Raw genomic sequence first — 229,933 nt, forward strand, 5'->3', positions numbered from 1 at the left:
CTTGGGGCGCGGCAAGAGCCTGGTGGGGGCCGCGGGGGGGGGGCTGGTCGTGGTGGCCGGGGGCGAGAAGATGGTCGCGGGTTAGTGCGCCCGCAGCCTGGCCGAGGCCGAGGCCGAGGGCCGGGCGAGGCCCGGCACGCCCGGCAGTTCCGGGGTCCCGGCCACGCCGGACATCCCGGCCACGCCCGCCGCCCCGGACATCCCGGCAACCCCCACGACGAAGGCCCCGGTCACCCCGACCGCGGCGGCCCCGGCCACGCCGGCGGCCCGGGACCGGGGCGGCGTCACGGGGGACGCCGCGGACGCGGGCGACAGCCGCCAGGACGCGGGCGCGGACAACGCCCGGAACGAGTAGGGAACTCACGGCCGCGGGCGAGGACGAGGACGACGCCCGGAACCGGTGGACACGTCACGGAGGACCGGCGCGGACATCCGCCGAAGCGGGCCCGTGTGCGCGCTCGCGTGTGTGTCCCGAGGGTGTCCGAAGAACCCGTCGGACCCGGCTGCCAAGGCAACGGCCGGGGCCGCCACCCCCCACAGGAGAGGCCCCGGCCGTCGCGCGGCACGGGCCGCGCGGCGGCCCGTACTCTCTACAGCGCCGCGAGTGCGTTATGTGTCACACCCCCCTTCATCACGAGTTGGTTGTCTCTTGTACCAACATGGACGGGGAGTGGTTTCACGCCGTAACGTGCCGTTCGCGCCGGTGCGGAGGCGGACCGACCACCGCAACCACCTGCGTCCTTGACCGCAACCATGGATCAAGGAACCACGACGGCGAGGACCCGGTCCGCGAAAGCGGCGCCGGCTTAGGCGCAAGAGGGGCTCGGTGCTGGGGGACGACGCGGAGCTGACCGCCGCGGTGCACGCGGCACAGGACGGGGACGAGACCGCGTTCCGGACTGTGTACCGCGCCGTGCACCCGCGGTTGCTCGGGTACGTGAGGACACTGGTCGGTGATCCGGACGCCGAGGACGTCGCGTCCGAGGCCTGGCTGCAGATAGCCCGCGACCTGGACAGGTTCAGCGGCGACGCCGACCGGTTCCGCGGCTGGGCCGCGCGCATCGCCCGCAACCGCGCCCTGGACCACATCCGGATGCGCGGACGCCGCCCCGCCGTCGGCGGCGACGAGACCGAACTGGCCGCGCGGCCCGCCGAGTCCGACACCGCGGTCGAGGCGATGGAGGCGCTGGCCACCGACGGCGCGTTCTCCCTCATAGCCCAGCTGCCGCAGGACCAGGCCGAGGCGGTCGTGCTGCGGGTCGTCGTGGGCCTCGACGCCAAGTCCGCGGCCGAGACGCTCGGCAAGCGGCCCGGCGCCGTCCGTACGGCGGCGCACCGCGGCCTGAAACGGCTCGCGGAACTGCTCGCCGGCGATCCGGAATCGCCCGGCGGGCTCGATGCCCTGCCTCCCCAGCGACAACCGCGCGGCCGCGCGGTGACGTCCGCAGGTGTGACGGATACGCGCGCGCGGACGCAGAAGGACATGTGATGGCCGACGAGCAGTACAGGTGGCTGGACCGCGAAACGGCGGAGCGTTTGCTGAGCGGAGAGCCCCTCGAAGCTGTCGACGCCGCCGCCCGTGAGCAGGTCGAGCAGCTAGCCGAAACCCTGGGCGCGCTTTCCGCGCCACCCCCGCTGACCAGCGACGAACTCCCCGGTGAGGCCGCCGCGCTGGCCGCTTTCCGCAAGGTGCACGCCGAGCGGGGCGCGGTCTCCGCTCCCGTGGGCGTCCGCGGCGCGGGCGCTGCGTCGGACGCCGGTGTGGTCCGCCTGGACCGCCCCGGCGGACGGGAACGCCGCCGCTGGGGCAAGCCCGCGCGCCTCGGTCTGGCCGCCGCGCTGGCCGTCGGCATGGTCGGCGGCGTGGCCGTCGCGGCGGGCACCGGAGCCCTGCCCTCGCCCTTCCACGTGGACGAACCGGAACCCGCGGCCTCGGTGTCGGTCGCCGTGAGCGACGAGCCGCTGCTCTCCCCGTCGCCGGACGGCTCCCCGCACGGCAAGGGCAGCCCCGGCGGTTCCCCGGGCGGCGCGACGCCCGGCGCGAGCGAGGGAAGCCGGGACGAGGCGGGCGACGGCGGCCCGGCCGACGGCGGCGGCACCCCGCCCGCCGAGGAGGACGAGGACCCCGCCGCCACGGCGGAGCGGGCCGAGCGGATCACCTCCGCCTGCCGCGACATGCGGGACGGCAAGGAGCTCAGCGCGGACCGCAAGCGTGTCCTGGAGGGCGCCGCGGGCAGCGCGTCGCGGGTGTGGACGTACTGCGAGGGCGTCCTGGCCGACGCGGGCAACGGCTCCCCCGGGGGCGGGGGCCAGGGCGGCAGCGGCGACAACGGGTCGGGGCAGGGCGGCGGCAACGGCCGGGACGACTCGAACGGCTCCGGCGAGCAGGGCAAGGGCGGAGCCGAAGGCGGCTCCGGCGCGGTCCCGGGCGACGGCCGTCGTGCCGACGGCGCGGCCGCCCTGCCGGCCGAGTCCGTCGCGCCGACGTTGATGACCGCCCCCGAGAAGACCCCGGCGACCTCGACGCTCGAGACCGGCTTCTGAGTCATCACCCTCTTTGACCTGCTGTTTCTTGGTTCATGGATTTTTCTGCGCCAAGGGTGTGACACTTTCGGCCGCTCGCGCGCAGTACTGAGTGAGCCGACTGGTCATCGGCCGTCGCACAGAGCCGGGGTTCCCCCCGTACCCACGGCTCGTGCACCTTGCGCGGGCGGGACACGTTCCCCCGGTCCCGCCCGCGCCTCACTCTCACCAGTGCACGACGACCTTGTCGCCGTTCCTCACCTGCGCGTACAGCGCCGCGACCGCCGCCTCGTCCCGGACGTTGACGCAGCCGTGCGACGCACCGGCGTAGCCCCGGGCGGCGAAGTCGGCGGAGTAGTGCACGGCCTGGCCGCCGCTGAAGAACATCGCGTACGGCATCGGCGAGTCGTAGAGCGTCGACCAGTGCTCGCGGGACTTCCAGTACACGCGGAACTCGCCCTCGCGGGTCGGGGTGCCCCGCGAGCCGAACCGGACCTCCGTCGTGGACAGGGTCCGCCCGTCGACCATCCAGCGCAGGGTCCGGCTCGTCTTGCTGACGCACAGCACACGGCCGGTCAGACAGCGCGGGTCCGGCGCGTCGGGCGGCTGCCCGCCCATCAGGTACAGCTCCCACTTGCCCGGCTCGCGCGTCATCCCGAGCAGCCGCTGCCAGGTGACCCGGTCCGTCGCGCCGGTCCGCGGCAGCCCGCGTTTGCCCTGGAAGCCCCGCACCGCCTGCTCGGTGAGGTCGTCGTACGTCCCGGTCGGCCCGTCGTGCAGCCACGCCACCTGGCGCAGCCGCGCCTGCAGTTCGCGCACGTCCGGGCCGCTGTCGCCGCGGGACCACAGCACCGGGGACGCCGGCGGGGCCGCGGGCCGGTCGTCGTCCCGCGGGGCGGGGGCTGCGCCGCGGGCCGACGGGGTGCCGCTCGGGAGCTCGACGCGGATCGGGGCGCGCTGTCCGTCCGCCCCCGGGGCGGGCTCGACCCTGCACCCGCTCAGCGCGCCCGCGCCGCCCACCGCGGCCAGCGCCACGAGTGCCGCGGCACTCCTGCCCATGCCCCTGAAACGCACTGCGGCCCCCCACGACTCACCGGCGTGCCGGGCGTGACCCGGCGTCCTAGAGGTGTTCCCCGCACGCGACGGTCGTGAACAAGGCCGTGAACAACGCGACAGCGGTGTGACCGGTACCGCAAGATGGCTGTGAGCAAGCTCCCAGCCGGCGCACCTCCACGGGGTGCACGCCCGCGGCTACAGTCCGTCGAAGGGTCGCGGTACTGGCAGGTAACCGACGGGTAACCCGAAACATCGCTCAGCGGGAGGCATCAACACCATGGCGCGCGAGTCGGAGTCCGGACTGCCCATCGAGCCGGTCTACGGGCCGGAGTCCCTTGAGGGCTGGGACCCCGCCGAGAAGCTGGGCGAGCCGGGCCAGTACCCCTTCACGCGCGGCGTGTACCCGTCCATGTACACGGGCCGCCCGTGGACCATGCGGCAGTACGCCGGGTTCGGCACCGCCACCGAGTCCAACGCCCGCTACAAGCAGCTGATCGCCAACGGCACGATGGGCCTGTCCGTGGCCTTCGACCTGCCGACCCAGATGGGCCACGACTCCGACGCCCCGATCGCGCACGGCGAGGTCGGCAAGGTCGGCGTCGCCATCGACTCGATCGACGACATGCGGGTGCTGTTCGGCGGCATCCCGCTGGACAAGGTCTCGACGTCGATGACGATCAACGCCCCGGCGGCGCTGCTGCTGCTCCTGTACCAACTCGTCGCCGAGGAACAGGGCGTCGGCGCCGACCAGCTCACCGGCACCATCCAGAACGACGTGCTGAAGGAGTACATCGCCCGGGGCACGTACATCTTCCCGCCGAAGCCCTCGCTGCGCCTGATCGCGGACATCTTCAAGTACTGCCGGGCCGAGATCCCGAAGTGGAACACGATCTCGATCTCCGGCTACCACATGGCCGAGGCGGGCGCCTCTCCCGCGCAGGAGATCGCGTTCACCCTGGCCGACGGCATCGAGTACGTCCGCACGGCCGTCGCGGCCGGCATGGACGTCGACGACTTCGCGCCCCGGCTGTCCTTCTTCTTCGTCGCCCGTACGACGATCCTGGAGGAGGTCGCCAAGTTCCGCGCCGCCCGCCGCATCTGGGCCCGGGTGATGCGCGAGGAGTTCGGCGCGAAGAACCCGAAGTCGCTGATGCTGCGCTTCCACACGCAGACGGCGGGCGTCCAGCTGACGGCCCAGCAGCCCGAGGTGAACCTGGTGCGCGTGGCCGTACAGGGCCTGGCGGCGGTGCTCGGCGGCACGCAGTCGCTGCACACCAACTCCTTCGACGAGGCCATCGCGCTCCCCACCGACAAGTCCGCGCGCCTGGCGCTGCGCACGCAGCAGGTCCTCGCCTACGAGACGGACGTGACCGCGACCGTCGACCCGTTCGCCGGTTCCTACGTCATCGAGAAGATGACCGACGACGTCGAGGCGGCGGCGCTGGAGCTGATGGAGAAGGTCGAGGAACTGGGCGGCGCGGTCAACGCGATCGAACACGGCTTCCAGAAGGGCGAGATCGAGCGCAGCGCCTACCGCATCGCGCAGGAGACCGACGCCGGAGACCGCGTGGTGGTCGGCGTCAACCGCTTCCAGCTCGACGAGGAGGAGCCGTACGAGCCGCTGCGTGTCGACCCGGCGATCGAGGCGCAGCAGGCCGAGCGGCTGGCCAAGCTGCGGGCCGAGCGCGACCAGCAGGCGGTGGACACCGCGCTGGCCGCCCTGAAGAAGGCCGCCGAGGGCGAGGACAACGTCCTGTACCCGATGAAGGACGCCCTGCGGGCCCGCGCGACGGTGGGCGAGGTGTGCAACGCGCTGCGGGAGGTCTGGGGCACCTACGTGCCCTCGGACGCGTTCTGACCGGGCGTCCGGAGGAGCCCCGCACCGACGGACCGGAGTGTCGTACCCGCGTGCGACACTCCTGTCCATGTTCGGTGTCATCGATCTCCCCACCTACCTGGCAGGCCTGATCCTCATCGTCCTGCTGCCCGGCCCCAACTCGCTGTACGTGCTGTCCGTCGCCGCCCGGCGCGGCGTGCGGGCCGGGTACCGCGCCGCGGCCGGGGTGTGGTGCGGCGACACGGTGCTGATGACGCTGTCGGCGGCCGGTGTCGCCTCGCTGCTCCAGGCCAACGCCGTGCTGTTCGGGATCGTGAAGTTCGCCGGGGCCGGGTATCTGACGTGGCTCGCCGTCGGCCTGCTGCGGGCCGCCTGGAGCATGTGGCGGACGCGGCGGGAGCCGTCCGGGGCCGCCGCGGCGCAGCCCGCCGCCCCCGACGAGCGGCCGTTCCGCCGCGCCCTGCTCATCAGCGTCTTCAACCCGAAGGCGATCCTGTTCTTCGTCGCCTTCTTCGTGCAGTTCGTCGACCCGGGGTACGCCTATCCCGCCCTGTCCTTCGTCGTCCTCGGCGCCTTCGCCCAGCTCGCCAGCTTCCTCTACCTGACCGCGCTGATATTCGGCGGCACGAAGCTCGCCGCCGCCTTCCGCCGCGACCGGCGTCTGACGGCCGGGGCGACCTCGGCGGCGGGAGCGCTGTTCCTGGGCTTCGCCGTGAAGCTGTCGCTGGCGAGCGCGTAACGGCCGGACCGGTCAGGCGCGGCGGGCGCGCGCCCGCCGCAGGTTGCGGACCAGCAGCGGGGGCAGCAGGTCCACGGCGAGCCTGCGGGCCCGGGAGCGCGGCCGGCGGGGCGCCGGGGACGGGCTCGGGGCGCGCGACGCGGAGGCCGCGGGAGCAGCCGGGGCGGCGGGAGGCGCCGGTTCGGGCGCCACGTAGTGCTTCGAGCGCGGGAACGGCGGCGGCTGCACGCCCCGGGACCGCGCCCGCACCAGCCGGTGCCCCGCCGCGTGCTGGACGCTCAGCCCGCAGTCGTCCCGCTCCCGCAGCATCGCCAGCAGCTCCTCCTGGACCGGCTCGGGATCGCCCCAGGTGCCGTACAGCTTCTGGGTGCTCAGGCAGACGGGTTTCAGGCCCCGGTTGAGCACGGCCTCCCAGACGGCGACCGCGACGCCCGGCGTGTGCTCGGAGCGGAAGTCGTCGAGGACCACGATGCCGTCGGGCCGCAGGATGTCGCGGGCGGCGCCGATGTCGCCGTGGACGTGCTCGTACAGGTGCGAGGCGTCGATGTGGACGAAGCGGCAGGTGCCGGGCCCGACCTCCCCGGAGATCACGGAGCTGGGCGCCTGGAGGACTCTCGGCAGCTCGTCGTGGAAGGAGAGGTAGTTCCGCTCGAAGGCCTGCCGGGTGAGCGAGGCGTACGACTTCGCGGTCTCCGCCTGGTTGGCCCCGTCCGGGGCGTCGCTCTCGAACAGGTCGCAGACGGTGAAGCGCTCGTCGCCGCGCAGGTGCGCGCCCAGCAGGATCGCGCTCTTGCCCAGGTAGGCGCCGAGCTCCAGCAGGTCGCCGCGGACGCCGCCGGCCTCCTGGCGGTCGAGGAACCAGGTGAACAGCATCTGGTCGAGGGGAGGGAACCAGCCAGGTACGTCGTTCAGCTCGCCCGGCAGCGTGAGGGTTGCTTGTGCGTTGGCCATGGAGTGAGCCTGCTCACTCGGCCGCGCGCGAACTGACCCGGGGCTGAACGTCACGTGAACAGCTCAACGACCCTTGGCCAGAGCGCTACGCAGACGTGGGGTGAGGGGCTTCTCGACGAACCGGTTGAGCAGCCAGGCCAGCAGCAGCATCGCCGCCACCGTCAGCGTGAACGTCACCGCCGACGGCAGATCCAGGCCGCGGTGCAGCGCGTGGATCACCACCCAGCCGAGGTGCTCGTGCACCAGGTAGAACGGGTACGTCAGCGCCCCGGCCACCGTCAGCCAGCGCCAGTCGGCCCAGTGCAGCCGGCCGAGCGCGATCGCCGCGACCGCCACGAAGCCGAACGTCACGACGGCCGTGATGCCCAGCGAGGAGCGGTACGAGAAGCCGCCCGCGTCCGGGGCGTGCCACAGGCTCCGCACCGCGTAGTGCTGGCCGATCAGCCAGCTCACGCCCACGATGCCCCAGGCGTAGGCGTCCCGCCGGTCGCGGTGGACGAGGTACAGGCCGATGCCGCCGATGAAGAACGGCGCGTACTCGGGCATCAGCACCAGATCGAGCAGCGGCTCGTTCGCGGCCTCGGCGATCACCGCGGCCAGCGTCCAGCCCGCGCAGAACATGATCACGCGCCGCCTGTTCGCGCCCGGCAGCACCACGCACAGGGCGAACAGCGCGTAGAACCGGACCTCCGCCCACAGCGTCCAGCACACCCCGAGCACCCGGTCCACGCCCAGCGGCTGCTGAAGCATCGTCAGGTTCACCAGGGCGTCGCTCGGGGAGACCGCCTCGTAGGCGACCACGGGCAGCGCGAACACCGCCGTCACCAGGACCACCGCCACCCAGTAGGCGGGCAGCAGCCGGGACGCGCGGGAGGCGAAGAACGACTTCAGGGGGCGCCCCCAGCCGCTCATGCAGATCACGAAACCGCTGATCACGAAGAACACCTGCACGCCGAGACAGCCGTAGGCGAAGAACTCGTGCAGCGTCGGGAACTGCTGCTTCGGCGAGCTGCCCCAGGCCTCGGTGACCTCGCCGCCCCGGCCGCCGTAGTGGTACGCCGCCACCATCAGCGCGGCGACCAGCCGCAGCCCGTCGAGGGCGCGCAGCCGGTTGTGGCGGGGCGGCCGGGTCCGCTCCGGCCCCACGGGAACCTCGATGGCGGGGCGGACGGCAGTGCTGGTCAAGGGAAATCCCTTCCTGTGGGTCCGCCAGCACATTAGTCCTATTCGCGGAAACGACTTGGTTGACAGCCCAACGATTCGCCGCGTGGTCCCGACGAGTTCACCCGGAGGACGTTTTCGCTTCCTAAATTTTCCCGACATCCCCCCACGTCGTAGAAAAAGCAACCAATGCGGTCGCGAATTCGACCGTGCTTTGCACCTCACCAGGAGTGCCATGACGAGGGTCCAGAACAGACGGACAAGGGGACGTGGGGGAGAGTTGGACGACTGTGTGCGCGCCTGCGCGGTGCACAGCGGCAAACTCGTCGGCAGTCTCGACAAGCGGCGCACCGAACTCGCCGAACAGCTGCGGAAACTGCTCGTCGTGTGCGCCACGACGGCCCCGCCCGCCCAGCCGGCCCCCGCACCCGCCCCGGCCGGCGGTGCCGCCGCCCTGCTCAAGCGCGCCGTCAAGGGCCCGGCGACGCCCCCGTCCGGCATCTCCAACGAGCTCCTCGACGCCCTGCTCGCCGCCGCCAACAAGGCCCTGGAGTGCGGCTACGACGACGAGCTTGACCTCGCCCTCGTCATCAGCGACACCGTCCTCGCCCTGCGCCGGAACTCCCGCGCCGGCTGGCGGCTGCGCGCCCGCCTCCTGGAGGCCCTCGGCGACGAGGACGCCGCCGTCGAGGCGTACGAGCGCTACCTCGGCCTCACCGACGACGACGGCTTCGGCGTCCGGGCCCGGGTCGCCGGGCTGCGCGCCGCCGGCACGACCGAACGGGAACTGCTCGCCCTGCTGGCGGCGCAGTGCCCGCGCGCCACCGGGTTCACCGGCCGCCCCGCCACCGACGTGTGGGCCGAGGGCCTGGCCGCGCACGCCGTCGGCGACTGGACCGAGGCCGAACCGCGCCTGGTGGGAGCGATCCTGACCCTCGCCGAGCAGGGCGCCCCGGTCGCCGACCGGCAGGAGCTGCTCAGCCAGTACCTCGACCTGCGCACCGCCGCCGACGACGACCTGCCCGGCCTCACCGAGGCCCTCACGCTCTACGCCGAGCAGCGCCGCACCCGCATGCGCGGCCCCGTCGGCGACCCCACCGTCGGCGGCGTGCGGTGGATCGGGCTCGGCGAGTTCCGCAACCTGATCGCCGGCAAGTCCGTCTGCCTGGTCGCCAACTCCGGTCGCGTCGGCGCCAGTTCTCTGGGCGGCGACATCGACGGCTACGACCTGGTGGTGCGCTTCAACTCCTACCGGATCGACCCGCGGCACACCGGCAGCCGCACCGACATCCACGCCACCATCCACAAGCACGGCTTCAACTGGGACCAGCGGGTCGACACCCGGCTCGTCTTCGGCGGCGTCTCCGGCGACTGGAAGCACTCGCTGCGCAACCGCCTCGTCCCCGGCGCCCAGACCCACCTCGGCGACGAATCCCTGCGCTGGCCCGTCCGCAACATCGGCCGGCTCGGCACCGACGTCTGGCCGGCCATCCCGACCACCGGCTTCAACATGCTGTTCCTGCTGGACTTCCTGGACGTCAGCCCGACCCTCGACCTGATCGGCTTCGACTTCTACGAGAGCGGCGCCTACCGAGTGCCGGAGGCGATGAGGATGCCCATCACGTCCGTGCACGAATACACCAGCGAGAAGGAATGGGTCATGCAGCGGGCCCAGCGCGTGACCGACCTGAGGATATCCCTGCGATGACCGTCACCTTCCAGCCCGGGACCAGCACCCCGGCCCCGGCCGCCTCCACGCGCGACCTCACCGGCAAGCGCCGCATCGCCTTCGCGTCCTACGTCGACGAGAACTACCTGCCGGGCTTCCTCGCCCTGCTCCGCAGCCTCGCCCTGTCCAACCCGGGGGTGTGCGAGGACTTCGTCGTCCTCCACGACGACCTGCGCCCCGCGTCCGTCGCCCGCATCCGCGCCCTGCACCCGCGCATCGTGCTGCGCCGCGTGAACACCGCGCACTACGACGCGTACCGCAAGGGCGACCAGGACAACTACCTGGTCCGCAAGGCGTACTTCATCCTCGACGTGTTCCGGCTGCGCGAGTACGACACCGTCATCACGCTCGACACCGACATGGTCGTCCTCGGCGACCTCGGCGAACTCCTCGCCCTGCGCGAAGGCATCGCGGCCGTCCCGCAGTTCTTCTACGGGCAGCACAAGCTGAACTCCGGCCTGCTGGTCGTCCAGCGCGAGTACCTGAGCGACGCGTTCTGCGCGCGGCTGGACGCGACCGGACGCAGCGGCGACTACGAACTCGACAAGCACGACCAGGGCATCCTCAACGCCGTCCTGGACGGCGACTTCGTCCCCCTCGACGCCCGCTACAACTACGTCAAGCGGCGGCTGTCCGGCGACCTGCCCGTCCCCGAGGACACCGCGATCCTGCACTTCACCGGCCGCCACAAGCCCTGGCAGGGCGGCGAGACCGGCTACTCCCTGGCCGAGGAGTGCTGGCGGTCCTTCGAGATGTCCGACGCCGAGTTCCACGCCGCCTACCTGGCGCGGCCCGGCACCCTCCACCACGACCTGCTCGTGCACTACGGCACCCCGCACGTCGCCCGCACCGGCGACGTCGAAAGCGCCCGCAGGGTCGCCGCCGCGCACCTCGCGGCCGGCGAGTACCAGGAGGCCCTCGACATCCTCTCCGGCGTGCACATCCCGCTGGACGAGGCCTGGCCGCACGAGGTCCTCGGACACGCCCTGATGAGCGTCTCCCGCGACGACGAGGCCAGGGCGCGGCTGCTGCTGGCCACCGCCGCGCCCAACCGGGCCGCCACCGCCTTCGCCCGCCTCGCCCAGCTGGCCTGGGTGCACGGCGACAACGCCGAGGCCCTGAAGTACGCCACCGCCGGCCTGTCCGTCGACCCCACCCACCGTTCGAGCCGGCTGTGGGCGCAGCGCGCCGCCGCCGTGCCCGCCCAGGAACTCGGCGCGCCCGAGGACCAGCTCGCGCACGTCGCCTTCTACATGGACCGGCAGGGCAACGCCGGCGACAAGCTGCTCCCGGAGACCGTGCGGCTCGGCTTCGGGCCCGACACCACCTCCCGGCGCTGGCACTCCGTCCACGCCCACCGCCTGTTCGACAGGGCGGCCCTGGAACGCGTCAACTCCCGGCGCGGCCTGGTCATCGGCGGCGGCGGCCTGTTCATCCCGGACACCATGCCCAACGGCAACAGCGCCTGGCAGTGGAACGTCCCCGACGAGCACCTGCGCGGCATCGACGTACCGGTGATCGTGTACGCGGTCGGCTTCAACGCCTTCGACGGGCAGTCGTACCGGGCCGGGCGGTTCCACGCGAGCCTGCGGCTGCTGGTGGAGAAGGCCGCGTTCTTCGGGCTGCGCAACCACGGCTCCATCGAGAAGGTGCGGGCACTGCTGCCCGCCGCACTGCGGGACAAGGTCCGCTTCCAGCCCTGCCCCACCACGGTCAGCCGTCAGCTGGTCCCCGGCTGGACCGACCCGGCGCACCGCGAGGACACCGTCCTGCTGAACGCCGCCTACGACCGGGCGGGCCTGCGCTTCGGGCACGACTACGGCCACTTCCTCGCCGAGACCGCGAAGGCGGTGCGCGCGATCGGCGGCCACACCGAGGTGCGGTGCGTGGCGCACTCCCTGGACGACGAGCGGATCGCCTTCGACCTGCGGCGCGAGCACGGCATCTCGCTGCCGGTCGTCCCGATGTACGACTACGACAACGACGCCATCCGGGAGACGTACGCCAGGACCCGGCTCGTCATCGGCATGCGGGGACACGCCGGCATGATCCCGTTCGGCGTCGGCACGCCCGTCATCAGCCTGATCTCGCACCCGAAGATGGCGTACTTCCTGAGGGACATCGAGCGGCCCGAGTGGGGCGTCTCCGTGCACGACCGGAACCTCGGCGCGATCCTCACCGAGAAGGCGGTCGCGATGCTGGACGACCACGCGGCCGCCGTCGCCGACGTGCACGACCGGCAGCGGCTGCTGTGGAAGGTGACCGAGGACAACGCCGCCGAACTGCGCCGCATCCTCGGCTGACCGACCCGGCGCCCGCCCCCGCGGCCGTGCCGGCCGCGGGGGCACGCACGGCGGCCCGGGCGGGAACCCCGGCTCCCAGGTGCTCACCTGCGAGCCGGGGATCCCGTCCGGCGGAGGCGTCGTCGGGCGTCGGACGGAGCCTGCCGAGGCCGCTTCGCCGGGCTCAGCGCCGCACGGCCCGCTTCAGGCTGCGCGCCTTGCGCACCGCCCGGCGCACGGCCGCGTTGCGCGGCAGGAACGCCAGCTGACTCGGCACACCGCCCGGCAGCCCCAGCGAGGTCAGGCGCTTCTTCTTGAAGTACCGCCAGGTGTGCGCGTTCAGGTTGCCCGTCAGGTACCGCTCGGCCTCGGAGCGCAGCTCCGGCAGGATCTTCGGCTGCATCGCGAAGCCGACGGTCCGCACCAGCGCGGCCAGCGCGTCGGTGTCCAGGCCGCTGCGCTGCGCGGCGACCGCCTCCCGGTCGGTCAGTTCCGGCAGCAGCGCGTCGACCACCGTGACGGGCACGCGGTTGCTGTTCTCGTACGGCGTCAGCCGCTCCAGCAGCGTGTCCGTGCCGACCCGGGCGACCGGCAGGCCGTACAGCGCGGACGCGGTGAGCAGGCCCGTGGAGAAGCAGCCGACGACCAGCGCCGGGCGCATCCGCTGGTACAGCACCTCCGCGAGCACCGGCGTGTCCAGCACCGTGAGGTCGGCGCCGAGCTTCTCGGCCTCCTCCTCCAGACGGCGCGTGAAGCGGGCCGGCGCCGACGGGTGCGGCTTGAACACCACGCGGGAGTGGCCCAGTTCGACGGCGCCCTTCAGCATCCGTACGTGCAGGTCCTCCTCCTCGTCGGCGGAGAGGATGTTCAGCGCGGACAGGTACTGCCCGAGCAGCAGCGCGGGCTCCTCGACGTCCGGCAGGCCGGCGCCGGTGTCGACCAGTTCCGCGAGCACCTTCGTGAACGCGGCCGTCGGCACGACCTCCGGCGGCACCCCGAACTCCGTCAGCAGCAGCGGCTCGAGGCCCGGCACCAGGTCCAGGTGCAGCAGCCGCTCCACGCGCGTGCCGACCAGCGGGTCGAGCTTGTTGCGGGTCGGGCCGTAGCTCATCAGGCCGTCCGCGTAGACGGTCAGCGGCGCGTCCGGGAACATCTGCGCCACCCCGAGCGCGGGCTGGACCTGGATCGACTCGACGGCCAGCGCCACGTCGTCGTCCCCGAGCCCCCAGGCCAGCCGCAGGTGACGCTCCCAGATGGGGGCGTCCTCGACACGCGGCGACCAACCCCCCGGGTGGAACGGGAAGATGGTCTCGTTCCACGACACGACGTCGTCGAACCGCGTCCGCAGCCGCTCGAAGCCGGGCATCACGTCCACGGCGGGCGCGGTCTCCGGGTTCGCCGCGTTGTTGGACACCAGCAGGATCCGCCGGTCGGCGGCGTCGAAGCAGCCGGCGTCCAGGGCGGCGGCCACCGTGGCGGCGCCGTACAGCGTCGACGCCATGAAGATCTGCGTGGTCACGCCGCCACCTCCGCGGCCGGCATCGGACGGCGGCGCAGCCGGCGCAGCCGCGTGGCGCGCTCGGCGTCCATCGAGTCGAGCACCTCGTCGAGCGCGTCCTGCGGCATGCGGCGCAGCGCGGCGGTACTCATCGCCTTCAGTTTCCGGGCCACGGGAGGCTCGAACCTTTCGATGGATCCAAGATGGTGGGAAATGATGGCGCAGTAGGTGCGGACGGCCTTCGGCAGCAGTGTCGCGGCCTCCGCGTCCTCGGCGGTCTCGGCGACCACCTGGTCGAACGCGCGAATGAAATCGAGCTGCCGGGCATCCCCGATCTGGGTAAGCGACGAGGCCACGCCGCGCCGGTAGAAGACACCGAGCAGGCCGGACACCGCGAAGGACTCCGCCTCCCGATGCAGCTTCCAGATCCACGGCCGGTCCTCGGCCGTGCGCAGCCCGTCGGTGAAGTGCAGCAGGCCGCGGTCGAGCAGCCGGCGGTGGTAGACGCCCGCCCACGCGTACGCGTAGTCGACGGACGTGGAGCGGTGGGCGGGCAGGATCGCGTCGCGCGGGTTCAGCACCACGCCCCGCCTGCCGTGCGGGACACGGTGCACGGTCCGGGCGCGCGCGGTGCACTGCACGTGGTCGGTGCGCACGAAGTCGCAGCCCAGTTCCTCGATGACGTCGACCAGCCTGGCGTAGTAGCCGGGGGCCAGCCAGTCGTCGCCGTCCAGGAAGGTCAGGTACTCGCCGCGCGCCCGGTCGATGCCGGTGTTGCGGGCGGTCGCCAGACCACCGTTCTGCTCGTGTCGGACCAGCACCGCGCCCGGCAGTTCACGCTCCGCGCGGGCGAGAATGCCGGGGGTCCCGTCGGTCGAGCAGTCGTCGACGAGGATGAATTCGAAGTCGTCACGCGTGTTCGCGCGCAGGCTTCTCAGGGTCTCGGGGGCGTATTGCTGCACGTTGTAGAACGGCACGATGACGGAGAGCTTGGGCACGCAGGTGACGTTAGGCGGCGGCCCGTCATTCGTCTTTACCCGCACCTTGATGCGAGGTGAACGACGCGTGGCGAAGCCGTGAAGCGAACGCGTTTACGAGTCTGCCACGAGCGGATTCGCCATTCGGCGATGTGCTGTTAACCGTTTGTTGTGTTCGGGTTGGGCGGTTCCTCGGAAAGGCTTTCTAGCGTCTTCGACGTGCCAGCAAGTACATCGAAGGCCTCGAAGGCCCCGAGGGTCGCCGTCCTCGCCGATTCCGACACCCGGTGGAAATGGGGTGCGCTCACCGCGCACCGTATCGCCCCGGTGCGCTCCGGCGGCGCGGACGTCGTGCTGGACGGGTACCTGCTGCGCGGACGCGCCACCCCGACGGCCCGTCAGCTCCAGGAGGTCGGCGTCCGCGCCGACTCCCTGCGCGAGGTGACCGCCGTCGAGTTCCTGCGGACCATGGCCGACGAGTCCTACGACGTTCTCGTCCTCGCCCTGGTCGGCGGCGGCGTCCAGGCCATGCTGCACGGCCTCAAGCGCGTCTGGGAGGACCGCACCGCGCGGCCCGCCGTCGTCACCGGCTACGTCGGAGTGGTCTACGAGAAGCTCGCCGACGGGCTGCTGCTGCGGCACGGCGCGGACCTTGTCCTCGCCAACTCCCGCCAGGACGCGGACCGCTTCCGCGCCGTGTACGAAGGAGTCGGCGCCGACGCGTCGTGCGTGACCGAGGTGGCCCTGCCCTTCCTCGGCGGCGCGCCCTACACCGGCGAGCACGACCCCTACACGGTCACCTTCGCCGCGCAGCCCTCCGTCCCGGAGAGCCGCAAGGACCGCACCTACCTGCTGGAGCGGCTGGTACGGCACGCCCGCAGGCACCCCGAGCGCGAGGTCCTGCTCAAGCTGCGCTCCCGGCCCGGCGAACACACCACGCACATCGAGGAGCTGCCGTACCAGAAGCTGGCCCAGCGGCTCGACCTGCCGGCCAACTTCCGCCTGGTGTACGGCCACATGGGCGAGGTGCTCGACCGGACCGACCTGCTGGTCACCGTCAGCTCCACGGCCGCCCTGGAATCACTGCACCGCCGCATCCCGACCGTCGTCCTCACCGACCTCGGCGTCCGCGAGAGCCTCGGCAACCACCACTTCGTCGGCTCCGGCTGCCTCGCCTCCTGGGACCAGCTCGACGAGGGCCACCGCCCGGTGCCCGACGAGGAGTGGGTGGCCCGGCAGGGCGTCGCCGCCGACGGCTCGTACGCGACCGCGTTCGACACCGCCCGCGAGCGCATCGCCAAGCTGCTCGACCGGCCCGGCGGCCTGCCCCCGCTGACCCCGTACTACACCCCCGGCACCGCGCCCGGCTATCTGCCCGGCATCCTCGCCCGTCACCACCTCGGCCCCGACGGCACCCCGCTGCCGGGTGCGCCGGCCGCCGACAAGGACCCGGGACCGGTCCGGCAGATCGTGCGCCGCGCCGCCCGCGGGGCCTACCGGCACGGGGTGCAGCGCGTCGCTCCGGTGATCCGGCGGATGGGGGAGCTGTGAGCCGCCCCCGCCCTCGCCCCCGCGATTCCTCCCAAGGAGCCCAAGGAGTACAGCCCATGTCCAACCCGGAAGCGGGACCCGGCGCTTCGGTGCGCCGCGTGCTCGCGGTGATTCCCGCGCGCGGCGGCTCCAAGGGCGTGCCCGCGAAGAACCTCGCCCCCGTCGGCGGCGTACCCCTGGTGGCCCGCGCCGTGCGCGAGTGCCGGGCCGCCCGGCTCGTGACGGACGTCGTGGTCTCCACCGACGACCAGGCCATCGCCGCCGCCGCGCGGGAAGCCGGCGCCGAGGTGGTGCTGCGGCCCGCCGCCATCGCCGGCGACACGGCCACCTCCGAGGCGGCCGTCCTGCACGCCATGGACGCCCACGAGGCGCTGCACGGCTCGGTCGTCGACGCGGTGCTCCTCGTGCAGTGCACCAGCCCGTTCATCGTCCGGGAGGACGTCGACGGCGTCGCCGCGGCCGTCGTCGAGAACGGCGCGGACACGGCGGTGGCCGTGGCCCCCTTCCACGGTTTCGTCTGGCGGGACGCGCAGGACGCGGCGGTCACGGCGGGCAGCGCCCCCGAGGCCGACGCGGCGGTCGGCGGCGGGTACGGCGTCAACCACGACAAGTCGTTCCGGCCGCGCCGCCAGGACCGCCCCCAGGACCTGCTGGAGACCGGCGCCGCCTACGCGATGGACGCGGCCGGCTTCCGCAAGCACCAGCACCGCTTCTTCGGCCGCACCGAACTCGTGCGCACCGACCCGGCGCGGGTGCTGGAGATCGACGACCCGCACGACCTCGCCCGGGCCCGCGCGCTCGCGCCGCTGTTCGACGCCACGCGGCCCGGCGCCCTCCCGACCGCCGGCGACATCGACGCGGTCGTACTGGACTTCGACGGCACCCAGACGGACGACCGGGTGCTGATCGACGCCGATGGACGGGAGTTCGTCTCCGTGCACCGCGGGGACGGACTCGGCATCGCGGCCCTGCGCAGGAGCGGGCTGAAGATGCTGATCCTGTCCACGGAACAGAACCCGGTCGTCGCCGCGCGGGCCCGGAAGCTGCAGATCCCGGTCCTGCACGGCATCGACCGGAAGGACCTCGCACTGAAGCAGTGGTGCGAGGAGCAGGGCATCGCGCCGGAGCGCGTGCTCTACGTCGGCAACGACGTCAACGACCTCCCGTGCTTCGCCCTCGTCGGCTGGCCCGTGGCGGTCGGAAGTGCCCACGACGTCGTGCGCGGCGCCGCACGCGCGGTCACCACCGTCCCCGGTGGCGACGGCGCGATCCGAGAGATCGCCGGCTGGATTCTCGGACCCTCGCTCGACTCTCTCGATTCCCTCACCAAGTAAGGAACTCCCTGACATGAGCACCAACTCCCGCCTGCGCACCTTCGGTTCGCGTGAGGTCGGCCCCGGCAGGCCCGTCTACATCTGCGGCGAGATCGGCATCAACCACAACGGCGACCTCGACAACGCCTTCAAGCTCATCGACGTGGCCGCCGAGGCCGGCTGCGACGCGGTCAAGTTCCAGAAGCGCACGCCGGAGATCTGCACCCCGCGCGACCAGTGGGACATCGAGCGCGACACCCCCTGGGGCCGGATGACGTACATCGACTACCGCCACCGCGTGGAGTTCGGCGAGGACGAGTACCGCCGGATCGACGAGTACTGCAAGTCGAAGAACATCGACTGGTTCGCCTCCCCGTGGGACACCGAGGCCGTCGCCTTCCTGGAGAAGTTCGACGTCCCGGCCCACAAGGTCGCCTCCGCCTCGCTGACCGACGACGAGCTGCTGCGCGCCCTGCGCGCCACCGGCCGCACGGTCATCCTCTCCACCGGCATGTCGACCCCGAAGCAGATCCGCCACGCGGTCGAGGTCCTGGGCTCGGAGAACATCCTCATGTGCCACGCCACCTCGACCTACCCGTCGGTGGCCGAGGAGCTCAACCTCCGCGTGATCAACACGCTGGAGAAGGAGTACCCGAACGTCCCGATCGGCTACTCCGGCCACGAGACCGGCCTGCAGACCACGCTCGCCGCCGTCGCCCTCGGCGCCGTCTTCGTGGAGCGCCACATCACCCTGGACCGCGCCATGTGGGGCTCCGACCAGGCCGCCTCCGTCGAGCCGCAGGGCCTGACCCGCCTGGTGCGCGACATCCGCACCATCGAGGCCTCCCTCGGCGACGGCGTGAAGAAGGTCTACGAGTCCGAGCTCGGCCCGATGAAGAAGCTGCGCCGCGTCGCCGGCGTCGTCGCCGAGGCGGAGATCGCCGACGCCGCGGGCGAGCCGGTCACGGTCTGATCCCTGCCCCACCCTCCCCCACGCCCTGACGCCCAGACGGGACGGTCGTACGCCGATGAGCCCCCGCGCCGGGAATGCCGGCCCCCACACTCTCGCCTTCGTCGAGAGCCCGGTACAGCTGCTGAACGTGCTGGAGTGGGCGCACGCGCACACCCCGGGCGCGGGGGACGGCGGGGGAGGGGACGCGGCGTCGCGGGCGGGGGTCACCCTCGTGGTGCTCTCGCCGAACGACCCGATGACGCGCGGCCAGCTGCGGCGCATGTCGGAGCTGGCCCGTCAGGAGGGCTACGAGGTCCGCTGGGAGGAAGCCCGGGGCGGTGCGGCGGCACCGTTCCAGACGATCGGCGGCCTGGCGGGCCTCCTCCGCCGGGCCGGCCGCGTCGTGCTGGGGGACCCGTTCTCCCGGTACGTGCAGCTCCTGCTGACCATCACCCGGGCGAACGAACTGGTCGTCGTCGACGACGGCACCGCGACCATGGAGTTCGTCGGCCAGCTCGCCCGCGGCGAACGCCTCGTGCGCTGGCACCGCAAGGGCGGCCGCCCGGGGCCGAGGGACCTGGTGTTCGCGCCGGTGTCGTCCTCGGCCCGGCGCCGGCTCACCCCCAGCGAGCGGCGCAGGGTGCAGATCTTCACCTCGATGCCGATCGAGGAGACGCCGCGCGGTGTGACCGTCACCGCCCACGACTTCGGCTGGACCCGCGCCCGGTTCGGCCCGCCCCGCATCACCAAGGGCGCCGACATGGTGGGCACCTCCCTGGTGGAGACCGGGGTCGTGGACGGCGAGCGTTACCTGGACGCCGTGCGGGCGCTCGCCAAGACGCACGGCGCGACGCGCTACTTCGCCCACCGCCGGGAGAGCGCCGACAAACTGCACCGGCTGGCCGTGGACACGGGCCTTGAGGTCGTCCGGCCCGACCTGCCCCTGGAGCTCATCGCCCGGCGCGGCCCCATCGGCCGGACCATCCTCAGTTTCCCGTCGACCGTGGTGCACACCCTGCCGCTGGCGCTCGCCGGCACCGAGGTCCGGGTGGCCGTGTGCGACATCGACCCCGCGTGGCTGACCCAGGGGGCGTCCCCGCGGGCCCGCGGCTTCCTGTCCGGCGTCACCGGCACGGCCCGGGGAGTGGACCGGCTGGCTGCGGTCAGCGCCGGCTGAACCCCACCCCCCCGGAGCACCGGTGGAGCGATGTCCAATGGGTGAACATCGCCGGGATGGGCTGCGCGCGCCGTGGTACCTGTGGAGAAGCGGGTTACTCTCCGTGGCTCTCATGATCCAAGCCGTGAGAAAATCGGGCAGTTTACCCGCCTCCATCGACAGCTATGCGTCGGCCGGTCAATTTTTTCTTCCCGAACGGGTTGAAGTTTTGTTGATCGCGGGTCGGTCGACCACTCCGGCGTCCTACCCTTCAGAGGGTGAAGCAACTGATGTCTCCAGAGTCCGAGGCCGACCTCCCCGGGGAAGCCGTGCTTCCCGGTGCGCTCCCCGAGGCGCTCCGTGCCGAGCTTGTCGTGTTCCGGCGCGATTTGCACATGCACCCCGAGCTCGGCAACCAGGAGTTCCGTACCACCGCCGCGATCAAGGAACGGCTGGAGCAGGCCGGCCTCCGGCCCCGCGTGCTGGCCGGCGGTACCGGACTCGTGTGCGACATCGGTGAGGGGCTCGACCCGGGCCCCGGCATGCTCGCGCTGCGGGCCGACATCGACGGGCTGCCCATCCCGGACACGAAGAGTGAGTGCCCGTACCGCTCGACCGTGCCGGACCGCGCGCACGCCTGCGGACACGACGTGCACACCACGGTCGTGCTGGGCACCGGTCTCGTACTGGCCGATCTGCACCGGGCCGGGCTGCTGCCGCGGCCGGTGCGGCTGATCTTCCAGCCCGCCGAGGAGGTGCTGCCGGGCGGTGCCGCCGACGCCATCGCGTGCGGCGTCCTGGACGGCGTCGCCCGGATCGTCGCCGTGCACTGCGACCCCCGCGTGGACGCCGGGAAGATCGGCCTGCGGCACGGCGCGATCACCTCGGCCTGCGACCGCCTCGAAGTCGCGCTGGACGGACCCGGCGGCCACACCGCCCGGCCGCACCTGACGACCGACCTGGTCACGGCCGCCGCCCGGGTCGCCGTCGACGTGCCCGCCCTCGTCGCGCGGCGCGTCGACAGCCGCAGCGGAGTCGCCGTGACCTGGGGCCGCATCGAGTCCGGCCACGCGCCGAACGTCATCCCGCAGCACGCCGAGCTGTCCGGGACCGTGCGCTGCCTGGACATCGAGGCCTGGCGGCAGGCCCCCGACCTGCTGGTCGCCGCGATCGACGAGGTCGCCAACCTGCACGGGGCCAAGCCGCAGATCGACTACGTCCGCGGCGTGCCGCCCGTGGTCAACGACCCCGACGTGGTCGGTCTGCTGCGGGACGCCATGATCGCCCGGCGCGGCGTGCTCTCCGTCGAGGGGACCGAACAGAGCCTGGGCGGCGAGGACTTCTCCTGGTATCTGGAGCACGTGCCGGGCGCCATGGCGCGGCTCGGTGTGCGCACCCCCGGGGAGCGCCTGGTGCGGGACCTCCACCAGGGCGACTTCGACGCCGACGAGTCGGCGATCGACGTGGGCGTCGAGCTGTTCACGGCCGCCGCGCTGCTCGACGCGACCCAGTAGACACCGGCCGCAGAACCGTCCCGGCCGTCACCGGATGCGCGTACTCCGGTTGCGGCCGGGGCCGGGGCGGGAGAGCCTGACGCCGTGCGGGGTGGAGCGGGCGCACCTCTGTCCCGGGCGCACCCATTCATTCCGGTGGTTCACAAGGCCGTAACCGGCCATCGGCACGAATGGATAACGGCCCGGCGGAACCCCGTTCCCAGAAGTGTCTACGCGCGTTAATGTGCGCCGAACTCAGCACCCACGGCGGGGCTTGGAGAATGGGGAACCTCACAATGCGTCGGATGACCAAACTGACCCGCGTCGCGGTGGGGGTCGCGTCGCTCGCGCTGGCCGCCACGGCCTGCGGCGGAACCAGCGGTGACAGCGGCAGCGGTGGCGACGAGACCAAGGACGACAAGGGCCTCGCGATCGCGTACGACATCGGCGGCAAGGGCGACCAGTCCTTCAACGACGCCGCGTACGCCGGTCTGCAGAAGGCCCAGAAGGAGTTCGGCTACAAGACCGCCGACATCGAGCCCACCGAGGGCGAGACCGACGCCGACAAGGAGCAGCGCCTCGCGTCGCTCGCCAAGCAGGGCTACAACCCGGTCATCGGCGTGGGCTTCGCCTACGGCCCCGCGATGGAGGCCGTGGCCAAGAAGTACCCGAAGACCACCTTCGGCATCGTGGACTCCGTCGTCGAGGGCGCGAACGTCGCGTCCCTCGTCTTCGCCGAGGAGCAGGCCTCCTACCTCGCCGGCGTCGCCGCGGCCAAGGCCACCAAGACCAACACCGTCGGCTTCGTCGGCGGCGTGGACATCCCCCTGATCCACAAGTTCGAGGCCGGCTACAAGCAGGGTGTGCAGGACACGAGCGGCGGCAAGGTCAAGGTCGTCTCGCAGTACCTGACCCAGACGGCCGAGGAGGGCGGCTTCTCCAGCCCCGACAAGGGCAAGGCCGCCGCCGAGGGCCAGATCGAGAAGAAGGCCGACGTCGTCTACCAGGCGGCCGGGCTGTCCGGCCAGGGCGTCATCGAGGCCGCCGCCAAGGCGAAGGTCTGGGCGATCGGCGTCGACTCCGACCAGTACCAGCAGGCGGCGCTGTCGGCGTACAAGCAGTACATCCTCACCTCCGCCCTCAAGGACGTCGGCGGCGCGGTCTACACGCTGGCCAAGTCCGTCGAGGACGGCAAGCCGCTGACCGGCACCCAGACCTTCGACCTGAAGGAGAACGGCGTCGGCCTGTCCGAGAGCAACCCGGAGTTCGCCAAGGTCGCGGGCCTCGCGGACGCGGTCGCCAAGGCGAAGGAAGGCATCATCGACGGCTCCATCAAGGTGAAGACCGAGTAGGGCCGGGACCGAACCCGGTGAAGCGGGCGGGCGCCGGACGGCGCCCGCCCGCTTCGCGCGTCCCGGAAAGGTCACCGAACGCCACCCGGTGTTTGCGTTCGGCAAGGTCCCGGACGGCCCCGTCCGCCGTGTCGCGCGCCTCAGGCCACGGGCGCATAACAAGGTGGACAGAAGGGGTTTTCAGGCAGGTCTACGCGCGTTAATCTGCGGCGGAAGCCAGCGCCGCAGCCGAACCGTCCCGGCGCTTGTACGACAGGAGCACCAACACATGCGCCGGATTTCCCGGATCACGGTCGCAGGCGCAGCGACCGCCTCCCTGGCCCTCGCGCTGTCCGCCTGCGGCGGTACCTCGACCTCCGCCGGCTCGTCCGAGTCGAAGGGCGACAAGGGCCTCGCCATCGCGTACGACGTCGGCGGCAGGGGCGACCAGTCCTTCAACGACGCGGCGTACGCGGGCCTGGAGAAGGCGGAGAAGGAGTTCGGTTACGACACGGCCGACATCGAGCCCACCGAGGGCGAGACCGACGCCGACAAGCAGCAGCGCCTGGAATCGCTGGCCAAGCAGGGCTACAACCCGGTGATCGGGGTGGGCTACGCGTACGCCACCGCCCTCAAGGGCGCCGCGGAGAAGTTCCCGGACACCACCTTCGGCATCGTGGACGACTCCACCGTCGAGGCGAAGAACGTCGCCGACCTCGTGTTCTCCGAGGAAGAGGCCTCCTACCTCGCCGGTGTGGCGGCCGCCAAGTCCACCAGGAGCAACGTCGTGGGCTTCGTCGGCGGGGTGGACATCCCGCTGATCCACAAGTTCCAGGCGGGCTTCGCGCAGGGCGTCAAGGACACCAACCCCAAGGCCAAGGTGCTGACGCAGTACCTGACCCAGACGGCCGAGGAGGGCGGCTTCTCCAGCCCGGACAAGGGCAAGACGGCCGCCGAGGGCCAGATCGAGAAGAAGGCCGACGTCGTCTACGCCGCGGCCGGTCTGTCCGGTCAGGGCGTCATCGAGGCCGCCGCCGCCAACAAGGTGTGGGCGATCGGCGTCGACTCCGACCAGTACAAGCAGGCGGCCCTCGCCAAGTTCAAGGACGCGATCCTCACCTCGGCGACGAAGGACGTCGCCAAGGCGGTCTACAACCTGGCGAAGTCGGTCGAGGACGGCAAGCCGCAGACCGGTATCGTCAGGGGCGATCTGAAGACCGGCGAGGTCGGCCTCTCCGACTCGAACCCCGAGTTCAAGGAGAACGCCGAGCTCCAGAAGGCGGTCGAAGAGGCCAAGGAGAAGATCATCAGCGGCGAGATCAAGGTCAAGAGCAGCTGACAGCACGACTTCGAGCAGCGTGTAACCCCGGGGTTACGTCCGCTCAACGGGGTACGGGGAGGCCTGCCTCCCTGTGCCCCGTTGTCCCGGTCGTCACTCCCATCGATGCCGTAGGGGCGCTACGCGCGTAGACGACCCCCGTCCACAGGAGAGTGCGCCATCAACGCGTCCAGCAGCCCTCCGGCCGGAGCGGCGGCAGGCGGTACGACCGCCGTCGAGCTCGCCGGGATCACGAAGCGATTCCCGGGCGTCGTGGCCAACCACGACATCCACCTCACGGTCCGCAAGGGCACCGTCCACGCCCTCGTCGGCGAGAACGGCGCCGGCAAGTCGACCCTGATGAAGATCCTCTACGGCATGCAGAAGCCGGACGAGGGCACCATCGGCGTCGACGGCGAGCAGGTCACCTTCTCGTCGCCGGCCGACGCCATCTCCCGCGGCATCGGCATGGTGCACCAGCACTTCATGCTCGCCGACAACCTCACCGTGCTCGAAAACGTGGTCCTCGGCAGCGAGAAGCTGCACGGCATCGGCGCCAGGGCCCGCCGCAGGATCAACGAGATCTCCGAGCGCTACGGCCTCGACGTGCGCCCCGACGCCCTCGTGGAGGAACTCGGCGTCGCCGCCCGCCAGCGCGTGGAGATCCTCAAGGTCCTCTACCGCGGCGCCCGCACGCTCATCCTCGACGAGCCGACCGCCGTGCTCGTCCCGCAGGAGGTCGACGCCCTCTTCGCCAACCTGCGCGAACTGCGCTCCGAGGGCCTGTCGGTCATCTTCATCTCCCACAAGCTCGGCGAGGTCCTCTCCGTCGCCGACGAGATCACCGTCATCCGGCGCGGCACCACCGTCGGCACGGCCGTCCCCGCCGAGACGACGCCCCGTCAGCTCGCCGAGATGATGGTCGGCAGCGAGCTCCCGACGCCGGAGACCGCCGAGTCGACGGTCACCGACCGGCCCGTCATCACCGTCGACAAGCTGCGCCTGCAGGCGCCGGGCGGCAAGGCCCTGCTGGACGACATCACCTTCACCATCCACGCCGGCGAGGTGCTGGGCATCGCGGGCGTCGAGGGCAACGGCCAGACCGAACTGGTCGACGCGCTCATCGGCCTGAGGGCACCCGACTCCGGGACCATCCGGCTGGCCGAGGACGAGATCACCGCCTGGCCCACCCGCAGGCGCCGCGAGGAGGGCATCGGCTACATCCCCGAGGACCGCCACCGCCACGGCCTGCTGCTGGAAGCGCCCCTGTGGGAGAACCGCATCCTCGGCCACGTCACCGAGAAGCCCAACGCCAAGGGCGTCTGGCTCGACCCGAAGGCCGCCCAGGAGGACACCCGGCGGATCGTCACCAAGTACGACGTCCGCACCCCCGGCATCGACGTCACCGCCGCCTCCCTGTCCGGCGGCAACCAGCAGAAGCTGATCGTCGGCCGCGAGATGAGCCACCAGCCGCGCTTCCTCATCGCCGCGCACCCCACCCGCGGTGTGGACGTCGGCGCGCAGGCCGCGATCTGGGACCACATCCGCGAGGCCCGCCGCGAGGGCCTGGCCGTGCTGCTGATCTCCGCCGACCTCGACGAGCTGATCGGCCTGTCCGACACCCTCCGCGTGATCTACAACGGCAAGCTGGTCGCCGACGCCGACCCGGCCACCATCACCCCGGAGGAACTCGGCTCCGCCATGACCGGCGCCGCCACCGGGCACCTCGAACACGACGAGACCCCCGGGACGGCGGCGGACACCACCCCCGAGACTCCCGACCTCCGCAAGTCTCCCGAGGCTCCGGAAGACGAGGCCCGCTGATGAAGAAGTTCGACAAGGAGCGCGTGCTCCTCGCGGTGGCCGGCCCGGTCATCGCGCTCGCCGTGGCCTTCGTCCTGAGCGCGATCGTCCTGATCGCCTCGGGCAAGAACCCCGTCGAGCCGTTCGCCCTGATGTTCGAGCAGGCGTCGTTCTCCGACATCCAGGTCCTGATCGTCAACCAGGCCTCGATGTACTACATCGCGGCGCTCGCGGTCGCCATCGGCTTCCGCATGAACCTGTTCAACATCGGCGTCGACGGCCAGTACCAGCTCGCCGCCATGATGGCCGCCGTCGTCGGCGCCCACGCGAACCTGCCCGCGGTCCTCCAGATCCCGCTGCTGATCCTCACCGCCGTGTGCACCGGCGCCTTCTGGTCCGGCATCGCCGGCCTGCTGAAGGTCACCCGCGGCGTCAGCGAGGTCGTCGCCACGATCATGCTCAACGCGATCGCGACCTCGGTCATCGCCTACCTGTGGCTGCCGGACGTCTTCGGCGTGAAGGTCGGCAACAACAACACCACCGGCGAGATGCACGAATCCGGCTGGGTGCCCGGCATCGGCATGGGCGCGGCCGGCGAGATCTACGGCCTGGTCCTCCTCGCGGTCGTCCTCGGCATCGGCTACTGGGTCGTCCTCAACCGCACCCGCTTCGGCTTCGACCTGCGCGCCTCGGGCGCCTCGGAGACCGCGGCGGCGGCCAGCGGCGTGGACCCCCGGCGCATGGTGCTCACCGCCATGCTGATCTCCGGCGCCGTCGCCGGACTCGCGGGCCTGCCCATCCTGATGGGCGACACCCACACCTACAGCCTCAACTTCCCCACCGGCATCGGCTTCCTCGGCATCGGCATCGCCCTGCTCGGACGCAACAGCCCGGTCGGCATCGCGTTCGCCGCCCTGCTGTGGGCCTGGCTCGACAAGGCCTCGCCCGAGCTCGACTTCCACGGCTACGACAAGGAGATCGCGGTCATCATGCAGGGCCTGATCGTGCTCTCGGTCGTCGTCTCCTACGAGGCCGTCCGCGAGTGGGGCCTGCGCCGCCAGCAGCGCCGCGTCGGCGCCGAACTCGCCGCCGGTCACGTCCTCGGCGCCACCGACAACACCCAGAAGGAGGTGGCTGGCCGATGACCACGTCCCCGACCTCGGCGGTCGACGTCAACCAGCCCACGCTGCAGCCCGCGGCGCCGACCGGCCGCCGCCTGTCGCTGCCCGTCCTGCTGCTGATCATCGCCGCGGCCCTGGCGCTGACGTCGATCGTCCGCATCATCACCGACGCGAACGGCATCACCAACGTCAGCCAGATGTCCACCGCGCTCCAGCTCGCCGTCCCGATCGGCCTCGCCGGTCTCGGCGGCCTGTGGGCCGAGCGCGCGGGCGTCGTCAACATCGGCCTCGAAGGCATGATGATCCTCGGCACCTGGTTCGGTGCCTGGGCCGGCTTCCAGTGGGGCCCGTGGACCGGCGTGCTCGTCGGCATCCTCGGCGGCGCGATCGGCGGCCTGCTGCACGCCCTCGTCACCGTCACCTTCAACGTGAACCACATCGTCTCCGGTGTGGCCATCAACATCCTCGCCCTCGGCGCCACCCGCTACCTCGCCCCCCTGGCCTTCGAGGGCCACCAGGGCGGCTCCGCCAAGCAGTCCCCGGCGGTGGAGTCCCTCGGCCACTTCACGGTGCCGGGGCTGTCCGACGCGCTGCGCGACCTCAACGCCAAGGGCTGGTTCTTCGTCTCGGACGTCGCCGGCCTGCTCGGCGGCCTGGTCACCAACGTGTCCTGGCTGACCCTGGTCGCCGTCGCGCTGATCCCGGCCACCTGGTGGATCCTGTGGCGCACCCCGTTCGGGCTGCGGCTGCGCTCCTGCGGCGAGAACCCGGTCGCCGCCGAGTCCCTCGGCGTCAACGTCTACAAGTACAAGTACCTCGCCGTGATCATCTCCGGCGGACTGGCCGGCCTCGGCGGTGTCTTCCTCGCCATCGTCGCCAACCCGTTCTACCTGGAGGGCCAGGTCAGCGGCCGCGGCTACATCGGCCTCGCCGCGATGATCTTCGGCAACTGGATGCCGGGCGGCCTCGCCATCGGCGCCGGCCTGTTCGGCTACACCGACAGCCTCAACCTGCGCGGCGGCTCCGCCAACGTGCACGCCCTGCTGCTGCTCGGCGCGATCCTGCTGGTCATCGGCGCGATCTGGCTTCTGATCCGCAAGAAGTACGTCCAGGCCGTGATCACCGTGGTCGTCGGCGCCCTGGTGTTCGCCTGGTACGCCGGCACCAACGAGGTCCCGAACCAGGTCGTCTCCGCCACGCCGTACGTCATCACGCTGATCGTGCTCGCGCTGTCCGCGCAGCGGCTGCGGATGCCGAGGGCCAACGGCATGCCGTACCGGAAGGGGCAGGGCAAGTGACGGACGTCGACTGGGAGAGCCTGCGGGCCGCGGCCCGGGAGGCCATGTGCCGGGCGTACGCCCCGTACTCGGGCTACCCGGTCGGCGCCGCCGCCCAGGTCGACGACGGCCGCACGGTGACCGGCTGCAACGTCGAGAACGCCTCCTACGGCATCGGCCTGTGCGCCGAGTGCGGACTGGTCTCGGAGCTGGTCCGCACCGGCGGCGGCCGGCTGACGCACTTCACCTGTGTCGACGGCCGCGGCGAGATCCTCGTCCCGTGCGGCCGCTGCCGTCAGCTGCTGTACGAGTTCGGCGGCCCGGACCTGCTGCTGGAGACCCCGGAGGGCATCCTGCCGCTGTCCCGGATGCTGCCGCAGGCCTTCGGGCCCGAGTACCTCGGCAAGTAAACCCACGTGCGGCCCCTCCGAGCTGGTCAGGTGCTCGGAGGGGCCGCGCTCTTTTCGCACCCTCGGAAGGAAGTCACGGCCATGGACGCCATCTCCGTCATCCGCGCCAAGCGGGACCGCGGCGAACTCAGCGACGAGCAGATCGACTGGGTCATCGACGCGTACACCCGCGGGGAGGTCGCCGACGAGCAGATGTCGGCCCTCGCCATGGCCATCCTGCTCAACGGCATGAACCGCCGTGAGATCTCCCGCTGGACGGCGGCGATGATCGCCTCCGGCGAGCGCATGGACTTCTCGTCGCTGTCCCGGCCGACCGCCGACAAGCACTCCACGGGCGGCGTCGGCGACAAGATCACCCTGCCGCTGGCCCCGCTCGTCGCGGCCTGCGGCGCGGCCGTCCCGCAGCTGTCGGGCCGCGGCCTCGGCCACACCGGCGGCACGCTGGACAAGCTGGAGTCCATCCCCGGCTGGCGCGCGCTGCTCTCCAACGAGGAGATGCTGAGCGTCCTGGACGGCGTCGGCGCGGTGATCTGCGCGGCCGGTGACGGCCTGGCCCCCGCCGACAAGAAGCTGTACGCGCTGCGGGACGTCACCGGCACGGTCGAGGCGATCCCGCTGATCGCCTCCTCCATCATGTCCAAGAAGATCGCGGAGGGCACCGGCTCGCTCGTCCTGGACGTGAAGACCGGCACCGGCGCGTTCATGAAGACGATCGAGGACGCCCGCGAACTGGCCTCCACCATGGTCGGCCTCGGCACGGACCACGGCGTGAGGACGGTGGCGCTGCTCACGGACATGTCGACGCCGCTCGGCCTGACCGCGGGCAACGCCCTGGAGGTCCGCGAGTCCGTGGAGGTCCTGGCCGGCGGCGGCCCCGCGGACGTCGTCGAACTGACCCTCGCCCTGGCCCGCGAGATGCTGGACGCGGCGGGCGTGCAGGACGCCGACCCGGCGAAGGCCCTGGCCGACGGCTCGGCGATGGACGTCTGGCGCCGCATGATCGCGGCCCAGGGCGGCGACCCGGACGCGCCCCTGCCGACGTCGAAGGAACAGCACGTGGTGAAGGCGGGCGCCTCCGGCGTCCTGACCCGCCTCGACGCCTACGACATCGGCATCGCCGCCTGGCGCCTCGGCGCGGGCCGCGCCCGCAAGGAGGACCCGGTGCAGGCGGCGGCGGGCGTCGAACTCCACGCCAAGCCGGGCGACACGGTGACCCAGGGCCAGCCCCTGCTGACCCTCCACACGGACACCCCCGAGCGCTTCGACTACGCCCTTGAGGCGGTCGACGGCTCGTACGACATCGCGGCCCCGGGCACGCCGTTCACCGCGTCGCCGGTGGTGCTGGAGCGCATCGCCTGAGCGGCGCGCATCCCTCACGGAAGGGCCGGTGCCGGACCGGGCACCGGCCCTTCCGCGCAAGCGCGTCGGGGCGGACGAGAGCCCGGCGCAGGCGTCCCTCACCCGAGCAGCGTCGCCACGAGCACCAGGACCGGTACCGACGCCGCCGTCGAGAGCAGGATCGCGTCCCGGGCCAGGGTCTCGCCGACGCGGTAGCGGCTCGCGTAGGTGTAGAGGTTCTGGGCGGCGGGCAGCGCCGAGGTGACGACCACGTCGAGCAGGGCCGCGCCGTGCAGCCCGAACGCGTACGCCGCCAGCGCCCAGGCGGCCAGGGGCTGGCCGACCGCCTTCAGGGCGACCGACAGGAACACGGGGGTGCGGTCGGCGCCCCGGCCCGGTGCCGTGCTGCCGTGCAGGGAGATCCCGAAGGCCAGCAGCACCGCCGGGACCGACATGTTGCCGATCAGGGTCAGCGGGTCCATCACCGGCCCCGGTATCTCCATGCCGACCGCCGAGACCGCCACACCGGCCAGCGACGCCACGGCTATCGGATTGCCGACCGGGGTGAGCAGCCGGCGCCACAGCGGGCCCTTGCCGCCCCGGCCCGACAGGTCCAGCACCGTGAGCGCGACCGGCGTCACGACGATCAGCTGGAACAGCAGCACGGGGGCGACGAGGGACGCGTCGCCGAGGACGTACACGGCGATCGGGATGCCGAGGTTGCCGGAGTTGACGTAACTGGAGCACAGCGCGCCGATCGTGGTGCGGCCCACGCCCCAGCCGCGCACGGCACCGACCGCGATGAACACGCCCGCCGCCGCAGCCGTGCTCATCGCCGTCACCAGCAGCCGGCTGGAGAAGATCACCGACAGGTCGGCCCCGGCGAGCATCGTGAACAGCAGCGCCGGGGACGCCACATGGAACGCGAGCTTCGTCAGCACCTCGCGGCCGTGGACGCCGAGGTGCCCCCGCCTACCGATCGCGTAGCCGACCCCGATCACGACCGCGATGACCGCGAACCCGCTCAACACGCCCCGCACGGCGCCCCCTCGACCGGGAGAAGGGCATGCGCCGACGCGGACGGACATGATCTGTGGGCCATACACCCAACCCTCCGGGCAACCCCGGACGCGGGTCAATGTGATCCTTACGGCGGTCCGGAGCGGTCCGGAGCGGGTCGGGCCGGGTCGGGCCGGAGCGGTGCGCGGCGGTGGAGGGCCGCCTGGGCACGGGGCGGCCTGGGCACGGCGTGGCAGCCGGCCGGGGTGGGCCGGCTGTCGGGGCGCGATGAGTTACGGGCGCGGCGCCGGTCTACCGTACGTGGACGCCATGACACCCGCCGTACTCGTGCTGCCCGGCCCCGTCTCCCGGACGGAGCTGCCGCGGCTGTGCGCCGAGGTGCGCGCCCGGCTGGAGGACACCGGGGCCGGTGTCGTGGTCTGCGACGTCGGCGGGCTGGGTCCGCCGGGGCTCGCCCACGTCGACCTGCTGGCGCGGCTCCAGCTCGCCGCCCGGCGGGCCGGCGGCCGGATCAGGCTGCGCTCTCCCGACCCCGCGCTACCGGCCCTCCTCGATCTGGTCGGCCTCGTCGTCGAGGTGGAGGGGCAGCCCGAACAGCGGGAACCAGCGCTGTGTGTCGAGGAAGAAGTGGAATCCGGAGACCCGCCCCCCTGAGATCTCCAGCACCTGGACCGCCCACGGCGTGAACCCGCCCTGCTCGGGGTCCGGCTTGTAGTGCGCGAAGCCCGGCAGGCCGTTGACCTCGACCGGCCGCAGCCGCGACCCGGCACAGGACGCCCCCAGCGTCGTCATGAAGCCGGTGATGTCCGCCGGGCCCGACAGCCACAGGTCGAACGGCGGCATCGTCATGATCGCGTCCTCGTGCAGCAGCGCCGTCAGCGCCGTCATGTCGTAGCCCTCGAAGGCCGCGACGTAGCGCTCCAGGAGCTTGCGCTGCTCGTCGTCCAGCGGGTCGGACACGGCAGCGTCGGCGCCCCGGTCGCGCCCCCGCTCGGCGAGGGTCGCGCGGGCCCGCTGGAGGGCGCTGTTGACCGACGCGACCGACGTGTCGAGCAGCTCGGCCACCTCGCTCGCCCGCCAGGCCAGCACCTCGCGCAGGATCAGCACCGCCCGCTGCTTGGGCGGCAGTTGCTGGAGGGCGGCCATGAAGGCGAGCCGGACGGACTCCTTGGCGACCGCGGCCTCCGCCGGGTCCTCGACCGTCGGCAGTACGCGCGCGTCGGGCATGGGCTCCAGCCAGGTGTGGTCGGGGCGGGGCGTGAGGGCCGCCCGGGCGAGCGGCGTGGACTCCGTGAGGTCGACGGGCCGGGCGCGCTTGTTGCCCGCGCTCAGCATGTCCAGGCACACGTTCGTCGCGATGCGGTAGAGCCAGGAGCGCAGGCTGGAGCGGCCCTCGAACTTGTCGTAGCTCCGCCAGGCGCGCACCAGCGTGTCCTGCACCGCGTCCTCGGCCTCGAAGGACGAGCCGAGCATGCGGTAGCAGTACCCGGTCAGCTCGGTCCGGTGCTTTTCCAGCGCTACGTCGAGCTCTGGTGTCGCCGTGCTGTTCGTCATGGTCCACCCACCCCTGTGGCCGTCCTGTCGCGCCTTTGCGCCCAGCACTTCGGAAGCTACCGCAGCGCACTGACAACGGCCTGTCGTCTCGGCGAAACGGCTGGTCAGGAGAGGGGCGGCTGGTACGGTACGCGCGCCCCGGCCATCCGCGCGGGGCGCACTCCTCAGGCGGCCGTCGCGAGCCGGCGCCGCGACCGCGCCGCCCGCGTCCCGAACACCGTGATCGTCACGACGCCGAGCACCGCCAGCAGTCCGACGCCGACCGTCCCGGCCCAGCCGCCGCCGTGGTAGGCCAGCGCGCCCACCGTGCTGCCCGCGCTGGAGCCGATGTAGTACGCCGACTGGTACAGCGCGGACGCCTGGGCGCGGCCGTGCGTGGCCGTCTTGCTGACCGCGGACGAGGCCACCGCGTGGCCCGCGAAGAAGCCCGCCGTGATCAGCACCAGGCCCGCCAGGACCAGCGGCAGCGAGCCGGCCAGGGACAGCAGCAGGCCCGTCGCCGTGGTGCCGCCCGCCGCGTACAGCGCGCCCCGGCGGCCCAGCCGTCCCACCAGGCGTCCCGCGGTCGAGGCCGACACCGTACCGACCAGGTAGACCAGGAAGATCGAGCCGACGATGCCCTGCGGCAGCCCGAACGGGGCCTGGGTCAGGCGGTAGCCGATCACCGTGTAGACACCGCCGAACACGGTCATGAACAGGGCGCCGATCGCGTACAGGCGTCGCAGCAGCGGGTTCGACAGGTGGCCGCGGACCGTGCGGGCCAGCACCCGCGGGCGCAGCGAGCCCGGCCGGAAGTGCCTGGGGGCGGGCAGCAGCACCCGGAAGGCCACCGCGCACGCCACCGCGATCGCGCCGATCACACCGACGGCGACCCGCCAGCCCCACTCCTGCGCCACCCAGCCGGTGATGACCCGGCCGCTCATCCCGCCGACGCTGTTGCCGGCGACGAACAGGCCGATCGCCGTGATCAGGGCCTTCGGCGTGACCTCCTCCGCGAGGTACGCGGTCGCCGACGCCGGCAGCCCGGCCAGCGCCGCGCCCTGCACCGCCCGCAGCGCCACCAGCGCGGTGAGCGAGGGCGCGAAGGGCACCAGCAGACCGACGGTCACCGCGACCGCGAGGGACGCCGTCATGACCGTACGGCGTCCGTACCGCTCGGACAGGGCGCTCATCGGCAGGACGAACACCGCCAGGCCGCCCGTCGCCGCCGCCACGGTCCAGCTCGCGTCGCTCGCGCTCACGCCGAACTCGCCGGAGATCAGCGGCAGCAGCGCCTGGGTGGAGTACAGCAGGGCGAACGTCGCCACGCCCGCCAGGAAGAGGGCGAAACTCATCCGGCGGTAACCGGGCCCGCCGGGGGACACCCGGGAGTCGGCGGCCAAGACGCCGGGAGAGGCAGGCGAAGAGGCGCCGGCAGAGGCGGTGGAGGAAACAGACGGCACGGCGCCCACGGTGGTGGACGCCCCGGTACTGGCGGGAGTCATACCCAGAACGTACGAAGCGCCTTACTGATCCGTCCAATGCATGGAATCGTCATAATCGTTCCCATGGTGCATCAGCAGAGGTCACAGCCCCGCCTGTCACAGTCCAGTGACACAGAAGACACGACAGACATGTCCAGACTGCTGGCGCCGCGCCTGGCCTACTTCGCCGGCGTGGCCCGCACCGAGCACGTCACGCGCGCCGCCCAGGAGATGCAGGTCCCGCAGTCCACGCTGTCGCGCGCCATGGTCCGCCTGGAACAGGACCTGGGCGTCGACCTGTTCGCCCGCCGCGGCCGCACCGTCTCCCTCACGCCCGCCGGACGCACCTTCCTCACCTCCGTCGAGCGGGCCCTCGCCGAGATCGAGCGCGCCGCCGAGGAGGTCCGCGCCGACGCCGACCCCACCACCGGCAAGGTCGCGTTCGGCTTCCTGCACACCATGGGCGCCGAAACGGTCCCCGGCCTCATCCACGCCTTCCGCGCCGACCACCCCCGCGTCCGCTTCAGCCTCGTCCAGAACTACGGCGAGGCGATGCTCGAACGCCTCCGCGCCGGCGAACTCGACCTCTGCCTGACCTCCCCGGTCCCCGACGCCCCCGACCTCGTCGCCCGCCGCCTGGACGAGCAGAAGCTGCGCCTGGTCGTCCCCGCGGACCACCGCCTGGCCGCCCGCAAACGCGTCCGCCTCGCGGAGGCCGCCGAGGAGGCCTTCGTGACCCTGGAACCCGGCTACGGCCTGCGCCGCATCACCGACGACCTCTGCAAGGAGGCCGGCTTCAGACCCCGGGTGGCCTTCGAGGGCGAGGAGGCGGAGACCCTGCGCGGCCTGGTGGCGGCGGGCCTGGGCGTCGCCCTGCTGCCGCCACCGGCCGTGCCGCGCCCGGGAGTGGCGGAGCTGACGGTCACGGCCCCGAGGGCGGCGCGGGAGATCGGCGTGGCCTGGCTGGACGGCCACCCGGACACACCCCCGGTCGCGGCCTTCAAGAAGTTCCTGCTGTCCCGCAGGGGCAACCTGCTGCCCGACTGAGGAGACCCCACCCGTGAGACCGGCCGGCGCACCGGTGACGGCGCTACCGCCGCAACGTGGACCCGAACCCCGCGGCCAGCGGCATCCGCAGCCCTATCGGAGGCGGCGCGGCGAACGCGTCCTCCACCGGCCGGGAGAACGGCCGCCCGAACAGCGCGCCCATCACGAAGTCCTCGGCCAGCGCCAGCACTTCGTCCCGGTACTGGTGCAACCCGTGCCGGTCGCCGTGCACCTCGAACCGGCACACGTCCCGGTTCGCCTTCTTCACCCGCGCCGCCAGCCGGAACGACAGCTCCGGGTCCGTCCGCTCGTCGTTCGTGCCGTGCACGATCAGCACCCGTCGCCCGGCGAGCTGCCGCACCGGCTCCGGCTCCGCCGCCACGTCGTCCTCCGGCAGCCAAGGCGCCACCGCCAGCACGGAGTTGACCGCCTCGTGGCCCGCCGCGTGCAGCGCCGCCCGGCCGCCCATGTCCAGGCCGGCGAGACACACGGGGACATCGCCGTAGCGTCGTACGGCCGCGTCGGCGGCCCATTCCGCGTCGCGCGCCAGATGCGCCTCGCTGCCGTTCCAGCCCCGGTAGCGGTAGTGCACGACGTGCGCGGCGAGCCCTTCCGCGCGGCCCGCGCGGGCCAGCCGGCGCCCCAACGCCCGTACGGAGGCGGTCGCGAGGAGCGGCGACGGTCTGCGGTCCGAGACCTCGTCACCACCGGGGAGCAGCAGCACCACCCCGCTGACCGCGGTCGGCTCCGGACCGAACGCCCTTCCCAGCCGGGCCGTGCGAACCGGCGTCGCTTGCTGTGCCATGACAGAACAGTGTCAGAAGACCGGGTGTACGCGACCGGTCCTCCGGGTCACTGTTACGTATCGACGGATTCGTACACCGTCCACAACAGGTGATCTACGCGCGTAGGAGGTAGAGTGCGCCAATGACGAGCCAGACCACCGCGAAGACCCCGACGCCGGACCAGATCCGCCGGGCGCCCAAGGTTCTGCTGCACGACCACCTCGACGGCGGGCTGCGCCCCGGCACCGTCGTCGACCTCGCCCGCGACGCCGGCTACACCCAGCTCCCCGAGACCGACCCGGACCGGCTCGGCCTCTGGTTCCGCGAGGCCGCCGACTCCGGTTCCCTCGAACGGTACCTGGAGACCTTCTCGCACACCGTCGGCGTCATGCAGACCCGCGACGCCCTCGTCCGGGTCGCGGCCGAGTGCGCCGAGGACCTCGCCGGGGACGGCGTCGTCTACGCCGAGGTGCGCTACGCCCCCGAGCAGCACCTGGAGGGCGGGCTCAGCCTCGAAGAGGTCGTCGAGGCCGTCAACGAGGGCTTCCGGGAGGGCGAGCGGCGCGCACGGGAGAACGGCCACCGCATCCGCGTCGGCGCCCTGCTCACCGCGATGCGGCACGCCGCCCGCGCGCTGGAGATCGCCGAACTCGCCAACCGCTACCGCGACCTGGGCGTCGTCGGCTTCGACATCGCGGGCGCCGAGGCCGGCTACCCGCCCACCCGGCACCTCGACGCGTTCGAGTACCTCAAGCGGGAGAACAACCACTTCACGATCCACGCCGGCGAGGCCTTCGGGCTGCCGTCCATCTGGCAGGCCCTGCAGTGGTGCGGCGCCGACCGGCTCGGGCACGGCGTGCGGATCATCGACGACATCCAGGTCCACGAGGACGGCTCGGTGAAGCTCGGCCGGCTCGCCTCCTACGTCCGGGACAAGCGGATCCCCCTGGAGCTGTGCCCCAGCTCCAACCTCCAGACCGGGGCCGCCGCCTCCTACGCCGAGCACCCGATCGGACTGCTGCGCCGGCTCCATTTCCGGGCCACCGTCAATACGGACAATCGCCTGATGTCCCACACCAGCATGTCCCGGGAATTCGAGCACCTTGTCGAGGCGTTCGGTTACACGCTCGACGACATGCAGTGGTTCTCCGTCAATGCGATGAAATCAGCGTTCATTCCTTTCGATGAACGACTCGCCATGATCAACGACGTGATCAAGCCCGGATATGCCGAGCTCAAATCCGAATGGCTGTTCCAGCAGACCGCCTCCACCAGCGGTTCTGCCGACTCCGAGGACTGATCCCCGAAATTTCCGGGCTCGAATACGCGGACGGTTTTCACAAGCCGTCCGCATTTCGATGTTTGCGGCGGGCGGCATTCCGTGTTTACGGTCATGGACTACCGCTCAGTTCCCCGCAACCCCATTTCGAGGACGCACTTTCATGAAGCAGTCTGCTGCCAAGACCCTCGGTGTCGCCGCCCTCGGTGCCGCCTTCGCCGCCGCCGGCGCGGGTGCGGCCAACGCCGCCCCGGCCGCCCCGGACGCGGGCCAGGCGCTGGGCACCGTCACCCAGACGCTGCCGACGCAGAACGTCTCCCAGGTCCTGCCGGGCGCGGCCGAGGCGCTGGCGCAGGGACAGAACGTGGTCGGCACCGGCCTCGCCGCCGTCCAGCCCGCCGCCCAGCAGCTCCTCAGCGGCGGCCCCACCGCGCCGGTCCAGGGACTCATCGGCGGCCTCCCGGTCGGCCAGGCGCTGCCCGGCCAGGGCACGGGCCTCAACGGCCTGCCGCTCAGCTGACACCCGCACCGTCACGCGCCGATGGGCGCACCCCGCATCCGGGGGTGCGCCCATCGGCGTACGCACGCCGGGAGGTCACCAGGCCGCGCGGGTCTTCTGCTCCGACGGCAGCAGGATCCACAGCGCGACGTAGAGCAGGAACTGCGGGCCGGGCAGCAGACAGGACACCAGGAAGACGACGCGCACGGTCGTCGCCGAGGTGCCGAAACGGCGGGCCAGCGCGGCGCACACTCCGCCGATCACGCGGCCTTCGGTCGGGCGGGCGGGGCGGTTCATCGCGGCTCCTTCGTGATAGCGCACCCGCGGGTGCGTCGGCCGGAGGCTCCTGAACGGCTGCCTCTCATGCCTTCCACGCTACGGAGACGGAAGGGACGAAGCGTCGCTCTACGGTGCGACGCCGACCCTGGGAATCGTCGGGGTCCGACCCTGAGGCGTCTCGTCCCGCCGGACGGCGGTAGCGCCGTACCGCTCCGCCCTGCGGCGGACCCACAGCCGGCCGGCCGGCACCACCGCCAGATGCGCCAGCGCCACGCCCGTCACGTTCAGCAGCAGCGAGTCGACGTCCACGACCTGCCCCGGCACCCCGGTCTGCAGCAGCTCGATGCCCAGCGACAGCAGGGCGCCCGCGGCGACCGTACGCGCCAGCGACGCCAGCGGCGACACGGCCCACCTGCCGTTCGCCATCGGCAGCAGGACACCCAGCGGCGCCAGCAGCGCCAGCCCTTCCCCGATCCGCCGGGCCGCCTCCGGCCAGCCGAGTGCCAGATCCGCCCGGATCCCGGCGAACGGCCGCAGATTCGCCGGCATCACCCACGGCACGTCCAGCGGCCGCAGCGCGAACCAGGCGACGAACACGAGGTGGGCGACGAGGAGGACGCCTCCCGTCACACGGATGCGGATCGCGGCGCTGCTGCCGTCGGAGCCTTGACGCTGCACGCCCCCCTAGACGCGGCAACCGGCCGGAGCGGTTCCTGCCCGGCGCCCGCCAGGAGCACGTGACGTGCGCCGCACCCGGCGTCAGCCCTCGACGACCTCGCCCGACGGCGGTTCCGCGCTGCCCGGCCGGACCCGCACCTCGTCCGTGCACTCGTACCGACGGGGTCGGTCCGCACCGGGGCCGCCCAGGATCACCGAACCGTCGCCCTCGGCCGCGGCCGAGTCGGAGAACGTACAGACGATCTGGGCGAGGGCGTACGACGTGAGGTCGCCGGGCGCGGTACTGATCCGCAGCGTGTCCTCCGGATCCCCGGCACGCGGCCCGGTCACCCGCACACCGTCCCGCACGTCGGTGGTGTACCCGGCCTCCCGCTCGGCCCGCGACGGCGTCGCCGCGAGCTGGTCGAGCAGCCCCTGCGCCACCAGCACGCGCCGCTCGGAGTCCGCCGCGCCGTCCCGGACCCGCACCGCCCGGTCCACGGTCACCAGTGACGAGCCGCACAGCAGGAACACCTGCACCGCCATCCCGTGCGACGTCTGCGTCATGACATCCGGCTCGGCCGGCGCACAGCGCGCCTGCGACGGCGCCGGACCGAAGTCCGTCGGCACCTCCGTGGCCCGGATGCCGCACCCGGCGAGCACCCCGGCGAGCAGGGGCAGCGCGAGCAGCCGGCGTACGTTCATCAGGCGTCCCCCTCAGAGCCCTCGCCCGTGCTCCCGTCGGTCTCGGCGGACTTCCGCGTCCCGCCGTTCTCGTCGCCGACCGCCGGGTCCGCCGTGTCCCGGGGCAGCAGCAGCGTGAACACCGCGCCGCCCTCGGGGGAGTTCGCGGCGGTGATCTCGCCGCCGTGGATGTGCGCGTTCTCCCGGGCGATGGACAGACCGAGGCCACTGCCCTCGGACCGCGGCCGGGACGCGCTCGCCTTGTAGAACCGGTCGAAGACGTGCGGCAGGACGTCCTCCGGGATGCCGGGCCCGTGGTCCCGCACGGCGATGACCACCGAGTCGTCCGCCTCCCGCACCGACACCCGCACCGGGGAACCCCCGTGCTTGAGGGCGTTGCCGATCAGGTTCGCGAGGATCACGTCGAGCCGGCGCGGGTCCAGACGGGCCACGATGCCGCGCTCGGCGTCCAGCTCCACCGCGTCGAGCCACGCGCGCGCGTCGATGCACGCCGTGATCTGGTCGGCGACGTCCACGTCGTCCAGCACCAGCCGGGCCGTACCGGCGTCGAAGCGGGTGACCTCCATCAGGTTCTCCACGAGGTCGTTCAGCCGCCGCGTCTCACTGACCACCAGCCGCACCGCCGGCTCGATCATCGGGTCGACGCTGCCGCTCTCGGAGTCCAGCTCCTCCTCCAGCACCTCGGTCACCGCGGTGATCGCGGTCAGCGGCGTCCGCAGCTCGTGCGACATGTCCGCCACGAACCGCCGGGACGCCGACTCCCGCGCCGCCATGTCCTCGACCCGCTTCTCCAGGGCCTCCGCGGCCTTGTTGAACGTGCGTGACAGATCGGCCAGTTCATCGGTGCCCGACACCCTGAGCCGGGTGTCCAGCTTGCCCTCGCCGAGCCGCCGCGCGGCCACCCCGAGCCGGTGCACCGGCTTCAGCACCGTCGTCGCGAGGGCCTGCGCCAGCAGCGCCGAACCGATCAGCGCCAGCGCCGTGGCGATCCCCAGCGACCAGGCCAGCGAGTTCAGATCCTTCGCCTCCGGTTCCAGGGACTTGAGCATGTAACCGGTCGCGTCCCCGCCGATCACCCTGGTCCCGGCCACCAGATACGGGGTGTCGTCCTCGACGACCCGCTGCCAGAACAGGTGGTAGGCGTCCTTGTTCGCGGACGTGACCTGCTGCTTCTTGTTCACCGCCGCGCGCAGCGACTTCGGTACGTCGTGCAGCGAGAAACCACTGAGGCCGCCCGAACTGCCGTACACCGTCCGGCCGTCGGCGTCCCGCGCCACCAGCAGCACACTGAACCGCTCACTGCTGTTCGCCATCTGCCCCGCGGTGTGCTGCAGCTCGTCCTGCGTCGGGCGCTCGGGCAGCGCCCCCGCCCGGTTCTGCATCTCCTGCTGGAAGTCACGCAGCACCGCGTCCTGGGTACGGGTGAGGACCGCCTCCCGGTTCAGCCAGTACGCGATCGCCGACGCCGACACCGCCGCCGTCAGCGCCACCAGGGCGAACACCACCACCAGACGCAGTCGCAGGCTGGTGAAACGCAGCCGCGACCAGACCCCCTTGCGAGCCGCGGCCCAGCCGCGGAATCCCCCTTGCCGCTTCGTCACTGAGGCGGATCCAGGCGGTAGCCGACACCCCGCACGGTACGGATCAGCGTCGGCGACGACGGCACGTCCTCGACCTTCGCGCGCAGCCGCTGGACACAGGCGTCCACCAGCCGCGAGTCACCGAGGTAGTCGTGCTCCCACACCAGGCGCAGCAACTGCTGACGCGACAGCGCCTGACCCGGCCGCCGGCTCAGCTCCAGCAGCAGCCGCAGCTCGGTGGGCGTCAGCTGCAGGTCGTCGCCGTTCTTCGTCACGGTCATCGCCGAGCGGTCGATGACGAGGCTGCCGAACGTCGCCGAGTCACTCGACTCCCGCTCGCCGCGCCGCAGCACCGCCCGGATCCGGGCGTCCAGCACCCGGCCCTGCACCGGCTTGACGACGTAGTCGTCCGCACCGGACTCCAGACCGACGACCACGTCGATGTCGTCACTGCGCGCGGTCAGCAGGATGATCGGCAGCTGGTCCGTGCGCCGGATGCGGCGGCACACCTCGAAACCGTCGATGCCCGGCAGCATCACGTCCAGCACGATCAGATCCGGCCGCTGCTCGCGCAGCAGCTTCAGACCGTCCTCACCGCTCGCAGCAGTCGCCACCCGGTGTCCCTGGCGCGTCAGTGAGAGCTCCAGGGCCGTACGGATGGCGTCGTCGTCCTCGATCAGCAACAGGGAAGGCACGGGCCTCATTCTGGCCCATGGCGGGGCGGGGTTTCGACTCCTGGAGCGCTCCCACACATTTACCGCAACCGATCAGGGTCCGTCGTACGTCTGCGTAGCCGGAGAGAGTCTCTGAGTGATCGATTCCGCCTCCGCACCGCCCTCTCTCCGTCCCCCCTTATAAGAGGCACCCCCTGTGACACGTCTGTGACAGTCGGCGGACACCGTCATGAAGTGACGGCGGCAAGCTTCTCGGCACAGGCAACACAGCAAGCCGAAGTCCGGAAGTCCACGACGGGGGGCGCGAGATGAACACGCTGCACGGCACCAGCACCAGCGCAGTGATCACGCGTCTGCACGACGTGCACCGGAGCAACGAGAAGTCCGGTGCCGATGGCGGCCCCTCCCGCGTGAGCGCGTTCGAGCGTGGGGGAGGGCGGGGGTGCGCTCGTGGCACCGGGCGTCAGCACGCCGCGATCATGACGGTGGTTGACGCGAACACGGGGGAGACGCACGGGGGAGCCGCGTACAGGGAGGAGCCGGGGGAGCGCCGTTCGCTGTCGGAGGCGGAGTTCACCGCCTACGTCCAGGAGCGCCGCGCCTCCCTGTACGCCACCGCGTACCACCTGACCGGGGACCGCTTCGAGGCCGAGGACCTGCTGCAGAGCGCGCTGTTCTCGACCTACAGGGCCTGGGACCGGATCACCGACAAGGCGGCCGTCGGCGGATACCTCCGCCGGACCATGACCAACCTGCACATCAGCGCGTGGCGCCGCCGCAAGCTGAACGAGTACCCGACCGAGGAACTGCCGGAGACGGCCGGCGACACGGACGCGATGCGCGGCACCGAACTGCGCGCGGTCCTGTGGCAGGCACTGGCCCGGCTGCCCGAGCTCCAGCGCACCATGCTGGTCCTGCGCTACTACGAGGGCCGCACGGACCCGGAGATCGCGGACATCCTCGGCATCAGCGTCGGCACGGTGAAGTCCAGCATCTGGCGGTCGCTCCGCCGGCTGCGCGAGGACGAGGTCCTCAGCTTCGGCCGTGACGAGGAGGACGCCTTCGGCGAGTTGGTGGCCTGAGGGCTGGGGGGCGAGGGGGACCAGCCCCGGGGGCGGGGGGAAACGGGGGAGGACCCGGAGAACGGGGGACGTTCGTCAATCCGGGTGTATCACGGGGGAACTTCGGGACTCTCCCTAAGGGGAGCCCGGAAGCGGGGACCCGCGGCACGGGGGCCAACGGGGGCGGCGGGTCCACGGGGGACGACGGGGAATCCCGAGGGGGAACAGGGAAACGGGGGAAACGGGGAACACGGGGGACCAACGGGGATCGGGGGATCCCTGGGGGAAGCACCAAGGGGAGCGGGACTGGAGGGCCGGGGGGTCCGTCCAGTCCCGCTTTTCGTTGCGTCGTGCCGTGCCGTGCCGTCTGGGCCCGGCATTCGGACCGCCGCCGGGCATGCCGGACCGGGGTCGCCCCCCCGGCCGTGAACCGGGTGCAATGTGAGGACGCGACGTCCCGGACACGCGAAGGCGGCTCACACGCGATGTCGACAGAGCGCGGGCCGCGCGCTGGAGGGGCACTGCACGCGATGCGGCGAGTACAGTCCGGCGCGGTGGGCAGGGTGCCACGGGCAACGGGGTAACCAGGACACGGGGGAGGCTCCGCGCATGGCGTGGGACGAATGGGAGCAGGCGAAAGCCACCGCGACGGACGGGCGGTCGGCGCAGCTGCGGCTCAACCAGTTGCCGGCCGACCAGGGGGCCGGCGGCACCGTGGCCGGCGATCTGGTGGTGCATCAGGACGACTTGGGCGCTGTGGGCCACGACGCCTACGTCCTGTGGGACGAGTTGCGCACGACGGCGGACATCGCGGGCGCGGGTGCGGACAAGCACGGCACCGGCTCGACCGACCGGGCCGCCGCCGCCCTCACGGCCCACGGCTTCGCCATGGGCGCCGGGCTGGCCAGGACCGTCGAGATCTGGACCTCCCAGACGCAGTCCGTGCTCCAGGCCTGCGCGCACATCTCCAACCACCTCGACTTCACCAGGAAGCTCCACGCGCGGGACGACGCGAAGATCGCCGCGCAGGCCCGGGCCATCGGTGGCGAAACGCTCAGCGCGTCCGCGCTCGGCAAGTACTTCCAGTAGGGCAGGTCGTCAGCTGGGGCAGGTCATCAGTGACGCCCACGCCGAGCCGGTTCCTCCGCGGGAGCAGGTCCGAACTGCCCAGGCGGACGCCCGCGAAGCCGGTGTCCGTGCCGGGAACGCCGGCGCAGGCAGGTGCTGCTGCCGCATGCGGGCGGAAGCCCGCGCCCGGTCGATCCTTACGCCGGTGTCCTGTTCGTGGCGCGGCGCCCCGTTGCCGCCGTCGCCAGGCGGGTCAGCGCCTCGTTGCGGTCGCAGGCGTGTGCGCCGAGGGCCGTCTGGCGGGCGACGATCGTGCGCTCCAGGCGCATCAGGCGCCAGCCTCGGCGGAGCAGGAAGGGGACCGACTTGCGGCCCTCGCGCAGATCCCGCAGGAACCGGCGCCGGAACGTCCGCACCGGGCCCCGGCTCAGACACAGCGCGTCCGCCAGCACGCCCAGTTCCCGGCAGCGTGTCACGATCTCCGCCGCGAAGACGCCCTCCGCGATGAACAGCGGCGTGCGGCCGATGTCGACCGTCTCCTCGCCGGTGCGCGCGCTGAGCGCGAGGTCGTACGCCGGGACACTCGTACGTCCCGTGCGGCACAGCTCCTCGATCGCGGCGACGGCCGTGTCCGCGTCCCACGAGTCCGGGTGGTCCCAGTCGATGTCGGAACTCCCGGCGACCAGCGGCAGCGTGGGGTCGTCGCCCTCCTTGTAGAAGTCGTCGAGCCGCAGCACCGGGAGACCGGAGCGGGCGGCGACCAGGGACTTGCCGGAACCGGAAGGGCCGCAGAGCAGCACGACTCGCGCAGGTATGTGCGGATGAGGGCTCACGGGACACCAGTGTGAGGCATTCCCGCGCTCTCCAACGACCCCGCGGGTCGGCTTTGAAGCGTGCGTCACACCTCAATTACCCTTCGTGTCTGTCCCATTACCGGGAGCAGCTGAGAACGCAAGCAGAGGTGGCAGCAGAGATGGCCCGACACACGTCCCCCCGGAACACCACGGCACAGCGCGCCCTGGTCGCCCTCGCGACCGCGGGAGTCGCCCTGGGCGCAGGTGCGGCGACGGCCTCCGCGGCGGACGCCGGGTCCGCCTCGACGTGGTGCGCACCCGGCCGACCTCGCTCGGCGACATCGACCCGCAGGCCGGCCTCCAGGCGGCCAGCGGCACCCTGGCGTACGTCACCGGGCCGATCGCCGGGCTGAAGCCCAACCCGCTCGCCGGCACCGGCGTCGACCCGCTCGACAACGGCGTCGGCACCCAGCTCGCCGACTTCCAGCCGCTGACCTCGACGGCCCTGACCGGGCCGGTCGCGCAGGCCCCGTCCATCGACAGCGTCCCGGCGGTCGGGCAGGTGACGGGACTGCTGGGCGGCTGAGCCGCGCGTACGGCGAAGAGCCGCGCCTTCCCCGGACGGAGGGAAGGCGCGGCTCTTCAGCTGTGCGGAGGGCCGCTCGCGGCGGGCGGCTGCGGGAGCCCGCCGTCAACGGCGCGGTCCATCGGTACGACCGAGTACGTCAGTACGACGAGCCGGAGGCGCCCAGGGAACCGGTCGGGTGCCAGACCGTCTTCGTCTCCAGGAACGCCGTCATCCGCTCGATGCCCGGCGTCGCCGCCCAGTCCACGTTGTCCACAGGCTGTGGACGAAGGACGCGCTTGAGGTTGTCCGCCGCCGCGATCTCCAGCTCCTTCGCCAGGACCTCGTCGGCGCCGGCGAGGTCGATCGCGTTGACGTCCTGGTGCGCGGCGAGCGGCGCGGCGATCTCCGCCGTACGGCCGGACAGGACGTTGACCACGCCGCCCGGGACGTCCGAGGTGGCCAGCACCTCGGCCAGCGACAGGGCCGGGAGCGGGGACTTCTCGCTCGCCACCACGACCGCCGTGTTGCCGGTCGCGATCACCGGGGCGAGAACCGAAACGAGGCCCAGAAACGATGACTCCTGTGGGGCCAGTACGGCCACCACGCCAGTCGGTTCGGGGGAGGAAAGGTTGAAGAACGGTCCCGCCACCGGGTTCCCGCCGCCCACCACCTGGGCGATCTTGTCGGTCCAGCCCGCGTACCAGACCCACCGGTCGATCGTCGCGTCCACCTGCGCGGCGGCCTTCGCCTTCGACAGACCCTCGGCGTCGGCGACCTCGCGCACGAACTGGTCCCGGCGGCCCTCCAGCATCTCCGCGACGCGGTACAGGACCTGTCCGCGGTTGTACGCCGTCGCGCCGGACCAGGCGCCGAACGCCTTGCGGGCGGCGACCACGGCGTCACGGGCGTCCTTGCGGGAGGACAGGGGTGCGTTCGCCAGCCAGTTGCCCTTGGAGTCGGTCACCTCGTACACCCGGCCGCTCTCGGAACGCGGGAACTTCCCGCCCACGTACAGCTTGTATGTCTTGAAGACCGACAGTCGCTGTTCGGTCTTTTCCTTCTCAGACATCGAGGTACGCCTCCAGGCCGTGGCGGCCGCCCTCGCGGCCGAAGCCCGACTCCTTGTAACCGCCGAACGGCGAGGTCGGGTCGAACTTGTTGAACGTGTTGGACCAGACGACGCCCGCACGGAGCTTGTTCGCCACGGCCAGGATCCGGGAGCCCTTCTCCGTCCAGATGCCGGCGGACAGGCCGTACGGGGTGTTGTTGGCCTTGGCGACGGCCTCGTCCGGGGTACGGAAGGTGAGGACCGACAGGACCGGGCCGAAGATCTCGTCGCGGGCGATGGTGTGCGCCTGCGTGACGTTGGTGAAGAGCGTCGGGGCGAACCAGTAGCCGGACGACGGCAGCTCACAGGCCGGGGACCAGCGCTCGGCGCCCTCCGACTCGCCCTGGTCGGCGAGGGAGGTGATCCGGGCCAGCTGCTCGGCGGAGTTGATCGCGCCGATGTCCGTGTTCTTGTCGAGCGGGTCGCCCAGGCGAAGCGTCGACAGGCGGCGCTTGAGCGCGTCCAGCAGCTCGCCTTGGACGGACTCCTGGACCAGCAGGCGGGAGCCCGCACAGCAGACCTGGCCCTGGTTGAAGAAGATGCCGTTCACGATGCCCTCGACGGCCTGGTCGATCGGGGCGTCGTCGAAGACGATGTTGGCGCCCTTGCCGCCCAGTTCGAGCGTGAGCTTCTTGCTCGTGCCCGCGACCGTGCGCGCGATCTCCTTGCCGACGGCCGTCGAACCGGTGAACGCGACCTTGTTCACGTCCGGGTGGGCGACCAGCGCCGCGCCCGCGTCGCCGTAGCCCGGAAGGATGTTGACGACACCCTTCGGCAGGCCCGCCTGGCGGCAGATGTCCGCGAAGAACAGCGCGGACAGGGGGGTGGTCTCCGCGGGCTTCAGGACGACCGTGTTGCCCGTCGCCAGCGCCGGGGCGATCTTCCACGCCAGCATCAGCAGGGGGAAGTTCCAGGGGATGACCTGGCCGGCCACGCCCAGCGGGCGCGGGTCCGGACCGAAGCCCGCGTGGCCGAGCTTGTCCGCCCAGCCCGCGTAGTAGAAGAAGTGCGCCGCGACCAGGGGCAGGTCGGCGTCCCTCGTCTCCCTGATCGGCTTGCCGTTGTCCAGGGTCTCCAGGACGGCCAGTTCGCGGCTGCGTTCCTGGATGATGCGGGCGATGCGGAAGAGATACTTCGCGCGCTCCGAGCCGGGAAGCGCGGACCACTTCTCGAAGGCCTTGCGGGCGGCCTTCACGGCTCGCTCGACATCGGCCTCACCGGCCTGCGCGACCTCGGCGAGGACTTCCTCGGTAGACGGCGAGACGGTCTTGAAGACCCTGCCGTCGGCCGCCTCGGTGAACTCGCCGTCGATGAACAGGCCGTACGAGGGCGCGAGCTCGACGATCGCGCGGGACTCCGGCGCCGGTGCGTACTCGAAGGGGGATGCGGATGCCATGGTGATCAGTCCACCGTCACGTAGTCGGGGCCGGAGTAGCGGCCGGTGGCCAGCTTCTGACGCTGCATCAGCAGATCGTTCAGCAGCGAGGAGGCGCCGAAGCGGAACCAGTGGTTGTCCAGCCAGTCCGGCCCGGCGGTCTCGTTCACCAGGACCAGGAACTTGATCGCGTCCTTGCTGGTGCGGATGCCGCCGGCCGGCTTCACACCGACCTGGACACCGGTCTGCGCGCGGAAGTCCCGGACGGCCTCCAGCATGAGGAGGGTGTTCGCCGGGGTCGCGTTCACGGCGACCTTGCCCGTCGACGTCTTGATGAAGTCCGCCCCGGCGAGCATGCCGAGCCAGCTGGCGCGGCGGATGTTGTCGTACGTCGACAGCTCGCCCGTCTCGAAGATGACCTTCAGACGCGCGCTCGCGCCGCAGGTCTCCTTCACGGCGGCGATCTCGTCGTACACCTTCATGTACTGCCCCGCGAGGAACGCCCCGCGGTCGATGACCATGTCGATCTCGTCGGCGCCCGCGGCGACGGCCTCCCGCACGTCCGCCAGCTTCACGGCGAGCGGTGCGCGGCCCGCCGGGAAGGCGGTGGCGACCGAGGCGACCTTCACGGAGGAACCGGCGACGGCCTCCTTGGCGGTGGCCACCATGTCGGGATAGACGCAGACCGCGGCCGTGGCGGGGGTCGTGCGGTCGGTCGGGTCGGGGCGGACCGCCTTCGCGCCGAGCGCCCGGACCTTGCCCGGGGTGTCCGCGCCTTCCAGCGTCGTCAGGTCGACCATCGAGATGGCGAGGTCGATGGCGTACGCCTTGGCGGTCGTCTTGATGGAACGGGTGCCGAGCGAGGCGGCACGCGCCTCCAGGCCGACCGCGTCGACGCCGGGCAGCCCGTGGAGGAAGCGGCGCAGCGTGCTGTCGGACGCGGTGACGTCCGGGAGGGCACGTGCGGCGGTGGGTGCATTGGTGGGCATGGTCACCAGACGAGCATATCTACGCGCGTAGCGGCTGTACAGGGCCCGGCTGCAATCCCCGGGACGAAACAGGGCGGCGATCGGAGGAGCGGGTGGGGCAGGTGGAGCTGGTGGAGCAGGTGGAGTGGGTGATGGGGCGCGGAGGGCGGGCTGAGAGGGTGTCGCTACCCGGACCCAAGGGGCGAGGCGTGGTGCGGGTCCCGGGGTGGATCGTGCGTCGGGCAGAATCTGCTGCATGACGACCCCCGAGCCCTCAGAGCCTCAGCCTTCGGAAGCCTCGGAACCCGCGCCCCAGGACCGGGTGCACCGGTCCTCCGCGGCCATCGTGGGCGGTGTGCTGCTGCTGGCCATCGCCGGGTGGCTCGGTATCGACGCGATGATCTACGGGGAGGGGCGCACGCCCTGGCTGGCCCTCGCCACGCTGCTTCTCGTCGTGCCGCTGGTCGTCGCCTTCACCCTGCGCCCCGCCGTCCAGGTGAACGACGACCGGCTGCGCGTACGGAACCCCTTCCGCGTCGTCGTGCTGCCCTGGGGCCAGGTCGGGTCGCTGCGGTCCGGGTACTCCAACGAGGTCGTCGACCGTACCGGCGCCAAGTACCAGCTGTGGGCCATTCCGGTCTCCCTGCGGGCCCGGAAGCGGGCGGCACGGCGTGAGATGCGGGCCGCGGCGGAGGCCGCCCGGGGCGCGGGTGCTTCGCAGGCGCCCGTGCGGGCCGAGACCGACCGGATCATGGACGAGCTGCGTGAGCGCCAGGAGGCTCGGGCCGAGGCCCCGAGCGCGCAGGGGGAGGTCACGGTGCGGTGGGCGTACGAGGTCCTGGCGCCCGCGGTCGCGGGAGGCGTGCTGTTGGCGGTTCTGGTCGGGCTCGGCTGAGGAGCGCGGCCGGACGGCCCGCCCGGTCGTGGGACGACCGGGCGGCAGTCCGCTGAGCCCGTAGCCAGGGGGAACTAGGGGGACTGGATGCCTGCCGCCGTGGACAGGTCCCGCTTGAGTGCCGACAGCAGGTGCGAGGCCTTCGTGCGGGCCTCCGGCAGCGTCTCGTGCGACGTCACCGGGACCACCACCTCCAGGTAGCACTTCAGCTTCGGTTCCGTGCCGCTCGGGCGGACGATGACCCGGGCGCCGTCGAGCGTGTAGCGCAGGCCGTCCGTGGGCGGGAGGCGGTCCGTGCCCCGCGTGAGGTCCTCGGAGCGCGTGATGCGCAGGCCCGCCAGCTCGGTCGGGGGCTGCTCGCGCAGGCGGCGCATCGCGGCGGCGATCACCGAGAGGTCCTCCACGCGGACCGACAGCTGGTCGGTGGCGTGCAGGCCGTGCTCCACGGCGAGGTCGTCGAGCAGGTCGAGCAGCGTGCGGTTCTGCGACTTCAGCACGGAGGCCAGTTCAGTGATCAGGAGCGCCGCGGTGATGCCGTCCTTGTCGCGTACGCCGTCCGGGTCCACGCAGTAGCCGAGGGCCTCCTCGTAGCCGTAGCGCAGGCCTTCGACGCGGGCGATCCACTTGAAGCCGGTGAGGGTCTCCTCGTGGGGCAGACCGGCCTTTTCGGCGATGCGGCCGAGGAGGGACGAGGAGACGATCGACTCCGCGAAGGTCCCCTGCGCTCCTCGGGAGACCAGATGGGCGGCGAGGAGGGCGCCCACCTCGTCGCCCCGGAGCATGCGCCAGTCGCCGTCGGCCGTGGGCACCGCCACCGCGCAGCGGTCCGCGTCCGGGTCGTTGGCGATGATCAGATCCGGGTGCACCTCGCGGGCCTTCGCGAAGGCGAGGTCCATCGCGCCGGGCTCCTCCGGATTGGGGAAGGCGACGGTCGGGAATTCCGGGTCGGGTTCGGCCTGCTCGGCGACCAGGACCGGCTCCGGGAAACCCGCGCGGGCGAAGGCGGCGAGGAGGACGTCCTTGCCGACGCCGTGCATCGCCGTGTAGACGGTGCGGGCGGTGCGGGGGGTGTCCGTGCCGAGGACCGCGTCGGTGCGGGCCAGGTAGGCGTCCAGGACGGAGTCGTCCAGGGTGTCCCAGCCGGATTCGGGGCGGGGGACGTCGTCGAGGGAGCGGACGGCGTCGATCTCGGCGGCGATGCCGGTGTCGGCCGGGGGCACGATCTGGGAGCCGTCGCCGAGGTAGACCTTGTAGCCGTTGTCGCGGGGCGGGTTGTGGCTGGCGGTGACCTCCACGCCGGCGACCGCGCCGAGATGCCTTGTCGCGTAGGCGAGAACGGGCGTGGGCAGGGGGCGCGGGAGGACGGCGGCGCGGAGGCCGGCGCCGGTCATGACGGCGGCGGTGTCGCGGGCGAAGTCGGCCGACTTGTGGCGGGCGTCGTAGCCGATGACGACGAGTTTGCCGGTGTGGCCGTTCTTCTTGAGGTACGCGGCGAGACCCGCGGCGGCGCGGATGACGACGGAGCGGTTCATGCGCATGGGGCCGGCGCCGAGTTCGCCGCGGAGGCCGGCGGTGCCGAACTGGAGGGTGCCGCCGAACCGGGCGGCGAGCTCGGTGACGTCCGCGCCGTCGATGAGGCGGGCGAGCTCCGCACGGGTTTCCGCGTCGGGGTCCTCGGCCAGCCACGCCTGGGCCCGTGCGAGGAGGTCGTCGTGCACGATGGGTCACCTCTCGTGTGTGCGTGCGGGGTGGGGGGTTGATGCGGTACGGGATGCCTGCGGGCGCCTGCGCGGCTCCGGCGGGAGTTAGCGCCGTACAACTCAGGTGCGGGGCCCGGCGCTTGGCGCTTGCAGGCAGGCAACCACACCGCCGGGAGGGCCGCCGCACTACCGGAGTGGGGCGTGGGTCGGGGCGAGCCCGCCGCTTGGCCGGCTACCACCCGAGGGCCACTGATGAGCCGGCCCGAGGGCGCGACCCGCGGCGGGCTCGCCCCGCACCCACGCCCCCGGCCCACCCACGGACAGAGGGCAACGGCAACGTCCTACAGGCGCCCCAGCACCTGGGCCAGCAGGCTGCCCATGCGGGTCGCGCTGTCGCGGCCCGCCTGGAGGACCTCCTCGTGGTTGAGGGGCTCCCCCGTCATGCCGGCCGCGAGGTTGGTCACCAGCGAGATCCCCAGAACCTCGGCCCCCGCCTCGCGCGCGGCGATCGCCTCAAGCACCGTGGACATGCCCACGAGGTCCGCCCCGATCGCCCGGGCCATGCGGATCTCGGCCGGCGTCTCGTAGTGCGGGCCGGGGAACTGGGCGTAGACGCCCTCCTCCAGCGTGGGGTCGACCTCCTTGCACAGGGCGCGCAGCCGCGGCGAGTACAGGTCGGTGAGGTCGACGAAGTTCGCGCCGACGATCGGGGACGTCGCCGTGAGGTTGATGTGGTCGCTGATCAGGACCGGCTGGCCGGGCCGCATGCCGTCGCGGAGGCCGCCGCAGCCGTTGGTGAGGACCATCGTCTTGGCACCGGCCGCCACGGCGGTACGGACGCCGTGCGCCACCGCGGCCACGCCCCGGCCCTCGTAGTAGTGCGTGCGGCCCAGGAAGACCAGGGCGCGCTTGGCGCCGATCCGGTAGGAGCGGATCTTGCCTCCGTGGCCCTCCACCACCGGCGGCGGGAAGCCGGGCAGCTCGGTGACCTGGAACTCGGCGTCGGGAGCGCCGAGGGCGTCGACGGCCGGGGCCCAGCCGGACCCCATCACGAGGGCGACGTCGTGGGTCTCGGCGCCGGTGAGTTCGCGCAGGCGCGCGGCGGCGGCGTCGGCGGCGGCGTGGGGGTCGCCCTGGATGTCGTCCGGAAGAAGAGATGCGTTCACGCCGACGAGAGTAGCCGGTCAGGGCCTACGCGCGTAGATGACGGAGCTCACGGGATGGCGATCGTTGTCTTGTCGTTTCCGACGAGAGGGCGGCCGCCGACGGGGTCAGCAGGGCCGTTTCCGCAGCTCCATCACATAGTCGTGCGGCGCCCCGGCGGACTCGGCCGCGTCGGCCACCTCGCCCAGGTAGCGGGCCGAGGGAAGGCCGCCCTCGTAGGCGTTCAGGACGTACGACCAGGCCCGTTCCTCGCCCTCCAGGGTGTGCACGCGGACCCGGGTGCGGCGGTAGATGTCCAGGCCGACGCCCTCCCAGCGGTCCAGGGAGTCCTCGTCCATGGGGGCGACGTCGTAGAGCGCGACGAAGACCTGCGACATCGGGTCCTCGACGATCGTCGCGAGCGCGCCCTCCCAGCCCAGGTGCTCGCCGCCGAACGTCAGCCGCCACCCGTTCATCCAGCCGGTGGCGCGCAGCGGCGAGTGCGGGGCGCGGCGGGACATCAGCCGCGCGTCGAGGTTGCCGGCGTACGCGGCGTAGAGCGACATGGTTCAGAGCGTACGGCAGGCGCGGTGGCGTCACTCCGGTAACAGAGGTACGTCGGTCGGGGCCCCGGGGCGGTGAAGCGTTGAAGCGTGCGGGACAATGGAGTACGTGACTCGGATCGTGATCATCGGTGGCGGACCCGGCGGATACGAAGCGGCGCTGGTGGGCGCCCAGCTCGGCGCGGAGGTGACCGTCGTCGACTGCGACGGCCTGGGCGGGGCGTCGGTGCTGACCGACTGCGTCCCGTCCAAGACCCTCATCGCGACGGCAGAGGTGATGACGACCTTCGACTCCTCGTACGAGGAGCTGGGCATCATCGTCGCCGACGACACCCCGCACATCGACACGCCCGCCCGGGTCGTCGGCGTGGACCTGGGGAAGGTCAACCGGCGTGTGAAGCGCCTCGCGCTGGCGCAGTCCCACGACATCACCGCTTCCGTCACCCGGGCCGGCGCCCGGGTGATGCGCGGCCGGGGCCGGCTGGACGGCATGCAGGCGCTCGACGGCTCGCGCAAGGTCGTGGTGACGGCCGCCGACGGCAGCGAGGAGACGCTCGTCGCCGACGCCGTGCTGATCGCGACCGGAGGTCACCCCCGTGAACTGCCCGACGCCAAGCCCGACGGCGAACGCATCCTGAACTGGACCCAGGTCTACGACCTGAACGAGCTTCCGGAGGAGCTCATCGTGGTCGGTTCCGGTGTGACCGGTGCCGAGTTCGCCGGTGCGTACCAGGCGCTGGGCTCCAAGGTGACCCTGGTGTCCTCGCGCGACCGCGTGCTGCCCGGGGAGGACCCGGACGCGGCCGCCGTGCTGGAGGACGTCTTCCGGCGACGCGGGATGAACGTGATGGCGCGGTCGCGGGCGCAGTCCGCGAAGCGGGTCGGCGACCGGGTGGAGGTGACGCTGTCCGACGGGCGGGTCATCACGGGCTCGCACTGCCTGATGGCGGTCGGCGCCATCCCGAACAGCGCGGGCATGGGCCTGGAGGAGGCGGGCGTCCGGCTGCGCGACTCCGGGCACATCTGGACCGACAAGGTCTCCCGGACGACCGCTCCGGGCGTGTACGCGGCCGGTGACGTGACCGGTGTCTTCGCGCTCGCCTCGGTGGCCGCGATGCAGGGCCGTATCGCCATGTACCACTTCCTGGGCGACGCGGTGGCCCCGCTGAACCTGAAGACCGTGTCGTCGAACGTGTTCACCGACCCGGAGATCGCCACGGTCGGCTACACGCAGGCCGACGTGGACGGCGGCAAGATCGACGCCCGCGTCGTGAAGCTGCCGCTGCTGCGCAACCCGCGCGCGAAGATGCAGGGCATCCGCGACGGCTTCGTCAAGATCTTCTGCCGGCCGGGTACGGGCATCGTGGTCGGCGGTTGCGTCGTCGCGCCGCGCGCCTCCGAGCTGATCCACCCCATCTCGCTCGCGGTCGACAACAACCTGACGGTCGAGCAGATCGCCAACGCCTTCACGGTCTACCCTTCGCTCTCGGGTTCGATCGCCGAGGTGGCCCGCCAGCTGCACACGCGGAAGATGAACGGCGAGGGCTGAGCCCGGTTCGGCGTCAACTCCCCGCCGATTACGGGGAGTCGCGGCCCATGCGGTTGGCATAGTCGGGGCGGGTAGGCCTTATACCACTTCCGGTAACCCGTTGCGAACAACTTCTGTTATTCGGCGCAAACTGCTGAAACCAGACGGTCGTTGGGGTTACTGTCAGTTTCGTGTTCGCTGCAGAACGTCGTCAATTGATCCTCGAAATGGTGCGAGCGAACGGGGCCGTGTCGCTCCGTGAACTCGCCCGCGTCGTCCAGACCTCCGAAGTGACCGTACGGCGGGACGTGCGCGCACTGGAGGCAGAAGGACTCCTCGACCGCCGGCACGGCGGTGCGGTACTGCCGGGCGGGTTCACGCGGGAGTCCGGCTTTCCGCAGAAGTCACATCTCGCGACCGCCGAGAAGACGGCCATCGCCGACCTCGCCGCGGGCATGGTCGAAGAGGGCGAGGCCATCGTCGTGGGGGCGGGCACCACCACGCAGGAGCTGGCGCGCAGGCTGGCCCGGGTTCCCGGGCTGACCGTCGTCACCAACTCCCTCCTCGTCGCCCAGGCCCTCGCCCACGCCAACCGGGTCGAGGTGGTGATGACCGGCGGGACGCTCCGCGGTTCGAACTACGCCCTCGTCGGGTCGGGCGCGGAGCAGTCCCTCCAGGGGCTGCGGGTCTCGCGGGCCTTCCTGTCGGGCAGCGGGCTCACCGCCGAGCGCGGGCTGTCCACGTCCAACATGCTGTCGGCGTCCGTCGACCGCGCGCTGGTGCAGGCCGCCGCCGAGGTCGTCGTCCTCGCCGACCACACCAAACTCGGTACGGACACCATGTTCCAGACCGTGCCGACGGACCTCATCACCCGGCTCGTCACCGACGAGCCGCCGGCCCACGACGACCGCGCGGCCACCGAACTCCAGGCGCTCGCCGACCAGGGCGTGCAGATCGCCGTGGCCGGCGCGTCCGGCTCGGGCGGTTCGACGGGGTCCGGGAGCTCGGGGGGTGATGCGAACCCGGCGCGCCAGCAGCGCCGGGACGTGCCGGTCCCCGGACCACGCCGCCAGGTGCCGGGCGCGGGGCTGCGGAGCGCGGCCACGGTCCTCGGTGAGCAGCCCGCGGCGCAGGAGCGCGCCAGGGTCGCCGACCTGCGACGGCGCTAGCCTCCCGCGCCGGCTGCCGCCTCGCGCCGGCGCGGCAGCCCGGCGCACGGCCTTGGCCGCGCTCGTGGCCGCCCCCTGGCCGCCCCCTGGCCGCCCCCGTGGCCGTGCGGCTGCCCACGGCCGCCCGGCCGCGCCCGACAACGCCCCGGGGCACCCCTCGGTGCTTCCACGGCGGCCGTCCGCCCGCACTGTGCCAGGGCGCCCGCCCTTTGGTGCCTCCCGGTGCCCGCACTGTGCCAGGGCATCCGCCCTTCGGTGCCTCCCGGTGCCCGCGCTGTGCCACGGCACCCCCTAACACCCGGACACGCAGCGCCCGGCCGTGTCGGACCGCCGGACATGCGACAGCGCCCGGCCGTCCGTGTCGGACCGCCGGGCGCTGTCACCGTCGTACGGGTGTCAGTCCTTGATCTCGCAGATCGCCGCGCCCGAGGTGAGGGAGGCGCCGACCTCGGCGGACAGGCCCTTGATGGTGCCGGACTTGTGCGCGTTGAGGGGCTGTTCCATCTTCATGGCCTCCAGGACGACGACCAGGTCGCCCTCCTTGACCTCCTGGCCCTCCTCGACGGCGACCTTGACGATGGTGCCCTGCATCGGGGAGGCGAGGGTGTCGCCGGAGGCGGCGGGGCCGGACTTCTTGGCCGCGCGGCGCTTGGGCTTGGCCCCGGCGGCCAGACCCGTGCGGGCCAGGCTCATGCCGAGCGAGGCGGGCAGGGAGACCTCCAGGCGCTTGCCGCCGACCTCGACGACGACCGTCTCGCGACCGGCCTCGTCCTCGGCCTCCGCGTCCGCGGGGGCGGCGAAGGGCTTGATGTCGTTGACGAACTCGGTCTCGATCCAGCGGGTGTGGACCGTGAACGGGTCGGTGGAGCCGGTGAGTTCGGGTGCGAACGCCGGGTCCTTGACGACCGCGCGGTGGAACGGGATCGCGGTGGCCATGCCCTCGACCTGGAACTCCTCCAGGGCGCGGGCGGCACGCTGGAGGGCCTCGGCGCGGGTGCGGCCGGTGACGATCAGCTTGGCCAGCAGGGAGTCCCAGGCCGGACCGATCACGCTGCCGGACTCGACGCCGGCGTCCAGGCGGACGCCCGGGCCGGACGGCGGGTCGAACTTCGTGACCGTGCCGGGGGCCGGGAGGAAGTTGCGGCCGGGGTCCTCGCCGTTGATGCGGAACTCGAAGGAGTGGCCGCGCAGGGGCGGGTCGTCGTAGCCGAGTTCCTCGCCGTCGGCGATGCGGAACATCTCGCGGACGAGGTCGATGCCGGAGACCTCTTCGGTGACCGGGTGTTCGACCTGGAGGCGGGTGTTGACCTCCAGGAAGGAGATCGTGCCGTCCACGCCGACCAGGAACTCCACGGTGCCGGCGCCGACGTAGCCGGCCTCCTTGAGGATGGCCTTGGACGACGAGTACAGCTCGGCGACCTGCTCGTCCGACAGGAACGGCGCAGGGGCCTCCTCCACCAGCTTCTGGTGGCGGCGCTGCAGGGAGCAGTCACGGGTGGAGACGACGACCACGTTGCCGTGCTGGTCGGCCAGGCACTGGGTCTCGACGTGGCGGGGCTTGTCGAGGTAGCGCTCGACGAAGCACTCGCCGCGCCCGAAGGCGGCCACGGCCTCGCGGACGGCGGAGTCGTACAGCTCGGGCACCTCTTCGAGGGTCCGCGCGACCTTCAGGCCTCGGCCGCCGCCGCCGAAGGCGGCCTTGATGGCGATGGGCAGGCCGTGCTGTTCGGCGAACGCCACGACCTCCTCGGCGCCGGAGACCGGGTCGGGGGTGCCCGCCACCAGCGGCGCGCCGGCGCGCTGGGCGATGTGGCGGGCGGCGACCTTGTCACCGAGGTCGCGGATGGCCTGCGGGGGCGGGCCGATCCAGATCAGACCCGCGTCGAGGACGGCCTGGGCGAAGTCGGCGTTCTCGGAGAGGAAGCCGTAGCCCGGGTGGATGGCGTCCGCGCCGGATTCACGGGCGGCCTTCAGGACCTTCTCGATGTCCAGATAGCTGGTGGCCGGGGTGTCACCGCCCAGGGCGAACGCCTCATCCGCGGCGCGGACATGCAGAGCGTCCCGGTCCGGGTCGGCGTAGACGGCCACGCTCGCGATCCCGGCGTCCCGGCAGGCCCGGGCAACGCGGACAGCGATTTCGCCACGATTGGCGATGAGCACCTTGCGCACGATTGAGGCTCCCTCCTTGAAACAAGCCGAGTTTAGGGACTGCCGACACGTCACTTCGACCCGTCCCCAGTGGTGAGCTTCCCCACACGGAGCGTGATACGGGACTCGCCCGACCTGCGAAATCCCTTGCAGCACCTCGGTACGCAGGACTCCTTCGGCAAACCCTAGCCTTCCGATGTGGCCAAGGTCTCTGTGAGAGCGTGCTGCGGCCCACTCCGTTTCTTTGTGGAGTCCCTACGAATGGCCCAATGATTCTTTGCCCTCCACAGAACCCTTGTCCCGGCGTTTACCCGTTAGTAGCGTTCGGGACGACTCGAACGTACTCCTGGTAACGCCAGTGTTGTCCGGCGCGCTGGAGTGACGGTTGAAAGAGGGTGGGGTTCGTGGTGCGCAGGCCGGTGGCGTGGATCGTGGCTGTCGTGCTGTTCGCCGAGGCGGTCGGCGTCGCGGCGCTGAACTGGTTCCTCGGTGTCGTCGTGGACCGGCAGGACATGTCGCTGGCCGGTCTCGACCCGGACATGATGTCGACGTCGTCGAAGATCGGCGGCCTGGTCTTCGGCCTGTACTTCGCGCTGTGCGGCCTGGTCGCCCTGCTCGTGGCGCTGCGGAACCGCCCGCCGGCCGGTCTCGGCCGGGTCCTGCTGATCAGCGCGGCCGTGGTGCACGCCGTGCTCGGTGCCGTCACCTGGGGCCTGGTGGGCTGGCACGCGTTCCTGTTCATGGTGCTGGTGCTCGGACTCGTCGTGCTGCTGCTGATGACGTACGACCGTCCCGCCCGGCCCGAGGAGCCCGCCGACGCCGTGCCCGGTGACGGCGGCGGGCCGGACGGTTCCCCGGTCACTCCTCCGCCGGCGCCCACAACTCCGTGATGCCCACGCCCAGTTCGGCCAGCAGGCGTCGCAGGAGGGGCAGGCTGAGGCCGATCACGTTGCCGTGGTCGCCGTCGATGCCGTCGATGAACGGCGCCGACCGGCCGTCCAGGGTGAACGCGCCGGCGACGTGGAGCGGCTCGCCGGAGGCGACGTAGGAGGCGATCTCCTCGTCGGTGGGATCGCCGAAGCGGACCACGGTGGACGCGGTGGCCGAGACGTACCGCCCGCTGAGGGTGTCGTAGACGCAGTGGCCGGTCTGGAGGGTGCCGGCCCGGCCGCGCATCGCCTTCCAGCGCGCGGTGGCCTCCTCGGTGTCGGCGGGCTTGCCGAGGGCCTGGCCGTCCAGTTCGAGTACCGAGTCGCAGCCGATCACCAGCGCGCCCTTGACCTCGGGCTTGGCGGCCACCACGGAGGCCTTGGCCTCGGCGAGGGCGAGTGCCAGTTCGGCGGGGGTGGGGGCGGTGACGGCGTCCTCGTCGACGCCGCTCACGATCACCTCGGGGTCGAGTCCGGCCTGGCGGAGCAGTCCGAGCCGGGCGGGGGACTGGGAGGCGAGTACGAGTCGACGGCGCGGCTGATCTGTCATGCGGTCAGGGTATCGGCGGTGCCGGACGGGCTCATCTCACCCCGATCACGAGCATCGCGAGCACCATGGCCAGCGCCACGAGAACGCCCAGTCGCCGCAACATCTCCTGCGTTTCGCGCAGTTCTCGGGGCGGCTCGTTCTCGGGGTCGGACCACAGCATGCCTTCCATGGTCGATCGCGGGGCCGGCGCGGCGCCTGAGTACGCGTACTCACTTTCCGTAAAGGGGTCTGGGGTTTCGTTAAGGGCGGAGATGCGTCTAGAGTTAAAGGGACTTCAGTTCCATTTGGAGAGGGTGTGCCATGTTCACCACCGTCTGGACCGCGTCACCACAGCAGCCCAGCGAGGGCTTCACCCCCAACTGGTCCCGGGAGGGCTTCTGGCGCCAGTCGGTGCGCCAGACCGTCCGCCCCGGCGCGGGCGGCGACCGGCTCCGCATCCGCCTGTCGAACGCCTACGGCACCTCGCCCGTCCGCCTCGCGGGCGCCACCGTGGGCCGCTCCCGAGGAGGCGCCCGCGTACAGCCGCGATCGCTGCGCAGGCTCACCTTCCAGGGCGCCCGGGGCACCGAGATCCCCCCGCGCGGACAACTGCTGAGCGACCCGGCCGAACTCGCCGTGGACGCACACGAGCCGCTCGCCGTCACCCTGTACTTCGAGGCCGTCAGCGGCCCCGCCACCTTCCACGCGCAGGCCTTCACGACCAGCCACCGGGGCCCCGGCGACCTGCTCACGGACGTGTCCGGGGACGGCTTCGACGCGACGACCGAGTCCTGGTACTTCCTGACGGCCGTGGAGGTGGACGCCGGTCGCACCGACGCCGTCGCCCTCATCGGCGACTCGATCACCGACGGCTTCGGCTCCACGCCGGGCGCCGACCGCCGCTGGTCCGACGCGCTCGCCGCACGCACCGGGCGGCCCGTCCTCAACGCCGGGATCGGCGGCAACCTGCTGCTCAACGACTCGGCCTGGTACGGCGAGAAGGCCGTGCACCGGCTGCGCCGCGACGTCCTCCAGCACCCCGGGGTCGACACCCTCGTCGTCCTGCTGGGCCTCAACGACATCGGCTTCAGCGAGACGACCGAGCAGCCGACGTACCACCCGGCGCCGGTCGTGGAGGCCGCCGAACTGATCGAAGGGCACCGCGAGTTGCTGCGGCAGGCCCAAGGGCTGCGGGTGATCGGCGCGACCCTGCTGCCGTTCGGCGGCTCGGACCACTGGGGCGCGCACGCGGCGAAGGTGGGTCACGAGCTGAACGAATGGATCCGCGGCTCGGGGGAGTACGCGGAGGTCGTCGATCTCCACCGGGTGATGGCCGGCCCGGAGGACCCGGACCGGCTGCACCCGGCGTACGACTTCGGCGACCACCTGCACCCCAACGACGCCGGGTACGAGGTGATGGCCGAGGCCCTGGCGAGGATTCTCTAGGCCGGGACCGCGAAGTGGCGTCGCGCGGCAGGCCTCACTTCGCGGACCCGGCTAGGCCGGCCAGTACGTGCGCGACCACGACACCGGGCCGGGCTGGGGCAGGTGCCGGGCCGCGATGCGGGCCGGGTCGGACCAGGAGTCGCGGGGGGTGGGCGCGCCGGGCGGTGTCGCTGCCTCCGCCGCGGCGCGCGCCCGGACCACCGCCAGTGCGGCGGCCAGCTCCTCCGGCGTCGGGTTGCCCCGGACGACCTTGATGTTCATGTCCGCTCCCAGGGTGATCGGGCCTACAGGGGGATGTTGCCGTGCTTCTTCGGCGGCAGCGACTCCCGCTTGGTACGCAGCTGCCTGAGGCCCCGGACGATGTGGCGGCGGGTGTCGGACGGCATGATCACGGCGTCGACGTAACCGCGTTCGGCGGCGACGTAGGGGTTGAGGAGGGCCTCCTCGTACTCCCGCATCAGCCGGGCGCGGGCCGCCTCGGGATCGTCCGATTCGGCGATGGTGCGGCGGTGCAGGATGTTGACGGCGCCCTGGGCTCCCATGACGGCGATCTGAGCGGTGGGCCAGGCCAGGTTGAGGTCGGCACCGAGGTGCTTGGAGCCCATCACGTCGTAGGCGCCGCCGAACGCCTTGCGGGTGATCACCGTGATCAGCGGGACGGTGGCCTCGGCGTAGGCGTAGATCAGCTTGGCGCCGCGGCGGATGATGCCGTCGTGCTCCTGGTCGACGCCCGGGAGGAAGCCGGGGACGTCCACGAAGGTCAGCACGGGCACGTTGAAGGCGTCGCAGGTGCGCACGAAGCGGGCGGCCTTCTCGGAGGCCTGGATGTCCAGGCAGCCGGCGAACTGCATCGGCTGGTTGGCGACGACGCCGACCGGGGCGCCCTCCACGCGGCCGAAGCCGGTGATGATGTTCGGCGCGAACAGCGGCTGCGTCTCGAAGAACTCCGCGTCGTCCAGGACGTGCTCGATCACCGTGTGCATGTCGTAGGGCTGGTTCGCCGAGTCCGGCACGATCACGTCGAGTTCGCGGTCCTCGTCCGACACCTCCAGGTCGGCCTCCTCGGGGAACGCGGGAGGCTCGGAGAGGTTGTTGGACGGCAGGTACGACAGCAGCTGCTTGACGTACTCGATGGCGTCCTTCTCGTCGCCGGCCATGTGGTGCGCCACGCCCGAGGTGGAGTTGTGGGTGCGGGCGCCGCCCAGCTCCTCGAAGCCCACGTCCTCACCGGTGACGGTCTTGATGACGTCGGGACCGGTGATGAACATGTGCGAGGTCTGGTCGACCATCACCGTGAAGTCGGTGATCGCCGGGGAGTAGACCGCGCCGCCCGCGCAGGGGCCGACGACCAGGCTGATCTGCGGGATGACCCCGGAGGCGTGGGTGTTGCGGCGGAAGATCTCGCCGTACGCGCCGAGGGAGGCGACGCCTTCCTGGATGCGGGCGCCTCCGGAGTCGTTGATGCCGACGACCGGACAGCCGGTCTTCAGCGCGAAGTCCATGACCTTGACGATCTTCTGGCCGTAGACCTCGCCCAGCGCGCCGCCGAACACGGTGAAGTCCTGGGAGAACACCGCGACGGGGCGGCCGTCGACCGTGCCGTAACCGGTGACCACGCCGTCGCCGTAGGGGCGGTTGCTGTCCAGGCCGAAGTTGGTGGACCGGTGCCGGGCGAACTCGTCCAGTTCGACGAAGGAGCCCTCGTCCATGAGGAGTTCGATCCGTTCACGCGCCGTCAGCTTGCCCTTGGCGTGCTGCTTCTCGACGGCACGTTCCGAACCGGCGTGCGTGGCCTCCTGGATGCGGCGCTGGAGATCCGCGAGCTTGCCCGCGGTCGTATGAATGTCAGGCTGCTGCAGCTCTTCCGGCTCGGACATCGGGATTCGGCTCCCTGCCTGCTCAAAAGGGGGGACGGTTACTCATCCGTAGCGTAGTGGGGGGCCTACCGATCGGCAGTGCGGCGTTTACCACACCTAGGGTGGCTTGCATGACGCCGCGAGATGCTTCAGACGCGAACGACAACCGGTGGTCGGACCTCGACCGCCCGCCCCTCAACGCCGCGGCCCTGCGGCGGGCGCTGGTGCGCGAGGGCGGCCTGTGGTCGCAGGTGGACGTGGTGCAGCGGACCGGCTCCACCAACTCGGACCTGGTGGACCGGGCGGCCAAGGGCGAGGCCCGCGAGGGCGCCGTCCTGATCGCCGAGGAACAGACCGCCGGCCGGGGACGGCTCGACCGGCAGTGGACCGCGCCGCCCCGCTCCGGTCTCTTCTTCTCCATCCTGCTCAACCCCACCGAGGTGCCGGTGGCCCGCTGGGGCTGGCTGCCGCTGCTCACCGGCGTCGCCGTGGCGACCGGCCTGTCCCGGTCGGCGGGCGTCGACACGGCACTCAAGTGGCCCAACGACCTCCTGGTCACCGTCGGCGGCGAGGAACGCAAGACGGGCGGCATCCTCGCCGAGCGGGCCGGCGACGACGGCGTGGTGATCGGGGTCGGCGTCAACGTCTCCCTGCGCGCCGACGAGCTGCCGGTGCCGCAGGCCGGGTCGCTGGCCCTCGCCGGCGCCACCGGCACCGACCGCGACCCGATCCTCCGGGGCGTGCTTCGATCGCTCGAACAGTGGTACGTGAAGTGGCGGCGCACCGGCGGCGACCCCGCCGCCAGCGGCCTCCAGGAGACGTACGCGGCCGGCTGCGCGACCCTCGGACGAGTGGTCCGCGCGGAACTGCCCGGGGACCGCTCGATCAGCGGCGAGGCCGTCGCCGTGGACGGCGACGGGAGGCTGGTGCTCGCCACCGAGAACGGCGTGCAGGAACCCGTGGGAGCGGGGGACATCGTGCACCTGCGACCGGCGTGACACGGGGGCCGCCCACGCCCCCACCGGCCACGTCGGCGAGGGAGTGAGGTGGCCCACACCTGCCGTACAGTTGAGGCCGGTCGATACCTGACCGCGGCAGATCGGAAGGGCAACAGGCGTGACCGTCGACGACTCGGGCTCCGACACCGGCGCGCACGGCCGGGTCGACCCCGACCCCGCCGACTCCGGTGAGGACAACCCCCTCGCGCTGCGCCTCGAACAGCTCATCCTGGGCGCCGAGCGCCGCTACACCCCCTTCCAGGCGGCGCGCAGCGCGGGCGTCACCATGGAGCTGGCCACCCGATTCTGGCGCGCCATGGGCTTCGCCGACGTGGGGCAGGCCAAGGCGCTCACCGAGGCGGACGTGCTGGCGCTGCGGCGCCTGGCCGGTCTCGTGGAGGCCGGGCTGCTGAGCGAGGCCATGGCCGTGCAGGTGGCCCGGTCCACCGGGCAGACCACCGGCCGGCTCGCCGAGTGGCAGATCGACTCCTTCCTGGAGGGCCTGACCGAGCCGCCCGAGCCGGGCATGACCCGCACCGAGGTGACGTACCCGATCGTCGAGCTGCTCCTGCCCGAGCTGGAGGAGTTCCTCGTCTACGTGTGGCGGCGCCAGCTCGCCGCGTCGGCCGGCCGCGTCGTGCAGGCCGCCGACGACGAGGAGATGGTCGACCGGCGCCTCGCCGTCGCCTTCGCGGACCTCGTCGGCTTCACCCGGCTGACCCGCCGCATGGAGGAGGAGGAGCTCGGCGAGCTGGTCGAGGCCTTCGAGACGACCGCCGCCGACCTCGTGGCCGCCCGCGGCGGGCGGCTCATCAAGACGCTCGGCGACGAGGTGCTGTACGTGGCCGACGACGCGGGCACCGCCGCGGAGATCGCCCTGCGCCTCATCGAGACCATGGCGCACGACGAGACCATGCCGGAGCTGCGCGTGGGCATGGCGTTCGGCACGGTCACCACCCGGATGGGCGATGTCTTCGGCACCACCGTGAACCTCGCCTCCCGGCTGACGTCGATAGCGCCCCGGGACGCGGTCCTCGTCGACAGCGCCTTCGCCGAGGAACTCGTCCGCACCGGCGACGCCCCCGCCTCGGAGGCGGCGGCAGCGGAGGCCGCGGCCGCCGCCGAGAAGGAGGGCGAGGAACCCCCGTCCTACCGCTGCGCGCTCCAGCCGATGTGGCAGCGCCCGGTGCGTGGCCTGGGCGTGGTCGAACCGTGGCTGCTGACGAGGCGGAACGGGGCGTCGTCGGCGGGATAGCGGTCGGGAGGCCCGGGCGCCGGGGCGCCTGCGGCGTGGGTGAGTCGGATGGCCCTCCCGGTCACCAGTCGCCGAGGTTCAGGTCCACGCAGACGCCGATGACCGGTACGCAGAGGCCGGGTCGGTCCGCGTCGGGCGGTGCCGGGGGCGGCGGGCTCGACTGCGGGGGCCTGCTGGTCGCCGGCGGGCGGGGTGCGCTGCTGGTCGGCGCCGGGGCGGTGGTCTCTTCGGGTGCCGGGCGAGCGGCCGGGCCGTCGGAGGCCTGCGGGGCGGTCGGAGCCGCCGGGGGTGTGCTGTCGCCGGGGGCGGTCGCGGTGGCGCCCGGTGCGGGAATGGCGCCGTCGGGCAGCGGGCTCGGGCTCGCGCCGCCGAGTACCGCAGGTGGGAAGGACGGGCTCATCCGGGGCACATCAGAAGCGCCGCCCTCGACGGGGAGCGTCGCCCGGCCCGTGACGGGTCCGGAGCCCCGCCCGGGTGCCGCCTCGGCCACGTCCACGCTCCCGACCCCCGACTCGGGCGTCAGCCGTACGAGACCCAGGGCGCCGGTCGCCAGGACGATGCCGCCGGCGGCGAGGAGCAGCTTGCGGGGGTGGCGACGGGGACGGCGGTGCCGGCCGCGGGGACCCCGGCCGGTGTCAGCGGCAGGGGCCGGTGCTGGCGCTGGAGCTGGGCCAGAAGCTGGGGCTCGGGCGGGGGCGGGACCGGTGCCGAGGGCGGTGCGGGCCTGGCCGGGGGCCGGCTCCGGGTTCGGCACCGGCGCTTGCTCGGGGACCTGTTCGGGGACGTGTTCGTGGACCTGTTCGGGGTCCTCGTGGGGGTCCCCGTCGCGTTCCTCGCCCGGGCCCCCGTCAGGGCTCCCGCCGGGGCCCTCTCCGGTGCTCTGTCCGCCGTGTCCGCCGTCCTGCCCGCCTTCGGGTCCCGGGACGGTCTGCGGCTCACTCCCGGCGGCCTGCGGCTCGCTCCCGGCGGTCTGCGGTCCGTCCCCGGCGCTCTGCGGTTCATCCCCGGCGGTCTGCGCCGACGGGACCGAAGCCGGTGCGGGTGCGGGCCGGTCCCCGTCCGCCGGCCGCTCGGGCGCGCGTTCTGCCGCCTCCGCGGGCCGGCCACTGTCCGCCGCCCGTTCCGCCGCAGCCGCAGGCTCGCCGGCCGTCCGGGACCCTGCATCCGCGGGCCGGCCACCGTCCGCCGCGCGCTCCGCCGCAGCCGCAGGCCCGGCCACCTCCCCGGCCCCCGGCGTCCCCGGGCGGTCCATCGCCCCGTCCACCGCCCCCGGCGTGTCCGGCCCTGCCGTACCCGGCGTATGCGTAGTCATCGTGCTCCCTCCCCACCCACGCACGCCCCCCAATGCGCCGTGGTGAACGCACGCTATGGGGCGGGTGGGTGATGCGGCGCAGGGTTGACCCGATGTCACTCGAACGGGTGGACGGGGCGTGACAAAGGCGTCGACGGGGGCCCGGGGTTTCGCCGTGCGCGTCCGGCTGCGATGATCGGGCCAGTCTTGTTAACCCGCGTTAACCGGGAGGGTGTCATGAGTGAGGAGCGGTTCGGGGAGTTCGTGCTGGTGCGGCGGCACGAGCACGTCGCGGAGCTGGCCCTCGACCGGCCCAAGGCCATGAACGCCGTCTCGACCGGCATGGCCCGGTCCCTCGCCGCCGCCTGCACGGCCCTCGGCGAGGACAGGAGCGTACGCGTCGTCGTCCTGACCTCCACGCACGAGCGGGCGTTCTGCGTCGGGGCCGACCTGAAGGAGCGCAACTCCTTCACCGACGCCGACCTGATGCGCCAGCGCCCGGTCGCGCGCGCCGCGTACACCGGCGTGCTGGAGCTGCCGATGCCGACGATCGCGGCGGTGCACGGATTCGCGCTGGGCGGCGGTTTCGAGCTGGCGCTGTCCTGCGACCTGATCGTGGCCGACCGTACGGCCGTGGTGGGGCTCCCCGAGGTGTCCGTGGGGGTCATCCCGGGCGGCGGCGGTACACAGCTGCTGCCGCGGCGGGTCGGCGCTGCCCGGGCGGCGGAGCTGATCTTCTCGGCGCGGCGTCTTGAGGCCCCGGAGGCGCGTGAGCTGGGGTTGGTGGACGAGCTGGTGGACGAGGGCGAGGACCGTTCGGCGGCGCTGGCGCTGGCGGCCCGTATCGCGGCGAACTCGCCGGTGGGGCTGCGCGCCGCCAAGCGGGCGCTGCGGCTCGGGCACGGCCTGGACCTGCGGGCGGGCCTGGAGGTCGAGGACGCGGCCTGGCGCTCGGTGGCGTTCTCGGCGGACCGGGCGGAGGGCGTGGCGGCCTTCAACGAGAAGCGCGCGCCGCAGTGGCCGGGGGAGTAGTCCGCACCCGGCCGTAGTGGCGTCCCGGGGCCGGGCTCCCAAGGGCTGCCGACCCGCACAATCGGCCCAACCCCAGAACGCCGACATCCCGATTGCCTCCGATTGTCCCTAGCCTGGAGTGATGGGTGAGGACAGGCGGCTCACGGCCGTGGTGGCGCTGGCGCAGGGCATGGCCGCCGCACACGACGTGCGTGAGACGTGGCGGGCGGCGGCCGTCGGCGCGTGCGACGCGCTGGGCGGGAACTTCGCGGCGCTGTCGGTGTGGGAACGCGAGCTGGGCCGGCTGCGCGTCCTCGTCAACGTCGGGCACCGCGCGGCCGGGGAGGAGGAGTTCCCGGAGAACGAGGCGTACCCCGTGCACCAGTTCCCGGAGATCACCGAGTTCCTGCACGAGCGGTGGGCGCAGGGCGGTGAGCCCGACGCCTGGGTGGAGACGGTGGAGGGGCCCGCGGCCGACCGCCGCCCCGGCTACGTCCATCAGCGCGTCGCCGCGCTGCGCCGCCGGGGACGGGGCTGCTGCGTCGTCGCGCCGATCGTGCTGCACGGCCGGGCCTGGGGCGAGCTGTACGTGGCGCGGCCGGTGGGCGAGCCGGTCTTCGAGCGGTCCGACGCCGACTTCGCCACCGTCCTGGCGTCCGTCGTGGCCGCCGGGCTCGCGCAGACCGAGCGGATCGAGGAGGCCAGGCGGCTGGCGTTCACCGACGCGCTCACCGGGCTCGCCAACCGCCGTGCCGTCGACGTAGGGCTGGAGGAGGCGGTCGAGCGGTACCGCGCGGACGGTGTGGTCGTCAGCCTCGTCGTCTGCGACCTGAACGGGCTCAAGCGCGTCAACGACACCCAGGGGCACGCCGTCGGCGACCGCCTGCTGGAACGTTTCGGGTCCGTGCTGTCGCTGTGCGGGGCGATACTGCCGGGCGCGCTGGCGGCCCGGCTCGGCGGCGACGAGTTCTGTCTGCTCGCGGTCGGGCCGTCCGCCGACGAGGTCGTCAAGGTGGCCGACGAACTGTGCCGTCGCGCCGCCGAGTTGGAGCTCGGCGAGGGCGTGGCCTGCGGGGTCGCCTCCACCGAGGACCCGATCGGGGAGGTGCGCTCGGCCCGGCGGCTGTTCCGGCTCGCGGACGCCGCCCAGTACCAGGCCAAGGCCGTACGGGCCACCAGGCCGGTGGTGGCCGGGCGGGAGGGCCCCGACGATCCGGTGGTCCGGCTCGCGGACTCGCCCTCCGGGGAGCGGAACGGCGAGCGCCGCCGCTTCCGGGGCCGTCACGCGCCCCCCGAGTGAGCCGGCGCGTGTGACCTGCCGGCCCTGTGTGACCTATCGGTAAGGGGTGAGCTCCGCCCCCAGTGGTGACAGTCTTGAATTCAGTGCGTACGCTCCTGAATATGGATATGCACACTGTGGTGAACGGGGACGGCGCGCAGCGCGGCCGGGAGACCGTCGTGATGGGCACCGGACCGGCGTCCGGCGTGACCACGGCCGACGTGCTCGCCGTGGCGCGCGGCGGTGCCCGCGTCGAGCTGTCGTCCGAGGCCGTGGCCGCACTCGCCGCGGCCCGCGAGATCGTGGACGCCCTGGCGGCCAAGCCCGACCCCGTCTACGGCGTGAGCACCGGCTTCGGCGCCCTGGCGACCCGGCACATCAGCCCGGAGCTGCGCGCCCAGCTGCAGCGCAACATCGTCCGCTCGCACGCCGCCGGCATGGGCCCGCGTGTCGAGCGGGAAGTCGTCCGGGCCCTGATGTTCCTGCGGCTCAAGACCGTCTGCTCCGGGCACACCGGCGTCCGCCCCGAGGTCGCGCAGACCATGGCCGACGTCCTCAACGCCGGGATCACCCCGGTCGTGCACGAGTACGGCTCGCTGGGCTGCTCCGGCGACCTCGCGCCGCTGTCCCACTGCGCGCTCACGCTGATGGGCGAGGGCGACGCCGAGGGCCCCGACGGTGTCGTACGGCCCGCCGGTGAACTCCTCGCCGAGCACGGCATCCGGCCCGTCGAACTCCGCGAGAAGGAGGGCCTCGCGCTCCTCAACGGCACCGACGGCATGCTCGGCATGCTGATCATGGCCCTCGCCGACCTCGACACCCTCTACAAGTCCGCCGACGTCACGGCCGCCCTGTCGCTGGAGGCCCTGCTCGGCACGGACAAGGTCCTCGCCCCCGAACTGCACGCCATCCGGCCGCACCCCGGCCAGGCCGCCAGCGCCGCCAACATGGCCGCCGTACTGAAGGGTTCGGGCCTGACCGGCCACCACCAGGACGACGCCCCGCGCGTCCAGGACGCCTACTCGGTGCGCTGCGCCCCGCAGGTCGCCGGCGCCGGCCGCGACACCATGGCGCACGCCCGCCTGGTCGCCGAGCGCGAACTGGCGGCCGCCGTCGACAATCCGGTCGTGCTGCCCGACGGCCGCGTCGAGTCCAACGGCAACTTCCACGGCGCCCCGGTCGCCTACGTCCTGGACTTCCTCGCCGTCGCCGTCGCCGACCTCGGCTCCATCGCCGAGCGCCGCACCGACCGGCTGCTGGACAAGAACCGCAGCCACGGCCTGCCGCCGTTCCTCGCCGACGACGCGGGCGTGGACTCGGGCCTGATGATCGCTCAGTACACGCAGGCCGCCCTGGTCAGTGAGCTGAAGCGGCTCGCCGTACCGGCGTCCGCCGACTCGATCCCGTCCTCCGCGATGCAGGAGGACCACGTGTCCATGGGCTGGTCGGCGGCCCGCAAGCTGCGCACCGCCGTGGACAACCTCACCCGCGTCATCGCCGTCGAGCTGTACGCCGCGACCCGCGCCGTCCAGCTCCGCGAGGGCCTCACCCCGTCCCCGGCCACGCGGGCCGTCATCGAGGCCGCGCGCGAGGCCGGCGTGCAGGGGCCGGGCCCGGACCGCTTCCTGGCGCCGGACCTGGCGGCGGCGGAGACGTTCGTACGGGAGGGGCGGGTCGTCGCGGCGGTGGAGAAGGTCGTCGGCCCGCTGAAGTAACCGATGTGGTGACCGACCGGGCCGGGGCCCCGCCGCACGGCGGGGCCCCGCTCATGTCTTCGCCCGGCGAGCCGGCCGACTGCCCTTCGAGAACCTGGCCGACGGCAACCTGGCCGACGGCCCTTCAAGAACCTGGCCCCCGGCCCTTCGAGCCCCGCCTACGGCCCTTCGGAAGGACCGTCGAGTGCGTCAGAAACCAAGGCGTTCGCGGCGTACGGAATACACCACGAAGCCCGCGCCGAGGGTGAGGGACAGCGTGCCGCCGACGACGTACGGCGTGCTGTCGAAACTGCCGGTGTCGGCCAGCCGGACATCCTCCTGCCCGATGTCGGAGGCATCCGCCGCGGCGACCCTCGCCTGTGTCGTGACCTGGGGCGCGGGGTTCGACGACGACAGCGCTCTGGCCGGACTCTCCGCCGTCGCGTTCGCGGACGGAACGAACCACAGGGCGCCCAGCAGGGTGCCCGCGGCGGTGGCGGTCAGCAACGATCGGCGAGCGGATGACACGGAATATCGATCCCCTTGTGGCGCTGGCGAATTGGCCGTGGAGAGGATGTTAGTGAAAGGCGCGGGTCACGGGAAAGTGACAGGGACCGGGGGCCGTACGCTCCGGGCATGACCACTGAAGAGACATCACGTTTTGTGCGTGTTCGCGTGGAACTCGTTCTCGAAGTAGAGGACGAGGCCGCTCTGACCGGAGCCGCGCTCGCCCGGATCGCCGGCGACGCCGGGATGCCCGAGGCGGAGCGGGCGCACGCCGAGGGCGCTGTGACGGAAGACACCGCGGAGGCCCTCGCCCATCTCGTCGACCCGTTCGACCTGGTCAGCGAGGTGCCGGGGGTGGCACTCCAGCAGGCCTCGTGGAGCGGTGAGCGGATCGACTACGACCCTGACTCGCCCGACTGGGACCTGGACGAGGATGATGGCGCGCAGGACGACGAAGAAGAGGCGGTCGGCTGACGGCTCGGGGAAATTGGTGACCCCGGGCGGCAACCGCCACCCGGGGTTTCGTCGTCTCAAGGGGCGCACAGACCGACCCCCGCACCCGCTCGCCGTCCGGCGACGTGGTGTGCCCCACACATCAGGGGAATGTGGAACGGGACGCACCGGTCGTAGCGTTGAAGGTTCTTGACGGGGACTCTCGGGGTTTTTCGGGATTCGGCAACGATGGAGAAGCGTGTGATGACGGACAGTAAGCGGCGCAGGGGCCTCACGGTCGCGTCCGCACTGCTCGGCGGAGTACTGGTGCTCTCGGCCTGTTCCGGCGGCGAGGGCGCCTCGGCCAGCGACGGGGGCAAGGGTGGTGACGCCTCCTCCCAGGCCAAGGTGGACGAGGCGGCGGCCGAGAAGAGCTCCGAGGCCCAGATCAAGATCACACCGAAGGACGGCTCGAACAACGCCTCCATCAACAACTCCGCCACCGTCACCGTGAGCAAGGGCACGCTCACCGAGGTGACGATGACGACGTCGGACGGCACGACCGTCCAGGGCGAGATATCCGCCGACAAGACGAGCTGGAAGCCCAGCGTCCAGCTGGAGCGCGCCACCACCTACAAGCTCTCGGCGAGCGCCACGGACTCCGAGGGCCGCGCCGCCCACGAGAACGCCTCGTTCACGACGGTCTCGCCGGACAACAGCTTCATCGGCAACTTCACGCCGGACGACGGCACAACCGTCGGCGTCGGCATGCCCGTGTCGATCAACTTCGACAAGGCGATCACCAACAAGGCGGCCGTCCAGAAGGGCATCACCGTCAGCGCCAGTAGCGGCCAGGAGGTCGCCTGCCACTGGTTCAACGCCAACCGCATGGACTGCCGCCCCGAGGACTACTGGCAGGAGAACCAGACCGTCACCCTGAAGCTCGCCCTGGACGGCGTCGAGGGCGCCGAGGGCGTCTACGGCGTCCAGCAGAAGACGGTCACCTTCACCATCGGCCGCAACCAGGTCTCCTACGTCGACGCGAAGACCAAGCAGATGAAGGTCACGCAGGACGGCAAGACCATCCGGACGATCCCGATCTCCGCCGGCTCGCCCGAGAACAAGACGTACGAGGGCCAGATGGTGATCTCCGAGAAGTTCAAGGAGACCCGGATGAACGGTGCCACGGTCGGCTTCACCGACGACGACGGCAAGGGCGAGTACGACATCAAGGACGTGCCGCACGCCATGCGCCTGACCAGCTCCGGCACCTTCATCCACGGCAACTACTGGGGCGCGCCGTCCGTCTTCGGCAACGCCAACACCAGCCACGGCTGTGTCGGCCTGCAGGACAAGAAGGGCGCGAACGACCCGAAGACGCCGGGCGGCTGGTTCTACAACAACACGATGCTCGGTGACGTGGTCGTCGTGCAGAACACCGGCGACAAGACCGTCGCCCCGGACAACGGCCTCAACGGCTGGAACATGAGCTGGGACCAGTGGAAGGCGGGCTCGGCGGTCTGACGCCGGCCTTCCCCTCCGAATCCTGTCGACCGGTGCCGCCCCTCGGGGCGGCACCGGTGTTTTCTTTCCGGGCCGTCCGGCGACGTCCTGCTCGACGGCGCCGACCTGGCCCCGCCGCCCGAGACGAACGCGTCAACCACGCGAACGTGTAACGGAGTTCGCGCGGTCGCGTTACGGACGGCAGGCGGTTTGCCGACCTTTCCCGTGGCCATTGAGACGCCCGAACGGCCCCCGGCATACTGCGGAATCCGGGGGATGCGCGCATACGTGCGGGACCACCCCCGGCCGGACGAACGGGGATTCGTCCGGAACTTCGGCTAGGGGGAAACTTGCGCAGACAAGTGAAGAAGGCATGCGCGGCCACCGTCGCCACGGCGGCCGCCGTGGCGCTCGCCGCGGCGGCCGCCGTGGCGCTCGCCGCGGGTCTGACCAGCCCGGCGGCGGCGCAGCCCGAGCAGCCCGCCACGACCGGTGCGGCCCAGCACTCCGGCAAGCACCGCATCACCCTGATCACCGGCGACCGGGTCGCCGTCGACGCCAAGGGCCGGGTCACCGGCATCGAGCGGGCCAAGGGCCGGGAGAACATACCCGTCCAGATCCGCCGCGTCGACGGACACACCCTCGTCGTCCCGGCCGACGCCGCCCGCCTGGTCGCCACCGGCACACTCGACCGGCGCCTGTTCGACGTCACCGAACTCGGCAGGGCCGCCACCCGCAAGGCGCACCGCGGCGGCCTGAAGGTCATCGTCGGATACCGGGGCGCGGCAGCCGCGACCAAGGCCGACGTCCGCGACGCGGGCACGCTCCGCCGGACCCTGAAGTCCCTCAACGCGGACGCCGTGCAGGCCCCGCGGGAGGCCACGCCCGAGCTGTGGGCCGCCGTCACCAACGGCGACCGCACCGCGTCCGGCATCGCGCACGTCTGGCTCGACGGCGTCCGCAAGGCCAACCTCGACAAGTCCGTGCCCCAGATCGGCGCCCCCAAGGCGTGGGCCGCCGGATACGACGGCAAGGGCGTCAAGATCGCCGTCCTGGACACCGGCGTCGACGCCACCCACCCGGACCTCAAGGACCAGGTGATCGCCGCCAAGAACTTCTCCACCTCCGCCGACGCCACCGACAAGGTCGGCCACGGCACGCACGTCGCGTCCATCGCGGCCGGCACCGGCGCCAAGGGCGGCGGCGCCTACAAGGGCGTCGCACCGGGCGCGAAGCTGCTCAACGGCAAGGTGCTCAGCGACGACGGCTACGGCGACGACTCCGGCATCCTCGCCGGCATGGAGTGGGCGGCCGAGCAGGGCGCCGACGTCGTCAACCTCAGCCTCGGCGGCGCCGACACCCCCGACACCGACCCGCTGGAGGCGGCGGTCGACAAGCTGTCCGCCGACAAGGGCATCCTGTTCGCCGTCGCCGCCGGCAACGACGGCGACTTCGGCGACCAGACCGTCGGCTCGCCGGGCAGCGCGAAGTCCGCGCTGACCGTCGGCGCGGTGGACGACCAGGACAAGCTGGCGTCCTTCTCCAGCCGCGGCCCCGGCCTCGACGGCGCCGTCAAGCCCGACGTGACCGCGCCGGGCGTGGACATCACGGCTGCCGCCGCCCCGGGCAGCGCCATCGCGGAGGAGGTCGGCGAGAAGCCGGCCGGCTACCTGTCCATCTCCGGTACGTCCATGGCCACCCCGCACGTCGCGGGCGCGGCGGCGATCCTCAAGCAGCAGCACCCCGAGTGGACGTACGCCGAGCTGAAGGGCGCCCTCACCGGCTCCACGAAGGGCGGCAAGTACACGGCGTTCCAGCAGGGTTCGGGCCGTATCCAGGTCGACCGGGCCATCGGGCAGACGGTGATCGCGGAACCGGTGTCGGTGTCATTCGGCGTCCAGCAGTGGCCGCACACCGACGACAAGCCCGTCACCGAGCAGCTGACCTACCGCAACCTCGGCACCGAGGACGTCACGCTGACCCTGGCGTCGACCGCCACCAACCCCAAGGGCCAGGCGGCCCCGGCGGGCTTCTTCACGGTCGGCAAGGCCGAGGTCACCGACCCGGCGGGCGGCACGGCCTCCGTCCCGGTGACCGTCGACACCCGGCTCGGCGGCACCGTCGACGGCGCCTACTCCGCGTACGTCACGGCGACGGGCGGCGGCCAGAGCGTCCGCACGGCCGCCGCCGTACAGCGTGAGGTGGAGTCGTACGACGTCACGCTGAAGGTCCTCGGCCGGGACGGCAAGCCGACCGGCAACTACAACACCGACCTGACCGGCGTCTCCGGTCTCGCCGACCAGAAGTGGTTCACGCCGTACGACGCCGACGGCACCGTCACGCTGCGCGTGCCCAGGGGCGGCTACGTCCTCAACTCCGCGCTCTACGCCGGCGACGACCCGGAGGTCTACAAGGGCGCCGACTGGATCGCCCAGCCGAAGCTCGACGTCACGAAGAAGACCACCGTCACACTGGACGCCCGCACCGCCAAGCCGGTGAACATCACCGTGCCGGACCGGGCCGCCAAGTCGGTGTTCGCCTCCGCGGACTTCTCGATCCAGACGCGCGACGCCGGGTACGCCTTCGGCTGGTGGCTGGACACCTACGACAACTTCCGCACCAAGCACCTCGGCCCGAAGGTCACCGACGGCTCGCTGAGCCAGCAGTGGGACGGCCACTGGACCAAGGGCGGCAAGGAGCAGTACGACACCGTGGCCGGCGGCCCGGTCGAGCAGCTCGCCACCGGATTCACCCGCCGCTACAAGACCGGCGACTTCGCCGAGGTCAAGGCCGGCCTGGGCGCATCGGCCAAGGGCAAGAAGGGCGCGGTCTCCGCGACGGGATGGCTGCCCGGCGCCTTCGGCGCGTCCGGCATCGGCATGGCGCAGGCCCTGCCCAGCACCCGCACCCTGCACCTGTCCACCGGCGACGGCGTGGCCTGGGAGATCGACTTCCAGCAGCACGGCGGAGTCGACGCCGACGGCTTCCCGGTCACGGAGGCGTTCTACACGCTGGGCGCGCAGCAGAAGTTCACGGCGGGCAAGAGCTACACGAAGACCTTCAACACGGCCGTCTTCGGCCCGCGTCTGAACGCGCAGTTCGGCCTCTTCCGCGAGGGCAACGACCTGTACGGCAGCCTGCCGCTGTTCGCCGACGGCCGGGGCAACGCCGGCTCGTCGCTGTTCGGCTCGGTCAAGACCACCCTCTACCGCAACGGCACCAAGGTCGGCTCCCACGACGACCCGCTGTTCGGCGAGAAGCAGTTCAAGGTCCCGTCCGGCGACGCGCAGTACCGCCTGACCACGTCGGTCAAGCGCGCCGCGAAGATCGCGTCGGCCGCGAGCCGCATCGACGCGAGCTGGACGTTCCGCTCGAAGAAGACCGCCGACCTCACCCAGCTGCCCGCCTCCACGGTCCGCTTCAACGCCAAGACCGGCCTGGACAGCACGGCCCCCGCGGGCAAGAAGGTGAGCGTCCCGGTCACCGTCCAGGGCGCCGCCAAGGGCGCCAACCTCAAGTCGCTGACGACGTACGTGTCGTACGACCAGGGCAAGACCTGGAAGAAGGCGGCCGTGAAGAAGGGCGCGATCAGCGTCAAGAACCCGGCGAAGGGGAAGTCGATCTCCTTCCGCGCCACCGTCACCGACAAGAAGGGCAACGTCTCCAAGGTGACGATCTACGACGCGTACTACGGCAAGTAGCCCGCTGACACCGGCGTGACATGAGCGGGGCCCGTCGGAAGCCGTGCTTCCGGCGGGCCCTTCGCGCTGCCCGGAGGCCTACGGCGGTTTTACGGGGCCGACGATCCGGTGCCCGCCCGGGTCGCGTCCGCGCCCCAGCTCGCCAGCAGCCGCAGCGCCTCGGCCGACGGGGAGCCCGGCTCGGCGTGATACGTGATCAACGACTGCTCGGAGTCGTCGACCAGCCGGAACGTCTCGAAGTTCAGCGTCAGATCACCGACGAGCGGATGGCGCATGCGCTTCACGCCGTGACTCTTCTCCTTGACGTCGTGGGTGGCCCACAGCCGCCGGAACTCCTCGCTCTTGACGGACAGTTCGCCCACCAGCGAGGACAGCCGCGGGTCGTCCGAATGGCAGCCCGCGTCCATCCGCAGGAAGCTGACCATGTCGGACGCCTTCTGGTCCCAGTCCACGAACAGCTCGCGGTACTCCGGCTTCAGGAACACCAGCCGCGCCCAGTTCCGCTCCTGCGCGGGCAGCTCCGCCCAGTCGCCGAACAGGGCCGCCGCCATGCCGTTCCAGGCGAGGATGTCCGAGCGCCGGCCCGTGACGTACGCGGGCACCCCGTCGATCGAGTCCAGCAGCTGCCGCAGCGCCACCCGTACCTGCTGGGTGCGCGCCACCGGCTTCTTCCTGTGCTGCTTCGGCTTCGCCAGATGCGTCAGGTGCGCGTGCTCGGCGTCGGTCAGCCGCAGCGCGCGGGCGATCGAGTCGAGGACCTCCGCCGACACGTTCCGCCCGTTGCCCTGCTCCAGGCGCGTGTAGTACGCCACGGACACCCCGGCGAGCTGCGCCAGCTCCTCGCGGCGCAGCCCGGGTACGCGGCGGTGCCGCCCGTAGTCCGGCAGCCCCACGTCCTCCGGCTTCAGCCGGGCGCGCCGGGTGCGCAGGAACTCGCTGAGCTCGGCGCGCCGGTCCAGGCCTCCGCCGGTCTCCCGCGGGGGTTCGGGCTGTATGTCCATGTGTCCAGTATTCCCGGTCGTACGACCGGGAGCCTGACCTCGCCAGTGGTACGCACGCCGAACGTACGCAAAGCCATGGCCTGGGCGGATGCCCGGCCGTCCGGCAGGCTGGACGCCGTGCCCGGACAGAAGGCAGCCGGGCGCACGACCTCTGCTAGGAGAACCCTCGGCATGACCACTGTCGCCGCGTACGCCGCACCCGCCGCCAAGGCTCCGCTGGAGCGCACCACCATCGAGCGCCGGTCCGTCGGTGAGTTCGATGTGCTGATCGACATCAAGTTCGCCGGAATCTGCCACTCCGACATCCACCAGGCCCGGGAGGGCTGGGGCGAGGCGATCTTCCCGATGGTCCCCGGCCACGAGATCGCCGGCGTCGTCTCCGAGGTCGGCTCCGGCGTCACCCGGTTCGCCGTGGGCGACCGCGTGGGCGTCGGCTGCATGGTCGACTCCTGCCGCGAGTGCGACAACTGCCGGGCCGGCCTGGAGCAGTACTGCACCGGCGGTGGCATGGTCGGCACGTACAACGCCGTCGGCAGGGACGGTGAGCCCACCTACGGCGGCTACTCGCAGAAGATCGTCGTCGACGAGAACTACGTCGTCCGCATCCCCGAGGGCATCGCGCTCGACGAGGCCGCGCCGCTGCTGTGCGCCGGCATCACCCTGTACTCCCCGCTCAAGCGCTGGAACGCCGGCCCCGGCAAGAAGGTCGCGATCGTCGGCCTGGGCGGCCTCGGCCACATGGGCGTCAAGATCGCGCACGCGATGGGTGCCGAGGTCACGGTGCTGTCGCAGTCCCTGCGCAAGAAGGACGACGGCCTGAAGCTGGGCGCCGACCACTACTACGCCACGAGCGACCCGAAGACGTTCGAGGAGCTGGCGGGCACCTTCGACCTGATCGTCTCCACGGTCTCGGCCCCGCTCGACTTCGGCGCGTACCTGTCCCTGCTGACGACGCAGGGCACCCTGGCGAACGTCGGCGCCCCGGAGGAGCCGATCTCCCTCAACCTGTTCTCGGTGATCGGCGGCGGCAAGTCGCTGGCCGGCTCCATGATCGGCGGCATCGCCGAGACCCAGGAGATGCTCGACTTCTGCGCGGAGCACGGCATCGGCGCGGAGATCGAACTCATCGCCGCCTCGGAGATCAACGACGCGTACGAGCGCGTCCTGGCGAGCGACGTCCGCTACCGCTTCGTCATCGACACGGCGACGATCTGACGCCCGTCGTGTGAGCGAGCCCCTGGCCCGGGGCCCCGGCACGTCCTCCTCGGAGGCGTCGCCGGGGCCCCGGGCCAGGGGCGTGTGCGCGGTGGGGCAGGTGGTCCGGCGGGCGGGGTCGCGCCCCGTGTACGGGGCGAGGTCCGCTGACGGGCGAGGCCGGCGCACCGGGCGGGGCCGGTTGGCCGACGGGCGGGTCCGGCCTACGGGCGGGGGCGGGGACCGCCGACGGGCGGGTCCGGCCTACTGGGCTGGTGCGCCGGGTGCCGGTGTCGGTTCCGGTTCCGGGTCGCTGAGCTGCTCGTGCACGTAGTTCCAGGCCACCGCGATCAGCGCAGCGACCGGCACGGCGAGCAGGCTGCCCACGATGCCGGCGAGGCTGCCGCCCAGCGTCACCGCCAGCAGGATCACGGCCGCGTGCAGGCCGAGCCCCCGGCTCTGGATCATGGGCTGGAACACGTTGCCCTCCAACTGCTGCACCACCACGATCAGGGCCAGCACGATCAGCGCGTCCGTCAGGCCGTTGTAGACCAGCGCGATGAGGACCGCGACGAAACCCGCGAACAGCGCGCCGACGATCGGCACGAACGCGGACACGAAGGTCAGCACCGCCAGCGGCAGCACCAGCGGCACCCCGAGAACCCACAGGCCGAGGCCGATCAGGACGGCGTCGAGCAGGCCCACGGCCGCCTGGGAACGCACGAACGAGCCCAGGGTCTCCCAGCCGCGCGCCGCCACGGTCGGGACGTCCGTGGCCAGCCGGCCGGGCAGCTGACGGGCCAGCCAGGGCAGGAACCGCGGCCCGTCCTTGAGGAAGAAGAACATCAGGAAGAGCGCCAGGACGGCGGTGACGATGCCGTTGACGACGGTGCCGACGCCCGTGACGACAGCGCCGACCATGCTGCCGAGGCCGTCCTGGGCGCGGGCGACCGCACTGTCGAAGGCCTTGTTGATCTGGGCGTCACCGATGTTCAACGGCGGCCCGGCCGCCCACTCGCGCAGCCGCTGGATGCCCTCGACCACGCCGTCGGTCAGCTCACCGGACTGCGACGCCACCGGCACCGCGATCAGCGCCACGACCCCCGCGGCGACCGCGAGGAACAGCACGGTCACGGCCGACGCGGCGAGCGCGGGGTGCCACCCGTGCCGGCGCAGGAAACGGGCGACCGGCCAGGTCAGCGTCGTCAGCAACAGCCCGACCACGAGCGGCCAGACCACGGACCACATCCGGCCCATGAGCCACAGAGCCACCGCGAGCATCACGAACACCAGCAGCAACTCCCCGGACACACGCGCGGAGGTACGCAGCGCGGCACGGGTCTTCCCGGAACTCAATGTGGCAGTCACGGAAGCACCTTATGGGTACGCCCGTCACAAGAACATCGCCGCCCCGCACTGCGAGGCGGCAACTGAACGGCCCGAGCGGCTACTTGCCGCTCACGTCGGGTGCGGGGGCGACGCCGACCGGACAGGAGACGCCCGTCCCGCCGGCCCCGCAGTACCCCGCCGGATTCCAGTGCAGGTACTGCTGGTGACGGGCCCCCGCCGGATAGAACACGTGGTCCTCGGCGGGCAGGATCGCGGTGGTGATCCTGCCGTACCCGGCGGCGGTCAGTGCGCGCTGGTAGGTCTCCCGGCTTCGCTCGGCGGCCCGCAGCTGGGCGGGGGAGTGCGTGAAGAGGACCGACCTGACGTGGGTGCCGACGTCGTTGCCCTGGCGGAAGCCCTGGGTGGGGTCGTGCGACTCCCAGAACAGCCGCAGGAGACGCTCGTACGGGACCTTCGCCGGGTCGAAGACCACCCGCACGGTCTCCGCGTGCCCCGTCAGCCCGGTCCGTATCTCGTCGTCCACCGGGTGAGGCGTGAAGCCGCCCTGGAAGCCGACGAGGGTCGTCCATATGCCGCCGGGCAGCTGCCAGAACCTGCGCTCGGCGCCCCAGAAGCAGCCGAGAGCGAAGTCGGCGACCTCGTGGCCCTCGGGGTAGGGGCCGAGAAGCCGCGTTCCGAGAACGGCGTGCTTCTCGGGCACCTCGTACGCCGGGGCGGAGCGGCCGGGCGGGGCCTCCTCGGGTGTGGGCAGGCGCAGTTGGTGCTTCCGTGCGAACGGCATGCGCGTCCCCTCGTCCTCTCCGGTCGTGGCCGCCGGCGGCCCGGCGGTGTCGGTGAGCGGTGTCACTCCCCGGCCGGGGCGACACCGATCGGGCAGGAGACGCCCGTCCCGCCGATCCCGCAGTACCCCGCCGGGTTCTTGTCCAGGTACTGCTGGTGGTAGGCCTCCGCCGGGTAGAAGGCGCGGTCTTCCGCCGGGAGGATCTCCGTGGTGATCGTGCCGTGGCCCGAAGCCGTCAGGACCTTCTGGTAGGCCTCCCGGGAGGCTTCCGCCGTCGCCGCCTGTTCCGGGGTGTGGGTGTAGATCGCCGAGCGGTACTGCGTGCCCACGTCGTTGCCCTGGCGGAAGCCCTGGGTCGGGTCGTGGGACTCCCAGAACGTCTTCAGCAGGCGCTCGTACGACGTCACCTCCGGGTCGTACACCACGCGGACGACCTCCGTGTGGCCGGTCCCGCCCGAGCAGACCTCCTCGTACGTGGGGTTCTCGGTGTAGCCGCCCTGGTAGCCGACCAGGGTCGTCCACACGCCGGCCGGGAGCTGCCAGAACTTGCGCTCGGCGCCCCAGAAACAGCCCATGCCGAAGTCGGCGACCTCCAGGCCCTCGGGGTAGGGGCCGAGGAGCGGGGTGCCGAGGACCGTGTGGCGGTCGGGGACGGCGAACGCCGGCTCCGGGCGACCGGCCAGCGCCTGCTCGGGGGTCGGCAACTGAGGCGTACGGCTGTAGAGGAACATGCGGTCTCCCACTCCCATCGAGGCACCGGTACAGGGCACCGATTCAGTGAACGTGCGCCGCCGCCGCCGAATTCCGGGCGGCCCGCCCGCTCAGTGCGGCAGCGTCGCGGGGCTCCCGCCGTTCGCCTCGTAGCCCGCCACCGCCAGTGCCCGGTACACCGCGAACTCCGCCGCCGGGTCCTGGGACAGCGTCCAGGGCAGCGCGCCGACATGGCCGTCGACGTGGACCAGCTGGTTCATGGCCTCCGCCCAGCGCTCGGCCCGCACCAGGAAGAACACCAGCAGATGGCGGACGTGCGCCGTCATCGGGTCGTCCGGGCGCGCCGAGTGCACCGCGTGCAGCGCGCCGTGCATCGCCTTCGTCACGACCTCGCTCTGGTAGAAGCCGCTGACCAGGTTCACCTCCGGCAGATGCTCGAAGACCGCGAACAGCGGCATCGCCGAGAGGAGGGAGCCCTTCGGGGCGCGGGCCGCCGCGGCCTCCGCGAACTCGTGGGCCAGCGCACGCGAGCCGTGCCACTTCTCGCACCAGTAGTGCAGCGCGGCCAGATGCGCGCCCATGTGCGCCGGGGCGCGGTCCAGGATCTTCAGCCACAGCTGCTCGAACTCGGCCCGCGGGTAGGCCAGGCCGCGCGCGACGGACAGCTCGACGATGTACGGGACGGGGTCCCCGGGCGCCAGCAGCGCCGCGTCGGCGCAGGCCGCCCTGGCCTCCTCCATGATGATCCGGAACTCGTCCGTGCCCGGCGTCGCCGTCCGCCACGCCTGCTGGACCAGGAACTCGGCGTGCACCGCCGCGCCCCCGGCGTCCTTGGGCGCCTCGGCGCGCCACACCCGCAGCCACTGGCCGCCCGGCGACTCGCCGGCGCCGCCCGGCCGCTGCTGCAGCTCCAGCGACGCGGCGCCCGCGAACGCCTGCACCCGCTGCCAGCGCCGCTCGCCCTCCGCCTCGGTGCCGGCGAGGAGCTGCTGGGCCGCCCGGTAGTCCTGGGTGCGCTGCACGACGTCCAGGACGTCCAGCAGGTCCTGGTCGGGGCCGGGCATGCGGATGTCCAGCTCCTCCTCGCGGACGAATCCGTAGTTCTCCGGGTCCGCGGCGTCCGGGTGGCCCGGGTGGACCTGCTCGATCATGCCGCGGCGGCGCCTCAGGAAGGGAAGCAGCACGAAGCCGAGCATGACCGCGGCCATCAGAACCCACAGAATCTCCATGTCACCAGCGAACCAGACCGCGCCGACAATTGGCCAACCCGGTGCACGGACCTGTGCAGAACCTCGTGCGCGAGCGGGCGGGCGGGGCCCGGTGAGCGGGCCGCCGGGCGGCCCGGGGGCACTGGCCGGTTCCTGCCGGGTCCGGTGGGCCGTCATCGGGGCCCCGGGCGCATTACGCTCGGTGCCCATGAGCGACAGGCACATCAGTGAGCACTTCGAGACGCTGGCGATCCACGCGGGCAACACCGCCGACCCCCTCACGGGCGCGGTCGTCCCGCCGATCTACCAGGTCTCGACCTACAAGCAGGACGGCGTGGGCGGGCTGCGCGGCGGTTACGAGTACAGCCGCAGCGCCAACCCCACCCGGACCGCCCTCGAGGAGAACCTCGCCGCCCTGGAGGGCGGGCGCCGCGGCCTCGCGTTCGCGTCCGGGCTCGCGGCCGAGGACTGCCTGCTGCGCACGCTGCTCAGCCCCGGCGACCACGTGGTCATCCCCAACGACGCGTACGGCGGCACATTCCGCCTGTTCGCCAAGGTCGTCTCCCGCTGGGGCGTGGAGTGGTCGGTCGCCGACACCTCCGACCCCGCCGCCGTGCGGGCCGCGATCACGCCGAAGACCAAGGCCGTGTGGGTGGAGACGCCCTCCAACCCGCTGCTCGGCATCACGGACATCGCCGCCGTCGCCCAGATCGCCCGGGACGCGGGCGCCCGGCTCGTCGTCGACAACACCTTCGCCACGCCGTACCTCCAGCAGCCGCTCGCGCTCGGCGCGGACGTCGTCGTGCACTCGCTGACGAAGTACATGGGCGGCCACTCCGACGTCGTCGGCGGCGCGCTGATCGTCGACGACGAGGGTCTCGGCGAGGAGCTCGCCTTCCACCAGAACGCGATGGGCGCGGTGGCCGGCCCCTTCGACTCGTGGCTGGTGCTGCGCGGCACGAAGACGCTCGCGGTGCGCATGGACCGGCACAGCGAGAACGCCGTGAAGGTCGCCGACATGCTGTCCCGGCACGCGCGTGTGACGAGCGTGCTGTACCCGGGGCTGCCCGAGCACCCCGGTCACGAGGTGGCCGCCAAGCAGATGAGGTCGTTCGGCGGCATGGTGTCGTTCCGGGTGCGGGGCGGCGAGGAGGCGGCCGTCGAGGTGTGCAACCGCGCGAAGGTGTTCACGCTCGGCGAGTCCCTCGGCGGCGTGGAGTCGCTGATCGAGCACCCCGGCCGCATGACGCACGCCTCCGCGGCCGGTTCGGCCCTTGAGGTGCCGGCCGACCTGGTGCGGCTGTCCGTCGGCATCGAGAACGCCGACGACCTGCTCCAGGACCTTCAGCAGGCGCTCGGCTAGGACGTGCCGCGCAAGTCCCGCCGTCCGCCCGTGAGGCCGGTGGGCGGGACTTCCGCCACGCGTCCCGGGCCGGGGCCCGGCGTGGTCCGGGGTCACCAGCCGGTCAGCGGTGGAGTCGTGTCGGACGGCGGCTCCACCCAGGGCCGCTCCACCGTCGCCCAGACGAAGAACGCCACGGCCGCGGCGACCAGCACCAGCCACAGCAGCCGGCGCGCGACGGTCCGGCGCCGCAGCATGCGCCCGCCGCGCCGCAGAGCCTCCGCGTACACCTCCGGCGGCACGGGCGGCGGCGACTGCTCCATGGCCCGGCGTACGGCGGCCTGCCGGTCGCGCTCGTTCACGCCCACCGCCTCCCGCGCGGGTCGTGCCGGTGTCCCGGCCGGCTCATGACGGCGCCGCCTTCGGGCCGCCGACCGCCGGTGCCGGGCCGCGTGGCGGGCGCAGCAGCGCCGTCGTCGCCCGGTCGCAGATCACCCGTACGCGGTCGGTGGACAGGCCGAGCAGGGCGGCGGCCTGCTCCTCGGCGACTCCCTCGTACAGCCGCAGGACGAGGATCAGGCGTTCCTGCGGGGTGAGGCGGGCCAGTGGGCCGGCGGGGTGCGGGCGGGGCCGGACCAGGCCGCCGTACCGGTGCCACGAGCCGCGCGCGAAGCGGGTGGCCAGGTGCCGGCGGGCGTGGTCGTAGGGGTCCTCGCCGCGCATGCGGTGCCAGCACGCGTACGTGTGCGCGAGGGCGAGGGTCAGCAGGCGCCGGGCGCGCGGGTTGTCGTCGGGGCGTTCCGCCGTCAGGAGTGTCGCGGCGTGCAGCAGCCGCCCGCCCGCGCCCGCGACGAACGCCTCGAACTCACGGGCCCGGCGGGCGTCCTGGAACGCGTGCCGTTCTCGCACCGCGCCTCCCCGTTGAGGGCGATATCTGAGCTGTCGGGGCCCGGCCGCCTGTGCCGGGGGCCCGGTCTCATATGAGGCCAGGGGTGGCCCGCGGGTCAAGAGCCGGGTACGGATCACGGCTTCAGGTGGTGGGCACGGGTCCGGTGCGGATCACGAGCCGGGCGGTACGCGCGTGTGCGAGAGCCGGGGTGCGGGAGGCGGGCGCGTCGGCGCGGCGGTCCGGTTGCCCGTTCAGGAGGCCGGCGACGGCTCCGTGCTCGGGGCGTCCTGTCCGGCCATGCGGGCGGACAGGGCGGTGTTGAAGCGCGCGAGGAGCGTGCAGAACGCCTCGCGCTCCTCCGGTGCCCAGTCGTGTGTCAGCTCGGCCATCAACTGACGCCGCGACGAGCGCACTTCGTCCAGCCGGGACTGTCCGCGCGGGGACAGCTGGAGCACCACGGCCCGCCCGTCCTCGGGGTGGGAGGTGCGCTTGACGAGCCCGGTGTCGACGAGCGGGGCCACCTGCCGGGTGACCGTGGAGGAGTCGATCCCCATGCTCGCGGCGAGCGCCTTGACGCCCATCGGGCCTTCCTTGTCGAGGCGGTTGAGCAGCAGGTACGCGGCGCGGTCCATGAAGCTGCGCACCTGGCCGACCCCGCCGAGCCGGGTCTGTTCGGCACGGCGCGCGAAGAGCGCCACCTCGTGCTGCAGCGTTTCGAGAAGACCGGTGTCACCGACGGTCGTCATGTCCATCGACATTTCAGGTGAGGGCATGGCCGGGGGCTCACTTCGTGGAGGGCTGCTGGTTGGGGGACAGGGTACGCGGACGGGGGGCGGGCTGTACCGGCTGCGCGGCATCCCGTCTCGGACGTTGGTCACAGCGGCCGATTCCGCCCTGAACTGCGATGCTTGTGTCATGAGCTACAGCACGGCTGACTCCTTGCGGACCGTCACGCTGGACGATGTGCGGGGCGCCCAGAAGATGCTGTCGGGGGTCGCGCGGGTGACCGCCATGGAGGGCAGCAGGCATCTTTCGCAGATGGTGGGCGCCCCTGTCCACCTCAAGTGCGAGAACCTGCAACGGACGGGATCGTTCAAGCTGCGCGGCGCGTATGTGCGGATCGCCGGGCTGCTGCCGGAGGAGCGGGCCGCCGGGGTCGTCGCGGCGAGCGCCGGCAACCACGCGCAGGGTGTCGCCCTCGCGTCGGCGCTGCTCGGGGTGCGGTCCACGGTGTTCATGCCGAAGGGCGCCCCGCTGCCGAAGATCAGCGCCACCCGGGAGTACGGCGCCGAAGTGCGGCTGCACGGCCAGGTGGTCGACGAGACGCTGGCCGCCGCTCAGGAGTACGCGGAGCGGACGGGCGCGGTGTTCATCCACCCCTTCGACCACCACGACATCATCGCGGGCCAGGGCACGGTCGGCCTGGAGATCCTGGAGCAGTGCCCGGAGGTGCGCACGGTCGTCGTGGGTATCGGCGGGGGCGGGCTGGCGGCCGGGATCGCGGTGGCCGTGAAGTCGCTCAGGCCGGACGTGCGGATCGTGGGCGTGCAGGCGGAGGGCGCCGCGGCGTATCCGCCCTCGCTGGCGGCGGGCCGTCCGGTGTCGGTGCGCAACCCGGCGACGATGGCGGACGGCATCAAGGTCGGGCGGCCCGGTGACGTGCCGTTCACGATCGTCGGCGAGCTGGTCGACGAGGTCCGTACGGTGACGGAGGACGAGCTGTCCGCGGCGCTGCTGCTGTGTCTGGAGCGGGCCAAGCTGGTGGTGGAACCGGCCGGGGCGAGCCCGGTGGCGGCGCTGCTGAGCAGGCCGGACGCGTTCGAGGGCCCGGTCGTGGCGGTGCTGTCCGGCGGGAACGTCGATCCGGTGCTGATGCAGCGGGTGCTGCGGCACGGCATGGCGGCGCAGGGCCGCTACCTGGCCGTCCGGCTGCGTCTGACGGACCGGCCGGGGGCGCTCGCGACGCTGCTCGGCGTGTTGTCGGAGGCCGACGCCAATGTCCTGGACGTGAGCCATGTGCGGACCGATCCGCGGCTCGGGCTCACGGAGGCGGAGGTCGAGCTGCACCTGGAGACCAAGGGCCCGGCGCACTGCGCCGAGGTGGAGCGGGCCCTGCAGGACGCGGGCTATCTCGTGATCGGCTGACGTAGAGACGCAAGCCGGGACTCGTCCGTACGGCACTGGCGGTCCGCGCGTACCGCCCCCGCCCCCGCGACGGCCACCGCGACCGCATGAGTGTGCCCCCGGTGCCTGAAGGGCGCCGGGGGCACGACTCGGGACGTCTGCGGGCGGGTCAGCCGTCGTACGGCTCGGCCTTGAGGATCCGCACCGACGCCTTCTTGCCGTTCGGCAGCTCGTACTGGGCGTCCTCGCCGACCTTGTGGCCCATCACGCCGGTGCCGAGCGGTGACTGCGGCGAGTACGTCTCGATGTCGGCGCTCGCGTACTCGCGCGAGGCGAGCAGGAAGGTCAGCGTGTCGTCCTCGTCGCCGTCGAAGGCGATCGTGACGACCATGCCGGGCGCCACCGCGCCGTTGGCGGCCGGGGCCTCGCCGACCTTGGCGTTCTCGAGGAGCTGGGTGAGCTGGCGCACACGGAGCTCCTGCTTGCCCTGCTCCTCCTTGGCCGCGTGGTACCCGCCGTTCTCACGCAGGTCGCCCTCCTCACGCGCAGCGGCGATCTTGGCGGCGATCTCCGTGCGCGCGGGACCAGTAAGGTACTCAAGCTCGTCCTTGAGCTTGTTGTACGCCTCCTGGGTCAGCCAGGTGACGTTCTCGCTGGTCTGGGTCACAGGTGCTCCTCGTAGGTACTGGGAAGACAAAGCATCGCCCTACCCAGAAGCATGTTCCTTCATGGAAGGGCGAAACCACGAGCCTAACAATTCAATGCCCGAAGGGGGAGGACATAAGCGATCAGAATCACGTCAACGCAGGTCAGCCCCTACGTATTCCGGGTGATGGCGGGGTGGGAAAGTTGCGCCCGCCGGGCGGGCCGGGGTGCCGGGTCAGTCGGCGTGGCAGCCGAGCAGCTCGGCGGTGGTGCCCGGGGAGGTCGTACGGAGCGTGACGACCTTGTCGATGCGCGTGGCGTCGCCCTCGAAGCGGAAGTCGGCCCGGCCGACCTCGGCGCCGTTCTCCGCCTGGGACCGCACGGTGCAGTAGCCGCTCGCGCCGGCGTCCTTGCGGACCTCCAGGTGCACCTTCACGGCGTTCTTCGAGGTGTCGAACTCGATCACTTCGGCGCTGATTTTGTTCTGGCCGACGTAGTGGTAGGCGAAGTAGCCGAGCAGTGCGAGCAGGGCCGCGCCGAGGACGGCGCCGACGATCCTGAGCGTGCGGTCGTCGCGTCCCGCCGAGGCACGGCCGTAGCGGCCCTCGGGCGGTCGCGTGCTCGCCGTGCTCATGATCGTCCTCTCGGCAGGAAAGGGACAGTTGTCCCGAAAGGGGCCCTGGAGCCCGGCCCCGGAATTATTCGTCCCCCGATTCGGTCACTATAGAAGCCTCCACCTGCCACCCGACCGCCGCCCCTCAAGGACGCCCCGACAGGGCGGCACCATTGGAATGCGCCGACGCACACGGGCGCCGACTGACTGAGGATTCGAGTCTTGACTGACCAGTTGCGACTGATGGCCGTCCACGCCCACCCCGACGACGAGTCGAGCAAGGGCGCGGCCACCATGGCGAAGTACGTGTCCGAGGGGGTGGACGTGCTGGTCGTGACCTGCACGGGCGGGGAGCGCGGCTCCATCCTCAATCCGAAGCTGCAGGGCGACAAGTACATCGAGGAGCACATCCACGAGGTACGCAAGAAGGAGATGGACGAGGCCCGCGAGATCCTCGGCGTGAAGCAGGAGTGGCTCGGTTTCGTCGACTCCGGGCTGCCGGAGGGCGACCCGCTGCCGCCGCTTCCCGAGGGCTGCTTCGCCCTCCAGGACGTCGACGAGGCGGCCGGCGAGCTCGTGAAGCAGATCCGCTCCTTCCGTCCGCAGGTGATCACCACCTACGACGAGAACGGCGGTTACCCGCACCCCGACCACATCATGACCCACAAGATCACGATGGTGGCCTTCGAGGGCGCGGCCGACACCGGGAAGTACCCGGAGGCCGAGTTCGGTCCGGCGTACCAGCCGCTGAAGGTGTACTACAACCAGGGCTTCAACCGGCCCCGCACCGAGGCGCTGCACCAGGCGATGCTGGACCGGGGGCTGGAGTCGCCGTACGGGGAGTGGCTCAAGCGCTGGGACGAGTTCCAGCGCGAGGAGCGGACGATCACCACGCACGTGCCGTGCGCCGACTTCTTCGAGATCCGCGACAAGGCGCTGATCGCGCACGCCACGCAGATCGACCCCGACGGGGGCTGGTTCCGGGTGCCGATGGACGTCCAGAAGGAGGTCTGGCCGACGGAGGAGTACGAGCTCGCGAAGTCTCTCGTCGCGACCTCCCTCCCCGAGGACGACCTCTTCGCGGGCATCCGCGACAATGCCTGACATGAGCGCAAGCGCAAGCCAGGCAATGACGCACCTCGTCGTACTCGCCAAGGAGGTGGACGAGGACAAGGTCACCCCCGGCGTCCTCGGTTTCATCGTCTTCGCGGCGATGGCGCTGGCGGTGTGGGCCCTGATGAAGTCGATGAACCGGCACATGGGGAAGGTCGACTTCGAGGAGCCGGCGGACGCCGGCACCGAGAAGACCGAGGCCTCCGGCCCGGCGAAGCCGCGCAAGGGCTGACTCCTGTTCCCGGGCGCCCCGCGCGGCGCCCGGGCCACGGCACCGGGGCGGAGCGGGCTCCGGCGCCGCCCGGCCCGCCCTCGGCGGCCCCCTGCCCGGCCCGCGTCACCGCTCCGCCGTCCGGACCGGCACCCCCATGACCTCACGGGAGTGGCGGGTCGGGGTCATGCCCAGGCGCCAGGCCTGCCAGCCGGATTCCAGGGTGATGCCGCGCTCCAGGAGGAGCTGGTAGGCGTCGGCGCAGTCGTCCAGCTTGGGGTCGCGCAGCGGATGGTTCGCGCGGGTCAGCTGGGCCAGCTCCTCCTGGGCCACCGCCGTGCCGACCTCGACGCCGCCCGGGGCCGCGTACGGCAGCAGGGTGCAGCGCAGGAAGCGGGCCCAGTCCGCGCCGCGCAGGTCCCCGTACGAGGCGAACAGGGCCGCCGCCTCGTCGCACAGGGCCAGCGCCGGCTGCGTGCGCGCGTTGCCCGCGTCGACCACCGCGAGCTCCAGGCAGGTCCAGGCCTCGCCGTGGGCGACGCCGATGCGGTGGAAGTCGGCGCGGGCGTCCACGAGGAGCTGCCGGGCGAAGCCGGAGTTCCGGAGGGAACCCGTCTGCGCCGCCCGCTGGTCGCGGGTGACCCGCGCCGAGTGGTGCCGCGCGCAGGCCAGGCCGTACACGTCGCGCATGCGGGAGAACATCTGGCGGGAGCGTTCCAGCTCGCGCACCGCCCGGCCCAGGTCGCCGGTCTCCTCCAGCGCCTGGCCCAGGTAGTAGATCGTCCAGGCCTCCCCGCGGGCGTCCTCGTTGTCGCGGTGCCGGGCCGCGGCGCGCCGCAGTTCCTCCACCGAGGGCGCCGCGTCCCCGTCGACCAGGCGGGCCCGCGCCAGCTGGGTCAGCGCCCAGGCCTCGCCGCGCGCGTCGCGGGTGCGGCCGTACAGGTCGAGGGCCGTGCGCAGCTCGGACTCGGCGCGGGGTACGTCGCCCATGCGCAGGTTGAGCTGGCCGAGCTGGTAGTGCGCCCAGGCCTGGCCGTGCACGGACTCGCCCGCGCGGTGCAGCACCAGCGACTCGGTGAGCAGGCCGAGGGCCTCGGCGAGGCGGGCCCGGTCGCGTTCCACCGCGGCCAGCGCGTGCATCGTCCACGCCCGGTCCGTGGCCAGCTCGGGGGAGGCCTGCAGGTCCAGCGCCTCCCGCAGCTTCGCCGCCGCCTCCGTCAGATTGCCCTGGTGGTGCAGCGTGATGCCGAGGGAGCACAGGGCACGGGCCACGCCCGCGTCGTGGTGGGCCTCCCTGTAGAGGTCGACCACGGAGGCGAGGGTGGTGCGCGCCTTGTCGAGTTCGCCGAGCTGGCGGGCGGCGATGCCGGTGCGCCACTGCACCGAGCGGACCAGCAGGCCCTGGTCGACGGACTGGGCCAGCTCGCTGATCTCACCGAGCCGGTACAGGTCGCCGCGCAGCAGGCAGTAGTCGCACAGCGCGCCCAGCAGGTTCAGCACGGCCGCCTGGTCGACGCCCTCGGCGTGCCGCAGCGCGGCCGTGATGAAGCTCGACTCGTCGTCCAGCCAGCGCAGCGCCTCGTCCAGGGAGGTGAAGCCGTGCGAACCGAACCGGTCCGAGCGGGTCGACATGTTGCCGTCGACCAGGCGCAGCACGGAGTCGGCGAGGTCGGCGTAGTTGACGATCAGGCGTTCCTGCGCCGCCGTGCGCTCCGCCGGGTCCTCCTCGTCCAGGAGGCGGGCCTGCGCGAAGGACCGCACCAGCTCGTGCAGCCGGTAGCGGTCGCCGCGCACCTGGTCGATGAGGCCGGCCCGGGACAGCTCCGCCAGCCGGCGGGTCGCCTCCGTCTCGTCGGTCGCGAGCAGCGCGGCGGCGGCAGCGGCGCCCAGTGACGTGCGGCCGGCCAGCGCCAGGCGGCGCAGCAGCCGACGTGCCGTCTCGGACTGGTCGCTGTAGCGCAGCCACAGCGCCCGCTCCACCGGCTCCACGGGCCCGTAGGCGCCGAGGTCGGCGGCGAGGCGGCGCGGCGAGCGCGGGCCGAGGGCCGAGCCCGCGGTGCGCAGCGCGAGCGGCAGCCCGCCGCACAGCTCCCGGATGCGGTCGGCGGACTCGGTGTCGTAGGGCGCCGTGCTGTCCTGCGCGGCGGCGGTGAGCAGTTCCTCCGAGCCGGCGGCGTCAAAGGGCTCGACGGGCAGCTCGTGGACCCGGGCGGGCAGGTCGGCCGGCAGGTCCAGCGGCTGCCGGGCGGTGACCAGGACGAGGCTGTCGGAGCGCTCCGGGACGAGGGCGCGGACCTGTTCGGGGTCCGAGGCGTCGTCCAGGACGATCGTGACCGGCAGGCCCGTCAGATGCTGGTGGTACAGCTCGCTCAGCCGCTTGAGCTGCTGGCCGGGCGACGAACGCTCCCGGAACAGCAGTTGCTCCCGGGGCGCGCCGAGCCGGTTCAGCAGGTGCAGCAGGGCGTCCCGGGTGGACAGCGGTGACTCCTGCCGGCTGTCGCCGCGCAGATCGACCACGCACGCGCCGCGGAAGTAGTCCTTCAGGTCGTGGGCGGCGCGCACCGCGAGGGCGGTACGGCCGCTGCCGGGCGCGCCGTGCAGCACGACGACCGTCGGCCGGGTCTCGGTGCCGGCCCGCGCGGCCTGCACCCACTGCCGGATGCGGGCCATCTCCTGCCGCCGGCCCGCGAACGCCCCTGAGGCCACCGGGAGTTGCGCGAAGGACTGCGCCAGGACGTTGCGGCCGCGGGCCGCCGCGCTCTTGTCGGCGCCGCGCAGCTGCGGGCCGCCCTCGTTCTTCGGGCCGGTGGACGCGCTCAGCACCCGCTGCTGGTCGAGGAACGGCCGGATGCCGCGCACCTCCAGCGCCGTCAGCCACTGCAGCCTCAGCTGTTCGGGCCCGCCGGGCTGGCTCGCCGCGCCGGCGCGGTGGTGGGCGGCGGGCAGATGGGAGCCGACCACCTTCACCACCGTCGCGGCGGCGCCCACGACGCCGACGGTCACCCCGGCGCCGAGCGCGGTCCCGGCGCTGGTGCCCAGGGCCAGGTCGGCGACGGTGGCCGCGACCGCGGCGACGCCGGCCACCAGCAACGGGGTGCCGCCGCCCTGGCGGGCGTAGCGCTGGCGCAGGGTGAGCTGTCCGGCGGCGGCCTCGTCCAGCGCGCGGGTGTAGGCGGCGTACTCGTCGGCGGCCGTGCGGGCCATGGCGTCGAGGGAGCCGCGGGCGCGGGACAGCAGGACGTTCCCGTCGAGTCTGCCGCCCGAGCGCCGGACCTCCTCCTCGACGGCCCGTGCCAACAGCCGTTCGGCGTCGGCCCGATGACTGTCCCGCATGTCACGTCCCCCTCCGGCGGCGACTGATTCGCCTACGAGTGTCCTTCGGACGGGGCGTCAGCGCGAGGGGGCGGCGATCACCGGTGACTCCGGCGCGGGAGCGTCCCGGCCGCCGGGACACCGGATCCGGACAGAGGGCGCGGTACGGCTGGAGGACCGGGGGACCGGCGAGGGCCCGGCCCTGCTGATGCTCTCCGGGCGCTCCGCACCGCACCACGCCCACCGCGCCGCACCGCGCGGTCGACGACGTGCTCGTGGCCGGCGTGACCCGGCTCGGCACCCTCGGCGGCGACGCCTGCGCCGTACCGGAGCTGCGCGAGCTGCTGCTGCCGGTGCTGCGCGCCGACGACCGGCTCATCTGGACCTGCCGGCGGGAGCGGCCCGCCGTGCCGCCGGCCCCGGTCGTGGCACCGGCCTGTGCCGGCTTCCCGGCGTGGATGCCGGCAGGGGCACGCTGTGGCGCATGCGCGAGGCGGGGGCGGGTGCGGAAAGATGGGGGTATGCCGAACCGACTGGCGCACGAGACGTCCCCGTACCTCCTTCAGCACGCCGACAACCCCGTCGACTGGTGGCCCTGGTCCGCCGAGGCCTTCGAGGCGGCGCGCGAGCGGAATCTGCCCGTGCTGCTGAGCGTCGGCTATTCGAGCTGCCACTGGTGCCACGTCATGGCGCACGAGTCCTTCGAGGACGCGGCGACGGCCGACTACCTGAACGCGCACTTCGTCAGCGTCAAGGTCGACCGCGAGGAGCGTCCCGACGTGGACGCCGTCTACATGGAGGCCGTGCAGGCGGCGACCGGGCAGGGCGGCTGGCCCATGACGGTGTTCCTCACGCCGGACGCCGAACCGTTCTACTTCGGCACGTACTTCCCGCCCGAGGCCCGGCACGGCATGCCGTCCTTCCGGCAGGTGCTGGAGGGCGTGCACGCGGCGTGGACCGACCGGCGCGAGGAGGTCGCCGAGGTCGCCGGGAAGATCGTGCGGGACCTGGCCGGGCGGAAGTTGTCGTACGGGGACGCGCAGGTGCCCGGCGAGCAGGAGCTCGCGCAGGCGCTGCTGGGGCTCACCCGGGAGTACGACCAGCAGCGCGGCGGATTCGGCGGGGCACCGAAGTTCCCGCCGTCCATGGTCATCGAGTTCCTGCTGCGCCACCACGCCCGCACCGGCGCCGAGGGCGCCCTCCAGATGGCCGCCGACACCTGCGAGCGCATGGCGCGCGGCGGGATCTACGACCAGCTCGGCGGCGGCTTCGCCCGGTACTCCGTGGACCGCGAGTGGGTCGTCCCGCACTTCGAGAAGATGCTGTACGACAACGCCCTGCTGTGCCGCGTGTACGCGCACCTGTGGCGCTCCACCGGCTCCGAGCTGGCGCGCCGGGTCGCGCTGGAGACGGCCGACTTCATGGTGCGGGAACTGCGCACCGCCGAGGGCGGGTTCGCCTCCGCGCTGGACGCCGACAGCGACGACGGCAGCGGACGGCACGTCGAGGGCGCCTACTACGTGTGGACTCCGGCGCAGCTGCGGGAGGTCCTCGGGGACGACGCCGGCCTCGCCGCCCAGTACTTCGGCGTGACCGAGGAGGGCACCTTCGAGCACGGCTCGTCCGTCCTGCAACTCCCGCTGCAGGAGGGCGTGTTCGACGCCGAGAAGATCGAGTCGGTCAAGGCGCGCCTCCTCGCGGCGCGTGCCGAGCGGCCCGCGCCCGGCCGGGACGACAAGGTCGTCGCCGCCTGGAACGGCCTGGCGATCGCCGCGCTCGCCGAGACCGGCGCCTACTTCGACCGGCCCGACCTGGTCGAGGCCGCCGTCGCCGCCGCCGACCTGCTGGTCCGGCTGCACCTGGACGACCAGGTCCGGCTGGTCCGCACCAGCAAGGACGGCCGCGCCGGCGCGAACGCGGGCGTGCTGGAGGACTACGCCGACGTCGCCGAGGGCTTCCTCGCGCTGGCGTCCGTCACGGGCGAGGGCGTCTGGCTGGAGTTCGCCGGGTTCCTCGTCGACCACGTGCTGGCGCGGTTCACCGGCGAGTCCGGCGGGCTGTACGACACGGCGGCCGACGCCGAGCGGCTGATCCGCCGGCCGCAGGACCCCACCGACAACGCCACCCCGTCCGGCTGGACGGCGGCGGCGGGCGCGCTGCTGAGCTACGCCGCGCACACCGGGTCCGAGCCGCACCGCACCGCCGCCGAGCGGGCGCTGGGCGTGGTCAAGGCGCTCGGTCCGCGCGTCCCGCGCTTCATCGGCTGGGGCCTGGCGGTGGCCGAGGCCGTCCTCGACGGGCCCCGCGAGATCGCGGTCGTCGGCCCCGCCCCGGACGACGCCGCGACGCGTGCCCTGCACCGCACCGCGCTGCTGGGCACGGCGCCCGGCGCGGTCGTCGCGGTGGGCACGCCGGGCAGCGACGAGTTCCCGCTGCTCGCCGACCGGCCGCTGGTGGGCGGGGAACCGGCGGCGTACGTCTGCCGCAACTTCACGTGTGACGCCCCGACGACCGACCCGGAGCGGTTGCGTACCGCGCTGGGGGGATGACGGCTACGGCAAAAGGTGCGGTGGGGCATGACCGGATTGGGCGGCTGTTCGATCAACTCCCGCTGGCCGCCGCTCCGTTGGGAAACGCGGTAGGTATCGGAACAGCCCCCGTGCTTCACAGTTCCCCGATCATCGTGATCGTCGGGCACGACGATCCGGAGACCGCCGAGGTCGCCGAGTACGCGGCGGCGCGCGACCCGCGGGTCCGCGTGGTCGTGGACACCCACGCGAAGAAGAACAAGCCGAAGGCCATGAACACGGCGCTGCCGCACTGCCGCGGCGACGTCGTCGGGGTCTGACGCCGAGGACCAGGTCCCCGGCCGAGGTGAAGCCGACGACCGCCGCCCGCTGCGCCTGGCTCGAGCAGCACGAGTACGGCCGTCTGGAGGTCAACGGCAGGGACGACCCGCTGCGCCTGGACCGCGACAAGGACGGCACCGCCTGCGGCAGGGGCGACGTGCGGCGCCGTTAGACGCTGCGGCCGGGCGAGAACTCGGCGAGGGCGCGCTCCACGATGGCTTCCAGCTGTTCGTGGTGCGCGCCCTTCCAGTAGGCGCGCCCGCACTCCCGGCACTGCGCGAACACGTCGTACGACCGCTGCGTGCCGCCCTTGAGCTGGTCCGCGACCTCTTCCTTGGAGGCCTCGCGCAGCAGCCCGTTGCAGGCGGTGCACCGCGTCCAGGGGCGCAGCCGGGGCTGGAAGCGGTCCAGGACGTCCCGGAGCTGGTCCTCGGGCCGGGTGCTGTAGACGAAGGCGCCGGCCCACAGTTCGCGGCGGCGCAGCAGGCCCCGGTCGCGGCTGAGCATGACGCGCTGCTCGGCGGCGGAGCGGGCGGCGAGCGCCGGGTCGCCGATGTCCGTCGACTCGTACGCCGTGTCCACGCCGAGCAGCCGCAGCCGGCGGGCCAGCGTGCCGAGGTGCACGTCGAGGAGGAAGCGCAGCGGGGCGCCCGGGACCTGTTGCGGGCGCCGCACGGGCCGGACGGTCACCGACTCGCCGGCCGCGGGGACGTGCGCGGTGGGCACCTCACGGCCGTCGACGACGAGGGCGCCGACCTCGGTGAGCGGGACGCCGAGCGACTCGACGACGTGGCCGAGGGCCGAGACGCCGTCGGTGCGCAGCGCGGTGGCGCCGCCGCGGCGTTCCCCCGGCACGAACAGGTGCAGCTCGGCGGCGAATTCCACGTGGATCTCCGGGCGGTTCACCCGGTCAGGATGACATGACGGCCGCCTGCCCGGCCGGTGCTTTTCCGGGGGCGTCCCGGACGGGTCACCCGTGCTGGTACGCCACCAGGGAGATCGCGACGTAGTGCGTGATGAACGCCGCCAGCGTGAAGGAGTGGAAGACCTCGTGGAAGCCGAACCAGCGCGGTGAGGGGTTGGGGCGCTGGAGGCCGTAGATCACGCCGCCCGCGCTGTAGAGCAGGCCGCCGACGATCACCAGGACGAGGACCGCCACGCCGCCGGCCCGCATGAAGTCCGGCAGGTAGAAGACGGCCGCCCAGCCCATGGCGATGTAGCAGGGCGTGTAGAGCCAGCGGGGCGCGCCGACCCAGAACACGCGGAAGAGGATGCCCGCGGCGGCGGCCGCCCAGATGCCCCACAGCAGCCACTGGCCCTTGGCGCCGGGCAGGAGCAGCATCGTCAGCGGGGTGTAGGTGCCCGCGATGATCAGGAAGATGTTGGCGTGGTCGAGCCGGCGCAGGATGCCGTCCATGCGCGGGCTCCAGTCGCCCCGGTGGTACAGCGCGCTCACGCCGAACAGCAGGCACGCCGTGAGGGCGTAGATCCCGCAGGCGACGCGGCCGCGGGTGGACGGGGCGAACGCGGTGAGCACCAGGCCGGCGACCAGGGCGGCCGGGAACATGCCGAGGTGCAGCCAGCCCCGGAGCTTGGGCTTGACGGGATGCGGCAGGGAGAGCGCGACGGGGCCCCGGCCGGCGGCCGACGACTCCGTGCGCGCGTCGGGAGCGGACGCTGTCATGCGCTTCATCGTACCTACGGAACCGTAAGTTATGCGTTCGAGGACGCCGTTGAGGGCCGGGAGTGGCCATGGTCTCACGGGATACCCGGCCACGGACACTGACGGAGTACCCCCGGTGAAGGGGTGGTGACACTCGGAAAACATCGGGACGAGTGGCGATGCTCACTCCGCTCACCTGTGGGCCCCTCTGGACATATGGGCACTCTCGTCGGATGATCAAATGAGTGCGGTCGGCACCGGATGAGCGCCAGAGATCGAACCGTGAAGCATCCGGGTCGCAGCCCCCACGGGGCCTCCAACCAAAAAATCCCTCATTTAGGAGCAATCGTGGCGCGCGACATCGCGGCTCCCTCCGTGGTCCCCACCAACCACCAGGAACTGATCTCGTGGGTCGACGAGATCGCCGAACTGACGCAGCCGGACTCCGTGGTCTGGTGCGACGGCTCGGAGGCCGAGTACGAGCGACTGTGCGAGGAGCTCGTCGAGAAGGGCACCTTCCGGAAACTCGACCCGATCAAGCGCCCCAACTCCTACTACGCCGCGTCCGACCCCACCGACGTCGCCCGCGTCGAGGACCGCACCTTCATCTGCTCCGAGAAGGAGGAGGACGCCGGTCCCACCAACCACTGGAAGGCCCCCGCCGAGATGCGGGAGATCTTCCGGGGCTCCGGCGGGCAGGGCGGCCTGTTCCGCGGCTCGATGCGCGGCCGCACCATGTACGTCGTGCCCTTCTGCATGGGCCCGCTCGGCTCGCCGCTGTCCGCGATCGGCGTCGAGATCACCGACTCGGCGTACGTCGCCGTCTCCATGCGCACGATGACCCGGATGGGGCAGCCGGTCCTGGACGAGCTCGGCTCCGAGGGCTTCTTCGTCAAGGCCGTGCACACCCTCGGCGCCCCGCTGGAGCCCGGCCAGGCGGACGTCCCCTGGCCCTGCAACCAGACCAAGTACATCTCGCACTTCCCGGAGTCCCGCGAGATCTGGTCCTACGGCTCCGGCTACGGCGGCAACGCCCTGCTCGGCAAGAAGTGCTACGCCCTGCGCATCGCCTCCGTCATGGCCCGCGACGAGGGCTGGCTCGCCGAGCACATGCTGATCCTGAAGCTGACCCCGCCGCGCGGCGAGGCCAGGTACGTCGCCGCCGCCTTCCCGAGCGCCTGCGGCAAGACCAACCTCGCCATGCTGGAGCCGACCATCCCCGGCTGGACGGTCGAGACCGTCGGCGACGACATCGCCTGGATGCGGTTCGGCGAGGACGGCCGCCTCTACGCGATCAACCCGGAGGCCGGCTTCTTCGGCGTCGCGCCCGGCACCGGCGAGCACACCAACGCCAACGCGATGAAGACGCTGTGGGGCAACGCCGTCTTCACCAACGTCGCCCTCACCGACGACAACGACGTGTGGTGGGAGGGCATGACCGAGCAGCCCCCGGCCCACCTCACGGACTGGAAGGGCAACGACTGGACGCCCGATTCGGGGACCCCGGCCGCGCACCCCAACGCCCGCTTCACCGTCCCGGCCTCGCAGTGCCCGATCATCGCGCCCGAGTGGGAGGACCCCAAGGGCGTGCCGATCTCGGCGATCCTCTTCGGCGGCCGGCGCGCCACCGCCGTACCGCTGGTGACGGAGTCCTTCGACTGGAACCACGGCGTCTTCCTCGGCGCCAACGTGGCCTCCGAGAAGACCGCCGCGGCCGAGGGCAAGGTCGGCGAGCTGCGCCGCGACCCGTTCGCCATGCTGCCGTTCTGCGGCTACAACATGGGCGACTACATGGGTCACTGGGTGGACGTCGCCAAGGACAAGGACCAGTCCAAGCTGCCGAAGATCTACTACGTCAACTGGTTCCGCAAGAACGACGAGGGCGCGTTCGTCTGGCCCGGCTTCGGTGAGAACGGCCGCGTCCTGAAGTGGATCGTGGAGCGCCTGGAGGGCCGGGCCGAGGGCGTCGAGACCCCGATCGGCGTGCTGCCGGCCAAGGGCTCCCTCGACACCGACGGCCTGGAACTGGCCGACGAGGACCTCGACTTCCTGCTCACCGTCGACAAGGAGGTGTGGCGGGAGGAGGCAGCGCTGATCCCCGAGCACCTCAACACCTTCGGCGACCACACGCCGAAGGAACTGTGGGACGAGTACCGCGCGCTGGTTGAGCGCCTGGGCTGATCCCCCCGAGAACCCCCGCGACCGGCCCCGATGGGAGCCCTGACCAGTGATCGTCACGGGCCGGTCGCGGGACACGACCCGCGGGGACCCGCACAACGGCGTGCGAGGTTCCGGGCCGCCGCCGCCGCACTCCGTCCGCCCCGACGGACACGCGGCGGCCGGTCCGCCCCGCCCTCATCGGCCCGGCCCGCCCCGCGGGCTCTCACGAACGTGCCGATGGGTGAGCGAGCGCCCCGGACGGCGAACCCCGCCGACCGGGGCGCTCGGCCGTTCCCGGGCCCAGCTCGCACCACACGGTCTTGCCGGTGCCGGGCGGCCCGTGCGTCACGCCCCACTTCACGGCCAGCGCGTCCAGCAGCGCGAGCCCCCGCCCCGACTCCTCGTCGGCGCCCACGGCCGCCCGCAGGACGGGCAGCGCACGCGGGTCCGGGTCGGTGACCTCCAGACGCGTACGGCCGTCGTCCTCGCACGACACCCGGACGGTGACGGGCACTCCCTCGCCGACGTGCCGGATCACGTTCGTGACGAGTTCGCTCGCACAGAGCTGCACGTCGGCGCCGTACGCGCCCAGGGCGCGGCGCACGCCGGACACCTCGACCGGTGCCGCGAGCAGGTCGAGCGTCAGCGCCGGCCGCATCACGCGGCCCCCTTGCGCAGCGCGGCGGTCAGGGCGCGGGCCGTGACGAGATTGCAGTTGCCGAGCGCGATCAGGGTCCGGACGGGGCAGCCGGAGGCGAAGGTCGGGAGGTCGACGCCGAGGGACGGCAGGGTGATGCCGTGCGCGGCGAGCGCCGCCCGCAACTCCTCGGCGCAGACGTCGGCTTCGGTGGACCTGTGCATGGGGGATCACGCCTTCCGGTGCTCTGTGTGACGAACCACTCACACTGTGACGCCGGTCCGCGTAGCGTGACAGCCATTCGGCATCCCGGTCCTGAACTGCACATATGCGGTCCGGCAGTTGGCAGGGGCCGGGGAACGCCGGGGAGCGGACGGTAACGGCACACCAAGGACGGTGAACGATGGGTCAGCGCAAGGACATCGACGGCTCGACGGGCGTCCCCACCTTCTACGGCAGCGAGCTGCGCTGGAAACGGGAGGAAGCGGGGCTGACGCTCCAGCAGTTGGTCGAGGGCAGCTTCTACGGCCCGAGTCACCTCAGCGAGATCGAACGGGGGACACGGCGGATGCCGGCCGACCTGGCCGACCACGTGGACAAGGTGCTGGGCACGGACGGCTTCTTCCGGCGGCGCTGCGAGGACGTGCGGAGGGCCAAACGCCGGGGTCACGCGCGGTACTTCGAGCGGGTGCTGGAGGCCGAGAAGCACGCGGAGACCATCGAGGAGTGGTGTCCCACGCTGGTTCCGGGGCTGTTGCAGACGGAGGCGTACGCGCGGGCGGTGGTGCGGTCCGCGCATCCGCTGGCGCCGGACGAGGAGGTGGAGGAGAAGGTGTCCGCTCGGCTGGCGCGGGCCCGCCTCTTCGAGGACAACCACAAGACCCCCGAGTACTGGGTGATCCTCCCCGAGTCGCTGCTGCGTCAGCCGATCCTGCCGCCGGAGCAGCATGCCGAACAATGGCAGCGCGTCACGGAACTGGCCCGACGCCACCGGATCGTTTCCCAGATCCTTCCGTGGAACTGCGGGCCGCACCCGCTCATGATGGGTATGGCCAAGGTCATGGCTTTCGTTGATGCCCCGCCACTGGTGTATGTGGAGTCGCAGTACAGCGGGGACACCATCGACGATCCGGCCCTCGTGAAGCAGTACCGCAAGGCATACGATCGGCTCAGGGCCGCCGCACTGCCTCCGGAGGCGTCCCTCGCCCTGATCGAGCAAGCGGCTGAGGATGACCGAAATGGCAAGCAAGGGGATTGACTTGAGCACGGCTGCCTGGCGCAAGAGCAGCTACAGCAACGGCGACGGCGGCGACTGCGTAGAGATAGCCGAGGCCTTCCCGGGTGCCGCCCGCTGGCGCAAGAGCACATACAGCAACGGCACCGGAGGCAACTGCGTCGAGGTCTGTGACGCCCACGTCGCCGTGGTCCCCGTCCGTGATTCCAAGGTTCCCCACGGGCCCGTCCTCACCGTCACGGCCCCGGCCTGGACGTCGTTCGTCGCGTCCCTGAAGTGAACGTGCGGGCGGACGGCCGTGCGGGCCGTGCCGCCGCGCCCCCTTGCTCACAGGATCTTCACTGCTGTTGCATGGGCGGGTCACGGGCCCCGCCAACGTAGGCGTGGCCCAACGCGCACTGTGGGGGGCACAGTTGAATACCGGACACCGTTCCAGACGTCTCGCGGCCACCGTTCTCGCCGGCGCGCTCGCCGGGGCCGGGCTGACCGTCGCCGCCGCGCCCGCGGCGCACGCCGCCGCGTCCGAGGTGGTCGCCAAGCTGCCCATCTCGTCGTTCTCGGCGCTGGCCGTCGACAACGTCCACCAGAAGGTCTTCGTCGCGGACAGCAACGTCGGCTACTACCAGAACTCCGGCACCATCGCCGTGTACAACTTCGCGGGCGAGCGCCTCACCACGCTCACCACCGCCCAGTCCCACGTCTCCGGCCTCGCGGTCAGCGACGACGGCGACAAGCTCTACGTCGGCCAGCGCGAGCGCGTCGAGGCCTTCGACACCACCACCTACCAGCGCACCCACGTCGCCTACGCGAGCACCGACTACTGCGGTCGCGAACTCGCCCAGTCCGGCGGCCAGGTGTACCTCACGACGCCGTACGCCTACTACACCAGCGACTGCCCGGTCGCGCACACCAACCTCGACGCGGTCGTGAACGGCGGCCTGACCCGCACCGGCTGGAACGACTACGGGGACCTGCTGCTGGAGTCCGGCCCGGGGGACCGGATGCTGATGGGCCAGCCGCGCAACGCCAAGGCGGCCGACCCCTTCCTCACCGTGTTCGACACGAGCAACGGCTCCCTCGTCCGCAACGCCGCCCGGCGCTTCGCCGACGCTGCGGGCAACGGCGCGCTGAACGTGAAGGACCTGGCGTTCTCCGCCGACGGCGGCAAGGTCGCCGTCGCCGACGCCTCCGCCGGGACCCGGCTGCTGAACACCTCCGACCTGTCGGACGCGGCGACCGGCTACCCGCCGCTCCCGGCCGGGGCCACCGCCTCCGCGGTCGCCTTCAGCGGCGACGGCAAGTACGTCGCGCGCGGCGCCGCCGCCACCGGCTCCGTCCCCGACCTGCTGGTGCAGCCGGCCGACCCGGCCGACTCCACCCCGCCGCTGGAGTTCGTCTTCGAGGGCAGCCTGGACGGCGACCGGGTCGTGCCGCGCGGCACGGAGTGGTCGGCCGACGGGTCCCGGCTGTTCACGGTGACGACCGACCGGGCCGGTAGCCAGTACTGGCTGCACGTCATCCAGCCGCCGGCCGTCCAGTACGACGCCCGCTTCACCGGCGGCGTCACCCACAGTCCCGCCGGGGCCGTCGCCGGTGAGCCGCTCGCGGTGCGGGGCACGCTGGAGGTCGACGGGCCGGCGCCCGCCGAGCCGCTGAAGGTGAAGGCGACCCGCACCGACGCGACCGGCACGCGCGACGTCGGCACGGCGACCGTCAGGGCGGACGGCAGCTTCACGGTGCTGGACGAGCCGGACGCGGTCGGGAAGGCCACGTACACCCTGTCCTTCCTCGGCGACCTGACCCACCGCCCGGCCGCCGACGTCACGCACACCGTCGACGTCGGCAAGGCGGCCTCGTCGATCACGCTGACCGCCCCGGCGGAGGCCACGCTCGACGGCGTGACGATCACCGGCACGTTCGGCGCGCAGGGCAAGGCGCTGCCGGAGCGGGCCACGCTGAAGGTGGAGCGCACGGACCGTCAGGGCAGCGGCGTGCTCAGCTCGGTGACCGTGGCCGCCGACGGCACCTTCACCGTCCACGACATCCCGCGCGAGCGGCGTGAGGTCACGTACACGGTGAGCTGGCCGGGCGACGACCTGCACGAGGGCTCGTCGGCCGCCGCGACGGTGTTCGTCAGGCGATGAGTGCACCGCACCGGGTCCTCCCGGTGCGGTGGCGTGGTTTCATGGCGCCCGGTCCGCGCGTCGCTGCGGGTGCACGCGGACCGGGGCCGTCAGGGGAGCCCGGGTGGGCTCAGCGGGACGCGAGTTCGCGCGGCTCCAGGGCCGCGGCGTGGGCGTCCATGCGCTCGGCGGCCAGGATGGCGGCCGCCGTGTCGGCGCGGGATGCGGCGACGACCAGGGCGCGCCCGGCCAGGGCGTGCGCCCGCCGGTGCAGGGCGACGCTCCGGGCCGCGGACGCGGCTGTGGTCGCCGCGGCGCGGGCCGGCGGGCGTCCGCCCCGCAGCCGAGTCACCTGGGCGGCGAGTCGTTCGGAGGCGGCGTCCAGGTCGGCGCACGGGGTCAGGGCCCGCAGCTCGTCCGTGACGGCGAGCAGCGCGGCGAGGTGGCCCGCGAGCTGGATGTCCAGCTCCTCCTCACGGGACCGGTGCGGGAAGTCCGTGTCGGCCGTCGTGCTGTGGACCGACTTGGTGCGGATCGGTTCGTACATGGGACGGCCTCCTGAGCTTCAACAGGAAACCATCCTACCTTAGATTCCGTCTAAAGTTGTGCCGTCGGTTCTCTTGTGGTCGCTACGGCTGGCCGTAGCCGTCCAGGAAGCGGCCGATCCGGCCCACCGCGTCCCGCAGATCCGTCACCGAGGGCAGCGTCACCACGCGGAAGTGGTCCGGTTCGGGCCAGTTGAAGCCGGTGCCCTGGACCACCATGATCTTCTCGCGGCGCAGCAGGTCCAGGACCATCCGCCGGTCGTCCTTGATCTTGAAGACCTTGGGGTCGAGGCGCGGGAAGAGGTAGAGCGCGCCCTTCGGGCGCACGCACGTCACGCCCGGGATCTGCGTCAGCATCTCGTACGCGACGTCCAGCTGTTCCTTCAGGCGACCGCCCGGCAGCACGAGGTCGTTGATCGTCTGGCGTCCGCTGAGCGCCGCGACCACGCCGTGCTGGCCCGGCATGTTGGCGCACAGCCGCATGTTCGCCAGGATCGTCAGGCCCTCGATGTAGGAGTCGGCGTGCGCGCGGGGGCCGGAGATCGCCATCCAGCCGACGCGGTAGCCGGCCACCCGGTAGGCCTTCGACATGCCGTTGAAGGTCAGGGTCAGCAGGTCCGGGGCGATCTTCGCGGTCGGGGTGTGCGTGGCGCCGTCGTAGAGGATCTTGTCGTAGATCTCGTCGGAGCAGACCAGCAGGTTGTGGCGGCGGGCGATGTCGGTGAGCCCCTTGAGGACCGCCTCGTCGTAGACGGCTCCCGTGGGGTTGTTCGGGTTGATGACGACGATCGCCTTGGTGCGGTCGGTGACCTTGCGCTCCACGTCCGCGAGGTCGGGCATCCAGTCGGACTGCTCGTCGCACCGGTAGTGCACGGCGGTGCCGCCGGAGAGGGAGACGGCCGCGGTCCACAGGGGGTAGTCCGGCGCCGGTACGAGCACCTCGTCGCCGTCGTCCAGCAGGCCCTGCATCGCCATGACGATCAGCTCGGAGACGCCGTTGCCGACGAAGACGTGCTCGACGTCCGTCTCGATGCCGAGGGTCTGGTTGTGCATGACGACCGCCCGGCGCGCGGCCAGCAGGCCCTTCGCGTCGCCGTAGCCGTGCGCCGACGACACGTTGCGGAGGATGTCCTCCAGGATCTCGGGCGGGCACTCGAAGCCGAACGCGGCCGGGTTGCCCGTGTTGAGCTTGAGGATGCGGTGACCGGCAGCTTCCAGCCGCATCGCCTCCTCGAGCACCGGGCCCCGGATCTCGTAACAGACGTTGGCGAGCTTGGTCGACTGGATCACCTGCATGTCTGGGAGCTTACGGGCCGGTAAGGCCGCTCGGGCCGTGTTTTCCGCCACGTGAGACGCGGCGGTTTGGGTGGTTATCGCCGGCCGTTGTCCCACCGGCCCCGCTCGTCCCCGCAATGCGCGGCCCGGGCCGGGGCGCTCCGGCGCGAAAACGGGCCGTACGGTGCGGAACCGGCAGGGCGTCCGGAGGGGAGCCGGCAGGGCGTCCGGAGGGGAGCCGGTGCAGAGGTGGTGTGGGGCCTGTGCCGGGTCGGGGCGGGGGTCGAACAGGGCCGAAGCAGGCCTTGATCTGCTGTATCTCCCCTCTCAGAATGCGCATGACAAAGATGTGCATGGCGGGCGGCTGGAGCATTTCCGGCCGCTCCAGCCGTAAGAGGGGACCCCCCACATGAGAAAACCTCTCGTCGCCGCGTGTCTCGCGCTGGCGGCAGCCGGTGCGGGCGCCGCACCCGCGGCGGCCGCGGACGACACCGGCAAGCCGGTCGTCGACCTCCGCCCCGTCACGGAGAGCGTCGGCAGGATCGCCACCGACCTCGGCAGGGCAGTGCCCCAGGCGCCGACCCCCACCCCGGGCGCCCAGGCCGTCGGCTTCGCCGGGAGCGTGTCGCTCAGCAACTGCTCCGGCTCCCTGATCCGGATGCCCGACTCGCGGGACGACGACCCGGCGCTCGTCATGAGCAACGGCCACTGTCTGGAGTCCGGCTTCCCGGCCCCCGGCGAGGTCGTCGTCGACCAGGCCTCCAGCCGCTCCTTCGGCCTGCTCGACGCGAACGGCACCCGCGTCGCCACCCTGCGCGCCGCCAGGCTGGCCTACGCGACGATGACCGACACGGACGTCGCCGTGTACCGGCTCACCCAGACCTACGCGCAGATCAAGGCCGCGTCCGGGATCGCCCCCCTGACCCTGAACGACACCCGGCCCGCCGCCGGGACCGCCATCAGCGTCGTCTCCGGGTACTGGAAGCGGATCTACCGCTGCTCCGTCGACGGCTTCGCCCACCGGCTGAAGGAGGGCGACTGGACCTGGAAGGACTCGGTCCGCTACACCGCCGCCTGCGACACCGTCGGCGGCACCTCGGGCTCGCCCGTCGTCGACGAGGCCACCGGCAAGGTGGTCGCCGTCAACAACACCGGCAACGAGAGCGGCGAGCGCTGCACGGTGAACAACCCCTGCGAGGTGGACGAGTCCGGCACCGTGACGGTCCGCGAGGGCATCAACTACGCCCAGCAGACCTACCCGATCCCCGCCTGCTTCGGCATCGGCAACAAGCTCGACCTCGGCGCCGACGGGTGCGTCCTGCCCAAGCCGTAACCGGCAGCCGGGCAGGGGCGGGCGGCCCGCGCGGGGCTCACACCGGGGTCCTGCGCACCGCCCGCCCCGCCAGGACGTCCGTCCGCCGGCCGTCCTCGACCACGAACCGGCCGTCGATCAGGACGTGCGGTATGCCCGTCGGCAGCGCGCGCGGCTCCTCGAAGGTGGAGCCCGCCGCGACCGTCGCCGGGTCGAAGAGCACCAGGTCGGCGCGGTGCCCCTCGCGGACCAGGCCGCGGTCCGGCAGGCGCAGCCGGGCCGCCGGGCGCCCGGTCAGGTGCGCCACGCACTCCTCCAGGGACAGCACCCCCAACTCCCGTACGTAGCGGCCGAGATAGTGCGGGAACGTGCCGTACGCCCGCGGGTGCGGTTTCGCGCCCTGGAGGATGCCGTCCGAGCCGCCCGTGTGGACCCGGTGCCGCATGATCGTCCGGACGTTCTCCTCGTGGCCGACGTGCTGGAGGATCGTCGGGGCGAGGCGGTCGGCGAGGAGCAGTCCGCGGGCCACCTGCCAGGGCGTCTCGCCCCGTGCCGCCGCCGACTCGGCCACCGTGCGGCCCACGTACTCCGTCAGGGACAGGTCCGACACCCCGGAGATCTCGATCGTCTCCCACTCCACCGGCACCCCGTGGCAGCCGTCCGAGCCGACCTCCTCCAGGTGGTGGCGGATCCGTGAGGCGGTCGCGTCGTCGGCCAGCCGGCGCAGGATCTCCTCCGGGCCGCCCTCGCTCGCCCAGCTCGGCAGGATCGCCACCAGGGTCGTGCAGCCCGGCGTGTACGGGTAGGTGTCCAGGGTGATGTCGGCGCCCGCCGCCAGCGCCTCGTCCAGCAGGGCCAGCAGTTCGGGCGCCCGGCCCTCGTTCACGCCGAAGTTCATCGTCGCGTGGGCCAGGTGCAGCGGGCAGCCCGCCTCGCCCGTCAGCGTCACCATCTCCCGGTACGCCTCCAGGGCGCCCGCGCCGTAACTGCGGTGGTGGGGGCAGTAGTAGCCGCCGTGGCGCGCCACCACCCGGCACAACTCGGTGAGTTCGGCGTCCTTCGCGTACATGCCCGGCGTGTACGTCAGGCCCGACGACATGCCGACCGCGCCCTGCTCCAGGCCCTCCGCCACCAGCTGCCGCATCCGGTCCAGTTCGGCCCCGGTCGCCTCCCGGTCCTCCCAGCCGACCGCCAGCGCGCGGACCGTGCCCTGCGGGATCAGGTAGGCGGCGTTGACGGCGATGCCCTGCCCGTCGAAGCCCCGGTCCAGCCGGTCCAGGTACTCGCCCACCGACCGCCAGTCGAAGTCGACGTCGTCGCCGTGGCCGTTCCAGCCGGCGATGGCGCGGCGCACCTCGCCGAGCGTGCGGTCGTCCACCGGCGCGTACGACAGGCCGTCCTGGCCGATGACCTCCAGCGTGACGCCCTGGGCGACCTTCGCGCTGTGGTCGGGGTCGCGCAGCAGCGCCAGGTCGCTGTGCGCGTGCATGTCGACGAAGCCGGGGGAGAGGACCAGCCCCTCCGCGTCCAGCTCCCGCGTCGCGCGCGGCCGCTGGCAGCCCGCTGCCGCCGCCTCCCGCACGACCGACACGATCCTGCCGCCGTCCACGACGACATCGGCGCGGTACGACGGGCCGCCGGTGCCGTCCACGACGTCCGCGTCCCGGATGACGAGGTCTTCCATCGCCGGCCCCCTCAGAAGAACGTGCGGATGTAGTCGACCACCGTGCCGTCCGCCTCCGCGACCGGGATCAGCGGCCACTTGTCGAAGGACGTGCACGGGTGGGACAGGCCCATGCCGAGCCAGTCGCCCACCTCCAGGTCGGCGCCGGGCTCCGTGCGCACCCAGGCGTGCTGGTCGGACACGGCCGTCACCGTGACGCCGGTCGCCGCCCTTTCCGTGCCGTCGCGCCGGACCACCTGGGCCAGGGGCAGGTCGAGGTCGTAGGCGGCGTCCCGCTTGCCCGCGTTGACGAACGCCTGCTCCGGGGACGGCCGGGACACCACCTGCGCCCACAGCCGGAACGCGGGCTCCAGGGCGCCCTCCTCCGGGACCCGGTTGAACGGGGTGAGCCTGCGGTAGTGGCCGTCGTCGTGCGAGACGTACGCGCCCGAGCGCAGCAGCTTCAGCACCGGCAGGGACAGCTCCGGAACCTCCGCGAACACGTCGGCCACCGCGTCGAACCAGGCGCTGCCGCCCGCGCTCACCACGATCTCGTCCAGGCCCTCGAAGCGCCCCGCCTCGTCGAAGCCGACGGCCAGCGCCACCAGCCGGCGCAGCCAGGCGCGCACCCGCTCCGGGTCCGCCTGCGGGACCTCGCCCTCGTAGCCCGCGACCCCGACCAGCCGCAGCGTCGGTACGGCCGCCACCGCGTCCGCGACCGCCGCGCACTCCGCCTCCGTGCGCACGCCGGTCCGGGCGCCCTCGCCCCCGGCCAGCTCCACGACGACGTCCACCGGGCGGGGCGCGCCGCGCAGCGCCTCGTCCATCAGGCGCACGCCGCGCACGGAGTCGACGTAGCAGACCAGCCGGAAGGCCGGGTCGGCGGCCAGCTCGCCCGCGATCCAGCGCAGGGCGGCGGGGTCCACCAGCTCGTTGGCGAGGAACACCCGCTCGATCCCGAACGCCCGCGCCACCCGCACCTGATGGGGCACCGCGAGCGTGATGCCCCACGCCCCGCGCTCGATCTGCCGCCGGAACAGCTGCGGCGCCATGGAGGTCTTGCCGTGCGGGGCGAACGCGAGGCCGTGCCGGGCCGCGTACGTCTCCATGAGCGCCAGGTTGTGCTCCAGGCGCTCGGCGGACAGGGCCAGGACGGGGGTGGTGAAGCCGCCGGTGAACAGGTTGCGGCGCTGCGCGGCCAGCTCGGCGACGGTCAGGCCGTCGGCGTCCGGCGGGAGGCCCTTGAACCGGTGGTCGACGCGCTCCTCGGCCAGACGGTCGAGAGCTTCGCTGCTCATGACGTGCCTCCCTGATCAGGCAAGTTGCATTCTCTGCAACAGCCGTTGCGTATATCGCTTACCGCTGTCTAACATCTCGGCCAACACGGGGTCAACGGATACGGCCCGACCCCCCGCGCCGAGGAGCTACGACGATCGTGACCGCAACCGGACCCCGCAAGGCCCCCGACGTCGTGGACGTCGTCGCGCTCGGCGAGTCCATGGTCACGTTCCTGCCCTCCCGGCCGGGCCGCCTCGCCGACGTGCCCTCCTTCGACCGCGCCATCGGCGGCGCCGAGTCCAACGTGGCCTGCGTGCTGGCCGCCGCCGGGCACACCACACGCTGGGTCAGCAGGGTCGGCGCGGACGGCTTCGGCGACCACCTGGTGGAGACGATCACGGCCCACGGCGTCGACACCAGCGCCGTGCGCCGCGACCCCGCCCGCCCGACCGGCGTCTACTTCCGCACCGCCGGGGACCGCGCGACGGACGCCCACGAGGTGGCGTACTACCGCGCGGGCTCGGCGGCCTCCGCGATGAGCGTGGGCAACACCGACCTGGCCGCCTGCCGCGCCGGCCGCGTGCTGCACCTGACGGGCATCACCGCCGCGCTCTCGGAGACCTGCCTGCACCTGCTGCGCGAACTGACCGCGCCCGCCCCCGGCCGCCCCCTGCTCTCCTTCGACGTCAACCACCGCCCCGGCCTGTGGCGGTCCGCCCCCGCCGAGGCCCGCGTCCTGCTGGACCTGGCCCGCAGGGCGGACCTCGTCTTCGTCGGGGAGGACGAGGCGGAGGAGGCCTGGGGCATCACCGGCGGCCCGTCGGCGATCCGGGAGGCGCTGCCCGAACCGGAACTGCTGGTGGTCAAGCGCGGAGCGGACGGCGCGACGGCGCTGGCACACCCCGCGCCGGGCCCGGCGTCCCGCGCGACACCGCTCACCGAACCCGCGCCCCACGTGACCGTCACGGCCGCCCCCGGCGCGGGCGACGCCTTCGCCGCCGGCTTCCTCTCGGCCACCCTGCGCGGCCTCCCGCTGCGCACCCGCCTCCGCCACGGCCACCTCACGGCCGCCGCCGCCCTCACCGCCCCCGGCGACCTCGCCGCACCTCCCGCCCGCGCCCACGCCGACCGCCTGGCCGCCCTGGACGACGCCGCGTGGGGGAGACTGCGACTCGGCCCCGGCTGGACAGCCGCCGACGACGACCGGGCCGACGAGGAGGTACGCACACCATGAGCCAGACCGTAGACAGAGCACTGAGCATCCTGCCGCTGCTCGCCGAGGGCCCCGCCGACCTCGGACAGGTCGCCGACCGCCTCGGCGTGCACAAGTCCACGGCCCTGCGCCTGCTGCGCACCCTGCACGAGCACGGCTTCGTCTACCGCCAGTCCGACCAGCGCTACCGCCTCGGCGCCCGCCTCATCGCGCTCGCCCAGGAAGCGATGGAGAACCTCGACGTCCGAGAGATCGCCCACCCCCACCTCGTGCGCCTCAACGAGACCTGCGGGCACACCGTGCACCTCGCCGTTTACGAGGAGAACGAGGTGCTCTACATCGACAAGGTCGAGAGCCGCTACCCCGTGCGGATGTACTCCCGCATCGGCAAGCCCGTCGCCATCACCGTCGCGGCCGTCGCCAAGCTGCTGCTCGCCGACCTGCCCGAGCCCGAGCGCCGCGCCGTCGCGGACAAGCTCGACTACCCCATGTACACGGCCCGTTCGACGCCGAACGCCGACGCCTTCCTGAAGGAGCTGGCCACGGTGCGCGAACAGGGCTGGGCCACCGACCTCGGCGGCCACGAGGAGTCCATCAACTGCGTCGCCGCGCCGATCCGCGGCGCCGACGGCCGGGTGGTCGCCGCGATGTCGGTCTCCGCGCCGAACGTCGTCGTCACCGCCGACGAACTCCTCACACTGCTCCCGCTGGTGCGCCGTACGGCGGACGCCATCAGCGGCGAGTACTCCGGCAGGACACCAGTAAAGGGCACCGTATGACCGAGAAGACCGCGCTCACCCCCAAGACCCACACCACCCCGCCCGCGAAGTTCTCGCACGGCGTGCGCAAGGGCAACATCCTCCAGGTCGCAGGGCAGGTCGGCTTCCTCCCGGCCGAGGAGGGCAAGCCGCCCACGCCGGCCGGTCCCACCCTGCGCGAGCAGACCCTCCAGACCCTCGCCAACGTCAAGGCGATCCTCGAAGAGGGCGGCGCCGGCTGGGACGACGTGATGATGATCCGCGTCTACCTCACCGACACCGCCCACTTCGCCGAGATGAACGACCTCTACAACACCTACTTCGAGGAGCAGGGCCTCACCCAGCCGCCCGCCGCGCGCACCACGGTCTACGTCGGCCTGCCCGCGGGACTCCTCATCGAGATCGACGCGCTGGCCGTCCTCGGCTGAGGACACCCGCGACTCCCCACACCCCCGCACCCCGCACCCGGTCACGGCGCGGCGCCCACACCCCCGGGCGCCGTGCCGCGATCCCCCCTGCCCGAAAGCCCCATGCATTCCGTGCACTTACCCAGAGGACCCCCCGATGTCCTTCCCGTCCCTCACCCTTCCGCTCGCCGCCCCGGCTCCGGCCGGGACCCCACCCCACACCGGCGGCCTGCTCCTGCTCGTCGACGGCACCGCGGGCCTGCTGACCGTCGCCGCCATCGGCATCGCGCTGCTGCTGTTCCTCATCATCAAAACGAGGCTCCAGCCGTTCGTCGCGCTGCTCGCCGTGTCCATAGCCGTCGGCCTGCTCGCCGGCCTGTCCGTCACCGAACTCTTCGGCACCGTCCAGCGCTCCGACGCCGTCTCCACCATCGAGTCCGGCATGGGCGGCATCCTCGGCCACGTCGCCATCATCATCGGCCTGGGCACCATGCTCGGCGCGATCCTCGAAGTCAGCGGCGGCGCCGAGGTGCTGGCGTCCCGGCTGCTCGGCCTGTTCGGCGAGAAGCGGGCACCGCTCGCCATGGGCCTGACCGGCCTCATCTTCGGCGTCCCGGTCTTCTTCGACGTCGGCATCTTCGTCCTCGCGCCGATCGTGTACGCCGCAGCCAAGCGGTCCGGCAAGTCCGTGCTGCTCTACTGCCTTCCGCTGCTCGCGGGCCTGTCCATGACCCACGCGTTCCTGCCGCCGCACCCCGGGCCGGTCGCCGCCGCCGGACTGCTGCACGTCGACCTCGGCTGGGTCATCCTCATGGGCGTCGTCTGCGGCATCCCGGCCGTGCTCGCCGCCTGGGTGTTCTCCGCGTGGATCGGCCGCCGCATCTTCGTCGCCGTGCCGCAGGACATGGTCGAGGCCGCCGCCGAGGCCAAGCGGGCCGTCGTGGACGAGCAGCGCGCCGCAGGCGTCGAGCCCCGCGAGGAACCGGTCGCGCTCGGCACGGTCCTCGGCATCATCGGCACGCCGCTGATCCTCATCCTCGCCGCCACGTTCTCCTCGATCGCCCTGGACCCGTCCACACTGCGCTCGGTCGTCGAGTTCTTCGGCAACCCGTTCGTCGCCCTGACCATCGCGCTCGTCCTCGCCTACTACCTGCTCGGCATCCGGCGCGGCTGGTCCCGCAAGTCCCTGGAGACCGTCTCGACGGCGTCCCTGAAGCCGGTCGGCAACATCCTGCTGGTGGTCGGCGCGGGCGGCGTGTTCGGCGCGGTGCTGAAGGCGAGCGGGGTCGCCCAGGCCCTGTCGGACACCTTCAACGGCGTGGGCCTGCCGGTGATCGTCCTCTCCTACCTGATCTCCGTGGTGCTGCGCGTGGCGCAGGGCTCGGCGACCGTCGCGATCGTGACGACGGCCGGCATCGTGGCGCCGCTGCTCGCCGAGGGCGACCACTCGCAGGCGTTCGTGGCGCTGGTCATCATGGCGATCTCGGCCGGCTCCATCTTCGCCTCGCACGTCAACGACGGCGGCTTCTGGATGGTCGCCAAGTACTTCGGCATCAGCGAACGGGACACCCTCAAGACGTGGACCGTGCTGGAGAGCGTGCTGTCGGTGGCCGGGTTCGCGGTGGCGGCCGTGCTGAGCTTCTTCCTGTAGACGCCGGGGGGTTCGTGTAGGCGTCTGATAACGAAGTAGGGGCTGGCTGTGCTCGGCACAGGTTTGTCGACCATACTGCTCCGCTGTGGAGCAGCGCATAGGTTCGAGCAGCCAGCCCCTGGAGGGCGCCGGGTTCGACCCGGCTTTCATCCCCGGGCTCACCTCTCCCGCGTCCGGCAAGGACGCCAGGCCGGAGCGGGCCGCGGACGACGCGGCCGAGCCGGAGGAGGGTGAGGAGCCGGAGCCCGCCGCCCCCGAGGCGGAGGAGCCCGCAGCGCCGGAAGCGGAGGAGCCGGCCCCCTTCGAGGAGGAGGCCGACCGCGACGGACCCGTCTTCGAGGCGTCCGACTTCCGCGCGCGGATCGTCGCCGACCACCGGGGCGTACGCCTGCGTCTGGACGACCAGGAGTGCGAGTTCCGCTGGGACGAGATCGGCGCCGTGGAAACGGAGTCACCGCGCTTCGGCAAGCTGTTCACGGTGACGGTCCACACCCCGGACCGCCGCTGGTACCCCATCGAGATCCTGGCCGGGTCCAGGTCCGAGCACAAGGACTGGGACGAGCAGCTGGACAAGGTCCTGGACGCCTACTTCGACGACGAGGCGGGCGAGTAGCGCCGGCTAGCCGCAGTACTGCGCGGCCTTGCCGATCGACCGGTACATGCAGTCCGCGTTCTCCAGCAGTTGGAGCACCGCGTCGCGGTTGCGGGACGTCTCCCGCTCGATCACCTCGTCGGGCGGGTAGAAACCACCTCCGGAGCTCGACCCCGGATACATCTCGAAGGTGTAGCCGAAGATCTTCTGGCTGCCCCACAGCCAGTCGTCGATCGACCCGTCGGTGATGTACAGGTCGCTGGACTGCTCCGCCGTGTAGCCGTTGCTGGCGCCCATCTTCTGACCGACCGCCGCGAAGGCGTTCCGGTCGTCCGCCGTCATGCCGGTCGTCGTGTCGGCGTAGGTGTAGCCGAACGGCCACAGCACCAGCTCGCTGTACGTGTGGAAGTCGATCCCGGCCGTGATCTGCTGCTTGCCGCCGACGACCCGGCTGCGCACGAAGTCGGCGACCACCTTCACCTCGGGCGCCGACTCGGCCGACGGACCGCGGTACGTGTCCGAGGACGGCGAGCCCGAGGAGCCGCCGCAGCAGCCCCAGCGGTAGTTCCAGTTCCGGTTGAGGTCCGTACCGACGTACGAGGAGCCGGAGTTGGGCTGGCGGTTCTTGCGCCACGAGCGGTAGGAGCCGGACGCGATGTCGTACTCGCCGCCGTCCGGGTTGAGGTCCGGGACGATCCAGATCTCGCGGTTGTTCACCATGTTGGTGACGCGCGAGTCGCTGCCGTAGCCGGCGCCCAGTTCGCGGATCAGGTACAGCGCCATCTCCACGGTGAGGTGCTCGCGGGCGTGCTGGTGGTGCGTGAACAGCACCTCCGGCTCGCTCTCGTCGGCCGTGACGTTGTCGCTGATCTTGACGGCGACGATGTCGCGGCCCTGGTACGACTTGCCGATGACGCGCTTGCTCATGATGCGCGGGTAGGCGGCGAGCCGCTGGTCTATCTCCGCGTTCATCTCGGCGTAGTTGTGGTAGCGCGAGTCGGCGGACGGGAAGTCGTAGAGGCGTATCCCGTCCGCCGGCGAGGAGCGGTCGGGGGCGGCGCCGAGCGGCTGGACCTCGTAGCCCTGCTTGCGCAACTGCTTGATCTGGGCCGCGCGTCCGGAGACCACGACGGTCTCCTCGTCGGCCTCGTCCACCGTGACGCCCGCGGCGGCGATGGCGGTCCGCATGGCCGGGGTGCTGTGGTGGACGTGGATCTCGTACTGGCGGACGTCGTCGGCCGACGGGGCCGTTCGGCGGGCGCTGTCGGCGTCGGCGTCCGATGCCGTCGCCGAGATGGGTGCCGCGAGGGCGAGGGCGAGCAGGGCGGCGAGGGCGGCGGTTCGTCTGCCGCCGCGGATGCCTGAGTCTCGGATGCGGAGTCGCATGAAGTCTCCTTGGTTCTCCAGGGATTCCGGGGTCACCGGAAGTGGGGAGTGGAGCAGGGGGGTGGTTCAGCGACGTGCGGGTGGGGCGCCCGGTGTGCGGGCTGCCGCTCATCGTTCAGGTCGTGGCATGCGCAGGTCAATAGAGAACCGGGGGCGAATGACGTGAACCGACCGCAAATCGGCCGCGCAGTGTACGCATGCCGGTCACGCGAGGGGACTTGACGCGCGAAATGCACTCGTGTGTGTGACAAGTGCGTGCATATATGTACGTCCCGGGAGACAGTGAGGGTCCCTCACGCGGGGGACCCGGACGCTCCGGCTCCCTACCGGCGTTCCGGGCCGGCACGTGCGGGCCGGACGGCTGCGGTCGGCGACAGCCGTACGAGCCGCGCGTGCCGCCCGCGTCACAGGCGCCGCCGACCGAGCCGGTCGTACGCGCATCGCGTGAAGATCCCCGCAGGCCCTCTTGCCCCACCGGCATCGATGGGCTTACTTGACCTGCATGGCGGACACCACGGGAAACACCAGCAAGGCCGCGGCCGGCGGCGCGCCGGACTCCGGCCCCCGCAAGTCGAGCTGGCGCTACATCGGCCCCGGCATCGTCGTCGCCGCGACCGGCGTGGGCGCCGGCGACCTCGTCGCCACCCTCATCGCGGGCAGCAACTTCGGCTACACGCTCCTGTGGGCCGCGGTCCTCGGCTGCCTCGTCAAGATCTCCCTCGCGGAGGCGGCGGGCCGCTGGCACCTGTCCACGGGCCGCACCCTCTTCGACGGCTGGGCGAGCCTCGGCCGCTGGACCACGTACTTCTTCGTCGTCTACGTCGTGATCTGGGGCTTCGTCTACGGCGCGGCGGCGATGTCGTCCAGCGCGCTGCCGCTGCAGGCCCTGTTCCCCGACGTGATGGACCTCGAATGGTGGGGCGTGGCCTGCGGCCTGGTCGGCCTGGTCTTCGTCTGGTTCAACAAGTACGCGGTCTTCGAGAAGGTCATGACGGTCCTGGTGGGCGTCATGTTCGTGGTGACGGTGTACCTGGCGATCAGGGTCACGCCGAACCTCGGCGACACCTTCGCCGGCCTGCTCCCGGTCCTCCCCGACGAGAAGGACTCCGTCCTCAACACCCTCGGCCTGATCGGCGGCGTCGGCGGCACCATCACGCTCGCCGCGTACGGCTACTGGGTCAACGCCAAGGGCTGGACCAACACCGGCTGGATGAAGGTCATGCGGCTGGACAACCGGGTCGCGTACATCACGACCGGCGTGTTCGTCGTCGCCATGCTCCTGGTCGGCGCGGAACTGCTGCACGCCGCCAACGTCTCCCTCGCGAGCGGCGACAAGGGCCTCGTCCAGCTCGGCGACATCCTGGAACGGGAGTACGGCACCGCCACCGCCACGTTCTTCCTGATCGGCTTCTTCGCCACCTCCTTCACCTCGCTGATCGGCGTCTGGCACGGCGTGAGCCTGATGTTCTCCGACTTCGTGGCCCGCGAACGGGCGGCCCGCGCGGGCCGCCCCGAGGCGCGCGGCGAGGCGATCGCGTCCGGCGACCGGGAGCGGTCCTGGCCGTTCCGCGCGTACCTGCTGTGGCTGACCTTCCCGCCGATGGTCCTGCTGTTCCAGGGCCAGCCCTTCCGCCTGGTCATCATCTACGGCGTGCTGGGCGCGGCGTTCATGCCGTTCCTCGCGCTGACCCTGGTCTGGCTCCTCAACTCCTCCCGCACCCCGCGCGAATGGCGCAGCGGCCCGCTCAGCAACGTGATGCTGGCCGTCGCCGGGCTGCTGTTCCTGGTGCTGTGCGTCAAGCAGATCTGGGACCAGCCCTGGTCGGAGTTCTTCTAGACGTGGTTGGGGCACGCACGTCCCGGCGGCGGGCGGGGGCGCGCTCGCCGTCCGCTCGTCGGCGCCGCCCGACTCCTCCCCGCTGAACTCGCCTCCGTCAGCAGGTCCTTGAGCGTGCCGAGCACGTCGTCACCGGAGACGGCGCCGCCCGCGCGCCCGGCCGCCGGCGACGAGCGCGGCACGGTCGGTCTCGAAGGCGCCGCCGGTGCGGCGCAGGGCGTCGGCGGGTTCTTCCTCGAAGGGGTCGCTGTGCTGGTCGACGGGCATGGCCGACGACCGTTTCCGCGTGGGTGTCGAAGAGGCGTGGACGGGAAGGGACGGACGGGCGAGTTGACCCGCGGGCGTGGGCGCGGGGTCAGGGTCTGGCGTACTCGCCGATCTCCTCGCCGAGCAGCTCCCGCGGCCGGGCGAGCGCACGGACGCACCGGATGCGCACGGCGGCCGAGCCGGCGTTGAGCGTGTCGGCGGTCCGGGGAGATGTTTCACGGCCGGCTCACAGAGTCCCGCGGGGCGGACCGGAACCATTGACAGAGGTGTGGTGCCCGGAGAAACTCTCACGACCCAAGCTCGAAGTTTTCTTCACTGTGCGAACAGAGAGCGAAGCAAGCGCCCTCCCCGCCACACCGCCGTGGCAGAAAGTGAGAGCCCCGTGGCCGCCCCGACCGCGTCCCCGCCCGAGCGCACCTTCCGTGCTGTCGGTCCGGTCATCGCCCTGTGCTGGCTCGCCGTGTTCTTCGACGGCATGGACGTCAACATCTACGGCGCGACGATGCCGCACCTCCTCGCCGACGAAGGGCTCGGCTTCACGCCCGCACTGGCCGGGACGATCGGCAGCTGGACCACGTTCGGCATGCTGATCGGCGCCCTGGCCGCCGGCTCGCTCACGGACTGGCTGGGGCGCAAGCCGCTCGTCACCGGCAGCGTCGTGCTGTTCTCGCTGGGCTCGGCGCTGTGCGCCCTCGCGCCCGGCGCCACCGTGTTCGGCGCGGGCCGGTTCCTGTCCGGGCTCGGGCTCGGCGGGCTCATGCCGGTCGGGCTCGCCATCGTCGCCGAGTTCGCCCCGCCGCGCCGGGCCGCCCTCGCCACCGGCCTGATGATGACCTCGTACCACGCGGGCGGCATGGCGGCCACCGGCATCGGTCTCGTCGTCGCCCCCGAGCACGGCTGGCGCTGGGTGTTCTGGGCGGGCGTCCTGCCCGCGCTGATCGCGGTGCCGCTGGTGGTGAAGTGGCTGCCCGAGTCGCCCGGCGTGCTGTTCGCCAAGGGGCGCGCCGACGAGGCCTACGCCGTCGCCGACCGGTACGGGCTGGAGCGGCCCGGCGAGCGGCAGGCGCCCGAAGCCGGTGCCAAGGGGCGCATGGCGGCGATCACCGCGCTGTTCGCGCCCGGCACCCGCTGGGCGACGCCGCTGCTGTGGATCGCGTCCTTCGCGGGCCTCCTCCTGGTCTACGGCGTCTCGACCTGGCTGCCCGAGCTGATGCGCGCCACCGGGTACTCCCTGTCCTCCTCCGTCACCTTCCTCATGATCATCAACGCGGGCGGCATCGTCGGCATGTTGATCGCCGGCCGCACGGCGGACCGGTTCGGGCCGGTGAAGGTGTCCGCGCTGTGGTTCCTGCTGACCGCCGCCGGGACGTTCCTGCTGACGGCGAAGCTCCCGCTCGGCGCCGCCTACGCGGTCGTCTTCGTCACCGGCATCTGGCTGTTCAGCGCCCAGGTGATGGTGTACGCCGCCACAGCCCGCGTCTACGCGCCGCGCGAGCGGGCCACCGGCCTCGGCTGGGTCACGGGCATCGGCCGGACCGGCGCGGTGGTCGGCCCGACCCTCGGCGGCGCGGTCCTGGCGGGCGGCGACGCGGGCCTGGGCTTCACGGTGTTCGCCGTGACGGCGGTGCTCGGCGCGGTGGCGATCTCCCTCGTGCCGCTCGCCGGGAACCTGCGGCGCCGGCGGGCCAAGGGCGCGGCGCCCTCGCTCCTGCCGGCGACGGACTGAGCCGGCGGAGCTGACGCCGGACGCCGGACGCCGGACGGGCAGGGGCGGCCACCGCGGTGCGCGGGGCCGGCCCTGCCCGTCGCTCGTTCAGTCCGCCGCCGCTACGGCAGCGCGTGCACGTGCGGTCCGACCGCGTTGGACCACGCGTTGCCCGCCGTGGCGTCCCAGTTGGTCGACCACGTCATCGCGCCCCGCAGGTCGGGGTACGTCTTCGACGGCTTGAAGGAGCCGCAGTTGGTGCCCTTGGTCAGGCAGTCGAGGGCGGCGTTCACCACGGACGGCGCGACGTATCCGCTGCCCGCGCCGCGCGTGGACGCCGGAACGCCGAGGCCCACCTGGGACGGGGCGAGGCCGCCCTCCAGCTGGATGCAGGCCAGGGCCGTCAGGAAGTCGACCGAGCCCTGGCTGTAGACCTTGCCGTCACAGCCCAGCATCGAACCGCTGTTGTAGTACTGCATGTTGACGACCGTGAGGATGTCCTTCACGTTCAAGGCCGTCTGGAAGTAGGAGTTCGACGTCGACTGCATGTCGATGGTCTGCGGCGCCATCGTGAGGATCATCGACGGCCCCGCCTTCGCCGACAGCGCCCGCAGCGCCTGCGTCATGTACGTCGCGTTGAGGCCGTTCTCCAGGTCGATGTCGACGCCGTCGAAGCCGTACGTCTGCATCAGCGTGTGGACGGAGTTCGCGAAGTTCGTCGCCGACGCCGAGTCGTTCACCGTGACGGTGCCCTTCTCCCCGCCGATCGAGATGATGACCTTCTTGCCGGCCGCCTGCTTGGTCCTGATGTCGGCCTTGAACTGGTCGACGGTGTAGCCGCCGAGCCCGGCCGAGTCCAGGTTGAAGGTGACGGCGCCCGGCGTGGAGGTCGCGTCCGCGAAGGACACCGCGATGATGTCGTAGTGGTTCGGCACGTCGGTGATCTTCTGGACCGCCGCCCCGTTGTTGAAGTTCTGCCAGTAGCCCGTCACCACGTGCTTCGGGAGCGTGGTGCCGCCGCCGTCCTGCCGGGGCTTCGTACGGGCCGTCACCGCCGCCGACCTCGCCGACTCGCCCGCCGCGTTGCTCGCGGTCACCTGGAAGCTGTACGACGTGTCCGCCGCGAGGCCCGTCACGGTCGCGGAGGTGCCGCCGACCGCCGTGACCTTCGTGCCGTCCCGGTAGACCGTGTAACCCGTGGCGCCCGAGACCGTGTTCCAGGCCAGCGAGACCGACGAGGACGTCGTCGACGGGGCGGTCAGGCCGGCCGGCGCGCTCGGCACGACCGGGTCCGGGTCGGTGCCGCCGCCCCCGTCCGGGCCGAACACCGAGACGTCGTCCACGTAGTACGCGGCCTGCCCGTACCAGCCGTGCGTGTAGAGCGTCACCGACGTCGTCGCCGAGCCGGTCGTGAAGCGGGTGGTCAGCTGCTTCCAGGCCGACGAGTCCGGCGTCCAGGTCGACACGTCGGTGGTGCCCGTCCCCGTGACGCCCAGGTAGGCGTACCCGCCCTGCACCCAGGCGCTCAGCGAGTACGTCGAGTTGGGCCGGACCGCGACCGTCTGGCTGCACCGGGCGTTGTCCTGCGCGGCCGGCGTGGCCTTCAGCGCGGTCGTGCCGCCGTGCACCGGGGAGGAGACGGTCGTGCCGCTGTTCGCGGAGCAGGTCCAGTTGCTGAGGCCGGACTCGAAACCGGCGTTCTTGGTGTTGTTGACGTCCGCGGCGGACGCCTGGCCGGTTCCGGCGAACGAGAGGGCGAGGGCGGCGAGCGCGGTCGCCGCCCACAGCCGTCGGCGTCCGGGCATGCCTGGTGCGCGGTCCACTGGGGCCTCCGGTGGGGGAGAAGGGAGGAGAAGGAGGGGTGGTGCGAAGGGAGGGCTGACGGTGGCCACCGCTGGAGGTACAAGTTGGTCCAGACCAATTGAACTGTCAAGAGGTCCAGACCAAATAGCAGGTCAACCCGCCCGGAACCGCGGGGCCTTGAGCGCCGTGCGGCCCCCGGAAGGACCACCGCAGGGGGCGCCCCGCGGCTCTCAGTCCCGCCCCTCCCACCACGCGTCCAGCAGCATCCCCACCGCGCACCCCGCCAGCAGCACCGCCGTCGACATCCAGAACGCCAGGGTCGCGGGCCCCGCCCGGTCCCAGTGCAGCGACAGCGTCAGTACCTGCGCGGCGGCCGGCACCGCGCACCCCGCCGCCGCGTGCCGCACCGGCACCTCGCGCCACGGCTCCGGGTGCACCCGCGCCGCCGCCCACGTCGCCAGCACCACACACACCAGGTTCGGCAGATGCACCAGCGCGAGCGCCGCGCCGAACGAGCCGACGCCGCGCGGCCCGACGAAGGTGTCGTACACCGTCGTCATCTGCGCGTACTCGGTCAGCAGCAGGACGAGCACACCCGCCGCCCAGGCCCGCACCAGGGCCAGTGCCGGGCCGGAGGCCGTCCCGGCCGGCGGGGACGTGCCGTACCGCGACATCAGGAGCCTCCGATGATCTCGTAGCAGAGCAGGGTCGCGAAGCCCAGCGCCGCCATGCCGCAGCCGGCGGTCAGCACCAGGGCCAGGAGCACCGGGGACCAGCTGCCGCGGCCCGCGACGGTCGCCGTGCCCCGCGGGTCGCGTGGGTCGTAGGCGACGGTGACCGGCGTGCCCTCCGTCATCGACCAGGCCGCCAGGTCCTCGAACTCGACGCGCTCCCCGCCGGCCGTGTGGAAGGCGAAGAAGTGCCGCTTGGCGTCGGAGCGCTGGTACGGCTCGGTCTCCACGCGGACGCACTCGCCGCCCGCCCGCGCCCCCCGCCGCAGCACCCGCGCCACCGTCGCCAGCCGCCGCGCGTACTTCGCGGACAGCGCGCCGAACAACGCGGCAAGCAGCGCGAGGACGACGTGACCGGCGCCCGGCACCTCCACGGCTAGCGCACCTCCACCGACTCGACGATCCTCTCCAGGTCCCCGTCGGACAGCTCGCCCCGGGCCGCGTCGACACGCACCGCGAACGCCGTGTCCGAGGAGTCCAGGCCGGTGAGGATCACGCCCTCGACGGGCGTGCCCCTGGGCGGTCCGCCGTCCTCGCCGGTCGCCTTGAAGGTGAAGTCGATCCGCCTGGCCTCGTCCGTACCGGCCAGCTCGACCTCCCGCTGTCCCTCGACGCGGGCGCCCATCTGGATGCCCGCCTCGGCCGCGATGGCCGCCTGCTCGGCCGAGTTCGCCTGCGTGAAGCCGAGTTGCACGGTGATCACCGACACCGTCCGGCCGCCCTCCGCGCGCCCGGCCGCCGCCGCATTGTGCCTGCCGCGCTCGGCCGCGCTCCACTCGTCGTAGCCCTTGGGGTACGCCACGGAGACGCCCTTCGTCTCCAGCGTTCCCCAGCCGTCGGGCACGGAGCCGGAACCGGAGCCGGGCTGCGAGTTTCCGCAGCCGGCGAGGCCCGCGCAGCAGGCGAGCGAGAGAGCGGACAGCAGGCCTGCGGCCACATGCGTACGGCGCGTCTTCATCGTGACGGCTCCTTCCCCGATCAGTTCGCACAGTAGCTGTACGGGACGTAGGAACGGCCGTTCCCGCGAGGGGCGCCCAGGAACTCCGCATCGGTCAGGGTCTCCGCCTTCTGTTCCGTGCTCACCGACAGGCCGAGGCTCATGCCCAGGTTCAGCTCGAAGCCGTACTCGGCCGCGCTCACCTCGCCCGTGTACGTCATCCGGCTGGACTGGCCCTTGTCGAACAGCAGCCGGCCGAAGGGGTCGTCCGCGCCCGGCCGGGACGTCGGCGCGTGGTCGTCGAACATGTACTGGAACGGCGTCGCCACCTGCTCGTTGGAGCTGTCCAGCCACTGCTCCGCGACGGCCCGGTCGGCGTCGCCCTCCGGACCCGGCGGGAAACTCACCGAGTGGGAGACGATCTCGACGCCGGTCGAGCTGTCGGTGCCCTTCACGCTGCCGCTGCCGCCCCGCTTGTCGCCGCCCGACTTGCCGTTGTCGCCGCCGGCCTTGGCGCCGTCCCGCCGGCCGCCCTCCTCGACGGTCCGGGTCATGTCGACGCGGACGAGCTTCCCGGTGGTCTTGTCGTAGGTGACGGTGATGGTGCCGGTCTGCCGCGTGTTCGCCGAGTACTCGCCGCCGAGCGGGCCGGCCTCGTAGCCGACCTTGGTGCCGTACTCGACGGACGAGGCGTACGTGTACGACTTGGTGTTGCTGTGGGCGTTGTCCGTCCAGGTCACCTCCGGCGCGTACTTGAAGCTGCCGCCCAGCGTGGCGCTCAGCTTCTTCTCGTCGGCCGCCGAGATCTGCAGACCGGCGGACGCCGACGCCTCCAGGCCCACCTTGCCGTAGGTGATCTTCCGGTTGTCGCCCAGGCCGTTCTCGACGCGCTCCCGGGTCTCCTCCTCGTCCTTGAGGGGGCCGGTCCCGAACAGGTACAGGATGCTGTCGCCGACGCTCGCCTCCGCGCCGCCCGGCATCGTGCGCCGCATCTCGTACATCTGGAGCTTCTCGATGTCGTCCCGGAAGCGCTGGGCCTCCTCGGGGCTCTTGAAGACCCAGGTGTCGCCGTTGGTCACCTTGATGCCGAGCCCGAGCTCGACCTTGTCGGCGCCGAACCGGCCCACCGTCATGCCGGGTTTGAAGTCCTTCTTCGCGGCGACGGACGCCGCGTCCGTGAAGGTCAGGTAGACCATCTCGTCCTTGTCGTCGACCCTGCCGTCGCCGTTGACGTCCGTGTTCGCCTTCAGGCGCTGCTCCTGGAAGCCGTACTCCTTGCCGATCTCCCAGAAGAAGATCTTCGCCTTGGAGCCCGCCTTGTCGGTGACCGAGGAGACCTGGCACAGCGACGGCTCGAAGTCGGCGTCGGTCAGCGGCCTGCCCTGGTCCGTGCCCGACCCGCAGTCACCGCCGCCGGCGATCCGGCAGATCTGCGTGGCGATCCTGTCGTGGACGAGCTGTCCGAGCCCGGTCGCGGAGATGCCGAGCACGACGGCCGCGCTCACGACGACCATGCCCAGATACTCGGTGCCGGTGGCGCCCCGGTCGTCGTAGACGCGTGTCCGGCCGCGCGTCCGTATGCCGCCCCCGTCAGTCACCGGGCACCCCTCCTCGCCAGTGGCCTCACCCGTGGACGGCGAGAGTAGGCACGCGGGGCCGGGCGGGGCGTGGGCCCGGGGGCCCAAAGGGAGGCCCAGCGTCAACGCGGCGCACAGGGCCCACACCCGGAACTCGCCCGTTTCGGCCGGCGAGATGCTCAGCCTGCCCCGATTTGACGCCTCTTGTGTGATGCCAGTTCCTCATCAGCTACACAAACGCTGTTCTCCGGTCACAGAGCCGTGGATACAGTGCTGAGGAAGTCACGCGGTGAAGTCACCAGGTGCATCCGAGTGGCACACCGGTGGGCCGTCGGGCATGGGGAAACGGGGAGCTGCGCGTGCCAACTGCCGTAGCCGTGACCAGCGCCGACATGGCGCTGCCGCCGCAGGACGACCGGACCGTGCCCGCCGTCGTGCTGCACGACGTCGACCGGCGCCCGCTCGACCACGTGCTGTCCGACATCCAGGTCCTGCTCGACCAGTACGGGCACCTCGTCGTCGTGTACTCGGGGGCCGTGCCCCCCGCGGTGGAACGCCGGCTGCGCACCGTGCGCGCCCTGCTGGAGAGCGACCGGATAGCCCTGTTCCGCCCGGACCTGCCCCCGCTCGGCGTCGCCGTACTGGCCCGCCAGTTGAGGCAGTTGGCATCCTGCGACATCAGTCCCGGTGTCCTCGCCTCCGCCGGGCGGCTGCTCACCCACTACGTCCACGCCGGGGCGCTGCTGGGCTCCGTCGCCCGCCTCGACCGCATCCCCGTGAGCCTGAAGTCGCACGCCCGGTCCTGGGTGCCCGGCAGCCAGTTCGCCGTGCTCGCCCACCCCGAGCCGCAGCTCGTCCGCCTGGGCCCCGACGCCGCCCTGCCGGGCCCGGAGTTCGGCACGTGGATGCTGGTCGGCAAGGGGCAGCTGCAGTCCGACTGGGTCACGGGCACCCTCGCCAAGTCCTGGAACGCGCAGGGACTGCGAGAAACGGTCCTGCCCGCCGAGTCGGCCCGCTGGTGGGGCACCGGCAGGCTGATCGAGTTCGCCGGATTCCTGCCCGACCTGTCGGTCCTCTACCAGCTCGTCACGTCGGTGCGGCGCGGCGTCTGCCACTGGTGCGGCATCGACGTCATCGGCGACCGCTGCGTCTTCTGCTCCGCCACCCCGCCGGACCACGGCGGACCGCCGGACCCCCGCGACCACACCCGACCGGAGCACCGACTGGAGCACCGAACGCCCGCCGGCTGAGGCCGCCCCGGCCCCGCTCGCCCCGACCGAAGTCCCCTCGACCGATATCCCCCAATGAGGTTGCACGGTTCATGAACTCCCGTCAGCGCCGCGGCGTGATACTCCTGCTCCTGTCGGTCGTCTGCGCCCTGGGCGCCTTCACCGGCGTGCTCTCCGTCATCAGTGACGTGAAGTCCAAGGTCGGGCCGGAGGTCACCGCCTACCGGCTCAAGGCCGACGTGGCGCCCTACACGACCCTCAGCACGGGCCAGTTCGAGAAGATCGAGATGCCCGAACGGTGGCTGTCGGAGAACGCCGTCACCGACCTCTCCCAGATCCGGGGCAAGATCGCGGTGACCACGCTGCGGGAGGGCTCCCTGCTGCAGAGCGACATGATCGTCGATCAGCCCGCCCTGCGCCCCGGGCAGCAGGAGGTCGCCATCATGGTCGACGCGGCGACCGGCGTCGCCGGCAAGATCACGCCCGGCTCCACGGTCAACGTGTACGCCACCTTCGAGGGCGAACGGGAGGGCGCCCCCTCCCAGTCCAAGATCATCGTGACGAACGCCAAGGTCCTCGACGTCGGCGAGATCACCGCCCTCGACCCCGAGGAGAGCGACCGCACCCAGGAGCCCACCGACGCCGTCCCGATCACCTTCGCGCTGTCCACGCTCGACGCCCAGCGCATCACCTACGCGGAGTCGTTCGCCCAGCGGGTCCGGCTCGCGCTGGTCGCGCCCGGCAGTGACACGACCGTCCCCGACCGGGAGCGGACGTACGAACTCGCGAAGGACAAGTGAGAGGCCCGCATGCCCACGAGGATCCTCCCGGCAGTCGGCGACGCGGACGCGGTCCGGTCCATCACGACACTGCTCAGCCAGCTCCCGGACGCCGAGCCGGTGGCCCCGGTGGTGGACTCCACGCAGCTCGTCGACACCCTCGCGCGGCTCGCCGCCGAGTCCGTGGACGAACTGCCCGAGGTCGTGGTGGTGCACGAGCGGATCGGCCCCGTCCCCGCGCTGGAGCTGGTCCGCGAGGTCGCCCTGCGCTTCCCGGCCGTCGGCGTCATCCTCGTCACCTCGGACGCGAGCCCCGGCCTCTTCCAGGCCGCCATGGACTACGGGGCCCGGGGCCTGGTGGCCCTCCCGCTGAGCTACGAGGAACTCGCCAGCCGCGTCCAGGCCGTCGCCCAGTGGTCGGTGGGCGTACGCCGCCACCTCGGCACCGGCGGCGACGTGTTCACCGGCGTCGGCGGCACCGTCGTCACCGTCAGCGGCGCCAAGGGCGGCGTCGGCACCACCCTCACGGCCGTGCAGCTCGCGCTCGCCGCGCAGACCTCCGGACGCGCCACCGCCCTGGTCGACATGGACCTCCAGACCGGCGACATCGCCTCCTACCTGGACGTCCAGTTCCGCCGGTCCGTCGCCGACCTGGCCGCCATCACCGACATCTCCCCGCGCGTCCTCGCCGACGCCGTCTTCCGCCATGACTCCGGGCTCGCGCTGCTGCTCGCGCCCGGCGAGGGCGAACGCGGCGAGGACGTCACCGACCGCGCCGTCCGCCAGATCGTCAGCGCCCTGCGCTCCCGCTACGACGTCGTCGTCATCGACTGCGGCGCCCAGCTCGGCGGGGCCGGCGCCGCCGCCGTCGAGATGGCCGACACGGCGGTGCTGGTCGCCACGCCGGACGTGATCGCCGTACGGGGCGCCAAGCGCACGGTGCGGATGTGGGACCGGCTGCAGATCCGCAAGGCGGAGGAGACCACGATCGTCGTCAACCGCCACAGCCGGGTCACGGAGATCCAGCCGCCCCTGATCCAGAAGATCACCGGCACGCGGGTCGCCCGCACGTCGGTCCCCGCCAACTTCAAGGAACTCCAGGGCGCGGTCGACGCGGGCCGCCTGCACGAACTCGACAGCAAGAGCACGGTGAAGCAGGCACTGTGGGCTCTCGCGGGTGAACTCGGTCTGGTCAAGGCCCCCGAAGGCGCCCAGAAGGGCGGCAGGTCGCGGGGCGACCGGGGCGCGGTGAGCCTGCGGCGGCGCAGGGAGGCGGGCGGATGAGACACGTGAGGCCACGGCACCTTCGGCGGGACAGCGGGCAGGTCACCATCGAGTTCCTCGGCATGACCCCGACGATCATCGTGACGCTGGTGGTGCTGTGGCAGGTGGTTCTCGTGGGGTACACCTTCACCCTCGCGGGGAACGCTGCCGACGAGGCGGTACGGGCGGGGACGGCGGCCGAGTACGACCGCCCGGGCAAGTGCTCGGCGGCCGGCCTGGACAAGCTGTCGAACGCGTGGAGGGACGGCGCCGACGTGAGCTGCACCACCGGCAACGGCTACGTGACCTCCGACGTCAGCCTCAAGGTGCCCGTCCTGTTCCCGGGCACGATCGACTTCCCGTTCACCGTCAAGGGGCACGCGGGGGCCGTCGAGGAGGCGACACGGTGATGACGGGGAGCACCGGACGGACGTATCAGCGGCGGGGCCGCGACCGGGGGCAAGTGGCCCTCGAATACCTCGGCTTCATCCCGATTCTGCTGATCGTCGCCCTGGCGGCCGTCCAGCTGGGCCTGATCTCCTACGCCGCGCAGCAGGCGGGGACGGCGGCGCGGGCCGGGGCGCGCAGTGCCTCGCTGGACGGGCCGTACGCGGCGGACTGCCGGGCGGCGGTCAGCGGCTGGCTGGCCGACGGCCTCGACTGCGCCCGCGCGCACCTCGGCGACGAGGTGACCGTGACCGCGACCGTCGACATCCCCTCCGTGGTCCCCGGCTGGGACTTCGACCCGGCGCGCAAGACCGCCACGATGCCGCTCGACCACTGACCGAGCAACAAGGAGCACCGGAGCAATGAGCCTGCGGGCACGCATCAACTCCCCCGAGGAGAACGGGAACCGGGGCGAGGACGGCCACATGGTCGCCTCCTACCGGGCCAAACTCCTGGAGGAGATCGACCTCGCGGAGATGAGCTCGCTCGCCGCCGCCGAGCGGCGGGCCCGCCTGGAGCGGGTGCTCGGGCACATCATCAGCCGCGAGGGCCCGGTGCTGTCCACGGTCGAGCGCTCCCAGCTGATCCGCCGGGTCGTCGACGAGGCACTCGGCCTCGGCATCCTGGAACCCCTGCTGGAGGACGCCTCCATCACGGAGATCATGGTGAACGGCCCGGACGCCATCTTCGTGGAGCGCGGCGGCCGGGTCGAACAGCTCCCGCTGCGGTTCGCCTCCAACGACCAGCTGATGCAGACCATCGAACGGATCGTGTCCACGGTCAACCGCCGCGTGGACGAGTCCAACCCGATGGTCGACGCCCGCCTGCCGTCCGGCGAGCGCGTCAACGTGATCATCCCGCCGCTGTCCCTGACCGGCCCCACGCTCACCATCCGCCGCTTCCCGCGCTCCTTCACCCTCCAGGAGCTGATCGGCCTGGGCTCCGTGGACGAGCAGATGGTGTACCTGCTGGCCGGGCTGGTGCAGGCGAAGTTCAACATCATCGTGTCCGGCGCCACCGGCACCGGCAAGACCACCCTGCTGAACGCCCTGTCCGGCCTCATCCCCGAGACCGAACGCATCATCACCATCGAGGACTCCGCCGAACTCCAGCTCCAGCAGACCCACGTCATCCGCCTGGAGTCCCGCCCGCCCAACGTCGAGGGCAAGGGCCAGGTCACCATCCGCGACCTGGTCCGCAACTCCCTGCGCATGCGCCCCGACCGCATCGTCGTCGGCGAGGTCCGCGGCGGCGAGTCCCTGGACATGCTCCAGGCCATGTCCACCGGCCACGACGGCTCCCTGGCCACCGTCCACGCCAACAGCGCCGAGGACGCGCTGATGCGGCTGCAGACCCTGGCCTCCATGTCGGACGTGGAGATCCCGTTCCCCGCCCTGCACGACCAGATCAACAGCGCCGTCGACGTCATCGTGCAGCTCACCCGGTTCGCGGACGGCGCCCGCCGCGTCACCGAGATCGCCCTGTTGGAGAGCCACGGCAGCGAGCCGTACCGGCTGGTGACCGTCGCCCGCTTCAACGCGCGGCCGATGGCCGCCGACGGCCGCATCCACGGCGCGTTCGAGTACTGCCCGCTGCCGCGCCGCGCCGCCGACCGGCTCTACATGGCGAGCCAGCCCATACCCCAGGCCTTCGGTGTCGCCGAGTCGGCGGACCAGCTGGCCACCCGAGAAGCCAGGTAGGTGCCGCCATGGAACTGCAGACCCTCGTCACCCTCACCACCGGCGTCACCCTGCTGACCTGCGTCCTCGCCGTCACCGGCCTGCACTTCTACGCCCAGGGCAGGGCCCAGCGGCAGGCCCTGGTGGACCGTCTGTCGGCCTCGGGCCAGACCCCGGTGGCCGGCCGCCGCCGCAACTTCACCGGCCTGGACCGCCGGCTGCGCCGCACCAAGGCGGGCAGGAACCTCGAACTGCGCCTGGCCGCGACCGGCCTCGACGTCACACCGGGCGAGTTCTTCGTCTGCATGCTCGCCACGGTCGCCGGCCTCTGGCTCGTCGGACAGGCGACCCTGGCCCCGTTCTTCGGCCCGCTCGCCGGCCTGCTGGGCATCTGGGTGGCCCTCCAGTTCCTCAACTGGCAACGCCAGAAACGCATCGAGCGGTTCATCAACCAGCTCCCGGAACTGGCCCGCATCCTGGCCAACGCCACCCAGGCCGGCCTCGCCCTGCGCACCGCCATCGGCATGGCGGCGGAGGAACTGGAGGCCCCGGCCGGCGAGGAACTCGGCAAGGTCGCGGCACAACTGGCGGTGGGCGCCTCCATGGACGACGCCCTCGGCGAGCTGGCCGAACGCCTCCCGTCCCGCGAACTCGTCGTCCTCGTCACCACCCTCGTCCTGTCCAACCGGGCGGGCGGCCAGGTGGTGAGCGCCCTGCGCAACCTCACGGAGACCCTGGAGGAACGCAAGGAGACCCGCCGCGAGGTCCGCACCCAGCTGTCCCAGGTCAACATGACGTCGTACGCCGTCCCGGTCCTGGGCGTCGGCTCCCTGTTCCTCATGAACGGCGTGAAGGACGGCGCCCTGGAACGCATGACCGGCTCCGGCTTCGGACAGGCCGCCGTGATCATCGCGTTCTCGCTGTACGCCGTCGGCTTCGTCCTCATCCGCCGCATGTCCCGCATCGACGTCTGAGCAGCAGAGGGGATATCGACTCATGGCACTTGTGCTGGCCCTCCTGATGGCCCTCGGCGTCTGGGGCGTCTTCGCCGGCGTCCGCATGTACCGCGCGGAGGCCAAACTCCCCGCCGACCTGCTCCTCGCCCTGGAGGTGGGCGCCACCCGCACCGGCGCGGTGGACTCCCTCATCGACCGCCTCGGCATGCGCTACGCCCCCGCCGTCCTGCGGATGATGGGCCCGAAGCAGGTCGCCAAGTACCGCCGCAAGATCGACCTGGCGGGCAACCCGGGCGGCCTGACCATCGACCGCTACGCGGCCCGCCGCGCGGTGTACGGGTTCCTGGGCGGCTTCGGCGGCCTGGTGTTCCTGATGCGGGGCGACTTCTTCGTGGCTCTGCTGCTGCTGGCCTTCGGCGCGTTCTGGACGGAGGTCGGCATCTGGGCGGCGATCCGCATCCGCAAGGACGAGATCGAACGGACCCTGCCCGACTTCCTGGACGTCCTCGCCGTCGTCGTGAGCGCCGGACTCGGCTTCCGCCAGGCCCTGGACCGCGTCGCCTCCAGGTACGAGGGCCCCTGGGCGGACGAACTGCGCATCACCCTGCGCCAGATGGACCTCGGCATGAGCCGCCGCCAGGCCTTCGCGGAACTGCGCCGCCGCAACGACTCCGAGCAGGTCGCCATGTTCGTCACCGCCCTCCAGCAGGGCGAGGAACTCGGCGCGCCCATCGTCGACACGCTCGTCGCCCTCGCCAAGGACATGCGCCGTACGGACGCCCAGAACGCCCGCCGCAAGGCCGCCCGCGCGGTCCCCAAGGCCACGATGATGATCACGACGTTCATGGTCCCGGCGACGATGCTGCTGCTGGGCGCGGGCCTGATCCTGGGTTCGGGCACGGACTTCGGCACGATCACGGGGGAGTGACGAAGGTGGCGGAGGGCACGCAGGGCGACGCGGGCGCGGGCGACGTGACCGGCCTGCCCACCACCCGCACCCGGTTGCTGCGCCGCCGCCCGAGGACGCCGGAGATCACGACCCCGCCGACGGGCACGGTCCTGCCGGCCCACGCCCGCACGGGCGCCCCGGACGTCCCGGTCACCACGGCGACCCCGGCACTGCCACCGGGGTGGGCACCGGCGGAGGGCGCGCGGGCGGTCGCGTACGACGACAGGGCGGCCGGCCCCGCACAGCCGGCACCCCGCAGCGAACGCCGCACGGGTGACGGCGCGGCCGGTACCCCCGTCGCGTCCGAAGCCACCGTCCCGTCAGAACCCCCCGTCCCGCCCGAAGCCCTCGTCCCGCCCGAAGCCCTCGTCGCGTCCGAAGCCACCGGCCCGTCCGAGGCCCGGACCGGAACGCCCCCCGCCGATGTCATGACCGACGCTGCCACCGCCACTGCCACCGCCACCGACGCCGCCGACGACAAGACCGGCCGGCGGCGGACCGCGTCGCAGCCCCCGCGCCCCACCCTCGCCATCCAGGTCAACGCCCTGCAGGCCATGTGCCGCCACGTCTTCGGCTTCCGCCTGGCCATGATCGCCCTCGCCGCCCCCGCCGCCCTCCTCAACGCCAACCCGGGCCTCGGCACCCGCCTCGTGGGCATCGCCGTCGTCGTCACCTTCATGGCGTCCTACGTCCTCTTCAGGGACTGGGAACGCTTCGGCCCGCTCCTCCTGCGCCACCCCGTCCTGCTGGTCGTGGACACCCTCTTCGGCTTCCTGCTCCTGGTCTCGGCGGGCCCGGACACCACCCTCGCCTACGTCAGCGTCTGCACCCCGCTGCTCGCCGGCCTCGTCTACGGCTGGCGCGGCGCCGCGGCGTTCGCCTCGCTCCAGGTCCTGATCCTGCTGCTGGTCCACGCGACGCTGGAGAACCCGGACCCGGGCATCGCCGAGTCGTCGCTCCTGCCGGGCCTGTGCGTGATCGCCGGCGCCGTGGGCTCCAGCCTGCGCGGCCTGATGCTCCGCTTCGGCGAAGCCACCCAGGCCCTGACGACGGTCCAGGCCCGCCTGGCGGTCACGGAGGCGGTCAGCGCCGAACGCGCCCGTCTCGCCCGCGAGATGCACGACTCGGTCGCCAAGACACTGCACGGCGTGGCCCTGGTGGCGGACGGCCTGGCCTGCTCGGCGGGCCGCGACCCCGTGAACCCGGCCCTGATCAGGCAACAGGCGGAACTGGTCGCCCGCTCGGCCCGCCGCGCCGCGGCGGAGTCCAGGGAACTCCTGTCGGACCTGCGCCGCGAGTCCGACCCCGACCAGGCGACGGACGTCTCGGCCGAACTGGCCGCCCGCACCACCGACTTCGCGGCCCGCACGGGCCTCCCGGCGACGTACCGCGCCGCCGCCGAGCACGCCGTACCCCCCGTCCCCCCGGCCGTGGCCCGCCAGCTCCTGACGATCGCCACGGAGGCCATGGAGAACGCCCACCGCCACGCCGCGCCCACCCACGTGGAGGTGAGCGCTGGCATCCACGGCGACCTCCTCCGGATCAGCGTCTACGACGACGGCCGCGGCCTCCCGCCGGGCACCACCCTCGAACAACTCCGCCGGGCCGGTCACTTCGGCCTGGTGGGCATGGTGGAACGGGCGGCGTCGGTCGGCGCGCGGATCCGCATCGGCCGCGGCACACACCCCCGCGGCACCGAGGTCCGCCTGGAACTCCCCCTGGCGGCCCTGACCACCCGACCGGCCCCATGAACCCAGCCCGCCGCTCCCCCCACCACACGAGAGGAGGCAGCCCCATGCCGGACCCGACCACACCGTCACCCGGCGGCGAGCAGCCGCCCCCCAGCCCTTTCGCGGACGCCCCGCCGCGTCCCCCGCTGCGGGTCGTGGTGGCCGACGACAACCCGGTGGTCCGCGCGGGCCTCACCGCCCTGCTCTCCGGCCGCGCGGACATCACGGTCGTGGCCGAGGCGGCCGACGGCCGCGAGGCCTACGAGGCCGCCCGCGCGCAACGCCCGGACGTCGTCCTCCTCGACGTCCGCATGCCCGGCGTGGACGGCATCTCGGCCCTGCCGTACCTGGTGCAGATCGCCCCGGTCGTGATGCTGACGTACAGCAGGGAGTCGGAGATCGTCCGGGAGGCGCTGCGCAGGGGGGCGGGCGGCTACCTGGTCCACGGCGAGTTCACCGCCGACCAACTGGTCGCGGCGGTACGGGACATCAAGGAGGGCAGACCGCACTTCACGGCGACGGCGGCGGGCGCGCTGCTGGCCCAGCTGAGGGAGGGCCACAGTGGGGCGGCACTGCCGGACGGACTGGGCGGAGCAAATGCGACTGCACATGAAAATCCGGCGGCAAAGACCGACCGTACGGCGCCTCTACTGCCGCACGACACAGCCGCCTTGCGCTTGCCGCCGGTGCCGCCCGCACCCACTTCTCCGGAAAACCTTTCGCAGCTGCAACCGAATGTGGGACAGTCGTCGTCTGGGTGGACAGGTGGCCGTCCGGCCGCCCCCGACAGGTCGCGCTACCAACTCAGCACGAGGGAGGCGGAGATCATGGACCTCATCGCGTCCGGGATGAACAACCAGCAGATCGCCGCCACGTGCTTCATCAGCGAGAAGACGGTCAAGAACCACATCAACCGCATCTTCGCCAAGCTCCACAGCACGAGCCGCGCCGAGGCCGCCGCCAAGTGGCTGGGCACGGCGCCCGGCTCCGGCCGAGGGGTGGGGTGACCGGCCATGACCGTCGGGGCGAAGAACACACGGCGTCACTGGGCCTCCGAGGCCTCGGATTGGGCCCGCGTTTGGGCCCTGGGACCCTCTGCCGGACGTGCCGTTGCGCCGTACGTTCCTCCTGTCGAGAGCGGCACCGGCAAGGAGGAAGCCGCTGACGCCACATCCGGAGGGGAACCCCATGAGCGACCTGATGCTGAAGACCGCCGTTGCGACCAAGGTGCGCGTCAACGGCTGGAAGAACACCACGGTCGAGGCCATGCAGCGCCGCGGCGCCGGCGACAGGGGCCAGACCGCGGTCGAGTACCTGGGCATCATCGCGGTGGTGGTGGCGATCGTGCTGGCGATTACGGGTACCAACATCGGACAGACGATTCTCGGCAAGATCCAGGCGCAGATCGCCAAGGTCGCTCCTTGATCCGACTCCGTCGGTACGGCGACGCAGGGCAGGCCTTCCCCATCTACATCACTGTGGTGGGGGGCCTGCTCTTTCTCGCGTTCGCGTACTTCGCGGTCGGCCAGGCAGCGGCGAATCGGAACGGCGCCCAGACGGCCGCCGACGCGGCAGCACTCGCGGCGGCTCAGGAGAGGCGGGACCAACTCGCCGGCAATTGGGTGCGAAACGTGCTCGACCCGAACAAGTGGCAGGACATCTTCGAAGGCGATCCGGGCGGGACACTGGCCCCGACGTGCGGGCGGGCGGGGCAACTCGCGGCGCGGAATGACGCGCGTCTGGTCGACTGCGATCCCGGGATCCTGCGCTTCAGCGTCGAAGTCGAGACGAACAAGAGCGTGGGAGACTCGGTCGTTCCCGGCACGGAGAACCGGCAGGCGAACGCGACTGCCACTGCCGTGATCGAACCACGCTGCGCCTTCAAGCTCCCTGCCGAGGACGCTCCTGCAGAGACGCTGCCGCGGCTTTCCTGCAAGGGCAGGGACTGGGACCTCGACCCGGACGACCTCACGATTCTGCCGAAACCCGAGGACCTGTTCGACGTCCACCTGGCTGACTGAAGAAGCGAACGATGAGTGGAGAAGGAAGCAGAGAGATGAGCATTCGGTTCACTGCGAAGGCCCGCAGGGGGATGGTCGCCCTGACCGTGGCGGCCGGGCTGGCCCTCGGCATGGCCGGTTGCGGCGGTGGGGGCGACGACGACAAGGCGAGCCCTTCCGCATCGGCCTCGCCGGACGGTGGCTCCAATCCGAGTGCTCAGGAAGGGAAGCCCGAGACGCCCTTGGCGGAACTGAAGGGCATCGAAGGGCTACTGCTCCAGATCACGTCTGCTGAGCGGGACGCGGGCGGCTTCATCACCGTGAACGGCACCGTCAAGAACGACGGAGCCAAGTCCGTGGTGATTCCGCCCCAGACAAGCGGCGACGAAACCGAGGTCATCAAGCACGGTCCCTCGCTGGGCGGCGCGACACTTGTCGACTCCAAGGGGAAGAAGCGCTACTACGTACTTCGCGACACCGACGGTCGGCCGCTGACCACCACGGGACTGGGAAACCTGGAGCCGGGCCAGACGCTGCCGGTCTTCATGCAGTTCCCCGCACCGCCGACCAGCACGAACGAGGCCGACTTGCAGGTGCCCACCTTCAGCAGCGGCACGATCAAGATCTCCGGGTGAGGCCCACCATGACCCGAACCCACACCCGGACAGCACATCCACGCCTCAGCCTGGTGGTCACCGCGGCCACCCTCATGGTGGTCACCAACATCTACGGCGCCACGACGTCCCACGCCGACGAGAGCCCCGGTGTCCCCCCGGGTTCGCAGGCCTCCGCCGCGGCACCGGTCGAGGTCGACCGCAACGACCCCGATCTGAAGCTCCCCGAAGGCGCCACCCTCGCCGAACCCAAAGTCCTCGACATCAAGTCCGTCGTGGAGGACCAGAGCGGCGACGAGCGGCGCGAGGACACCAACTCGGACGTGAAATTCGCGCTCCAGGCCGAGGTGCTGTTCCCGAAGGACAGCGCGAAGCTGAGCGGCGCCGCCAAGGCACGCATCTCGACGATCGCCGAGGAGATCAAGGCGCAGAACGCGACGAGGATCCGCGTCTTCGGCTTCACGGACAACCTCGGTTCCTCCGCCCACGGCGACGTCCTGTCCAGGCAGCGGGCCGACGCCGTGCAGAAGGTGCTGGACCAGGAGCTGAACGACGCGAACCTCACCTACGAGGTGCGCGGCTACGGCGAGCAGTACCCGATCGCGGACAACTCGACCGAGTCCGGCCGCAAGAAGAACCGGCGCGTGGAGGTCTCCTTCCCGCGCGGGAACGGCTGACGCGACGGACAGCGGCACGACCAATTCACGGGGACGGGGACGGGGACGGGGATGGGGACGGGACGAACAGTCATGGCATCGACGACAGCAGCACGAAGGGCGGCGCTGGTGGCGCTGACCGTCGTCACAGTCCTCACCACCGCCGGCTGCGGAGGCGACTCGGGCGAACCCGACCGCGAAGCCGCAGCCGGCACCCCGTCCACCGGCGCCACCGGCTCCGCACCCGCCAGGACGAAGCCCACCCCCACCCTCACCCCTACCCCGACCCCGACGATCACCGCGGCCGACGGGACGGACCCGGCCGCCTGCGCCGACGCGAACTGCGAGATCGCGGTGACCGAACCCGTCACCTTCCGCTTCGCGGGCCCGGACGGCAGGGCGGCGACCCTGTCCGTCACCAAGGTCGGCCGCAACGAGGTCGAGTACACCGTGAAGTCGGGCAACGGCCGCTCCAGGGGCGGGGCGAGCGGCCCGGGACAGGGATGCCTCACCGTGCTCCGCGGCAACGGCTCCGGCAACTCCTGCGGAGGCGGCCTGGACGACACCCGCCCGAGCCCGCAGCCCGGCGCGGTGGTGATCCAGGTGACGGGGCACGAGGACGGGACGGCCCTGCTCCACATCGTTTCGGACTGACGCGGACTCAACACGGCCGGGAGGGCCCGTCGTGGGGTGCGCGGACGTCCCGCGCGTAGGCGACGACGGCGGGCTTCCGGTGGCCCCTGCGGCCCCGGTGCCCCCGGACGGCGCCGCTCACCCGGGCTCGGCCAGCACCTCCACCCGGCCGCCCGCCCGCAGCCCCCACCCCGCCATGGCCCCCGCCTCCGCTTCCAGAACGTGCCGGGAACGCAGCCGGGGCAGCCCGAGCCGGCCCGGCCGCATGGTGCGTACGGCGATGACGCCGAGGTGCCGGTCGAGGTAGGCGACGTCGATGGGGATGCGCATGCGGAAGGTGTGCACGCTGTTGGCGGGGGTGAGGAGGATCGCGCCGTCGACCGAGTCCCGGCCCAACAGGCCCTTCGTACGCGCCCGGTACGAGCCCGCGATCTCCAGCGGCACCCGGACCGGCACCCCCGAAGCGCCCGCCCCCTCCGCGTGCACGAGCAACTGCCCCCGACCGTCCCGCCACCGCCCCATACCGACACCCCTCCGTCCGAGCCACGAGCCGGGAGAACCCCCTGAGTCGGCCAGAATCCCCGAGCCCAACAACCCCCCGAGCTCACAAAGACCCCGAGAGGACAAGACCACCACAAGACCACGACGACACGCACGACCAGACCACGACGAGACGCACGACCAGACCACTGTGCCTCAGGGCAGGCCCACCCGCGCACATTCCCGGGCGCCCCCGAAATCCAGTTGTCGGCGCCCGTACCGCCCGGGTAGGAAGATCCCATGACCGATCTGGGCGCAGTCTTCCGCCCGCAGCTCGCCCCCGAGCGGCTGCGGGACGTCGTTCAAGTCGCCGACGGCGCAGGGCTCCAGGAGCTCTGGCTGTGGGAGGACTGCTTCCGGGAGGGCGGGATCTCCGCCGCCGCGGCCGCGCTGGCCTGGAGCGAGCGGGTGCGGATCGGTGTCGGGCTGCTGCCCGTGCCGCTGCGGAACGTCGCCGTCACCGCCATGGAGGCCGCCACCCTGCACCGCATGTTCCCGGGCCGTCCGGTCATCGGCGTCGGGCACGGCGTGCAGGACTGGATGGGCCAGGTTGGTGCGCGGGCCGAGTCGCCGCTGACTCTGCTGCGGGAGCACCTCGACGCGTTGCGCGCCCTGCTGCGCGGCGAGCGCCTCACCACCGCCGGCCGCTACGTCACCCTTGACGACGTCGCCCTCGACTGGCCGCCCGAGCACCCCGTCGACGTCCTCGCCGGCGCCACCGGACCGCGCACCCTGAGGCTGTCGGGTGAGGCGGCCGACGGCACGATCCTCACCGCGGCCACGCCGCCCGACGGTGTACGCCGTGCCCGTGCCCTGATCGAGGAGGGACGTGCGGCGGCCGGCCGGCTCGACGCGCCGCATCGGGTCGTCGTCTATCTCCTCGCCGCCACCGGACCCGACGCTGCCGCCCGGCTCCGGGCCGACCTGGTCGCCGAGGGCGTCGCCGACGTGCCCGACCTGGGCGTCGCCGGTGACGCGGACACCGTCGCCCAGGCCGTACGGGCCCTCGCCGACGCCGGCGCCGACACCGTGATCCTCCAGCCCACCGCCGACGAACCCGACCCGGAGGGCTTCGTGCGCTTCGTCGCCGAGCGGGTCCGTCCCCTCGTACCGTGAGCGCCGGACATCCCATGAACGACCGTTCCTTCGAGGAACTCGTCGCCGAAGGCGCCTCCGTGCCCACCGAGGGGTGGGACTTCTCCTGGTTCGAGGGGCGGGCCACCGAGGCCCGGCCCTCCTGGGGGTACGCGCGCTCCCTGGCCACGCGGCTCGGTGCCGCGCGGGCCGCGCTCGACATCCAGACCGGGGGAGGGGAGGTGCTGGAGTCCGCCCTCCGCACGGCCGCCCCGGCGCGGCCCGGCCTCGCCGTCGCCACCGAGGGCTGGCCGCCGAACGCCGCCCGGGCCACCGCCCGGCTCCGGCCGTACGGCGTCCCCGTCGTCGCCTCCGGCGAGGACGCGCCGCTGCCGTTCGCCGACGGGACGTTCGACCTCGTCTCCAGCCGCCATCCCGTGCGCCCGCACTGGACCGAGATCGCCCGCGTCCTCGCCCCCGGCGGCACGTACTTCGCCCAGCACGTCGGCCCCGCCAGCGCCTTCGAACTCGTGGAGTACCTCCTCGGTCCCCTGCCGGACGACGCGCGCGCCGGCCGCCACCCCGACGGCGAACGCGCCGACGCCGAGGCCGCCGGGCTGGACGTGGTCGACCTGCGCGCGGAGCGGCTGCGCATGGAGTTCCACGACATCGCCGCCGTCGTGCACTTCCTCCGCAAGGTCGTCTGGATGGTGCCCGGCTTCACCACCGAGGCCTACGAGCCCCAACTCCGCGCCCTGCACGACAAGATCCGCACCGAGGGCCCCTTCATCGCCCACAGCGCCCGTCACCTCTTCGTCCTCCGCAAACCGGCACAGCCGCGCGAGCCGGCCGGGCCGGCGACCGAGCTGCCGCGCCCCGCGCCCCGCTCCCCGCGCTCGCGGCGTTCCCCGTGACCCGCGGGTGCTCGCGCGCCGGCATGAGCCGCCGACGGCAGGGGTGAAAGAGACCACATCCTGGCCGCTGTGCCGTTCACCTGCACTTCTGTGCTCGCGCCCTCACCCGTTTTCCACATCGTTATCCGCGCGGCTCGCATCCGGACGGCGGTTTCACGTAAGTTCAGACCAAGGTAATTCGCGTGAGCAAAGCTGCGCGGGCGGCACCGCGCAGTGGAGGGGGCTGCGCGGAGCCGCAATCCTGGTCAAGAGGCGCCCACCCCGTGTTCACCCGTCGGGGGGACACCGTGCGCCCGCCGTATTCGGACAGGCCCCGTCGTGATGTCGCCCTTTGTGTGGTTGTGTCCCGTCGTCGCCGCGTTGCCGGGCGGTTTCGGAGAGTAGTTGTGGCACGCCGATGCACGCAGCACCACATACAAAGGGTTATGGTGGAAACCCCCCCTCGGGCCGGTCCGTCTCCCCCCCACGGACCGGCCCGTTTTTCATGCGTGCGACCGGCCTGCTCCCCTGCGCCCCCGATACAGTCCTGCGCATGTCGAACGATCACCCGAACGGCCACCCGCCCCACCCCGCACCGCCCCCGCAGCAGGGCCCGTACGCCCCGCCCGGCCCGCAGTACGCCCCGCCCGGTCAGCCGGGACAGCCCGGACCGTACCCGCAGCCCGGCGCCTACGCCCCGCCCGGCGCTCCTTACGCCCCGCACGCCCCGACCGCACCCCTCGCCATGCCCGGCCCCGTCCGTGCCGCGCAGGTCGTGATCTTCGTGATGGCCGGGCTCGCGGTCCTGCTCACCGCGCTCGTCGCCGGCGGTTCGGGCGCCGAGTCCGCCGGGCGCTACTTCGCCATGTACCTGATGACGGTGCCCCTGTTCGTCCTCGCCTTCCGCTACGCCACCGCGGGCAACGGCGTCCGCGTCGCCTCGATCGTGCTGGCGTCCGTGCAGATCGTCATCGCGCTCGGCGCGACCGGGCGGGGCACCGCGGGCGCGTTCCTCCCCCTGGCCGGCACCATCGCCCTGCTGTTCATGCTGACGCCGGCGTCCTCGCGCGCCTGGTTCCGGCGGAACTCGGACGGCGTGCCCCCGCAGGCGCCGTATGGGCCGTACGGCACCTGACACCCTTTTTCGGGCGCCGGACGGCGGCGGGGGTAGGCTTCGCCCCGGGGTACCGCCATGCGGACAGGGAATCGCCCTCGGCCGCTCCTGCCCGCCGGTCGCGGGCCCGGTTCCGACCTGTCCGATCCGTCCGGAGGGGCTGACAATCACGTGAACCTGCGCGACAAGCTGCGCAACCTGCTGGTCAGGCTGTACGCACGCCGGGTGGAAGGCCACCTGGACCACGCTCAGGTGCCCAAGCACATCGGCGTCATCATGGACGGCAACCGCCGCTGGGCGAAGGCCGCCGGGTCCACCACCGCGCAGGGACACCGGGCCGGCGCGGACAAGGTCGAGGAGTTCCTCGGCTGGTGCAGCGAGACGGACGTCGAGGTCGTCACCCTCTGGTTGTTGTCCACGGACAACTTCGACCGGCCGCAGGAGGAACTGGGCCCGCTCCTCGACATCATCGAGGACGTCGTGCGCACCCTCGCCGCCGACGGCCGCTGGCGGGTGCACCACGTCGGCACGATGGACCTGCTGCCGCAGCAGATCCAGACCGCCCTCAAGGAGGCCGAGGGCGCCACGGCCGACAACACCGGGATACTGGTCAACGTCGCCATCGGCTACGGCGGCCGCCAGGAGATCGCCGACGCGGTGCGCTCGATGCTGTTCGAGGCCCAGCAGCGGGGCACCTCGCTGGCGGAGCTCGCCGAGTCCGTCGACATCGACATGATCGGCCGTCACCTCTACACCGGCGCCCAGCCCGACCCCGACCTCGTGATCCGCACCAGCGGCGAGCAGCGGCTGTCCGGATTCATGCTCTGGCAGAGCGCGCACTCCGAGTACTACTTCTGCGACGTCTTCTGGCCGGCCTTCCGCAAGGTCGACTTCCTGCGCGCCCTGCGCGACTACGCGGCCCGCCACCGTCGTTTCGGCGGCTGACCGCGCCGCCGCCCGACCGGTGGTCATTTTCCGGTCACCGGGGGCGAAGCGAGACCGGGTACCCCGCGGGGTCCGGACGTAACACGGAGTTCACCGGGCCGCCGTGCCGCGTCGTGGCATGGCGGTGCTCGTTCGAGGGCATAAGCCAAGCAGGTCGACGCCCGAACCACGGGTGTCGGATCTCAGCGGACGGCACGGGGCCGTCCGCCCGGGAGGCCCTTTGCACCAGCCCGACCGTGCGGTACCGGCACGGAGGACGCGGAGGGCCGGTTCCCGGCCCGCGGTGCTTCGCGGCCGAGGACCGGTCCAGCTCGACTCCGTCGCTCCCCGACCTCATCCGAGGGGGTACGTCCTTCCGTGGTGACCAGCACAAAGCGCCACAAGCCAGACCGGCGCACCTACGTTCTCGACACCAGCGTTCTGCTGGCCGACCCGAAAGCTTTGAGCCGCTTCGACGAGCACGAGGTCGTGCTGCCCGTCGTGGTGGTCACGGAGCTGGAGGCCAAGCGGAACCATCCGGAACTCGGCTATTTCGCCCGGCAGGCCCTGCGGCTGCTCGACGACTACCGGGTCCGGTTCGGCCGGCTGGACGCCCCCATCCCGATCGGGGAACTCGGCGGAACGGTCCGTGTCGAGCTCAACCACTCGGACCCCAGCGTGCTGCCCAGCGGCTACCGCCTGGGGGACAACGACTCCCGCATCCTCGCGGTGGCCCGCAATCTGCAGGCCGAGGGGTTCGACGTCACCGTCGTGTCGAAGGACCTGCCGCTCAGGATCAAGGCGTCGTCCGTCGGACTCCTCGCCGAGGAGTACCGCGCGGAGCTCGCCATCACGGACGCCTCCGGCTGGACCGGCATGTCCGAACTGACCCTGCCCGGCGAGCAGGTCGACGTCCTCTTCGAGGAAGGACACGTGTACGCCCCCGAGGCGGCCGGCCTGCCGGTGCACACCGGTCTGACCATCCAGTCGGAGCGCGGCAAGGCCCTCGGACGGGTCACGCCCGAGGGCAACATCCGGCTGGTGCGCGGCGACCGGGAGGCGTTCGGCATCAAGGGGCGCAGCGCCGAGCAGCGCATCGCCCTCGACCTGCTGCTCGACCCGGACGTGGGAATCGTGTCGATGGGCGGCCGGGCCGGCACCGGCAAGTCGGCGCTGGCGCTGTGCGCTGGCCTGGAGGCGGTCCTGGAGCGCCGCCAGCACGAGAAGATCATGGTCTTCCGTCCGCTGTACGCGGTGGGCGGGCAGGAGCTCGGCTATCTCCCCGGCAGCGAGGCCGAGAAGATGAGCCCCTGGGCCCAGGCGGTCTTCGACACGCTGTCGGCGGTCACCAGCCGTGAGGTCATCGAGGAGGTCACCGCGCGCGGGATGCTGGAGGTCCTCCCGCTGACGCACATCCGGGGCCGTTCCCTCCACGACGCGTTCGTCATCGTGGACGAGGCGCAGTCGCTCGAACGGAACGTCCTGCTGACCGTGCTGTCCCGCATCGGCGCGAACTCGCGGGTCGTTCTGACCCATGACGTGGCACAGCGGGACAATCTGCGCGTCGGGCGCTACGACGGTGTGGTCGCCGTGGTGGAGAAACTGAAGGGTCATCCGCTCTTCGCGCACGTCACGCTCACGCGGTCCGAGAGGTCCCAGATCGCTGCCCTTGTGACCGAAATGCTGGAGGACGGACAGATCTGACGGATTCACTCCGTACGGCCCGGTGAGGGCCGGTCGCGCGGGAGTTGGCGCCGTCCGGAAAGGCGTAGAGCCTAGCCGGGCGGCGTCCGCGTGTGTGCGGCTTTCCTGAAACCCCCTGGCGCAAACGAGGTGTGAGCTTTCACACGCACGATGGAATTGCCTCGCGGCGGCCGGGTGCGGCAGAGTCTCACTCCTGTCAGGCCCCGCATACGACACATCTGTACCCCCAGCGGTACGGCACCACAAAAGCATCAGCACCAACTGCATAGCGATGTCGTATGCCGCCCGCGCACCACGCGGCGCTCCCCGCGAGGGAGTTGCCCACCGGGCCCGAGCCTCCCGTGACCCCGCAGTTGGGGAGGCCAGTGCCAGGGGCACGATTGCGTCCGCCAGGGTCACCGAAGCGGGCGATGCTGGAAGGAAAACCGTGTGAGCCGGATTTCGGTCCGGGGATTCGCAGTGGCCTCGGCCACGGCGGTCACCGCTGTCGGAAGCGTCGTCGGCGTTGCCTCGGGCAGCACCGCGCAGAACAACGACGCCGAAGCGACGGCAGCTGAGGCGGCAACGCTGCTCGCGGACATCCCCTCGGGTCAGCAGGCCCAGGTGCAGACCGCATCCCTGACGCAGCAGGCCGACGCACAGGCCATCGCCGCGGACGCGAGCGCCAAGAAGGACGCCGAAGAGGCGGCCCGCAAGGCAGCCGCCGAGACGGCCATCGCCAAGAAGGAGGCCGCCGAGAAGGCGGCCAAGGCGGCCGAGGAAGCGAAGAAGCGCGCGGCGGAAGAGGCGGCGGCCAGCCGCAGCGCCGCCCGGGACGCCTCCGACTTCGCCGTCCAGAGCTCGTACTCCGTCGCGCAGATCCAGGCGATGGCGCGTCAGATGGTCCCCGCCGGCCAGTTCCAGTGCTTCAGCAACATCGTGGACCACGAGTCCGACTGGAACTACCGGGCCGTCAACCCGTCCTCGGGCGCCTACGGTCTCTTCCAGGCCCTGCCGGGCTCCAAGATGTCGTCGGTCGGCGCCGACTGGCAGACCAACCCGGCCACCCAGATCAAGTGGGGCCTCAACTACATGAACGAGCGCTACGGCAGCCCTTGCGACGCCTGGTCGTTCTGGCAGGCCAACCACTGGTACTGAGCCTCACCCGGGCCCGCCGGGCCGCGTCCCGCGCTCCGGCCGCTCAACCCGGCGCAGCCCCTCACCGTCCTACGGTGGGGGGCTTTCGCCATGTACGGTCGGTCGGTACGACTCCAGGGGGGAGTGGTGGGGAGAGACGGGGGAAGAGGACTGATCATGTCACGAGTGCCAGGGTGGCTCGGTCGGCTGGGTGCCGGACTCACCGGAGTGAGCAGGCGGTTGGACGAGCGCCGCGCCGAGGCGGAGCGGGAGAACGACGACCCCGAGTCCTCCGCCCAGTACGTTCCGCCGCCCCCGGAGTACGCCCCGGAGATCCCGGCCCGCCCGGACCCGGCGCAGGCCGTGCCGTGGGGAGTGCGGGTCGCCGCCGAGGCGGGCTGGCGGCTGCTGGTGCTGGCCGGCACGCTCTGGGTCCTGATGCGGGTCATCAGCGCCGTCCAACTGGTCGTGCTGGCGTTCGTCGGGGCGCTGCTCATCACGGCGCTGCTCCAGCCGACCGTGGCGCGGCTGCGGCGGCGCGGGGTGCCGCGCGGGCTGGCCACCGCGCTGACGGCGATCCTCGGGTTCGTCGTGATGGGCCTGATGGGCTGGTTCGTGACCTGGCAGGTCATGGAGAACATCGACGACCTCTCCGGCCAGGTCCAGGACGGCATCGACGAGTTGCGCAGGTGGCTGCTGAACAGCCCCTTCCACGTGACCGACAAGCAGATCAACGAGATCGCCAAGAACCTGCGCGAGGCGGTGGGCGCCAACACGGACGCCATCACCTCGGCGGGCCTGGAGGGCGTGACGGTCGTCGTCGAGGCGCTGACCGGCATCCTGCTGACGATCTTCTCCACGCTGTTCCTGCTCTACGACGGCAAGCGCATCTGGGAGTGGACGCTGAGGCTGGTGCCGGCGGCGGCCCGGCCGGGTGTGGCGGGCGCGGGTCCGCGCGCGTGGCGGACGCTCACCGCCTATGTGCGCGGCACGGTGATCGTCGCCCTCATCGACGCCATCTTCATCGGTCTCGGCATCTACTTCCTCGATGTGCCGATGGCCGTGCCGCTGGCCGTGTTCATCTTCCTGTTCGCCTTCGTGCCGCTGGTCGGCGCGGTCGTCTCGGGCGCTCTCGCGGTGGTCGTCGCGCTCGTCACACAGGGCGTGTTCACGGCCGTCATGGTGCTGGTGGTGGTGCTGGCGGTGCAGCAGATCGAGGGCCACATCCTGCAGCCGTTCATCCTGGGGCGCGCGGTGCGGGTGCATCCGCTGGCGGTGGTGCTGTCGGTGGCCGCCGGCGGCCTGGTCGCGGGCATCGGCGGAGCCGTGGTGGCCGTGCCGCTGGTGGCGGTGACCAACACCGTCGCGGGCTACCTGCGGTCGTACTCGCACGAGGCGGCCCTCAGGTACGCGCCGAAGCCGCGCGGGGCGACGGCTTCCGGCGTGGCGTCGGTGGCGCCGCCGGTGCCGCCCGTGCCGCCGTCCGGGCCGGCCGAGCGCACCGAGTAGCGGCGCGCGGGCAGCACGACGGGGCCCCGGCCACCTGGGAGGTGGCCGGGGCCCCGGTGCGTGCGCGGAGGGACTACTCCGCGAGGACCGCCTCGGCGTCCAGCGTGGCGCCGACGGCCTGGATCACGGCCGCGATCTTGAAGGCTTCCTGGATCGTGTCACGGTCCATGCCGGCCTTGCGCAGCACCTGCTCGTGCGAGTCGAGGCACATGCCGCAGCCGTTGATGGCGGAGACGGCGAACGACCACAGCTCGAAGTCGACCTTGTCGACGCCGGGGTTGCCGATGACGTTCATCCGCAGACCCGCGCGCAGCGTGCCGTACTCGTGGTCCGACAGCAGGTGGCGGGTGCGGTAGAAGACGTTGTTCATCGCCATGACGGCGGCGGCGGCCTTGGCGGCCGTGTACGCCTCCGGCGAGAGGTTCGCCTTCGCCTCGGGCGCCAGCTCGCGCAGCACGATGGGGGAGCGGGAGGCGATGGCGGTCGCCAGCACCGTGCCCCACAGCTGCTGCGCGGGCAGCTCGGAGTTGCCGATGACCGAGCCCAGGTTGAGCTTCAGGTCCTTGGCGTAGTCCGGTATCGAGGACTTCAGGGAGTCGAGCGACATGTCAGGTCACTCCCCGGCCAGCAGCGCGACCGGGTCCAGGGTCTCGTCGCCCTTGCTCCAGTTGCACGGGCACAGCTCGTCGGTCTGCAGGGCGTCCAGGACCCGCAGGACCTCCTTCGGGTTACGGCCGACGGAGCCGGCGGTCACCATCGTGAACTGGATCTCGTTGTTCTGGTCCACGATGAACACCGCGCGCTTGGCGTAGCCGTCCTCGCCCTCGATGCCGAGGTCGCGCATCAGCTCGTGCTTGGGGTCGGCCAGCATCGGGAACGGCAGGTCACGCAGGTCGTCGTGGTCCTTGCGCCAGGCGTGGTGGACGAACTCGGAGTCACCGGAGAAGCCGAGGATCTGGGCGTCGCGGTCGGCGAACTCGTCGTTCAGCTTGCCGAAGGCCGCGATCTCGGTCGGGCACACGAAGGTGAAGTCCTTGGGCCACGCGAAGACGATCTTCCACTTGCCCTCGTAGGTCTTGTGGTTGATCGTCTCGAACTCCTTGCCCTTCTCCAGCGAGACGCAGGCGGTCAGTTCGAACTCGGGGAACTTGTCACCGACAGTGAGCACACGCTCTCCTTGCAGCGAGGAAACACCGGGATCGCTGGTGTTTCCCATGGGTTGGACTCTTGTGATGTTGGCACACGGTGCATTGATTGCGGAAATAGCTACACTCGGTCGTGTTGATCGGAGGTGGCTATTAGTGACCGTGGGTAAGAAGAGGCAGCCGAGCCTCGCCCAGATGAGGGCGTTCGCCGCCGTTGCCGAGCATCTCCACTTCCGGGATGCCGCCGCGGCCATCGGGATGAGCCAGCCCGCCCTGTCCGGTGCCGTCTCCGCCCTGGAGGAGGCGCTCGGCGTCACCCTCGTGGAGCGCACCACCCGCAAGGTGCTGCTGTCGCCCGCCGGCGAGCGGCTCGCCGTGCGCGCCAAGGCCGTCCTGGACGAGGTCGGGGCGCTCATGGAGGAGGCCGAGGCGGTACGGGCGCCGTTCACCGGGGCGCTGCGGCTCGGCGTCATCCCGACCGTCGCGCCCTACCTGCTGCCGACCGTGCTGCGCCTCGTCCACGACCGCTACCCGCACCTCGACCTCCAGGTCCACGAGGAGCAGACCGCCAACCTGCTGGAAGGGCTGGCCGCCGGCCGGCTGGACCTGCTGCTGCTCGCGGTGCCGCTCGGCGTGCCCGGCGTCGCCGAACTGCCCCTCTTCGACGAGGACTTCGTGCTCGTCACGCCGCTGGACCACCCGCTCGGCGGACAGCGGGACATACCGCGCTCGGCGCTGCGCGAGCTGAACCTGCTGCTCCTGGACGAGGGGCACTGCCTGCGCGACCAGGCCCTCGACATCTGCCGGGACGCCGGGCGCGACGACGTCCCGGCGACCACGACGGCGGCCGGTCTCTCGACGCTGGTGCAGCTGGTGGCGGGCGGCCTCGGCGTCACGCTGCTGCCGCGCACGGCCGTCAAGGTGGAGATCTCCCGCTCCAGCGGCCTGCGCACGGGGTTCTTCACCGACCCGGCTCCGACCCGCCGCGTCGCGCTCGCGATGCGGGCGGGCGCGGCGCGCTCCGCGGAGTACGAGGAACTGGCGGCGGCGCTGCGGGAGGCGATGGAGGACCTGCCGGTACGGATACTGGCCGCGTGAGGCCGCGTAAGGCCGGACGCCGCCGGGTACGGCCGGATGTCGCCGGGTACGGCCGGACGCCGCCCGGCACGGCGGGGTGTCGCCCGGCGCGGCGGGGTGTCGCCCGGTGCAACGGGTGTCGGCCCTTTCCCGAGCCCTCGGCCTCAGGGACTCGGCCGCCCTGGTCGGGGCCCTCTTGCCGAGGCCGGGACTGACGTCGCCGGGGGCCTGGCCGGGCCCCCTTCCGAGACCGGAACCCCCGTTGCTCATGCCGGACCTGTTGCCGAGACCGGAACCCCGTGGCTCAGGCCGGACCCGTTGCCGAGGCCAGAACCCCCCCCGTTGCTCAGGCCGGACCCGTTGCCCCGACTGCGCGGCCGTCCGCAGGCCGTCCCGGCCGCTTCCGCCGTCCCCGCCCTCACTCCGTGCGCAGTCCGTCCGGCCGCATCATCCGCAGCAGCGGTGGCAGGCTCAGTGCCGTCACCACCAGGACGACGCCCGCCCCGATGCCGGTCACCGAGAGCACGCTCGCCCAGTCGACCCGCACCGTCGTGTTCGTCATCCGCAGCAGCACGGCCCCCAGCGTCAGCCCCACCGCGCACGCCAGGGCCAGCCCCAGCACGATCGGGATCGCCGTCTGCCACAGCACCGACAGACTCAGCGTCCGGCGCCGCGTGCCGAAGGCGACCAGCGCCGACAGCAGCTTGCGCCGCTCCCGCAACTGCTCCAGCTGGGACACCAGCAGACTGGCCCCGATCAGCGCCAGCACGCACGCCGCGCCGACGAACAACCCGGTCCGGATCGCCGTGTACCGCTCGGAGTTGTCGGTCGCCGACCAGGTCATCGGGTCCGCCAGCGGATCGACGGCCGCCGCCGTGTTCCGCACCAGGTCCCGCACGTCCGGCACCGATGCGTCGAGCCGCAGGTACACCTCCCCGTTCAGGGCGGGCACGGCCGCCGCGGGCAGCGCCTTCGGCGTGACCAGGAACCCGCCGCGGTCGGTGCCGTTCATGCCGATCCGGGCCGCGGCGGGCTTCAGTTCACGCGGCACCGTCCAGGCCACCGCGTGCTCCCGCGAGCCGCCCTCGTAGAAGGGGTCGAGGTACAGGGTCCGGCCCGGCTTCGCCAGCTTCGGCGTCTCGGTGTCGTACTCGGCGCCCCGCACCGCGAACACGTCGCCGTCCCGACAGGAGGGCAGGTCGGCCACCTGCCGCAGCGCCGCACAGTTTCCGACGGTCACCGAGGTGCTCGACCGCGGGTCGCTGCGCCGGTCCCCGGCGGACCCCTCGGCGAAGGCGTACGCCGTGCGCACGCCCTCGGTGCGCCGGAACCTCTCGGCGGCGGTGTCGACCGGCACGCCGTCCGACAGCGACACCTGCATCTGCGCCCGCGTGAGGTCCAGGCCCGTGTTCTTGCTGTAGTCGCTCTCCACCCCGGCGAACAGCATCTGCAGCGCGATCGCCCCGGCCACCGCGACCGCGATGCCGTTGACCATGCGGGCCGCCGTGCCGCTGCTCAACTGGAGCCGCCGCACGGCCAGTTGCCAGGCGACGCCGCCCCCGCCGAGCCGCGCCACGACCGCCTCCACCACCCACGGCAGCAGCGCGGTCACGCCGATCAGCAGCAGCAGTACGCCGCCGGTCACCAGGTACTGGTTGAAGTCGCCGTTCTCGCGGCCCTGGCCGATCATCGGGTACAGCAGCGCCAGTCCGCCCAGCGGCAGCAGCAGCCGCCACCACAGCCGGCGGCGCCGGGGTCTCGCGCTGCGCACCACGCCGAGCGGCTCGATCACCACGCCGCGCAGCGCGAACACGGTGACCAGCGCCGCCGCCGCGGGGACGGCGACCGCGACCAGCAGCGCCAGCGCGGGCGAGGGGTCGAGGTAGCTCGGGAACACGCTGACCCCGAACACCTCGACCGACCCGGCCAGCTGACGCCCGGCCAGGAAGAACACCGCGCCGAACACCAGCCCCAGCGTCGCGCCCGCCAGCGCCTCCCCGGCCGCGATCCGCCGCGTCATGCGGCTGTCGGAACCCACCAGCCGCAGTGCCGCGAGCCGCCGGTCGCGCCGTTCGCCGCCGAACCGCACGGCCGCCGCGATGAACACGGCCACCGGCATCAGCAGCACCACGAACACGACCAGCACCAGCAGGAGCAGCACCGGGTCCATCGGCTCCGACGCCGGGTCCGGGTCGCCGAACTGCTCGACGCGGGTCACCCGGCCGTCGTGGAGGTGGGGCGTCATGCCGTCCGCGCCCCGGTAGAAGGCGAGTTCGGCGGAGCCGACCAGGCCGTTCTCCGCGATGGTGCCGACGATCCGCTCCGGCAGCCGCTCCCGCAGCAGCCTGCCGTCGTCCGACGCCAGCAGCCGCTCCAGCGCGGGGGAGACGACCATCTCGCCCACCGCCGGGAAGCGGGTCACGCCGGGCGGCAGCGGCGCCCGCGTCCCCTCGGGCTCCAGGCCCCGGCCTCGGACCTCCTTGTCGCGGAAGGTCGTCGAGAGGTTGGTGACGAGGAGCGTGTCCTCGCCCTTCGGCACCTGCTCGCCGCTGAACGTGAAGTCCGTGCGCGCGCTCTCCCGCTGGTCCCGCGCGGCCAGGGCGCTCGGGACGGCCGTCGTCAGCAGCAGCAGCGCCACCCCGAGTCCCACGCCGACCGCCGTCAGCAGGGCCCGGACCCAGCCCTCGCGCCCGCCGGTGAACGCGAACCGCGCCCCCATCGCCAGGTCCCCGTACCACCTACGCACGCTCATACGACGCGCTCCATGTCCCGCGCCCTGCCGTCCCGGACGACGATCTCCCGGTCGGAGTACGCCGCCACCCGCGCCTCGTGCGTCACGAGCACCACGGCCGCGCCCGCCGACCGGGCCGCGTCCGTCAGCAGATCCATGACGCGCTCGCCGTTGAGCGAGTCGAGCGCGCCGGTCGGCTCGTCGGCGAACAGCACCCGGGGCCCGGTCACCAGGGCGCGGGCCACGGCGACCCGCTGGCCCTGACCGCCGGACACCTCGCCCGGCCGCTTGGCGCGCAGGTCGTCGACCTCCAGCCGTTCCATCCAGGCCAGCGCCGTCCGCTCGGCCTCCCGGCGGGAGGTGCCGTTCAGCCGCAGCGGAAGCGCCACGTTCTCCACGCAGGTCAGCTCCGGCACCAACTGGCCGAACTGGAAGACGAACCCGAACTCCGAGCGCCTGAGCGCACTGCGCCGGGCGTCGCTCATGGTCGCCATCTCGTGCCCGTCGTACCTGATCGACCCGGAGTCCGGCGTCACGATCCCGGCGAGGCAGTGCAGCAGCGTCGACTTGCCGGACCCCGAGGGCCCCATGACGGCGACGACCTCGCCGGGGTGGATGGAGAAGTCGGCGCCGTCCAGGGCCGTCGTCGGCCCGTACGCCTTGCGCAACTGGTCGGCCACCAGCAGGGAGCCGGGCGGCGGGGTCATCGGGTCACCGCCTGGGCCAGCTTGTCGAGGCGCGCGGCGGTCAGTTCCAGCCAGCGCAGGTCGGCCTCCAGGTGGAACAGGGCGTGGTCGCAGATCAGCTGGTCGGCGAGGTCGCCCTTGCGCTTGCGGTCGGTGAGGATCCGCATCATGCGCAGGTGCTCGGCGCGCTGCGTGTCGAGGATGTCGCCCGCGTCGCGCCGGGTGAGCAGCGCGAGGACGACCTTGGTGTAGAGGGTGGACTGGAGGTACGGCTCGGGCTTCTCCGGCGTCGCGAGCCACCGCTCGACGTCGGTGACGCCGGCGTCGGTGATGGCGTACCGCTTGCGCTCGGGGCCGCCGCCGGGCTCGATGCCGTCGACCTCCACGAGGCCGTTCTTCAGCAGGCGGGACATCGTGGAGTAGACCTGGCCGTAGTGCAGGGGCCGGTCCTGACCGAACTTCTCGTCGAAGGCCCGCTTGAGGTCGTAGCCGTGGCGCGGGCCCGACTCCAGCAGACCGAGGAGTGTGTGACCAATGGACATGAGCGCACTCTACACACGGTGTATACGTTGGGTGTATACGCCGAGTGCGCGGATCATGGCGGGGTGTACGGCGACGCAGGTGGCGGCCGTTTGTCACGGTTCTGCCACACGGCCGGCGGGGCTGCGGCCGGGCGGTGCGGTGGCCGGCGGGGTCAGGCCGGCGGGCTGAGGTCGGGCGGGCCGAGGTCGGGCGGTGCGGCGGGCGGGGCCCGGCTGCGCGCCCGGCTCCGCCCGCCCGGCGTCCAGGGGGTGAGGCCGGTCAGGCCGGCGGAGGGCCGGAGGCGGAACCCCCGGGCGGCCGGCCCCGGCGCGGCAGCGGCCCCGTGTCCCTCGGCAGCCGGCCGGCGTCGGACAGCGCCTTGCGCAGCAGGAACTCGATCTGCGCGTTGGCGGACCGCAACTCGTCCCCCGCCCACCGCGCCAGCGCCTCGTACACCGACGGGTCGAGCCGCAGCAGCACCTGCTTGCGCTGCTGCGGCCCGCGACGCCGGGGAGTCGGCTCCTCGGAAGGATCGGAGGGGGCCGTCACTGGTAGAGGGTCCCGGCGTTGACGACCGGCTGGGCGGCACGGTCCCCGCACAGCACGACCAGCAGGTTGGACACCATCGCCGCCTTGCGCTCCTCGTCCAGCTCCACGATGTCCTGCTGGGCGATCCGGGCGAGCGCCGCCTCGACCATGCCGACCGCGCCGTCCACGATCTGGCGCCGGGCCGCGACGACCGCGCCGGCCTGCTGCCGCTGGAGCATCGCCGAGGCGATCTCGGGGGCGTAGGCGAGGTGCGTGAAGCGGGACTCGATGATCTGCACACCGGCCGCCTCCACGCGCGCGTGCAGTTCGACGGCGAGCTTCTCGGTGATCTCCTCGGCGTTGCCGCGCAGCGACAGACCGTCCTCGTCGTGGGCGTCGTAGGGGTACTCGATGGCGATGTGCCGGACGGCCGCCTCCGTCTGCGTGGAGACGAACTCGATGTAGTCGTCCACCTCGAAGGTGGCCTGCGCGGTGTCCTCGACCCGCCACACCACGACCGCGGCGAGCTCGATCGGGTTGCCGTAGGCGTCGTTGACCTTGAGGACGGCCGTCTCGTGGTTGCGGACCCGGGTCGAGATCTTGGTGCGCGACGTGAGCGGGTTCACCCAGCGCAGCCCGTCCTGCCGGATCGTGCCCCGGTAGCGGCCGAACAGCTGCACCACCCGCGCCTCGCCCGGCGCCACCATGTTCAGCCCGCACATCGCGAGGAACGCGGCGATGCCGATCACGATGCCGCCGATGATCAGGACGGCCTTGGTGCCGGTGGCGGCGACCGCCGTCGCGCTCACGATCAGGCCGACGCCGGCCAGCAGCCCGAGCAGGCCGAGCAGCAGCGCGAGTCCGCCGCCGATGCTGTGCGCCTGCATCTCCCGCACGCGTGGCGTCGGCATCTCCGGCACGTCGGCGCTGACCTGGATGTTCTCCGTGGACATGGTGGGTTCCCCCGTTCTGCACCGGCGAGCGGCGCGACTGGCTGTGGTCTATCTAAGTGATATCACTTTTCCCGGTCATGGCAACCCTGAACCCTTCTCGTACGTCGGTTCCGGTGGGACAGGTGCTGATTGTCACGTCCGTAAAGGACCGGATCGGCGACCCCGTGCCACATATCCCGGTGTTAGCTTTCTGAGCTGACCTGAGCGGCGAACCTGTGTGATTCCTGATCGCACTTGAGTGAAGCGGAGCGGATCGGACCCATGGGACGAGCGGAAGAGAGACGAGCGCGGCAGCGCGGCGGCCGTCGCGCCGCGCCCGGACGCTCGTCCGGGACCGCGTCGGCCGGCGTCGGAGGCCGGGCCGCGGCCCGGCGCGCCGCCCGGGGCGGCGGCAGGGGCGGCATACGCCGGCTGTTCACCTTCAAGAAGATCGTCGGCACCTTCTTCGGCCTCTGCCTGCTCGGCATGGGCGCCTTCGTCGTGCTGTACATGATGATCGACATCCCCGAGGGGAACGCGGACGCCGAGCTGCAGAGCAACGTCTACAAGTACAGCGACGGCTCGATGATGGCCCGCTCCGGCGAGCGCAACCGCGAGATCGTCGACCTGGCCAAGGTCCCCAAGGAGGTCCAGAAGGCCTTCGTCGCCGCCGAGAACAAGACCTTCTACAAGGACGCCGGCGTCGACCTGAAGGGCACCGCGCGCGGCGTGTTCAACACGCTCGCCGGCCGCGGCGCCCAGGGCGGCTCGACCATCACCCAGCAGTACGTCAAGAACTACTACCTGACGCAGGAACAGACCGTCTCCCGCAAGCTGAAGGAGCTGGTCATCGCGCTGAAGGTGGACCGCGAGAAGTCCAAGGACGAGATCCTCGCCGGCTACATCAACACCAGCTACTACGGCCGCGGCGCCTACGGCATCCAGGCCGCCGCGCAGGCCTACTACCGCACCGACGCCGAGGAACTCTCCGTCGAGCAGGGCGCGTACCTCGCCGCGCTGCTCCAGGCGCCCAGCCAGTACGACTGGTCCGTCGCCTCCGACACCGGCAAGCGGCTGGTGAAGGACCGCTGGAACTACGTGCTGAACAACATGGTCGAGGAAGGCTGGCTGAGCGGCGCCGACCGCGGGGGCATGGAGTTCCCGGTGCCGGAGGAGCCCCGGGGCGCCCCCGGCATGGAGGGCCAGACCGGCTACCTGGTGAACGCGGCCAACAACCAGCTGGAGAAGCAGCTGGTCGCCGAGGGTGCCGCCGAGAACCTCAAGCAGGCCGAGACGATGGTCAACAACGGCGGCTGGACCATCACGCTCAACATCGACAAGAAGAAGCAGAAGGCGCTGGAGGAGGCCGCCAAGACCCAGCTCACCAGCAAGCTGGACGCCAAGAAGCGCAAGGTCGACGGGAACGTCCAGGCCGGCGCCGTCTCGGTCGACCCGAAGACCGGCAGGGTCGTCGCCATGTACGGCGGCGTCGACTACTTCAAGCACTACCTGAACAACGCGACCCGCACCGACTACCAGCCCGCCTCCACCTTCAAGCCGGTCATCCTGGCCGCCGCCGTGGAGGAGGCCGCCGAGACCCAGGACGGCACGCCGATCACGGCCGACACGATCTACGACGGCACCAGCGAGCGCCCCGTCGTGGACAACGGCACCGAGGTCGGCTTCGCACCCGAGAACGAGGACGACAAGGACTACGGCGACGTCACCGTCCAGACGGCGATGAACAAGTCCATCAACTCCGTCTTCGCGCAGATGGGCGTCGACGTCGGCATGCCGAAGGTCGTGGAGACCGCCGGCAGGCTCGGCATGGACATCGAGGGCATGGAGGCGGTCCCCGCCCAGACCCTGGGCAGTATGGGCGCGAGCCCGCTGGAGATGGCCGGGGTCTACGCCACCCTCGCCAACCACGGCAAGAAGGTCACGCCGACCATCGTGAAGTCCGCCGAGCACCTGAGCCGCACGGTCACCATGCCGGACGCGGTCGGCGACCAGGCCATCAGCCGGGAGGCCGCCGACACGGTCACGTCCGTGCTGACCGGCGTGGTCGACGACGGCACGGCCCGCGTCTCGGTGCGGGACAACCCGCTGCGCAACGGCCAGCAGGTCGCGGGCAAGACCGGTACCTCCGACGACAACAAGTCGGCCTGGTTCACCGGCTACACGCCCGACCTGGTCACCTCGGTCGGCCTGTTCGGCGAGGACGCCAAGACCCACGCCCAGACGAAGATGTACGGCGCGGGCGGCATGGAGCGGGTCAACGGCGGCGGCTTCCCGGCGCTGATCTGGTCGGCGTACACCTTCGGCGTGCTGGACGAGGTCAGCGAGTTCGACCTGGAGACCCGGCAGGGCGCGGGCGTGGAGCCGACCGAGAGCCCGACGGTCAGCGAGGAGCCGACCACCGAGGAGCCGAGCGAGACCCCGACCTCGGAGGAGCCGACGAGCGAGGCGCCGTCCGGGACGCCCACCACGGAGCCGCCCTCCGGGACGCCGACCGGGACCGCGACCGGCGCGCCGACGACCGGTCCGCCGACGGGCGAACCCTCGGACGACATCACCCTCGACCCCGTGGAGCCCGGCAGCGACCGGGACGGGGACGAGTAGCCCGCAGGCGACGAGGGGCGCCCGGCACAGTGCCGGGCGCCCCTGGGCCGTGTCCGCGCTGTGGCGCCCGCCGCGCGGCGTCCGGCACCGGCGCGTGCGGGGCGGTCAGCCGCCGTTGACCCGGCCGGCGATGCGGTCGCCGAGGTTCTTGTCGACGTTGCGCCAGTACTGCAGGGCGCGGTCGACGACCTGGCGGGTCACGCCGTTCAGCAGATGCCCGCTGACGTTGGAGACGAGCCGGTCGCGGGCCGCGTCGTCGAGCACGTTGCGGACCATCGCGCCCGCCTGCCCGAAGTCGTCGTCCTCGCGGTGCAGCCGGTACGCCTCGCGCACCATCTCGCCCGCCGTCTCCCAGCCGGCGACGTCGCCGAACTGCTGCACGGCAGCGGCCGGACCGCCGTAGGAGTTGGGCGCGTACGGCATGGCCACGTTCGCCGGGTCGTAGCGCATCGGGCCGTCCTTGGCGTACGAGTTGACCGCGGAACGGGGCCGGTTGGGCGGCAGCTGGTTGTAGTTCGGGCCGATGCGGTACCGGTGCGTGTCCGGGTAGGAGAACAGCCGGCCCAGCAGCATCTTGTCCGGAGAGGGGCCGATGCCCGGCACCATGTTGGACGGCTCGAACGCGGACTGCTCGATGTGGACGAAGTGGTCCTCGGGGTTCTTGTCCAGCGTCATCCGGCCGACCTCGATCAGCGGGTAGTCGCCGTGCGGCCACACCTTCGTCAGGTCGAACGGGTTGAACCGGTAGTCCGGCGCGTCCTCGAACGGCATCACCTGGACGTGCATCGTCCAGGACGGGTGCTCGCCCCGCTCGACGGCCTCCCACAGGTCACGGCGGTGCAGGTCGGCGTCCGCGCCCGCGAGGTGGTCGGCCTCCTCCTGGGTGAGGAACTCGATGCCCTGGTCGGTCTTGATGTGGTACTTGACCCAGAACTTCTCGCCGCCGCCGTTGACCCACATGTAGGTGTGGGACGAGTAGCCGTTCATGTGACGGTACGTCTTCGGGACGCCCCGGTCGCCCATCAGCCACGTCACCATGTGCGCGGACTCGGGGGACAGGGTCCAGAAGTCCCACTGCATGTTGTTGTCGCGCATCCCGTTGTCCGGGCGGCGCTTCTGCGAGCGGATGAAGTCCTGGAACTTCTGCGGGTCACGGACGAAGAAGACCGGCGTGTTGTTGCCGACCAGATCGTAATTGCCGTGCTCCGTGTAGAACTTCAGGGCGAAGCCGCGCGGGTCGCGCCAGGTGTCGGGGGAGCCGAGCTCACCCGCGACGGTGGAGAAACGCGCCAGCATCTCGGTGCGCCTGCCCGGCTGGAACAGGTCGGCCTTCGTGAACTGGCTGACGTCGTTGGTGACTTCGAAGACGCCGTACGCGCCGCTGCCCTTGGCGTGCACGACCCGCTCGGGGACCCGCTCCCGGTTGAACTGGGCCATCTTCTCGATCAGGTAGTGGTCCTGGAGCAGGATCGGGCCGTCCGGTCCGACGGTCAGCGAGTGCTCGTCGCTCTCCACCGGAATGCCGGCGTTGGTGGTCGTCCAGGGAACGGACTGGGGTGCCTGGGTCACGGAGCGTCCTCCCGTCGTGCGTGAGGGGGTGCGTCAGGTGGCGTCGCTCACCCTCAGCAGTGAACTCCGACGACGGGAGGTCGGCAACATTTGGACAAAGCCGACCATCGGGGGTGTTCCGTCACCCCCGGTTCAGCTCGAACCAGACCACCTTCCCGGTGCTCAGTCGCGTCGCACCCCAGCGCCGTGCCAGCCGGTTCACCAGATACAGCCCGCGTCCGCCCTCGTCCGTGGCCCGCGCCTGCCGCAGCCGCGGCAGCTGCGGCACGTCGTCGCCGACCTCGCAGCGCAGCACGTCCGTGCGCAGCAGCCGCAGCGTGACCGGGCGCGAGGCGTACCGCACCGCGTTGGTCACGACCTCGCTGACCAGCAGCTCCACCGCGTCCGTGAGGTCCTCCATGCCCCAGCGGGCCAGCGCGCGGCGCGCCAGCCGCCGGGCCCGGCCCGGGGCGGCGTCCTCCGGCTCCAGGAACCAGTACGCCACGTCACTCGGCGCGATCCCGTCGAAGCGGGCCGCGAGCAGCGCGATGTCGTCGTCCCGGTCGCCCGGACCGAGCATGTCCAGGACCTCGTCGCACAGCGCCTCCAGGGGCGGCGGATGGTCCGGGCCGGTCAGCTGCGCGGTCGCGGCGAGCTTCTCGCGCAGCTGCTCTATGCCGGTCCACACGTCCCGCAGACGCGACTCCACGAGCCCGTCCGTGTACAGCAGCAGCGTGCCGCCGGCCGGCGCGTCCAGCTCCACCGCCTCGAAGTCGACGCCGCCGACCCCGATGGGCGCGCCCGCCGGGACGCGCAGCACCTCGGCCCGGCCGCCCAGGTGCAGCAGCACGGGCGGCGGGTGGCCGGCGTTGGCGATCGTGATGCGGTGCGAGACCGGGTCGTACACCGCGTACAGGCAGGTCGCCATGCGGTCGGTGCCGAGCCGCTGCGCCTGCTCGTCGAGGTGGTGCAGCACCTCCTGCGGCGGCAGGTCCAGCCCGGCCAGGGTCTGCGCGGTGGTGCGCAGCTGGCCCATGATCGCGGCCGACGTCATCGAGTGCCCCATGACGTCGCCGACGACGAGGGCGACGCGGCTGCCGGGCAGCGGGATCGCGTCGTACCAGTCGCCGCCGACGCGGGCCGTCTCGGCGGCCGGCAGGTAGCGCGAGGCGAGCCGCACGCCGGTCGGCTGCGGCAGGGTCTCGGGCAGCATGGTGCGCTGCAGCTCGTCGGCGATGTACGCCTCACGGCCGTACAGCACCGCCTTGTCGATGCCCAGCGCGCTGTGCGTGGCGAGCTGCGCCGCCACCAGCAGGTCGTCCGTCTCGAAGGCCAGGCGCTCGGGCCGGCGCAGGAACAGCGCGGCGCCGATCACCCGCCGCCGGCCGCGCAGCGGCGCCAGGATGGCGCGCTGCCCGGTCGGTACGACGATGTCGTTGCCCTCGCCGAGCAGCTCGGGCAGCGCGGCGCGGGCGGCCGGCGCGTCCGTGAAGACGGGCCGCACCCCGCGCAGCACCTCGGCCAGCGCGCTGCCGGGCCGCACCTCGCACAGCTCGCTGCCGACCATGTCCAGCTCGGACGGCTCCGGCTGCGCGGCGGGCATGAAACCGCCCTCGGTGTCGCGCTCGGCGGGGATGCGGTCGGTGCGGCGCAGGCGCAGCACCAGGGGCCCGGTGGGCCGCTCGTCGCCCACGGGCAGCGGGTCGCGCAGGTAGACGAGGATCGCGTCGGAGAACGTGGGCACGGTCGCCCGGCACAGCCCCATCACGATCTCGTCGAGGTCGATGCCCCGGGCGATCCGCCGGGTCGCCGCGCCGACGAAGCGCAGCCGGTCGCCGTCCCGCCGCATCGGCGTCGGCCGGTTCCGCTGCGGGACCTGGCCGGTACGGCGCTCCGGCCCGTCCGGCGACTGCGGCGCCTCGTCCGGCTGCCCGGCGGGCTGGGCCGGTATGGCCTCGGGGACGGGGCGCGGCCGGTGGGCCTCGGGCTCGGCGGACTGCTCGGCACCCGGCTGGGAGTGCTCCGAACCGGCCGGCACCGGCGCGGTGCCCGACGGTACCGCCGCGCCCGGATCACCGCCGGCGGCGCGGGCCTGAGGGGGTAAACCCGGGGCGGAACGCGGCGGCGTCGGGGTACGCAGGAGCGCCCCGCGGGGGTCCGCAGGGTCGGCGCCCGTCTGGGAGCGCTCGAAAGAGGTCGGCTGCTCGGTCACGCGTGTCGAATCCATCCGTCCGGGGCTGCGCGCCGCGCGTGCAGTTCGTCCCGCCGAAATTCCGATACCCGGAATGAGTGCCCCCGGAACGGAATTCCCGCGTGGTCAGAGGTTGCTTCTGTGCAACCGGCAGGCCGACCGCGGCTCCTGCCGGTGGTGCCCTCGTACCCCTCGCTCACGTCCAGCCGCCCCTCGGTGACGATCGGTCAAGCCCAGCGCGTGCTCCGGTGATTGCCACTGCGCGCCCTTGCGGAGGAAGATCCTACGTTTCTTGCCCGGGGGCGCATCAAGGGTCTCATGAGGACACGTGCGCGGGCGTACGGTCCCAGTCATCCGGCAGAGACGGTACCCCCCAGGACGGATTCGGGCGCCAGTCCTGCCAGCCGTCCGCGAACGGCGGCCCCCAGGCGCGGATCACTTCCACCGCGTCCCGGCCCGCCTGCCGCACCCGCTCGGCCAGCCGGGCGTCCATCAGACCGTCCCGCTGGGCCTGCGCGAACTCGTCCTCGTCGCGCCAGTGCCAACTGCGGTCCGGGTGCACGGAGATGTCCAGGAAATGGTCCTCGGAGTCGACGCCGCCCTCCCAACGGGTCAGCGGCTCCTCCAGGTTCACGTACCAGTTCTTGAACCGCCAGCCCGGCTCCCAGAACAGCCACACCGACCACGGCTCGCCGCGCCGGGCCAGCTTGAGCACGCCCGTGCCGAACCACCGGTCGCGCTGCACGGTCCGCGGCTTGGTGTAGCGGGAGGCGAGCGGCTCCAGGTGCGGGGGCGTGCCGTCGGCGAGCGCCGGTTTCACGCACTCCGTGCCGGGCGCCAGCCACACGGCGAGCTGGTCCGCGTCGTCCTGGACGACGGTGACGGGACGCGCGATGTGGAAGCGCTCGCCGGCGTTCTCCCGGTAGCGCCACAGGATCTGTGTCCCGGGGCTCCAGTGACCCGCGGCCCCGCCCGCTCCCGCTCCCGTTTCCGTGCTCACCGCATCACCGTCCGCCATGCGCAGATACTAGGTGTCACAGGCATACGACGCTGCGGCGCGCGTCACGGTTCGCGCGCCGGGGCCGGGCGCCGCGAGCCGTGGTCACGGCCGTGTCATCCGCAGGACGTCGAGCGCCTCGTCGAGTTGCTGCGCGGTCAGGTCGCCGCGCTCGACGTACCCGCCCTCCAGGACGACCTGCCGGATCGTCTTCCGCTCGGCGAGCGCCTTCTTGGCGACCCTGGCGGCCTCCTCGTAGCCGATGTACTTGTTGAGCGGCGTCACCACGGAGGGCGACGACTCGGCGTACTCGCGGGCCCGTTCGCGGTCCGCGACGATGCCGGCCACGGTGCGGTCGGCCAGCAGCCGGGAGACGTTGGCGAGCAGCCGGACGGACTCCAGGACGTTCTTCGCGATGACCGGCAGCATCACGTTGAGCTCGAAGTTCCCGGCGGCTCCGGCGGTGGCCACGGTCGCGTCGTTGCCGACGACCTGCGCGGCCACCATGAGCACCGCCTCCGGGATGACGGGGTTGACCTTCCCCGGCATGATCGACGAGCCGGGCTGGAGGTCGGGCAGCGAGATCTCGGCGAGCCCCGTACGCGGCCCGGACGCCATCCAGCGCAGATCGTTGGCGATCTTCGTCAGCGACACGGCGACGGTCCGCAGCTGCCCGCTGGTCTCCACGATGCCGTCCCGGGCGCCCTGCGCCTCGAAGTGGTCGCGCGCCTCGGTCAGCGGCAGGCCGGTGACGCGGGCGACCTCCTCGATGACGGCGGCGGAGAAACCGGGCGGGGTGTTGATGCCGGTGCCGACGGCGGTGCCGCCGAGGGGCAGTTCGGCGAGCCGGGGCAGGGAGGCCGTCAGCCGCTCCACGCCGTGCCGGATCTGCGCCGCGTAGCCGCCGAACTCCTGGCCCAGCGTGACGGGCGTGGCGTCCATGAGGTGCGTACGGCCCGACTTCACGACGTCGGCGAACTCCGCCGCCTTGCGCTCCAGGGACGCGGCGAGGTGCTCCAGGGCGGGGATCAGGTCCCGGGTGACGGCGGCGGTGGCGGCGATGTGGATGGAGGACGGGAAGACGTCGTTGGACGACTGGGAGGCGTTCACGTGGTCGTTGGGATGCACGTCCCGGCCCAGCCGCTCACCGGCGAGCGTCGCGATGACCTCGTTGGTGTTCATGTTGGACGACGTCCCGGAACCGGTCTGGAACACGTCGACCGGGAAGTGCTCGTCCCAGCGGCCATCGGCGACCTCGGCCGCCGCCTCCTGGATGGCCGCGGCGACGTCCTCGTCCAGCACGCCGAGCTCCGCGTTCACCTTCGCCGCCGCGCCCTTGATCCGCGCGAGCGCCTCGATGTGGGCCCGCTCGATGCGCTGCCCGGAGACCGGGAAGTTCTCCACGGCGCGCTGCGTCTGCGCCCGCCACTTGGCATGCGCGGGCACCCGCACCTCGCCCATGGAGTCGTGCTCGATGCGGTAGCTGCCGCTGCCTTGCTCGTCGGTCATCGACGATCACCTCCACGTGTCACAGCACCAGGGACCCGACCACTGTTCCCCGTGGAGGTGCGCCGTCACACGGACCGTCAGCCGAGTCCCGGACCCCGTACCGGAATGGACGTGAAGGTGGGGGCGGGCGCCGGGTCCTGGAAGAAGTCGTTGCCCTTGTCGTCCACGACCACGAACGCCGGGAAGTCCTCGACCTCGATCTTCCAGACCGCCTCCATGCCGAGCTCCTCGTACTCCAGGACCTCGACCTTCTTGATGCAGTCCTGCGCGAGACGGGCCGCCGGGCCGCCGATGGAGCCCAGGTAGAAGCCGCCGTGCGCCGCGCACGCGTCCGTGACCTGCTTGCTGCGGTTGCCCTTGGCCAGCATCACCTTGGAGCCGCCCGCCGCCTGGAACTGCTCCACGTAGGAGTCCATGCGGCCGGCCGTGGTCGGGCCGAAGGAACCGGACGCGTAGCCCTCGGGCGTCTTCGCCGGGCCCGCGTAGTACACCGGGTGGTCCTTCAGGTACTGCGGCATCTCCTCGCCCGCGTCCAGCCGCTCCTTGATCTTGGCGTGGGCGATGTCGCGGGCGACGACCAGCGGGCCGGTGAGCGAGAGCCGGGTCTTGACCGGGTACTTGGTGAGCTCGGCGAGGATGTCGTCCATCGGCTGGTTAAGGTCGATCCGGACGACGTCCCCGGCCTCGTCCAGGTGCTCGTCCGTGGTGTCCGGCAGGAAGCGCGCCGGGTCGGTCTCCAGCTGCTCCAGGAAGACGCCCTCGGCGGTGATCTTCGCGACGGCCTGGCGGTCGGCGGAGCAGGAGACGGCGATGGCGACCGGGCACGAGGCGCCGTGCCGCGGCAGGCGCACCACGCGCACGTCGTGGCAGAAGTACTTGCCGCCGAACTGCGCGCCGATGCCGATCCTCTGCGTCAGCTCGAAGACCTTCTCCTCCAGCTCCTTGTCCCGGAAGCCGTGCCCGAGCGGCGAGCCCTCGGCCGGGATCTCGTCCAGGTAGTGCGCGGAGGCGTACTTCGCGGTCTTCAGCGCGTACTCGGCGCTCGTGCCGCCGACGACGATCGCCAGGTGGTACGGCGGGCAGGCGGCCGTACCGAGCGAACGGATCTTCTCCTCCAGGAACGTCATCATGGAGGACTCGTTCAGGACGGCCTTGGTCTCCTGGTACAGGAACGACTTGTTGGCGGAGCCGCCGCCCTTGGCCATGAACAGGAACTTGTAGGCGCCGCCGTCGGTCGCGTACAGCTCGATCTGCGCCGGGAGGTTGGAGCCGGTGTTCTTCTCCTCCCACATGGTGAGCGGAGCCATCTGCGAGTAGCGCAGGTTCAGCCGGGTGTAGGCGTCGTAGATGCCCTTGGACAGCGCCTTCTCGTCCTCGCCCGCGGTGAGGACGTTCTGCCCGCGCTTGCCCATGACGATCGCCGTGCCGGTGTCCTGGCACATGGGGAGCACGCCGGCGGCGGCGATGTTCGCGTTCTTCAGCAGGTCGAGGGCCACGAACTTGTCGTTGCCCGACGCCTCGGGGTCGTCGATGATGCGCCGCAGCTGCGCCAGGTGCGCGGGCCGCAGGTAGTGCTGGATGTCGTGGATGGCCTCCTCGGCCAGCTTGCGCAGGGCCTCCGGCTCCACCTTGAGGAAGGTCCGCCCGTCGGCCTCGAAGGTGGAGACACCCTCGGAGGTCACCAGCCGGTACGGGGTGGTGTCCTCTCCCATGGGGAGCAGATCGGTGTACGCGAACTCAGGCATCTCGCCCATTCCTCACTCGACGGACTGCGGCTGACCTCCGTTGGCAGCGTCCACCAGCGTAGAACCTGCTCCGGGCGGCGAGCTTGTGAGGTAAGGCTCAGTTCGTCCCCGGCCGGTCGCGGGCGGTTCTCCACAGACCCTGGTCGCGATCTATCGCGTTTCGGTACGCTGCTGCCGTGGACCTTCAGAAGCACGCCCCAGTGGACGACCCGCGACCGGGCACGGCGGCGCGCCCCGGCGAACTGCGCGCGTCGGACGCCGAGCGCGACCGGATCGCCGACATCCTGCGCGAGGCCCTGGCCGAGGGCCGGCTCACCGCCGACGAGCACGCGGAGCGGGTCGAGGGGGTGCTGAGCGCCAAGACGGTCGGCGAGCTGGAGGTCTTCATCCGGGACCTGCCCGCCGCCCACGCCCGGCCCGCCGCCCCGGCGTGGACCCCGGCGCCCAGCCGTCCCACGGCGGGCGCCATCCCGGTCGACCCCGACGACAGCGTGGTCGCGGTGTTCAGCGCCGCCGCCCGCAAGGGCCGCTGGCGCACGGGCCGCCGCATCCACGCCTACGCGGTCTTCGGCAGCGTCGAGATCGACCTGAGCGAGGCCCTCTTCGACCACCAGCAGGTCGTGATCAAGGCGATGTCGGTCTTCGGCGACATCCAGGTCCGCGTCCCGGAGAACGTGTCGCTGCGCGGCATCGGCGGCGGCGTCCTCGGCAACTTCGACGTGGACACGAGGGACTCGACCGAAGCGGAAGCCCCCGTGGTCTACGTCGACGGGTGGGCCGTCCTCGGCAACATCGAGGCACGGCCCAAGCGCGGCAAGCTCGTCGCGGACATCCTCGACCGCGTGCACCGCACGGTCGACAAGGGCACGCGCAAGCACCTGTAGCGGCGCCGGGCATGCCCGGGGCACTTTCCCAACGGCCCCTGCAGACCGGGCGGTTCGGAACTCAGTGCATAGGCGCGCGCACAGCGGGTAGGCCTTGCTGCATCGTCTCTCGCTCGCGAAGCCGTCGTCAGGAGTAGACCGTGCTGCAACCGCCGCATTCGTCCCTGCAGGTAGCTGCCGTGCCGGCCCAGCGGGTGCCCGCGCGCGACAGGGACCAGGACGCCCCGTGGCACACCGAGGCGGTGTGCCGACGCGACGAGGCCGGCCTGTTCTTCGCGCCGTCCAAGGAACCCACCGCCGCCCGGCTCTCCCGCGAAGAGGCCGCCAAGCGCGTCTGCGCGCGCTGTCCCGTCATGGTCGAGTGCCGCGAGCACGCCCTCCTCCAGCCCGAGCCCTACGGCGTCTGGGGCGGCCTCACCGCCGCCGAGCGCCGGGTGGTCCTGGCGCGGGGCCGGCGCCGCGAAGTGGAACTCAAGAAGGCGGCACGGACGACGGGCCGCATAGCGGCGGCGGGCTGAAGCACGCAAGGCAGAGCAGCAGAAGAACGGGAAGAACGAGAAGAAGGGGCACCCCCTCCGCACCGGGGGTGCCCCTTCTTGGGTGAGTAACCGCGCTCGGCGAGTTACTTGGCCCGGTCGAAGTCGATCGCGCTGTACGCCCGCAGCTTGCTCAGCCGGTGCTCGGAGTCGATCCGCCGCACCGTGCCGGACCGCGACCGCATCACGATCGACGACGTCGTCGCCGTCTCGGAGCGGTAGCGCACCCCGCGCAGCAGCTCACCGTCGGTGATGCCGGTGGCGGCGAAGAACACGTTGTCGCCGGAGACCAGGTCGTCGGTGGTCAGGACGCGGTCCAGGTCGTGCCCGGCGTCGATCGCCCGCTGCCGCTCCTCGTCGTCCTTGGGCCACAGCTTGCCCTGGATGGTGCCGCCCAGGCACTTCACGGCACACGCCGAGATGATGCCCTCCGGGGTGCCGCCGACGCCGAGCAGCAGGTCGATGCCGGTGCCCTCGCGCAGCGCCAGGATGGACCCGGCCACGTCGCCGTCCGAGATCAGCTTGATGCGGGCGCCGGTCTCCCGGACCTCGTCGATGAGCCCTTCGTGGCGCGGCCGGTCCAGGATGACGACGGTGACGTCCTCGGGCGTGGACCGCTTGGCCTTGGCGACCCGGCGGATGTTCACGGCGACGGGCGCGTTGATGTCCACGAAGTCGGCGGCCTCGGGGCCGGTGACCAGCTTGTCCATGTAGAACACGGCGGACGGGTCGAACATCGCGCCGCGCTCGGTGGCCGCGAGGACGGCGATCGCGTTCGGCATGCCCTTGGCGGTCAGCGTGGTGCCGTCGATCGGGTCGACGGCGATGTCGACCTCGGGGCCGGTGCCGTCGCCGACGCGCTCCCCGTTGAAGAGCATCGGGGCCTCGTCCTTCTCGCCCTCGCCGATGACGACGACACCGTTCATGGAGACGGTGGAGACGAGGGTCCGCATGGCGCGCACGGCGGCACCGTCGGCGCCGTTCTTGTCACCGCGGCCCACCCAGCGGCCGGCGGCCATCGCCGCCGCTTCGGTGACGCGTACCAGCTCAAGGGCGAGGTTCCGGTCGGGAGCCTCGGAGGGCACATCCAGTTCGGACGGCAAGTGATGATGCTCGGTCATCGGAGCGCACCTTTCTGTACGACGACGGCCGGATGAGGGTGTTGGGCCCGACTCTATCGTCAGACCGACAGAATGAGCAGGGCCCCCCACGGATGAGCGGGCCGGGCACCTGCGACGATAGGCGCTGTGGCAGGTAGGAATGGCAAGCAGAAGTCGGCCCTGGACATGGTTCTGTCCCTGGGGGTCATCTTGCTCGCGGCGGGAGTGATGTACCTCTTCATCCCGCACGACGACGACAAGGAGCCGCCCGTCGAGCGGGTGGACTACCGCGTCGAGCTGCTCACGGCGCGCAGGGCCGCGTCGTACCCGGTGGCCGCGCCCGTGGGGCTGCCGGACAGCTGGAAGCCGACCTCGGTCCGTTTCGAGGGCGACAACTCCGACGCGTGGCACCTGGGCTTCCACGCCCCCGACGGTCAGTACGTGGTGATCAAGCAGTCCACGGGCAAGCGGACGCAGTTCGTCGACGAGGCGACCAAGGGCTCGGAGGCGACCGGCACGACCGACGAGATCGACGGCCGCACCTGGACCCGGTACAGCGGCGGCCGGTACGACGCGCTGGTGCTGGAGGGCGACGCCGGCGAGACGACGGTCGTCGCGGGCACGGCGTCGTTCGCGGAGCTGACGACGATGGCCGAGGCGCTGGAGATGAAGTAGGCGGCCCGGCCCACGAGCGCGAGGAGGCCCCCGGCGGTGAGCCGGGGGCCTCTCGGGTGCGCGGGGGCTGTCAGACGGTGGTGACGACCTCGTCGTAGGCCAGGCGCGGGGAGCGCGGGAACCAGGCGTCGGGGCCCGGCCTGCCGATGTTGACCACCATCAGCGGGGTGTGGTCGTCGTCCAGGAACTCCTTGCGGACGCCCTCGAAGTCGAAGCCCGTCATCGGGCCGGCGGCGAGACCGGCGGCGCGGACGCCGACGAGGAAGTACGCGGCCTGGAGGGTGGCGTTCAGCGCGGCGGAGTTCTCGCGGACCGGGCGCTCGGCGAAGAACGCGTCCTTGGCCTGCGGGAAGTGCGGGAAGAGCTGGGGCAGTTCCTCGTGGAACTCGTTGTCCGCGGAGAGGATCGCGACCAGCGGCGCCGAGACGGTCTTGGGCCGGTTGCCCTCGGCCATGTGCTGCACCAGGCGCTCGCGGGCCTCGGGGGAGCGGACCAGCGTGATGCGCAGCGGCGACTGGTTGAAGGCGGTCGGGCCGTACTTGACCAGGTCGTAGATCGCCCGGACCTGCTCGTCGGTCACCGGCTCGGCGGAGAAGGTGTTCGCGGTGCGGGCCTCACGGAACAGCAGGTCCTGGGCGGCGGGGTCAAGAACGAGGGACATGTCTGCACTTTCTCGATGTCGGGTCCGAAGATCGGCTGACGGCATCGACCGTACGCGATAGATGTTCAACGTTCAACAAAGACGGTGTTCGGGTGGCCCGTCTCACACCGACGCGCCACCCGCGCTACTCGCCCTCCTCGCCGGCCTGCCCGGCCCCCGACTCCTCGGCCAGCGCCGCGTCCAGCCGCGCCCGCGCCCCGTCCAGCCAGCGCCGGCACACCTTGGCCAGCTCCTCGCCCCGCTCCCACAGCGCGAGGGACTCCTCCAGCGTCGTACCGCCCGCCTCCAGACGCCGTACGACCTCGATCAGCTCGTCCCGCGCCTGCTCGTACCCGAGCCCCTCGGCCACGGCCGCCGGCTCCGCCACGTTGTCCACCTCGCTGGTCATCCACTCACCCTATGCATCGACTCGTACGGAGAACTCGCCCTCGGAGACCCGCGCCCGCAGCGCCTCCCCGGCCGTCACCTCGCCGGGATCGCGCACCGCGTGCCCGTCCGCCCGCTGCAGCACCGCGTACCCGCGCTTCAGGGTCGCGGCCGGGGACAGGGCCACCACGCGCGCGTGCGTGTGCGCCAGCTCCGAGTCGGCCCGGTCCAGCTGATGCCGCAGACAGCGCCGCCCGCGGTCCAGCAGCGCCGTCACCTCGTCGGCCCGCGTGTCGATCATGCGGTGCGGGTCCTCTATCGACGGACGGGCCAGCGCGTGCGCCAGCCCGCGCTCCTCCCGCTCCAGATACGCCTCCACACAGCGCCGCGCCCGGTCCCGCAGCATCCGCACGCGCTCGTACTCCTCGCCCACGTCCGGCACGACCTTCTTGGCCGCGTCGGTGGGCGTGGAGGCGCGCAGGTCGGCCACGTGGTCCAGCAGCGGATTGTCCGGCTCGTGCCCGATCGCGGACACCACCGGCGTACGACAGGACGCGACCGCGCGCACCAACTGCTCGTCGGAGAACGGCAGCAGGTCCTCCACACTGCCCCCGCCGCGCGCCACGATGATCACGTCGACCGCGTCGAGCGCGTCGAGCTCCTTCACCGCCTGCACCACCTGCGGGACCGCGTGCACACCCTGCACCGCGACGTTGCGCACCTCGAAGCGGACGGCGGGCCAGCGGTGCCTGGCGTTCTCCAGGACGTCCCGCTCGGCGGCGGAGGCCCGCCCGCACACCAGCCCGACGAGCTGCGGCAGGAACGGCAGCGGCTTCTTGCGCTCCGGCGCGAAAAGCCCCTCCCGCGCGAGCGACTTCTTCAGCTGCTCCAGGCGCGCGAGCAGCTCCCCGACCCCGACCGGCCTTATCTCGGCGGCCCGCAGCGACAGCTGCCCGCGCGGCGCGTACCACTCCGGCTTCGCGTGCACCACGACACGGGCGCCCTCGCTCACGACGTCCGCGACCGCGTCGAACACCTGCCGGTAACAGGTCACGCCGACGGAGATGTCGTACGACGGGTCGCGCAGCGTCAGGAACACGACACCCGCGCCCGGGCGCCGCGAGAGCTGGGTGATCTGCCCCTCGACCCACACGGCCCCGAGCCGGTCGATCCAGCCGCCGATGAGACGCGACACCTCACCGACGGGCAGCGGCGCTTCCGCGGACGTGTTGACAGCCATGCCGGTGAGCGTAGTCGGAGCCGCCGACAGCGCCCGCGTGCCGGACGCCGTCACCACCCGGGCGGTCCGCCCGGACGCGATCTCCGGGCCGGCGCACGCGGCCTTACGATGGTGCGCATGACCGCTTCGTCTGGCCGCCGTGTCCTGCTCGCCGCCCCCCGGGGCTACTGCGCCGGTGTGGACCGCGCCGTGATCGCCGTCGAGAAAGCCCTGGAACAGTACGGGGCCCCCGTCTACGTCAGGCACGAGATCGTCCACAACAAGTACGTCGTGCAGACCCTGGAGAAGAAGGGCGCCGTCTTCGTCGAGCGGACGGAGGAGGTGCCGCCGGGCAACATCGTCATGTTCTCCGCGCACGGCGTGGCTCCGGCCGTCCACGAAGAGGCCAGGCAGGGCCGGCTCGCCACCATCGACGCGACCTGCCCGCTGGTCACCAAGGTCCACAAGGAAGCCGTCCGGTTCGCCGGCGAGGACTACGACATCCTCCTCATCGGGCACGAGGGCCACGAGGAGGTCATCGGCACCTCCGGCGAGGCCCCCGACCACATCCAGCTCGTGGACGGCCCCGACGACGTCGCGAAGGTGGAGGTCCGCGACCCGTCCAAGGTCGTCTGGCTCTCCCAGACCACACTGTCCGTGGACGAGACCATGGAGACCGTCGACGCCCTCAAGGAGAAGTTCCCGCAGTTGATCTCGCCGCCCAGCGACGACATCTGCTACGCCACGCAGAACCGGCAGCTCGCCGTGAAGCAGATGGGCGCCGAGGCCGAGCTGGTCATCGTGGTCGGCTCCCGCAACTCCTCCAACTCCAAGCGGCTGGTCGAGGTCGCCAAGCTCGCGGGCTCCCGCGAGGCGTACCTGGTCGACTTCGCCGACGAGATCGACGAGGCCTGGCTGGAGGGCGTCTCCACGGTCGGCGTCACCTCGGGCGCGTCCGTGCCGGAGGTGCTGGTCGAGCAGGTCCTGGACTGGCTGGCCGAGCGCGGCTTCGAGGACGTCGAGATCGTCAAGGCCGCCGAGGAGTCCATCACCTTCTCGCTGCCCAAGGAACTGCGCCGCGACCTGCGCGAGGAGGCGGCGGCACTGGCGGCCCAGCGGGGCGGCACGGGCGCCGCGGGCACTGCGGGCACCGCGGGCGAGTGACCGCACCGGGCACGTGACTGTCAGTCGTACGTCGTAACGTAGGGCCATGCAGATCTTCGGTGTGGACATCGGCGGATCCGGGATCAAGGGCGCCCCGGTCGATCTGGAGCGGGGCGACCTCGCCCAGGAGCGCTTCAAGGTGCTCACCCCGCAACCGGCCACGCCGGACGGGGTGGCCGACGGCGTGAAGCAGGTCGTCGAGCACTACGGCTGGACGGGCCCCGTCGGCATCACCTTCCCCGGCGTGGTCACCGACGGCGCCACGATCCGCACCGCGGCGAACGTCGACAGCGCCTGGGTCGACACCGACGCGAGAGCCCTGCTCGGCGACCGCCTCGGCGGCCTGCCGGTCACCGTGGTGAACGACGCGGACGCGGCGGGCGTCGCCGAGATGCACTTCGGCGCCGGCCGGGGCCGCCGGGGCACGGTCCTCCTGCTGACCTTCGGCACCGGCATCGGCAGCGCCCTCTTCCTCAACGGCGCCCTCGTGCCCAACACCGAACTCGGCCACCTCGAACTGCACGGCCACGAGGCGGAGAAGCGCGCCTCCAGCAAGGCCAGGGAGGACCACGACCTGTCGTGGGAGGACTGGGCGCACCGCGTCCAGAAGTACCTCGCCCACGTCGAGATGCTGTTCTCGCCGGAGCTGTTCATCATCGGCGGCGGCGTCAGCCGCAAGTCCCACAAGTTCCTGCACCTCATCGAGGGCATCAAGGCGGAGATCGTCCCGGCGCAGCTGCAGAACAACGCGGGCATCGTCGGGGCGGCGATGCGGGCGGCGGAGCGGCAGTAGCGGACGTCACGACGGCTGTACCGCTGCCTCGTGGGTCGCGGGTCGTGGTTGCGGTCTTGGGCGGGCGCGCGGGTACCGGAGCGGTCCTGGGCGGTGTCCCGGGGCGAGCGTGCGGTTGCTCGGTCGCGCGGGCATGCTCTGGGGCGGGCAGGTGACCGACGGCTGCGGCGGGATCGCCGGGTCGGGGCGCGGAGGGCCGCGGGTGGGGCGGTGTTCAGGCCGTCGCGCGGCCGCGGGCGGCGGTGCGGCGCCGGACCAGGCGAATCCGGCGGGTGATCACGATCGCGCCGGCGACGAGCGTCCCGCCGTACAGCCAGCCCGCCTCCATGGCCAGCGCCGTCACGAGCCCCATCAGCCGGTCGCCCGCGCCGTCCCCGCGCGGCGCCACGGGCAGCAGCCCCAGCGCGAAGGCGATCGGTACGACGACGGGCGCGGTCAGCAGATCACTGGGCCGCACCCACAGCGCGGTCAGCACGCACACCGGCACGAACAGCACGCCGTAGACGGTGAGCGAGGCCCCGAACAGCAGGTGGACGAGCGAGCCGAGGACGACCATCACGGCCACGCAGAAGAGGCCGCCGCCGAGACCGGTCAGGCGGGGGTCGGGAAAGCGGAGGTTGGCACCGCCGGGTGCCGCCGAGGCGGGTCGCCGGACGGCGAGCGGGCGCCGGGGCGTGCCGGGCCGGGGTGCGGAGCGGGGCCGGGGTTCCGAGCGGGGCCGGGATTCGGAGCGGGGCCGGGGCGCTGACCCGGAGGTCGTACCGGCGCCGGGCCCGGACTCTGACCCGGACCCGTGGCCGGGGGCGCCACCGGCACCACCGGCACCACCGGTTCTGCTGGCACCGCCGCTGCCGGTGCCGCTTCCGCTTCCGCCGTGGGCCGGGCCCGGTGGGCGGGGTGCGGGCCGGGTCGTACCGCCGCCCGCCGCCCGGTCCGCCTGTGGGGGCAGCGGCGGCCGGCCGCGTCGCGGTCCGTACTGCGCAGGTCGCGTCCTGTGTTGCTCCACTGGACCAACTTAGGTCGGTTAATGTGCCGAATCACCCATGAGACACGCCGACGGAGCCGCTTGGCCAGGCGTTCGACGGGTCGCCGGGACGGGGTGCGGCACGCCGTAGACTGGTGGATCGGCCCACAGCCCACTCCGCCAGTCCGCCCTCCTCCTCACGTACGGGAAGTCGCAACGTGTCGCTCACGATCGGAATCGTCGGTCTGCCGAATGTCGGCAAGTCGACCCTGTTCAACGCCCTGACCAAGAACGACGTGCTGGCGGCCAACTACCCGTTCGCCACGATCGAGCCGAACGTCGGCGTCGTGGGCGTCCCGGACGCCCGCCTCACCAAGCTGGCCGAGATCTTCTCCTCCCAGCGGGTCCTGCCGGCGACCGTCGACTTCGTGGACATCGCCGGCATCGTGCGCGGCGCGTCCGAGGGCGAGGGCCTGGGCAACAAGTTCCTCGCGAACATCCGCGAGTCCGACGCGATCTGCCAGGTCATCCGCGCCTTCAAGGACGAGAACGTCGTCCACGTGGACGGCAAGGTCTCGCCGAAGGACGACATCGAGACGATCAACACCGAGCTGATCCTCGCCGACCTCCAGACCATCGAGAAGGTCCTGCCGCGCCTGCAGAAGGAGTCGCGGATCAAGAAGGACCTCGCGCCGAAGGTGAAGGCCGTCGAGGAGGCCAAGGAGATCCTGGAGAAGGGCGACACGCTTTTCGCGCACGGCATCGTCCAGGGTTCCGAGCGCAACGAACTGCTGCACGACCTGCACCTGCTCACCACGAAGCCGTTCCTCTACGTGTTCAACGTGGACGAGGACGAGCTGGTCGACGAGGACTTCAAGAACGAGCAGCGCGCGCTGGTCGCCCCCGCCGAGGCGATCTTCCTCAACGCCAAGCTGGAGGCGGACCTCGCCGAGCTGGACGAGGCCGACGCCATGGAGCTGCTGGAGTCGGTCGGCGCGGAGGAGCCCGGCCTCGCCACTCTCGCCCGGGTCGGCTTCAACACCCTCGGCCTGCAGACGTACCTGACGGCCGGCCCCAAGGAATCCCGCGCCTGGACCATCAAGAAGGGCGCCACCGCCCCCGAGGCCGCCGGTGTCATCCACACCGACTTCCAGAAGGGCTTCATCAAGGCCGAGGTCATCTCCTTCGACGACCTGGTCGAGGCGGGCTCGGTCGCCGAGGCCCGCGCGAAGGGGAAGGCGCGGATGGAGGGCAAGGAGTACGTGATGCAGGACGGGGATGTGGTGGAGTTCCGGTTCAACGTGTAGTCGTGTGCGTACCCTGCGTTAGGTAATTCGTCAAGCATGCAGGTCAGGAGGGGTCCGCCTCCTCGGGAGGCGGACCCCTTCATTTCCCGTGCTGGATGGTTGCTGGAAATTCTGATCCTTCGTCAGGGCGAATCATGTGTCGTAGATCGTGGAGCGGTGTCCGACGCGGATGACCCACACGATCAGTTCGCCGTTGTCGACGGTGTAGATGACGCGGTAGTCGCCGACTCTGAGGCGGCGGCGCTCGGGCTGGGAAACGAGCGCGGTGGTGTTGAAGCCGAACGGGTCGATTTCCAGTTCCGTCAGCTTGGTCAGGATGCGGAGTGCGGTGTCGCGCGGAACCTTGCGGAGTTCGGCTCGGGCTTCCGGGTGGAAGACGGTGCGGTACTCACTCACTTCGCGCCAGCGTCTCCTTCATGACGTCCTCGATCGGGATGCCGGCCGACCGGGTCGCCATGCGCTCGTCGATGAGGCGGTTGATCTCGCGCTCTTCCCATTCCTGGTACTTGCGGAGCACCTCGATCGACACGATGGCGGCGACTTCTTTGCCTCGTCGCGTGATGACTGTGGGCGTGTCGTCGCGATCGGCGCGTTCGACGACCTCGGCCAAGTGTGCGCGGACGTCGCGGATGGACTCTGTGGGCATCTGTGTCATACGCTCAAGGGTACCGGATGTCTCATGTGTACACAATGGCTACTGGTCTCGGAAACTCCAGGTCGTGCTGGATGATTTTCGCCGTGCTGGATGCGCGCTGGATGGGATCTCCAGAACCAGCATTTCCGCAGGTGAGAGCCTGTACTGAATGTTTCGGTTCAACGTGTGAGCGAGTGACGCAGCACGTAGCTGATCTTGCGACATCCAGGTCAGAGGGGTCTGCCCTGATGAGGGCAGACCCCTCTTTCGTTCCCGTGCCGACTTGGTGTGACCTGTGAGCGAAGCGTCGGAGAGCCGGCCGCCTACCCGATCAGCTCCCCTCCTCGTCTTCCTCGTACTCCTCGTGCTCCTCGCGCTCCTCGCCCCGTGCGGGGGGTGTGGTGGGGCGCTGCGGGCTGTGCGAGATGTCCCAGAAGTACTGGGGTGCCGTCCCGTTCTCGCTCGTCTCCCAGCAGCCTTGGTTCCGTTCGCCCGCGCCGCTCTCCGCCGCCCCAGGCGCGAACGTGCCCGCGCCCGCGTCGGCATCCGGATTCGCGGTCGGGTCGGTGAAGGGCGAGCCCTCGGGCCAGGGGGAGCGCGGCGACCAGGGGCCTGCGGCGTCCCCCTCGACCGAAGGGCCGTCCGCCGACTCTTCGCCCCCGTCCTCGTCGGGCCTCGTGAGGAGGGTCCGCCTGATCTCCTCGGCGGCCTCGTCCAGCCCGGCCGCTTCCAGGCTCCGCACCACACGGTGCACGAACACCGTGTATTCGTCCATGTCCGGCTTCAGGCCCACCGCCGCCAGCAACAGGAGCAGCCGGTCCGAAACCCCTACTTCCTCCTCGCGGTCGAACGCTCCACCTCCCTGCCCGTCCCACGACGGGCCCCCGACGGTCGCCTCGCTGCGCGCGCCCACGGGCGGGACGAGCAGGTGGCGGAAGAGTTCGGGCACCTCCTCGTCATTGGCCGCCGCAGCGATCTGGGCGAGCGGGCCGATCATGTCGACCGCCTTCTCGATGTCGTCCTCGTGACGGGCCAGCCACCACACCACCGCGCTGCCGGCGCTCTTGAGCACGTCGTCACCGAGGTAGCGCCGCTTGTTGCGCTCGTGCTGACGCTCGTACTCCCAGATCTCCTCGTCCTTGCGAAGGTCGTTCAGCTTCCGCAGGCGCTCGCGGTCGGCGGGGGAGAGGGTCAGAGTGACATCGGCCGCCATGGCCCTCACTCGTCCGCTCCGGTCCGGCAGCGGGACGCCCAGTTCCCCCTCCAGGAGATACCGCGCGAAGCTCGCCCGGTCGGGTTCCTCGCTGCGGACGACCTCCAGGGCCCGGCTGACGATCGAGGACACGGCGAGGGCCGGGGAGGCGCCGTCGGGCCGGTCGGGGACCGGCCTCCACCACACGGTGGCGGAGAAGAGGAAGTCGTAGCCGTCCGCCGCGCTAGGCAGCGCCGCGTCGATCACCCGCGTCTCCTGGTACGGCTGCTCCGTCGGGGCCGCGGGCGGTTCGGGTACCCCGGGTTCGAACGGGTCGGCCGGCGCGCGGCCACCGCTGAGGATTGTCATCACGAGCAGCAGGGAGCCCGAGGTCGTGACCATGGACATGAAGCCCCACAGCCACGCCGACCAGTGCAGGAGGTTTCCGACCAGAGCCGGTGCGAGGCCGCAGAGAGCGACGAACAGCAGGCTGGGGAAGCGGTGTCTCATCGTGCCTCTTCCGTGGTCCGTGGTCCGGCGCCCGCACGCTCCGCACTCTCCGTGCGGGCGTACTGCGCGTGGTCGATGTACTGCCAGAAGAGGGCGGCGACGGCCGCCCGGGAGGATTGGCGCGCGGCGCCCGCCCATTGGCAGGCGATGGCGTAGAGGCGATGGAGAGCGGCCGCTCGGCCGCGTGCCGAGCGGACCATCACCTCCAGCGCCATCTCCCGCGTACTGTCGCCCGCCACGGCCTGCAGCCAGCTGCTCACGAGCGGGGTCCAGAGTTCCGTCGGCGAATGGGAGAAGACCGTCTCCCATCCCAGGAAAAGGTCCGGCCAGGGCGGCGGGTCTGGTGCCCGGTCGCTCCCCAACAGCTCCGTGAGCAGCGAGAGATGGGGCTCCGCCCCGCGCGGCTCCCGACGCGTCCGGTCCCGCAGGCGATCGACCAGCAGCCGGTAGAGCCGACGGTCGCGTCCGGCGAGGCCGAGAAGTGCCTCCCGGGCCTCACGCGCCGCCTCCCCCTTCCGTACGGCGAGGTAGTGGAGCCGCACCATCGCCTGATCCGGGTGCGTCGCGGCGAGGCTCTGGCGGCAGGCGGCGGTCAGGACGCGGACGAGACCGTCCGACAAGTGGCCGGACCTCACGCACTCGTACATCCGCCTGCGGAACCATCCCCCGAACCTCTCGTGGCTGAGCCCGAGTTCGACAGCCGCCACGGATCGCGGGTCGCAGGACGCCCCGGTGGCGCTGTCCGCCCATCGGACCACAAGGTCGAAGAGGTGGTCGGGCCGTCCGACGGCCAGGGACCGCTCGCCGAAGCGAACGACGGCGTTCACCCGGTCGTCGGTGGTCAGACCGCGGAGCCCGGCGGCATGGCCGATCCAGTCCCTGAGGTCGTCGCGCATCCCGGGGAAGTTCGCCCAGAAGTACGCCCGTACCGCGTCGGCGTAGGCCAACCGCCCGAAGCGGAGCCGCCCGTCCGTGTCCCGCTCGATCCCGAGCGCCTTCAACCGCTCCCCGAAATCCGTCCGCGCGAGCTCGGGTGTCGCCTCTTCCTCGTGCCCCACCGTCCTCATCAGGCTGTGCCACGCCTCGTAGACGGTGTCGGCGCGGGCCTCCTCGAACACCGCCGTCGCGAGCAGCAGGGCCCGCTCGGGCGCGGCGCGGACCGTGGCCACCTGTTGGCCCACCTCGCCGGCACGGTCGGTCACCGCGTGCATCGCCTGGTCGAGCCATCCCGCGAAGTCGACGCCGAACCGGCCGCTGTCCCGCGCGGCCCTCACCAGCCTTGCCAGCCGCGCCAGTTCCCGCATGGGAGAGCGTTCGCACAGCCGCTGGAGGTCGGCACTCCGCAGGTCTGCGGGCCGGAAGACCATCCGGTCCATGCGGAGGTGCCGGGTGATGACGGCGAGGCCCCGGGGGCGTCCCAGCGTCACCGTGTGCGGTTCGAGGTCCGGTGCGTGAGCGTGCTCCATGCCCGACGGCAGGACGACGACCATGTGGGCCATCGCCTCCTGGACCTGTGACCGGCACACGGCCAGGCGGCGCTGGGCCTTGGCGTAGGCCTCTTCGTCCGTGAAATCGGAGAGGTCGAGGAGGAAACGGTCTCCCTCACCGGGGCTGAGAGGGGCCTCGTCCTTGTCCGTGGCGGGAAGCTCCTCGAACCGGACCCCCTCCTCGTCGGCGCCCCCTTCCTCACCGAGCCCGTGCAGCAGCATGATCGCCGCGGCGCGCCGGCCGCTGCCCGGCGGAGCCTCCAGCAACACCACCGACCCGGGCTTCTCCAAGCGGTCGGCGGCGATGCGGTAGCCGAGCGGCGGAACGAACCGGTCGGCCAGGCGCACCCGGTCCTCGCGGACGATCCGGAGGGACTCGACCCCTTTGCGGATCATCCAGTCCACGCCGGCCCCGTAAAAGACGTACTGGGACCCCACGCCGTTGTTCACCGGGCCACGCGGATCGTTGACGGTGACGTGGTCCCGCTCGGTCATCGTTCGTCGTCCGAACGTCGGCGCTCTCGCTCGAAGCGCTGGTGGACCGTACCGCTGTTGTCGCCCGCCGTGAACTGAACCCCGGTGTTGTCGCCCTGGAAGTGGGGAGCGTTGTACTGGTGGCCCCGACCGGTGTTCACGGGCGCCTGGGGCTCGTTGACGAAGGTGCCGGACAGGTCTCCGTTGAGGTTTCCGATCCCGCCGCGGACGCGCTGCTCGACGTCACGTGCCCGCATCCTGCTGTGCCCGACGTCCTGAGCCGACTTCTTGCGGGACTTCGCCTCCGCCCGCTCCCGCGCCGCACGGGCGTCGCGGTCCACCGCGCCCAGCTCGGGCAGCAACCGGGCGAGGGTGTCACCGAGCGCCGTCAGGTCGGACTCGGCGTTGCGGTGGTCGAACCGCTTGTACTGGCAGTCCGCCAGCTCCCGGAGGTCGTCCGGCAGTACGGCGCGGTCGATCCGCGTGGCCTTTCCGACGAGCACAGGGATCACCAGGATCCCGCGGTCGAGCGCGGTCCGGATCTCACGGCGGGTCCAGTCCTGCTCGGATTCGAGGGCGGGGCGGTCGTCGACCCCCCGCACCTCCGCCCAGCGCGGGCCGATCACGGCGAGGAGTGCTTGGCACTCCTCCACTGCTTTGACCAGTTCCACCGGGAAGCGGTGTCCGAGTTCGATGGAGTTGCTGGCGAAGAAGATCCGCTCGCTGCCGAACCGCCGGGCGAGCTCCCGAGCGATCATGGTTGCCGCGGATTCCTCGTCGCCTGTGCGGTAGTTGACGAAGACGTCGGGCATGAAGGTTCCCTTCGTGAGAGGAAGGCGGAAGTCGGGGGTGAATGCCGGTGCTGTGGAGCGGGGCTCCAAGGCCCCGGTCCACCCGGCCATGAGGTGCCGACCGTGTGACGGCATGGCGCGTTCACGGGAGGGCGTACGGATGGAGGTGCGCCGCCCGACGCGTCACTGATCGCGGGCCGACTGAAGAAGCCGGAGGCGCGGTACGACGCGTCGGTAGTGATTCAGAGGGCCCGGTCCGGGATCGCGGCTTCGGAAGGCCGGAAGGGTCTCCGGGGGCCTGCGAGCCAGGTGGCTCGAACCCGTGTCAGTCGTGCGCGGGGGCGAGTACCCGTGCCAGTGCCGGTTGCAGATCGCGTACGGCCCGGCTGCTCCGGAACCGGGAGAGTTCCCGCGCGAGACGCCGGACGTCGCTGTTCACCGTCGCCGAGGGCAGGGCCGGCATCACCGCCAGGAGTTCCCCGGCGATCGTGCACGCGTGCTCGACCTCTCCGGAGGCGGCATGGGCCAAGGACCTGCGGAAGCCGTACCGGGCGCGGGTGCGCAGCGCGTGCGGCGGGAGGCGGCGGCACTCCCGGTCGAGGACCTCGGCGGCGGCCTTGGGACGACCGAGGTCGTGCAGGCACCAGCCGGTCGTCATCGCCGCCGGATCGCCCACGTGGCTGGTGCCGATCACGGGTTCGGCGCTGCTGTGGGCGTCGTCGCTGTCGAGTAGTTCTCGCGCCCTGTCGAGGCTGCGGAGGCAGCCGCGTTCGTTACCGGCGATCGCGTGTCCCTGCGCCTCCCGCTGCGCCGCGAGACCCCGGATGCGCGGCGGGAGTCCCTCGCTCTGGGCCCGGCGGGCCAGGGCGACGGTGCCCGCGGCGTCCCCGTCGTAGAACGTGACCAGAGCGCGTCGCACGAGCGCGTAGGAACCGAGGTAGGGATCGCCCCCGGCGCGCGCCAGTTCGGCGGCCTCGGCGGTCCAGGCGAGCGCCGCGCCGTTGTCCCCGGCCTCCTGGGCCATCCATCCCGTGAACTCCGCGAACCGCGACGCGAGCAGGAGCGCGGGGGCCCGGGTGGCGGACGGGGTGCCGGCGGCCAGCCCGGCGACCGTGCGCGTCTGCGTCTCCAGCAGGGGAAGCAGGACCTTCGGCGCGGTGGACTGGCCGAGCTTGCGCAGCTGGTCGAACTGCGTGCGGAAGGAGGGAAGGAGGGGGGCGGCGGCAGAGGACGCCTGACCACCGAGTTTCAGGCCGAGGTCGATCAGCGACCCGGTACCCGCCGCGAGGACCGCCCGGCGCCCGACGAGCCAAGGGCTTGGGGTGGCGGGGGTTTCGGCGGTGTCCGAGTCGGGTTCGGAGTGGACGACCAGGCGCTGCAGCTCGCCGTTCGCGCCGAGGAAGGCGTCACACCGCCGGGCCAGTTCGGGGGACGCGGAACGCTCCCCGCGCTCGACCTTGCTGAGGTACCCCTTGTCGTAGTTGAGCGCCACGGAGAACTCGGTCAGAGTCAGCCCCGCTTCCTGTCGTAAACGGCGAAGTTCCGGGCCGAAACGTAAAGTTGTGCTCATCGTCAACCTCCCCCTTGAACAGCGACCGCGAGAGCCCTGCGCCCTCACGAGGAACTTTTCGTTCGACGTTCACTGACCGGCACGAAGACCGACGGCGAACACCCGTTGTGACGGAGCCGTTTCGCTTCGCATCCGAGAATGAGTTTGACACGAGCTGCGTCTCAGGAATCGGGGTTCGGCGGTGTTGCCCGTTGCCTCTTGTGTTCTCCGTTGTTCTCCATCTGTTGCCGCCGTGCTCAGGCCCCTGCGGCGCGAGTGGCAACGGTGCTCGCCCCGAGCAGCTACTTTCCGGCCAAGGCCCGCAAGCGCGAGAAGCCGCCGCCGAGGCGAAGGCGGCAGGCGCGTACCCGGCATCCGTTCCGCCTGCTCACATGCACACTGGCTCGGTTGGCAGGTCGGCGAGGTAACGGGACCGTTCGGCATCGGTGAAGTCGCGGGCGAGAGCCCGGCAGATATTCCGGATGGCCTGAGCGGGATCGGGGAGCGTCACATTCCACAGGCGGACGGTGCTTGCCGTCTCGGTACTGCCGGGATCGGGTGTGGTGACGGAGACGCTCGCCAGGGTGTTCCCGTCCGGGCTGTATGCCACCGCTGACAGCACTCCGTCATGATCGGTGAGTTCGGCCCGCTGCTGACCCGTGGCCATGTCCCACAGCCGGATCCCGCTGCCGATGGAGTTGGAGGGATAGCTGGTGTCGGGGCTCTCCGTGGCGCCAACACTGGCGAGCGTGTTTCCGTCCGGGCTGAACGCCACCGACGAAACCACCTTGTCGTTGCCGGCGAGGTCGGCCTGCTGCCGCCCTGTGGCCACGTCCCAGAGCCTCACCACTCCACCGGCGGCGTTCGTGATGGCGCCGGCGAGTGTGGTGCCGTCCGGGCTGAACGCCACCGACGACACCTCGCCGTGAGCGGTCAGAGCGGAGCCCTGTTGCCGGCCTGTGGCCACGTCCCACAACCGCACTGTCCGGTTGCCCGCGCTGGCGAGTGTGCTGCCGTCCGGGCTGAACGCCACCAAGTCCACCTGCGTCCCAGGCGGCTTTCCGTGGACGAGTGCGGCACTGCGCTCTTTGCCGTGCGCCACGTCCCACAGCCGTACCCTGCCGTCCTGGCCTCCGCCGGCGAGTGTGGTGCCGTCCGGACTGAACGCAACGGACGTCACGTTGTCGCCGGGACGCGGCAGGAGGCCACCTCGTTGCTCGCGTGTGGACACATCCCACAGCCGTATGCCCTCGTCGGCAACGGCGCCGGCGAGTGTGCTGCCGTCCGGGCTGAACGCCACCGAAGTGACGGGGCCGGTGCGGTCATCCAGGAGGCTGTTTTGGCGTCGGCCGGAAGCCAAGTCCCAGAGATGGACCGCGCTGGCGCCGGTACTGCCGCCGGCGAGCATGTTGCCGTCCGGGCTGAACCCGAGCGAGGACAGTGAGCCGTCGAGAGCGGAGAGGAAGCTGCCTGGTTGCTCGCCGACGTCCACGTTCCACAGTCGGACCGTGCCACCACCTCCACCGGCGAGCGTTTCACCGTCCGGGCTGAACGCCACGGAGGACACCGGACTGCCGTGTACGAGGGTGCTGCCCACTCGTCGGCCGGAAGCGACGTCCCACAGCTGTACCCTGCCGTCGTCACCGCCGCTGGCGAGTGTGGTGCCGTCCGGACTGAACGCCACTGTCCGCACCTTGCCACCGGGGGGCAGAGGGTCATCCCGTTGCCGGCCGGAAGCCACGTCCCACAGCCGTACCCTGCCGTCCTCGCCTCCGCCGGCGAGGGTCTTGCCGTCCGGGCTGAACGCCACCGACGACACCTGGCCGCCGCGATGGGTGAGCGAGCGGTCCCGCTGGCGGCCCGTGGACACGTCCCACAGTCGTATTCTGCCGTCCTCGGGGGAGTCGGCGCTGGTGCTGGCAAGTACCTTCCCGTCCCTGCTGAAGGCCACGGACTGCACCTCGCCGTCGTGGGCGCCGGAGCTACCCCACCCCCTGCCTGAAGCCGTGTCCCAGAACCGCACTCCACCGCCCTGGCCGCCACTGGCGAGGGTCTCTCCGTCCGGACTGAACGCCACCGCCCAGACCCATCCCCCGTCGGTTGCCAGCTCGCGTCGCCACCGGCCCGCGGCCACGTCCCACAGCCGGACCCTGTCGTCGTCACCGCCGACGGCGAGGGTCTTGCCGTCCGGAGCGAACGCCACCGACCGCACCAGGCCCCTGTGAGAGGTGGGGAGACTTTCCTTCCGCTTGCCCGAAGCGACGTCCCACAGCAGCACCTTGCCGTCCTCAGCGCCGACGGCGAGGGTCTTCCCGTCCGGACTGAACGCCACCGACTGCGCCTCACCGCCGTCCGTCCTGAGGAGATGGGCGAGACTGAGGTCGGCGGCGCGCAGGAGGCCGGCACGTGCTTCGACGGTGGGCGAGGTTCGGTATGCCTGGATCGCCATGAGGGAAGCGAGGTCGGGATCGGTGTCCAGCAGTGCCTGGGACTGCGCGGCGAGTTGCCGGGACTGTGCCTGGCGCTGCGCGTCGCGGGCTTCTTGACGCTGCCAGAGGGCCAGGCCGGTGCCGACGAGAGCGAGGGCCAGAAGTCCGGCCAGGAGAATGTTGAGGCGTCGCGTGCGGCGAACGACGGATTGCTGGCGGCGTTCGCTCGCGGTCAGGAAAGCGGTGATCTCGGCGGGAACCGAGCGTTGACGGGCCCAGTCCAGACCTTCTACGAGGGCGGTGCCGACGAGCAGGTCCGCGGGCAGACCGGTGCGGGCGTGACGATTGCACAGTTCGGTTACCTGGCGCAGCCATGTCTGGAAGCGATGGTCGCGCGCCATCCATACACGCAGATCGCTCCAGTCGCGTATGAGCGCGTCGTGAATGAGTTCCGCGACGGGCTCGCCCGAGCGGCCGTCGGGGCCCGGTGTGGTGCTCGTGATGATGATGCGGTCACGGCTCAATGAGGCGATGACTTCGTCGAAGGCGGTACTCGGCGTGGATTCCGCGTCCTTGACGTCATGGGCGAGGATGCGCAGACGGGCAAGGGTGACTTGCTGACGGGTGGCCGGTATGGCACGGGTGTCGTCGGCGGGATGGACCAGCGCGGTGAGGACGCGCTGCGCGATGGGTCGGTGCCCGGCGGGCAGAGCGTTGATGGCGTTGTTGCACCAGGCGGTCAGAGTGCCGGTGACCTCGCCGATGCGCTGGTAGGCGTCGTGCGTGATACGGCCGTGGGTGCGACGTTCCCACAGGTCGGCCAGCGCGAGCTGAAGAGGGGGCAAGAGCGTGGCCGGCGTGCGGCCACGAGGGTCGGCGGCCCGGAAGTCTTCGACGATGCGCTCCGGCAGACCCGCCTCGAAGCGTGCGCCGGCGTCCTGCGCCGGCCGGACGATGATCTCGCGCAGTTCGGAGACGGTGAGCTGGGCGGACATGTCCAGCGACCCCGGCTTGGCCACTTCCAGCAGCTCCGGGCACAGTTCGGCCAGGCGTGGATAGAAGTCGTTCCGCATGACGAGAATGACGCTGAGTACGGGGTGCGCATCGATCGCCGCGATGAGTTCCCCGACGACGGACAGGGGAGTACCGGAACCCCGGTCGTCGGCCACCGGCCGGGTGAGGAGTTCCTCGAACTGGTCGATGACCAGCAGCAACCGGTCTGCCGGCTCCGCCTCCAGACAACGGTCCACCGCCGGGCCAATGCCAGCGGTCGCGGCATCACGCAGGCCGGACCGTTCCAACTCGATCAGAAGGTTCTGACCAGGCCGAGCCAGGAGATGTACCCATCGATCGCTGCCCGGCAGTCCGCCGTCGCGCAGTGCGGGTATCACGCCGGCCCGGACGAGGGAGGACTTCCCCGCTCCGGACGGGCCCAGCACCAGTATCAGCCGGTGGTGGCGCAGGCGCTCCAGCACACCGTGCACCACGGTGCGACGGCCGTGAAACCATTCGGCGTCCCTCTCGGTGAAGGGCGCCAGCCCCCGATACGGGAGCACCTGGCGCTCCGTCAGCCCCGGCACGACCGTCCGTAGCACCTCGGCCGGCGTCGCGTAGGCGATTTCCAGCCCTCGGCCGTGGACGTCCGGGACGGTGATCGCGGAGACCATGCCGATGACCAGGCCGGTCACCTCGTCGACCACCGGCCCGCCGCTGAAGCCTCTCGTCAGGTCATTCGCACCCGTCAGCTGCAGCAGCGCGCCCGTTCCGACGTCGGGCAGCAAGTCACCTGCTGTGCCGTAACCGAAGTGGCCGCCGTCGGGCGCTTGATCAGGGAACCCGAACGAGGAGATCCGGTGCCCCGAACATCCGGCACTCGACCCGAGTGATACGGGGCGGGCCCCGGCGGGCACTCCATCCAGGCGCACAGCGGCGACATCCTCCGCCTCCGGTGGGCGCCACGCTTCGGCCAGGACCGTTCCCTCGGCCAGCGGTGCGGCAGGCAGATGAGGAAAGCGCAGTGCCAGTCGGTCACCGGGGCCGCTGCCAGCTGCGCGCACCACATGAGCGCACGTGATGACGACGTCCCCGCTTCCCAGGAAGCCGGCACCTGCCACCCCACCGTCCGCGGTGACGACTTGCGCCACGGCAGCGGGCACCTCGGAGACTGGAGCTGCGCCGGATCCCGCCGAACCGACCGGGTCATGAGGCCTGTCAGCCCCGGCGGCAGAGAGACCCTCTCCTGCTGGCATCCCCTCGGCTCACACGTCGTCGCTTGCGCTTGCTTCGCTGCGCCACAGTGCCCTGATTCTCAGGTGAGCAGTCGCCTCGCCCTTGTTGACGATCACGCCGACCTGACCCGAGAGACTCAATCCGAACTCGACCTCGACCTCAGCCGGCCCGGCCTCACGCAGTTGCGTCACCACCGTACGTGTCATCTCCCGTACCGGTTCGAGAGCGCCCCGCAACGTCTGCGGCACCCTCCTCGCGGCGTCCGCCATCCTGCCGGCCTTCACAGGTCCGTCCCCGGCGAGGAGGGCGGCCCCTGGCACCACCTCGAACACGATCTCCCCGCCGTCCTCCAACGACAACCTGTCCACGGACTCCATCAACTCGCCTCCTGTGCGGCACTGTTGGTCAACGTACACGCCGCTGTAACCTCTCAGGAGTCCCCAAACAGCCAGGTGTCCGACCCACCGCTCATTTCGCCGGATCGCGGTCGCGACCGCGGTCTGCGGGACCTGCATCCCCAGCTGGACATCAGGCGACGAGGACCGGTGGGACGCCGTTGCAGGAGCGGTGTGTGGCCATGGCCAGAGGAAGCAGTCACTTTCATGTATGGAGTGCGGTCGGCGGAGTTGTCGCGCGGTTGCCTTTCGGCGGACCACCAGCCGAGATCGAGATCAGGCTTCTTCGGCATGGCGGGCGCGGTGGTCCTGGCCACCGTCTTGCTCGTCGCAGGCTGCTCCGATCGGCCGGAGCGGCCGCAACCCACCCCGACTTCAGGGCGTCCCGGCGCGGACCTCCACGGAAAGAGGGTGGCCGATGTCCGAACCTGCAAGAACCAATCCCATCTCAGCTACGCTCCGGGCGACCCGGTACCGGACTCCGTCCGTCTGCCCAGCCCACTGACTCTTCCCCGGGGAGCGGCCGTTGCCGGCCTCCGCGCGGGGCGCGGCAACGCCGTCCACTACATACTGGGTGCGGACACGGGGACCTGTCACTTCGTCCTCGGAGCCAGCAGTATCCACATCTCCCTCGGGCCGACGGACGGCCGTTCGGGAGTGCGGGACGTGTTCTCCCCTGGCGGGTCCGCCTACGCGGCCCGTTATGGGTGCGAGTACCTTCCTGAGGTCGCCCGATTGTCACCGGGCGGGGACTGCACCAAACCCCCAGGTCACGAGGTGACGCCCCTGTCAACCGGCGTCCGCGACCTGCACGCCTCACTTGTCTGGACCCAGCCCAACACCCGCTCGGACGTGTGGGGCGGCGTACCGCCGCGCTACGGCACGTTCGCCTTGTTCGTGTCCGACATGGCACAGGGGCCGGCTGGTAGGTCCATCTCATGCAGCCTCCCGGACCGACAGGGCGACATCTGTACTGCGAGCCTGAGCTATTTCCTCGCACAGGTGGGGGAATCCTCAGGCATGACGGAGGGGGATCGTCGGCGCCTGACTCAGGTCATCCAGACGTTCATCACTCAGCACCAGGCTTGAACCGCCACTCGGGCTGAACGATTCGAGGTGCCAGGGGCCTGGTGAGGACGGCGTGGACGACCGGAGCACCGGCTCGGGCCACCTGGACCACGACGCAGGGTTGGCGTCCCCAGTCACCGCGACAGCGCCGCCAGGCTCAGCAGTAGGTGGGCCGACTCGGGGTGGTCGAAGTCGGAGTGGGCGCCGGCCGGGGCCAGGCGGGTGCGGGTGCCGCCCCGGAACCGGGCGCTGGCGTCCACGTTGACCAGGCGGTGGTCCAGCGTCGAGGGGCGGTAGGGCTCGTGCACGGGCAGCAGCCGGGTGTGGAACTGCGGCACCGGTGCCGCACCCGCCCCCGTGTGGCCGATTCCGGAGGAGCCCTCCGCCCGCAGGTGCCAGAAGCCGGTGGCCCGGTCCCAGCGGGAGTGGGTCAGCACCAGGGGGCCGCGCAGCGGGGCGCCGGACTTCGCGCCGGACGGGAAGAGGGACGGGAAGATCCGGTCGAACGCGTCGCGGGGCGCGGCCATCTGGAAGATGAGCATGCTGTCCACCGTGAAGGGGCGGCCGGGCAGCGCGGGCGTGCTCCATCCCAGGACCCGCGGCGCGTCCGGCGTCGCCGCCCACTGCACGGCCTCGCACAGGAAGCGGCCGCCGAAGGAGTGCCCCACGAGGTGGAGGTACTGGCCGTCGCGGTTGGCGAGCACCGGGGGAGCGGTCGGGTCGCAGCGCTGCGCGTCGAGGTATCCCAGGAGATGGGCGAGGACGTGCGGCGCGTTGCCCCGGCCGGCCGCGCTCATCGCGTGGGCGCGGTCCCGGATGCGGCGGTAGCCGCCGAGCGAGGGCAGGCTCGACGACGGCCAGCGCACGACCACGACCGCCGGCCGGTAGCCCCGGGTCAGCTGCGGATAGCGGTCCGGGTGGGCGGCGCGCAGGTCCAGGGCCCGCGTCAGCAGGGCCGTGGCGCGGCGTTGCGCGGTGGCCGGCGGGGTCTGCCAGCCGTGGACGTAGACATAGATGTCCGTCACCCGGTCCGGGGTGCGGACGTGCTCGGCGAGATGTTCGGCGATCCGATGGCCTGGGACGGGACGGCGGCCGTCGGGCGAGCGGAGCCGTCCTCGTTCGTCGAGGTCAACGGTGGTGAGGTGCACGGTCGGATCTCCAGGACGCTGTCGATGCCGCAGTACAGCAGGTAGGCCAGGGCGAGAGGGTTGTGAAGGTCGTCGAGGAAGTGGCGGGCCAGGTCGCGGCAGATCTCCCCCGCGGTCCGCGATCCCGACAGATAGCGGTCGAGGAACGCGTGCGCGTACTCCGAGGCGAAGACCTGGGGGATCTCGATCTGCGGGCCGAGCACCCCGGTCGCACCGTGCTTGATGAAGGCCCGGCCGAGGTATTCCAGTTCGGCCGTCGCCGCCGGGACTCCCGCGTGACAGGCGTTGAGCAGTACGAACGGCCGGAACACCGACCCCTGCCCGGTGCCGGCCTCCTCCCGGTGCTCGTGGACGCGGTCGGCGTCGATGACCTTGTCGTCGGAGAGGCGGATCCCCACGGTGCGGTGGGCGCCGTACTCGTTGAACGCGCCGTGGCACCAGAAGTACATCAGGTCCTCGTCGAACTCCGCGTCCGCGAGCGACTTCAGCAGGTCGTCGGCGTGGGTGCGCACGGTCAGCCGGGAGCGCCGGCGCAGCAGTGCGGCCACGTCCTCCGAGCGGCCGGCGGCGTCGAGCGCGGTGTCGGTGTTGAGGCTCGTGACCGGCACGGGCCGGGCGGCCGGGGAGTAGACGGGTGCGTACGAGGCCCCGGTCTGGTCGATCTCGTGCCGGTGGCCGAGGAACGCGGGGGTGGCCGAGTCGTCGGTCCGCACGGCGAACATCGGCCAGGGCAGGGACAGGTCCCGTGAGTCGAAGCTGATGCGCAGGCCCTCCCGGCGCAGTTCGCCGAGCAGGAACTCACGGAACCACTCCAGGTCGCGGTCGGCCCCCGAGAGGATCCGCCGCAGCGTGCGGTCCCCGCTCCTGGCCAGGTCCTCGATCATCGGCAGGACGATGTCCCGGGCCGGCCGGAGGTCATGATCGGCGGCGAAGGGGTAGCGCGGCCCGTACGGCATCCCGTCGGCGTCCACGGGCTGGTGGTGGACGAACGCGTGCCACTGACCGCGCAGCCGGTCCGCGAGGTCGCGGATGGCGGTGGCGGAGAGCTGGAGGTCGGCCCGGTGGACACCGGTGCGCGGGGCGCGCCTGCCGTGCGGGACCGCGATCATCTCGACGCGGTCCTCGGCCTTGACGGAGATGATGACGGACAGGTCGATCGGCCGCAGTCCGTGGTCCTCGGGCCATTGGGTGAGGCCGCCGGAAGGGTCGTGCACGACCTCGGTGCTGAGCACGTGGTTCATGGGTCATGGCCTCCCGAGCGGTTCCGGGACCGCGACCGGGAGCGTCGTCTCCACCACTTGCAGCACTGTGCCGTACTCGGGGTCGTACACCCGGAAGCGCAGCCGGTGCTCGCCGGCCTCCCGGGCGGTGAAGTCGAACCGGGCGGGCCGTGCGTCGTCCGTGGAACAGGCGACGGCGGCGGGTTCCAGCGTCGAGGGGGACGCGGACGTGGCGACGACGAGGACCGACACCGGCGCCGTCCTGTCCAGGTCCGCGTCCCGCGGGTCGGTGACGGCCGGCGTGCACTCGATGGTGGTGGTCTCCCCGACGCGTACGACGTCGTCGGCCACGGTCAGCCGGATCCGCCGCGGGGGGCGGGGCGGGCGCGCGGTCCCGCCGCCCTGCGGCGCCGGGGCCGCAGGGGCCGCCGGTGGTGGTGCCGGTGGTGCCGGAGCGGGCGGTGGCACGGCCGGGACGGAGGGTCCTGCGGCGGGAACGACGGGACCTTCGGCCGGGTGGGAGGCACCCATGGCCGAGGCGGAGGGTGGCACGGCAGCCGGGGCGGAGGGTGGCACGGCCGGGGCGGGCGGCGCGGGCGCCGGGGCCGCGCCGGGCCGTGCCGTCGGCCGCTCGGGTTCCGTCGGCCCCGGCGAACCCGTCGGCTTCGTCGACTCTGCCGGTCCCGCCGCATCCGCCGGTCCCGCCGCATCCGCCGGCCTCGGCGGCCTCCCCGATTCCGCCGGGTCTCCCGAATCCCTCGGCCCTGCCGACTCCGCCGATTCCCCCAGCCCAGCCGACCCCGCCGATTCCCTCGGTCCCGCCGGTCCCGTCCGCCCCGTGTCCCCGGGTTGTTCGCCCGGCACCCCGGGCTCTACGGCCTGCGCTCCCGGTTGTTCGCCCGGCACCCCGGGCTCTACGGCCTGCGCTCCCGGCTGTTGGTCCCGCACCCCGGGCTGTTCGGCCTGCGCTCCCGGTTGTTCGCCCCGCACCCCCGAACTGCCCCTCGGCCCCGAACTCCCCGTCGCCCGGGGGAACCCCTCCGCGACCAGAGCGGCCAGCTCGGCGTAGGCCCGCCGGGTGGCGGTCCGCAGCTGGGCCGGGTCGATCTCGGCGCCGGTGGCGAGGTGTTCGTCGAAGGGAACCGTGACGACCCCGCGGCAGCGGCGCGCGAAGTGCTCGACGATGAGGTCGGTCCGGACCGGGGTCGTCCCGGGGTGCGTGGCGGAGAGCACGACGAGGGCGCGCCGGGCCAACTCGCCGTGGCCGTGGTGGGCGAGCCAGCGCAGGGTCACGTCGGCGACCGCCGCGCCGTCCACGCTCGCGGTGGCGACGACCACCAACTGGTCGGTCAGCGCCAGCATTGCGCGCGTGGCCTCCTGCGTCAGGCCGGTGCCCGAGTCGGTGACGACGATCGGGTAGGTGCCGCTCAGGGCGTCGAGGACCCGCTGGTACTGCTGGGCGCCGAAGGGCACCGACGGCGCGGGCGCGACGTCGTGCGCGAGGACCTCCAGGCCGTTGGGGCCGGTCGTGGTGAACCGGCGGAAGTCGTCGTGGCCGTCCATCTCGGGGAGCGCGGCCAGCAGATCCAGGATCGTCGGGCCGGTCCGCCGGCGCACCCGGTGGCCGAGCGTGCCGCCCTCGGGGGAGGCGTCCACGGCGATCACCGGGTCGTCGCGCAGACCGGCCAGGGTGGCACCGAGCACGGCCGCCGTGGTGGTCTTGCCGCTGCCGCCCTTCAGGCTGATCACCGCGACGCGGTGGCTTCCGGCGATGGGGGAGCCGAGCCCCGCGACGGACCGGGGCCGGACATCGGCCGGAGCGCCGCGCCGGGTCAGCAGGCGGCGCAGCCGCGCGGACCAGGGCGGGTCCGCCAGCAACTGCTCGGCGCGGAGCGCGTTCTCCGCCGGTCGGGGTCCGGCACCGGCCGACGGCGGGGACCACAGGTCCGGTCCCGGCCGGTCGGGGCGCGGCCCGCCGACCGCGGGGCAGCGGGCCGCCGCGGCCACGTCCGCCGCCTTGTTCCGCCACTCGGTCAGCTGGTCGCGGATCTCCATGACGGCCGGGTGGGTCGCGTCGAAGGCCTCCACCATGTCGTCGAGGAGTCCGGCGTACGCCGCCGCGGCGCCGGCCGCGTCACCGGCCAGGCCCCGCCAGAGCGCGACGTTGTGGCGGGTCAGGAGCGTGTCCGGGTGGAGGGGGCCGAGCACGCGCAGCCGGTCGGCCAGCAACTCGCCGTAGGCCGCCGCCGCGCGGCCCGGATCGCCGGCGACGCCCTGCCAGCGCGCGTAGTTGTCCCGGACCGTGAACACGTCGGGGTTGTCGGGGCCGAGGACCCGCTCCAGGTCGCGGAGGAGATCTCGGTAGGCGGCCACGGCGCCCGCCGCGTCCTGGGAGGCGCCGCGCAGGCGCGCCTGGTGCCCGCGCGCGGCCAGCGTGTCGGGGTGGTCCGGGCCGAAACGCTGCTCCAGCCGGGGGTGCAGCCAGTCCCAGCGGATACGGGCCGCCCGCACCAGCCCCGCGTCGATGAGGTTGCGGCCCGCCTGGAACAGCACCGGGTGGCACTGGGGCCGCCACAGGGCTTCCCCGGCGTGCCCGGCCAGGATGTCCGTGCCCGACCGCAGGGCCCGGCACAGCGCGGACTGCGGCCGGTCGGACGCCGTACGCCACACCGCGCGCAGCGCCTCGGCGGCGCTCAGGGCCAGCGGGTCGCGTTCCTCGGCGGGCACGGCCCTGCGTACGGCCGTCTGCACCAGGCTGCTGAGCCGGACGACCGGGTCGGCCGTGCCGCTGTCGTGCTCCACCAGGCGCAGGCGGTGCAGGACCCCGAGGGCGTCCAGCACCTCCCGGGGCTCGACGGGTGAGGGCGCCCCGGCGGCCTGTCGTCCACTGCGGCGGGCGAGTTGACCCAGTGCGGGAGGGCTGGTGAGCACCGTGACCGGGACGCCGTGCGGATCGAGTACGGCGGCCAGTTCGAGCAGCGGGCGGGCCAGGCCGGCGCACTGCCGGTCGGCCGTCTCGACCGCCAGCCACCAGCCCGCGACGAGCGCGTTGCGGGTGGGATGGGCCCCGTCCGGGCCGGGCGGCCGGCCGAGACGGTCGCGGTGGGCGGCGCAGCCCCGTCCCGACAGCGCGACGCAGGCCGCCGCGGTGGACAGCGCCAGCGGGTGCCGCGCCAGATCGTCGGCGAGTGCCCTGACCTCGGCGGGGTCGTCCTGGCAGCCGTGGGCGAGGAGTTCACGCGTCAGCTGGTCGGCCGCCTCGTCGGGGAGGTACGGGCCGATCTCGACGCATCCGCTGCCGTCCGGCAGGGCGGAGGCGCGCCGGGTGGTGACCAGGACCCGGCCGTTGAGCCGGGCCGGCGGCCACAGACCGTCCAGGTGGGCGGTGTCCGGCACGCCGTCGAGCACCACGAGCCAGCGCCGGTCGGTCCAGCTCAGCCAGGAGCGGAACGCCTCGGCGGAGCGTTCCGGCTGGGCCGGGTCGTGCTGGGTGGTGACCGCGGCGGCGTCGGCGTAGCCGCAGATCAGCGCGTCGGCGTTCCCGGCGGTCACCCACACCACGAGGTCGGCCGAGCCGTCCCGCACCGCGTGCCGGGCGAGGTGCGCGGCCAGTTGGGTCTTGCCCGTGCCCGCGGGGCCGGTGAGCACCTGGATTCCCGACGGGCCGCCGAGCCGCAGGGCCTCGGCGCGCCGGCGGAACTGCGCGGCCTCGGCGGGGATCCGTCCCACCAGCGTGGCGGGCGTGTCCGGGCCGGCGCCGGACGGGCCCGCACCGCCCGACAGGGGCGGCGCGACGGTGGCGTACGCGCGCCCGCCCAGCCGTGCCAGGTCCGTCAACTGCCGGACGAGCGCGAGGCGTTCGGCGCTCCCGGACTCCTCAAGCAGCAGCTCGAACCGTGTCTGGAGGGCGGTCTCCAAGCGGATGCGCGGTTCGGGGTCGTGCGACTGCCGCAGGCCGGCGGCGCTGAGGTCCAGGCGTCTCAAGTGCTCCTGCTCGGACCGGAGGTCACCCCGGGCGAGGAGGCGTGCCGCCCAGCCGCGCACGAACGTCCACTGCTCGGTGCCCGTCGCATCGGCGACCGCGGCGCCGGCCGCTGCCGCCGCGGCGAGGGAGGCGTCGTCCAGCATTCAGCGAATCCCGCCCTTCGCGCCTCACCACGGCCAACGCTCCTTCCATACAAGCACAACCGGGATCGGCCGCGCGCGGTATGGGGCCCGTTCCCGGTTCGTGGGCATTGCGGTGACTCCGGCGTCGCCGCTGGCACCGTGACCGGCTCCCACGGGTCCTCTACCGTGGCTGCCGAGGGCTCAACAGACCATGGACACAAGGGGGTTCAGTGGAAGCCGAACTGGCTGCGCTGGCGGCGTCCGGGGCCACCACACTGGTGGGACTGATGGTGTCGGAGACCTGGACGCAGGCGCGCGAGCGGGTGGCGCGGTTCTTCGCGCGGGGCGGTGACGGGGAGACGGCCGAGCGGGAACTGAGCGTGGCACAGGGTGAGTTGGTGGCCGCGCGCGGCGCGCAGGACGAGGCCGCCGTCGCCGACATCGAGGCGGAGTGGCGCGTGCGCCTGCGCCGGGCGCTGGAGGCCGACCCCGCGGCGGCGGAGGACCTCAGGTCCCTGCTGGCGGAGCTCGCGCCGGAGGGCGGCGGGGCACCGGCGGCGACGGTCCGCAACAGCGTGAGCGGCGGCACGCAGTACGGGCCGGTGTTCCAGGGGCAGCAGATCACCCTGTCCGGCCTGACGTTCCACAGCTCGGCTCCCCGGGCCCCCGAGGGTGACGCGGAGGGGAGTTGACGCCGGGGCACCGGGGCAGTCGTCTGGCATATGCGTGAGGGATATGCCAATTCTGCGAGTCACTATCATTTTGCAGAGACTCCCAATCTGGCGCTAGCCTCGTCTGCCCGGCTGATCATGGGATTATGTGATCGGCCCTCGGCAACTTGAGGAAGTGCACGTGAACAGTGGCTTTTTGAGGCGGACCGTCATCATCACCTGCTGCACCCCGGCCGTCGCTTACGGGACCGCGGAAGTGCTCCGCTGGATGTGGGTGGTACCGGCGGGCGGGTGAGGACACCGGCCCGGCACGACGCTCAGGGGCCGGCCGCCTCCCGGGGCGTGACGAGCGGTAGCAGCTTGTCCGCCTCGGCGCCGGCCCCGAGCCGCCGGTACAGGTCCGCCGCCTCCACGGCGTACCGGCGGGCCTGTTCCGGCCGGCCGCTGACATGGGCGGTCCACGCCAGCCCCGCCAGCGCGTCCGCGCACCCCATGGGGAAATCGATGCTCCGGGCCACACCGAGAGCCTCCCCGCACCCCTTGTGCGCGGCGTCCAGCCGCCCCGACTCCCGCTGCACGTCCGCCATCGCGAGCAACGCCCGCAGGCGTTCGTAGGGATTGTCGATGTCGGCGGCGACCCGTTCCGCCATGGTCAGGTGCAGCAGCGCCTCGCCCCGCCGCCCGGACCGGGCGTAGGCCGTGCCCATGCTGATCAGCACGTCGGCCACGCCCAGCGCGTCGCCGCTGGCCCGGTGGGCGGCGAGGGCCCGCTGGAAGAAGGCGAGGGCCTGCTCGGTCCGGCCGGTCGCCTGGTGCACGACACCCAGATTGGTGTCCAGGATGGCCAGGTCGTATCGGCCGCCGTGCTGCCGCATCAGGACCTGCGACCGCTCGTAGCAGGCACGGGCCTCCTCGAAGCGCCCCTGGGCGCACAGCAGTTCACCCCGGTTGTTCAGCGCCCGAGCCACACCGTAGGGGTTGGGCAGCGCCTCGTGGATCTCCTGCATGAGCCGCACCCGCCGCTGGGCCTCGTCGTGCCGGCCCGCGTAGACCAGGGCGGCCCCCTGCACGTTGAGGCACTCGGCCTCGCCCGCGCGGTCGCCGACCTCGCGGTACAGCGTCAGCGATTGTTCGAGGTCCTGCATGGCCCGGCCGCCGTGGCCCCCCGCGAGGTGCGCACGGCCCGACTGCAGAAGGGCGTCGGCCCGTCCTCCCGCGTCCCCGAGGTCCCGGTAGAGCGCCAGTGCCTCCGTCGCGCAGCGCAGGGCCTCGCCGTGGTTGAGCTGCGCGAGCAGGTCCGCCCGGTCGGTCAGAGTGCCGGCGAGCGCCGACCGGTCGCCGCGGGCGCGCAGCACCGGCAGGGCCGCGTCGAAGAGTTCCGCCGCGACGTCCAGCGCCCCCCACAGCTTCAGCGTCCTCGCCAGCACACGTGGGAACAGCGCCGCGTACGCCGGGTGTCCGGCGGCGGCCGTACGGGCGGCGGCCAGCAGGTTGGGGCGTTCGACGGTGAGCCACACCGTGGCCTCGTCCTTGTCGGAGAAGGTCAGGGCGTAGCGGGACCGCGTCTGCGGCGTGGGCGGCAGCGGGCGGCGGTGCGGGTGGGCGAGCCGGTCGGCCCGGTGGGCGGTGGTGAGGTGGTGGGCGACGAGGCGGCCGGTCGCCGCGCGCCGGACCTCCTCGGTGTCCGTGTTCCGGCCGACCTGCAGGCCGAAGGCGCGGGTCAGGTCGTGCAGCCGGTAGCGTCCGCGCACCGGTTCCTCCAGCAGGCTGGAGTCCAGCAGTTCCTCGACGCATTTCTCCAGCAGGCCAGGCTCCCCCTCGTGGTCCGGGCCGGCCAGCGCGGCGGCCGCCGGCAGTGTGATGTCCGGGCCGGTGTGCAGTGCGAGGCGGCGGAACAACTGTTGTGCCCGGGGGCTGAGTTCGGCGTAGGAGAAGTGGAACACCGCGGACATCAGCTCATCGAACTCGTGGAGCGGGTCGGCCGCGCGCACCAGCCGGTCGAGCAGGTGCTGAAGGTCCCACGAGTGCCGGTGGCGGAAGCGGCTCGCCAAGAGGTTGAGGGCCAGCGGATGGCAACCGCAGACGTCCACGATCCGCTTTAGGACTTCGTGTGCGCCGGACAGCCGCGCCGCCCCGACGATCCTCGTGAACAGGGCGGCGGCCTCCGCCCGGGACAGCGCCTCCACCGGCAGGAGCGCGGCCCCGTCCAGCCCGGCCAGCCGGCCGCGGGTCGTGACGATGGCCCGGCAGGTGGGCGCCCCGGGCAGCAGGGGCGCGACCTGGGCGGCGTCCCGCGCGTTGTCGAGGACCACGAGCGCCCGGTGCCGGGCGGTCCACTCCCGCCACCTGGCCGCCCGCTCATCGAGCGTGCCCGGCAGTTCGCCGGTGACCCCGGCCGACTGGAGCAGCGTGGCGAGCGCCTCGGCCGGGTCGAGCGGCCGAGGTCCGCCGTAACCGCGCAGGTCCACATAGAACTGCCCGTCCGGATAGGCCTCGCGCAGCCGGTGCGCGGCGTGCAGGGCCAGCGCCGTCTTGCCGATGCCCGGCATGCCGTGGACGACGGTGACCGGCAGGGCGGTCGGAGCGGTGTGGTCGGCCGTGGTGAGCAGGATGCGCAGTTCGGCGGCGCGCCCGGTGAAGTCCCGGATGTCGCGGGGCAGGCAGTTGCGGGGCTCCGGCGTGGGCGTCGTGGCCGTGGGCACGGGTTCGGGCCGCAGCAGGGCGGGGTCCTGTTCGAGCATGCGGAGGTGGAGTTCCTGCAGCTCGGAGCCCGGCTCGATGCCCTGGCTGTCCAGGAGCCCGGTGTGCGTGTCCCGGTAGACCTCCAGCGCCTCGTCGTGCCGCCCCGAGCGGTACAGCGCCAGCATCAGCGAGCCGATCACCCGCTGGGCATACGGGTTCTGCGAGGCCAGTTCGCGCAGCTCGCCGACCAGATCCGCGTGCCGGCCCAACTCCAGTTCCAGGCCGATGCGTTCCTCCCGCACCCGGCGATGGTCCTCGACCAGCCGGGCACGCACCGACTGCGCCCAGGCGCTGTCGGTGAACTCGGGCAGCGGCTCGCCGCGCCAGAGGGACTCGGCGGTGCGCAGCATCGCGACGGCGGCCGTGCGGTCACCCCGGGAGGCCGCGGCCGAGGCGTCCTTGCGCAGTCCCTGGAAGCGCAGCAGATCGATGTGTTCGGGGGCGGCCCGCAACTGGTACAGCCCCGAGGAGGGCCGGTCGATCCGCGCCAGGTCGTCTCCGACCGCCTGCTGCAGCCGCTTGCGCAGCCGGGACACGTAGCTCTGCAGGGTGTCCACGGCCGTCGGCGGCGGCTCCCCGTCCCACAGGCGGTCCAGCAGCGTCTCCACGCCGACCGGTTCTCCCCGGGCGTGGACGAGCACGGCCAGCACGCAGCGCTGTTTTCGTGATCCAAGCGCGTGACGCCGTCCGTCGTGCCACAGTTCAAGAGGTCCCAGAGCAAGAAGGTCCACCATCACCCCCGACGGGCGTGCTTCTTCCTGCCGCCTTCGGCAGTGCCCGCACGTTCGTGCGGCACTCGGTTCACTGTTCTGCGGGTGCAGGGGCGGTGGACAGGGGCGCACCGAAGCGCGGCGGGCGCACGGGCCGTGAGCGGCCGTCCCACCGGAGTGCAGGATTCCTGCAAGCGCGTCGTCCATTCCCCCGGGCATCTCCCCGACAGGCGGCGCAGCAGCGCCGCCGCGAATGTCACGGACGAAGAACCGGGGGAGTTCAAGGATGAGCGTGACAGTGCCCGAACCGCTCTGGCGCCATGTGCCGGTGCGTCTGGACGTCGAGCGGTGGGCAACCCGCCGGACCCGCAAGCGGGTCCTGGTGGTCGTGCACACGGTGATCGCCGGACAGCGACTGCTCGACGCGATACGCCAGTTGGAGGGCGACATCAGGGTGCAGACCTTCTTCACCCAGGCGCCGGACGTGTTCGGCAACGGGGTGGCGGAGTTCCTGGAACGACTGGGGGGCCTGGTGCTGCCGTGGAGCCAGGCCGTGCAGACGACCTTCGACCTGGCCCTGGCCGCCAGCTACGGCGGCCTCCACGAACTGCACGCGCCCGTGGTCGTGCTGCCGCACGGCGCGGGACACAACAAGGTGACCCCGGCCGGGCAGAGCGGCCGGGCGGTGGCGCAGCGGGGCGTGTACGGGCTCAGCAGGCAGCGGCTGGTGCGGGACGGCGCGGTGGTCCCGGAGGTGATCGTGCTGGCCCACCACGAGGAACTGACCAGGCTGGGCCACGAATGCCCCGAGGCCCTGCCGGCGGCGGAGGTGGTGGGCGACCCGTGCTTCGACCGCATCGCCGCCAGCGTCTCCTCCCGGGCGCTGTACCGGGAGGCGCTGGGTGCGGGGGCGGGGCAGCGCCTGGTCCTGGTCTGCTCCACCTGGGGAACCGACTCCCTGCTGGGGCAGGGCTGGGAGATCCTGGAACGCCTGGTCGCCGAGCTGCCCGCCGACGAGTACCGGATCGCCGCGCTCCTGCATCCGCACATCTGGAACGCGCACGGCTACTGGCAGGTCCGCGCCTGGCTCGCCGAACTGGCCCGCGCGGGACTGGTCCTGGTCAGCCCGTACGCCGACTGGACCGGGGCCGTCGTCGCCGCCGACTACGTGGTGGGCGACCACGGTTCGGTCTCGCTCTACGGCGCCATGACCGGCGTGCCCGTGCTCATGGCCGGGCGGCCCGACGCCGACGTCGACCCGGGCTCGCCGCTGGCCGAGCTGATGTCGTTCGCGCCGCGGCTGCGCGGGGACCGGCCGCTGTACCACCAGCTCAGGCGGAGCGCCGCGGCCTGCGGTGCGCACCGCTACGAGCGGGTCGCCGCGCGCATCACGTCGGAACCTGGCCAGTTCTCCCACAAGATGCGCGCCCTGCTCTACCGCAAGCTCCGGCTGCGCGCGCCCCGCAGGCGGACGACCACCGAACCGGCGAGCCTGCCCCGCACCGTCCGTTACGACGCGCCGGGCAGCGTGGCGGCGGCGCCGTGGTGATGCCGGCGGCGGTGCCCCGGGGCACGGGGCCGGGCGGCCCGCTGCGCCGTGTCCGTACGGTGCTGCTGGACCCGGTCACCGGGAACGTGGCCGTGGACGAGCACGTCAGGGCCAGGCTGACCGCGGGGGAGGAGGACCGGGCGCTGCTGGGCGACGTGCTGGTCGAGTACGGAACGGGAGCGCCGAGGGCCGCCGAGGTGGCGGTCGCCCATCCCGGCGCTCTGGTCGTGGCGGTCCATCAGGGCGCCCGCTGCTGGATCCGGCTGAGCCCGGACGGCACCGTGCTCGAACTCGAAGCCGGCGGCGGACCGGCACCCCACGAGGAGCTGTGGGAGGGCGTCGCCTCGCTGGCGCACTCCTGGCTGGCGGCCGGGCGGTCCGGCGCGGCCCTGCGGCACGTGTGCCTCTTCCTGGTTCACGTCCCGCACCCGCCGCCGTCCAGCCGCGTCAGCCGCTGCCGCGCGGCCTCCGCCTCGTCCGACCGGGACCTGCCCACGGAGGAGTAGAGATCCAGCGCCTCCCGGCAGCGGTCGAGCGCGAGCCGCTGCCGGCCGCGCCGCTCGGCGACCTCGGCCAGGCTCCCGAGGGCGCGGGCCGCCTCGTAGTTCGCGGCCATGGCGCGCAGCGTCGCCAGGGCGGAGGACAACAGCTCCTCCGCCTCGTCCAACCGGTCCAGAGCGAGATGCGCGCGGCCCAGGGCCAGGGCCGCGCGTGCGGTGTTGTACGTGTCGCCCGCGTCGTGCAGCGTCCTGCGGGCGGCAGCGGCCTGGTCGACCGCCTCTGCGGCGCGCCCGGCGGCGAGGGCGACGTCGGCGAGGTTCAGCCGGGCCAGCCCGCCGGCCCGTTCGTCCCCGCACGCCGGGAGTTCCGTCGCGGCGCGCCCGAAGAGGTCGGCGGCCTCGTCCAGGCGGCCCAGCCGTTGGAGCGCGAGCCCCCGGTAGTTGAGGGTGCGGGCCCGGCCGAGCCGGTCGCCGCTGTCCAGGAAGAGCCGCGCCGCGCGTTCGAACATGCGCAGGGCGCGGTCGTGGGTCCCGGCGCCGAGCTCCCCGACCCCGCCGGAGGTGAGCATCCGGCACTCGGCCGCCACGTCCCCCAACTCCCCGGCCGCCGCGAGCCCTTCCTCGTGGGCGGCGCGCCAGTCGTCGTAGAACTTGCGCCGCAGGAACAGCGGCCACAGGGCGTCGGCGAGCTGCCAGCCGACGGTCGGGAAGCCCTCGGCGCGGGCCCGGCGGATCACCGCCATCAGGTTGGGCAGCTCCCGCTCCAGCCAGTTCAGGGCGGCCTCGGCGTCGTCCCCGACATCGGCGGCGACCACCGGCTCCGCGGCGTAGTCCCGGGCCATCGTCCGGTGCTGGGGGTCGATGATCTCCTCGGCGCGGGTCGCGCCGGCGAGGTAGTGATCGGCCATGCGGCGCAGGGCCCGCGCGCGCTCCTGCGGCGGCTCGTCCTCGTCCGCCTTGGCGACGGCGTGCAGGCGCACCAGATCGTGGAAGCGGTGGCGCTCCTCGCCGGCGGCGAAGAGCAGGCTCGCGTCGTGCAGCGTCTCCAGCAGCCGCTCCGCGTTCCCCTCCGACCCGAGCAGCGCCGCGGCGACCGGGCCCCCGAACTCCGGGCCGGGATGCAGCCCCAGCAGCCGGTAGAGCCGGGCGGCCGGGGCGGGCAGTGCCTCGTAGGACAGGTCGAGGGCCGCCCGCACGCTGTGGTCGCCGTCGATGGCCAAGGCCTCCAGCCGGTCGTGCTCCTCGGCGAGCGCCCGGACCATCGTGGTGATGCGCCGCTCCGGTCGCGCCGCGAGGCGGGCACCGGCGACCCGGACGGCCAGGGGCAGCCCGGCGCACAGTTCGACCAGGGCGCGCGCGTCGTCGGGCTGTGCGGCGACCCGGCCGTCGGAGAGGGTGTCCGCGAGCAGTTCCACGGCCGCCTCGTGGTCGAGCGGCTCCAGGTGCACGGGGTAGCAGCCGTCGACGGTCAGCCCCGGCATACGCCGGCGGCTGGTCACCGCCGTCACACTGCCGCCCGCGGGCAGCAGGGGCCGCACCTGGGCGGCGGACACGGCGTCGTCGAGCAGCACCACGAGAGGCCGGTCGGCGGTCAACGACCGGTACAGCGCGACCCGTTCGGCGAGCGTCGCGGGTACCTGCGGCGCCGGCACCCCGAGAGCGCGCAGGAAGCGGGCGAGCACCTCCGGCGGGGACGCCGGTCCGGCGGGTGACTGGTCCCCCAGATCGGCGTAGAGCTGCCCGCCCGGGAACCGCGGGCGCAGCGCGTGCAGCCATTTCAGCGCGACGGCCGTCTTGCCGACCCCGCCCAGCCCGCTCAGCGCGGCCAGCGCGGGCCGCCCCGCCCGCTCGGCCCCGGCCCGGTGCCGCTCCAGGGCGGCCAGCTCCCGTGCCCGGTCGACCACGCGCACGGTCGCCGGCAGCTGCCAGGGCGTCTGCCTGGCGGAGCCGGCCTCGACCCCGATGCGTATCCCGCCGTAGACCGTGCCCGCCTGGATGGCCGGGCCGTGCACCGTGCCGCTCAACTCGTTGTGGGACTCCAGCTCGTGGCGCCGCACCCGTCCCCCCAAACGTGTGTAAGTACCCACTCTCAGGAGAGATCCTTTCCGCACACCTGCTCGATATCCATGGATCGCGGAAATGACCGCCCCGCACCGGAGGCCAACCCGGTGAGCATGCCGGGAGACTATGCCAGTGGCGTGCGCGGAGGGGCGGGCTCGCGGGATGTCCGACCCGATCGGGTGGCCGGCGCGGCGGGCCGCTCCTCGTCCGGTGCGCTCCTGATGCGGCCGGTGTCCGTGGGCAGTGGGACGATGCCGGGAGCAGGTGGGGCACCGGGGAGCGAGGCGGAGCGGATGGGGCGGGACGAGCGCGAGGCCGTGGCGCGGGGGATGCGGCTGGCCGAGGCCGCCGGGCGGGTTCGCGGGGATCACGAACGGGCCCTGGGCGACGTGCGGGAGGCGCTGCGGCCGCTGCACGACCGGCTGGCCGAGGAGGAGCTCGGCCGGATCCCCGTCGCACGGCTGAGGGACGTCACCGAGGGCCGGCTGCGGCTCGGGGAGCTGGAGAAGGGCGGCTTCGGGACCGTACGGGACGTGCTGGACGCCGGGACGTACCGGCTGCGGCAGACGCCCGGCGTCGGGCAGCGCACCGCCGACCAGGCGGTCGCGGCGGCCCGGCAGATCGCCGACGCGGTACGCGACTCCGTCGCCGTGCGCATCGACGTCGACCACCCCGAGCCGCGCACCACCGCCCTCGTCGTCGCCCTGCACGTCCTGGTCGAGGCCGGCGCCCAGGCGCGGCGCGCCGCCGAGACCGGTGCGGCGCTGGCGGCGCGGCTCGCCCCGCTGCTGGCCGACGCCCTGCCGCTCGCCGGGCGCTGGCGGACGCTGGTCGCCGGGCGGGAGAAACGGGAGCGGGCGCAGGCGGCCGTCGCGGAACTGCGGCGGATCAGCGAGGAGGCCGAACGGGACGGCGTGCCCGAGCAGTTGGCGCAGGCCTCCGTCGACCTGCTGCGCCGGCCCGACGGCGACCTCGCCGCCTGGGTCGACTTCGAACTGCGCTCCGCCGAGTACTACAGCCTCCTCGCGGAGATCTCCGGCCGGGGCCCCGACACCGCGGCGGCCGAGGGCTTCCTGCCCGACGACGTCGCCGAACGGGTGCGGGAACAGCGCCTGGACGACGCGCACTGCTCGGTCTCCCTGCGCGGCTACCAGGCCTTCGGCGCCCGTTTCGCGCTCGCCCAGCGCCGGGTCCTGCTCGGCGACGAGATGGGGCTCGGCAAGACCGTGCAGGCCATCGCCGCGCTCGCGCACCTCGCGGCGGAGGGCCGCAGCCACTTCATGGTCGTGTGCCCGGCGAGCGTCCTGATCAACTGGACCCGGGAGATCGAGACCCGCAGCACCCTGCGGGCCATGCCGCTGCACGGGCCCGACCGGCAGGAGGCGTTCGCCGACTGGAAGGGGCGCGGCGGCGTCGCCATCACCACCTTCGACGCGCTGCGCGGCTTCCCGACGCCCGGCGGCGGCGAGATCGGCATGCTCGTCGTGGACGAGGCGCACTACGTCAAGAACCCCGAGACCCGGCGGTCCGCAGCCGTCACCGCGTGGGCCGGGCACTGCGAGCGGGTGCTGTTCCTGACCGGCACACCGATGGAGAACCGGGTCGCCGAGTTCCGCAACCTCGTACGCATCCTGCGGCCCGACTTCGCCGACGCCGTGGACGACCAGGACTCGCTGGCCGGGTCCAAGGCGTTCCGCAAGGCCGTCGCGCCCGTCTACCTGCGCCGCAACCAGCAGGACGTGCTCACCGAACTCCCCGTCCTGCAGCACACGGACGAGTGGGAGGAGCTCAGCGCCGCGGACGAGGAGGCGTACCGGGAGGCGGTGCGCGCCGGGAACTTCATGGCGATGCGCCGTGCCGCCTACGCCCGTCCGGAGCGGTCGGCGAAGCTCGGGCGGCTGCGGGAACTGGTCGAGGAGTCGGCCCAGAACGGCCTGAAAGTGGTCGTCTTCTCGGCCTTCCGGGACGTCCTGGACGCCGTCCGGAACGCGCTCGACGCGGGCTCCGGGCGGCTGCACGGGCCGATCACCGGCAGCGTGCCGCCCGCGCGGCGCCAGCAACTGGTGGACGAGTTCTCCGCCGCCGACGGCCACGCGGTGCTGCTCGCGCAGATCGAGGCGGGCGGCGTCGGGCTCAACATGCAGGCCGCGTCCGTCGTCATCCTCTGCGAGCCGCAGATCAAGCCGACCATCGAGCACCAGGCCGTGGCCCGCGCCCACCGCATGGGCCAGGTCCGCTCCGTGCAGGTGCACCGGCTGCTCGCCACGGGCGGCGTCGACGAGCGGATGGTGCGGATGCTGGAGAACAAGACCCGCCTCTTCGACGCCTACGCCCGCCGCAGCGCGGTGGCCGAGTCCACGCCGGACGCGGTCGACGTCTCGGACGTCTCCCTGGCCCGCCGGATCGTGGAGGAGGAACAGGCCCGGCTGGGGGTGACCGGGGCGGTACCGGCACAGGACACGGCCGGCTGAGGACGGCCCCGGCTCCGCGGCTCGCGCCCGCCGCTCGCGGCGTGCGGCGCTCGTCGACGCGCTCACCGCCGTCACCGAGGCCCCGGGGGCCGGCCGGCGGTCCCACAGCAACCCGGCGCCACGGTCGACCGGACGCCGGACGGGTCGCGCGGGGCGCGGTCGACCGGACGCCGGGTGGCTCGCGCGGGGCACGGTCCGCCGAGTGCCGGTCCGCTTCCGTGGGCCGTGCGGGGCAGCCCCCGAGCGCCGGTCCGCCTCCCTCGGCCGCGCAGGGCAGTCAGCCGAGCGTTGGCCGCCCCCGCCGCCCCCCCGCAGGGCGCCTCACCCTGCCGTCGGCCCGCGCCCTCCTGTCGCCGTCCGGCACGCCTCGGCGTAGGCCCGTACCAGTGGGCTGTGCGCGTCCTGCCGGCGCCAGGCGAGGGCGTAGCGGCTCGGGGCGAGGCCGCGGACCGGGCGGGTCACCACGCCGCCGAGGGTGATCAGCGGGGCGTTGCCCGCCGCGACCAGGCACACCCCCAGCCCCGCGACCAGCGCCTCGTACGTCTCCTCCGTGCCGGCGACCTCCGCCCCGACACGCGGCTCGCGCCCGCCGCGCGCGTCGAGGGCCAGCCAGTGGCCCCGCAGCACCCCGGCGCTGCCCGGCAGCGCGAGGAACGGCTCGTCGAGGAGGTCGGCGAAGTCGATCCCGGGCCGGGAGGCGAGCGGGTGGTCCTCGGGGAGGGCGACGAGGCGCGGTTCCTCGGCGACCACCGTCCACTCGTAGCGCTCCGGGTCCGGCAGCGGCAGCCAGACGAAGGCGACGTCGGCGTGCCCGTTCGCGAGGCCCGCCGTGGGGTCCTCCCAGCTCACCTGCCGCAGCCGCGGCACCGCCTCCGGACAGGCGGCCGAGAACCGCGACCGCACGGCGGGCAGCAGCCCTCCGCGGCCGGGGCTGGTGCTCATGCCGACGACCAGCGTGCCGCGCTCCGCCGCCCGGGCCGCCGCCACGGCCGCAGCGCCCTCCCGCCAGGCGTCCAGTACCCGCCGGGCGTGCGGCAGGAGCGCGCCGCCGGCCGCGGTGAGGGACACGCCGGACGGGTCGCGCCGGAACAGCGTGACTCCCAACTGCCGCTCCAGCGCCCGTACTTGCTTGCTGAGCGCGGGCTGGGACACGTACAGCCGCTCGGCCGCGCGCGTGAAGTGCAACTCCTCGGCCACGGTCAGGAAGTAGCGCAGGTCCCGCACATGAACGTCAGTCGTCATAACCATCGGTTATCAGTCAGGGTCTTGGACGGGCAACTGCCCACTGCCGCAGGCTCGTTCACGCAAGCAGGAGCGCGGACGGCGAGCGCGGACGACGAGCGCGGACGGCGGGCGCGGACGACGAGAACGAGCGACGGACACAGGGGAGCGGGCATGCACAAGGTCTGGCTGATCACGGGCGCGAGCAGCGGTTTCGGGCGGGCGATCGCCGAGGCGGCGCTGGCCGCGGGCGACGTCGTGGTGGGGGCGGCCCGGCGCGCGGAGGCGCTGGCGGACCTGGTGGCCGCGCACCCCGACCAGATGGAGGCGCTGCCGCTGGACGTCACCGACACCGCCGCCGCGGAGGCGGCCGTGCGGGACGTCGTGGCGCGGCACGGTCGGATCGACGTGCTGGTCAACAACGCGGGCCGTACGCACGTCGGCGCCCTGGAGGAGACGACGGACGCGGAGCTGCGCGAGCTGTTCGAGCTGCACGTCTTCGGTCCCGCCACGCTGGTGCGGGCCGTGCTGCCGCACATGCGCCGGCGGCGCTCGGGCGCGATCGTGCAGATGAGCAGCATGGGCGGGCAGATGTCGGTGGCGGGCTTCGGGGCGTACAGCGGCACGAAGTTCGCGCTGGAGGGCATGTCCGAGGCGCTCGCGGACGAGGTGCGGGAGTTCGGCGTGAAGGTGCTGATCGTCGAGCCGGGCGCGTTCCGCACGTCGCTGTTCGCGGGCGGCCGGGCGGGCGTGAGCGCCGACAGCGGGCGGTACCCGAAGGTGTCGCGGACGCGCGCGTACGTCGAGAGCGGCGACGGTACGCAGCCCGGCGACCCGGCGAAGGCGGCGGCGCTCGTCCTGGCCGCGCTGGACGCCGAGGACACGCCGCTGCGCCTGCCGCTCGGCGACGACGCGGTCACGGCCGTGCTCGACCATCTCGACCGGGTGCGCGCCGAGGTGACGGCGTGGGAGAAGCGGACCCGGAACACCGCGTTCGACGCGTGAAGGGCCTGGTCGCGCGGTCGGCGCCGCACGGGCGGGCGCCGGCCGCGGGCCGCCGTGCCGTGCGGCTTGTCTGTTAAGTCCGTGCACGGCCTCTTGTGCAATTCCTGTGGAAGCCTCAATCTTTCGGCTGACGCACAGGCGCGTCGGCACATGGCGTTGACATGCCCCTGCCATACGCGCCTGCTCCGTCGTGCGTGGATCGACCGCACCATCCCCACACCAGCGCACCACCGATTGAGGAGGACCCCTCAGATGGCAGTGATGCGTCATGCCCGGCGAAGACTGACCGCCATCGGCGCGGTGGCCGGCGCGGCACTCGCCGCGAGCCTCGTCTCCGCCCTCCCCGCCGGCGCCGCCCCGGCGCCCGAAGGCCGGATCCAGTACGAGGGCGCGGCGAACGCCGTCGCCGACAGCTACATCGTGACCCTCAGGGCCGACGAGGCGAAGGCCGGTTCCGCCGAGGGCCGCGCCCTGGCCAAGAAGTACGGCGCCTCGATCGAGCGGACCTACACCAAGGCCCTGAACGGCTACGCGATCGAGGCCTCCGAGACCGAGGCGAAACGTCTCGCCGCCGACCCGGCCGTCGCCTCCGTCGTCCAGAACCGCACCTTCACCATCACGGGCACGCAGCCCAACCCGCCCTCCTGGGGCCTGGACCGCATCGACCAGCGGAACCTGCCGCGCGACAACTCCTACACCTATCCGGACTCCGCCGGTCAGGGCGTGACGGCGTACATCATCGACACCGGCGTCCGCATCACCCACAGCGACTTCGGCGGTCGCGCCTCCTACGGCTACGACGCCGTCGACAACGACAACACCGCCCAGGACGGCAACGGCCACGGCACGCACGTCGCCGGCACGGTCGCGGGCAACGCGTACGGCGTCGCCAAGAAGGCGAAGATCGTCGGCGTCCGTGTGCTGAACAACTCCGGTTCCGGCACCACCGCGGGCGTCGTCGCCGGCATCGACTGGGTGGCCCGCAACGCGGTCAAGCCGGCCGTCGCCAACATGTCCCTCGGCGGCGGCGCGGACAGCACCCTCGACGCCGCGGTCCGCAACGCCATCGCCTCCGGCATCACCTTCGCCGTCGCGGCCGGCAACGAGAACACCAACGCCTCCACCAAGTCCCCGGCCCGCGTCACCGAGGCCATCACGGTCGGCGCCACCACCTCCACCGACGCCCGCGCCAGCTACTCCAACTACGGCTCGGTGCTCGACCTGTTCGCACCCGGCTCGTCGATCACCTCGGCGTGGCACACCGGCGACTCCGCCACCAACACCATCTCCGGCACGTCGATGGCGTCCCCGCACGTCGCCGGAGCCGCGGCGCTCTACCTGGCCGACAACCGCACGGCCACGCCCGCCCAGGTCTCCACCGCGCTGACGTCCGCCGCCACCACCGGCGTCGTCACCAGCCCCGGCACCGGCTCGCCCAACCTTCTGCTGTACGTCGGCAGTGGCGGCACCACCCCGCCGCCCACCGGGCCGCGCTTCGAGAACAGCGCCGACTACGCCATCAACGACAACGCCACCACCGAGTCCCCGGTGACCGTCTCCGGCGTCTCCGGCAACGCGCCCTCGGACCTGGCCGTCGAGGTGCGCATCGTCCACACCTACATCGGTGACCTCCAGGTTCAGCTGATCGCCCCCGACGGCACGGCGTACACGCTGAAGGCGTACGGCACCGGCGGCAGCGCGGACAACATCGACACCACGTACACCGTCAACGCCTCCTCCGAGGTGGCGAACGGCACGTGGAAGCTGCGGGTCAGCGACAACGCGTCGTGGGACACCGGCCGCATCGACGCCTGGGCGCTGCAGTTCTGACGCACCCTCGCCCCTGCGGGCAGCCGCCCCGCTCCCGCGTTCCCGACGCGGGGGCGGGGCACACCCGGTGACGGCGGTGACGGCGCGGCAGGAGGAGCCGGCGGGCTCGCTTACGATGCGGCGAGTCGTACATCAGTTCCCCCGCGTGCCCGCCACGCCCCGCCGCCCGAACCAGGAGCACGGTGCCCGTGTCCGTTCCGCCGCCCCCCGGCCCGCACCGGCCGCCGCAGGGGCCGTACCCGCCGTACCCGCCCCCTCCGCAGGGCCCGTACGGCCCTTGGGGACCGGCGCCCGTCCCGTACGGCGGCCGGGCGGCCGTCAACGGGGTCGCCATCGCCGCGCTCGTGCTCGGCATCCTCTGCTTCCTGCCCGCCGCGGGGCTCGTCCTGGGGCTGATCGCGCTGCGGCAGATCAGGCGGCGCGGCGAGCGCGGCCGGGGCATGGCGATCGCCGGCGCCGTGCTGTCCGCCGTCGGCCTCGCCCTGTGGACGGCGTCGCTGGCCACGGGCGCCGCGTCCGACCTGTGGGAGGGCTTCAGGAACGGCGCGAACGGCAACTCCACGCTCACCCTCGACAAGGGCGACTGCTTCGACTCGCCCGGCGGCCTGGAGGGCATGGCGTACGACGTCGACCCGGTGCCCTGCGCGGGCGAGCACGACGGAGAGGTGTTCGCCGTGGTCACCCTGCCCGGCGGCGCCTTCCCCGGCGACGACTCGCTCACCGACACCGCCGACGACAAGTGCTACGCCCTGAAGGACACCTACGCGATGGACGGCTGGGCCGTGCCGGGACATGTCGACGTGTACCACCTCGTGCCGTCCCGGGACAGCTGGCGCTTCGGCGACCACGAGATCACCTGCGTGTTCGGCAACACGGACGGGAAGGGTTCGCTGACGGGTTCGCTGCGCAGCGACGAGACCACGCTCGACCGCCATCAGGTCGCCTACCTGGAGTCGGTCCGCGTCCTCAACGCGGCGATGGACGAGGCCCCCGAGGAGGAGTACGTCGAGGACGACCTGCCCGGCCACCAGGCGTGGGCGGACGGCGTCGCCGACGCGCTGACCGAGCAGGCCGGCATGTTGCGCGGCCACGACTGGCCGGCCGGTGCCAGGCAGCCGGTCGCCGACCTGGTCGAGGACCTGGAGGCCGCGCGGAAGGAGTGGGCGCGGGCGGGCGGCGCCGCCGACGCGGACGCCTTCCACGAGCACTACGACAGGGCCCTGGAACTGACCGACCCCCAGAGGTCGGTCACGGCGCGCAAGGCTCTGGGCCTGGCCACGACTCCGCCCGCATATGAGGAGAGCGGTGGAGACGCGGCGGAGGACCCCGGCCTTCAGGTGTGACGGCTCTTATAGCGGGGAGAAAGTGCCTGCGTAAAGGGAGTGGTGGGCACAAGTCATCACATCGGGTGATTCTCTGGCCTTTGCTTGCATGGCACAACCCACGGTTGCCAGGCTGTTGCTGTCTGTACAACCTGATGGGAGCGGCCAGTGACATTCGGTGAGCAGCCGGCGTACCTGCGTGTCGCGGGTGATCTCCGCAAGAAGATCGTCGACGGCCTGCTGCCCCCGCACACCCGCCTCCCCTCCCAGGCCCGGATCCGCGAGGAGTACGGCGTCTCTGACACCGTCGCGCTGGAGGCACGCAAGGTGCTGATGGCCGAAGGTCTGGTCGAGGGCCGCTCCGGCTCGGGGACGTATGTGCGTGAGCGGCCCGTGCCCCGCAGGATCGCCCGCTCCGGCTTCCGCCCGGCCGGGGGCGCCACGCCCTTTCGCCAGGAGCAGGCCGACCTCGGCGTGCGCGGCACCTGGGAGTCCAGCAGCGAGCAGACCGAGGCGAGCCGGGCCGTCGCCGAGCGGCTCGCCGTCAAGCCCGGTGACCGCGTGATGTGCACGCGGTACGTCTTCCGGGAGGCCGGCGAGGCGACGATGCTCTCCACCTCCTGGGAGCCCCTCGCCGTCACGGGCCGCACGCCGGTGATGCTGCCCGAGGAGGGCCCGCTCGGCGGCATGGGCGTCGTCGAGCGCATGGCCGCCATCGACGTCGTCGTCGACAACGTCGTGGAGGAGGTCGGCGCCCGCCCCGGCCTCGCCGAGGAACTGCTCCTGCTCGGCGGCGTCCCCGGACACGTCGTCCTCGTCATCCAGCGCACCTTCTACGCCTCGGGCCGCCCCGTGGAGACGGCGGACGTGGTGATCCCGGCGGACCGGTACCGGGCGGCGTACCACCTACCGGTGAAGTAGCCGGACCTCTCCGGGGGTGTGACCGGGGGCGGTCGCCGGGCCCTCGCGGACCCTCGGAGGGGGCGCGTTCCGGGATGCGCCGGGCGGCGCGCGAGCGTGATGCAGCACACTCCGCGCACCCGCCTCGCCCGCTGCCCGACCGCCCCGCCCGGTCGCCACGACCCCCAACTCCGTTGAGATTCCGCCGTTTTCGCAGGTCGGCTCCGGCAGCGGCGGCATGCCGCTGACCGGATGCGTCGTCCTTCCCGGGCGGCGCATCCGGCGTTGTGCGCCCCCTGACCCCTGGCTGGTTGCGTACCTCTTCGTGAAAAGCCGTATTCGCTGCGTGAAGGTTGGGCGTAGGCTCGGGCATATGCGGATTGCGGTTTCCTTATCGGGCGGGGTGCGGCCTGGACCGCGGGCGGGAAATGGAGGGGCGCGATGAACGAGGGCACGGTCACTCTCCCCTGGCTCGTCGTCCGGCAGGACGACAACGGCAATCGCTACCGCGTGGGCAGATACGCGACCCGGGCCGAGGCCCAGAAGATCGCGGACAGTCTCGACGCGCGCGGCCACAAGCGGCTCTACTGGGTCGAGAGGATCGGCCAGAGCGAGGCGGGCAGCAGGCCTTAGCCGGTGCCCGGCCCGGGCTTCCCGTAGGCTCCCGGCATGACCGAACGGATCGTGGTGGGTGCCGCCCTGCTCGACGGCGGCCGGCTGCTCGCCGCGCGTCGCAGTGCCCCCGCCGAGCTGGCCGGACGCTGGGAGCTGCCCGGCGGCAAGGTCGAGGACGGCGAGACGCCCGACGCCGCCCTGGTGCGCGAACTGCGCGAGGAACTGGGCGTCCGGAGCGAGGCCGGCGAGCGCGTCCCGGGCCAGTGGCCGCTGAAGCCCCCGTACACCCTGCACGTCTGGACCGCCCGGCTGCTGCCCGGTTCGCCCGCGCCCGAGGCGCTCCAGGACCACGACGAGCTGCGCTGGCTCGGTCCCGACGAGATCTGGTCCGTCGACTGGCTCGACCAGGACGTGCCCGCCGTCCGGGCCGCTCTCACCCACCTCGGCCTCGATGTGGAGGGCGTAACGGGCGCATAGCGCCTGCCGGGGAGTGCACGCCGGGGGCGTGGGCGCATGACCTTCGTACGCCGTTCGTGCCACAGTGCGCCCTCCTGCGCGGTACCCGCGCCGGGATATCGGGTATGTGCCCATTAACCCCACGAAACTGGACATGGGTGGGCTTGCTGGCCTGGGAAGTGATCGGCGTGATCGACACCGAAGGCGACTGCGCCGAGTGGACCTTTGCCGCGGACCCGGGCGCGGTCCGCACCGCTCGCGCCGCCGTGCGCGTCCAGTTGCGCGACTGGGACCTCGACAGCGTCGCCGACATGGCAGCGCTGCTGGTCAGCGAACTGGTCACCAACTCCCTGCGGCACGCCACGGGCCCCATCGGCGTGCGCCTGGTCCGCCGCCCCTCGGGCCTGCCCGGCGTCATCCTCGTGGAGGTCTCCGACCCGCTCCCCGACCCGCCCCGCCGCCGGGCCGCCCGCCCCGACGACGAGAGCGGGCGCGGGCTGGAACTCGTCGCCATCTCCTCGCGCCGCTGGGGCACCCGGCCCGACGAGGTGGGGAAGACGGTGTGGTTCGAACTCGCGGTGCCCTGAAGGTCGCACGACCGGCGCACGCCGGCAGCCCGTGCCCCGATGTGTGATTCGGCGACGTGTTCCCTGGTTAGAAGACTGGAAGTGTTGTCGCAGCCGGGTCCGAAAACCGCCGGAACCGTGCTGTGATCGTGAACACCGTGTCGTGCGGCGCCGTAGTGCTGGATACTGCGGGCAGCCGCCCCCGGTGACCGGTGCCGGACGCGGTGAGCTGGAGGGGACGGTTCGCGTGAGCGAGATACCAGCGAAGGCCACGGAGTCCGAGGACCCGGCGGGCGGCGCGACAGGACGGGCCGCCGACGGCCTCGTGTCCGGCGATGCCCCGGCCGGCGACGCCATGTGGCAGAGCAGCCCGCCCGGCTCGATGTACGACTACATCAAGGTCGCGTCCTTCTCCGTGGGCCCCGACGGGCTCGTCGACCAGTGGAGTCTGCGCGCCGAGCAGATCTTCGGCATCCCCGCCGAGCGCGCCGTCGGCATGGACCCCATAGAGGTGTTCGTCGACCCCGACAAGCGCGCCGACGGCCGGCGCAAGATGGCCGAGATCCTCGACGGCCGCGAGTGGACCGGAGTGGTCCCCTTCAAGGCGCCGGGCATCGGCCCCCGCGAGTACGGCGAGGCCCTCGCCGAGGTGTACGTCATGCCGACGCGCACCGAGGAGGGCGAGAAGGCCGCCGTCTGCATCGTCGTCGACATCCGCACCCTGCGCAGCATCGAGACCGACCTCGCCGCCTCGCAGGCGATATTCGGTCAATCTCCGTTCGGATTCCTGCTGATCGACACCGAACTCAAGGTGCGCCGCGCCAACCAGCGGTTCGCCTCCGTCTTCGGCGGCTCCCCCGACGACCACCGCGGCCAGGGCGTCCACGACTACCTGCCGCGCGGGGAGGCCGAGCGGGTCGCCGCGACCATGCGCCGGGTCCTGGAGACCGGCGAGTCCATCACGGACATGCACGTCACGGGCTTCGTGCCGGGCTCCGAGGAACGCCGCCACTGGTCCGTCAACCTCTACCGCGTGCACAGTGGTTCGGGCCGGCCCATCGGCGTCGCCTGGCTGGGAACCGACATCACCTCCCGCCGCGCCGCCGCCCGCGAGGCCGCCGCCGCACGACGCAATCTCGCCCTGCTCAACGAGGCGGGCGCCCGCATAGGGAACTCCCTCGACCTGGAGACCACCGCCCGCGAACTCCTCGACGTGGCCGTCCCCGGCTTCTGCGACCTCGCCACCGTCGACCTCTACCAGGGGCTCCTGGTCGGCGACGAGACCCCGCCCGGCCTCGCCGACGGCAGCGCCGAACTGCGCCGCGTCGCCTACGCCAGCGCCGTCTCCGACGCGCCCTTCGGCGGCACGTGCCGGCCCGTGGCCGTCGGCGCCGTCCACCACTACGCCTTCAACTCGCCCTGCGCGGACGCCCTGCGCACCGCACGGCCGCGCATGGTCCCCGGCGAGGACGGCGGCATCGTGCAGTCCACGCTCGCCGTGCCGATGGTGGCGCACGACATGGTCGTGGGGCTCGCGCAGTTCGCCCGCACCAAGGGCAGCGAGCCGTTCGGCGACCGGGACCGCGACCTCGCCGTCGAACTGGCCGCCCGCGCCGCCGTCTGCATCGACAACGCGCGCCTGTACCGGCGCGAGCACGAACGCGCGTTGATACTGCAACGGTCCCTGCTCCCGCCCGGCGACCCGGAGGCCTCCGGCCTCGACATCGCCTGCCGCTACCTGCCCGGCACCGCCTCCACCGGCCGGCCCAGCGAGGTCGGCGGCGACTGGTTCGACGTCATCGAACTGCCCGGCCACCGTACCGCCCTCGTCGTCGGCGACGTCATGGGCCGCGGCCTGCGCGCCGCCGTCGCGATGGGCGAACTCCGCACCGCCGTGCGCACCCTGGCGCTCCTGGACCTGGAACCGGCCGAGGTCCTCTCCCAGTTGGACGAGATCGCCCGGGGCCTCGGCGCGCCCGGCGGCATCCAGCAGGCCACCCGCGCCGCCCGCCGCCCCCGCGAGGCCGACCTGTCCGAGGTCTACCTCGCCACCTGCGTCTACGCCGTCTACGACTCCGTCACGCGGCGCTGCACCTTCGCGAACGCCGGCCACCTGCCGCCCGTGCTGGTCGAACCCGGGGAGTCCGCGCTGATGCTCGACGTACCGCCGGGCATGCCGCTCGGCGTGGGCGGGGAACCCTTCGAGGAGGTCGAGGTCGAACTCCCCGAGGGCGCGCTGCTCGCCCTCTACACCGACGGGCTGGTCGAGTCCCGCGACCATCCGCTGGACGAAGGGCTCCAGGCGTTCGTGGGCGCGCTCACCGACCCGACCCAGCCCCTGGAGGACGTCTGCGACCACGTCCTCAACACCCTGGACACCCACCACGGCGAGGACGACATCGCCCTGCTCATGGCCCGCGTGCAGGGCCTGCCCGCCGAGTCCGTCGGCGACTGGACGCTGCCGCGCGAGCCGCGCAGCGTGGGCCGGGCCCGCGAGTACGCCCGCGGACAGCTGCTGAGCTGGGACCTGGAACCGCTGGTCGACACGACGGAACTGCTGGTCAGCGAGCTGGTCACCAACGCCCTGCGGTACGGCGAGGGCGACATCCGCCTCCGCCTGCTGCTGGACCGCACGCTGGTCTGCGAGGTCTGGGACTCCGGCCTGGTCCAGCCGCGCCGTCGCCGGGCCCGCGACACCGACGAGGGCGGCCGCGGCCTCCAGCTCGTCGGCCTGCTCAGCGCGGCGTGGGGCTCACGCCGGACGCCACGCGGCAAGACGGTGTGGTTCGAACTCCCGCTGCCGGACGGCGAGAACGGCCTGACGGACCCGGCGGAGGCGCTGCTGAGCCTGTTCTGAGCCCGAGGGCCGCGCTCGGACTCGTCGGGCTCAGGAAGTCCTCTTGACACTGCGGGTGGTGTACACCGACAACGACCGCCCCGCCGGAGCGACCGCCATGGTCAAGGCCGGGCACCTCTACGAGCTCCAGTACGGGTCCACGCCCGCCTGGGACCGCTTGGTGGGATCAGTAGGCGGCCTCACCGATCCGGGCGTAGTCCAGGAGTGCCTTGGGCAGGTACTCGGACCCGGTGTCCACGGTGATGCCCTGGTCCCGGGCGAGGCAGGCCATGGCCAGCGGGCCGAGGGCGACGAGTCCGTCGGCGCTGGCGGCACGGGCCTCATCGGCGGTCCGGTACTCGGGCGCGGTCGCCGCGGCGAACAGCGCGGACCCGGTCTGCATGACCGTGACCCGCGCCTCCCCCGTCTCGGACTTCACCGCCTGCGGGTCCACCGCACAGCGCTGCTGCGCCGGCGCGAGGGCCGTGCCCGCGGAACCGTCCGTCCGGCGCTCACGTCTCGAACTCACCCAGCCAGCTGCGCTGGAGGAGGTGGTGGGGCAGATATTCCGACTCCACGTCGACGGGGATGCCGCCGTCGTGGGCGAGGCAGGCGATGGCGAGGGGAGCGAGGGCGATGCGGCCCTCGGCGTCCTTCGCGCGGTCCTCGTCCGCCGTCCAGTACAGCTTGTGCAGGCTCAGAGCCTGGGCGAGCGCCTCGTCGAAGCCGTCGCGATCCTGGCGCAGGAAGCGGTAGAACAGGTCGATCGGGGGATACAGGACCTGCTGCAGCAGGTCGCGGGGAGCGGTCGTGGCGACATCGGGGCTGGAGCCCTCGATGGCGGCGGTGAGCTTCTCCACCAGCCCCGGGCCTTGCAGCCAGTAGGTCTGCAGCGCGTCCACCCAGTGGTAGACGTACTCGTCGTACGCTCCTTCGGGCGAGCGGAGCCGGTCGAGGGGGATCTCGCAGAGCCGGGTCATGCGCTTCTGGTCGCGGCAGACAATGGCGAGCCAGAACGCCGTGAGCCAGTTGCCCGCGTCGGCGTACGGGCGCGGCCCGATCTCCGGAATGTGCCGCACCTTGTGGTCGATGCGGGTCTCCACGACACCGCCGGTGCCGCCGGTCAGGGCGAACATCGCCGAGCCGAGTTGCATGGCGGTGACGACCGACTCCCACGTTTCCAGCTTCGCGGCCCGGGCGTCCACCGTGCACTGCGCTCGCATGTTCAGCAGGGACTTGGTGAACGTCGCGTCGATCATGACGGGCGCCGACTCCAGCCGCTCGATCGACGCGGCCGTGCTCCCGCGCATAGCCTCGGCGAACCGCTCGGCGTTGGGCCCGGGCGCCCCGTGCCGGGCAATGGTGACGGTCACGGTGTGCTCCTGTCGGCGATGTCGAAGTTCCGCATGCTGTAGCCAGCGTACTCACCGGCGTTCTTCTGACCCTTGACCACTATGTAGTCCACGTCGCCCCTGGCCAACGCCGCTTCGAGCTCGTCCGCGAGCAGCAGCTCGTTGGGATTGTCCTCACCGCGCTTGCGCATCTCGTCCAGGATGTCCAGGAAGTACTCCCTGGTCCCCTGGGAGACCCGCTTGCCGTTCGGCAGGTTGCGTGCCCCGAGGTCCGTGGTGGTGCTGCTCTTGGCTTCCACGACGACGAAGCCGCCGTCCTCACGGCGCCACACCTGGTCGAACTGGTCGTTGCCGTTCAGCGGGCCGTCCAGCGGCTCCCGGGTGGCGTTCGGGTAGTGCTCCGGGATGACGTGGTGCTCGGCGATGGCCTCGCCGTACGCCTCCGCGTTGTCGCGCATGTCGCGGTGCGCGGCCTTGTACTCGTTGGTGCGCTCGAGCTGGGTCAGCTCGGACTCGGGAGTGGGACTGGTCTTGTGCGCCTCGACGGCCTCGGCCTTGTGGCGTCCCGCCGCCTGGTCGTAGTTGACCGCGTGGTGCCGGTTGGCCGCCGCCTCGTCGAGCCGCGCGAGGGCCTCCGGGCTCGCGGTCTCCCGCCCGCCCTTGACCGCGTCGCCCAGGTAGTTCGGCGGGAGGGGCTCGGGCGCGTCCCTGACCGACGTCCACGGGTGCTGCGGCGACTCCCGCGTGAGCTGGGGCGGCGTCCTCCCGCTCTCGTCGACGAAGTCCAGGTTCTTCCGGTTGCCGTTGGACTTGTAGAAGTCCTCGAAGTAACCGGGCTCGTGGTTGGCACGGTAGACCTGGATCTCGTGGATCTGCTCCGGCGTGAGCGAGCCTTCCGGCCCGTACGGATTGTCGCCGTCCCGCATGAACTCGGGCCGGGCCGCCTCCGCGTCCCGCGCGGGTGTGGTGGCATCGGGCCCGCCTGCGGCGTTGTCCCCTGTCTCGGCGGCGTCGTCACCGGTACGGCCGAGGTCGTCCAGTCCGCCACCGGGCGGACCGTCGAAGCGCGGCGGTACGTCGGTGGTGCCGCCGCCGGGCAGGTCGTGGCTGCCGGAGGGACCGCCGCCCAGGTCGTCGGCGCGACCGCCGGGGAGGTGGTCGCCCGTGGTGGTTCCGGGCGTCGCATTGTCCGCGGCACCGACGGGAGCAGGGGTGTCGATGCTGTTGGTCGGCAGGTTGCCCGCGGTGCCGCCAGGCAGGTTGTTGCCCGCGGTGCCGCCCGGCAGGTTGTTGCCCGCGGTGCCGCCGGGAAGGTTGTCGGCCGTGCCGCCCGGGCCCTCGACTCGCGTGCCCGGGGTGTTCAGGTCGTCGCCGACGCGGCCGATGTCGTCCAGGCCGTCGCTGCCCAGGCGGATCACCTGGCCCGCGTTGTCGACCGTCGCGGCGCCCGCGCCCACCAGGGCCGGTTCCCGCACCGGGGAGTCCACCCGCGGGTTGTCCGCACCCGACGCCGGCGGGGTCATGTCGGGCTGGTCGACGATGTCGCCGGGGCCGTCCGCGCCCTTCTGCACGACGTTGCCGCCCTCGTCCAGGATGTTGCCGTCCGGGTCCAGGTACTGGGCCGGGACACCGTCCTCCGTGGGCAGTTTCACCGTGCCAGGCGGCAGGACCGTCGCGTTGTCGGGCAGCTTCACGTTGCCGTCCGGCAGCCGCGTCGCACCCTCCGGCAGCGCCGCGCCCTCCGGCAGGTTCACCGTGCCGTCCGGCAGCTTCACCGCACCCTCCGGGAGCGCGATCGCACCCTCGGGCAGCGCCGGGATGTCGATGTTGCCGACACCCTTCAGCGCCGCACTGATGTCCCCGATCTTCGACAGACCCGCACCCGCACCCTTGGCGATATAGGTCATCGGGTCGATCACCTTGCCCGCCGTGCCCAGCACCTTCGCCACCGCACCGGCCTTACCCGCACCCGCGACAGCGCCCCCCGCACCACCCGTGAAGACGGTGGTGAGCACGTTGAAGGTGACCGCACCCGCCGCACGCGCCGGGTTCTTGCCCCACTGGTCCCACGCCACCAGCGCCTTGCCCGTCTCCTTCATCGCCGTACGCGAATCACGGATCCAGGACGGCAACTTGTCGTCGGGGAGCGTCCAGAACATCGCCCCCACACCAGGGATGGAGGTCAGCACCAGACCCGTCGCCAACTGCGCCAGGCCCTTCCACGCCTGGCCCATGGCCTCCCAGCCGCCGAAGCCCACCAGCGTGCCGAGACCCTTGATCGTGCCCCAGACGCCGTCCACGATCAGGCCGTCCCACACGAACGACTTCACCCAGTGGCCGACCTCGTACCAGTGGTGCTTCTCCTCCACCGGGTCACCCCAGGGAAGCTTCGCGTTCTTCATGTCCTCGGCCGAGAACCCGTACTGGTCCTTACGGTCCGAGCCGTCACCGGCGACCATCTGCGTGCCGCCCCACAACGCCGTGATCTTGTTGTGGCACGTCCGCTCAGCAGCCCAGAACGCGGCCACCGTCGCGGTGATGTCATCACGCAGCTGGTTGTGCTCGCCGACCTTGTCCTCGTCGTACTCCCACTCGTCGTCGTCCTTCACCGAATCGACGAACGCGGCGGCGTCGGTCTTCAGCTGCTTCAGCTTGTCGACCAGCGGACGGACCTCGGTCGCGTACTCCGACAGCGCCGACGACACCTTCTCCAGATCGTCCGCGAAACCGTCCGCCCTGTCCTTCACCGGCTTCGTCGTCGCGAAGAGCTTCTCCGCCTCCGGCGCCTGGTAGTACGCCGACAGCCCCTGGAACTGGGAGTGCACGTCGACGCCGGTGTCCCGGATGTTCCCGGCGTCCTTCTTCAGGTCGCCGTAGTCCTTCTCCAACTGCGCCAGATCGCCCGTGAACTGCGGAATCTCCCCCGGCTTGATCACGCCTTCCCCCAACCCCCGTGCGTCCCGTACCGGCCACTCCGGCTCAACTCACGCGCCGGACAACTCGCGTGAGGCACCGTCAAGTGCGGTCCATCATCATATAAAGAGGTCCCGGAGAAGGGCCGGGACTGTCACCGAACCACTACAAACGCGGCAACCCTCGACGCCCCCGCGTCGTCGGCCCGCCGAAACTCGCCACGCGGACCGGACCACGTGGCGGCGTGCCGTCCGGCGCGTCCGAGGCATCGGAAACCCCGGCGTCGAGCAGGATGCCGCCGACCACGGCCCCGGCGACCCCGCTCACGTGCCCGTCGGCCCCGGCGTACGGATTCCCGTACGTCCGCACGTCCTGCTCGGCGAGCCCGCGGGCTTCGAGGGCCAGCGCGTCGGCGGCCGGAAGTGCGTCCGGCGCGGCCGAGGCGAGGAGCCGCCGCGCCTCCGCCAGCCGGGTCCGGGCCGCCCAGCCCACGGCACCCCGGTGCGTCGTGACGAAGTCGTCCGCGCCGGACACGGAAGCGCGCGCGGTCAGCAGCGCGGCGGCCGAGAGTACGCCGGCGCGTCCGCCCCCGAGCGCCGCGCAGGCCCGCACGATGCGGCGCAGCGCGTCCGGCGGATCGCAGATCCCGGCCGTCAGTTCGTTGCGCACGGTGGCCAGGACGGTGTCCGCGTGCAGCAGGCGTGCGCGCAGCTCACCGGCGGGGACGTCCACCGCGCCGGCGCCGGGCGTCTGCCGTCGCGCCGCCGCCAGTTCCGCCTCCGCGCCGGTGAGCGTGGCCGGGACCAGCGCCTCGGCCTCGGACAGAACGGCGGCGAGCCGCTCGACACCGGAGACGAAGACACCGGCCTGCGCCACGGCACCCTCGGCGGCGCGCAACTGCGCGGCAGTGTGCGCGAGTTCGTCGCGGTCGGCCGACTGGCGTGCCGCGTTGAGGAAGGCGGTGGCGAACACCAGCCGGTCCTTAACCTGTTCGACGTACCCGGCGACCGACTCGCAGGCGGCCGGCCCGTACCGCTTGACCAGGTCCACGAGCACGCCGTCGGCCACCGCCGTACGGGCGGTCAGCTCCCGGAACCGGGCCTCCGCGACACCCAGCGCCTCCCCGGTGCCCGGCTCCCCGGTGCCCGGCTCCCCGGCGTCCGCCGCCAGGCCGCGCAGCCGGTCGAAGTCGCCGGCCGCCGCGTCGAGCCGCCGCCCGGCCTCCTCGCACCGCCCGACGATCCCCACCAGCGCCTGGAGCCGTCCCGTCGCGTCCTCCGGTACGCCCTCCTCGTACCGCTGCCGCATCCGGAAAGCCGCCGCCAGCTCGGCCTCCGCCTCCCGCAGGGCCCGCGCGAAGGGTGCGACGGCGGCCGGGCCGGACCGCGCCTCGGCGAAGTCGAGCTCCTCCCCGCCGGTGCGCACCCAGTCGTCGGCCGCGACGAGCAACGCCCTTGCCCGCTCGTCCAGTTCGACCAGCTCCGGGACGGCCGACGGGGCGACGGGCGCGCCGCCCGGCGTCGTACGCGTGCGGGCCCGGCGAGTGCGGCGTACGTAGCCGTATCCGGCGAGCGCCGCCGCCGTGCCCAGCACGGCGACCGGGAGGATCAGCTCGAAGCCGGACGTCTCGTCCTCCTGCGCGGTCGCGGTCGCCGACGTGGTCGTGGACGTGGTCGCGGTGGCGGACACGGTTCCGGCCGCGGGCGCGCTCGCGACCCGGCCGACGGTGGTGATCGCAACCGGAACAGCCTCACCGCTCGTCATCACCGGCAACACCAGCCACACGACCCCGGCCGTACCGCCCAGCACGGCGTGCCCGACCCGCACGCCCGCGTGCGAGGGGGAAGCGCGCCGCGCCAGGCCCCGGATGAAGGAAGGCGTCACATTCCGGAGCGTATGAGCAGCACAGCGGCTCCGCGACCGGGAGCCGGGGTCGTGGTGAGGGCGTCCGACGCGGGGCGCCGGGGGAGGGGACCGCAGTGGAACCGACAGAGCGCGGGGGAACGACGGGAAGCCGGAACCCGGGGGCGGACGAGCGGCCGGGGACGGCTGCCGCAGACGGGCAGAAGACCGATTCCGCGGGCGCGCAGGAACCGGACGGCGCCGAGTCCGCAGTCCCGCCGGTCCCGGAGTCCGGCCCCGCCGAGTCCTCGGCCGTCGGCTCCGGCACGGGCGACGACCCCGCCGCGAGCCCCGCCCCGGCCTCCGCCACGACCCGCCGTTCCCGGCGACGGCGATGGGCCAGGCGGGTCGTGCTCGCCGTCGTCCTGGTCGTCCTGCTGCCCCTGCTGGTCGGTGAGGCCGCCCTCCGCGTGAACTACATGGGCGACCCTGCGGACGGCACGTACACGCGGGACCGTGACGCGATCTGGCTCGGGCACGCCTGGGTCGACGGGCGGAAGAAGGACGCCGACATCTCGGCGCTGGCGCGGCGGCTCGACGGGACCGGCATCCGGGACCTGTACGTGCACGCCGGTCCGCTGGAGCACGACGGGACACTGCCCAAGTCCCTGTACCCGAGGGCGGGTTGGCTGATCCGGGCCGTGCACCGGGAGCTGCCCGGCATCCGCGTGCAGGCCTGGCTCGGTGACGTGCTCGCCACCGAGAGCCCCGACGGCATGCGCCTGGAGCGCGAGGAGACCCGCGCGGCCGTCCTCGGCTCCACCCGGCAGATCCTGGACGCCGGCTTCGACGGCGTGCACTTCGACCTGGAGCCCCTGCACTCCGGCGACCGGCACTACCTGACCCTCCTGGACGCCCTGCACCGCGAGACCCGGTCCCGGGGCGTCCCCCTCTCCGTCGCCGCGCACCAGATCGACCCGGTGCCGGCGTTCCACTCCTTCTGGGGGACGGTCACCGGGCACCCGAAGTGGTGGTCGCAGGAGTTCTTCGGGCAGGTCGCGCGCCGCGTCGACCAGATCGCGATGATGTCGTACGACACGATGCAGCCGCTGGAGGGCACGTACGGCGGCTATGTCGCGCACCAGACGGCTCTCGCGCTGGAGGCCACCCCGGAGTCCACCGACCTGCTGATGGGCCTGCCGTTCTTCCACGAGAACCGCTTCGGCCACTGGGCGCACGCCGAGACGGTCGCCGCCGCCGTGCGGGGCGTGCGCCTCGGGCTGTCCCGCACGGACGCGGACCGTGCCCGTTTCGGCGTCGCCCTGTACGTCGACTTCGCGGCGACGGAGGAGGACTGGCGGGCGTACCGGGAGGGCTGGGTGCCCGACCCCGGATCGCTGTAGCACAGGCCTACTCGGACCTGCGGCGGATCTTCGAGCCCAGCCACACGAGCGGGTCGTACTTGCGGTCCACGGCCCGCTCCTTCAGCGGGATCAGCGCGTTGTCCGTGATCTTGATGCCCTCGGGGCAGACCTCCGTGCAGCACTTGGTGATGTTGCAGTAGCCGAGGCCGTGTTCGTCCTGGGCGGTCTTCTTGCGGTCCAGCCCGTTCTCGGCCGCCGCGTCCAGGGGGTGCATGTCCAGCTCCGCCACCCGCATCAGGAACCGGGGGCCCGCGAACGCCGGCTTGTTCTCCTCGTGGTCGCGCACCACATGGCAGGTGTCCTGGCACAGGAAGCACTCGATGCACTTGCGGAACTCCTGCGAGCGGTCCACGTCCTCCTGCATCATCCGGTACTCGCCCGGTCCGACCCCGGCGGGCGGCACGAAGGACGGGACCTGCCTGGCCTTGTCGTAGTTGAAGCCGACGTCCGTGACCAGATCCCGGATCACCGGGAACGCGCGCAGCGGGGTGACCGTGATCGTCTCGGCCCGGTCGAACACGGACATGCGCGTCATGCACATCAGCCGGGGCCGTCCGTTGATCTCCGCCGAGCACGAACCGCACTTGCCCGCCTTGCAGTTCCAGCGCACCGCGAGGTCGGGGGCCTGGGTGGCCTGCAGGCGGTGGATGATGTCGAGGACCACCTCGCCCTCGTTGACCTCGACGGAGAAGTCCGCCAGGCCGCCGCCGTCCGCGTCGCCCCGCCACACCCGGAAACGGGCCTCGTAGCCGCTCATTCGTACAGCTCCTCCTCGGCCAGGTACTTGACCAGCTCCTCCTTCTCGAAGAGGGCCAGCAGGTCCGGGCGGATGGGCTCGGTCGTCTCGCGGGTGAGGGAGATCCGGCCGGGGACCGGGTCCGTGGCCGCCTCGCCGGTCGTCAGGTCGGTGAGGCCGCACAGCAGGTTGACCGGGCGCCAGGCGCGGTCCATCGAGGGGTGGTCCTCGCGGGTGTGCCCGCCCCGGGACTCGGTGCGCTCCAGCGCCGCCCGCGCCACGCACTCGCTGACCAGCAGCATGTTCCGCAGGTCCAGGGCGAGATGCCAGCCCGGGTTGAACTGGCGGTGGCCCTCGACGCCCGCGCGCCGGGCCCGTACGCGCAGCTCGGCCAGTTTCCGCAGCGCCTGTTCCATCTCGCCCTGCCGGCGGATGATGCCGACCAGGTCGTTCATCGTCTGCTGGAGCTCCTGGTGCAGGGTGTACGGGTTCTCCGGGGGCCGCCCGTCGTCCTCCACCGTCTCCCGGCCCTCCGCCGAGAACGGCCGCAGCGCCTCGGCCGCCGCCGTGTCGACCTCCTCGTCGGCCACCCGGGGGCGGGCCGTGACCAGGGCCGCCGCGTACTCGGCCGCGTGCCAGCCGGCGCGGCGCCCGAACACCAGCAGGTCCGACAGCGAGTTGCCGCCCAGACGGTTCGAGCCGTGCATGCCGCCGGCCACCTCGCCCGCCGCGTACAGCCCCGGCACCCCGCGCGCCGCCGCGGTGTCGGACTCGACGGCGATCCCGCCCATCACGTAGTGGCAGGTGGGCCCGACCTCCATCGGCTCGGCCGTGATGTCGACGTCGGCCAGCTCCTTGAACTGGTGGTACATCGACGGCAGCCGGCGTTTGATCACCTCGGCCGGCATCCGCGTGGAGACGTCGAGGAAGACACCGCCGTGCGGGGAGCCGCGGCCCTCCTTGACCTCGGAGTTGATCGCCCGCGCGACCTCGTCCCTCGGCAGCAGTTCGGGCGGACGCCGGTTGTTGTCCGGGTCGTCGTACCAGCGGTCGGCCTCGTCCTCCGACTCGGCGTACTTGTCCTTGAAGACCTCGGGGACGTAGTCGAACATGAACCGCTTGCCGTCGGAGTTGCGCAGCACGCCGCCGTCGCCGCGCACCGACTCCGTGACGAGGATGCCCTTCACGGACGGCGGCCAGACCATGCCCGTCGGGTGGAACTGCACGAACTCCATGTTCAGCAGGGGAGCGCCCGCGAGCAGCGCCAGCGCGTGCCCGTCGCCGGTGTACTCCCACGAGTTCGACGTCACCTTGAAGGACTTGCCGATGCCGCCCGTGGCGATGACGACGGCCGGTGCCTCGACGACGAAGAACCGGCCGGACTCGCGCTCGTAGCCGAAGACGCCCGAGACCCGGTCGCCGTCCTTCAGGACGCGGGTGACGGTGCACTCCTGGAAGACCTTCAGCCGGGACTCGTAGTCGCCGGTCTCGCGGAAGTCCTCCTGCTGGAGCGCGACGATCTTCTGCTGGAGGGTGCGGATCAGCTCCAGGCCGGTGCGGTCGCCGACGTGGGCGAGGCGCGGGTACTCGTGGCCGCCGAAGTTGCGCTGCGAGATCCGGCCGTCCTTGGTCCGGTCGAAGAGGGCGCCCCAGGTCTCCAGCTCCCACACCCGCTCGGGCGCCTCCTGGGCGTGCAGCTCGGCCATCCGCCACTGGTTCAGGAACTTGCCGCCGCGCATCGTGTCGCGGAAGTGGACCTGCCAGGTGTCGTGCTCGTTGGCGTTGGCCATGGCCGCCGCGATGCCGCCCTCGGCCATCACGGTGTGCGCCTTGCCGAACAGCGACTTGCAGATCACGGCCGTACGGGCGCCCCGCTGGCGCGCCTCGATGGCGGCCCGCAGTCCGGCGCCGCCCGCCCCGACCACGACGACGTCCCATTCCTGCCGGTCGACCACGGACATCACAAGGCCCCACTCATCAGAAGAAGCGCGGATCGTCGAAGACCCCGGACGCGACGAGATACACGTAGAAGTCGGCGAGCGCCACGCTCGCCAGCGACGTCCAGGCGAGCAGCATGTGCCGGGCGTTCAGCTTCCCCACCAGCTGCCACATGCGGTAGCGCACCGGGTGCCGCGAGAAGTGCTTCAGCTTGCCGCCCACGATGTGCCGGCAGGAGTGGCAGGACAGGGTGTAGGCCCAGATCAGCACGATGTTCACCAGGAACACGAGCGTGCCGAGACCCATGTGGCCCCACGCGTAGTGCTCGTCCCGGAAGGCGAGCACCGTGTCGTAGGTGAGGATCACGGCGACGGGGATCGCGGCGTAGAAGAAGTACCGGTGGATGTTCTGCAGCACCAGCGGGAAGCGGGTCTCGCCGGTGTACTTCCTGTGCGGCTCGGCCACCGCGCAGGCCGGCGGGGACGCCCAGAAGCCCCGGTAGTAGGCCTTGCGGTAGTAGTAGCAGGTCAGCCGGAAGCCCAGCGGGAAGATCAGGATGATGACCGCCGGCGAGATGCCCCACCAGCTGCCGAAGATCTCCCAGTTCGGCCCGGACCGCATCGGCTCGCAGTTCTCGGCGAGGCACGGCGAGTAGAACGGCGAGACGTACGGCGCCGCGTAGTAGTCGGCGTTCGCGAAGGCCCGCCAGGTCGAGTAGACGATGAAGGCCAGCAGACCGGCCACGGTGGCGGCGGGCGCCAGCCACCAGCGGTCGGTCCGCAGATGCGGGGCGGCGATCGCGGCCCGCGCACCGCTGCGCACGCCGCCGCCGGGGGGATGGGGGTCTGTGGCTGGAGGTTCGGTACCAGTGGCCACGTCTCGTCTCCGGTCGGGGTCAGGGAGCGTGCCGGTCGCGGGCGCCGAGGCCCTCGTCGTCGGAGTCGGTCCACAGCGCCGGGTCGTACGGCGTGTCGGAGATGGTGACCAGCTCGGGCCGGTTCTGCGTGGCCGGGGTGGCCGCGGCCGCCCGCAGCAGAGCGACGCTCTCGCGCAGATGCTCGGCGTCGGTCCGGACCCGGCGCATCTCCAGACCGCCGCTGCCCAGCTGCTTCTCCAGGCGCCCCACGGACCGGTTCAGGTCGTCGAGGCAACGCTGGACTGATGTCAGATCGTCGTGCACGGACATGACTTGCCCTCACTTCCACGGGTGTTTCCGACCCAGGCGGCAACGTTCATGCGCCTGAGAGTGTCGCGCGTCACACCGGTCGGTGTGAAGGGACATGCACGGATTGGCCGGGGCGCGTCCCCGCCCACCGGCGCGCGCCGTGCCCGACGCGCCCCGGGCCCGTTCCGCCGCACGGGTGGGCTTGGACCCTCCCGCCGCCGTGTCGTCACCCGCTGCCGAACCCTTTCCTCTTCAGTGGCCGCATACATCTGATCAGCTCCATATACGGCCAAAAGTGATCATACCGCCCGCGGCTTCCCGGAGGTAACCCAGAGATGTCCCACCACGGCGTCGGACCCCGGCCCTCTCGCCAGACTCCCGGCTGCCGCGCGGTGCTGCGCTCGGTCGCCTTCCTCACGGCGGGCGCCCTCGCGGTGCCCCTGCTGACCGCCTGCAGCTCCGAGGACAAGGCCGGCAAGCCGCTCGCCGGGCAGGACATCGCGCCCGCCGACCGCGCCCGCATCGCCGACGGGGGAACCCTGCGCTGGGCGGTCGACTCGGTGCCGGAGACCCTGAACTCCTTCCAGTCGGACGCCGACTCCACCACCACCCGGATCGCGCAGGCCGTCCTGCCGTCGATGTACCGGCTCGACGCGAACGGCCGTGCCGAGCGCAACCCCGACTTCCTGGAATCGGCCAAGATCGTCGAGACCGAGCCCAAGCAGGTCGTGCTCTACAAGCTGAACCAGCAGGCCGTCTGGAGCGACGGCCGCGAGATCGGCGCCGCCGACTTCGCCGCCCAGTGGCGCGCCCTGTCCGGCAAGGACACCGCCTACTGGACCGCCCGCAACGCCGGGTACGAGCGCATCGAGAAGATCCAGCGCGGCGCCAACGACCTGGAGGTCAAGGTCACCTTCAGCCGCCCCTACGCCGACTGGAAGTCGCTGTTCTCGCCGCTGTACCCGAAGGAGGTCACGGGCAGCCCCGACGCCTTCAACGACGGCGCCCGCCGGAAGCTGAAGGTCACCGCCGGACCGTTCACCGTCAAACGCGTCGACCGCGCGGACGAGCAGGTCACCCTGGTGCGCAACCCGCGCTGGTGGGGCGACCCGGCCAAGCTCTCCAGGATCGAGCTGCGCGCCGTGCCCCGCGAGAAGCGGACCGCCGCGCTGACCGCCGGCACGATCGACCTGGCCGAGATCGACCCCGCCGCGGCCCGCCGCATCACCGCCGCCGCCCGCCCGAAGACGGCCAGTACGCCGCTGATGGGCCCCGGCGCCCCCCTCGCCGGCCCCGGCCTCGCGCCCGCCCCCGGACGGCACCGGTCCGCCGCCGACGCCCTGCGCTCCTGGGCCGTCGCGAACGGCTCCGACGAGGAGGCCGCCGAGCGGGAGACCGAGGCCCGGCAGGAGCTGCGCAGGGCGGCCGAGAAGGAGGCGCGCCGGCAGCGGGCACTGCGCGGCTACGAGGTGCGCAAGTCGCTGGAGCCCGCCTACACGCAGCTCGCCCTCAACGGCGCCGACGGGCCGCTCGCCGACGAGCGGGTCCGCCGGGCGGTGGCCCGCGCCCTGGACCGCGAGGAGATCGCCCGGGCCGTCCTCAAGCCCCTCGGTCTGCCCGCCGAGCCGGTCGGCAGCCACCTCGCGCTGTCCGGCCAGGCCGCCTACGCCGACGGCAGCGGCGCCCTCGGGGGCCAGGACACCAAGGAGGCGCAGGCCCTGCTCGCGGACGCCGGCTGGGTGCGCGGCGGGCCCGTCAAGGAACAGAAGGGCGAGAAGGCCGCCGGCGCCGAGGGCGGGAAGACCAAGAAGGACGGCGAGAAGGCCGCCGAGAAGGACGCCGAGAAGGGCACGGGGAAGGACGCCGGGACGGAATCCGGGCAGGACTCCGGGGACGGCGACGACGGCACGTACATCGTCGGCGAGGACGACGGCGGCAACGGCGACGACAAGGCCGACCGCGACCAGCAGCCGCAGCAGAAGGGCGGGGAGCGGCAGGCCCGGGACAGCGCGTCCGGCGCCTACGCCCCCAAGGGCACCGCCGCCCCCGCCGGCGCCGCCGCCGACCGGCTCGCCAAGGACGGCAAGACCCTCACCCTCCGCTTCGTCCTGCCGTCGGGCCCGGGCACCGAGGCCCTGCGCACCGTCGCCGACCGCATCACCCGCATGCTGGACCGCGTCGGCATCCGCACGGCCGTGACCAAGGTGCCCGACGAGAGCTACTTCAAGGACCACGTCGCCTCCGGCGAGTACGACCTCGCCCTGTACTCCTGGCCCGCGTCCGCCTTCCCCGCCACCGACGCCCGCCCGATCTTCGCCAAGCCGGTCCCGGCCGCCGACGGCTCCCTGAGCGTCGAGCAGAACTACACCCGGGTCGGCACCGACCAGGTCGACCAGCTCTTCGAGCAGGCCGCGGGCACGCTGGACGAGGAGGAGGCCCGCTCCCTGATCCGCAAGGCCGACTCCCGCATCTGGGCGGCGGCCGGCTCCATCCCCCTCTACCAGCGCCCCCAGCTGACGGCGGCCCGCAAGAACCTCGCCAACGCGGGAGCCTTCGGCTTCGAGACGCCGGTGTACGAGGACATGGGCTTTCTGAAGAAGGGGTGAACCCGCCGAGGCGGTCGCGCCAACCTTCGGCCCGTCCGGCGTCTGAGGACGGGGCCGCAGACCGAAGCGGAGCCGCTGGGGGCGGCAGCCCCCAGCGGTCCCGCAGCAGCGCCGGACGCACCGGAAAGCCCACGTGAGCTGCCCTCGGAGTCACCCGGCAAGCCCTTGCGGCAGCGGCCCCGTACCATGGGGTGAGGCCGTGGCATGTTCAGCCCGGCAGGGCCCGCGCACCGCAGGCGTTCGCGCAGGGCATTCCTCAGCACTCCGGGAGTACGCCTTATATGGCCACGCGCCACGACATCCGCAATGTCGCCATCGTCGCTCACGTCGACCACGGCAAGACCACCATCGTCGACGGCATGCTGAAGCAGGCGGGTGCCTTCGCCGCCCACCAGCTCGACTCCGTCGACGACCGCATGATGGACTCGAACGACCTGGAGCGTGAGAAGGGCATCACGATCCTCGCCAAGAACACCGCGGTGAAGTACCACCCGAAGGACGGCGGGGACCCGATCACGATCAACATCATCGACACCCCCGGCCACGCCGACTTCGGCGGCGAGGTCGAGCGCGGCCTGTCGATGGTCGACGGCGTCGTGCTCCTCGTGGACGCGTCCGAGGGCCCGCTCCCGCAGACCCGCTTCGTGCTGCGCAAGGCGCTCCAGCAGCGGCTGCCGATCATCCTGTGCATCAACAAGACGGACCGGCCGGACTCCCGGATCGACGAGGTCGTCAACGAGACCTACGACCTCTTCCTCGACCTGGACGCCGACGAGGAGCAGATCGAGTTCCCGATCGTCTACGCCTGCGGCCGTGACGGCGTCGCGTCCCTGACCAAGCCGGACGACGGCACGGTCCCGGCCGACTCCACCAGCCTGGAGCCGTTCTTCTCCACGATCCTGGAGCACATCCCGGCGCCGACGTACGACGAGACGGCCCCGCTCCAGGCGCACGTGACGAACCTGGACGCGGACAACTTCCTCGGCCGTATCGCGCTGCTGCGCGTCCACCAGGGCGAGTTGAAGAAGGGCCAGACCGTGGCCTGGATGAAGCGCGACGGTTCCGTGACCAACGTGCGCATCTCCGAGCTGATGATGACCGAGGCGCTCACCCGCAAGCCCGCCGAGAAGGCCGGCCCGGGCGACATCTGCGCCGTCGCCGGTATCCCGGACATCATGATCGGCGAGACGCTGGCCGACCCGGAGAACCCGGTCCCGCTGCCGCTGATCACGGTCGACGAGCCCGCGATCTCGATGACCATCGGTACGAACACCTCGCCGCTGGTCGGCCGCGGCGGCACCGGCAAGGGCGCCGACGCGAAGGCGGCCGTCAAGGACCGCAAGGTGACCGCCCGCCAGGTCAAGGACCGCCTGGACCGCGAGCTCATCGGCAACGTCTCGCTCCGCGTCCTCGACACCGACCGTCCGGACGCCTGGGAGGTGCAGGGCCGCGGCGAGCTGGCGCTGGCCATCCTGGTCGAGACGATGCGCCGGGAGGGCTTCGAGCTGACCATCGGCAAGCCGCAGGTGGTCACCAAGGAGGTCGACGGCAAGGTCTACGAGCCGGTCGAGCGCATGACGATCG

General features: G+C 72.2%; 196 protein-coding genes and 4 pseudogenes (1 of these 200 cut by a window edge). 104 read left to right on the forward strand and 96 right to left on the reverse strand.

The features are described from left to right. Nucleotides 1-81: 81 nt before the first annotated feature. Nucleotides 82-339: a hypothetical protein gene (locus QC282_RS06365; protein WP_279548219.1), complete on the reverse strand. Its 258-nt coding sequence runs from the start codon at nt 337-339 to the stop codon at nt 82-84. Between the two features lie 487 nt (nt 340-826). Here QC282_RS06365 and QC282_RS06370 point away from each other — a divergent pair, with 487 nt between their 5' ends. Together QC282_RS06370 and QC282_RS06375 are read left to right on the forward strand one after the other, a co-directional pair. Next, nucleotides 827-1,489: an RNA polymerase sigma factor gene (locus tag QC282_RS06370; RefSeq protein ID WP_279548220.1), complete on the forward strand. Its 663-nt coding sequence runs from the start codon at nt 827-829 to the stop codon at nt 1,487-1,489. Continuing rightward, nucleotides 1,489-2,544, forward strand: coding sequence for a hypothetical protein (locus tag QC282_RS06375; protein ID WP_279548221.1), 1,056 nt, complete (start codon nt 1,489-1,491; stop codon nt 2,542-2,544). The genes QC282_RS06370 and QC282_RS06375 overlap by 1 nt, the downstream gene beginning before the upstream one ends. A 204-nt stretch (nt 2,545-2,748) precedes the next feature. On the opposite strand, the gene QC282_RS06380 is transcribed toward QC282_RS06375, so the two are convergent. Then, nucleotides 2,749-3,582 carry a L,D-transpeptidase family protein gene (locus QC282_RS06380; protein WP_279548222.1) on the reverse strand — a complete coding sequence of 278 codons (834 nt, stop codon included), beginning with the start codon at nt 3,580-3,582 and terminating at the stop codon, nt 2,749-2,751. 274 nt (nt 3,583-3,856) lie between these two features. On the opposite strand from QC282_RS06380, the gene QC282_RS06385 reads away from it, so the two are divergent. Further along, entirely contained in the window at nt 3,857-5,437 is a 1,581-nt protein-coding gene (locus tag QC282_RS06385) for a methylmalonyl-CoA mutase (RefSeq protein WP_279548223.1), read from the forward strand. A 67-nt stretch (nt 5,438-5,504) separates the two neighbouring features. Then, nucleotides 5,505-6,155 carry a leucine efflux protein LeuE gene (gene leuE / locus QC282_RS06390; protein ID WP_279548224.1) on the forward strand — a complete coding sequence of 217 codons (651 nt, stop codon included), beginning with the start codon at nt 5,505-5,507 and terminating at the stop codon, nt 6,153-6,155. 12 nt (nt 6,156-6,167) lie between these two features. Here the strand turns inward: leuE and QC282_RS06395 are convergent, their stop codons facing one another. Both QC282_RS06395 and QC282_RS06400 read right to left on the reverse strand, forming a co-directional pair. Continuing rightward, entirely contained in the window at nt 6,168-7,106 is a 939-nt protein-coding gene (locus QC282_RS06395) for a class I SAM-dependent methyltransferase (RefSeq protein ID WP_279548225.1), read from the reverse strand. A 63-nt stretch (nt 7,107-7,169) separates the two neighbouring features. Then, on the reverse strand, nt 7,170-8,264 hold the full coding sequence (locus QC282_RS06400) for an acyltransferase (protein ID WP_279548429.1): 1,095 nt from the start codon (nt 8,262-8,264) through the stop codon (nt 7,170-7,172). Between the two features lie 238 nt (nt 8,265-8,502). Here QC282_RS06400 and QC282_RS06405 point away from each other — a divergent pair, with 238 nt between their 5' ends. Both QC282_RS06405 and QC282_RS06410 read left to right on the forward strand, forming a co-directional pair. Continuing rightward, nucleotides 8,503-9,975, forward strand: a complete 1,473-nt coding sequence (locus QC282_RS06405) for a hypothetical protein (protein ID WP_336621062.1) — start codon at nt 8,503-8,505, stop codon at nt 9,973-9,975. Next, nucleotides 9,972-12,299, forward strand: a complete 2,328-nt coding sequence (locus tag QC282_RS06410; RefSeq protein WP_279548227.1) for a glycosyltransferase — start codon at nt 9,972-9,974, stop codon at nt 12,297-12,299. Before QC282_RS06405 ends, QC282_RS06410 begins: the two co-directional genes overlap by 4 nt. 163 nt (nt 12,300-12,462) lie before the next feature. Here QC282_RS06410 and QC282_RS06415 read toward each other — a convergent pair whose 3' ends face one another. Next, complete coding sequence (locus tag QC282_RS06415) at nt 12,463-13,797, reverse strand: polysialyltransferase family glycosyltransferase (RefSeq protein ID WP_279548228.1); 1,335 nt, start codon at nt 13,795-13,797, stop codon at nt 12,463-12,465. After that, on the reverse strand, nt 13,794-14,774 hold the full coding sequence (locus QC282_RS06420; RefSeq protein WP_279548229.1) for a glycosyltransferase family 2 protein: 981 nt from the start codon (nt 14,772-14,774) through the stop codon (nt 13,794-13,796). The genes QC282_RS06415 and QC282_RS06420 overlap by 4 nt, the downstream gene beginning before the upstream one ends. A gap of 198 nt (nt 14,775-14,972) precedes the next feature. Between QC282_RS06420 and QC282_RS06425 the strand changes: the two genes are divergently transcribed. From QC282_RS06425 to QC282_RS06480, 12 genes are all read left to right on the forward strand, one after another. After that, on the forward strand, nt 14,973-16,304 hold the full coding sequence (locus QC282_RS06425) for a DUF6716 putative glycosyltransferase (protein WP_279548230.1): 1,332 nt from the start codon (nt 14,973-14,975) through the stop codon (nt 16,302-16,304). 56 nt (nt 16,305-16,360) lie between these two features. After that, entirely contained in the window at nt 16,361-17,638 is a 1,278-nt protein-coding gene (locus QC282_RS06430; protein ID WP_279548231.1) for an N-acylneuraminate cytidylyltransferase, read from the forward strand. Nucleotides 17,639-17,651: 13 nt separating this feature from the next. Then, on the forward strand, nt 17,652-18,590 hold the full coding sequence (locus QC282_RS06435; protein ID WP_279548232.1) for an N-acetylneuraminate synthase family protein: 939 nt from the start codon (nt 17,652-17,654) through the stop codon (nt 18,588-18,590). A gap of 55 nt (nt 18,591-18,645) precedes the next feature. Continuing rightward, nucleotides 18,646-19,746 carry a hypothetical protein gene (locus QC282_RS06440; RefSeq protein WP_279548233.1) on the forward strand — a complete coding sequence of 367 codons (1,101 nt, stop codon included), beginning with the start codon at nt 18,646-18,648 and terminating at the stop codon, nt 19,744-19,746. A 269-nt stretch (nt 19,747-20,015) separates the two neighbouring features. Then, nucleotides 20,016-21,239 (forward strand): amidohydrolase, encoded by a 1,224-nt coding sequence (locus QC282_RS06445; RefSeq protein WP_279548234.1) that lies wholly within the window; start codon nt 20,016-20,018, stop codon nt 21,237-21,239. Between the two features lie 275 nt (nt 21,240-21,514). Further along, entirely contained in the window at nt 21,515-22,570 is a 1,056-nt protein-coding gene (locus tag QC282_RS06450; RefSeq protein ID WP_279548235.1) for a BMP family ABC transporter substrate-binding protein, read from the forward strand. 268 nt (nt 22,571-22,838) lie between these two features. After that, nucleotides 22,839-23,888 carry a BMP family ABC transporter substrate-binding protein gene (locus QC282_RS06455; RefSeq protein WP_279548236.1) on the forward strand — a complete coding sequence of 350 codons (1,050 nt, stop codon included), beginning with the start codon at nt 22,839-22,841 and terminating at the stop codon, nt 23,886-23,888. A gap of 159 nt (nt 23,889-24,047) precedes the next feature. Beyond that, on the forward strand, nt 24,048-25,691 hold the full coding sequence (locus tag QC282_RS06460; protein WP_279548430.1) for an ABC transporter ATP-binding protein: 1,644 nt from the start codon (nt 24,048-24,050) through the stop codon (nt 25,689-25,691). Further along, on the forward strand, nt 25,691-26,815 hold the full coding sequence (locus tag QC282_RS06465) for an ABC transporter permease (RefSeq protein WP_279548237.1): 1,125 nt from the start codon (nt 25,691-25,693) through the stop codon (nt 26,813-26,815). Before QC282_RS06460 ends, QC282_RS06465 begins: the two co-directional genes overlap by 1 nt. Next, complete coding sequence (locus QC282_RS06470; RefSeq protein ID WP_279548238.1) at nt 26,812-28,089, forward strand: ABC transporter permease; 1,278 nt, start codon at nt 26,812-26,814, stop codon at nt 28,087-28,089. The genes QC282_RS06465 and QC282_RS06470 overlap by 4 nt, the downstream gene beginning before the upstream one ends. Further along, complete coding sequence (locus QC282_RS06475) at nt 28,086-28,478, forward strand: cytidine deaminase (protein WP_279548239.1); 393 nt, start codon at nt 28,086-28,088, stop codon at nt 28,476-28,478. The genes QC282_RS06470 and QC282_RS06475 overlap by 4 nt, the downstream gene beginning before the upstream one ends. An 81-nt stretch (nt 28,479-28,559) precedes the next feature. After that, a complete protein-coding gene (locus tag QC282_RS06480) occupies nt 28,560-29,837 on the forward strand; it encodes a thymidine phosphorylase (protein ID WP_279548240.1) in 1,278 nt (425 codons plus the stop codon). A gap of 98 nt (nt 29,838-29,935) precedes the next feature. On the opposite strand, the gene QC282_RS06485 is transcribed toward QC282_RS06480, so the two are convergent. Beyond that, nucleotides 29,936-30,856 carry an AEC family transporter gene (locus QC282_RS06485; RefSeq protein ID WP_279548241.1) on the reverse strand — a complete coding sequence of 307 codons (921 nt, stop codon included), beginning with the start codon at nt 30,854-30,856 and terminating at the stop codon, nt 29,936-29,938. 289 nt (nt 30,857-31,145) lie between these two features. Between QC282_RS06485 and QC282_RS06490 the strand changes: the two genes are divergently transcribed. Continuing rightward, nucleotides 31,146-31,490, forward strand: a complete 345-nt coding sequence (locus QC282_RS06490) for an STAS domain-containing protein (RefSeq protein WP_279548242.1) — start codon at nt 31,146-31,148, stop codon at nt 31,488-31,490. Here QC282_RS06490 and QC282_RS06495 read toward each other — a convergent pair. Together QC282_RS06495 and QC282_RS06500 are read right to left on the reverse strand one after the other, a co-directional pair. Continuing rightward, entirely contained in the window at nt 31,374-32,390 is a 1,017-nt protein-coding gene (locus tag QC282_RS06495) for a sigma-70 family RNA polymerase sigma factor (RefSeq protein ID WP_279548243.1), read from the reverse strand. The genes QC282_RS06490 and QC282_RS06495 overlap by 117 nt on opposite strands. Nucleotides 32,391-32,554: 164 nt before the next feature. Next, entirely contained in the window at nt 32,555-33,874 is a 1,320-nt protein-coding gene (locus tag QC282_RS06500; protein ID WP_279548244.1) for an MFS transporter, read from the reverse strand. 63 nt (nt 33,875-33,937) lie between these two features. Between QC282_RS06500 and QC282_RS06505 the strand changes: the two genes are divergently transcribed. Beyond that, nucleotides 33,938-34,900 carry a LysR family transcriptional regulator gene (locus QC282_RS06505; RefSeq protein ID WP_279548245.1) on the forward strand — a complete coding sequence of 321 codons (963 nt, stop codon included), beginning with the start codon at nt 33,938-33,940 and terminating at the stop codon, nt 34,898-34,900. Between the two features lie 43 nt (nt 34,901-34,943). On the opposite strand, the gene QC282_RS06510 is transcribed toward QC282_RS06505, so the two are convergent. After that, a complete protein-coding gene (locus QC282_RS06510) occupies nt 34,944-35,705 on the reverse strand; it encodes an alpha/beta hydrolase (RefSeq protein ID WP_279548246.1) in 762 nt (253 codons plus the stop codon). A 122-nt stretch (nt 35,706-35,827) separates the two neighbouring features. Between QC282_RS06510 and QC282_RS06515 the strand changes: the two genes are divergently transcribed. Then, nucleotides 35,828-36,985: an adenosine deaminase gene (locus QC282_RS06515; protein WP_279548247.1), complete on the forward strand. Its 1,158-nt coding sequence runs from the start codon at nt 35,828-35,830 to the stop codon at nt 36,983-36,985. A gap of 142 nt (nt 36,986-37,127) precedes the next feature. Beyond that, entirely contained in the window at nt 37,128-37,484 is a 357-nt protein-coding gene (locus tag QC282_RS06520; protein ID WP_279548248.1) for an ATP-binding protein, read from the forward strand. Nucleotides 37,485-37,559: 75 nt separating this feature from the next. Here QC282_RS06520 and QC282_RS06525 read toward each other — a convergent pair whose 3' ends face one another. The 5 genes from QC282_RS06525 to afsQ1 form a co-directional block, all read right to left on the reverse strand. After that, on the reverse strand, nt 37,560-37,760 hold the full coding sequence (locus QC282_RS06525) for a PspC domain-containing protein (RefSeq protein ID WP_279548249.1): 201 nt from the start codon (nt 37,758-37,760) through the stop codon (nt 37,560-37,562). Between the two features lie 108 nt (nt 37,761-37,868). After that, on the reverse strand, nt 37,869-38,420 hold the full coding sequence (locus QC282_RS06530; protein WP_279548250.1) for a VanZ family protein: 552 nt from the start codon (nt 38,418-38,420) through the stop codon (nt 37,869-37,871). A gap of 81 nt (nt 38,421-38,501) precedes the next feature. Beyond that, entirely contained in the window at nt 38,502-39,104 is a 603-nt protein-coding gene (locus QC282_RS06535; protein WP_279548251.1) for a hypothetical protein, read from the reverse strand. Beyond that, nucleotides 39,104-40,705, reverse strand: a complete 1,602-nt coding sequence (locus tag QC282_RS06540; protein ID WP_279548252.1) for a HAMP domain-containing sensor histidine kinase — start codon at nt 40,703-40,705, stop codon at nt 39,104-39,106. The genes QC282_RS06535 and QC282_RS06540 overlap by 1 nt, the downstream gene beginning before the upstream one ends. Then, nucleotides 40,702-41,379 carry a two-component system response regulator AfsQ1 gene (gene afsQ1 / locus QC282_RS06545; RefSeq protein WP_279548253.1) on the reverse strand — a complete coding sequence of 226 codons (678 nt, stop codon included), beginning with the start codon at nt 41,377-41,379 and terminating at the stop codon, nt 40,702-40,704. Before afsQ1 ends, QC282_RS06540 begins: the two co-directional genes overlap by 4 nt. 287 nt (nt 41,380-41,666) lie before the next feature. Here afsQ1 and QC282_RS06550 point away from each other — a divergent pair, with 287 nt between their 5' ends. Both QC282_RS06550 and QC282_RS06555 read left to right on the forward strand, forming a co-directional pair. Continuing rightward, nucleotides 41,667-42,440, forward strand: a complete 774-nt coding sequence (locus QC282_RS06550; protein ID WP_279548254.1) for a SigE family RNA polymerase sigma factor — start codon at nt 41,667-41,669, stop codon at nt 42,438-42,440. Between the two features lie 588 nt (nt 42,441-43,028). Next, nucleotides 43,029-43,508: a hypothetical protein gene (locus QC282_RS06555; RefSeq protein WP_279548255.1), complete on the forward strand. Its 480-nt coding sequence runs from the start codon at nt 43,029-43,031 to the stop codon at nt 43,506-43,508. A gap of 176 nt (nt 43,509-43,684) precedes the next feature. Here QC282_RS06555 and QC282_RS06560 read toward each other — a convergent pair whose 3' ends face one another. Next, nucleotides 43,685-44,389, reverse strand: a complete 705-nt coding sequence (locus QC282_RS06560; RefSeq protein ID WP_279548256.1) for a uridine kinase — start codon at nt 44,387-44,389, stop codon at nt 43,685-43,687. A 71-nt stretch (nt 44,390-44,460) separates the two neighbouring features. Between QC282_RS06560 and QC282_RS06565 the strand changes: the two are divergent. Next, nucleotides 44,461-44,867 (forward strand): annotated as a pseudogene (locus QC282_RS06565) (hypothetical protein). Between the two features lie 139 nt (nt 44,868-45,006). Here the strand turns inward: QC282_RS06565 and QC282_RS06570 are convergent. Genes QC282_RS06570 through deoC form a run of 3 tightly spaced genes read right to left on the reverse strand, consistent with a single transcriptional unit; the run spans nt 45,007 to nt 48,321 of the window. Beyond that, the gene (locus tag QC282_RS06570; RefSeq protein ID WP_279548257.1) at nt 45,007-45,918 is read right to left on the reverse strand and encodes an aldehyde dehydrogenase; all 912 of its coding nucleotides are present in this window, start codon (nt 45,916-45,918) and stop codon (nt 45,007-45,009) included. Then, complete coding sequence (locus tag QC282_RS06575; protein ID WP_279548258.1) at nt 45,911-47,353, reverse strand: aldehyde dehydrogenase family protein; 1,443 nt, start codon at nt 47,351-47,353, stop codon at nt 45,911-45,913. Before QC282_RS06575 ends, QC282_RS06570 begins: the two co-directional genes overlap by 8 nt. 5 nt (nt 47,354-47,358) lie before the next feature. Next, nucleotides 47,359-48,321, reverse strand: coding sequence for a deoxyribose-phosphate aldolase (gene deoC, locus QC282_RS06580; RefSeq protein WP_279548259.1), 963 nt, complete (start codon nt 48,319-48,321; stop codon nt 47,359-47,361). Between the two features lie 235 nt (nt 48,322-48,556). On the opposite strand from deoC, the gene QC282_RS06585 reads away from it, so the two are divergent. Next, nucleotides 48,557-49,195: a PH domain-containing protein gene (locus tag QC282_RS06585; RefSeq protein ID WP_279548260.1), complete on the forward strand. Its 639-nt coding sequence runs from the start codon at nt 48,557-48,559 to the stop codon at nt 49,193-49,195. A gap of 74 nt (nt 49,196-49,269) precedes the next feature. On the opposite strand, the gene QC282_RS06590 is transcribed toward QC282_RS06585, so the two are convergent. From QC282_RS06590 to QC282_RS06600, 3 genes are all read right to left on the reverse strand, one after another. Further along, a complete protein-coding gene (locus QC282_RS06590; RefSeq protein ID WP_279548261.1) occupies nt 49,270-50,913 on the reverse strand; it encodes a phospho-sugar mutase in 1,644 nt (547 codons plus the stop codon). Nucleotides 50,914-51,236: 323 nt separating this feature from the next. Further along, nucleotides 51,237-52,061, reverse strand: a complete 825-nt coding sequence (locus QC282_RS06595) for a purine-nucleoside phosphorylase (RefSeq protein ID WP_279548262.1) — start codon at nt 52,059-52,061, stop codon at nt 51,237-51,239. Nucleotides 52,062-52,166: 105 nt separating this feature from the next. After that, nucleotides 52,167-52,604 (reverse strand): gamma-glutamylcyclotransferase, encoded by a 438-nt coding sequence (locus QC282_RS06600; RefSeq protein WP_279548263.1) that lies wholly within the window; start codon nt 52,602-52,604, stop codon nt 52,167-52,169. A gap of 97 nt (nt 52,605-52,701) precedes the next feature. On the opposite strand from QC282_RS06600, the gene QC282_RS06605 reads away from it, so the two are divergent. Together QC282_RS06605 and QC282_RS06610 are read left to right on the forward strand one after the other, a co-directional pair. Next, nucleotides 52,702-54,150, forward strand: a complete 1,449-nt coding sequence (locus QC282_RS06605) for an NAD(P)H-quinone dehydrogenase (RefSeq protein ID WP_279548264.1) — start codon at nt 52,702-52,704, stop codon at nt 54,148-54,150. Nucleotides 54,151-54,320: 170 nt separating this feature from the next. Continuing rightward, entirely contained in the window at nt 54,321-55,298 is a 978-nt protein-coding gene (locus QC282_RS06610; RefSeq protein WP_279548265.1) for a DeoR/GlpR family DNA-binding transcription regulator, read from the forward strand. A 396-nt stretch (nt 55,299-55,694) separates the two neighbouring features. On the opposite strand, the gene QC282_RS06615 is transcribed toward QC282_RS06610, so the two are convergent. Beyond that, nucleotides 55,695-57,467: a biotin carboxylase N-terminal domain-containing protein gene (locus QC282_RS06615; RefSeq protein ID WP_279548266.1), complete on the reverse strand. Its 1,773-nt coding sequence runs from the start codon at nt 57,465-57,467 to the stop codon at nt 55,695-55,697. A 383-nt stretch (nt 57,468-57,850) separates the two neighbouring features. Between QC282_RS06615 and QC282_RS06620 the strand changes: the two genes are divergently transcribed. Then, complete coding sequence (locus tag QC282_RS06620) at nt 57,851-58,336, forward strand: hypothetical protein (RefSeq protein WP_279548267.1); 486 nt, start codon at nt 57,851-57,853, stop codon at nt 58,334-58,336. On the opposite strand, the gene QC282_RS06625 is transcribed toward QC282_RS06620, so the two are convergent. Next, nucleotides 58,305-58,925: a Maf family protein gene (locus QC282_RS06625; protein ID WP_279548268.1), complete on the reverse strand. Its 621-nt coding sequence runs from the start codon at nt 58,923-58,925 to the stop codon at nt 58,305-58,307. The two genes, QC282_RS06620 and QC282_RS06625, sit on opposite strands and share 32 nt — an antisense overlap. A gap of 31 nt (nt 58,926-58,956) precedes the next feature. Then, nucleotides 58,957-59,085 carry a morphogenic membrane protein MmpB gene (gene mmpB, locus QC282_RS06630; RefSeq protein ID WP_279548269.1) on the reverse strand — a complete coding sequence of 43 codons (129 nt, stop codon included), beginning with the start codon at nt 59,083-59,085 and terminating at the stop codon, nt 58,957-58,959. Nucleotides 59,086-59,225: 140 nt separating this feature from the next. Here mmpB and QC282_RS06635 point away from each other — a divergent pair, with 140 nt between their 5' ends. Then, complete coding sequence (locus QC282_RS06635; RefSeq protein ID WP_279548270.1) at nt 59,226-60,350, forward strand: SGNH/GDSL hydrolase family protein; 1,125 nt, start codon at nt 59,226-59,228, stop codon at nt 60,348-60,350. Nucleotides 60,351-60,401: 51 nt separating this feature from the next. Here QC282_RS06635 and QC282_RS06640 read toward each other — a convergent pair whose 3' ends face one another. Together QC282_RS06640 and QC282_RS06645 are read right to left on the reverse strand one after the other, a co-directional pair. After that, complete coding sequence (locus QC282_RS06640) at nt 60,402-60,611, reverse strand: acyl-CoA carboxylase epsilon subunit (protein WP_279548271.1); 210 nt, start codon at nt 60,609-60,611, stop codon at nt 60,402-60,404. 23 nt (nt 60,612-60,634) lie between these two features. Further along, nucleotides 60,635-62,227 carry an acyl-CoA carboxylase subunit beta gene (locus QC282_RS06645; protein WP_279548272.1) on the reverse strand — a complete coding sequence of 531 codons (1,593 nt, stop codon included), beginning with the start codon at nt 62,225-62,227 and terminating at the stop codon, nt 60,635-60,637. Between the two features lie 110 nt (nt 62,228-62,337). Between QC282_RS06645 and QC282_RS06650 the strand changes: the two genes are divergently transcribed. Both QC282_RS06650 and QC282_RS06655 read left to right on the forward strand, forming a co-directional pair. After that, nucleotides 62,338-63,204 (forward strand): biotin--[acetyl-CoA-carboxylase] ligase, encoded by an 867-nt coding sequence (locus tag QC282_RS06650; protein ID WP_279548273.1) that lies wholly within the window; start codon nt 62,338-62,340, stop codon nt 63,202-63,204. Nucleotides 63,205-63,322: 118 nt separating this feature from the next. Beyond that, complete coding sequence (locus QC282_RS06655; protein ID WP_279548274.1) at nt 63,323-64,459, forward strand: adenylate/guanylate cyclase domain-containing protein; 1,137 nt, start codon at nt 63,323-63,325, stop codon at nt 64,457-64,459. A gap of 61 nt (nt 64,460-64,520) precedes the next feature. On the opposite strand, the gene QC282_RS06660 is transcribed toward QC282_RS06655, so the two are convergent. Next, complete coding sequence (locus tag QC282_RS06660; RefSeq protein WP_279548275.1) at nt 64,521-64,859, reverse strand: hypothetical protein; 339 nt, start codon at nt 64,857-64,859, stop codon at nt 64,521-64,523. Nucleotides 64,860-65,987: 1,128 nt separating this feature from the next. On the opposite strand from QC282_RS06660, the gene QC282_RS06665 reads away from it, so the two are divergent. The 3 genes from QC282_RS06665 to hutH all read left to right on the forward strand — a co-directional run bounded on the left by QC282_RS06665 (nt 65,988) and on the right by hutH (nt 69,755). Further along, nucleotides 65,988-66,782, forward strand: a complete 795-nt coding sequence (locus QC282_RS06665; RefSeq protein WP_279548276.1) for an enoyl-CoA hydratase/isomerase family protein — start codon at nt 65,988-65,990, stop codon at nt 66,780-66,782. 121 nt (nt 66,783-66,903) lie between these two features. Next, complete coding sequence (locus tag QC282_RS06670; protein WP_279548277.1) at nt 66,904-68,061, forward strand: sensor domain-containing diguanylate cyclase; 1,158 nt, start codon at nt 66,904-66,906, stop codon at nt 68,059-68,061. A gap of 107 nt (nt 68,062-68,168) precedes the next feature. Further along, nucleotides 68,169-69,755, forward strand: coding sequence for a histidine ammonia-lyase (gene hutH / locus QC282_RS06675; RefSeq protein ID WP_279548431.1), 1,587 nt, complete (start codon nt 68,169-68,171; stop codon nt 69,753-69,755). Nucleotides 69,756-69,944: 189 nt separating this feature from the next. Here hutH and QC282_RS06680 read toward each other — a convergent pair whose 3' ends face one another. Then, nucleotides 69,945-70,262 carry a hypothetical protein gene (locus tag QC282_RS06680; protein WP_279548278.1) on the reverse strand — a complete coding sequence of 106 codons (318 nt, stop codon included), beginning with the start codon at nt 70,260-70,262 and terminating at the stop codon, nt 69,945-69,947. 108 nt (nt 70,263-70,370) lie between these two features. Between QC282_RS06680 and QC282_RS06685 the strand changes: the two genes are divergently transcribed. The 3 genes from QC282_RS06685 to QC282_RS06695 all read left to right on the forward strand — a co-directional run bounded on the left by QC282_RS06685 (nt 70,371) and on the right by QC282_RS06695 (nt 75,877). After that, nucleotides 70,371-70,715 (forward strand): hypothetical protein, encoded by a 345-nt coding sequence (locus QC282_RS06685; RefSeq protein WP_279548279.1) that lies wholly within the window; start codon nt 70,371-70,373, stop codon nt 70,713-70,715. 222 nt (nt 70,716-70,937) lie between these two features. After that, a complete protein-coding gene (locus QC282_RS06690) occupies nt 70,938-72,197 on the forward strand; it encodes an Ig-like domain-containing protein (RefSeq protein WP_279548280.1) in 1,260 nt (419 codons plus the stop codon). Nucleotides 72,198-72,526: 329 nt separating this feature from the next. Continuing rightward, nucleotides 72,527-75,877, forward strand: coding sequence for a S8 family serine peptidase (locus tag QC282_RS06695; protein WP_279548281.1), 3,351 nt, complete (start codon nt 72,527-72,529; stop codon nt 75,875-75,877). A gap of 89 nt (nt 75,878-75,966) precedes the next feature. Here the strand turns inward: QC282_RS06695 and QC282_RS06700 are convergent, their stop codons facing one another. Continuing rightward, complete coding sequence (locus QC282_RS06700; RefSeq protein WP_279548282.1) at nt 75,967-76,878, reverse strand: helix-turn-helix transcriptional regulator; 912 nt, start codon at nt 76,876-76,878, stop codon at nt 75,967-75,969. A gap of 171 nt (nt 76,879-77,049) precedes the next feature. Here QC282_RS06700 and QC282_RS06705 point away from each other — a divergent pair, with 171 nt between their 5' ends. Beyond that, on the forward strand, nt 77,050-78,093 hold the full coding sequence (locus QC282_RS06705) for an NAD(P)-dependent alcohol dehydrogenase (protein WP_279548283.1): 1,044 nt from the start codon (nt 77,050-77,052) through the stop codon (nt 78,091-78,093). 243 nt (nt 78,094-78,336) lie between these two features. Here QC282_RS06705 and QC282_RS06710 read toward each other — a convergent pair whose 3' ends face one another. The 4 genes from QC282_RS06710 to QC282_RS06725 form a co-directional block, all read right to left on the reverse strand. After that, a complete protein-coding gene (locus tag QC282_RS06710) occupies nt 78,337-79,440 on the reverse strand; it encodes an AI-2E family transporter (RefSeq protein ID WP_279548284.1) in 1,104 nt (367 codons plus the stop codon). Between the two features lie 79 nt (nt 79,441-79,519). Beyond that, nucleotides 79,520-80,203, reverse strand: coding sequence for a peptide-methionine (S)-S-oxide reductase MsrA (msrA, locus tag QC282_RS06715; protein ID WP_279548285.1), 684 nt, complete (start codon nt 80,201-80,203; stop codon nt 79,520-79,522). 62 nt (nt 80,204-80,265) lie between these two features. After that, nucleotides 80,266-80,934 carry a peptide-methionine (S)-S-oxide reductase MsrA gene (msrA, locus tag QC282_RS06720; protein ID WP_279548286.1) on the reverse strand — a complete coding sequence of 223 codons (669 nt, stop codon included), beginning with the start codon at nt 80,932-80,934 and terminating at the stop codon, nt 80,266-80,268. Nucleotides 80,935-81,024: 90 nt separating this feature from the next. Further along, entirely contained in the window at nt 81,025-82,143 is a 1,119-nt protein-coding gene (locus QC282_RS06725; protein ID WP_279548287.1) for a hypothetical protein, read from the reverse strand. A gap of 187 nt (nt 82,144-82,330) precedes the next feature. Between QC282_RS06725 and QC282_RS06730 the strand changes: the two genes are divergently transcribed. After that, nucleotides 82,331-83,485 (forward strand): cystathionine gamma-synthase, encoded by a 1,155-nt coding sequence (locus QC282_RS06730; protein WP_279548288.1) that lies wholly within the window; start codon nt 82,331-82,333, stop codon nt 83,483-83,485. Nucleotides 83,486-83,577: 92 nt separating this feature from the next. On the opposite strand, the gene QC282_RS06735 is transcribed toward QC282_RS06730, so the two are convergent. From QC282_RS06735 to QC282_RS06745, 3 genes are all read right to left on the reverse strand, one after another. Continuing rightward, nucleotides 83,578-83,826, reverse strand: coding sequence for a hypothetical protein (locus tag QC282_RS06735; protein ID WP_279548289.1), 249 nt, complete (start codon nt 83,824-83,826; stop codon nt 83,578-83,580). A 43-nt stretch (nt 83,827-83,869) separates the two neighbouring features. Beyond that, complete coding sequence (locus QC282_RS06740; RefSeq protein WP_279548290.1) at nt 83,870-84,373, reverse strand: sigma factor-like helix-turn-helix DNA-binding protein; 504 nt, start codon at nt 84,371-84,373, stop codon at nt 83,870-83,872. Nucleotides 84,374-84,604: 231 nt separating this feature from the next. Continuing rightward, the gene (locus QC282_RS06745) at nt 84,605-85,111 is read right to left on the reverse strand and encodes a MarR family transcriptional regulator (RefSeq protein WP_279548432.1); all 507 of its coding nucleotides are present in this window, start codon (nt 85,109-85,111) and stop codon (nt 84,605-84,607) included. Nucleotides 85,112-85,268: 157 nt separating this feature from the next. Here QC282_RS06745 and ilvA point away from each other — a divergent pair, with 157 nt between their 5' ends. After that, a complete protein-coding gene (ilvA, locus tag QC282_RS06750; RefSeq protein ID WP_279548291.1) occupies nt 85,269-86,498 on the forward strand; it encodes a threonine ammonia-lyase in 1,230 nt (409 codons plus the stop codon). Nucleotides 86,499-86,646: 148 nt separating this feature from the next. Here the strand turns inward: ilvA and greA are convergent, their stop codons facing one another. Together greA and QC282_RS06760 are read right to left on the reverse strand one after the other, a co-directional pair. Beyond that, complete coding sequence (gene greA, locus QC282_RS06755; RefSeq protein ID WP_279548292.1) at nt 86,647-87,144, reverse strand: transcription elongation factor GreA; 498 nt, start codon at nt 87,142-87,144, stop codon at nt 86,647-86,649. A gap of 213 nt (nt 87,145-87,357) precedes the next feature. After that, complete coding sequence (locus tag QC282_RS06760) at nt 87,358-87,756, reverse strand: DUF4307 domain-containing protein (protein ID WP_279548293.1); 399 nt, start codon at nt 87,754-87,756, stop codon at nt 87,358-87,360. A 201-nt stretch (nt 87,757-87,957) separates the two neighbouring features. Here QC282_RS06760 and mca point away from each other — a divergent pair, with 201 nt between their 5' ends. Next, entirely contained in the window at nt 87,958-88,839 is an 882-nt protein-coding gene (gene mca, locus QC282_RS06765; RefSeq protein WP_279548294.1) for a mycothiol conjugate amidase Mca, read from the forward strand. Next, nucleotides 88,832-89,080 carry a hypothetical protein gene (locus tag QC282_RS06770; protein WP_279548295.1) on the forward strand — a complete coding sequence of 83 codons (249 nt, stop codon included), beginning with the start codon at nt 88,832-88,834 and terminating at the stop codon, nt 89,078-89,080. Before mca ends, QC282_RS06770 begins: the two co-directional genes overlap by 8 nt. Nucleotides 89,081-89,185: 105 nt before the next feature. Here QC282_RS06770 and QC282_RS06775 read toward each other — a convergent pair whose 3' ends face one another. Then, nucleotides 89,186-92,392: a tetratricopeptide repeat protein gene (locus tag QC282_RS06775; protein ID WP_279548296.1), complete on the reverse strand. Its 3,207-nt coding sequence runs from the start codon at nt 92,390-92,392 to the stop codon at nt 89,186-89,188. Between the two features lie 500 nt (nt 92,393-92,892). Between QC282_RS06775 and QC282_RS06780 the strand changes: the two genes are divergently transcribed. The 3 genes and pseudogenes from QC282_RS06780 (at nt 92,893) to QC282_RS06790 (ending at nt 95,392) form a co-directional block, all read left to right on the forward strand. Continuing rightward, entirely contained in the window at nt 92,893-94,920 is a 2,028-nt protein-coding gene (locus tag QC282_RS06780) for a thioredoxin domain-containing protein (protein WP_279548433.1), read from the forward strand. Nucleotides 94,921-95,048: 128 nt separating this feature from the next. Beyond that, nucleotides 95,049-95,235: pseudogene (locus QC282_RS06785) on the forward strand (glycosyltransferase); the annotation flags it as partial. Between the two features lie 10 nt (nt 95,236-95,245). Continuing rightward, nucleotides 95,246-95,392 (forward strand): hypothetical protein, encoded by a 147-nt coding sequence (locus tag QC282_RS06790; protein ID WP_279548297.1) that lies wholly within the window; start codon nt 95,246-95,248, stop codon nt 95,390-95,392. On the opposite strand, the gene QC282_RS06795 is transcribed toward QC282_RS06790, so the two are convergent. Further along, on the reverse strand, nt 95,389-96,126 hold the full coding sequence (locus tag QC282_RS06795) for a Mut7-C RNAse domain-containing protein (RefSeq protein ID WP_279548298.1): 738 nt from the start codon (nt 96,124-96,126) through the stop codon (nt 95,389-95,391). The genes QC282_RS06790 and QC282_RS06795 overlap by 4 nt on opposite strands. A 64-nt stretch (nt 96,127-96,190) precedes the next feature. Next, nucleotides 96,191-96,904 (reverse strand): hemolysin III family protein, encoded by a 714-nt coding sequence (locus QC282_RS06800; protein WP_279548299.1) that lies wholly within the window; start codon nt 96,902-96,904, stop codon nt 96,191-96,193. Between the two features lie 327 nt (nt 96,905-97,231). Here QC282_RS06800 and QC282_RS06805 point away from each other — a divergent pair, with 327 nt between their 5' ends. Then, entirely contained in the window at nt 97,232-99,064 is a 1,833-nt protein-coding gene (locus QC282_RS06805) for a phosphoenolpyruvate carboxykinase (GTP) (protein ID WP_279548300.1), read from the forward strand. Between the two features lie 202 nt (nt 99,065-99,266). Here QC282_RS06805 and QC282_RS06810 read toward each other — a convergent pair whose 3' ends face one another. Together QC282_RS06810 and QC282_RS06815 are read right to left on the reverse strand one after the other, a co-directional pair. After that, nucleotides 99,267-99,701 carry an ATP-binding protein gene (locus tag QC282_RS06810; protein WP_279548434.1) on the reverse strand — a complete coding sequence of 145 codons (435 nt, stop codon included), beginning with the start codon at nt 99,699-99,701 and terminating at the stop codon, nt 99,267-99,269. Beyond that, nucleotides 99,701-99,904, reverse strand: a complete 204-nt coding sequence (locus QC282_RS06815) for a hypothetical protein (protein WP_279548301.1) — start codon at nt 99,902-99,904, stop codon at nt 99,701-99,703. Before QC282_RS06815 ends, QC282_RS06810 begins: the two co-directional genes overlap by 1 nt. A gap of 179 nt (nt 99,905-100,083) precedes the next feature. On the opposite strand from QC282_RS06815, the gene QC282_RS06820 reads away from it, so the two are divergent. The 3 genes from QC282_RS06820 (at nt 100,084) to QC282_RS06830 (ending at nt 103,058) form a co-directional block, all read left to right on the forward strand. Continuing rightward, entirely contained in the window at nt 100,084-100,938 is an 855-nt protein-coding gene (locus QC282_RS06820) for a helix-turn-helix transcriptional regulator (protein WP_279548302.1), read from the forward strand. Next, nucleotides 100,919-101,194, forward strand: coding sequence for a DUF397 domain-containing protein (locus tag QC282_RS06825; protein ID WP_279548303.1), 276 nt, complete (start codon nt 100,919-100,921; stop codon nt 101,192-101,194). Before QC282_RS06820 ends, QC282_RS06825 begins: the two co-directional genes overlap by 20 nt. Before the next feature lie 133 nt (nt 101,195-101,327). Next, a complete protein-coding gene (locus QC282_RS06830; protein ID WP_279548304.1) occupies nt 101,328-103,058 on the forward strand; it encodes an Ig-like domain repeat protein in 1,731 nt (576 codons plus the stop codon). Between the two features lie 109 nt (nt 103,059-103,167). On the opposite strand, the gene QC282_RS06835 is transcribed toward QC282_RS06830, so the two are convergent. Next, complete coding sequence (locus QC282_RS06835; RefSeq protein ID WP_279548305.1) at nt 103,168-103,584, reverse strand: hypothetical protein; 417 nt, start codon at nt 103,582-103,584, stop codon at nt 103,168-103,170. Between the two features lie 82 nt (nt 103,585-103,666). Then, on the reverse strand, nt 103,667-104,878 hold the full coding sequence (locus tag QC282_RS06840) for a pyridoxal phosphate-dependent aminotransferase (RefSeq protein WP_279548306.1): 1,212 nt from the start codon (nt 104,876-104,878) through the stop codon (nt 103,667-103,669). Between the two features lie 388 nt (nt 104,879-105,266). Here QC282_RS06840 and QC282_RS06845 point away from each other — a divergent pair, with 388 nt between their 5' ends. Then, entirely contained in the window at nt 105,267-106,190 is a 924-nt protein-coding gene (locus QC282_RS06845) for a serine protease (protein WP_279548307.1), read from the forward strand. Between the two features lie 37 nt (nt 106,191-106,227). On the opposite strand, the gene QC282_RS06850 is transcribed toward QC282_RS06845, so the two are convergent. Continuing rightward, nucleotides 106,228-107,853, reverse strand: coding sequence for a D-aminoacylase (locus QC282_RS06850; protein ID WP_279548308.1), 1,626 nt, complete (start codon nt 107,851-107,853; stop codon nt 106,228-106,230). An 11-nt stretch (nt 107,854-107,864) separates the two neighbouring features. Beyond that, nucleotides 107,865-109,130, reverse strand: coding sequence for an amino acid deaminase (locus QC282_RS06855; RefSeq protein ID WP_279548309.1), 1,266 nt, complete (start codon nt 109,128-109,130; stop codon nt 107,865-107,867). 137 nt (nt 109,131-109,267) lie between these two features. Between QC282_RS06855 and QC282_RS06860 the strand changes: the two genes are divergently transcribed. The 5 genes from QC282_RS06860 to QC282_RS06880 all read left to right on the forward strand — a co-directional run bounded on the left by QC282_RS06860 (nt 109,268) and on the right by QC282_RS06880 (nt 113,752). Further along, entirely contained in the window at nt 109,268-110,344 is a 1,077-nt protein-coding gene (locus QC282_RS06860; RefSeq protein WP_279548310.1) for a sugar kinase, read from the forward strand. After that, entirely contained in the window at nt 110,341-111,102 is a 762-nt protein-coding gene (locus QC282_RS06865) for an IclR family transcriptional regulator (RefSeq protein ID WP_279548311.1), read from the forward strand. The genes QC282_RS06860 and QC282_RS06865 overlap by 4 nt, the downstream gene beginning before the upstream one ends. Further along, nucleotides 111,099-111,509: a RidA family protein gene (locus QC282_RS06870; RefSeq protein ID WP_279548312.1), complete on the forward strand. Its 411-nt coding sequence runs from the start codon at nt 111,099-111,101 to the stop codon at nt 111,507-111,509. The genes QC282_RS06865 and QC282_RS06870 overlap by 4 nt, the downstream gene beginning before the upstream one ends. A 136-nt stretch (nt 111,510-111,645) precedes the next feature. After that, nucleotides 111,646-113,139, forward strand: a complete 1,494-nt coding sequence (locus tag QC282_RS06875) for a gluconate:H+ symporter (RefSeq protein ID WP_279548313.1) — start codon at nt 111,646-111,648, stop codon at nt 113,137-113,139. A gap of 85 nt (nt 113,140-113,224) precedes the next feature. Beyond that, on the forward strand, nt 113,225-113,752 hold the full coding sequence (locus QC282_RS06880; protein ID WP_279548314.1) for a hypothetical protein: 528 nt from the start codon (nt 113,225-113,227) through the stop codon (nt 113,750-113,752). 6 nt (nt 113,753-113,758) lie between these two features. Here QC282_RS06880 and QC282_RS06885 read toward each other — a convergent pair whose 3' ends face one another. Beyond that, on the reverse strand, nt 113,759-115,117 hold the full coding sequence (locus QC282_RS06885; protein ID WP_279548315.1) for a M14 family metallopeptidase: 1,359 nt from the start codon (nt 115,115-115,117) through the stop codon (nt 113,759-113,761). A 502-nt stretch (nt 115,118-115,619) separates the two neighbouring features. On the opposite strand from QC282_RS06885, the gene QC282_RS06890 reads away from it, so the two are divergent. Beyond that, nucleotides 115,620-116,954, forward strand: coding sequence for an Nramp family divalent metal transporter (locus tag QC282_RS06890; protein ID WP_279548316.1), 1,335 nt, complete (start codon nt 115,620-115,622; stop codon nt 116,952-116,954). 129 nt (nt 116,955-117,083) lie between these two features. Here QC282_RS06890 and QC282_RS06895 read toward each other — a convergent pair whose 3' ends face one another. Both QC282_RS06895 and QC282_RS06900 read right to left on the reverse strand, forming a co-directional pair. Further along, nucleotides 117,084-117,221, reverse strand: a complete 138-nt coding sequence (locus tag QC282_RS06895) for a hypothetical protein (RefSeq protein WP_279548446.1) — start codon at nt 117,219-117,221, stop codon at nt 117,084-117,086. A gap of 88 nt (nt 117,222-117,309) precedes the next feature. After that, nucleotides 117,310-117,423 (reverse strand): annotated as a pseudogene (locus tag QC282_RS06900) (SigE family RNA polymerase sigma factor); the annotation flags it as partial. 180 nt (nt 117,424-117,603) lie between these two features. Between QC282_RS06900 and QC282_RS06905 the strand changes: the two are divergent. After that, complete coding sequence (locus QC282_RS06905; protein ID WP_279548317.1) at nt 117,604-118,947, forward strand: aromatic acid/H+ symport family MFS transporter; 1,344 nt, start codon at nt 117,604-117,606, stop codon at nt 118,945-118,947. A gap of 101 nt (nt 118,948-119,048) precedes the next feature. Here the strand turns inward: QC282_RS06905 and QC282_RS06910 are convergent, their stop codons facing one another. From QC282_RS06910 to QC282_RS06930, 5 genes are all read right to left on the reverse strand, one after another. Continuing rightward, on the reverse strand, nt 119,049-120,731 hold the full coding sequence (locus QC282_RS06910) for a glycoside hydrolase family 18 protein (protein WP_279548318.1): 1,683 nt from the start codon (nt 120,729-120,731) through the stop codon (nt 119,049-119,051). A gap of 228 nt (nt 120,732-120,959) precedes the next feature. Then, complete coding sequence (locus QC282_RS06915) at nt 120,960-121,403, reverse strand: hypothetical protein (protein WP_279548319.1); 444 nt, start codon at nt 121,401-121,403, stop codon at nt 120,960-120,962. Beyond that, the gene (locus QC282_RS06920; protein WP_279548320.1) at nt 121,403-121,834 is read right to left on the reverse strand and encodes a DUF3592 domain-containing protein; all 432 of its coding nucleotides are present in this window, start codon (nt 121,832-121,834) and stop codon (nt 121,403-121,405) included. The genes QC282_RS06915 and QC282_RS06920 overlap by 1 nt, the downstream gene beginning before the upstream one ends. A 2-nt stretch (nt 121,835-121,836) precedes the next feature. After that, the gene (locus QC282_RS06925; RefSeq protein ID WP_279548321.1) at nt 121,837-122,418 is read right to left on the reverse strand and encodes a hypothetical protein; all 582 of its coding nucleotides are present in this window, start codon (nt 122,416-122,418) and stop codon (nt 121,837-121,839) included. Nucleotides 122,419-122,438: 20 nt separating this feature from the next. After that, nucleotides 122,439-123,995, reverse strand: coding sequence for a hypothetical protein (locus tag QC282_RS06930; RefSeq protein ID WP_279548322.1), 1,557 nt, complete (start codon nt 123,993-123,995; stop codon nt 122,439-122,441). Between the two features lie 371 nt (nt 123,996-124,366). Here QC282_RS06930 and QC282_RS06935 point away from each other — a divergent pair, with 371 nt between their 5' ends. The 15 genes from QC282_RS06935 to QC282_RS07005 all read left to right on the forward strand — a co-directional run bounded on the left by QC282_RS06935 (nt 124,367) and on the right by QC282_RS07005 (nt 136,930). Then, entirely contained in the window at nt 124,367-125,224 is an 858-nt protein-coding gene (locus QC282_RS06935) for a hypothetical protein (RefSeq protein ID WP_279548435.1), read from the forward strand. Nucleotides 125,225-125,295: 71 nt separating this feature from the next. Continuing rightward, nucleotides 125,296-126,003 (forward strand): Flp pilus assembly protein CpaB, encoded by a 708-nt coding sequence (cpaB, locus tag QC282_RS06940; protein WP_279548323.1) that lies wholly within the window; start codon nt 125,296-125,298, stop codon nt 126,001-126,003. 9 nt (nt 126,004-126,012) lie between these two features. Beyond that, nucleotides 126,013-127,266, forward strand: coding sequence for an AAA family ATPase (locus tag QC282_RS06945; RefSeq protein WP_279548324.1), 1,254 nt, complete (start codon nt 126,013-126,015; stop codon nt 127,264-127,266). Continuing rightward, nucleotides 127,263-127,655, forward strand: coding sequence for a pilus assembly protein (locus tag QC282_RS06950; RefSeq protein ID WP_279548325.1), 393 nt, complete (start codon nt 127,263-127,265; stop codon nt 127,653-127,655). Before QC282_RS06945 ends, QC282_RS06950 begins: the two co-directional genes overlap by 4 nt. Then, nucleotides 127,655-128,029, forward strand: coding sequence for a TadE/TadG family type IV pilus assembly protein (locus QC282_RS06955; protein ID WP_279548326.1), 375 nt, complete (start codon nt 127,655-127,657; stop codon nt 128,027-128,029). The genes QC282_RS06950 and QC282_RS06955 overlap by 1 nt, the downstream gene beginning before the upstream one ends. A 25-nt stretch (nt 128,030-128,054) precedes the next feature. Then, on the forward strand, nt 128,055-129,392 hold the full coding sequence (locus tag QC282_RS06960; protein WP_279548327.1) for a CpaF family protein: 1,338 nt from the start codon (nt 128,055-128,057) through the stop codon (nt 129,390-129,392). An 8-nt stretch (nt 129,393-129,400) separates the two neighbouring features. Next, on the forward strand, nt 129,401-130,345 hold the full coding sequence (locus QC282_RS06965) for a type II secretion system F family protein (protein ID WP_279548328.1): 945 nt from the start codon (nt 129,401-129,403) through the stop codon (nt 130,343-130,345). A gap of 22 nt (nt 130,346-130,367) precedes the next feature. Further along, the gene (locus QC282_RS06970; protein WP_279548329.1) at nt 130,368-131,255 is read left to right on the forward strand and encodes a DUF5936 domain-containing protein; all 888 of its coding nucleotides are present in this window, start codon (nt 130,368-130,370) and stop codon (nt 131,253-131,255) included. A 449-nt stretch (nt 131,256-131,704) separates the two neighbouring features. Beyond that, on the forward strand, nt 131,705-133,027 hold the full coding sequence (locus QC282_RS06975) for a histidine kinase (protein WP_336621065.1): 1,323 nt from the start codon (nt 131,705-131,707) through the stop codon (nt 133,025-133,027). A gap of 44 nt (nt 133,028-133,071) precedes the next feature. After that, the gene (locus tag QC282_RS06980; protein WP_279548330.1) at nt 133,072-134,013 is read left to right on the forward strand and encodes a response regulator transcription factor; all 942 of its coding nucleotides are present in this window, start codon (nt 133,072-133,074) and stop codon (nt 134,011-134,013) included. 181 nt (nt 134,014-134,194) lie between these two features. Next, the gene (locus QC282_RS06985) at nt 134,195-134,431 is read left to right on the forward strand and encodes a hypothetical protein (protein ID WP_279548331.1); all 237 of its coding nucleotides are present in this window, start codon (nt 134,195-134,197) and stop codon (nt 134,429-134,431) included. Then, entirely contained in the window at nt 134,431-135,027 is a 597-nt protein-coding gene (locus QC282_RS06990) for a pilus assembly protein TadG-related protein (protein WP_279548437.1), read from the forward strand. The genes QC282_RS06985 and QC282_RS06990 overlap by 1 nt, the downstream gene beginning before the upstream one ends. 35 nt (nt 135,028-135,062) lie before the next feature. Then, the gene (locus QC282_RS06995; RefSeq protein WP_279548332.1) at nt 135,063-135,641 is read left to right on the forward strand and encodes a hypothetical protein; all 579 of its coding nucleotides are present in this window, start codon (nt 135,063-135,065) and stop codon (nt 135,639-135,641) included. Nucleotides 135,642-135,649: 8 nt separating this feature from the next. Then, nucleotides 135,650-136,297, forward strand: a complete 648-nt coding sequence (locus QC282_RS07000; RefSeq protein ID WP_279548333.1) for an OmpA family protein — start codon at nt 135,650-135,652, stop codon at nt 136,295-136,297. 72 nt (nt 136,298-136,369) lie between these two features. Then, nucleotides 136,370-136,930: a hypothetical protein gene (locus QC282_RS07005; RefSeq protein WP_279548334.1), complete on the forward strand. Its 561-nt coding sequence runs from the start codon at nt 136,370-136,372 to the stop codon at nt 136,928-136,930. Nucleotides 136,931-137,047: 117 nt separating this feature from the next. Here QC282_RS07005 and QC282_RS07010 read toward each other — a convergent pair whose 3' ends face one another. Then, nucleotides 137,048-137,431, reverse strand: a complete 384-nt coding sequence (locus QC282_RS07010; protein WP_279548335.1) for a DUF192 domain-containing protein — start codon at nt 137,429-137,431, stop codon at nt 137,048-137,050. Between the two features lie 258 nt (nt 137,432-137,689). On the opposite strand from QC282_RS07010, the gene QC282_RS07015 reads away from it, so the two are divergent. From QC282_RS07015 to QC282_RS07045, 7 genes are all read left to right on the forward strand, one after another. Continuing rightward, nucleotides 137,690-138,565 (forward strand): LLM class flavin-dependent oxidoreductase, encoded by an 876-nt coding sequence (locus QC282_RS07015; RefSeq protein WP_279548336.1) that lies wholly within the window; start codon nt 137,690-137,692, stop codon nt 138,563-138,565. A 14-nt stretch (nt 138,566-138,579) separates the two neighbouring features. Beyond that, nucleotides 138,580-139,437 carry a class I SAM-dependent methyltransferase gene (locus tag QC282_RS07020; RefSeq protein ID WP_279548337.1) on the forward strand — a complete coding sequence of 286 codons (858 nt, stop codon included), beginning with the start codon at nt 138,580-138,582 and terminating at the stop codon, nt 139,435-139,437. Between the two features lie 532 nt (nt 139,438-139,969). Further along, entirely contained in the window at nt 139,970-140,551 is a 582-nt protein-coding gene (locus QC282_RS07025; RefSeq protein WP_279548338.1) for a hypothetical protein, read from the forward strand. Between the two features lie 150 nt (nt 140,552-140,701). Then, nucleotides 140,702-141,475 carry an isoprenyl transferase gene (locus QC282_RS07030; protein WP_279548339.1) on the forward strand — a complete coding sequence of 258 codons (774 nt, stop codon included), beginning with the start codon at nt 140,702-140,704 and terminating at the stop codon, nt 141,473-141,475. Nucleotides 141,476-141,832: 357 nt separating this feature from the next. Further along, nucleotides 141,833-143,158 (forward strand): PhoH family protein, encoded by a 1,326-nt coding sequence (locus QC282_RS07035; protein ID WP_279548340.1) that lies wholly within the window; start codon nt 141,833-141,835, stop codon nt 143,156-143,158. A gap of 429 nt (nt 143,159-143,587) precedes the next feature. Next, a complete protein-coding gene (locus QC282_RS07040) occupies nt 143,588-144,295 on the forward strand; it encodes a transglycosylase SLT domain-containing protein (protein ID WP_279548341.1) in 708 nt (235 codons plus the stop codon). A gap of 156 nt (nt 144,296-144,451) precedes the next feature. Further along, complete coding sequence (locus QC282_RS07045) at nt 144,452-145,783, forward strand: AI-2E family transporter (protein ID WP_279548342.1); 1,332 nt, start codon at nt 144,452-144,454, stop codon at nt 145,781-145,783. A 73-nt stretch (nt 145,784-145,856) separates the two neighbouring features. On the opposite strand, the gene QC282_RS07050 is transcribed toward QC282_RS07045, so the two are convergent. Together QC282_RS07050 and QC282_RS07055 are read right to left on the reverse strand one after the other, a co-directional pair. After that, nucleotides 145,857-146,390 (reverse strand): alkyl hydroperoxide reductase, encoded by a 534-nt coding sequence (locus QC282_RS07050; protein WP_279548343.1) that lies wholly within the window; start codon nt 146,388-146,390, stop codon nt 145,857-145,859. Nucleotides 146,391-146,396: 6 nt separating this feature from the next. Next, nucleotides 146,397-146,951, reverse strand: coding sequence for a peroxiredoxin (locus QC282_RS07055; RefSeq protein ID WP_279548344.1), 555 nt, complete (start codon nt 146,949-146,951; stop codon nt 146,397-146,399). A 172-nt stretch (nt 146,952-147,123) separates the two neighbouring features. Between QC282_RS07055 and QC282_RS07060 the strand changes: the two genes are divergently transcribed. Beyond that, a complete protein-coding gene (locus QC282_RS07060; protein ID WP_279548438.1) occupies nt 147,124-148,026 on the forward strand; it encodes a LysR substrate-binding domain-containing protein in 903 nt (300 codons plus the stop codon). Nucleotides 148,027-148,423: 397 nt separating this feature from the next. Here the strand turns inward: QC282_RS07060 and QC282_RS07065 are convergent, their stop codons facing one another. The 5 genes from QC282_RS07065 to QC282_RS07085 form a co-directional block, all read right to left on the reverse strand. Further along, nucleotides 148,424-150,757, reverse strand: coding sequence for an ABC transporter permease (locus tag QC282_RS07065; RefSeq protein ID WP_279548345.1), 2,334 nt, complete (start codon nt 150,755-150,757; stop codon nt 148,424-148,426). Beyond that, complete coding sequence (locus tag QC282_RS07070; RefSeq protein ID WP_279548346.1) at nt 150,754-151,443, reverse strand: ABC transporter ATP-binding protein; 690 nt, start codon at nt 151,441-151,443, stop codon at nt 150,754-150,756. The genes QC282_RS07065 and QC282_RS07070 overlap by 4 nt, the downstream gene beginning before the upstream one ends. Further along, complete coding sequence (locus QC282_RS07075) at nt 151,440-151,964, reverse strand: PadR family transcriptional regulator (protein WP_279548347.1); 525 nt, start codon at nt 151,962-151,964, stop codon at nt 151,440-151,442. Before QC282_RS07075 ends, QC282_RS07070 begins: the two co-directional genes overlap by 4 nt. A 259-nt stretch (nt 151,965-152,223) precedes the next feature. Continuing rightward, on the reverse strand, nt 152,224-152,493 hold the full coding sequence (locus QC282_RS07080; protein ID WP_279548348.1) for a hypothetical protein: 270 nt from the start codon (nt 152,491-152,493) through the stop codon (nt 152,224-152,226). Then, the gene (locus tag QC282_RS07085) at nt 152,490-153,425 is read right to left on the reverse strand and encodes an SPFH domain-containing protein (RefSeq protein ID WP_279548349.1); all 936 of its coding nucleotides are present in this window, start codon (nt 153,423-153,425) and stop codon (nt 152,490-152,492) included. The genes QC282_RS07080 and QC282_RS07085 overlap by 4 nt, the downstream gene beginning before the upstream one ends. A 261-nt stretch (nt 153,426-153,686) precedes the next feature. Here QC282_RS07085 and QC282_RS07090 point away from each other — a divergent pair, with 261 nt between their 5' ends. Further along, the gene (locus tag QC282_RS07090; RefSeq protein ID WP_279548350.1) at nt 153,687-156,026 is read left to right on the forward strand and encodes a transglycosylase domain-containing protein; all 2,340 of its coding nucleotides are present in this window, start codon (nt 153,687-153,689) and stop codon (nt 156,024-156,026) included. A 105-nt stretch (nt 156,027-156,131) separates the two neighbouring features. Here QC282_RS07090 and QC282_RS07095 read toward each other — a convergent pair whose 3' ends face one another. The 5 genes from QC282_RS07095 to QC282_RS07115 all read right to left on the reverse strand — a co-directional run bounded on the left by QC282_RS07095 (nt 156,132) and on the right by QC282_RS07115 (nt 164,016). After that, nucleotides 156,132-157,595, reverse strand: a complete 1,464-nt coding sequence (locus QC282_RS07095) for a catalase (RefSeq protein ID WP_279548351.1) — start codon at nt 157,593-157,595, stop codon at nt 156,132-156,134. Nucleotides 157,596-157,716: 121 nt separating this feature from the next. Then, complete coding sequence (locus QC282_RS07100; RefSeq protein ID WP_279548352.1) at nt 157,717-159,801, reverse strand: SpoIIE family protein phosphatase; 2,085 nt, start codon at nt 159,799-159,801, stop codon at nt 157,717-157,719. Between the two features lie 280 nt (nt 159,802-160,081). Next, nucleotides 160,082-160,783, reverse strand: coding sequence for a DUF402 domain-containing protein (locus tag QC282_RS07105; RefSeq protein WP_279548353.1), 702 nt, complete (start codon nt 160,781-160,783; stop codon nt 160,082-160,084). An 84-nt stretch (nt 160,784-160,867) separates the two neighbouring features. Continuing rightward, the gene (locus QC282_RS07110; protein WP_279548354.1) at nt 160,868-162,271 is read right to left on the reverse strand and encodes a class II fumarate hydratase; all 1,404 of its coding nucleotides are present in this window, start codon (nt 162,269-162,271) and stop codon (nt 160,868-160,870) included. Between the two features lie 77 nt (nt 162,272-162,348). After that, a complete protein-coding gene (locus QC282_RS07115; protein WP_279548355.1) occupies nt 162,349-164,016 on the reverse strand; it encodes a fumarate hydratase in 1,668 nt (555 codons plus the stop codon). A 200-nt stretch (nt 164,017-164,216) separates the two neighbouring features. Between QC282_RS07115 and QC282_RS07120 the strand changes: the two genes are divergently transcribed. Both QC282_RS07120 and QC282_RS07125 read left to right on the forward strand, forming a co-directional pair. Further along, on the forward strand, nt 164,217-164,900 hold the full coding sequence (locus QC282_RS07120; protein WP_279548439.1) for a DUF1707 domain-containing protein: 684 nt from the start codon (nt 164,217-164,219) through the stop codon (nt 164,898-164,900). A gap of 140 nt (nt 164,901-165,040) precedes the next feature. Beyond that, nucleotides 165,041-165,418: a WhiB family transcriptional regulator gene (locus tag QC282_RS07125; protein ID WP_279548356.1), complete on the forward strand. Its 378-nt coding sequence runs from the start codon at nt 165,041-165,043 to the stop codon at nt 165,416-165,418. 104 nt (nt 165,419-165,522) lie between these two features. On the opposite strand, the gene glpX is transcribed toward QC282_RS07125, so the two are convergent. Then, nucleotides 165,523-166,557 carry a class II fructose-bisphosphatase gene (gene glpX, locus QC282_RS07130; protein WP_279548357.1) on the reverse strand — a complete coding sequence of 345 codons (1,035 nt, stop codon included), beginning with the start codon at nt 166,555-166,557 and terminating at the stop codon, nt 165,523-165,525. A 126-nt stretch (nt 166,558-166,683) separates the two neighbouring features. Between glpX and QC282_RS07135 the strand changes: the two genes are divergently transcribed. After that, complete coding sequence (locus QC282_RS07135) at nt 166,684-167,211, forward strand: DUF4245 domain-containing protein (protein WP_279548358.1); 528 nt, start codon at nt 166,684-166,686, stop codon at nt 167,209-167,211. 70 nt (nt 167,212-167,281) lie between these two features. On the opposite strand, the gene QC282_RS07140 is transcribed toward QC282_RS07135, so the two are convergent. The 3 genes from QC282_RS07140 to xseA form a co-directional block, all read right to left on the reverse strand. Continuing rightward, nucleotides 167,282-167,872: a malonic semialdehyde reductase gene (locus QC282_RS07140; protein WP_279548359.1), complete on the reverse strand. Its 591-nt coding sequence runs from the start codon at nt 167,870-167,872 to the stop codon at nt 167,282-167,284. Between the two features lie 124 nt (nt 167,873-167,996). Further along, nucleotides 167,997-168,260 (reverse strand): exodeoxyribonuclease VII small subunit, encoded by a 264-nt coding sequence (locus tag QC282_RS07145; protein WP_279548360.1) that lies wholly within the window; start codon nt 168,258-168,260, stop codon nt 167,997-167,999. 9 nt (nt 168,261-168,269) lie between these two features. Further along, nucleotides 168,270-169,478 (reverse strand): exodeoxyribonuclease VII large subunit, encoded by a 1,209-nt coding sequence (gene xseA, locus QC282_RS07150; protein WP_279548361.1) that lies wholly within the window; start codon nt 169,476-169,478, stop codon nt 168,270-168,272. A gap of 108 nt (nt 169,479-169,586) precedes the next feature. On the opposite strand from xseA, the gene QC282_RS07155 reads away from it, so the two are divergent. Further along, nucleotides 169,587-170,621 carry a 4-hydroxy-3-methylbut-2-enyl diphosphate reductase gene (locus tag QC282_RS07155; RefSeq protein ID WP_279548362.1) on the forward strand — a complete coding sequence of 345 codons (1,035 nt, stop codon included), beginning with the start codon at nt 169,587-169,589 and terminating at the stop codon, nt 170,619-170,621. A 46-nt stretch (nt 170,622-170,667) separates the two neighbouring features. After that, nucleotides 170,668-171,414: a polyphosphate--glucose phosphotransferase gene (gene ppgK / locus QC282_RS07160; protein ID WP_279548363.1), complete on the forward strand. Its 747-nt coding sequence runs from the start codon at nt 170,668-170,670 to the stop codon at nt 171,412-171,414. 214 nt (nt 171,415-171,628) lie between these two features. Here ppgK and QC282_RS07165 read toward each other — a convergent pair whose 3' ends face one another. Further along, the gene (locus QC282_RS07165; RefSeq protein WP_336621066.1) at nt 171,629-171,970 is read right to left on the reverse strand and encodes a DUF6542 domain-containing protein; all 342 of its coding nucleotides are present in this window, start codon (nt 171,968-171,970) and stop codon (nt 171,629-171,631) included. Nucleotides 171,971-172,596: 626 nt separating this feature from the next. Between QC282_RS07165 and ychF the strand changes: the two genes are divergently transcribed. Further along, on the forward strand, nt 172,597-173,685 hold the full coding sequence (gene ychF, locus QC282_RS07170; protein WP_279548364.1) for a redox-regulated ATPase YchF: 1,089 nt from the start codon (nt 172,597-172,599) through the stop codon (nt 173,683-173,685). Nucleotides 173,686-173,817: 132 nt separating this feature from the next. Here ychF and QC282_RS07175 read toward each other — a convergent pair whose 3' ends face one another. The 11 genes from QC282_RS07175 to QC282_RS07225 form a co-directional block, all read right to left on the reverse strand. Further along, a complete protein-coding gene (locus QC282_RS07175; RefSeq protein ID WP_279548365.1) occupies nt 173,818-174,081 on the reverse strand; it encodes a type II toxin-antitoxin system RelE/ParE family toxin in 264 nt (87 codons plus the stop codon). Further along, the gene (locus QC282_RS07180) at nt 174,074-174,340 is read right to left on the reverse strand and encodes a type II toxin-antitoxin system Phd/YefM family antitoxin (RefSeq protein ID WP_279548366.1); all 267 of its coding nucleotides are present in this window, start codon (nt 174,338-174,340) and stop codon (nt 174,074-174,076) included. The genes QC282_RS07175 and QC282_RS07180 overlap by 8 nt, the downstream gene beginning before the upstream one ends. Nucleotides 174,341-174,650: 310 nt before the next feature. Next, nucleotides 174,651-176,021: a hypothetical protein gene (locus QC282_RS07185; protein WP_279548367.1), complete on the reverse strand. Its 1,371-nt coding sequence runs from the start codon at nt 176,019-176,021 to the stop codon at nt 174,651-174,653. Continuing rightward, nucleotides 176,018-178,003, reverse strand: a complete 1,986-nt coding sequence (locus QC282_RS07190) for a hypothetical protein (RefSeq protein ID WP_279548368.1) — start codon at nt 178,001-178,003, stop codon at nt 176,018-176,020. The genes QC282_RS07185 and QC282_RS07190 overlap by 4 nt, the downstream gene beginning before the upstream one ends. Next, entirely contained in the window at nt 178,000-178,794 is a 795-nt protein-coding gene (locus QC282_RS07195) for a toll/interleukin-1 receptor domain-containing protein (RefSeq protein WP_279548369.1), read from the reverse strand. The genes QC282_RS07190 and QC282_RS07195 overlap by 4 nt, the downstream gene beginning before the upstream one ends. Nucleotides 178,795-179,098: 304 nt before the next feature. Next, nucleotides 179,099-180,343, reverse strand: coding sequence for a helix-turn-helix transcriptional regulator (locus QC282_RS07200; protein WP_279548370.1), 1,245 nt, complete (start codon nt 180,341-180,343; stop codon nt 179,099-179,101). Nucleotides 180,344-180,710: 367 nt separating this feature from the next. Next, complete coding sequence (locus tag QC282_RS07205; protein ID WP_336621063.1) at nt 180,711-184,907, reverse strand: trypsin-like peptidase domain-containing protein; 4,197 nt, start codon at nt 184,905-184,907, stop codon at nt 180,711-180,713. Between the two features lie 102 nt (nt 184,908-185,009). Further along, a complete protein-coding gene (locus tag QC282_RS07210) occupies nt 185,010-185,357 on the reverse strand; it encodes a CU044_2847 family protein (RefSeq protein ID WP_279548372.1) in 348 nt (115 codons plus the stop codon). Nucleotides 185,358-186,577: 1,220 nt separating this feature from the next. Then, nucleotides 186,578-187,468: a hypothetical protein gene (locus QC282_RS07215; protein ID WP_279548373.1), complete on the reverse strand. Its 891-nt coding sequence runs from the start codon at nt 187,466-187,468 to the stop codon at nt 186,578-186,580. After that, complete coding sequence (locus QC282_RS07220) at nt 187,465-188,832, reverse strand: CHAT domain-containing protein (RefSeq protein WP_279548374.1); 1,368 nt, start codon at nt 188,830-188,832, stop codon at nt 187,465-187,467. The genes QC282_RS07215 and QC282_RS07220 overlap by 4 nt, the downstream gene beginning before the upstream one ends. Before the next feature lie 3 nt (nt 188,833-188,835). Beyond that, nucleotides 188,836-192,939, reverse strand: a complete 4,104-nt coding sequence (locus QC282_RS07225; RefSeq protein WP_279548375.1) for an NB-ARC domain-containing protein — start codon at nt 192,937-192,939, stop codon at nt 188,836-188,838. 209 nt (nt 192,940-193,148) lie between these two features. On the opposite strand from QC282_RS07225, the gene QC282_RS07230 reads away from it, so the two are divergent. Next, the gene (locus QC282_RS07230) at nt 193,149-193,610 is read left to right on the forward strand and encodes a hypothetical protein (RefSeq protein WP_279548376.1); all 462 of its coding nucleotides are present in this window, start codon (nt 193,149-193,151) and stop codon (nt 193,608-193,610) included. Between the two features lie 296 nt (nt 193,611-193,906). Here the strand turns inward: QC282_RS07230 and QC282_RS07235 are convergent, their stop codons facing one another. After that, entirely contained in the window at nt 193,907-197,065 is a 3,159-nt protein-coding gene (locus tag QC282_RS07235; RefSeq protein WP_279548377.1) for a BTAD domain-containing putative transcriptional regulator, read from the reverse strand. 262 nt (nt 197,066-197,327) lie between these two features. Here QC282_RS07235 and QC282_RS07240 point away from each other — a divergent pair, with 262 nt between their 5' ends. Further along, nucleotides 197,328-198,590 (forward strand): hypothetical protein, encoded by a 1,263-nt coding sequence (locus QC282_RS07240; RefSeq protein WP_279548378.1) that lies wholly within the window; start codon nt 197,328-197,330, stop codon nt 198,588-198,590. A gap of 11 nt (nt 198,591-198,601) precedes the next feature. Continuing rightward, on the forward strand, nt 198,602-199,096 hold the full coding sequence (locus QC282_RS07245; RefSeq protein ID WP_279548379.1) for a hypothetical protein: 495 nt from the start codon (nt 198,602-198,604) through the stop codon (nt 199,094-199,096). Here QC282_RS07245 and QC282_RS07250 read toward each other — a convergent pair. After that, nucleotides 199,006-201,147 carry a tetratricopeptide repeat protein gene (locus QC282_RS07250; protein ID WP_279548440.1) on the reverse strand — a complete coding sequence of 714 codons (2,142 nt, stop codon included), beginning with the start codon at nt 201,145-201,147 and terminating at the stop codon, nt 199,006-199,008. The two genes, QC282_RS07245 and QC282_RS07250, sit on opposite strands and share 91 nt — an antisense overlap. Before the next feature lie 297 nt (nt 201,148-201,444). Here QC282_RS07250 and QC282_RS07255 point away from each other — a divergent pair, with 297 nt between their 5' ends. Further along, nucleotides 201,445-203,622, forward strand: a complete 2,178-nt coding sequence (locus QC282_RS07255; protein ID WP_279548380.1) for a DEAD/DEAH box helicase — start codon at nt 201,445-201,447, stop codon at nt 203,620-203,622. Nucleotides 203,623-203,943: 321 nt separating this feature from the next. Here the strand turns inward: QC282_RS07255 and QC282_RS07260 are convergent, their stop codons facing one another. Continuing rightward, nucleotides 203,944-204,870 carry a LysR family transcriptional regulator gene (locus QC282_RS07260; protein ID WP_279548381.1) on the reverse strand — a complete coding sequence of 309 codons (927 nt, stop codon included), beginning with the start codon at nt 204,868-204,870 and terminating at the stop codon, nt 203,944-203,946. 147 nt (nt 204,871-205,017) lie between these two features. On the opposite strand from QC282_RS07260, the gene QC282_RS07265 reads away from it, so the two are divergent. From QC282_RS07265 to QC282_RS07305, 9 genes and pseudogenes are all read left to right on the forward strand, one after another. Further along, nucleotides 205,018-205,848 (forward strand): oxidoreductase, encoded by an 831-nt coding sequence (locus QC282_RS07265; RefSeq protein WP_279548382.1) that lies wholly within the window; start codon nt 205,018-205,020, stop codon nt 205,846-205,848. A gap of 252 nt (nt 205,849-206,100) precedes the next feature. Continuing rightward, entirely contained in the window at nt 206,101-207,678 is a 1,578-nt protein-coding gene (locus tag QC282_RS07270) for a S8 family peptidase (protein WP_279548383.1), read from the forward strand. A 188-nt stretch (nt 207,679-207,866) separates the two neighbouring features. Continuing rightward, a complete protein-coding gene (locus QC282_RS07275) occupies nt 207,867-209,021 on the forward strand; it encodes a DUF4190 domain-containing protein (protein ID WP_279548384.1) in 1,155 nt (384 codons plus the stop codon). A 147-nt stretch (nt 209,022-209,168) separates the two neighbouring features. Then, the gene (locus QC282_RS07280) at nt 209,169-209,921 is read left to right on the forward strand and encodes a GntR family transcriptional regulator (RefSeq protein ID WP_279548385.1); all 753 of its coding nucleotides are present in this window, start codon (nt 209,169-209,171) and stop codon (nt 209,919-209,921) included. A gap of 420 nt (nt 209,922-210,341) precedes the next feature. Beyond that, nucleotides 210,342-210,533 carry an SPOR domain-containing protein gene (locus QC282_RS07285; RefSeq protein ID WP_279548386.1) on the forward strand — a complete coding sequence of 64 codons (192 nt, stop codon included), beginning with the start codon at nt 210,342-210,344 and terminating at the stop codon, nt 210,531-210,533. Between the two features lie 36 nt (nt 210,534-210,569). After that, a complete protein-coding gene (locus tag QC282_RS07290) occupies nt 210,570-210,992 on the forward strand; it encodes a (deoxy)nucleoside triphosphate pyrophosphohydrolase (RefSeq protein WP_279548387.1) in 423 nt (140 codons plus the stop codon). 137 nt (nt 210,993-211,129) lie between these two features. After that, nucleotides 211,130-211,558, forward strand: a complete 429-nt coding sequence (locus QC282_RS07295) for an ATP-binding protein (protein WP_279548388.1) — start codon at nt 211,130-211,132, stop codon at nt 211,556-211,558. A gap of 226 nt (nt 211,559-211,784) precedes the next feature. Further along, the gene (locus QC282_RS07300) at nt 211,785-214,394 is read left to right on the forward strand and encodes a SpoIIE family protein phosphatase (RefSeq protein ID WP_279548389.1); all 2,610 of its coding nucleotides are present in this window, start codon (nt 211,785-211,787) and stop codon (nt 214,392-214,394) included. A gap of 37 nt (nt 214,395-214,431) precedes the next feature. After that, nucleotides 214,432-214,539: pseudogene (locus QC282_RS07305) on the forward strand (GntR family transcriptional regulator); the annotation flags it as partial. A gap of 21 nt (nt 214,540-214,560) precedes the next feature. On the opposite strand, the gene QC282_RS07310 reads toward QC282_RS07305, so the two are convergent. The 4 genes from QC282_RS07310 to QC282_RS07325 form a co-directional block, all read right to left on the reverse strand. Continuing rightward, nucleotides 214,561-214,902 carry an Imm49 family immunity protein gene (locus QC282_RS07310; protein WP_279548390.1) on the reverse strand — a complete coding sequence of 114 codons (342 nt, stop codon included), beginning with the start codon at nt 214,900-214,902 and terminating at the stop codon, nt 214,561-214,563. Further along, on the reverse strand, nt 214,886-215,746 hold the full coding sequence (locus tag QC282_RS07315) for an immunity 49 family protein (protein WP_279548391.1): 861 nt from the start codon (nt 215,744-215,746) through the stop codon (nt 214,886-214,888). The genes QC282_RS07310 and QC282_RS07315 overlap by 17 nt, the downstream gene beginning before the upstream one ends. After that, nucleotides 215,743-218,661: a hypothetical protein gene (locus QC282_RS07320; RefSeq protein WP_279548392.1), complete on the reverse strand. Its 2,919-nt coding sequence runs from the start codon at nt 218,659-218,661 to the stop codon at nt 215,743-215,745. Before QC282_RS07320 ends, QC282_RS07315 begins: the two co-directional genes overlap by 4 nt. A gap of 142 nt (nt 218,662-218,803) precedes the next feature. Further along, a complete protein-coding gene (locus tag QC282_RS07325; protein WP_336621064.1) occupies nt 218,804-220,522 on the reverse strand; it encodes a hypothetical protein in 1,719 nt (572 codons plus the stop codon). A gap of 95 nt (nt 220,523-220,617) precedes the next feature. On the opposite strand from QC282_RS07325, the gene QC282_RS07330 reads away from it, so the two are divergent. Continuing rightward, entirely contained in the window at nt 220,618-221,883 is a 1,266-nt protein-coding gene (locus QC282_RS07330) for a hypothetical protein (protein ID WP_279548393.1), read from the forward strand. 7 nt (nt 221,884-221,890) lie between these two features. Here QC282_RS07330 and QC282_RS07335 read toward each other — a convergent pair whose 3' ends face one another. The 4 genes from QC282_RS07335 to QC282_RS07350 are packed head-to-tail and all read right to left on the reverse strand — an operon-like array spanning nt 221,891 to nt 225,764. Then, nucleotides 221,891-222,661 carry a succinate dehydrogenase/fumarate reductase iron-sulfur subunit gene (locus QC282_RS07335; RefSeq protein ID WP_279548394.1) on the reverse strand — a complete coding sequence of 257 codons (771 nt, stop codon included), beginning with the start codon at nt 222,659-222,661 and terminating at the stop codon, nt 221,891-221,893. After that, nucleotides 222,658-224,601: a fumarate reductase/succinate dehydrogenase flavoprotein subunit gene (locus tag QC282_RS07340; protein ID WP_279548395.1), complete on the reverse strand. Its 1,944-nt coding sequence runs from the start codon at nt 224,599-224,601 to the stop codon at nt 222,658-222,660. The genes QC282_RS07335 and QC282_RS07340 overlap by 4 nt, the downstream gene beginning before the upstream one ends. A 16-nt stretch (nt 224,602-224,617) precedes the next feature. Further along, nucleotides 224,618-225,454, reverse strand: a complete 837-nt coding sequence (locus tag QC282_RS07345) for a hypothetical protein (RefSeq protein ID WP_279548396.1) — start codon at nt 225,452-225,454, stop codon at nt 224,618-224,620. A gap of 19 nt (nt 225,455-225,473) precedes the next feature. Beyond that, nucleotides 225,474-225,764, reverse strand: a complete 291-nt coding sequence (locus tag QC282_RS07350; RefSeq protein ID WP_279548397.1) for a hypothetical protein — start codon at nt 225,762-225,764, stop codon at nt 225,474-225,476. 314 nt (nt 225,765-226,078) lie between these two features. Here QC282_RS07350 and QC282_RS07355 point away from each other — a divergent pair, with 314 nt between their 5' ends. After that, complete coding sequence (locus QC282_RS07355) at nt 226,079-228,349, forward strand: ABC transporter family substrate-binding protein (RefSeq protein ID WP_279548398.1); 2,271 nt, start codon at nt 226,079-226,081, stop codon at nt 228,347-228,349. A 281-nt stretch (nt 228,350-228,630) separates the two neighbouring features. After that, nucleotides 228,631-229,933: the 5' portion of a translational GTPase TypA gene (gene typA / locus QC282_RS07360; protein ID WP_279548399.1), read on the forward strand. 605 nt of this gene lie beyond the right edge of the window; only the first 1,303 of its 1,908 coding nucleotides appear in the window; it begins with the start codon at nt 228,631-228,633; its stop codon lies off the right edge, out of view.

The sequence above is a fragment of the Streptomyces sp. DH24 genome (genome assembly GCF_029813775.1).
Lineage (GTDB): Bacteria > Actinomycetota > Actinomycetes > Streptomycetales > Streptomycetaceae > Streptomyces.

What these genes read in the sequence shown, in the direction of transcription:
- QC282_RS06375 (WP_279548221.1), top strand. Translation starts at nt 1,489, where the DNA reads ATGGCCGACGAGCAGTACAGGTGGCTGGACCGCGAAACGGCGGAGCGT.
- QC282_RS06380 (WP_279548222.1), bottom strand. Translation starts at nt 3,582, where the DNA reads ATGGGCAGGAGTGCCGCGGCACTCGTGGCGCTGGCCGCGGTGGGCGGC.
- QC282_RS06385 (WP_279548223.1), top strand. Translation starts at nt 3,857, where the DNA reads ATGGCGCGCGAGTCGGAGTCCGGACTGCCCATCGAGCCGGTCTACGGG.
- leuE (WP_279548224.1), top strand. Translation starts at nt 5,505, where the DNA reads ATGTTCGGTGTCATCGATCTCCCCACCTACCTGGCAGGCCTGATCCTC.
- QC282_RS06395 (WP_279548225.1), bottom strand. Translation starts at nt 7,106, where the DNA reads ATGGCCAACGCACAAGCAACCCTCACGCTGCCGGGCGAGCTGAACGAC.
- QC282_RS06405 (WP_336621062.1), top strand. Translation starts at nt 8,503, where the DNA reads ATGACGAGGGTCCAGAACAGACGGACAAGGGGACGTGGGGGAGAGTTG.
- QC282_RS06410 (WP_279548227.1), top strand. Translation starts at nt 9,972, where the DNA reads ATGACCGTCACCTTCCAGCCCGGGACCAGCACCCCGGCCCCGGCCGCC.
- QC282_RS06430 (WP_279548231.1), top strand. Translation starts at nt 16,361, where the DNA reads ATGTCCAACCCGGAAGCGGGACCCGGCGCTTCGGTGCGCCGCGTGCTC.
- QC282_RS06435 (WP_279548232.1), top strand. Translation starts at nt 17,652, where the DNA reads ATGAGCACCAACTCCCGCCTGCGCACCTTCGGTTCGCGTGAGGTCGGC.
- QC282_RS06440 (WP_279548233.1), top strand. Translation starts at nt 18,646, where the DNA reads ATGAGCCCCCGCGCCGGGAATGCCGGCCCCCACACTCTCGCCTTCGTC.
- QC282_RS06445 (WP_279548234.1), top strand. Translation starts at nt 20,016, where the DNA reads ATGTCTCCAGAGTCCGAGGCCGACCTCCCCGGGGAAGCCGTGCTTCCC.
- QC282_RS06450 (WP_279548235.1), top strand. Translation starts at nt 21,515, where the DNA reads ATGCGTCGGATGACCAAACTGACCCGCGTCGCGGTGGGGGTCGCGTCG.
- QC282_RS06455 (WP_279548236.1), top strand. Translation starts at nt 22,839, where the DNA reads ATGCGCCGGATTTCCCGGATCACGGTCGCAGGCGCAGCGACCGCCTCC.
- QC282_RS06465 (WP_279548237.1), top strand. Translation starts at nt 25,691, where the DNA reads ATGAAGAAGTTCGACAAGGAGCGCGTGCTCCTCGCGGTGGCCGGCCCG.
- QC282_RS06470 (WP_279548238.1), top strand. Translation starts at nt 26,812, where the DNA reads ATGACCACGTCCCCGACCTCGGCGGTCGACGTCAACCAGCCCACGCTG.
- QC282_RS06480 (WP_279548240.1), top strand. Translation starts at nt 28,560, where the DNA reads ATGGACGCCATCTCCGTCATCCGCGCCAAGCGGGACCGCGGCGAACTC.
- QC282_RS06490 (WP_279548242.1), top strand. Translation starts at nt 31,146, where the DNA reads ATGACACCCGCCGTACTCGTGCTGCCCGGCCCCGTCTCCCGGACGGAG.
- QC282_RS06495 (WP_279548243.1), bottom strand. Translation starts at nt 32,390, where the DNA reads ATGACGAACAGCACGGCGACACCAGAGCTCGACGTAGCGCTGGAAAAG.
- QC282_RS06500 (WP_279548244.1), bottom strand. Translation starts at nt 33,874, where the DNA reads ATGACTCCCGCCAGTACCGGGGCGTCCACCACCGTGGGCGCCGTGCCG.
- QC282_RS06505 (WP_279548245.1), top strand. Translation starts at nt 33,938, where the DNA reads ATGGTGCATCAGCAGAGGTCACAGCCCCGCCTGTCACAGTCCAGTGAC.
- QC282_RS06510 (WP_279548246.1), bottom strand. Translation starts at nt 35,705, where the DNA reads ATGGCACAGCAAGCGACGCCGGTTCGCACGGCCCGGCTGGGAAGGGCG.
- QC282_RS06515 (WP_279548247.1), top strand. Translation starts at nt 35,828, where the DNA reads ATGACGAGCCAGACCACCGCGAAGACCCCGACGCCGGACCAGATCCGC.
- QC282_RS06520 (WP_279548248.1), top strand. Translation starts at nt 37,128, where the DNA reads ATGAAGCAGTCTGCTGCCAAGACCCTCGGTGTCGCCGCCCTCGGTGCC.
- QC282_RS06525 (WP_279548249.1), bottom strand. Translation starts at nt 37,760, where the DNA reads ATGAACCGCCCCGCCCGCCCGACCGAAGGCCGCGTGATCGGCGGAGTG.
- QC282_RS06535 (WP_279548251.1), bottom strand. Translation starts at nt 39,104, where the DNA reads ATGAACGTACGCCGGCTGCTCGCGCTGCCCCTGCTCGCCGGGGTGCTC.
- QC282_RS06550 (WP_279548254.1), top strand. Translation starts at nt 41,667, where the DNA reads ATGAACACGCTGCACGGCACCAGCACCAGCGCAGTGATCACGCGTCTG.
- QC282_RS06555 (WP_279548255.1), top strand. Translation starts at nt 43,029, where the DNA reads ATGGCGTGGGACGAATGGGAGCAGGCGAAAGCCACCGCGACGGACGGG.
- QC282_RS06570 (WP_279548257.1), bottom strand. Translation starts at nt 45,918, where the DNA reads ATGTCTGAGAAGGAAAAGACCGAACAGCGACTGTCGGTCTTCAAGACA.
- QC282_RS06575 (WP_279548258.1), bottom strand. Translation starts at nt 47,353, where the DNA reads ATGGCATCCGCATCCCCCTTCGAGTACGCACCGGCGCCGGAGTCCCGC.
- deoC (WP_279548259.1), bottom strand. Translation starts at nt 48,321, where the DNA reads ATGCCCACCAATGCACCCACCGCCGCACGTGCCCTCCCGGACGTCACC.
- QC282_RS06585 (WP_279548260.1), top strand. Translation starts at nt 48,557, where the DNA reads ATGACGACCCCCGAGCCCTCAGAGCCTCAGCCTTCGGAAGCCTCGGAA.
- QC282_RS06600 (WP_279548263.1), bottom strand. Translation starts at nt 52,604, where the DNA reads ATGTCGCTCTACGCCGCGTACGCCGGCAACCTCGACGCGCGGCTGATG.
- QC282_RS06605 (WP_279548264.1), top strand. Translation starts at nt 52,702, where the DNA reads ATGGAGTACGTGACTCGGATCGTGATCATCGGTGGCGGACCCGGCGGA.
- QC282_RS06625 (WP_279548268.1), bottom strand. Translation starts at nt 58,925, where the DNA reads ATGACAGATCAGCCGCGCCGTCGACTCGTACTCGCCTCCCAGTCCCCC.
- mmpB (WP_279548269.1), bottom strand. Translation starts at nt 59,085, where the DNA reads ATGCTGTGGTCCGACCCCGAGAACGAGCCGCCCCGAGAACTGCGCGAA.
- QC282_RS06635 (WP_279548270.1), top strand. Translation starts at nt 59,226, where the DNA reads ATGTTCACCACCGTCTGGACCGCGTCACCACAGCAGCCCAGCGAGGGC.
- QC282_RS06640 (WP_279548271.1), bottom strand. Translation starts at nt 60,611, where the DNA reads ATGAACATCAAGGTCGTCCGGGGCAACCCGACGCCGGAGGAGCTGGCC.
- QC282_RS06645 (WP_279548272.1), bottom strand. Translation starts at nt 62,227, where the DNA reads ATGTCCGAGCCGGAAGAGCTGCAGCAGCCTGACATTCATACGACCGCG.
- QC282_RS06650 (WP_279548273.1), top strand. Translation starts at nt 62,338, where the DNA reads ATGACGCCGCGAGATGCTTCAGACGCGAACGACAACCGGTGGTCGGAC.
- QC282_RS06660 (WP_279548275.1), bottom strand. Translation starts at nt 64,859, where the DNA reads ATGAGCCCGTCCTTCCCACCTGCGGTACTCGGCGGCGCGAGCCCGAGC.
- QC282_RS06665 (WP_279548276.1), top strand. Translation starts at nt 65,988, where the DNA reads ATGAGTGAGGAGCGGTTCGGGGAGTTCGTGCTGGTGCGGCGGCACGAG.
- QC282_RS06670 (WP_279548277.1), top strand. Translation starts at nt 66,904, where the DNA reads ATGGGTGAGGACAGGCGGCTCACGGCCGTGGTGGCGCTGGCGCAGGGC.
- hutH (WP_279548431.1), top strand. Translation starts at nt 68,169, where the DNA reads ATGCACACTGTGGTGAACGGGGACGGCGCGCAGCGCGGCCGGGAGACC.
- QC282_RS06685 (WP_279548279.1), top strand. Translation starts at nt 70,371, where the DNA reads ATGACCACTGAAGAGACATCACGTTTTGTGCGTGTTCGCGTGGAACTC.
- QC282_RS06690 (WP_279548280.1), top strand. Translation starts at nt 70,938, where the DNA reads ATGACGGACAGTAAGCGGCGCAGGGGCCTCACGGTCGCGTCCGCACTG.
- QC282_RS06700 (WP_279548282.1), bottom strand. Translation starts at nt 76,878, where the DNA reads ATGGACATACAGCCCGAACCCCCGCGGGAGACCGGCGGAGGCCTGGAC.
- QC282_RS06705 (WP_279548283.1), top strand. Translation starts at nt 77,050, where the DNA reads ATGACCACTGTCGCCGCGTACGCCGCACCCGCCGCCAAGGCTCCGCTG.
- msrA (WP_279548285.1), bottom strand. Translation starts at nt 80,203, where the DNA reads ATGCCGTTCGCACGGAAGCACCAACTGCGCCTGCCCACACCCGAGGAG.
- msrA (WP_279548286.1), bottom strand. Translation starts at nt 80,934, where the DNA reads ATGTTCCTCTACAGCCGTACGCCTCAGTTGCCGACCCCCGAGCAGGCG.
- QC282_RS06725 (WP_279548287.1), bottom strand. Translation starts at nt 82,143, where the DNA reads ATGGAGATTCTGTGGGTTCTGATGGCCGCGGTCATGCTCGGCTTCGTG.
- QC282_RS06730 (WP_279548288.1), top strand. Translation starts at nt 82,331, where the DNA reads ATGAGCGACAGGCACATCAGTGAGCACTTCGAGACGCTGGCGATCCAC.
- QC282_RS06745 (WP_279548432.1), bottom strand. Translation starts at nt 85,111, where the DNA reads ATGTCGATGGACATGACGACCGTCGGTGACACCGGTCTTCTCGAAACG.
- ilvA (WP_279548291.1), top strand. Translation starts at nt 85,269, where the DNA reads ATGAGCTACAGCACGGCTGACTCCTTGCGGACCGTCACGCTGGACGAT.
- QC282_RS06760 (WP_279548293.1), bottom strand. Translation starts at nt 87,756, where the DNA reads ATGAGCACGGCGAGCACGCGACCGCCCGAGGGCCGCTACGGCCGTGCC.
- QC282_RS06770 (WP_279548295.1), top strand. Translation starts at nt 88,832, where the DNA reads ATGCCTGACATGAGCGCAAGCGCAAGCCAGGCAATGACGCACCTCGTC.
- QC282_RS06775 (WP_279548296.1), bottom strand. Translation starts at nt 92,392, where the DNA reads ATGCGGGACAGTCATCGGGCCGACGCCGAACGGCTGTTGGCACGGGCC.
- QC282_RS06780 (WP_279548433.1), top strand. Translation starts at nt 92,893, where the DNA reads ATGCCGAACCGACTGGCGCACGAGACGTCCCCGTACCTCCTTCAGCAC.
- QC282_RS06800 (WP_279548299.1), bottom strand. Translation starts at nt 96,904, where the DNA reads ATGACAGCGTCCGCTCCCGACGCGCGCACGGAGTCGTCGGCCGCCGGC.
- QC282_RS06810 (WP_279548434.1), bottom strand. Translation starts at nt 99,701, where the DNA reads ATGCGGCCGGCGCTGACGCTCGACCTGCTCGCGGCACCGGTCGAGGTG.
- QC282_RS06815 (WP_279548301.1), bottom strand. Translation starts at nt 99,904, where the DNA reads ATGCACAGGTCCACCGAAGCCGACGTCTGCGCCGAGGAGTTGCGGGCG.
- QC282_RS06820 (WP_279548302.1), top strand. Translation starts at nt 100,084, where the DNA reads ATGGGTCAGCGCAAGGACATCGACGGCTCGACGGGCGTCCCCACCTTC.
- QC282_RS06825 (WP_279548303.1), top strand. Translation starts at nt 100,919, where the DNA reads ATGGCAAGCAAGGGGATTGACTTGAGCACGGCTGCCTGGCGCAAGAGC.
- QC282_RS06835 (WP_279548305.1), bottom strand. Translation starts at nt 103,584, where the DNA reads ATGTACGAACCGATCCGCACCAAGTCGGTCCACAGCACGACGGCCGAC.
- QC282_RS06840 (WP_279548306.1), bottom strand. Translation starts at nt 104,878, where the DNA reads ATGCAGGTGATCCAGTCGACCAAGCTCGCCAACGTCTGTTACGAGATC.
- QC282_RS06845 (WP_279548307.1), top strand. Translation starts at nt 105,267, where the DNA reads ATGAGAAAACCTCTCGTCGCCGCGTGTCTCGCGCTGGCGGCAGCCGGT.
- QC282_RS06850 (WP_279548308.1), bottom strand. Translation starts at nt 107,853, where the DNA reads ATGGAAGACCTCGTCATCCGGGACGCGGACGTCGTGGACGGCACCGGC.
- QC282_RS06855 (WP_279548309.1), bottom strand. Translation starts at nt 109,130, where the DNA reads ATGAGCAGCGAAGCTCTCGACCGTCTGGCCGAGGAGCGCGTCGACCAC.
- QC282_RS06865 (WP_279548311.1), top strand. Translation starts at nt 110,341, where the DNA reads ATGAGCCAGACCGTAGACAGAGCACTGAGCATCCTGCCGCTGCTCGCC.
- QC282_RS06870 (WP_279548312.1), top strand. Translation starts at nt 111,099, where the DNA reads ATGACCGAGAAGACCGCGCTCACCCCCAAGACCCACACCACCCCGCCC.
- QC282_RS06875 (WP_279548313.1), top strand. Translation starts at nt 111,646, where the DNA reads ATGTCCTTCCCGTCCCTCACCCTTCCGCTCGCCGCCCCGGCTCCGGCC.
- QC282_RS06885 (WP_279548315.1), bottom strand. Translation starts at nt 115,117, where the DNA reads ATGCGACTCCGCATCCGAGACTCAGGCATCCGCGGCGGCAGACGAACC.
- QC282_RS06890 (WP_279548316.1), top strand. Translation starts at nt 115,620, where the DNA reads ATGGCGGACACCACGGGAAACACCAGCAAGGCCGCGGCCGGCGGCGCG.
- QC282_RS06895 (WP_279548446.1), bottom strand. Translation starts at nt 117,221, where the DNA reads ATGCCCGTCGACCAGCACAGCGACCCCTTCGAGGAAGAACCCGCCGAC.
- QC282_RS06910 (WP_279548318.1), bottom strand. Translation starts at nt 120,731, where the DNA reads ATGCCCGGACGCCGACGGCTGTGGGCGGCGACCGCGCTCGCCGCCCTC.
- QC282_RS06915 (WP_279548319.1), bottom strand. Translation starts at nt 121,403, where the DNA reads ATGTCGCGGTACGGCACGTCCCCGCCGGCCGGGACGGCCTCCGGCCCG.
- QC282_RS06925 (WP_279548321.1), bottom strand. Translation starts at nt 122,418, where the DNA reads ATGAAGACGCGCCGTACGCATGTGGCCGCAGGCCTGCTGTCCGCTCTC.
- QC282_RS06935 (WP_279548435.1), top strand. Translation starts at nt 124,367, where the DNA reads ATGGCGCTGCCGCCGCAGGACGACCGGACCGTGCCCGCCGTCGTGCTG.
- cpaB (WP_279548323.1), top strand. Translation starts at nt 125,296, where the DNA reads ATGAACTCCCGTCAGCGCCGCGGCGTGATACTCCTGCTCCTGTCGGTC.
- QC282_RS06945 (WP_279548324.1), top strand. Translation starts at nt 126,013, where the DNA reads ATGCCCACGAGGATCCTCCCGGCAGTCGGCGACGCGGACGCGGTCCGG.
- QC282_RS06950 (WP_279548325.1), top strand. Translation starts at nt 127,263, where the DNA reads ATGAGACACGTGAGGCCACGGCACCTTCGGCGGGACAGCGGGCAGGTC.
- QC282_RS06955 (WP_279548326.1), top strand. Translation starts at nt 127,655, where the DNA reads ATGACGGGGAGCACCGGACGGACGTATCAGCGGCGGGGCCGCGACCGG.
- QC282_RS06960 (WP_279548327.1), top strand. Translation starts at nt 128,055, where the DNA reads ATGAGCCTGCGGGCACGCATCAACTCCCCCGAGGAGAACGGGAACCGG.
- QC282_RS06965 (WP_279548328.1), top strand. Translation starts at nt 129,401, where the DNA reads ATGGAACTGCAGACCCTCGTCACCCTCACCACCGGCGTCACCCTGCTG.
- QC282_RS06970 (WP_279548329.1), top strand. Translation starts at nt 130,368, where the DNA reads ATGGCACTTGTGCTGGCCCTCCTGATGGCCCTCGGCGTCTGGGGCGTC.
- QC282_RS06975 (WP_336621065.1), top strand. Translation starts at nt 131,705, where the DNA reads ATGACCGACGCTGCCACCGCCACTGCCACCGCCACCGACGCCGCCGAC.
- QC282_RS06980 (WP_279548330.1), top strand. Translation starts at nt 133,072, where the DNA reads ATGCCGGACCCGACCACACCGTCACCCGGCGGCGAGCAGCCGCCCCCC.
- QC282_RS06985 (WP_279548331.1), top strand. Translation starts at nt 134,195, where the DNA reads ATGAGCGACCTGATGCTGAAGACCGCCGTTGCGACCAAGGTGCGCGTC.
- QC282_RS06995 (WP_279548332.1), top strand. Translation starts at nt 135,063, where the DNA reads ATGAGCATTCGGTTCACTGCGAAGGCCCGCAGGGGGATGGTCGCCCTG.
- QC282_RS07000 (WP_279548333.1), top strand. Translation starts at nt 135,650, where the DNA reads ATGACCCGAACCCACACCCGGACAGCACATCCACGCCTCAGCCTGGTG.
- QC282_RS07005 (WP_279548334.1), top strand. Translation starts at nt 136,370, where the DNA reads ATGGCATCGACGACAGCAGCACGAAGGGCGGCGCTGGTGGCGCTGACC.
- QC282_RS07010 (WP_279548335.1), bottom strand. Translation starts at nt 137,431, where the DNA reads ATGGGGCGGTGGCGGGACGGTCGGGGGCAGTTGCTCGTGCACGCGGAG.
- QC282_RS07015 (WP_279548336.1), top strand. Translation starts at nt 137,690, where the DNA reads ATGACCGATCTGGGCGCAGTCTTCCGCCCGCAGCTCGCCCCCGAGCGG.
- QC282_RS07020 (WP_279548337.1), top strand. Translation starts at nt 138,580, where the DNA reads ATGAACGACCGTTCCTTCGAGGAACTCGTCGCCGAAGGCGCCTCCGTG.
- QC282_RS07025 (WP_279548338.1), top strand. Translation starts at nt 139,970, where the DNA reads ATGTCGAACGATCACCCGAACGGCCACCCGCCCCACCCCGCACCGCCC.
- QC282_RS07045 (WP_279548342.1), top strand. Translation starts at nt 144,452, where the DNA reads ATGTCACGAGTGCCAGGGTGGCTCGGTCGGCTGGGTGCCGGACTCACC.
- QC282_RS07050 (WP_279548343.1), bottom strand. Translation starts at nt 146,390, where the DNA reads ATGTCGCTCGACTCCCTGAAGTCCTCGATACCGGACTACGCCAAGGAC.
- QC282_RS07060 (WP_279548438.1), top strand. Translation starts at nt 147,124, where the DNA reads ATGAGGGCGTTCGCCGCCGTTGCCGAGCATCTCCACTTCCGGGATGCC.
- QC282_RS07065 (WP_279548345.1), bottom strand. Translation starts at nt 150,757, where the DNA reads ATGAGCGTGCGTAGGTGGTACGGGGACCTGGCGATGGGGGCGCGGTTC.
- QC282_RS07070 (WP_279548346.1), bottom strand. Translation starts at nt 151,443, where the DNA reads ATGACCCCGCCGCCCGGCTCCCTGCTGGTGGCCGACCAGTTGCGCAAG.
- QC282_RS07075 (WP_279548347.1), bottom strand. Translation starts at nt 151,964, where the DNA reads ATGTCCATTGGTCACACACTCCTCGGTCTGCTGGAGTCGGGCCCGCGC.
- QC282_RS07085 (WP_279548349.1), bottom strand. Translation starts at nt 153,425, where the DNA reads ATGTCCACGGAGAACATCCAGGTCAGCGCCGACGTGCCGGAGATGCCG.
- QC282_RS07090 (WP_279548350.1), top strand. Translation starts at nt 153,687, where the DNA reads ATGGGACGAGCGGAAGAGAGACGAGCGCGGCAGCGCGGCGGCCGTCGC.
- QC282_RS07100 (WP_279548352.1), bottom strand. Translation starts at nt 159,801, where the DNA reads ATGGATTCGACACGCGTGACCGAGCAGCCGACCTCTTTCGAGCGCTCC.
- QC282_RS07105 (WP_279548353.1), bottom strand. Translation starts at nt 160,783, where the DNA reads ATGGCGGACGGTGATGCGGTGAGCACGGAAACGGGAGCGGGAGCGGGC.
- QC282_RS07110 (WP_279548354.1), bottom strand. Translation starts at nt 162,271, where the DNA reads ATGACCGACGAGCAAGGCAGCGGCAGCTACCGCATCGAGCACGACTCC.
- QC282_RS07115 (WP_279548355.1), bottom strand. Translation starts at nt 164,016, where the DNA reads ATGCCTGAGTTCGCGTACACCGATCTGCTCCCCATGGGAGAGGACACC.
- glpX (WP_279548357.1), bottom strand. Translation starts at nt 166,557, where the DNA reads ATGACCGAGCATCATCACTTGCCGTCCGAACTGGATGTGCCCTCCGAG.
- QC282_RS07140 (WP_279548359.1), bottom strand. Translation starts at nt 167,872, where the DNA reads ATGTCCCTCGTTCTTGACCCCGCCGCCCAGGACCTGCTGTTCCGTGAG.
- QC282_RS07145 (WP_279548360.1), bottom strand. Translation starts at nt 168,260, where the DNA reads ATGACCAGCGAGGTGGACAACGTGGCGGAGCCGGCGGCCGTGGCCGAG.
- xseA (WP_279548361.1), bottom strand. Translation starts at nt 169,478, where the DNA reads ATGGCTGTCAACACGTCCGCGGAAGCGCCGCTGCCCGTCGGTGAGGTG.
- QC282_RS07155 (WP_279548362.1), top strand. Translation starts at nt 169,587, where the DNA reads ATGGTGCGCATGACCGCTTCGTCTGGCCGCCGTGTCCTGCTCGCCGCC.
- ppgK (WP_279548363.1), top strand. Translation starts at nt 170,668, where the DNA reads ATGCAGATCTTCGGTGTGGACATCGGCGGATCCGGGATCAAGGGCGCC.
- QC282_RS07165 (WP_336621066.1), bottom strand. Translation starts at nt 171,970, where the DNA reads ATGGTCGTCCTCGGCTCGCTCGTCCACCTGCTGTTCGGGGCCTCGCTC.
- QC282_RS07180 (WP_279548366.1), bottom strand. Translation starts at nt 174,340, where the DNA reads ATGACACAGATGCCCACAGAGTCCATCCGCGACGTCCGCGCACACTTG.
- QC282_RS07185 (WP_279548367.1), bottom strand. Translation starts at nt 176,021, where the DNA reads ATGAGACACCGCTTCCCCAGCCTGCTGTTCGTCGCTCTCTGCGGCCTC.
- QC282_RS07190 (WP_279548368.1), bottom strand. Translation starts at nt 178,003, where the DNA reads ATGACCGAGCGGGACCACGTCACCGTCAACGATCCGCGTGGCCCGGTG.
- QC282_RS07195 (WP_279548369.1), bottom strand. Translation starts at nt 178,794, where the DNA reads ATGCCCGACGTCTTCGTCAACTACCGCACAGGCGACGAGGAATCCGCG.
- QC282_RS07200 (WP_279548370.1), bottom strand. Translation starts at nt 180,343, where the DNA reads ATGAGCACAACTTTACGTTTCGGCCCGGAACTTCGCCGTTTACGACAG.
- QC282_RS07210 (WP_279548372.1), bottom strand. Translation starts at nt 185,357, where the DNA reads ATGGAGTCCGTGGACAGGTTGTCGTTGGAGGACGGCGGGGAGATCGTG.
- QC282_RS07220 (WP_279548374.1), bottom strand. Translation starts at nt 188,832, where the DNA reads ATGAACCACGTGCTCAGCACCGAGGTCGTGCACGACCCTTCCGGCGGC.
- QC282_RS07225 (WP_279548375.1), bottom strand. Translation starts at nt 192,939, where the DNA reads ATGCTGGACGACGCCTCCCTCGCCGCGGCGGCAGCGGCCGGCGCCGCG.
- QC282_RS07235 (WP_279548377.1), bottom strand. Translation starts at nt 197,065, where the DNA reads ATGGTGGACCTTCTTGCTCTGGGACCTCTTGAACTGTGGCACGACGGA.
- QC282_RS07240 (WP_279548378.1), top strand. Translation starts at nt 197,328, where the DNA reads ATGAGCGTGACAGTGCCCGAACCGCTCTGGCGCCATGTGCCGGTGCGT.
- QC282_RS07255 (WP_279548380.1), top strand. Translation starts at nt 201,445, where the DNA reads ATGGGGCGGGACGAGCGCGAGGCCGTGGCGCGGGGGATGCGGCTGGCC.
- QC282_RS07260 (WP_279548381.1), bottom strand. Translation starts at nt 204,870, where the DNA reads ATGGTTATGACGACTGACGTTCATGTGCGGGACCTGCGCTACTTCCTG.
- QC282_RS07265 (WP_279548382.1), top strand. Translation starts at nt 205,018, where the DNA reads ATGCACAAGGTCTGGCTGATCACGGGCGCGAGCAGCGGTTTCGGGCGG.
- QC282_RS07270 (WP_279548383.1), top strand. Translation starts at nt 206,101, where the DNA reads ATGGCAGTGATGCGTCATGCCCGGCGAAGACTGACCGCCATCGGCGCG.
- QC282_RS07285 (WP_279548386.1), top strand. Translation starts at nt 210,342, where the DNA reads ATGAACGAGGGCACGGTCACTCTCCCCTGGCTCGTCGTCCGGCAGGAC.
- QC282_RS07290 (WP_279548387.1), top strand. Translation starts at nt 210,570, where the DNA reads ATGACCGAACGGATCGTGGTGGGTGCCGCCCTGCTCGACGGCGGCCGG.
- QC282_RS07335 (WP_279548394.1), bottom strand. Translation starts at nt 222,661, where the DNA reads ATGAGCGGCTACGAGGCCCGTTTCCGGGTGTGGCGGGGCGACGCGGAC.
- QC282_RS07340 (WP_279548395.1), bottom strand. Translation starts at nt 224,601, where the DNA reads ATGTCCGTGGTCGACCGGCAGGAATGGGACGTCGTCGTGGTCGGGGCG.
- QC282_RS07350 (WP_279548397.1), bottom strand. Translation starts at nt 225,764, where the DNA reads ATGTCCGTGCACGACGATCTGACATCAGTCCAGCGTTGCCTCGACGAC.
- QC282_RS07355 (WP_279548398.1), top strand. Translation starts at nt 226,079, where the DNA reads ATGTCCCACCACGGCGTCGGACCCCGGCCCTCTCGCCAGACTCCCGGC.